The organism is Rhizobium sp. P1_B8 (genome assembly GCF_056406515.1).
Window position 1 is genome coordinate 1 of record NZ_JBFTZZ010000017.1, and the last position, 221,006, is coordinate 221,006.

Consider the following 221,006-nt stretch of genomic DNA (forward strand, 5'->3'; position numbering starts at 1 on the left):
CGTGGCGGATTCCGAACCTCACGCCTTCAAGGAGCTCGCAGCGCGCGATCTATGGACGACGACGCCGGTAAAAGTCGATCCTCGGCAGCAGCCCTATGAACGAATTCCGCCTCTCTATTCCAGCTATGTGACCGAGGCGTCGGCGAGCACGGCGTCAGCGGCAAGGCCCGATTCGGCTCGCCCGCCAGCCGAACTTCAGACACCGCAGCCCAGACTTTCGGCCGCGCATCTTGCCTGGTGTGGGGAACGTTATCGCTCTTTCGATCCCACGACCAACAGCTATCGGTCCTATAGCGGTGAGACCCGCGAATGCGCATCGCCGTTCCAGCGGACTGTCGCCGAGGCCGATGAAGGCGTCGGCACGAAAGTGAATGCACAGGCGGCAGCCCGGTGCGCCGCTCGCTACAAGTCGTATCGACCGGAAGACAATACGTATCAACCATGGGAAGGACCGCGGCGCAGTTGCGACATGTCGGATCTCGTTGCGACCAGCAATTGATTATCGGCGGTGGTCGCGAGGTGCGGATCATGCTGCACCAAACTGGTGAATCGGACTAAAGTCCGTGTTGCAAACGCTACGGTTGTGATACCCGGTTGTATTAGAGTGTTGGAGATCAGGGGATGGCAACGGCGCTGATAACAGAAATCCAGCAGGCGCAGACAAGGCTTCCGCTCTTGAGCCGAGCGGATCGAGCAGCCCTTATCGTTCGCATCCTCCGCGAGCTGAAGACGCATCGGCGGGAGGTTCTCGCAAATGTGCCAGCCGAGCGCTGCGTATGGATCGACAGGCTGATTGCGTCCGTGTCCTCGACGATACCGGAAATCGTCAACATGCTGGACGCCGAGTTCAATCGTGTCTTGAGCGAGTTCGAAAAGCTTATCGCGACGCTCGATGACATCTCGCATACCGAGAAACGGTCGAAGACAATTCACTGAGAGGGCAGCCAAGCGAGCGCCTTATCGGAAACCGATCGCTGCGCGTTAGCGTTCTCCTTCCATGACCGAATCCAAATCCGCCGCTGATCACGAAAAGGCTCCGTCCGGCGAAGACGGTGCGAAGCCCGGCGCGGACATTTCTTTCCCTTACGACAGGATGACCGTCGAGCAATTCCGAAGACGCTTCCCCCGTGCCCGCTGGAGCGATGCCCGCCAGGCCTGGTTCGTTCCCGGGCGGACGGCGTCCCGCCGCATCGGACGATGGCTTGCCGAGATCGAGTCCGAAGCCGACGCCCATGCGGACGCAAAGGGACGCGACGCCTTCGCCTTCGATCCCATCGACAGTCCATATCTCGAACTCGGCAAGGCAGGCTTCCAAATCCGCACGCCGTATTCGAAGACCGTCGTCGACGAATTGCGCGAGGTGCCATTCTCACGGTGGGACGGCGATCTCAGGATTTGGCACGTTCCCTTCCGGTCCTATGAGGAACTCCGGCGCAGATGGCCCGAGATCGAGGCGGCGGCTCGCAGGAACGAGCCGGAAGAGAGACGACGTCGAGCCGAGGAGCGGAAGGGGACCGAACAGGAGATGCGCAGCAAACTCCGCTCTGCGGAACGAAAGCGTCACCGTTACCCGCTTCAGAGCGACGACCTGCCGCCAATAGGACGTCCTGTGGTCACCGCCTATGGAATCGTCGTCTTTAGCGAAATCTCAGGCGAACTGGTCGACCCGGGTGTCGTTGCGGACTTTTATCCCGGCGTGACCGAGGATCACGTCTGGGGACATTGGCGGGTGCCCACACTCGAAGAACTCATCCGCACCTGGCCCGCGAAAATGCTTCCGGTTCAGAACGCCGCGTGGTGGCTGCCGACGATCGAGGAACTGAGGCCGACCCGTCGCACGGCAAGGTCGCGCGAAGCCAGGAAACAAGCGAAGACGCCGTGACCGCTGCTTGCTCCTTCGGATCAACTGGCGGTTGTACTGAAATTTACTGAGGCTGGACGTTGAAATCATCGTGAACAGAAGCCGGCGGTTCCGCTGAAGACGTAGCTGTCGCCAAAATTCTCCGGCCGCTCTCGCGCAGTGGAACAAGTTCCGGCTCTAGCCATTTGTCGTCCATGAAAACAGCCCTGCCGATGTCGCTGCTCGCCCTGGCCATTTCCGTTGGCGGCGCCGCCGCGCGGGAACTTCGACCCGAAGCCATCAATACCGCTTCGATTGCTTCCATTGGCGCGGAGAAGCCGGCTCCAGCAGATCCAGACCTGGCGATCGTCCGCCTTCAAGTTTTGCTCGACCGAGCGGGCGCGTCTCCCGGCGTGATCGATGGCCTCTCCGGCGAGAACGTCAACAAGGCCGTGGCCGGTTTCGAGGCTATGAACGATCTTCCCGTCGACGGCAGGCTGGATGCGGAAGTCGTCTCCCGGCTGGAAGGCAATGCCCCCATCGTCGAGAGCTACGTCGTCTCGGCCGACGATGCCAAGGGTCTCGTTGACAAGATCCCCGAAGACTATGGCGAGAAGGCAAAGATGCAGAGCCTGGGATATACGAGCGTTGCCGAGAAGCTATCCGAGCGGTTTCACATGGGGATCGATCTGGTAAACGCGCTCAATCCCGCTTCGCAGTTTGCGCCCGGCGATACGGTGTGGGTCGTGACCCCCGGCCCGCCGAGGGAAGGAAAGGTCAAGAGGATCGAAGCCAACAAGAAAACGGGACAGGTGCTGGCCTTTGCCGGGGACGGATCACTGCTTGCCGTCTATCCCGCGACGATCGGAAGCGAAGACAATCCGGCGCCGTCGGGCAAGCATAAGGTCAAGGGCGTCGCCAGGATGCCGGTCTACCGATACGACCCGAAGCGCAACTTCAAGCAGGGCAAGAACGACAAGGTCCTGACGATCCCGAAAGGGCCGAACGGTCCGGTCGGCACGGTCTGGATCGACCTGACCGAGCCGACCTATGGAATACATGGGACGCCGGAGCCGAAGCTCATCGACAAGGTGGGATCGCACGGTTGCGTGCGGCTGACGAACTGGGACGCCGAAGAGCTAGCCGGCATGGTCAAGCCCGGTGTGCTGGTGGACTTCGTCAGTCGAAGTTCAGCCACGCCGAAGTGAGGGGGAATCCGTCGCGATCCCACTCTTCTCCGGCTTGTCGCTCGCGAGGTATTGCCTGCGGCGATTCACGAAGCTTTGGCTTCGAAAGCGGGGGCGAAATCACCCAGTGATTTTGCCTTCAGGATCGTGGCCTCGATATCCTGCTCCACGATCGCTTCAAGATCGGCGAAGCTGTCGATGACATAGTAGATCGGCTGGAGGATATCGATCCGGTAGGGCGTCCTCAGCACGCTGAGCAGATCGAACGGCCGGAACTCGCACGCCTTGCCTTCCATTGCCGCCTTCGCTTCGCTTGGCGATGAGACAATACCCGCGCCGAAGCAGCGGCGGCCTTGCGGCGTATTGATCAGGCCGAATTCGACGGTGAACCAGAAGATGCGGAACAGATGCCATGAATAGCCCTTGCCGAGGCGGACGGCCGTCTCGCCGAAATGCCGGACGAAATTGGCATAGCTCTGGTTGGTGAGCATGGGGCAGTGGCCGAAAACCTCGTGGAACAGGTCCGGTTCCTCGATATAGTCGATATGCTCGCGACGGCGCAGGAAGGTTGCGAGCGGGAATTTGCCTTGCGACAGAAGCTCATAAAAGCGCGACGGCGGAATGAGCGCCGGCACGCCTTCCACGCCGAAGCCGGTGGTCTCGTTCAGGCGTCTGTTGACGTCGAGAAGCTGAGGCACCTTGTCTGGCTTCAGCCCCAGCATTTTGACGCCGTCCAGATATTCGCGGCAGGCCGTATCGGCCAGCAACTTCATCTGACGCCGGTAGAGTTCGCCCCAGATCGCATCTTCGTCAGGGGTGTAGTCATACAAACCGTCCGGGCCGGGCAGTTTGGCGGTGTAGCTGCTTTCCTTGGTCATAGGCTGATCCTCCCAGGCACGGCTCTATTCCTGCCATTATGATCCGGGTTTGGAGGATTTTCTTTTCTTTCATCCTGGCTATTGCCATAGTGATGGCAAATCTTCCCGAAAGTGACGCATAAAATGAAAGAACCTGGGAATTTCCGCCGCAAGCTTCTGCAACTCGTCCAGGCCGACGGCAGCCTTTCGCTGGCAGACCTGGCGGAAAAGGCCGGCATGTCGCAGAGCTCTGCCTGGCGGAAGATCCAGGAGCTGGAAGCCGACGGCGTCATCCGCAAGCGGGTGACCCTGCTCGATCCGGGCAAACTCGATCTCAAGCTCTGCGTCATCGCGCATGTGACGCTGGAGGATCACCACGAAGAGGCGGTTGCGTCTTTCGCTTCGGTAGTGCTGGAGCGGCCGGAAATCATGGAGTGCTATGCCCTATCAGGCGCCTTCGACTACATGCTGAAGATAAGGGCAAGCGACGTGGAAAGCTACGAAGCCTTCATGACCCGCTATCTCATGCGCAACCCGCATGTGCGCACAGTGGTCTCGAGCTTTGTGCTGCGCGAGCTGAAATTCTCGACCGAACTGCCGCTCTGATTTAGATATCTGCGCAGGGCGATACCGTCACATCACCGCGTGCTGTCGCCATGCCAGTGTCCCGGCATGAGCACCGGAAAGCCTTCGAATGTTTTCAACGTCTCGAGCACGATCGACGTCTTCACGTGCTGTACGGACTCATGGGGCAACAGAACGTCGTTGACGAATTTGGAAAGGTCGGCGAGCCCGCGGGTCGCGACCGTCAGGTGATAATCCATTTCACCGGTCAGCGCATAGGCTTCGAGAACTTCAGGCAACCCGTTGATCAATTGCGAAAACCGGCGGGCATTGTCTCTGTTGTGGGTGGCAAGCGTCACGGAAATAACCACCAGCATATCCAGACCCAGCTTCTGCCGATCGAGGTAGGCGCGGTAGCTGCGGATATATCCCTCAGCCTCGAGTCTCGTTCGCCGGCGAGAGCATTGGGACGGTGAAAGCGCGATCCGCTCCCCCAGCTCGTTGTTCGTCAGCCTGCCGTCCTTTTGAAGTTCCTGGAGCAGGCGCAAATCCAATTTGTCGAGCGGTTCATCCATTGCATGAAATCTCCAAAATACTCACGGATCGTGCATAATCTCTTCCTGGAGCATAAAGAATGCAAGAACTTTGCACGCGTTTTGGGTCACACTTTGCATAGAAATTCAATCTCCTCTGGAGGAAAGAAAATGGGTCCTTTCCCACATGATGCACCGCCCTCGGAAATCACCGCCGACAATCCGGCCGGCACCGACGGCTTCGAATTCGTCGAATTCGCCCATCCCGAGCCTGAGAAACTGCGCGAGCTTTTCACACGCATGGGCTACGTCGTGGTCGCCAGGCACAAGACGAAAGACATCACCGTTTGGCGCCAGGGTGACATCAACTATCTGCTAAACGCCGAACCCGGCAGTCATGCCGCCCGTTTCGTCGCAAACCATGGCCCCTGCGCCCCATCGATGGCATGGCGCGTCGTCGACGCCAAGCACACCTTCGACCACGCGGTATCAAAAGGTGCGGTTCCCTATGAGGGGGACGACAAGGCGCTCGACGTCCCGACGATTGTCGGCATTGGCGGCTCGCTGCTCTATTTCGTCGAGACCTATGGGGAAAAGGGATCGGCTTACGAAGCCGAGTTCGATTGGCTTGGCGAGCGCGACCCGCATCCGCAGGGGATCGGCTTCTATTATCTCGACCATCTGACGCACAACGTCTTCCGCGGCAACATGGACAAGTGGTGGGATTTTTACCGCAACCTGTTCAACTTCAAGCAGATCCACTTCTTCGACATCGACGGCCGCATCACCGGTCTGGTGAGCCGCGCCATCACCTCGCCCTGCGGCAAAATCCGCATTCCGCTGAATGAATCGAAGGACGACACCAGCCAGATCGAGGAATATCTGAAGAAGTACCGGGGCGAGGGCATCCAGCACATCGCCGTTGGAACAGAGGACATTTACGACGCCACCGACAGGCTTGCCGACAACGGCCTGCGCTTCATGCCGGGTCCGCCGGAGACCTATTACGACATGTCCTATGAACGCGTGAACGGCCATAGCGAACCGATCGAGCGCATGAAGAAACACGGCATCCTCATCGACGGCGAAGGTGTGGTGAATGGCGGCATGACGAAAATCCTGCTGCAGATCTTCTCCAAGACCGTCATCGGCCCGATCTTCTTCGAATTCATCCAGCGCAAGGGTGATGAGGGCTTCGGCGAAGGCAATTTCCGGGCTCTCTTCGAGTCGATCGAGGCCGATCAGATCAAGCGTGGTGTCATCGGTACTGCAGCGGAGTAAACTCTGCAGCGCCGCGCGTCTGGAAAGGTGCGCGGCGCAGGAGGGTTACGGGAGGAGTGAGCAATGGACCAGACATCGATCCAGACGTCCGACGGTGAAGCCGCGACGGCAAACAGGCTGAAATATATGCCGGGCTTTGGCAATGACTTCGAAACCGAGTCGCTTCCCGGTGCCTTGCCGCAAGGCCAGAACAGCCCGCAGAAATGCAATTACGGTCTTTATGCGGAGCAGCTTTCCGGCTCGCCGTTCACCGCGCCGCGCGGGACGAACGAAAGGTCCTGGCTTTATCGCATTCGCCCGAGCGTGCGTCACACCCGCCGCTTCTCCAACGCATCCTATCCGCTCTGGAAAACGGCGCCTTGCCTCGACGAGCACTCGCTTCCTCTGGGCCAGCTTCGCTGGGATCCCATCCCCGTGCCCGCGGAGAGACTGACCTTTCTCGAAGGGGTGCGGACAGTCACGACGGCAGGCGATGCCACCACCCAGGTGGGCATGTCAGCCCATGCCTACGTCTTCAATGAGGACATGGTCGACGATTACTTCTTCAACGCCGACGGTGAACTGCTGATCGTGCCGCAGCTCGGCGCCATCAGAGTGTTCACCGAAATGGGCATCATGGATGTCGAGCCCCTGGAAATATGCCTCATCCCGCGTGGCATGATGTTCAAGGTTCTCAAGGGTGGCGAGCAGACGGTCTGGCGGGGATATATATGCGAGAACTACGGCGCGAAATTCACGCTGCCGGACCGCGGACCGATCGGCGCCAACTGCCTGGCAAACCCGCGCGACTTCAAGACACCCGTTGCCGCTTTCGAGGATAAGGAAACGCCTTGCCGCGTGCATGTGAAGTGGTGCGGAAAATTCTATGTCACCGACATCGGCCACTCGCCCCTCGATGTGGTCGCCTGGCACGGCAATTACGCGCCTTACAAATACGACTTGCGGACATTTTCTCCGGTCGGCGCCATCAGCTTCGACCATCCCGATCCGTCGATCTTTTCGGTACTGACCGCGCCCACCGAAGATGCCGGCACGGCAAATGTCGATTTCGTGATTTTTCCGCCGCGCTGGCTGGTCGCCGAACACACCTTCCGTCCGCCTTGGTACCACCGCAACATCATGAGCGAGTTCATGGGCCTGATCCACGGCCAATATGACGCCAAGGAGGAGGGCTTCGTGCCGGGCGGTATGAGCCTGCACAACATGATGCTTCCCCATGGGCCGGACGCGCTCGCCTTCGAAAAGGCATCCAACACCGAACTCAAGCCCGTGAAGCTTGATCACACCATGGCCTTCATGTTCGAGACCAGATACCCGCAGCAACTGACCAAATACGCAGCCGAACTGGAAACGCTGCAGGAAAATTACCTCGAATGTTGGGACGGCCTGGAACGCAAATTCGACGGAACCCCCGGTCTCAAGTGATGCATCAAGCAAAGACACCCTCCGGCACTGGAATTAAGATATGAAGCTTGCGACCTTGAAGGACTCCACGAGGGACGGCCGGCTCGTCGTCGTTTCCCGCGACCTGACCCGCTGTTCGGAGGTCGGTCACATTGCCCGGACCCTGCAGGCGGCGCTCGACGACTGGGAGCATGTGGCTCCGAGGCTTCAGCTGATTGCCGAAGGCGTCGAGACCGGAGCCCAGCCGACGATCCGGTTTCACGAACATGACGCTACGTCACCTTTGCCGCGGGCCTATCAATGGGCCGATGGTTCCGCTTACGTCAACCATGTCGAACTGGTGCGCAAGGCGCGCGGCGCCGAGATGCCTGCAAGCTTCTGGACCGATCCGCTGATCTATCAAGGCGGGTCGGACGCTTTCCTCGCGCCGCGCGATCCGATCGTGGCGGTTGACGAGGCTTACGGGATCGACATGGAAGGCGAGGTCGCGGTCATTACCGGCGACGTCGCCATGGGTTCCAGCCCGGAAGCCGCACGCGGCGCCATCCGCCTGCTGATGCTCGTCAACGACGTGTCGCTGCGCGGTCTGATCCCGGGCGAACTGGCAAAGGGATTTGGTTTCTTTCAGTCGAAGCCGGCATCGGCATTTTCTCCGGTCGCGGTGACGCCGGACGAGCTCGGAGAGGCCTGGGACGGCGGCAAGCTACATCTTCCGCTGCTGGTGAGCTTGAACGGCAAGCCATTCGGCAAAGCCAACGCCGGTATCGACATGACCTTCGATTTTGGCCAACTGATCGCCCATGCCGCCAAAACCCGTAACCTCCTGGCCGGAACGATTATCGGCTCGGGAACAGTGTCCAACAAGCTCGACGGCGGCCCCGGCAAGCCGGTGGAAGAGGGAGGAGACGGCTACTCCTGCATCGCCGAACTCAGGATGATCGAGGCCATCGACGCCGGATCCCCGAGGACTCCCTTCATGAAGTTCGGGGATCAGGCCCGCATAGAGATGAAGGATAAGGCCGGTCATTCGATCTTCGGGGCGATCGAGCAGACTGTCGAAAAATACCAACGGGCCGACCCGCGATGAACGAGGTCGTTCTTTACGACTACTGGCGATCATCGGCGAGCTATCGCGTCCGCATCGCGCTCAATCTCTTGGGCATCGATTATAAGACCGTGCCCATCAACCTGCTGGAGGGCGCGCACAGGACGCCGGACTATCTCACGCTCAACCCGCAGGGCTTCGTGCCGACATTGGTGATCGACGGGAAAACACTGACCCAGTCGCTGGCAATCATCGAATATCTGGCCGAGCTTCGGCCGGAATGCGGATTGTTGCCACCTGACATTGCCGATCGCCAGAAAGTCCGCGCCCTTGCCTATGCGGTCGCCATGGACATCCATCCGATCTGCAACTTGCATGTCGTGTCGCATCTGATGACCATGACGGATAAGGCCGATGCCCGCGAGGAATGGATGAAGCATTTCATTGCCGACGGACTGCGCAAACTGGAAGCCATGATCGGCGAATTTGATGGAGCATTCAGCTTTGGCGACAGGCCGACGATGGCGGATCTCTGTCTGGTTCCACAGGTCTACAACGCCCGCCGCTGGGGAGTAGATATGACCGCTTTCAAAGGCATCGTCGATATCGACGCCAAATGCGCCAAACTGCCGGCATTTCAGGCGGCGCATCCTGACCGCGTGAAACCGTAGCTTCATTGCGATAAAACTCGGATCAAGTCCGAGGACAGGAATGAGGGAGCAGAGAGCGTATAGCAAGAACCGCTAAGCTACGTTTGCCGCTCCCCCCGGGACGGCGACATTACGCGTCCCGCCATGAAGGGAATATCGCAGCCTGGCCCAACCGCTTGCCGGTTTCATCGATGAGCTGCCAGACGGTCACATCCTCGATCCAGAAACGGCGCCCCGATTTCGCGATCCTGAGACCGCGCGCATTGTCGACAAAACCATCGTGCGTGACGGCGTCCAGCAGCCGCTGGCGCTCGGCGCGATCAGGCTGCTCGGCCGAAAGCCGCGACGGCAGCGCAGTAAATTCATCCCAGCTATATTCGAAGCAGTTCTGCGCGGTGCGGTTGGCGTAGATGAAGCGCGGGTCGGGCGCGGTGTTGTGAGCGAGGACCACGAAAGGTGCATCATTGTAGAGCCAGTCCGGCCCTTGCCCGTCCTGGACAAGACGACGGCCGGTGATGCGCAGATAGCTTCCGGTGAGGAGCGAGAAGAAATCGGCATCGCTCCTCAGATCGAGGGCGTGATTGTCATAGGCAAAAGTCACGAAGTGCCTCGTTGGTCGAATGCTTGGATGCAGGTGACATAGTCGATATTCATTGCATCGGTCTACAACGCCCGCCGCTCGGGAAGTAATATGGTCGATTTCAAGCGCGGCGGATATCGATGGCATGGCGTCGAACTGCTGGCGTTCAGCCGGCGCGTCCCGACGAATGCGGACAGGGATCTCGCGATTGTGCGAGGAACCGGCGTTTACCTTGTCTCATCACTTCTGATTGTGCCGCTTGCCAGAAGATCGCCCCTTGTGCATTGATCGGTATCAACATTCTCTGCGAAGCTATTGTTCTTCTGACCGTAATCGGCGTCGGCGGTCGCCGATGAGGTCGGGCCTCACGGGCAGGTGATTTCATCATCCGGCTATACAGAGCTGCCAAGCTATGCTGCGAATGACGACAGGAGATATACAGGTGCTCGAGGGCTGGGTAAGAATGCGCAAATCCGTCTCGTTGATATCGCTGCTGCTGGCGTTCGTCGCCATGGCCGGAGAGGGGCATGCAGCAATTTCCTACCAACGTGTGGACGGCGCCCCGGGACGTGGTCTGGTGATAAAGGGCGTGTTTGAATTCTCCGACGATCCGACGCAGCTTGTCGACGAATACACGCAGTACCAAGCTGACTATATCAGCTTTGACTCGCCCGGCGGAAACGTGGTCACCGCGATCAGGTTCGGCCGCGCCATCCGCGCACTGAATGCGAGAACGCTCCAGATCAGAGCCTTGGAATGTGCATCGGCTTGCGCCTTCGCCTTCGTCGGTGGCGTCGAAAGGTTCGCCGAGCCGGGCTCGATCGGCGTGCATCGGATTTCCCTATCCGACGATGTCCCCATGGACAACAAATTGGCAGTCTCGACCGTTCAATTGATGACCGGCGAGATCATCGGCTATCTCACCGACATGGGAGTAAGCCCCAATCTGCTGCAGCTCAGCCTGTCGATCGACAGCACCGATATACGGTATCTCACCGCTGCGGAAATGCGAGACTGGAACATCAACACGCCCGAGGATATGCCCTCGGCGCAGGAAAGCGCGCCGCCCCGGCCAGGCGCCGCACCGCAGGAGAGCGCAACACCCGCCGACATGCCGTCAGACCCCAGCGCTTCCGAGGAGGTGGCCGCCTCCGAACCCGGCGACCTGACCACGGAGGCGGTTGATTTCGTCAACCGATACAATGACGAATGGTCGCAAGACAGTGCCTCGGCGTTGGCCTTTATGAAGGGCGTCTATGCCGACGAGGTCTCCTTCTTCGGAAACTCGGTCGACAAAGACGCCGTCCTGAAGGAAAAGGCAGCCTTCGCCCAACGCTGGCCGGAGCGCATCTACAGCGTCAAGCCGGGCTCCGTAACTGCCAGCTGTGCCGGAAAATGCGAAATGTCGGGAATTGTCGAGTGGTTTGCCGGAAACAGGGACACGGGTAAGACGTCCGCCGGGATGGCGGAATTCTCTTTCGTGTGGAACACGGCCTCTCTACAGATCGAGTCCGAGACCGGAAAGGTGCTCGCCACGGACAAGGGGGCCAAGGCACCGGATCGGTTGATCCATCAGTGGACAGGACTGGACGATATCTGCCGCACGAGTGTCGATCGCGACGGGCCTGAGACGCTACGGGCATGCAAACGGCGCGACGAACTCGGTCCGCTGCTCGATCGCGCGGGCTGGTGTTACGGCCATAAGGACGAGGCCGGAATAAATTGGGATTGGCACAAATGCGATGCCAACTCCCGCCGATATACGAGTCAGTAGAGCGCAGGCCCAAAGACGAGCGACCGTTGGTTTGCCCGGAGGAAGAAATGTTGGGAAACTCAGATTCCTGAGTGAGGCCGAGCATGTCGGAAAACGAACATTCCCGATCGAACACCGTCCTGCCGGGTTCTGACGAACCCGACAAGCCGGCCGAGCGCTACCAACTCGGCCTCTGCCTTTCGGGGGGCGGCTATCGGGCCATGCTTTTCCATGCGGGATCGCTTGCGAGACTCAACGAGGCCGGTCTTCTGGCGAAACTCGATATGATCTCGTCGGTCTCGGGCGGATCTATCGCATCCGGCCTGCTGGCCTATATGTGGCCACGGCTGATCTTCGAGAACCAGGTCGCCGTCAACTTCAAGACTGAATACCTCAATCGCATTCTGGCCTTCAGTCAGGTGTTCGCGGATGGGCCGTGCTTCCTGAAGGGCGTGTTCAACCCCTTCTCGAGCGCGGCGGAGGAAGCCGCTAAACTCTACGAGCGGCATCTCTTCGACGGAAAATCACCAAGCCTGAGCGATCTTCCGAGATCGCCCTGGTTCGTATTTTGCTCCAGCAATCTCAGCACCGGTTCACTCTTCCGGATGTCCAACCGCTATCTCGCGGATTACAGGATCGGGGTGTCGTTTCATCCGACACTTTCGCTCGCGACCGCGGTTGCCGCTTCGGCGGCATTCCCGCCCGTGCTGTCACCGCTGCGACTGGACCTGTCGCAGTTTTCCTGGAAAAGGGAAAAACTCGATGACACCGTTGGCGAACCGGCTGCTCCGGGCAGGGCAATATTGAGCGACGGTGGCATCTATGACAATCACGGCATCGAGCCGGTGCTGAAACGCTGCGATTGCTTGTTTGTCAGCGATGCCGGAGCGCCTTGGCGATCCTCGACCCACGGATACTGGAACTATCTCTCCCAGCTCAAGCGCGTTCTCGATACGACCGACAATCAGGTGCGGTCGTTGAGGCGCCGAGACCTGATCGGCGGCTTCAAGGCTGCAAAACAGGCTGATAGGCTTGGCCTCGACGATCTCGCGAAATCGGCTCTGCGCGCAAGAACCCGCGGCGTCTATTGGTCGATCGACAGCAAGAACGCCGAACTCAAGCCCTACGCGTCCTACACGCTGCAGCCGTCCTCGGTCGTCCCCTCGGAGGTCGGCACCTATCTCCATTTCCTCGGCGCGAAAGAGACGGAGCATCTGACGAACTGGGGGCACTATGTCTGCGACGCGATGCTCAACCGGTTCTATCAATCGCCCTTGGCTCCATCGTCCGGCCCGCCATTGGTTGCCGGAACCGTGAAGCCGGCTTGGGCGGCGAGGGCCAGCAAGCGCCTGTTCGACTTTCTTCCCTTTTGAACGCAAGTAGGAGGTGCCGGTTAAAGCGGGGCCAGCGGGATCCGGCGAGATTGCCCAGCAGTCGAAAATCCTACATTAAGCCAGAGGAAGAACGAACGTATTGACCGGTACGATGATCGGTTGTTTCTGGCTCCCTTCGGCCGCGAGGCTGAAGGGGGCCCAAAGTTCCAACTTCAATATTGTTTATGAAAGTATGAGAGGCCCGGTTGCCCGGACCTCCCACGATATTTTTAGAACCGAAGAGTAGGAAGAGCCTACTCAGCTGCACCCGCTCGTCGCACCACAAGTGTCGCACTTCTCGCAGGTGCCATTCCGCACCATCGTAAAATTCTGGCACTCCGAGCACATGTTGCCGGTATAGCCCTGCATGATCGAGCGCTGGCGGCGCTCGGCTTCCCGCTTCTTGGCTTCGGATTTCGCCGTTGCCGCGTCGGCCGCCGCCTTGTCGGAGAAGAGGGCTGTCGCGTCGCTGGTGATTTCCTCGGTCACCTCTTCGGCGATCTCTTCCGCCAACTCCTTGGCGCGCTCCTCGTAGTCGCGCTTGAAAGCAACGATTTCGGAGGTGGAGACGGCAATCGTCGTCTCCAGCTTGCGGGCCGCGCTGCCTGCAAAGGCAGTCACGGTGCCGGTGGAGGCGGCGCGGGCAGGGGCTGATGTGGCAGCACCCTTGGGTTCGCCTGCCTGGCGTTCGCCGCCGGTGCCGGACACCAGTGTCGGCTTGTAGCCGCGGGTCCAGCCGGTGGAGAGCAGGTTGGTTTTGCCTTCCTGGATGCCCTTGCCGAGTGCCGTGTTCGAGAAGTCAGACGTATCGACATGGGCCAGGTCGTGGCGGCCGAGATAGGAAACGGCAAGCTCGCGGAAGACATAGTCGAGGATCGACGTGGCGTTCTTGATCGCGTCATTGCCGATGACCATACCGGCCGGCTCGAACTTGGTGAAGGTGAAGGCCTCGACATATTCCTCGAGCGGCACGCCATATTGCAGGCCAAGCGAGATGGCGATGGCGAAATTGTTCATCATCGCACGGAAGGCAGCGCCTTCCTTGTGCATGTCGATGAAGATCTCGCCGATACGGCCGTCGCCGAATTCGCCAGTGCGGAGATAGACCTTATGTCCGCCGACGGCGGCCTTCTGGGTATAGCCCTGGCGGCGGTTCGGCAGCTTCTCACGTTCGCGGGAAACACGCTCGACCACCCGCTCGATGATCTTCTCGGTAACAGTGACGGCCTGGGCGGCGAGGGGTGCCTGCAGCAGTTCTTCCAGCGCATCCTCGTCGTCCTCGTCTTCGATCAACGAGGCATTGAGCGGCTGCGACAGCTTCGAGCCGTCGCGATAGAGCGCGTTGGCCTTGAGGCCAAGCTTCCAGGAGAGCATGTAGGCGTTCTTGCAATCCTCGACGGTCGCCTCGTTCGGCATGTTGATCGTCTTGGAAATCGCGCCCGAGATGAACGGCTGGGCAGCCGCCATCATGCGGATATGGCTTTCCACAGAGAGGTAGCGCTTGCCGATCTTGCCGCAGGGATTGGCGCAATCGAAGACCGGCAGGTGTTCCGCCTTCAGGAAAGGCGCGCCTTCCAGCGTCATCGCACCGCAAACGTGGATGTTGGCGGCTTCGATGTCCTTCTTCGAGAAGCCGATATGGTCGAGCAGGCTGAAGCTCATGTCGGCCAGCTGTTCGTCGGAAACCTTCAGCGTCTCCTTCAGGAAGTCGGCGCCCAGCGTCCACTGGTTGAAGACGAACTTGATGTCGAAGGCGCTCTTCAGCGCGGCGTTGACGGCTTCCACCTTCTCGTCGGTGAAGCCCTTGGTCTTCAGCGTCGATGGATTGACAGCCGGCGCCTGGTTCAGATTGCCATGGCCGACGGCATAGGCCTCGATCTCGGCGATCTGGCTTTCGGAATAGCCAAGCGTGCGCAGCGCGTCGGGCACGGCGCGGTTGATGATCTTGAAGTAGCCGCCACCGGCGAGCTTCTTGAACTTGACGAGGGCAAAGTCGGGCTCGATGCCGGTGGTATCGCAATCCATGACGAGACCGATCGTGCCTGTGGGCGCGATGACCGAGACCTGGGCATTGCGGTAGCCATGCTGTTCACCGAGCTCGAGCGCTTTGTCCCAGGCCGACTTGGCGTGGGCGACGAGATCCTGGTCCGGGTTTTCCGAATGGATCAGCGCGACCGGGTTGATCGACAGGGCCTCATAGCCGGAGGTTTCGCCATGAGCGGCGCGGCGATGGTTGCGAATGACCCTGAGCATGCTCTCGCGGTTCGGCGCGAAGTTCGGGAACGGGCCGAGTTCGGCAGCCATTTCGGCCGAGGTCGCATAGCAGACACCGGTCATGATCGCGGTCAGCGAGCCTGCAATGGCGCGGGCCTCAGTGGAGTCATAGGGAATGCCCGACGACATCAGCAGGCCGCCGATATTGGCGTAGCCAAGGCCGAGCGTGCGGTATTCGTAAGAGAGTTCGGCAATGCGCTTCGACGGGAACTGCGCCATCATCACCGAGACTTCGAGCACGACGGTCCACAGGCGAACAGCATGTTCGTAGTCAGCGATGTTGATGCGCTTGGTGGCCTTGTCCTTGAACTGCAGCAGGTTCAGCGAGGCAAGGTTGCAGGCCGTGTCGTCGAGGAACATGTATTCCGAGCACGGGTTCGAGCCGCGGATCGGGCCGCCGGCCGGCGAAGTGTGCCAGTCGTTCATCGTCGTGTTGAAGTGGATGCCCGGATCGGCCGAAGCCCAGGCAGCGTAGGAAATCGTTTCCCAGAGATCGCGGGCCTTGAGCGTCTTCATCACGCGGCCGTCCTTGCGGGCGGTCAGGTTCCATTCGCCATCATTCTCGACGGCGCGCAGGAAGTCGTCCTTGATCGAGACGGAGTTGTTGGAGTTCTGGCCGGATACCGTGAGGTAGGCTTCCGAGTCCCAATCCGTGTCGTAGGTCTTGAATTGGAGATCCTTGTAGCCCTGACGGGCGAACTGGATGACGCGCTGGACGTAGTTCTCAGGAACCTGGTCTTTCTTGGCGGCGCGGATTTCGCGCTTCAGGGCAGGGTTCTTGTTGGGATCGTAGCAATCGCGGTTGTCACCGCCTTCGCAGTTGAAGCAGGCCTTCATGATCGCCTTCAGATGCTTGGCGACGACCTTCGAGCCGGTCACGAGAGCCGCGACCTTCTGCTCTTCCTTGACCTTCCAGTTGATGTATTCCTCGATATCGGGATGGTCGATATCGACGACCACCATCTTGGCGGCGCGGCGCGTCGTGCCGCCCGATTTGATGGCGCCGGCGGCACGGTCGCCAATCTTCAGGAAGCTCATCAGGCCGGAAGAGCGGCCGCCGCCGGAAAGCTTTTCGCCTTCGCCGCGCAGCATCGAGAAGTTGGAACCGGTACCAGAGCCGTATTTGAAGAGGCGCGCCTCACGCACCCAGAGGTCCATGATGCCGCCTTCGTTGACGAGGTCGTCCTCGACAGACTGGATGAAGCAGGCATGCGGCTGCGGGTGTTCGTAGGCCGACTTGGACTTGGTCAGCTTGCCGGTGAAGGGGTCGACGTAGAAATGGCCCTGGCCGGGACCATCGATGCCGTAGGCCCAATGCAGGCCGGTGTTGAACCACTGCGGCGAGTTCGGGGCGACGCGCTGGGTGGCGAGCATGTAGGCAAGCTCGTCCTTGAAGGCCGAGGCATCTTCCTCGGAGGAGAAATAGCCGCCCTTCCAGCCCCAATAGGTCCAGGTGCCGGCAAGACGGTCGAAGACCTGGCGCGCATCGATTTCGGAGCCGGTCTGCTCATCCTTAGACAGGGTCTTCAGCGCAGCATCGTCGGGAACGGAGCGCCACAGGAAGGAAGGAACATCATTTTCCTCGACCTTCTTCAGCCGGGTGGGAACGCCGGCCTTGCGAAAATACTTCTGCGCCAGAACGTCGGTCGCGACCTGGGAGAACTGCGCGGGAACGTCGATATTCTCGAGGCGGAACACGACCGAACCGTCAGGGTTCTTGATCTCGCTCGTCGCCTTGCGGAATTCGATATCCGCATAGGCGCCTTGGCCGGCCTTCGTGAAACGACGTTCGATGCGCATGGTCTTGACCTCGTGTTGGCGCCCGGTCCCCGCGACCTCGGCGCAAAATTCCTATCCGGCGGCACTTTGTCGTCGCGCAGCCAGTCTCGTTTCCGTATCGTGACAGGGGTGTCATCCGGAGATGATCTTCCTGTATCTTGTGGTGATGGTGGCTGCAAACACTAAATATAGTATTAACAGCTTATTATCGCCAGCCCCGATGTCACTTTTTTTGGAGGCTGAAAACCGCGCAAAAATCCTGTCAGGCCTGAACCGTTCCCGGTCCACCGCCCTGATTCTGCGTCCTAATTTTCAAAAGGGAACCGGGCTCGTTACCTCCGGTCCTGTCGCCGCCGCAACATCAGAAATAGTAAAGTTTGAAACAGCTGATTCCGTCAAGGGCTGGCTTTTAATTGATTGCTAACCACAACATGTTGTGGATGCGCCTGTGGAGATTGGGGAAAGCCGGGGAGCGCTGAAATTACAATGGCTTGCAGGTGTTGCCGGCTAAGGAAAAGGTCGGAACGGCAAAAAAGCGTCCTGCGGCAAATCTTGTGATGGCATTTCCGGCGCAAATGGGCATGGCGATTCGCACGGGTGCAAGTGCCTGTCAAAGCGCATCGATGGCGATGGTAACGATGGCGACGCCAATCGGCCTGTTCTCTTCGTCCATGACGACGAAACTCGCCTGCGTTTCGAGAATCTGGGTGGATTCGTTGCGTTCGGCCCGGTCGATGAAGATCTCCCGGGAGCTGTTGGCGAAGGTTCTGAGATATTTCTCCTCGTCGCCCTGCCAATAGTCGGCGGTGACGGTGCTCTGACCGACATTCAGCCCATGCGAGTCGGTGACGAAAAATTCGAGGATCGCCCCTTGTGAGGTGTCCTGCCTGGCTTTCAGGTAATGCGACACGGATTTGTCGAGCAGCAGCGTGACCATGTGCAGTTGGTGCTGATCGACCTCCGACCGGTAGGTCTCGTCGAGCACCCGCATATCCATTTCGCTGACATTGCCGAATTTCGCATTCTGTTCGGCAATGGCTTTCAGCACCAAGGGCGTTTCCACCATCGGCCGGACCTGCTTCTCGACGTAGTCGCGCACGAGGGGAATGTAGGCTGGCTCAGCGCGGACAGGCGCCAGCGGAAATAGAAAGGTCGCCAACCCGACGGTCACAACCGCCCCGATATGCCCCCACCGCGCCATCTTGCTTCCTTATATCGCATCGTTTGCTACACGCTTTAAGCGCAATTTGACGCGATTCGCAGCTGCCGAGTTTATGCGAATAAGATAAAATAGATGTGCAGATCCCGATAGCGGATTCAGAAAACCTCGCCGACAAAATCTGGAACAATTTCAAGTGGTAAATGCGAAGGATGCGCGTTGAGATCGGTGGCGATCAGCGCGCGCCCTTGGCGATCGGCTCCTGATAGGTGAAGCCCATGTCCCAAGGGAAGTAAATCCAGGTATCCTGGCTCACCTCGGTGATGAAGGTGTCGACGGTCGGCACGCCCTTCGGCTTGGCATAGACGCAGGCGAAATGTGCCTTCGGCAGCATCGTGCGCACCTGTGCGGCGGTCTTGCCGGTATCCGTCAGATCGTCGACGACGAGCACGCTTTCGCCGCCATTTTCCTGAAGTTCGGGCGCTATGCCCTTGAGCAGCACCATGTCCCCCTGGTTCACATAGTCATGATAGGACGCGACGCAGACGGTCTCGATCAGCCGGATGTTCAGTTCGCGCGAGATGATCGCTGCCGGAACGAGGCCGCCGCGGGTGATGCAGACGATCGCCTTGAACGTCTGATCAAGGCCGGCAAGCCGCCAGGCAAGCGCGCGCGCATCGCGGTGGAACTGATCCCAGGAAACGGGAAAGGCTTTATCGGGAAGGGACATCGGGCTGCTCCGCGGCATGAAAAAACGACACGCCGTTTGCCGGCGACCGGACGGGCTTGAAGCGGCGATTGGCAAAACGCAAATCGCGCAGCCGGAACTGCGCGAGATGGGGCCGAGGCTCGAAGCTGTCATCGGTCGCCGCAATTAGCGGGATTTGCCGGCAAAAGGCAAGAGCAGCCAATCAACGCGATAACAGGGTCAGTGCCGTCATCGATTGCAGCAGGGTCTTGGTCGTGCCGCCGAAGATCATCTGCCAGAGCCAGGAATGCGTATAAGCGCCCATGACGAGAAGATCGATGCTGCTGTCCGATAGCCTGTTTTCGATGACGTGGGACGCACTTTTGTCCACACTTTGCGCCGTCGAAAGCGTCGTCTTCACGCCATGACGCGCAAGCGTCGCGGCGATGTCGGCGCCTGCTGTCAGCGGCGATTGCAGCGCCGTGTCGGCCGGATCGACCGAAAAGATCTCCACCTCGTCGGCGGCTTTGAGGATCGGCAGCGCGTCGAAGGTCGCGCGCGCCGCCTCCTTCGAGCCGTTCCAGGCGATCAGCACGCGCTTGATCGGCTTCGGCTGGCGGATGATATAGGGGATCATCAGCACCGGCCGGCCGCTTTCGAAGAGGAAGCTGTCGACGTCGACGTAGCTGTCGGAAGGTCTGGCCGGGTCGGCCTGTGAGGCGATCAAGAGGTCGGCGCTGCGCGCACTTTCGATCAGCGGTGCGGAGCCGTATCCGGTTGATGTGGCAAAGCTGCGCCACTCGGAGGAGGCGCCTGATGCCTCCGCTATCGCCCTGAAGATGCGCTCAACCGCAATCGTTTCGCTGTGCGCCATGTCCTGCAGCGCCTGCACGGCGACGGGATCGGGGATTTCCATCGGCGCCACCAGCGGCACGGCGGAGATGATTTCGGCATGCAGGCCGATCACGTGGGCGCCGCTTTCAGCGGCGAAGGCAAAGGCGAAATCGGCAACCGCAGCACTATTGTCTGATGTATCGAGAATGGCGAGAATGGTTTTGTAAGACATATCAATTCTCCTTGCGCTGAAATGGCTTGCGCGAGGAAAGGAATGCACCGGACCGTACTCCTGTTCCTTGATGGGGATCAAGGATGGCCCTGAGTTCCGGCGTTTCCCTCAAGCCTCGGCGGAATGGTTTTCGGCGATGTCCTTCCTGCGGCGGATGGCGTCGATCATCGCCTGCACTTCGGCGCCGGCCGCATCGATAACCGCCTGCGAGCGGCCGCGCACGACGATCTCGGTCGAGAATTTCTGGCCGACATAGCGCGGGTAGGAGCCGATACTGGTTTCCGGATGTGCTTTCTGAATCGCGGTCAAGGGCGTGCCGATCTCGCCTTCGCCGTAAGGGCAGGCGATGGCGAGCGAAAGCACCGGCGTGCCGGTTCGAAGCGTCGGCAGCACATTGTCGACCATCGCCTGGAAGACCTGCGGCACGCCGGCCATGACATGGACATTGCCGATGACGAAGCCTGGCGCGGTCGAGACCGGATTGGCGATATGCACGGCCCCGCGCGGCATGCGCGCCATGCGCTGGCGCGCTTCGGTGAATTCCATCTCGCGGCGCCGATACATCTCGGCAAGCAGTGTCATTGCCGCTTCGTCATATTCGCAAGGCACGCCGAAAGCCTTGGAGATGGCATCGGCGGTGATGTCGTCATGCGTCGGCCCGATACCGCCCGAGGTGAAGACGTAATCATATTTTCCGCGAAGGGCGTTCAGCGCCTCGACGATCGCCTCCTCGTCGTCGGCGACGATGCGCACCTCCTTGAGATCAATGCCGGAAAGCGTGAGCAGATCGGCGAGATGGCCGATATTTTTGTCCTTGGTGCGGCCGGAAAGAAGTTCGTCGCCGATGGCGAGCATGGCGGCGGTGACGACGATGTTTTGGCTCATGGGATGTTCCGTGATCTGAGGCTGGTGAATAGGTAGTGCCGTTCGGTCGCTTTGCAAACAGCCACGGCATGATGCCCAAAAGTGCAAGTGCTGTTCTGCGATACGTTCATTTTTGCTGAAATGAAAACGCAAGTGAATTTTCGTCTACGGATATTGAACACTGAGTTCTTCAAGGCATGGCTGTGTTCGGAAATACCCGCTGATAGAACTCCCTCGGTCACGAAATTCAACCAGTGCTCCAAGGGAGATTGAAGATGGCGAAGGTTCTCGTCCTTTATTATTCGGCTTACGGCCATATTGAAACCTTGGCCTATGCCGTTGCCGAAGGCGCGAAGTCGGCCGGTGCCGAGGTCACCGTCAAGCGCGTTCCGGAACTGGTTCCGGAAGATGTCGCCAAGGCTTCCTATTACAAGGTCGATCAAGCGGCTCCGATCGCCACCGTCGACGAACTGGCCGACTACGACGCGATCATCGTCGGTGCCGGCACCCGCTTCGGCACGGTCGCCTCGCAGATGCGCAATTTCTGGGATCAGACGGGCGGCCTCTGGTTCGCCGGCAAGCTCGTCGGCAAGCTCGGTTCGGTCTTCACCTCCTCGGCAACCCAGCACGGCGGCCAGGAATCGACCATCCTCGGCTTCCTCCCCACCTTCCTGCACCAGGGCATGGTCGTTGCCGGCCTGCCTTATGCCTTCCAGGGCCAGATGGGCACAGAGGAAGTCAAGGGTGGATCGCCCTACGGCGCTTCCACCATCACCAACGGCGACGGCTCGCGCCAGCCTTCCGAGATCGAGTTGGAAGGCGCCAAATACCAGGGCGCCCATGTCGCCAAGCTTGCCGCCAAGCTCGCTTGATCTTTGGCGCTGAAATGATGAAGGCGTGGCGGGCGTAAGGCTCGCCGCGCCTTTTCGTTTGCCGTTGACCGATTGCGGTTTTCGGAAGTGAAATGATTGGCCAATCAGTCGCCGGCGCTGCCGACAAATGAGCCATGATTTTTACGCCTTGCGGCTCTTCCCATCGCCCATGACGCAAGATATTGAAAATGCCGCAAGCGGGCGTGGCGAAACTGGTAGACGCAAGGGACTTAAAATCCCTCGGCCTTGGCTGTACGGGTTCGACCCCCGTCGCCCGCACCATTTTCATAATGCCGTTGGAATATGCCAGTATTGAATCTGCCTGCATATTGTGCACAAAAGCCAGTTGCCGCTTGACAATGGCATTTTCGATGCAAGTATTGCGCCGCGGCGGCTGAGTAAGTGTTGTCTTGTGGGAGTAAGACGATGGTTTACGATTGGAGTGGGGCGAAGGTTCGGCGCATCCGGATCTTCAAGACCAGTGTCGCACTTGTTCTGGGAACTGCGATGGCTGCGATACCACTGCTCTTCTGGGCAGTGCAGTTGCGCGGTTTCTAACCTGGGATAATCAGCGTTCTGCGAAGGGTAGAGCGTTTGGCGCTTTGGTCTCGCGCCATCTGTTGATCACCCATCCGGCTAGCAGCCCGAGGGCGGCGCCCATGGCCTTGATGCCTGCGTCATGGAGGCGCGGATGGCGGGTCGGCGAGAAGTATTGCAGATATTCGATGGCGAATGCGCCGACGATCAGCAGCATGGCGACCATCTTCCACTGTTTCGGATAGGCCAGCGCAAAGGCGAAGCCAAGGAGAAGATAGGCGACCGCGCGGTCGACATCGACCATCGTGACCGTATTCGGCCTCTCTCCGATCGGCGAAACGGTGACGAAGATGATGAAGGCCAGCAGCAGCCAGGCGAGCGGTCTTGCGAATTTGAATGTCATCATAGCTTCATATTAGTGGCCGTCCTTTTTATTGACAGTTAAAATCAGTTCATGTGCCGCCAATTTCGCTATTGGCTTAAGAAAGGCCTTCCCCGGGAGCAGAACCGGTCCCCAGCGCCGAACCCGGCCCCGCGGAGTGAAACCGATGCGGGAGCGAACTGGAGATGGCCCAAACGAGCTTCTTTTGCCGGCCGGCCTGTGCCATAGCGGCGGTGGCTAACGTGAGAATGGACCATACCCGTGACGAGACTTGATGTCGAAAGCGCCGAAGAGGCAATGCGCAGCCTGTTTCCGGCAACGCCGCTGCAGCTCAACGATCATTTATCGGCCCGCTACGGTGCCGATATCTGGCTGAAGCGCGAGGATCTGTCGCCGGTGCGCTCCTACAAGATCCGCGGCGCCTTCAATTTCTTCCGCAAGGCGATCGGGCAGGGTGCTGCCGGCAAGACCTTCGTCTGCGCCTCGGCCGGTAATCACGCCCAGGGCTTTGCCTTCGTCTGCCGCCATTTCGGTGTGCCGGGCGTCGTCTTCATGCCGGTGACGACACCGCAGCAGAAGATCGACAAGACCCGCATGTTCGGCGCTGAATTCATCACCATCCGGCTGTTCGGCGACTTCTTCGACCAGTGCTACCAGGCCGCCCGTGAACATGTGGAGGCGGTCGGCGGCGTTATGGTGCCGCCCTTCGATCATGCGGACATCATTGAGGGGCAGGCGACGGTCGCCGCCGAAATCATGCAGCAGCTGCCTGAGGGAACGGTGCCCGACATGGTCGTCCTGCCGGTTGGCGGCGGCGGACTTGCCGCCGGCATCACCGGCTATCTCGACGGCACCTTGCCGAAATCGGCTTTCGTCTTCACTGAGCCCGCCGGCGCGCCAAGCCTTAAGCGCAGTATCGAGGCGGGCAAGGTGACGACGCTGGCCAAGGTCGACAATTTCGTCGATGGCGCCGCCGTCGCCCGCATCGGCGACCTGAATTTCGCCGCTCTTCGCGATTTCCCGGCAAGCCAAGTGCAACTGATGCCGGAGAACGCCATCTGCGTCACCATTCAGGAGATGCTGAATGTCGAGGGCGTCGTGCTGGAGCCGGCCGGCGCCCTGTCACTGACGGCGATCGCCGCGATGGATCGCCAGGCGATCCGTGGCAAGACCATCGTCGCCGTCGTCTCCGGCGGCAATTTCGATTTCGAGCGCCTGCCTGACGTAAAGGAAAGAGCCATGCGTTACGCAGGGCTGAAGAAATACTTCATCCTGCGGCTCGCCCAACGCCCTGGCGCGCTGCGCGATTTCCTCAATCTGCTCGGCCCCGACGACGATATCGCCCGCTTCGAATATCTGAAGAAATCGGCACGCAACTTTGGCTCGATCCTGATCGGCATCGAAACCAAGGCGCCTGAGAATTTCGCCCGGCTGGTCGGAAATTTCGAAGCCGCCGGCATGGGTTACGAGGATATTACCGAAAACGAGATCCTCGCCAACCTGATCATTTGACTTGGCGATAGCGATGCCGTCGTGCTAAAGGCGGAGCATGGCTTCGTTCATTTCAAATCTCTTTTCGATGTTCTCCGGCGGCGGCAAACCGGCCACGGAAGCGGCAGGCCCTTCCGGCGAGCCGCAGCTCTACGGCGATTGCACGATCTATGCCGAACCGCGTAGGGAAGGCAGCCAGTATCGCCTGGCCGGGCGCATCGAAAAGAAGGTCGGCGACGAGGTGCTGGTGCGCAATTTCATCCGCGCCGATCTGTTTACCTCTTCCGACGATGCGATCGAATGCACGGTGCGCAAGGCGCAGCAGATTATCGATCAGCATGGTTCGTCGCTCTTTGGTGACGGCGAGAAGCTTCGTCAGGTCTGAAATCGGGATCCGGGCATAGGTCCTTGATACCGGCTGTAACTATTCCTGTGTGTGACCCCGGTGCCCTCCAGCGAGCGCGTTCTCACTCACGCAATCTTAAAGGATTGCAGTGAAAGGTATCGCCTGCAGGATTTGCAGGACACCCCCCGTGTTTGACTGTTTCGGACGATTGACCAAAGGATTCGCTGTCGCGATCGTCGCGCTGGCAGGAGGCCGAACGTCCGGCGCCAAGGTCTCATGATGGAGACACTCAACCTCCTTCTCTTCGTCGTCGAAGCCATCGCCTATTTCGTGCTGATGGTAACGCTTCTGCATTTCCGTCATCGGCTTGGTCTCGGGGTTTTCCTGACGGCGCTCGGCGTCATGCATTTCATGGAGACCTATCTGGCGGCGGTCTTCTATGTCTCGCTGCCGTTCGGGGATGTGTCGCCGGGTTCATCCGTCTTCTTCTCCGGCAAGCTGATGATGATCCTGATGCTTTACCTGCAGGAGGATGCCGCGACGGTGCGCCAGCCGATCTACGGCCTGTTCCTCGGCAACCTGCTCACCGTCGGTATTGCCTGGGTGCTGCAGATGCACCAGCCGCTGCAGATGTCGACCGGCCACACACCCGACGTCGATTTTCTCAAGGAGATGGGCTGGCTGATGGTCTGGGGCACGGCGCTGCTCTATGTCGATTCGCTCGGCATCATCCTGCTCTACGAAAAACTCGGCGATTTCTTTCGCCGCCGCGTCGTCCTGCGCTTCCTGATTTCGGGATTCGTGCTGCTGACCTTCGACCAGATCGGCTTCTTCGCCGCGCTGCATTACTTCCTGGATGTACCGATCGCCGCATTCTGGGGCGGATGGAAGGCGAAAATGCTTGCCGTCTGCCTCTACGCGGCGATGTTCGCATTCTATGAATATCGCATTCGCCGTATCGGCGCAGCCGGGTCCGCACGTTCGATCAGCGACGTGTTCGGCGACCTGACGTTCCGCGAGCGCTACAACGATCTTCTGGAGCGCACTGGCCGCGACATGCTCACTGGCGTCTATGATCGGACGCGCATGGAAATGGAAGCGCCGCTGATGCTGCTCGAGGCACTGAAGCAGGGGCTATTCGCCACCGTCCTCATTATCGACGCCGATCACTTCAAGGATGTCAATGACGGCTACGGCCATCTCCAGGGCGACGAGGTGCTGAAGGCGATCGCCGCCCGATTGGGCACGACGCTGCGCTCCAGCGACCGCGTCTTCCGCTTCGGCGGCGAGGAATTCGTTGCCGTCTGTCCAGGCACCGACCACGAAGAAGGGCTGCTGCTTGCCGAGCGCCTGCGTTGGACGATCGCGACCAGCGTCAAGACGCCGGATGACAGGCCGGTCACGGTCAGTATCGGGGTTGCGACCGCCGATGAGGACGGCGTCGATTTCACCGCCGTGCTGACGGCGGCCGACGGCAGGCTCTACGCGGCAAAGAAGAGCGGCCGCAATTGCGTCGTCGGCCGCTCCGGTGTGGTGAAACTCAGTTAGCTCAGCCAGACCCAGTTAGCCCGAGCAACCCAGTTGGCTCGGCTGGCCCCGATTGAGGCTCTTCTCCATTTGGCTGAACGTGGTCAACCCAATAGGTATTCCTGAGAATTCGCATCGCTGATGGCGCGCGAGGTCGCGGACGTCGGGAGGCGGCTTCCTAATCATCGATCGATGCAGTGCGTCGACCGGGGATATTGAGGATGTTGCTTAAACCGAAACATTTGCCCGTCTGTCTATGTCTTTTCAATAGGTTATGAGCAATATAAAAACGGCTTGTTCGTGAAATGCAAACGTGATCTCCGTTGCGGAAATATCCCAGATCAGTTTTCCTGCGAGGGGCGTGGAGACATGAGTGATTCAATTGCACGGAAGAAAGTCGATGGCGGCGAGTTTACCGCTTTGTGTATTGGAGGGTTTCTTCTTTCGATCGCCTACGGCGTGACCTTTCTGGTTCCGGTGCTGGTTGGCCAGCGTGGCGGCGACGAGGCGCTGGCCGGCCTGATCATTTCGGCCGCGACTGTCAGCACCGTCATTCTCGTGATCCTGTCCGGGCACATCGCGGATGCCATCGGCTCGGCGCGGGCGGTGGCTGTTTCGGGACTGTTTCTTGCCGCGTCAGCGCTGGGATTCGCCATGGTTCCCTCAGCTGGGCTGAGTCTGATGACGGTCGGCTTCATCCTCGGCATAGGCTGGGGCACCTTCTATGCGCTTGGACCCATTCTGGTCGCCGCTATCGTCGAACCCGAGCACCGCATCAGGTTTTTTGCTCTACTTTCCGGATCGATGATGTCGGGCATCGGCGCCGGACCGATCATTGGCCGCATTGCCACAGGCTGGTCGATGCCGATCGAGGCGGCCTTCGCATTTGCATTCCTTGCCAGCCTCGCCGGCGGTGCGCTTTACTTTTTGCTCCATATCCGGCTGACCAATGCCGGCAAGATTTTGCCTCATGTCAACAAGATCTCATTTGCCTCAGCGCGTGAGGTGATCGGTTCGCGGGCCGTCTATTCCATCATTATGGTCGGCATCGGCGGCGCGATTTTCGGCGGGTTGTCCAGCTTTCAGACCAGCTACGCCAATGCGCATGGGTTCGACTACTCCCTGTTCTTCATCGGCTTCATGTCCGCCGCGATTCTGAGCCGGCTGTTCGTGGCGGGATATGTGGTCAAGAAAGACCCACTCTATTCGCTTTTGGTCCTGACAAGTCTGACGCTGGCATCGATCGTGCTGTTCCTGATGCTGACATCAAATCAGCTTGCCTATCTGGGAGGCGCAGCGATGCTGGGGGTGGGCTATGGGTTGACCTATTCCGTCATCAACGGCCTGGCTGCAAATGAGGCTCCAGCTGGCCTTATGCCGCAGTCGCTTTTGTTATTCTCGCTGGCCTATATGATCGGCGTCTTCGGCTTTCCGTTGGTGGCCGGCAACCTGATCGTTTCCTCCGGCATCCAGACCATGCTCTATGTATTGCTTCTGCTTGCCGTCCTGAATTTGGCAATCGTCCTGTTTCGTCTTGCCCACCGCGCGACGCGTCAGAGCTAAGCAGAACGTCCCAGGAGAGAATAGAAACGAAATTGGCGCGGGGCCGGGCAAGTTTGAGTTGCTGGGCCCGGCTCGCTCAGGCGGCGCGGAAGATCTTGGCGCCGGAGGGCGCGCTCGTCATGCCGCCGTTGACGGTGATCTCGATGCCGGTGACATTGGTCGCATCATCCGATGCCAGATAGAGCGCCGCCTTTTGGCGATTTCGTCGGCTTCGCTCATGCGGCCGAGCGGGCTCATGCCGCCGTCGGCCTTGCCAGGATTTCGTCCGATGAGGAACTCTCCGCCGAAATCCTGGTGACGGTCCGGGATTTTGTCGCCGGTATCGACAAATGAAAAACGGCCGGCAAAAGCCGGCCGTTCCATGGAGCGTTGAAAAGCCGATCAGGCGGCCAGTGCGATTTCCTGGACGCGCGACTTGGCGGCGTCGATGGCCTTCTCGGCAGCTTCCGGACCGAAGGCCAGGCCTTCGACATAGATGGTCTCGATGTCGGTGATGCCGAGGAAGCCGAGAACCGACTTCAGGTATGGCACGGCATGGTTCAGGGGGGCGGCCGGTCCTTGCGAGTAGACGCCACCCGAAGCGAGCACGACATAAACCTTCTTGCCGGTTGCGAGGCCGACCGGACCGCTTTCCGTGTACTTGAAGGTCAGGCCGGCGCGGGCGACGTTGTCGATCCAGGTCTTCAGCGACGAATAGATGTTGAAGTTGATGAGGCCAGTGCTGATGACGATCGTGTCGGCGGCAAGCAGTTCGTTGACCAGTTTGTCGGAGGTCTCGACGGCCACGCTTTCCTCAGCGGTGCGGGCCTCGGGCGGCTTGCGGATCGCGCCGGTGAAGAGGTCATCGATATGCGGCAGCGGGTTGGCGGCAAGGTCGCGGCGAACGATGACGCTGCCCGGGTTCTGGCTCTTCAGCTTTTCGGCGAGATCGACGGCGATCGGCGTCGAGAGCGATTCGGCACGCGGGCTGGACGTCAGAAGCAGGATGGACGACATGGTGCATTTCCTTTCGAATGGAATTTAACGGCCCGTTGCTGGGAGGTGAGCCGCAGTCTCGAAGCGAAAATAGGTCTGGCCTGCTATCGAAAAAACGGTGATAATGTCGATCGAAACTATCGATGGAATGGATAGAAGATGCTGCCCAACCCGACTCTGGACCAATTGCAGGTGTTTCTAACCGTTGCCGAGACCGGCAGCTTCTCAGCCGCTTCGCGGGCGCTGAACCGTGCCCAGTCGGTTGTGAGCTATACGATCGCCAACCTGGAGGCGCAGCTAGAAGTGCCGCTTTTCGAGCGCTCCGGTGCGCGCCAGCCGAAGCTTACGGAGGCAGGCAAGGCGATGCTGGAGGATGCGCGACGCATTCTCGGCGACCTGCAGGTCATGCGGGCGCGCGTCAAGAGCCTGAGGGAAGGGCTCGAAGCGGAGGTTTCCGTCGCCATCAGTGTCATGGTGCCTTCGCGGGCCCTGGTGGAGGTCCTGCGCGAATTTCGCGAGATGTTTCCGTCCGTTTCATTGAACCTCAACGTCGGCGAACTTGGGATGGTCATGGATCTCGTCCTCAGCGGCAAGGCGACGATCGGGATCGGCGGCGCAGTTCTAAAGCAGGACGATTCGGTCGTCACAGAGCGGATCGGTCATTCCTTCATGCTGCCGGTTGCCGCGCGCAACCACCCGCTTGTTGCGATCGACCGGCCGCTCATGCTCGGCGACGTGCGCGAGGAAGTGCAGCTTGTCGTCACCGATGCGTCGGGTCTGACAAAGGGGCGTGATTTCAATGTTTTGTCCTACAAGACATGGCGCGTCAGCGATATTGCGACGAAGCATCAGCTCATCAAGGCCGGTCTTGGCTGGGGTGGCCTTCCGGCCTCGCTCATCCGTGATGATCTCGTGAGCGGCGCGCTTGTCCCTCTCGATCTGGATGCCTACGAACAGGGGGAATATGCCATCTATTCCGTGCGCCAGCTCGCTAACCCGCCCGGACCCGCTGCCACCTGGATGATCGATGCGTTCCGCACGAGGCTTTCCGCCTGCCCAAGCCACGCCGATTTCAATGCTCAGATCGCCGAACTGCGCGAGCCCGGTATGCCGCTTGCGGCCGAATGACGAAAGCGCAGGCGCAGGCGCCGCGCCTTCGTCGACATATTTTTTCGCCTAAAGGACGAGCCTGAATTTCGAGAAGCCGTCGGCCCCTTCGCCGGCATCCTCGATCTTCACGCTCTTGACCTCGGCGAGGAACTGCTTCGCCTTCGGGCCGCTTTCGAAGGTCGCGGTCGTGCCCGGGAGCGGCTTGAAGGTCCAGTTTGCGTCTGCCGACGGATTGATCGTGCCCTGATCATGGATATAGCGGACGATGACGTCGCGGTTGGTATCCGGCGCCTGGAAGATCACCTTATCAGCGGTAATCTCGGGGAAATTGCCGCCGCCGCCGGCGCGGTAGTTGTTCGAGACGACGACGAACTTTTGAGCCGGATCGATCGGCTTGCCGTTGAAGGCGAGGTTCTGGATGCGGTTGGCGTCCGGATTGATCGGCTTGCCGGACGAATCATATTTCGGCGGCTGCGACAGGTCGATCTGGTAGGTGACGCCGTCGATCACGTCGAAATTGTAGGACGGGAAATCGTTGTTGAGCAGCGCCGCATCCTTCGAGCCGGCCTCGATGTGATTAAACATGCCGGCTGACATTTCGAGCCAGTTCTTCACCTGGGCGCCGGTGATGGCAACAGCCTGGACCGTGTTCGGGTAGAGATAGAGGTCGGCGACGTTCTTGATGGCGATATCGCCGGCCGGAACGTCGGTATAGTAGTCGGCGCCGCCGCGACCGCCGGCCTTGAAGGGGGCCGCCGCCGAAAGCACCGGCAGGTCCTTGAACTTGGTGTCGGCGAGCATCTGCTTGATGTACCAGGTCTGGGCTTGGCTGACGACCTGCACGGAGGGATCGTCGGCGACCAGTGCGAAGTAGGAATAGAGTGGCGCGGATGTCTTGCCGACGGGGGTGCGGACATAGGTCAGTGTCGCCTCGTGCTCGGCCTTTGCGGCTTCGACCACTTCCTTCTTGTCGGCGTAGTCGGCAACCACCTTCTTCTTGTCGTCGCGATGATAGATCGGTCGTGCTTCCGAGGTGAAATCGACGATCTTCCAGCTGTTGCCGTCTTTTTCGAGCAGCAGGTCGATAAGGCCGAGATGCGAGCCCCAGAAACCGGCCATCACGGCGGGCTTGCCGTGCAGCGTGCCCTTGACGGGATCGGCATTGGCGACGCCGTCCCAGCTCTTCGGGCCTGGGAAGACGAGATGCTGGTGGCCGGTGAAGATCGCGTCGATCCCATCGACGGCGGCGAGATGCAGCGAGGCGTTTTCCATCTTTTCGGACGGTGCGCTGCCATCGATGCCGGAGTGCGAGAGCGCAATCACGATATCGGCGCCGGCTTCCTTCATGGCGGGAACCCAGGCCTTGGCCGCCTCGACGATATCGCGCGTCTGCGCCTTGCCCTCAAGGTTCTTGATGTCCCAGAGCATGATCTGCGGCGGAACGAAGCCGATGAAGCCGATCTTGACGGGGCTTTCGTTGCCGGCGCCGTCCTTGATCTGTTTTTCCAAGATGATGTAGGGCTTGAAGAAGAGATCGTCCTGCTTCGGGTCCGAGGCGAGCTGGCCCTTGGTCAGGTTGGCGCACACGAAGGGAAAGTTCGCGCCTGATAGGACCTTGAGCATGAAGTCGAGGCCGTAGTTGAACTCGTGATTGCCGAGCGTGCCCACAGTATAGCCGAGCGTGTTCATCGCCTTGATCACCGGATGGACGTCGCCGTCCTTCATGCCGTGCTGATAGGCCATGTAGTCGCCCATCGGATTGCCCTGCAGCACGTCGCCATTGTCGATCAGCAGCGAGTTGACGGCCTCTGCGCGGATACCGTCGATGATCGTCCCGGTGCGCGACAGGCCCATCGTGTCGTTCGGCTTGTCGGCATAATAGTCATAGGGAAAGACGTTGACGTGAATATCGGTCGTTTCCATCAGCCTGAGATGCGCCTGGTTGGCGCTGGCGCGCGCGCTGAAAGGGTGCAGCAGCACCAGGGCGGAAGTGGCGGCCAGGCCGCCGAGCAGCGAACGGCGGCTCATTACACCAACATCGAAAATGGAAGACATGGAAACTCTCCTTCAGGATCATGCATCGTCCGGCCCGTCAGAATTAGGACGATTTGGCGAGGAGTACACTGCGAAAATGACAGGACGTCGAAACAATCCGCCGGAAAAGCGTCGTGGCTCTGAAATGCAATTTATGGTGCAGTCACTCGGCGCCCGGCTGCCGCAGACGTAAGGCCACGGTCACCCTCGGCGGTCGGTGTCGATCGCAGCTACTGGAAAGATCTCAGCCGCTCCTTCGGCGCAAAGGCGGTGCAGCCTTACGATTTCAGCGTCGATGTCAACAAGTGAGGCGTCCGCTCGACGTTGGTGGCGGTTCTAACCAGCGGGCGTACCGCCAGCACAGGCCGCATCTCCTTGTGGAAAAAGCGGAAATAGGAGGAGATCTGTGCCCGCGCATTCGAATTCACGTCGAACTGGATGCCGACGCGGCCATTGTGCTTCCAGCGGATGACGCCTTCGAGCAGGCCGAGGTTTTCGGCCTCGATGCGTACCTTGCTGCCGGAGGCGGCATGGAGCGGCCCCTTCATCTCCAGGGCGGCACCGGTCGGCGATAGGTTGAGAATGCGGGCATCCACCTGGCTGTTCAGATATTTGACATGGCCGAACACGCGGCAGTTTTTCCGGTCGGCCTTTCGGGCCGTGATTTTCAAGTTGCGGGTCATACTGTCTCCCTTGGTACAGCCGGGGAGCATAGCGCCGGAAAATTGAAATGGTTTTAGGGGCTTGGCTAAAATTGCAGTGAAACCGTCAGTTGGCGGCGGCCGCTCTGCGTCCCACCACATGTTCGCGCCAGACGGTGAAGATGCCGGCGGCAACCACGATCGCCGAGCCGACGATCATGTTGAAGCTGAGCGTTTCGCCATAGATCACCATGCCGATGATAGAGGCATAGACAAGTGACAGATACGTCAGCGGCTGGACGGCGGCGGCATCGAGAACATCGTAGGCGCGGATCAGGAAATAATGGCTGGAGATGCTGGTCATGCAGACGAGCGCCATCCAGCCCCAGTCGCCCGGCGCCATCCAACTCCAGTAGAACGGCCCGACCAGCGTCATCGTGACGCCGCCGACGACGCCGGTATAGAAGAAGCTGGTCATCGACGAATCGTCGCGGCTGACCAGGCGGGTGGCGATAACGTAGAAGGCGAAGTTGAAGCAGGAAATGACGGCGAGAAGCAGCTTCACGTCGAAAAACTCGCCTTCCGGCTTCAGGATCAGCAGTACCCCGAAAAGTCCGGCGCCGATCGCTGCCCACCGCCGCCACCCGACCCGCTCGCCGAGGATCGGCATCGCCAGCAGTGCGATCAGGATCGGCGTCGCGGAAAAGATCGCCTGTGAACGGGCAAGGCCGATCACGGCAAAACAGGTGATGGCCAGAACCACCTGAACCGCAAGCAGAACGCCGCGCGTCACCTGCAGGAAGGGGCGTTTGGTGCGGGCCGTCGTCTTAATCCCGCCGCGCATCTTTGACGCGATGATGATCGTGAAAAGCGCAAAGGCCCAGTAGCGGATCATCGTCACGAAGATTGGCGGATAGGCCGTCGCCAGATGTTTCGAGATGGCGTCCTGCAGCGAAAAAATGGTGAGCGCCAACAGCGCGAAAATATAGCCTTGGGTCTTCGATGTCATGACTTGCCAATGAGCGGGAAACGCCCGCGCGCATCGAAGTCTGGACAGGCTTTCGGCAAAGATGCAAGGCCTCAAAGGCCGACATTCGGCTTGTCGATGATTTCTCTGAGCGCGAAGCTCGAATTGATCTTGACGACGTGGGGAAGGGCCGACAGCCAGTCGCGGTGGATGCGCTCATAGTCCTCGAGGTCGCGGGCGGCGACCCTGAGGATATAGTCGTATTCGCCCGACATCAGGTAACAGACGAGTACGTTCGGACAGAGCTTCACCGCTGCCTCGAATTCCGCCAGCGTCTTGGCGAACTGGCCGGAGAGCGAGATATGCACGATGGCGATCATCTTGTAGTCGAGCGCCTTGTGTGAAAGCCGCGCATGGTAGCCGCCGATGACGCCGCTTCTTTCTAAGATATCGAGCCGGCGCGAACAGGCCGAAGGCGACAGTCCGATCCTTTCGGCAAGCTCCGCATTGGTCATGCGGGCATTGGCCTGCAGCGCCTTAAGAATCGCAAGATCGATGGTGTCGAGATCGGCCATTCGAAGAACTTTCGAAAAAAGATAGAATGAACGCAATAATCGCCGAAAAATCGCGTCTTCGCAAATCGTCTTTGCAAGGACATTTCACTGCCTTGATGGTTGGATTCCTCATCTGAAAAATCCGCGGCCGCGGAGATAAAAATGAGAGGAACGCGCATGCGTGTCGGTTGCCCGAAGGAAATCAAGAATCATGAATATCGCGTCGGTCTGACCCCGGCTTCGGTGCGCGAATATGTTGCCCACGGCCACGAGGTCTGGGTGGAGACCAAAGCTGGCGTCGGTATCGGCGCTGATGATGCCGCCTATGCCGCGGCCGGCGCGAAGATCGCCGCCTCCGCCAAGGATATCTTCGAAAAGTGCGACATGATCGTCAAGGTGAAGGAGCCGCAGCCCGCCGAATGGGCGCAGCTCCGTGACGGCCAGCTTCTCTACACCTATCTGCATCTGGCGCCGGATCCCGAACAGACCAAGGGTCTCATCGCCTCGGGCGTTACCGCGATCGCCTATGAGACGGTGACCGACGAGCGCGGCGGCTTGCCGTTGCTGGCGCCGATGTCGGAGGTCGCCGGACGCCTGTCGATCCAGGCGGGAGCGACCGCGCTGCAGAAGGCCAATGGCGGCCTTGGCGTCCTGCTCGGCGGCGTACCCGGCGTGTTGCCGGCCAAGGTCGCGGTCATCGGCGGCGGCGTTGTCGGCCTGCATGCCGCCAGGATGGCCGCCGGCCTTGGCGCCGATGTCAGCATTCTCGACAAGTCGCTACCGCGCCTGCGCCAGCTTGACGATATCTTCTCCGGCCGCATCCACACGCGTTATTCCAGCATCCAGGCGCTGGAGGAGGAAGTCTTCTCGGCCGATCTCATTATCGGCGCCGTGCTGATCCCCGGCGCTGCCGCTCCGAAGCTCGTCACCCGCGAGATGCTCTCCGGCATGAAGAAGGGCTCCGTCATCGTCGACGTCGCCATCGACCAAGGCGGCTGCTTCGAGACCTCGCATGCGACCACCCATTCCGATCCGACCTACGAAGTCGACGGCGTCGTGCATTATTGCGTTGCCAACATGCCGGGCGCCGTGCCGGTCACCTCGGCGCACGCGCTGAACAACGCCACATTGGTTCATGGCCTGGCGCTTGCCGATCGCGGCCTGCGCGCCATCGCCGAAGACAAGCATCTGAGGAACGGCCTCAACGTCCACAAGGGCCGCATCACCAGCAAGCCGGTCGCCGACGCACTGGGCTACGAAGCCTTCGCGCCGGAAAGCGTTCTGAACGTAGCGTAAGCTAGCTGACTCCAGGTGACGACTGACAGCTCTATTTTCGGCCGGCAGGGCGGTATCCGAGGGGATGCCGCCTTCTTTGTATGACGGCGTAGCTGTAATCGAACCGCGACCGTCGGCGGCGTTGCAGGAGTGCTTTTCGTTGTCACGGAGCGCGACGAGTTGTGTCCCGCCGATCAATGTCTATCGTATCATGCCGATGGGCAGTCGCCTCTAAACGGAGCAGCAATGACGGTTGATAGTCGAGAGGAAATATCGCCGGTCCCGCTTCGAACGTCACCTGCCGGCCTCGAAACATATATTGCCGGCAGAACACTCGTCAGCGGGGATGGACCGGCCTGGACGGATATATTCGTTCAGGTGTTTTCCCGCCTGACGGTGCAACACCCCTTTCTTGTTCCGGCGGTCGCCGAACCTCTCGTTGTTTGGGTGATCTCAGGTCAGGCATGCGTGGAAGAACGCGATCTGGGTGGGGAGTGGGAAGCCAATACAGTCAGCGTCGGAGACTTTTTTCTGACGCGGTCGCCCACGCCATATGAAATGCGCTGGCACGCCGAGGGAGACGAACCTTTCCAGGTGATGCATCTCTATCTCTCCGTTCCATTGTTTGAGCGGGTGGCGGAAGCGGTTCTCGGCAAAGCTGCGAGCGCCATGCGCCTACGCGATATATCGGGTGGCCGCGACCAACATCTTTCCAGCATGCTGGAACTGATCCATGCTGAACTGACGGCCGAAGGGGAGGGAAGCCGGCTCTTCGTGCAGGGATTGGCACAGACGCTCGCCGTTCATCTTATCCGGCAATACGCAACGTTTGACGCGGAGGCACGGCCGTCAAATGCCCTCCCGGGCGCCAAGCTACGGCGGGCCATTGCATTCATGGAAGCCAACCTTCAGGAGCCGTTTGATCTCGCACGTCTGGCGCAAACGGCCGGCATGAGCGCGTTTCACTTCAGCCGCCTCTTCAAGAAGGCCACCGGCCTTTCTCCATCCCATTATTTCATTCGCCAACGCATCGCCAAAGCCCAACAACTTCTACAGGAAACCAGTACCAACATCATCGAGATCGGCATGTCCGTGGGGTATTCGAGCCCCAGCCATTTTGCTCAGATTTTCCGCCGGGAGGCTGGCGTCTCCCCCAGCGACTATCGTCGCAGCTAAGGCGCGTCGCGATCTTTCAGATTCGCTGCTCGCGCTTTAGGTCTTTGTTTTTACGCATGTCGTTATTCGCAAAACCGCTGCACACTTTTGCGCGACATGCGTTAAATTCGCTGATTTGAGCAAGATCCCGACAGGTCTCGCAAGGTCCCGAGAGAGGGATCAGGCCACCCTCCTTATGTTCCTCCTTGTCGAACACGACCGCCCTTTCATTTGGAAGGACGCCCAGACAAGGAGATAAACCATGACGAATATCGATGGAAAAGTCGCGCTGGTCACTGGCGCCTCGAGCGGCATCGGCGCCGCAACCGCATTGAAGCTCGCCGAGGCCGGCGCAAAGGTCGGTATCGCCGCCCGTCGCACCGACAAGCTTGAAGACCTCAAAAAGGAGATCGTCTCGAAGGGCGGTGAAGCCCTCGTGATCGAAATGGACGTGGTCGATCCAGCCTCCGTCGAAGCCGGAGTCAAAAAGCTGGTAGGTGCCTATGGTTCGATCGACATTCTCGTCAACAATGCTGGCCTGATGCCGCTTTCGGATGTCGATCAGTTCAAAGTCGACGAATGGCACCGCATGGTCGACGTCAATGTGAAAGGCCTGCTGAACACCACGGCTGCCGTTCTGCCGCAGATGATCAATCAGCATTCCGGCCATCTTTTCAACATGTCGTCGATTGCTGGCCGCAAGGTCTTCAAGGGCCTGTCGGTCTATTGCGCCACCAAGCATGCGGTCTCCGCATTCTCCGACGGCCTGCGCATGGAAGTGGGCCAGAAGCACAATATTCGGGTGACTTGCATCCAGCCGGGCGCCGTGGCGACCGAGTTATACGATCACATCACGGAGCCTGGCTATATCAAGCAGATGGACGACCTTGCCAAGCAGATGACATTCCTGCAGGGCGCCGACATCGCCGATACCATCGTCTTCGCGGCGCAGGCGCCTGCGCATGTGAATGTCGCGGAACTCTTCGTTCTGCCGGTCGAACAAGGCTGGTAACCACGCCAGAACGTCTGTCAGCTTCCCCGCATAAGTGCGGGGAAGAGACCCGCTAAGGAGCGCACGATGAAAGAGATTTCCGCTTCCCAGGCCTATCGCCTGCTCGAACCCGGCCCGATCGTTCTTGTGACGACGAGCCTTGAGGGCACGCGGAATGTGATGACGATGGGCTTTCACATGATGATCCAGCATGCTCCGCCGCTGATCGGTTGCGTCATCGGCCCCTGGGACTTCAGCCACCACACCCTGAAAAAGACCGGCGAATGCGTGATTGCGATTCCAGCGGTCGACCTTGCCGAAACCGTGGTGGACATCGGCAACTGCTCCGGTGACACGGTGGACAAATTCGAGCGGTTCGGCTTGAGGACTCGTCCAGCAAAGGATGTCGCGGCGCCGTTGCTGGTGGACTGCCTTGCCAATATCGAATGCCGTGTTGCCGATACGAGCCTCGTCGATCGATACAATCTCTTCATCCTCGAAGCGAAGAGGATCTGGATCGACGAGACCAGCAAGGAACGACGGACCATGCATCATCGCGGTGACGGCAGCTTCACCGTGGATGGCGGCACGCTCGATCTCCGGAAGCGCATGGTTAAGTGGCGGCATTTGCCCTAAGGCGCGCCGCAGCACGCAAAAAACACATCCCCTCAACTTCACACTGATTGAAAGGATATCATCATGTCCGCCTACCTCGTTGTCGATCTCGATATCCGCGACCCCGAAGCCATTGCCGATTACCGCTCGAAGGCTTTGCCCCTGGTGGCAAAGGCCGGCGGACGTCTCATCGCTCTCGATGACGCGCCGCTCGAACTCGAAGACTGGCAGGCGACCAATATGCTGATCATCGAGTTTCTCGATATGGATGCCATCCGTGGTCTCTTTGCATCGCCCGAATATGCGCCGCTCGCACACCAACGGCAGACTGCCGCAGGTTCGCGGATCATTGCCTTGCGCGGCGTTTAAGAACATTAGAAGGCGCGCGATGCCGACAGATTGACGACTTCCTATGCGTCTATCAGGCGCCGGCCTCCACCAGGTCCGGCGCCTTTACCTTATCGATCCGGCATTGGAAGCAGTTGTTGCGCGCGGAACGCACATGCACATAGGCGATATCAGATCGTCCCAGCAGCTCTTTGCCATAGGCCGGAATATCGCCGATCTCAGTCACCGCGCCGGTACCGTAGACGATGCGGTCGTTCTCGCTGTAGCCGCGGACGATGAAGTCACGGCTCGTCGTCAGCATCGGCGGCATGATCTCTTCGGCGGCATAGCGTGCGCAAGGCTGCTTGTGCAGGAAGACAGGGCCGGTTTCGGCATAGGGCTGCAGCTCGGGGAAGGGCCGGTAGGCAAAGACCAGCAACGCCTGGCCCGCATCGATATTCTGAAGGCAATGGCGGCAGGGATGGCCGGGACCATCGGAGACGATCGTCTCGGGCAGCCTGTCATAGGCGTCGCGGCCGCCGTTCCAGAGGCGTTCGGCGTCGGTCGTTGGCATGGCAACAAAACGAATGGCGGTCATGGCAGATCTCCTTTGTGATTGCCATGAAATGCACCTGGACGAGCGGGCAAGCCACCCGATTCTTGCCTGCGTCTGCATATGAGATCGCCGGAGAGTGAAAAGCGGAGTATCTTCTGGGCGTACGTTGTAAGGCGAAAGGAGAAGGCCTTGGCCGACATCGATCTGGCGCTGCTGGCGCAACAGAATGCAGAAATACTGGAAGAGCTCAGGGCTCTGCGCCGGGAAGTGGCGGAACTGAAGGAACAGTCGGGCCGCACGCTCGATTTCGAACGCCGAAACGACCCGCGCCGCCCGAACAGCCTGACGCAGCGTTAGCCACCTCCGCTGACGTCGGGAAAGAAGCCGTCAGCTTTTCCGCGCAATCTCCAGAAGCTCCTTGTCGCTGAGCGGCCGGACGATGCCGGTGCCGGTCGAAACGGGGGAGAAGCCGTACATCTGGTAGAGCTGCAGCGCACGCGGATGGTCGAGATTGTTGGTGGTGGTGGTGACCCGCTTCGGATTGAGCGACCAGATAGCATAGAGCGCCTGCAGCAGGAACCATTTGCCGATGCCGAGACCGAGCGCATGTTCGATCAGGCCAAAATGGCTGAGCTCGATCATATCCTCGTCTTCGCAGAAATATTCGTAGAAGCCGGCGGGCGCGCCGTTCACGTAGAGAACGCTGATATTGTTGCGCTTGTCGTTCAGCGTCTCGGCAAGCTGCTCGTCACTCATGCGCAACCGATCCACCCATTGCCAGCGCGCACCCACCTGCCGGTAGAGATAGCGGTAGAAGGGCAATGGGATCTCGGGAGCGCGCATGATCGCCGTCTGGATATTGACGGGCACCGGCATGCTTGCCTTCGGCGGCGCCGTCATTTCGAGCCGGGTGATGTGAGCTTTCAGCGAAGCGGGTGTCTTCCCCATGGCGATCAGGCTTTGACCGGCGTCGGCGGACCGGTGACGATGGGCGTATCGTCACGGCTGCCCCATTCGCTCCACGAGCCGTCATAAAGCTTGTTGTCGTGATGACCGAGCGATTCCAGCGCCAGCGTGATGATGGCGGCGGTGATTCCCGAGCCGCAGGACGTGACGACAGGCTTTGAAAGATCGATGCCGGCGTCCTCGATCGTCTGCCTGAGTTCGGCCAGCGACTTGAACCGGCCCTGGTTGGCGAAGACGCCGGATGGCAGGCTGCGGGCGCCGGGCATATGGCCGGAGCGCATGCCGGCACGCGGTTCGGGTTCGGCGGCTGCAAAGCGGCCGGCGCTGCGGGCATCGGCGATCTGCATCGCGGCGCTGGAGACGATGTCGCGCATCGTATCGAGCGTCACCACGCGGCTTTCATCGAAATTCGGCGTAAAGGTCGCCGGCGCATGCTTGGGTGCTGCGGTTTCTAGCGGACGGCCCTCGGCCTTCCAGCCGTCGAGACCGCCGTCGAGAACGAAGACGTTTTTCGCGCCCATCACCCGGAACAGCCACCAGACGCGCGGCGAGGCGAACAGGCCGATGCCGTCATAAACGACGATCCGATCATTCTCGCTGATGCCGAGCCGGCCGACTTCGGCGGCAAAATAATCGGGCGAGGGGATCGTGTGCGGCAGCGACGTTGAATGATCGGCGATCTTGTCCTGATCGAAGCGGATGGCGCCGGGAATATGGCCGGCCGCATATTCGGCGTCGGCATCGCGCTTCTGTGCCGGCAGATAGAAGGAGGCGTCCAGCACGCGCAGGTCAGCTTTGCCGAGCTCGGACTGCAGCCAGTCGGCCGAAACGACGAAACGGCTCTTGGTCTCACTCATGATGGTCTCCCTTGATGGTCAGGCTTCGTCGCCGGGCGTGCCGAAGCGGATGCGGAAGCGCCGGTTCTCTTTGCCCTTCTTCTCGATTTTGGCGATATGGATCCGGCCGACTTCCTGAGTCTCGGAGACATGTGTGCCGCCGCAGGGTTGGCTGTCAATCGAGGAGTTCTCGCCGATGCAGACGAGGCTGACGCGCCCGAGCCCCATCGGCGGGCGCACGTTCTTCGATTTGACGATGTCGGGATTGGCCGTAAGCTCCTCGTCGGTGATCCATTGCAGATAAACCGGATGGTTCTGCTCGACCAGTTCCATCAGTTTGGTCGTCACCTCGTCCTTGTCGATCGTTTCGGCCATATCGAAGTCGACGCGGCTCTCCTCCTCGCCGACGGCAGCCCCGGTGATCGGATAGGAGCAGACGACGGAAAGCAGGTGGCAGGCCGTGTGCATGCGCATCAGCCTGTAGCGGCGCGGCCAGTCGACATGCAACACCAGCGTCTCGCCGACCGCAGGCCGCGGCTCGTTTTCGAGCGGCACATGGATGATGATATCTTTGCTTGGACCATGCTTCGTCTGACCGAGCGCGATCTTGCTGCCGTCGGCACGTTCGAGCTGGCCGGTGTCACCAGGCTGGCCACCTGATGTCGCATAGAAGCAGGTCTGGTCCAGTTCGATGCCCCCATCTTCGTGAATGGCGGTGACGACCGCCTCGCACGTCGAGAGATAGAAGTCGTCACGATAGAGGGCATTGACCGGCATGGGTTTTCACACGGGTTCGTAGGGAACGTGGATTTCGGGCGACTTGGCCATCCAGCCCGGAACGGGCAGCCCCTTCGAGGTAAGGAAATCCGGATTGAAGAGCTTCGACTGATAGCGGTTGCCGTAATCGCAGAGGATCGTCACCACCGTGTGACCAGGTCCAAGATCCCGGGCGAGATTGACAGCGCCGGCAATGTTGATCGCTGTCGAGCCGCCAAGGCAGAGGCCTTCGTTCTCGACGAGGTCGAAGAGATAGGGAAGCGCTTCGGCATCCGAGATCCGATAAGCATAGTCAGGCGTGAAACCCTCGAGATTGGCGGTGATGCGGCCCTGGCCAATGCCCTCGGTGATTGAGGATCCCTCGGATTTCAGCGCGCCGTTCTGGTAGAATTCATAGAGAGCGGCGCCGTCGGGATCGGCGATGCCGATCTTGACGTCAGATTTGAAAGCCTTGAGGCCGGTAGCCACGCCTGCCAGCGTGCCGCCGGAGCCGACCGAGCAGATGAAGCCGTCGACCTTACCGTCGGTGTCTTTCCAGATTTCCTTGGCGGTCGTTTCGATATGCGCCTGCCGGTTGGCGACGTTGTCGAACTGGTTTGCCCAGATCGCCCCGTTCGGCTCGGTCTTCGCCAGCTGCTCTGCGAGCCGCCCGGACACCTTCACGTAGTTGTTCGGGTTCTTGTAGGCAACGGCGGGCACTTCGACGAGTTCGGCGCCAAGCAGCTTCAGCGCGTCTTTCTTTTCCTGGCTCTGCGTTTCCGGGATGACGATGACGGTGCGATAACCGAGCGCCTTGGCGACCAGCGTCAGTCCGATGCCGGTATTGCCGGCCGTACCCTCGACGATGACGCCGCCCGGACGAAGCAATCCCTTCCGCTCTGCGTCGCGGATGATGTAGAGCGCGGCGCGATCCTTCACCGACTGGCCGGGGTTCAGGAACTCCGCCTTGCCGAGAATGGTGCAGCCGGTCACCTCTGAGGCGCCCTTGAGTTTGATCAGGGGCGTGTTGCCGATGGCTTCAAGGACGGAGGGGTGGAAGGTCATGGAATCTGCCTCTATTCGAACTCTTAGTTTAAGAACGGTCTTTTCCCTTCACAAGGCTGAGTTGGCAAGAAAAGCTATTCCACACCTCTGTCGGACGCGATAAAATTTGGCTTTCCTCCCCAAAATGACTATGGCCCCGCAATCCCGCCGTGTGCGGGGTGATCCGAAGATTGACTTTCCCCGTACGGATGACGACAAAGCGAAAACGGAGCGCGGCAACAGGGCGTGACCGAAACCGAGATGGTTCACGAGCAGATCGACACGATCGATGCATTGATGGCGCATTATGTCGCCGGCTCCTTGCCTGAGCCGGCGCGTGTGCTGGTGCAGTCTCATCTCGAAATGAAACCGGACAATCGCAGCCTGGTAAACAGCCTCGAACTGCTGGCAGGCGAAGCTCTGGAAAACGCGCCTGAAGTCGCCATTGCCGATCGCGACGGGCGGCTTGCGGCGATCTTTTCCTCTGCATCTCCCGTCCCGGCGGCGCAGACGGCCACGCGACCGGAAAATGCGCTGTTTCCTCAAGCGTTGCGTGCTCTCTTGGGCTTCGAGGCCGAGGATGTGCCCTGGCGCCGGCGATTGCCCGGTTTCAGGGAATATTCGCTCGACATGGACGGCTGCGAGGTCAGCCTGATGTGGATCCGGCCGGGCCGCGCCTTGCCGGCGCACACCCATAAAGGCATGGAACTGATCCTCATCCTCGACGGCGCCTTCAACGATGAACGCGGCCGTTTCGGTCCCGGCGACATCTCCATTGCCGACGAGACGGTCGACCACCGGCCGGTCGCCGAAAAGGACAGGCCTTGCATCGCCTTTGCCGTTTCGGACGGGCCGGTCAAGCTCACCGGATCCTTTCGTCAGATGATCGGCGACCTGATCGGCTGAAAGCAGCCACAATGGTGTGATAGAGCCCTAAATCCGGGAGGAGCAGAGAAACTTCCGGACCTGTTTTCGTGTTGATCAGGCGGCCCGGAGGAACATGTCATGCGTGATTTCATTGCCCATCCCGAACATGGAATCGTCTGGATTTCAGGCGCGAGTTCAGGCATTGGCCGGGCGCTTGCGTTAAAGCTCGCCGCCGAAGGATACAAGGTCGCCGTCACCGCCAGAAGTCACGAAAAGCTGGTGGAGCTGCAGACCGAAGCCCGCGGCCTTTCCGGCAGCATTGTCGTTCTCGACGGCGACGTCACCGATGCAGAGGACATGGAACATGTCATGGCCTCCATCGAATATGAGCACGGGACGCTCGCCATGGCGATCCTCAATGCCGGCGTCTATCTGCCGGTCCACGCCGAAGACCTGAACCGCAGCGATTTCGAAAAGAGCTTTGCCGTCAATCTTTCCGGCGTCGTCAACTGTCTGTTGCCCGCGATCCGCCATATGAAGGCGAAAGGGCAGGGACAGATCGCCATCGTTTCCTCCGTCACCGGCTATGGCGGCTTGCCGACAGGGGCTGCCTATGGCGCCACCAAGGCGGCGCTGATCAATATGGCCGAAAGCCTGAAATTCGATCTCGACAAGATGGGCATCCGCATCCAGCTCGTCAGCCCGGGCTTCGTCGATACGCCGGCGACGAGGAAAAATGCCTTTCCGATGCCGGCCCTGGTATCGGTCGAGGAAGCCGCCCGGGAGATTGCTGCCGGATTGAAATCGCAGGCCTTCGAGATCACTTTCCCGAAGCGCTTCACCACCATGCTGAAGCTCGCCCGCCTGCTCCCTTATGGCGCTTATTTCACGCTGGTGAACCGCGTGACCGGCTGGCGGGAGCGGCCGCCATTGCCTGGTCACCATCCGGTGACGCCGCATGCGGCGGAATGATCAACGACGCGAAAACACGACCTGACGGACATCGATATTGCGAGCGCGGAAGCCGGCCTCGCAATAGAACAGATAGAATTCCCAGAGCCGTTTGAAGCGCTCGTCGAAGCCCATCGGGCGAATGCGCTCCCAGACCGACCAAAAACGCTCGCGCCATTCGGCAAGCGTGCGGGCGTAGTCGAGCCCGAAGCCGAAGTCCTTGACCAGCGACAGATCGACCTTGCCGGCAAGTTCGGCCAGATGGTTGCGCGTCGGCAGCATGCCGCCTGGAAAGACATATTTCTGGATGAAATCAGGGTTGCTGCGATACTGGTCGAAGGATTCCGGCCGGATGGTGATGATCTGTAGGCCAGCCTTGCCGCCCGGCTTCAGACATTGCCTGAGCTTGGAGAAATAGGACGGCCAGTATTTTTCGCCGACCGCTTCGAACATCTCGATCGAAACGATCCGGTCGTAGAGCCCTGCTTCATCGCGGTAATCCTGGAAGCGGAATTCCACGCGGTCATCGAGGCCGGCCTTGTGGATGCGCTCCTCGGCAAAGGCAAGCTGCTCGCGGCTGATCGTCAGCCCTGTCACCTTGCACTTCAGCTCGCTTGCGGCAAATTCGGCAAAACCGCCCCAGCCGCAGCCGATCTCCAGCACATGGTCGCCGGGCCCGATGCCGGTCGCCTCGGCAAGCGCCCGGTATTTGGCGTTCTGGGCCGATTGCAGATCGTTGGCGCCGGTGGAATAGAGTGCTGAGGAATAGGTCATGCTCGGATCGAGCCATTCCCTGTAGAAATCGTTGCCGAGATCGTAATGGGCGGAAATGTTGCGCTTCGAGCCCGTTTTGGTATTGGTGTTCATCCAATGGCGGACGCGCTCGAAGAGGCGGCCAAGACCGCCCTTGCCATGCGCATAGCTGAACGCGGCCTCGCCATTGACGAGGAAGAGTTCGAGGAAGGCGGCGATATCAGGGCTGTCCCAATCGCCGTCCATATAGGTTTCGGCGACCCCGATCGTGCCGCTCGTCAGCGCCCGATAGGCAAGGTTCCAGTTGTGGAGGCTGAGCGCCGCCTTTGGCCCGGCCTTCTTGCCCTCGACCAGCAGCCTGCGGCCGTCGGGAAGGGTAACGGCAAGCGAACCGTGCTGCATGTGCAGAAGTCCGCGCAGCGCCAGCTTTGCTTTGAAGGGCAGACCCTTCACCATGCGGGACATGTTTTCGGCCGTCAGCGTCACTGCATCACGAGCCAGCAGATTCCAGTCCTGCGCCTTGCTCATTTTTCCTCCTCCAGCATTTTCCTGCCGGTTAGGGACGAAGCACCCTTAATGATACGCGCGGCCGCCCCCCGGCCATTGCATCGAACGCTAATGTCATTCCGCCGCTTCCGCAAGCGGGCGGGGCTGGCGGACGCTGACTTCAGGCGGGGGCGCAGGACGCCGGACGTAGCGCGCGCCCTTCAGCCACAACTTCAACGCTTCCCAATGGATGCCGGCGATGATCTTGAAGGTGAGGAAGGGGATGCGCGCCGTCAACCCCAGCAGCAAGGCGCTGGTCAACGGCACGTGTCGTCCGGAAAATGTCGCCGAGAGCAGCGGTCCTTCATTATCGGTTTCAAGGATGCGCCAGCGGATTTCGGCGCCGGGCGGCAGCATGCGGAAATGATAGCGCGCCGCCATGCCGATGAAGGGTGAGACGTGGAAGAGCTTGTCGCAGCTCTGGCGAAGCCCGCTCTCCGACATCTCGCCATGGCCGACGGGGCAGATATAGCTGTGCCGCTCGCCGAAAGTATTGCGCACCTCATAGATCATCGCGACGACTGCGCCACCGGCATCATAGGCGTGATAGACAGAGAGCGGGTTGAAGACATAGCCGAGAATTCGGGGATAACAGACGAGCAGGATCCTGTCCGCGCGGTCGAGCCCCGCCTTGGCGAGCAGCCGGTCTGCATAGGCACGCAGTGATGTGTCTCTGGTATCGGCATGGTCCCTCTCGTGAAACGAGATGAGATTGGGCCCATTGACGGAAAACAGCACCGATAACCCGCCGGCCTCGTCCAGTCTGTCGAGATCGACAAGCAGAGAAAAGACGCGGTAGCGGAAGCGATGGCCGAACGGTTTCATCCGTTGATGCATGATCTCGCCGACATAGAGTGCTGCGGCGGCATCCGATGGAGCGCCGTTGGCCGCCGCATTCATGCCACGCCTTTTTTTGCCGCGTCCTGTCATGCCGCCACGTCCGGTTGAGGTTCCGAGGTTCGGGCAGTCCGCCACGGTATGATCCCGCCCAGCGCCTCTGCCGCCGCCAAGCCGGAAACCAGTCCATCCTCATGAAATCCGTACCCCGTCCAGGCACCTGCGAAATGGCAATGGTTCTCTCCCTGAATGACGGCGAGCGCCTGCTGTGCGGCCATGGCGTCCGCCGAGAATTGCGGATGTTCATAGGTGAACTCGGCAAACACTTTATGGGAGTCCGGTTCGCGGTCGGGATTGAGGGTCACGAATAGCGGGAATTGATCGTCGATGCCCTGCAGCCGGTTCATCCAGTAAGTCACGGCGACGTCGGCCTTTCCATCTTCACGGCTTGAACGGAGATAGTTCCATGAGGCCCAAACCTTGCGCCGCTGCGGCATCAGCGATTGGTCGCGGTGCAGGACGACGCGGTTCGGCTGGTAGGGGATGGCGGCAAGCAGCCTGCTTTCCCGATCGGTGGCATCGGCGAGCAGGCGGGCTGTCTGATCGCTGTGGCAGGCGAAAATCACCTTATCGAACGGGTGTTCGATCCCCGTCTCGTCGATGATCGTGACGCCGCGCTCGGAGCGGATGACGCTGCGCACGCCGCAGGAAAGTTTCACGCGTTCGCCGAGCGGCCGCAGCAGCCGCTCGAGATAGGTGCGGCTGCCGCCGGTCACTGTGCGCCACTGGTGCTGCCGGCGATAGATCAGCCGGTGATTGTCGAAGAAATTGACGAAATGCTCGGCGGGAAACTGCAGCATGCGGGTTGATGGTGTCGACCAGATCGCCGCCGCCATCGGCACGAGATAGTTGTTGGTGAATCCGGGCGAGAAGCCACGCCAGTCGAGATAATCGCCGATCGAGCGCGAGGCGAGATGGCCGGCGGCGCGATCTTCGAGGCATCTGCGGTTGAAGCGCAGGATCTCGCGGATCATCCATAGAAACGATGGCCGCAGCAGGTTGCGCTTTTGCGCAAAGATCGAGGACAGCCCGCCGCCGCTCCATTCCAGCCTGCCGCGATCCAGCGAGAGCGAAAAGCTCATATCGCTTGCATGTGTCGCGATGCCGAGTTCGGCAAACAGCGCCGTCAGGTTGGGGTAATTCTGTTCGTTATAGACGATGAAGCCGGTATCGACCGCAAATTGAACCCCGTCGTAATCGACGTCGACCGTCGCCGTATGGCCTCCGGCCCGTGCTTGGCTTTCATAAAGCGTGACGTCGTGCACCTGACACAGCGCCCAGGCCGCGGAGGCGCCCGAGATGCCGGAGCCGATGACGGCGATCTTCAGCCGGGGTGGAGCTGGACGGAAGTGCGCGTTCATGCGGCATCCCTCGTGGCATTGTAGGCGGCGAGCGCCCGGTTGCGGGCGAGTGCGTGATCGACGATCGGTTTCGGATAGGTCTGGCCAAGCGCGATGCCGGCCTCGTCGAGCATGCTCCTCGGCGCCTCGAACGGCCGGTGGATGTATTTTGCCCCGAGCTCTCGAAGCTCCGGCACATAGCTCCTGACATAGTTGCCGTCGGGATCGAATTTTTCACCCTGCAGCACCGGATTGAAGATGCGGAAAAACGGCGAGGCGTCAGCTCCCGAGCCCGCCACCCATTGCCAGCTTGCCGCATTGTTGGCGGGATCGGCATCGACAAGCATATCCCGGAACCAGGCTTCGCCCCGGCGCCAGTCGATCATCAGATCCTTGATGAGGAAGGAGGCGACGATCATGCGCACGCGATTGTGCATCCAGCCATGGCGCCAGAGCTGGCGCATGCCGGCATCAATGATCGGATAGCCGGTCATGCCGCGGCGCCACGCCCTGAAATCGTCTTCGTCGTTGCGCCATTCGAAGCCGTCGAAACGCTCGTTCCAGTTGTTCGAGGCAAGACGCGGGAAGTGGAAAAGCAGGTGATAGGAGAATTCGCGCCAGGCGATCTCCTTGCGAAAATGCACGACATCGGCCGCTGCCACCCGTTTCGACAGGCCGCGTGTGGCAGCCCAGATGCGGGCAGGGGAGATCTCGCCGAACGCCAGGTGTGGCGACAGCATCGACGTCGCGGGTCTCGCAGGATAGTCTCGGTTTTCCTTGTAGCCGTCGAGCGCGTCTTCGATGAAGGCACGCAGCTTCTCATGCGCGCCCTCTTCGCCGGGTGTCCAGAGATCGGTAAAATCGCCTGCCCAGTCCGGTTTCGTCGGGAGCAGCTTCCAGCCCTCCAGCGCTTCTGATTTCGGAAGTTGCGACGCAAGCCGCAGTTTTGCCGGCGCCTCCAGTGGCGGCTCCGGTTCGCCGCCGCCCTCCAGCGCGCGCCAGAATGGCGTGTAGACGCGATAGGGCGTGCCGTTGCCGGTCACCAGCCGGGAAGGTTCGTGCAGCAACTGGCCCCCAAAGCTTCTTGCCTCGATCGCCTGCTTTTCCAATTCGTGCTTGATACGGACGTCGATGGAGATGCCGGCTGGATCGTAGCGCTGGTTCCAAAAGACGGCTTCGGCCCCGCTCTCCCTGCTGAAGGCGCGGAGCACTTCGAGCGCCTCGCCGCTTGCCAGCACCAGCCGCCCTTGCCGCTTGCGCAGCGATCTGTCGAGCGCTTCTAGCGAATGATGCAGCCACCAGGCCTGCGCAGCGCCCAGCGGACCGGTGCCTGCTGCCTCCGGCTCGCTTATATAGAGGGGGATGATAGGACGCCCGGAGCGATGGGCGGCATCGAGAGCCCGGTTGTCGTCAAGGCGCAAGTCCTTGCGAAACCAGAGGATAACAGGTTTTGCCGCGTCCTTTGCCAAGAGCCGTCCCCGCGCGTGTTCTTTCAACTGCTACGGATGTACGGAGCGCGCGGATCAAAAGTTTCATCCGGCGGAAAAGCTTTTCATGGCCTCCGCGACATTAAAAAAGGCCGGCGTGAACCGGCCTTTTGTGAGAGCGGCGGTCTGTCGGTTAGTTGTCGTATTCGCGGCAGGCTTCGCTGATCGATGCGCCGCTCTGGCCGCCGCGCGTATCGACGCCGGACATCTGTTGCGGCATGCCGGGGCATTCCATCGTCCTCGGCTGGCCGATGCTCTGTGTCGTCGTCGGATCGACCGGCGAGACGGGTACCGGACGAATGCCGTTGTCATCGTTGGTGTAGTCGGATGAATAGGTACCCGAATTCGGATCAGTCGAGCCGCCATTCGTCGGCCCGATTGGATCGGGGTTCGACTGGGCAAAGGCTGACGATGCCATGCCGATCGCAAGCAGCGAAGCGGCGATAAGGGACTTAGACATGGGATATCCTCCTTGGATTTTCATCTTGGATGACCCAGGGGTAACCGGCTGATGGAATCATTGTTCCGAAATTTGCCGAAAACATGCATTCAAGCCTCGCTGCGTACCCGGCATGGTTATGCGTAAACCTTAACGGGCGATCTCGCTGGATCGGCGCCGGCGCATGTCCTACTTGCATGCGGAGATACTAAAAAACCGTGGCATGAGGCCGCTATGTTCATCTCCTTTCGCGAAGCCGCAGATCTCGGTCTCCAGATCGTACTTGCACTCACCTTGACGCTGAGTGGCATGGTGGTCGCCTCCTACGCCGTCAGGAATGACAGGGCTAAAATTTCCGCGATCGACGTCAGCCGTCCCTCGCTCTGGACCGCCGCTCCGATGCGCGTCGACCCGGCTACGCAAGCCTACCTGCGCGCCGATGCTTCGGCCGCACTGGAACTCGCCGATGGTGCCGATGACCTCTGCCACGACCCGATTGGCCTCCGGCTTTCCTGCGACTTGATCGTCACCTCGGGTACGGCGGCCTTCTAGGCGAAGGCGGTTGGAAGGCGTCACCGCCATCCTCCCGAATGCTTGCAAAACGCCATGATTTGCCGTTTCATCGAGACAGCGACCACCGTTCGACTCTTTCCCTGAAGGATTCAGCCTTTTGTCTATGCCGATGCCCCGCGGCTTCGAGAAGCCCTATGCCGCCTTCCTGTTCGATATGGACGGCACCATCCTCAATTCGATCCATGCGGCCGAGCGTGCATGGAGTGACTGGGCAAGGCGCCATGGGCTCGATGTCGCCACCTTTTTGCCGAAGATGCATGGATCGCGCGGCATTGACACGATCACCCGGCTGAACCTGCCCGGCGTCGATCCCGAACATGAATCAAGACTGGTGACCGAGGCTGAAATCGCCGATGTCAGCGATGTCGTTGCCATTCCCGGCGCCGCGACCTTTCTGAGTTCATTGCCCCCGGATCGCTGGGCGATCGTCACCTCCTCGCCGTTGCGCCTTGCTCACCGGCGACTGGAGGCAGCAGGCTTGCCGGTGCCGAGATTCATGGTGACGGCTGAGGACGTCAAGGTCGGAAAACCCGACCCGCAATGTTATATTCTCGGAGCCGAACGCCTCGGCGTCAGCACCCAGGATTGCCTGGTGTTCGAGGATGTCGCAGCCGGCATCACCGCCGGCGAGGCGGCGGGTGCCGATGTCATGGTCATCACGGCAACACATCACCACAAGATGGAGACGCCGCACCCGACCCTCTCATCCTATGACGAGGTCTCGGTCCGCATCGCCGCCGAACACAGAATGCTGATCGTCCCGAACAGGGCCTGACAATGCTCCGGCTGCGTCCTGCTTGCTTTTGTACGTCTCATTCCGCGGCTGCGGCAAGACAGCGATCGATGATCCCGCCGATTTCGCTACGGCAGGAGCCGCAATTGGTTCCAGCGCTGGTTTCCTTGCCGACCGCTTCGACGCTGTGACATCCGCCGCGCACGGCAGCAGCGATCTGGTTGACCCCGACACTGAAGCAGGAGCAGACGGTTGCGCCCGGATCCGGCCTGCCGGCGCCGGGACGGCCTGCAACGAGCGCAAAGCGTTTCCTGAGGTCGCCATGCGAGGCTGAAAGCTGCGAGATCGCCCAATTGCGTGCGACGGCGACGGGCTCGCGGGCGAGAAACAGCGCGGCAAGCAGGACCTCGCCATCGAAGAAGGCGAGCCTGAGGTCGCCGGATTGCCGGTCAGCATAACCAAGCGGTTCGATCTCTGTCGGAATGGCGAAAACCGCGCGGCACCAGGCCGTCCAGTCTTCGACGTTTTCGCCGAAAGCAAGCTCCAGCCGCCAGCCGCCGGCGGCTTTTGCCAGTGCCCAATAGGCCGCGTCAGGCGTGGCGGGTTTTGTGGCGGAGACGGCGAAGCCGTAATGGGTGGCGCGAAACGGCCGGACGGCGACGGCAACGTTCTTCGATGCGGGCTGACCTGAAATGGGATCGGTGATCGGCGCGACCACGGCATCGATCCGTGCTCTTGCGGCGAACTGGTCGTTCCAGTGCATCGGCGCAAAGATGCCGCCGCGCGCCTGGCGATCGGCCACCAGCGCCCTGACGATTGCCTTGCCGTGCGGGCTGTCGATCTCGACGAGGCCCGCGCTTGATATACCGGTCTCGATCGCGTCGCGCGGATGGATTTCCGCAAAAGGTTCGGCGATATGGGCAGAAAGCCGCGCGCTCTTTCCGGTTCGAGTCATCGTGTGCCATTGGTCGCGGATGCGCCCGGTATTCAGCGTGAAGGGGTACTCGGCATTGGTGCGATCGGTTGCGGGCGGTTTGACCGCGACGAAGCGCGCCTTGCCATCGGGATGGAAGAAACCGCCCTCGGCAAAGAAGCGGGTGACGCTGGGTGCGGTCCCTGCGGCGTGCGGCCACTGAAAGGGCAACAGCTCCTCATAGGCGCCGCCGCTCATGCCGGCGCGCGCGCCGATGTCGAAATCGCGGCTGCCGTTATTTTCGAAGGCCGAAAGCGCGGCATGCTCCGCAAAGATTGCGTCCGGCGCATCAAAATCGAAGGCGCCAGCAAATCCCATGCGGCGCCCGACCTCCGCAAGCTGCCACCAGTCGGCCCTTGCATCGCCGGGGTTGTCGAGAAACGGCCGTTGCCTTGAAATGCGCCGTTCGGAATTGGTGACGGTGCCATCCTTCTCGCCCCAGCCGAGCGAGGGCAGAAGCACATCTGCGTGCCGGGTCGTGTCCGTCTCTTTCAGGATGTCCGACACGACGACGAAGGGACAGGCGGCGATTGCGCTTTCGACGCTGTCGGCATCCGGCATCGAGACGACGGGATTGGTCGCCATGATCCAGAGCGCCTTGATGCGCCCGTCGGCCACGGCGCGGAACATGTCGACTGCCTTCAGGCCGGGCCTTGCGGCGATGACGGGCGAGTTCCAGAAGCGCTGCACGCGATCCCGATCGTCGGCATTCTCGATCGCCATATGGGCGGCAAGCATATTGGCGAGACCGCCGACCTCGCGCCCGCCCATGGCGTTCGGCTGGCCGGTCAGCGAGAACGGTCCCATGCCGGGACGGCCAATGCGACCGGTCGCCAGGTGGCAGTTGAGGATTGCATTGACCTTGTCGGAGCCGGAGGAGGATTGGTTGACGCCCTGGCTGTAGCAGGTCACGACCTTCGGCGTCGTCTCGAATAGGCGGAAGAACTCCCTGATCTGCATGGCCGGCAGGCCAGTCCGTTCCAGGAGATCGTTGATATCAAGCGCTGCCGCCGCCGCAAAAGCTTCGGCGAAACCTTCGGTATGCGCGCCGATGTAATTCTGGTCGATTGCCGGACTTGTCGCGAGATGGGCAAGCAGTCCCATGAACAGCGCGACGTCGCCGTCCGGACGGATGGCGAGGTGCAGGTCGGCAATATCGCAGGTCATCGTCCGGCGCGGATCGATGACGACGATCCGCATGTTTGGCCGCGCCGTCTTTGCGGCGGCAAGCCGCTGGTAGATGACGGGATGACACCAGGCAAGATTGGAGCCGGTCAGGATCACCAGATCCGCAAGCTCGATATCCTCATAGGTCCCAGGCACCGTATCGGCGCCGAAGGCGCGGCGATGCCCCGCCACGGAGGAGGACATGCAGAGCCTTGAATTGGTGTCGATATTGCCGGAACCGATGAAGCCCTTCATCAGCTTGTTGGCAACGTAGTAATCCTCGGTCAGCAACTGGCCCGAGACGTAGAAGGCAACCGAATCCGGCCCGTGTTCGGCGATCGTTTCAGAAAAACGCCGGGCGACCAGATCAAGCGCTTCGTCCCAGCCGCTCCGTTCGCCTCCGATCTCGGGGTAGAGAAGCCGGCCATCGAGGTCGATGGTTTCGGCAAGGGCAGAACCCTTCGAGCAGAGCCGCCCGAAATTCGACGGATGCTCGGGATCTCCTTTGACGCTGATTGCGCCGGCCTCGTCGATCGTGGCGAGAACGCCGCAGCCGACGCCGCAATAGGGACAGGTGGTTTTGACCTCAGCCGCCATCTATTCCGCCGCCATCATCAGGCTTTCCAAGGCGATGAACAGCCGGCCGTCTTCGTTCAGCACCGGTATCGTCCGGACCTCGCCTTCGTCGGCGCCGAGCGCCTTGCCTGTTTCCAGCGAGATCACCCAGTTGTGCAGCGGGCAGGTGACTGACTTGGCGTGGACGATGCCCTGGGAGAGCGGGCCGCCCTTGTGCGGGCAGTGATCCTCGATGGCGAAGACCTCGTTTTCGGCCGTGCGGAAGACGGCAATCTTGCCCTGCGGCGTCTTCACGCAGCGCGCACCGCGTAGCGGGATATCGGAGATGTCACCGATTGCGATCCAGTTCATGTCCATCTCCTTATTCTGCAGCCTGCGGATAGCCGATCGTCGCCATCGGCTTGAACTCGTGCTTGTCCTTGCCGGAAACACGCTCCGACCAGGGGTCGACCTGGGCAAATTTTTGGCTGAAGACGAAGCGTTCGTAATAGGCTTTGCGCTTTTCGGCATCGCCCATGATCTGGCGGCGGATTTCCTCCAGGCCGACGCGCTTGGCCCACTTGTAGATCCGCTCGAGATAGCGGGCCTGCTCGCGGTACATCTGCGTCAGTGCCACGATATGCTCCAGCGCCTCGTCCTCGGTCCGGACAAGCCCAAGGACCTCCGTGCCCTTGATGTCGAGCCCGGCTGCACCGGCGAAATGGATCTCGAAACCGGAATCCACGCAGATCACGCCGATGTCCTTGCAGGTTGCTTCCGCGCAGTTGCGCGGGCAGCCGGACACGGCCATCTTCAGTTTGGCCGGCGTCCAGGAGCCCCACATGAACCTCTCGATGCGGATGCCGAGACCGGTGGAATCCTGCGTGCCGAAGCGACACCAATCAGAGCCGACGCAGGTCTTCACCGTGCGCAGACCCTTGGCATAGGCTTGGCCGGAGACGAAGCCGGCTTTGCCGAGATCGGCCCAGACGGCGGGCAGGTCTTCCTTCTCGATGCCGAGCAGGTCGATGCGCTGGCCGCCGGTGACCTTTACCATCGGGATTTCGAACTTATCGACGACATCGGCGATGGCGCGCAGCTCGTTCGAATTGGTGACGCCGCCCCACATCCGCGGAACGACGGAGTAGGTGCCGTCCTTCTGGATGTTGGCGTGCACGCGCTCATTGATGAAGCGCGACTGGTAGTCGTCGGCATATTCGTCGGGCCAGTCGCAGACCAGGTAGTAGTTGAGCGCCGGCCGACATTTGGCGCAGCCGCAGGAAGTCTTCCATTCGAGCTCCTGCATGACGGCAGGGATGCTCTTCAGACCCTTCGCCTTGATCAAGCGGCGGACATCGTCATGGCCGAGTTCGGTGCAGGTGCACATCGGCTGGACCGCAGCCGGGTTGTAGCTGTCGCCGAGCGTCAGTGCCATGAGTTGTTCGACGAGGCCGGTGCAGGAGCCGCACGAGGCGGATGCCTTGGTATGGGCGCGCACGTCATCGAGCGACGTCAGCCCTTTGCCCGAAATCGTCGAGGTGATTTTGCCTTTGCATACGCCGTTGCAGCCACAGATCTCCGCGTCATCCGGCAAGGCTGCAACGGCCGCCATAGGGTCCAGCGGCGACCCTCCCTGATAGGCCTGTCCGAAGATCAGCGTCTCGCGCATCTCCGAAATATCGGTTGCCTTCTTCTTCAGGTCATTGAACCAGGCACCATCGGCGGTTTCGCCGTAAAGCACGGTGCCGATGATCTTATTGTCCTTCAGCACCAGACGCTTGTAGACGCCGGCTGAAGCATCGCGCAGCACGATCTCCTCGCGGTCGTCGCCGTCGGCGAAGTCGCCGAGTGAATAAAGCTCGATGCCGGTGACCTTGAGCTTGGTCGGCGTATCCGCGTGAACGAAGGCGGGCGAGCGATCGCCGGAGAGATGCGCGGCGGCGATGCGGGCCATTTCATAGAGCGGCGCAACGAGGCCGTAGACCATGCCGCCGACCTCGGCGCATTCGCCGAGCGCAAGAATATCGCCGTCCGAGGTCTGCATGCCGGCATCGACGACGATGCCGCGATTGACCGCAATGCCGGCGTCCTTCGCCAGGCCGACACTCGGACGAATGCCGACGGCCATGACGACCAGTGTTGCCGGGATGATGCGGCCGTCGTCAAGCTCGATGCCCTCGACTTTGCCGTTGCCGACGATCGCCTTGGTATTGGCCTTGCAGATGACCTTGATGCCGCGTTCCTCGACCGCCTTCTGCAGCAAGTAGCCGGCGGCGGGGTCGAGCTGGCGCTCCATCAGCGTCGGCATGACATGCAGCACGGTGACGTCCATGCCGCGCTGGGCAAGGCCGGCGGCGGCTTCCAGGCCAAGCAGACCGCCGCCGATGACGACGGCCTTTTCGCGCGACTGAGCGGCAAGCAGCATCGCCTGCACGTCGTCGAGATCGCGATAGGTGATGACGCCGGGCAGATCCTTGCCGGGAACGGGAATGATGAAGGGCACGGACCCGGTTGCGATCACCAGCTTGTCGTAGCTTTCGGTGACGCCGTGGTCGGAGGTGACGGTCTTGGCGGCGCGATCGATGTTGACGATCTTGTGGCCCTTGTAGAGCATGATGCCATGCTTGATATACCAGCCGTCGCCGTGAATGATGATCTGTTCGTAGTCCTTTTCTCCTGAGAGAACCGGCGACAGCATGATGCGGTCGTAATTAACGCGCGGCTCGGCATTGAAGATCGTAACTTCATAGCGACCCGGCGCCTGCTCGAAGAGGTGCTCCAGCATGCGCCCGGGCGCCATGCCATTGCCGATGATGACAAGTTTTTCGGTCATATTTCCAGGTCCTTGATCAGGTTGCAGCCAGGGGCGCCGAGTGCCCTTGGCGCGACAGTTGCTTGACGGACAGGTGCATCCAGATGAGAGAGATCACGACGATCGCGAAGAGCAGCAGGAAACAGCTGGACCAAAGGCCGGTCATGTCCTTGAGGAGGCCAAAGGCGATCGGAAGGATGAAGCCGCCAAGGCCGCCCATCATCCCGACGATGCCGCCGACTGCGCCTACGTTTTCTGGGTAGTAGGCCGGAATGTGCTTGTAGACGGCAGCTTTGCCGAGGCTCATGAAGAACCCGAGCACGAAGATGACGACGATGAAGATGACGGGGGTGATACCGAAGGCCGGACCTGTCCCGGCCCCAGAAGCAGCCGGCAGCGAAAGGATGAGGGTGGCCACGGCCGATACGGCGAGCATCGTATACATCACGCTGCGCGCGCCCTTCTTGTCCGACAGCACGCCACCGAAGGCGCGGAAGATGCTGCCCGGGATGGAGTAGGCGGCCGCGATCATGCCGGCGGTTTCCAGGTGGAAACCGTAGACGCCGACCAGATAGCGCGGCAGCCACAGCGACAGGGCGACGAAACCGCCGAAGGCGAAGAAATAGTAAAGCGAGAAGCGCCAGACCTGGACGTTCTGCAGCGGCGCGAATTCCTCGGCAAAACTCTTGGTGGCGACGCGGCGTTCGCGGCGGAGACGGTAGGCCGGATCATCGGTCGTGGTGAACCAGAAGACGATTGCCATCAGTGCCAGACAGACGGCCCAGATCTCGGCAACCGCCTGCCAGCCCCATGCGAGCAACACGAAAGGCGCAGCGAATTTGGTCACAGCCGCGCCGACATTGCCGGCACCGAAGATGCCGAGCGCGGTTCCCTGCTTCTCAGCCGGGAAGAAAGGCGAGACATAGGCGACACCGACCGCGAAGGAGCCGCCGGCCAGGCCGACGCCAAGGCCGGCGATCAACATCTGCGTATAAGTCTGGGCGTAGGAGAGCAGGAAAGTCGCCAATGCGGCGGCCAGCATGGTGAGCGTGTAAACGAGACGGCCACCGTAGCGCCCCGTCCAGATGCCAAGGACGATGCGCACGAGCGAGCCGGTCAGCACGGGGGTGCCGACCAGCAATCCGAACTCGGCCTCGTTCAGCCCGAGATCCTGCTTGATGCGAATGCCGATGATCGCGAAGATCGTCCACACGGCAAAACAGAGGGTGAAGGCTACAGTGGAGATCCACAATGCTTTGGCTGGTTCGCCGGCCGACATGGGCTGTGCTTTCTCGATGACAGACATAACTTCTCCGGGGCCCGACAAGGTCGTGCCGATCCATCGCTGAGGGTTAAAACAAAAAGCCGCTGGTCAGGACGCGCATACACGAGGTGCGCGAAATTTCCTGATCAGCGGCTTTGCTGGTGGCGCCCGCCGTTGGACGCCGAATTCTTGGGCCTTCTAGCCCTGTTGCCTGGAAGCAATCCGTATGCCGGCTTGCTCAAGCTTAGATTACATCTTCGATCTGAAGGGGTAACCTCTGTGTCTCCTATGAGCGCCTATCGCGCGCTCATTCTGCGCTGATCGCCATTGACCGGTGCAATAATCACAATGCAAACCGCGTGCCAGTTTGTTGTCACTTGTGCAAGCTGTTGAATGTAAATCATATTATTCAAAAATCTGACGGATGCATGTTTTTCAGGCCGCCATCAGTCGTGCAAATCTTTTGTGCGCTTGTTGTGAGACAGGCAGATCCTTGCTGGCGTTTTGTGCAGGCCGGCGTCAATCAGGCCTCGTCGTCGGACATGAAGGGCAGGGCGCTTTTAACGGCAAAGCCTGCGACATAATCAGGCAACCTAGCCGGGTCGAAGACGTGGCCGTCCATGAAGCGGTCGCCCTCGTCGCCGCCTTCGATGCGGATATCGGCATCGTCGGGTGCGTTGCCGTCGCCGAGAGCCCTCCGGTAGAGATCCGGGCGGTAAGCGGATGCTGCGGCCCTTGCCATGTTAAGGCTGACCTCGGCCTGTCCCCAGCGGATCATCTGGCTGTAAATCCACAGCGCATGGCTTGGCCGGGGATAATTGGCGAAGCCGGAATGGAACATGAAATAATCGGTGATGATGCGGCGGTTACCTTTTGCGTCGAGGCTGAATTCGCCGGCGAGCACACGGCGAATAATCTCGACGGGGGCAGCGATATAGCGCGGGTCGGCAAGAGCTGCCGCCAGCGCGTCGTGATTTTCCGGCCGGTCGCACCAGCGGGCTGCCGCGTCGAGGGCCACGATCAGCCGGGAAACGGTTTCCGGATGGCTTTCCGCCCAGTCCGGCCGCATGCCGATGACCTTTTCCGGTGCCGACGGCCAGATATCCTGTTTGGCGGCGACGATGCGGCCGACGCCGCGCTCCGAAGCGACCATGTTCCACGGCGCACCGACGCAGAAACCGTCGATCGCACCGGCTGCCAGCGCATCCGAAGTCATGGGCGGCGGCACGACCACGAGCTTGACGTCCTTGTCGGGATCGATGCCGCCGGCCGCCAGCCAGTAGCGGAATTCGTAATTGTGCGAGGAGAAGGGATAGGTGACCCCGAAAGTCGGCAGCGGCTCGCCGCGGGCCTTCATTGCCGCCAATGTTTTTGCCAGGGCGCGGGCATTGTCGAGCGTGCTTGCCGTTTCCGGCAATCCCACGTCATTCCGCATCCTGTCGAAGAGCCGCGTCGACAGTGTGATCGCGTTGCCGCCGCGCCCCAGCGAAAATGGTGTGATCGTCGGTGAGGGATTGGAGCCGAGGCCGAGCATGGAGGCGACGGGCATCGGCGACAGCATGTGGGCAATGTCGAACTGGCGGAATGCCAGGCGGTCACGCACATTCGCCCAGGAGACGTCCTTGACGAGATCGAGCGTCAGGCCTTCCTTCCGCGCGAAGCCGAATTCTGCGGCGGCAATCAGCACCGATGCATCGACGAGCGGAATGAAACCGGCCCGCAGTACTTTCGGTCCTTCGTTGTTCACCCGCACGGGCGAGGGCAGCTCGCCGCCGGAGTTGGAGGTCGTTGTCATCATATCCACTCCGGTTTCCTCCGGAAATTCATCAGGTCGGCCATTACATCAACAGCCCAGCGGCAGTGACGACGCTCTGGGCGATTTCCGACATCTTCTTCTTTTCGTTCATCGCTGTCTGGCGCAGCAGGGCGAAAGCCTCTTCCTCCGACAGGCCGCGCATCTTCATCAATATGCCCTTGGCGCGCTCGACCAGCTTGCGTTCCTCCAGCGCGGAGCGGGCATCGGCAAGCTCTCGCCGTAGCCGGTTGAAGGCATTGAAGCGGCTGACGGCCATGTCGAGGATCGGTTTGACGCGTTCCTTCTTCAATCCGTCGACGATATAGGCCGAGACGCCCGCATCGACGGCAGCCTCGATCGAGGCCGTGTCGGAGCGATCGACGAACATGGCGATCGGGCGGCTGACGGTGCGCGTCAGCTGGAACAAGTGCTCCATCATGTCGCGGTTAGGATTTTCGATATCGATGATGATCACGTCGGGCATCAGCGTTTCGATGATTCGCGCGATGCCGTTGACCTCGTGGACCACGGTGACGCGCACATGCCCTGCCTCGCGCAGGCCTTCTTCGATGATGGAGGCGCGAATGGCATTTTCGTCGATCACCAGAATTGTCAGATCGAGATGCGTCATTGCTATATTCATGACGCAGTGCAGCAAATTTAGCAAGGCGTCCGCCTGAAAAATGTGCAAAAATAGGTGTGCGCAAAAAATAATCAAATTGCCGAAATTTCGGGCGGGATCAATACGCCACGTCGGCAAGGTCTTCAGGGCTGCGGTATTTCGGATGTGAAATGGGGAACGTCATAGCCGCGCTTGACCTGTGGCCGCGCCGCAAGCCCGAGATACCATCGCTTGACGTTCGGGAATGCATTCAGGTCGATCTCGTGGCGCTTAAAACGGGAAACCCAGGGCCAGACTGCCATGTCGGCGATGGAATAGTCGTCGACGAGATAGTCGCGGTCTGCGAGCCGCACGTTCAGCGTTTCATAGAGGCGGCGAGTGTCCCTGCGAAAGAGATCCTCTGCGAACGGCGCTTGGCCTGCATTATAGGTCAGGAAATAATGGGCGTTGCCGAGCGTCGGCCCGAAGCCGCCCATCTGCCACATCAGCCATTCGATCGTGTGATGCCGGGCGGCACCCTGCAGGGGCAGGAAGCGGCCGGTCTTCTCGGCGAGGTAGAGCAGGATGGCGCCGGATTCGGCAAGCGTGATGCCGGTCTCGTGATCGATGATAACAGGAATCTTGCCGCCCGGATTGATGGCGAGATAGTCCTGCTGGAATTGATCGCCCTTGGTGATGTCGACCGTGTGGGGACGATAGTGGAGGCCGAACTCTTCGAGCGCGATGGATACTTTGAGCCCGTTCGGCGTGGTCCAGGTATAGAGGTCGATCATTGGGGGTTCAATCGAACATCATTTCGTCGACCGGCAGCTTCGTCATTCCGAAGCGCCCGGTGACATCGTCGAGGCCAGAGAACATGTCCCGCAGAGTTTGCACAATCGTCTCGACGCGGGGGTCAATGACGCGATAGACGATCGCTTTGCCATCGCGGCGTCCTTCGATCACGCCGGCCTCGCGAAGCTCGCTCAATTGCTGGGAAAGCGTCGGCTGGCGGATACCGAGTTCGTCCTCCATCGCCGAGACCGAGGCTTCTGTCTCCATGAGATAGCAGACAATCGCCAGGCGGTTGGCGTTGGCGATCAGCTTCAGCAATTCGCTTGCTGCGCCGACATCGCGGCAGACTCTGGAGGAAACGGGCTTCGTCAAAGGTGTCGTCCTTGAAGGTTCTATAAAAAAGTAAAGTGACGGCGCCGAATTTTCAACTCCGGCTCGCTCACTTCGCTCGATCTGGTAAAAGATTTCATTGCCTATCGATTTTATGGGATTTCAAAGGCGATTTTCTCCTGCTGACGACAATCGCTTCCTCGTAATCAATTTATAAAAAAGTAAATTGACTGCTATGAGCCACGCCATCGGTTGCACAGAATGAAAATTGGTGTTCACCCCAACAATCTGCATCTTCGCCTCGCGCGGCTCTGGCCCGGCGCCTTTGTCGATCTGCAGCCGATATTCGTCTCCTATGCCGAAGGCCGCGATACCGCGGTGCTGCTGGAACGTGGCGAGATCGATCTCGGCGGCACCGGCTCGACGCCGCCGATCGAGGCGGATATGCGCGGGCTTGCCGTCGAATATATCGCTGCCTCCGCGCCGCGCCCGGCCAACGGCGCCATCTTCGTCAGGAGCGACAGTTCGATCGGCTCCGTCGCTGAGCTGAAAGACCGCCGGATCTCGCTGATCGACGGTTCGTTTCACACCTATCTCCTGGCCCGCAGCCTCGAAGGTGAGGGGATGAGCCTGCCCGATGTCGAGCGGGTCGAAAGCGGCGCGCGCGATTCGCTCGCCGACCTGCTCGAAAGGCGCGTCGATGCCTGGGTCGCCATGTCGCCGCGTCTCGAAAAGGCGCTGGAGCGCGACGACGTCAGGTTGATCGTCCGCTGCGGCGCGGCCATTCCCAACCGTTCGCTTTTCTGGACACTGCAGCGGAACGGTCTTTCGGCGACGGAGACCCGGGCGATCGTCTCCGAACTCAGCCGGATCGGCACCGAGATCGCCGCCGATCCGCGCGCCGCCGCCGGACTTCTTGCATCTGGCGACCGCGGCGGATCTGGCAACCGCGGCGGAACGGATGTCGATGCCTGGGAAAAGGTGGTGCGCTCGCGAGACTTCACGGTGTTTCCGATCGACGACGAGATCATTGCCGAACAACAGGAAGAGGCCGACACGCTGCTGCGTCACGGCCATTTCGCCAAGCCCATCGTGCTGAAACGCCCGGAAATGACGAAATAACAAGGAATCGGGAGATGAACGTTTTCTGGTACATGTGCGCGCCCGACGGCGCCTATCCCTGGCAGCCGGAAGGCTCACGTCAGGTCGACTACGGCTATTACAAGCAGCTTGCCCAGGCCTATGACCATCTGGGTTATACCGGCGCCCTGTTTGCGACCGGCGCCCATGACGTCTGGGTGCTGGCGAGCGCACTGCTTGCTCATACCGAGCGGCTGCGTTTTCTGGTTGCCATCCATCCTGGCCTCGTTGCTCCGACATTGCTTGCCAAGATGGCGGCGACCTTTCAGGAGTTCGCCCGCGGCCGGCTGCTGATCAATGTCGTCTCCGGCGACGCCAAGATGCTCGGCGCCTATGGGATGATGTTACCGCATGACGAGCGCTACGACATGGCGGAGGAGTATCTTCAGCTTTGGCACCGGCTCTTTGCCGGCGAGAGCGTTACCCATCAGGGCAAGTATTTCTCGACGGATGGCGCCAAGCTCGCCTTGCCGGTCGGCGAGAGCATCGCACCGCCGCCGCTCTGGTTCGGTGGCTCCTCGGATAAGGCGCTTGAAGTCGCGGCGAAACATGTGGACACCTATCTCTCCTGGGGCGAGACGCCCGCCCAGATCGGCGAGAAGGTCGAAGCGGTAAAGGCGCGGGCCGCCCACTACGGCCGTGAACTGGAATATGGCATCCGTCTCTACGTCATCGTTCGCGACACCGACGAAAAGGCCTGGGAGGCGGCGGCCGATCTCTATAGCCGCATGGATGATGCGGCGATCACCGCTAACCAGCGTTTCGTCGCAAGAAGCGATTCCGTCGGCCAGCAGCGCATGACAGCCTTGCACGGCGGCCTCAAGCCGGAAAACCTGCGCGATCTCGAAGTTGCACCGAACCTCTGGGCCGGCATCGGCCTGGTGAGGCCCGGCCCCGGCACGGCGATCGTCGGTTCGCCGGATACGGTTCTGCGCACGCTCGAAGCCTATCAAAAGGCTGGTGTCGATACTTTCATTCTTTCTGGCATGCCGCTGCTTGAGGAAGCCTATCGTTTCGGCGAAAAGGTGCTGCCGCGGCTCGATGTCAGCAGGGAGGTCTCGAAGGCGCGGAACTACACCTGGTCGACGCTATTCGATCGCGATCTTTCGACCGTCAAGAATGCCTGATCCTCTCGCCAGAAGGTAAGTGTTGTGGCCACGAGTGAATTTCATCCGATCGAACAGACCGCTCCGGACAGCGGGGTGGCAGCGCGCCTGCTGCGGGTGATCGAAGCGGTTCTCGGCATTGCGGCGGCACTCGTTCTCGCCGTGCTGCTCTTGATGGTGCTCGTCACAGTCTGCCTGCGCTATTTCTTTAGCGCCGGCTTCATTGGCGCCGAGGATCTTGGTATCTGGCTGCATGTCGGCCTTATCGCGCTCGGCGCGCCGCTCAGCCTCAACAGCGCGCTTGCCATGCGCCTCGACGTCTTCGTCAAGATGCTGCCGGAAAGCCTGCAGAAGGTCACGCCGATCGGCGCCGACGTCTTCACCGTGCTTTCAGCGCTGATTCTGAGCTTCGGCGGCAGCGAGATCATGACGATGCTTGGCGGCGTCTCGCCGACGCTCGGCGTGCCGGAATGGATCCGCTTCGGTTTCCTCGGCGCCGGCGGCGCGCTGATCCTTGTCGTGCTGCTTTTGCAGCGCATCGCCGAAGGCAAGATCCTGCCGGTTTTGCTCTCGCTTGCCGTCGGTGTCGCGCTCTATGCCGGCATCCCGCATGTCTCGCTCGATCTCGACTGGCCGCCGAGCATTTTTCTCGGACTAATCGCCGCGGTCGGTCTCGTGCTTGCTGCGCCGCTGCCGCACGCCTTTCTTGCCGCAGCCTATGTCGTCATCGCCTTCGGCAGCAGCCTGCCGGAGCCGGCGATCGTTTCCGCCACCGTCACCGGCATCTCGAAATTCCTGCTGCTCGCCATTCCCTTCTTCCTGCTCGCCGGCGGCCTGCTGACGGCCTCCGGTGTCGCCAACCAGCTCGTGCGCTTCGCCGCCGCCATGGTCGGTCATCGCCGGGCCGGGCTGGCGCAGACGACGCTGTTGACCAGCGTTCTCTTTTCCGGCGCCTCCGGCTCGTCCGTCGCAAATGCCGCCTTCGGCGCGTCGACCTTCCAGCCCGAGCTGGTCAAACACGGCTACAGGCCGGCGCAGGCGGCGGCCATCATCGCCTCGACATCGGTTCTCGACAATGTCATCCCGCCGTCGATCGCCTTCTTGATCCTTGCGACCGCGACCAATCTTTCCGTCGGCTCGCTGCTTGTCGGCGGCTTCTTCGCCGGCGGCCTGATGGCCATATGCCTTGCGGTCGCCATCCATCTGAGCGTGCGCGAGCAGGTGCCCTTGCCGCGCGCAAATGCGAGACAGCGCTGGCAATCGGCGGTCCAGGCGATCCCAGCCTTCGGGCTCGGCGTCATCGTCGTCGTCGGCATCCGCATCGGCATCGTCACGACCACGGAAGCGGCCGCGCTTGCCGCTTTCTACACGCTGCTGCTCGGCATCGGTGCGCGGCTCGGCATTCTCTCGCTCTATGCCGCCTTTCGCCAGGCAGCAGTTGAAGCGGCGGCAATCGGTCTCCTCATCGGCACGGCCGGCCCCTTTGCCTTCCTGCTGGCTGTCGACGACGTGTCCGGGCTGATCTCGCATCTGACGACGGCACTCGGCGGCAGCGCGCTTGCGGTCATCCTGCTGTCGAACGTCATCCTGCTGGTTGTCGGCCTCGTTCTCGATATCGGCGCCGCGATCCTGCTCTTCGGCCCGATCCTGCTGCCGGCAGCGGTCGCCGCCGGCATCGATCCCATTCAGTTCGGCGTGATCATCGTCGTCAACCTGATGATCCACGGACTGACACCGCCGCTCGGCATGCTGATCTTCGTCGTCAGCGGCGTCACGCGCATTCCCGCCTCAGAGCTCTTCCGGGCGGTGGTTCCCTATCTGCTCGCTCTCCTGGTCTCGCTCGCAATCCTCTGCGCCTGGGCCATCATCTTCTCGTAAACAGGACAACCCCATGGACAATTTCAATCGACGCCATTTCCTGAAGACCGCTGCTCTCACCGGAACGGTGCTTGCAGCGCCCGCTTTCGTCCGCACCGCCGCCGCCCGCACGACGACGATCACGATCGCTTCGCTGCTCGGCGACGACAAGCCGGAAACGAAGATCTGGGTGAAGATCGGCGAACTGGTCGAAGCGAAGCTGCCCGGCCAGTTCAAGTTCAATATCGTCAGGAACGGTGCGCTCGGCGGCGAGAAGGAGGTGGCCGAGGGCGTGCGCCTCGGCTCCATCCAGGCCAGTCTCTCGACGGTCTCGTCGCTCTCCGGCTGGGCACCGGAACTGCAGATCCTCGATCTGCCCTTCCTCTTCCGCGATGCCGACCATGTCCGCAGGACCGTTGGTGGTGATGTCGGCGCCGATCTCAAGCAGAAACTGCAGGCGCAGAATTTCGTCGTCGGCGATTTCATCAATTACGGCGCCCGCCATCTCCTGACCAAGGAGCCGGTGACGCGGCCGGAGCAGCTAAAGGGCAAGCGCATTCGTGTCATCCAGAGCCCGCTGCACACCAAGCTCTGGAGCGCATTCGGCACGACGCCGATCGGCATTCCGATCACCGAGACCTACAATGCGCTCGCAACCGGTGTCGCGGACGCGATGGACCTGACCAAATCGGCCTATGCCGGCTTCAAGCTCTATGAGGTCGTGCCTGACATGACCGAGACCGGCCACATCTGGGCATCCGGCGTCATCTACTATGCCTCGACCTTCTGGGCCGGCCTCAATGACGATCAGAAGGCGGTGTTCCAGCAGGCATCCAGCGAAGGAGCTGCCTATTTCAACCAGCTGATCGTCGACGACGAGTCCAAATCCGTCGAGACGGCACTTGCCAACGGCGGAAAGCTCCTGAAGCCGGAAGCCTTCGACGAATGGCAGAAGGGCGCCCAAGGCGTGTGGGACGATTTCGCGCCTGTTGTCGGCGGCATCGACAGGATCAAATCCGTTCAGGCGGCCTGAGCGAGGGGCGGCGGTTCTCCTGCAGCTTTGAACGGAGACCGATGGAAAAACCATCGGTCTCTTCATCGCGCGCACTTGCCGGAAAAATAATGCCGGAGCAGGCCGGAAATCGAAAGAGCATGCCTTCGGTGATCGTGGTATATGACTTACTTAAAATCCTGGAATGGGAAGTTTTTACCTTCGGCCGGTGCGGTCCTGTTGACCGCAATCTCGCGACCGCTTCCGGCGGACGGATCCCATGGCCTCGATTTGAAATAAACAACATTGAACACAAGGCTTTGGAGGGCCGACCATGAGCTTACGTATCAACGATATTGCCCCCGATTTTACCGCCGACACCACGCAGGGACCGATCAGCTTCCATGATTGGATCGGCAGCGGCTGGGCCGTCCTGTTCTCGCATCCGAAGAATTTCACGCCGGTTTGCACGACCGAACTCGGCGCCATGGCCGGCCTTGCGGGGGAGTTTACCAAGCGTGGCGCCAAGATCATCGGAATCTCCGTCGATCCTGTGGAAAGCCATGCCAAGTGGAAGAACGACATCAAGACCGCCACCGGCTTCGACGTTGAATATCCCCTGATCGGTGACAAGGACCTCAAAGTCGCCAAGCTTTACGACATGCTGCCGGCCGGCGCCGGCGAGAGCTCGGAAGGCCGCACGCCTGCCGACAACGCGACGGTGCGTTCGGTCTTCATCATCGGTCCCGATAAGAAGATCAAGCTGATCCTGACCTATCCGATGACGACGGGCCGCAATTTCAATGAGATCCTGCGCGCTATCGATTCCATCCAGCTGACGGCCAAGCACCAGGTGGCCACACCGGCGAACTGGAACCAGGGTGATGACGTCATCATCACTGCCGCGGTGTCCAACGAAGACGCGATCACGCGTTTCGGCGCCTTCGATACGGTTCTGCCCTATCTCAGGAAGACCAAGCAGCCGACGGCCTGATCCCGGCTCTCGAACCTCTACAAGCCGTCGCGAAAACATCTTCGCGGCGGCTTTTCTTTGTGGTGCTGATAGCGGTGAAGTGTCGGCCGTAACCGATCGAACCTTAGGTGATGGCTTTGCGGGCTCTCACCGCGTCGCCGAATGCCTGAAACAGCGCACGATTCACAGGGTTGGTTTGGGGATCGTATTCGGCGTGCCATTGCACGCCGAGCGCAAATCCCGGCGCGTCTTTGAACCGTATCGCCTCGATCGTCCCGTCCTCGGCAATTCCTTCGGCAACGACCCTCTCGCCAAGTTCGAGGATGCCCTGTCCATGTAGCGAGTTCACCCGGATCGTCTCTCGGCCGAGAATGCGCGCAAACATCCCGTCCTGGATAAGTCGAACATCGTGACGATCGCCGAAAACGATGGCGGGGTCGGGATGGATTTCGCCGGTCTCCAGGCGCGGCATTCGGTGGTTCATGCGTCCTGGCAATTCCCGGATTTCAGGATGCAACGAGCCGCCGGCGGCGACGTTCATTTCCTGAAAACCGCGGCATATACCGAAAACAGGAACGCCTTGCGCAACACAGGCTTCAATCAATGGTAGCGCCAGCCCGTCACGATCTTCATCGTAAGGTTCGTGCTTGGGATCAGGCACCATGTTGAAGCGGCTGGGATGGACATTAGCTCTGGCGCCCGTCAGCAGAATGCCGTCGACGACAGCCAGCAGATCCGCGATATCGGCTAGTTTAGGATTGCCGGCAAACATCAGCGGCAAGGCTTCGGCAACATCGGCCACTGCTCGCAGATTATTTTCTCCGACAAGCTGGGCCGCAAAGCGGCTTTCGACGATGCGGGCGTTCCCGATGATGCCGATTACAGGTCTCGTCATTGCTGGCCACACCCCAAGTCGCAACGCCAGCTGCTGCCCAAACCGTCAAGATCCGCGGGCAGGTGATCTGCAACGACGCGAAGCGGGAACCGGCCTTTGGCTGGCTGCGGGCCCGGTTGTCACTATGGATATCCTTTGCCGCAATGACGGTGCAAGAGCTATCGCAGCCGATGCTCAATCCGGAACGGGAAGGGCGCGCTGGTTGTAGAGGATCTTGCGGATGCGCGCCTGCTCCTCTTCGGAGAGCTTACTGTTGTCGGTGCCAAGATCGGCGCCGACCGCCAGGCCGCGTTGGACACCAGGCCGTGCGCCGACCTCCTCGAACCATCGCTTGAAATGCTTGAACTCGTCGATGTCCTGACCCTGTGCCTGCCAGTTGACGGTCCAGGGATAGCTGACGATATCGGCGATTGTGAATTCCTCACCGGCCAGATAGCGCCGGTCGCGAAGCCGCATGTTGAGAACGCCGTAGAGGCGGTTGGCTTCGTCCGTGAAGCGCCGCACCGCATAGGACTGGTCGCCTTCGCGATCGCCAAGGCGACGGAAATGACCGGCTTCGCCGAGTTTCGGCCCCTGGTTCGCCATCTGCCAGATCACCCATTGCGTGACCTCGTATTTGCCGCGCAGATCCTGCGGCCAGAATTTACCGGTCTTCTCGGCGAGATAGAAGAGGATCGCGCCGGATTCGAACACGCTCAACGGACCGTCGCCATCGGCAGGCTCGTGATCGACGATGGCCGGCATGCGGTGATTGGGGTTGAGTTTGAGATAATCAGGTTTGAATTGGTCGCCCCGGCCGATATTGACCGGCACCAGCCGGTAGGGCGTGCCGGTTTCCTCCAGGAAGATCGAAACCTTCTTGCCGTTCGGCGTCGGCCAGTAGTGGAGATCAATCATCTGCTTATCCTCGTTCGCTTAGATAGTCCTGGTGAAGAGGATGACGCTGCGACCGTGGCAGGTCGAATATATCTGTTCCAAAATTGCTGGCGAAATTAGAAACCTGGTGCAGAGAGGGAAATGGGGGAAGCTTCCTACCCGTATCGATGGTATTGAGAATTCAGCGTCGCGATGGAAGTTCGAACCCGCCGAGATCCGATGATAGGCCGGAAACGTCAGTCCGACATGGGGAGGGGATCGGCGAAAGCCATGCTTTCGCTCTGCCTTGTGTTTTCCCAACTGGACACGGTAAAGGCCCAGCCGGAAGGAAGCGCTGGGGCGCCGGCCTGTCTCTATTCGGGGCCCTCGGCGTCGGAATCGGGTGAGACGCTTTGCATCCGTAAGGACAGTTTCAATCGAGACCTTTGCGTCGCGATCGAGCATTTCGCCAGCGCCAATCAATTGCCGCCGGATTATTTCGCCCGTCTCATCTGGCGGGAAAGCACCTTTCGCCCCGATGCAGTCAGCTTCAAAGGAGCGCAGGGGATTGCGCAGTTCATGCCCGGAACGGCGAAACTGCGCGGTCTTGAAGACAGCTACCAGGTGTTGGAAGCGCTGCGGAAATCGGCGCAATATCTCGACGAATTGCGCAATCGTTTCGGCAATCTCGGCCTTGCCGCCGCCGCCTATAATGCCGGCGAAAACGGACTTTCCTCTTACCTAGCGTCAGGGAGATTACCTTACGAGACACGCGGTTACGTCCTGGCAATCACCGCGCATACGATCGAGGAATGGAAGGATAATCCTCCGGAAGATGCGGCTGCCCCGCTCGACAAGGACAAGTCCTTCCTCGATGCTTGCGTGGCGCTTGCGGAGAGACGGACGTTGAAGGACACGCCCTGGCGTCAGGAGGGTGAATGGGCGCCCTGGGGCGTCCAGCTTGCGGCGAATGCGAATGTCGCGGTAGTCAGGCGCATGTTTCTCGATGCAGTGCAGGATCTGCCCGCGCCCCTGAATGCGGAGCAGCCGCTGATCCTGCGTCAGCGCGATCGCAGCTTTGGTTTTCGCCCGCGTTATGCTGCCCGCATCGGCCGGCAGACACGCCTGGAAGCCAACGACCTCTGCAACCAGATCCGCAAACAGGGCGGCACCTGCCTTGTTTTCAGGAACAGCGGGCCTGGTTGAGCCGAATTGATCACGAAAAGTCTGCTTGCGGGATCACCCAAGCGCAGCATATTCGACACGGAAATGCAAAGGGAGGAACGATGATGCGGGTTTTGGTAATCGGGGCAACGGGCCATGTCGGAACCTATCTCGTTCCCCGTCTGGTGGAAGCCGGCCACGACGTCGTTACGATCAGCCGCGGCACAGCAAAGCCTTATACGGCAAACCACGCCTGGGCTGCCGTCGATCAGCGTCAGATGGATCGGACAGCCATGGAGCGGACGGGTGATTTCGGCCCGGCCGTGCGTGGTGTGAAAGCCGATATCGTCATCGACATGATCTGCTTCTCGCTGGAAAGTGCCGAGCACCTGGTGACGGCTCTGTCGGGGCATGTCGGTCATTTCCTGCATACCGGCACGATCTGGACGCACGGCCACCCGACAGCCGTGCCGACACTGGAAGAGGCGCCGAAATTTCCCTTCGGCGAGTACGGCACGCAGAAGGCGGCGATCGAAACCTATCTGCTGCAGCAGGCAAGGCTGCGCGGATTTCCGGCAACCATCATCCATCCCGGCCATATTGTTGGTCCCGGCTGGGCGCCGCTCAATCCGGCAGGCAATTTCAACCTGCAGGTCTTTTCGACCCTTGCCCGCGGAGAGGTCCTGGCGCTGCCCAATTTCGGCCTGGAGACCGTTCATCACGTCCATGCCGATGACGTGGCGGCGATGTTCATGGATGCGATCGCCAACTGGAACACGTCGACCGGCGAAAGTTTTCACGCGGTTTCGGAGCAGGCATTGACCCTTCGCGGCTATGCCGAATCAATGTCTCGCTGGTTCGGGCACGAGCCGAAGCTCAGCTTCGCGCCATTCGACGCCTGGGCCGAAGGTCAGACGGCTGAGGATGCGCAGGCGACCTGGGAGCATATTGCCCGCAGCCCGAATTGCTCGATCGCCAAAGCGAGGCGCCTGCTGGGTTACACCCCAAGATACACGTCCCTGCAGGCGGTGCAGGAATCGGTTGGCTGGCTGGTCGGGCAGGGGCGGATCAAGCCCTGACCCCGCTCTAACGGATCAGAATAGCCCTGAAATCATTGACGTTGGTTCCGGTCGGGCCGGTTTCGAAGAGATCACTGGTGGTCGCAAAGCCCGAATAGCTGTCATTGCCGTCGAGCAGCCGGCGCGGATCGAGCCCGGCGGCGCGAAGGCGCCTTGCCGTGCCGCCATCGGCAAAAGCGCCGGCATTGTTCTCCGAGCCGTCGATCCCGTCCGTGTCGGCGGCGAGGATATGAATGCCCACCTGTCCGTCGATCGCAAGCGCCATGGCGAGCGCGAATTCGCCATTACGTCCGCCCTTGCCGCCCTTGGCTCTCAGTGTCACCGTCGTCTCGCCGCCGGAAAGGATGACGACCGGCTTGGAAAACGGCCTGTTGCGGCCCAATACCTCGCGGGCAATCGCCGCATGCACCAGCGCCACGTCGCGCGATTCCCCCTCGATTGCATCCGAAAGGATCGCCGGCTCGATCCCCTGCGACTTCGCCAGTGCGGCCGCCGCATCCAGCGAAACGCCGGCGGAGGCGATGATGTGATGCGCGTGCCGCAGGAAGACCGGATCGTCCGGTCGCGGTGCATCGGCCTTCGGCGAGTTCAGATGGTCGAATGCGGCCTGCGGCAGCTGCAATCCGTATTGCCTGATGATCTCGAGCGCATCGTGCCGTGTCGAACCATCAGGGACCGTCGGCCCGGAGGCGACATGGGCCGGGTTGTCGCCGGGAATGTCGGAGACGATCAGACTGACGACCCTCGCTTTGGTCGCTGCTGCAAGTCTTCCGCCCTTGATGGTGGAGAGATGCTTGCGCACGACATTCATTGCCGAAATCGGTGCGCCCGAGGCAAGCAGCATTTCGTTGAGCGCAATCTCGTCTTCGAGGGTCAGCCCGTCCGGCGGGGCGGGCAGCAGCGCCGAGCCACCGCCGCAGATCAGCGCGATCACCAGATCGTCTTCCGTCAGACCGTTCACCGTCTCCATCAGCCGCTTTGCGGCGGTAAGGCCAGCCGCATCCGGCACCGGATGGGCGGCCTCGAAGATCTCGATGCCGCGTGTCTCGCAGCCATAGCCGTAGCGGGTGACCACCAGACCCTCGAGCGCTCCGTCCCAGACGCTTTCGAGCGCCCGCGCCATCTGCGCCGCGCCCTTGCCGGCGCCGATCACCACGGTCCTTCCCTTCGGCCTATCAGGCAGGTTCGCCTTGATGCCAGTCAGCGGATCGGCGGCGCGAACCGCCGCGTCGAACAGGCTTTTCAGAAAATCGCGGGGAGCTGATATCGTCATCGGTGGTCTCTGCTGCCTCGGTGTCGATGTGGGATTGTTCGTTATTCTCGGCCTGCAGGATCAGCAGGGTGCGCTGGCCGCACCATAGCCTACGGCATAATTCCTCAAATCGGAATCGATCGAAGGATAAAATTATGCAGCAATTCAAAGTGCTACAGCGTCAGTCGGCGAGGGCCGCCAGGATCCGAACCCAGGATCGTATGCCTTTATGAAAACTGGAGAGATCGTATTTTTCGTTCGGGCTGTGGACGCGGTTGTCGAAGCGGGCGAAGCCGACGAGGAGGGCATCGCAGCCGAGCCGGCGTTTGAATTCGCCGATGATGGGGATCGAGCCTCCGGTGCCGGCAAGGGCAGCTTCGCATTGCCATTCCGTCGAAAGCGCCTGAAGCGTCCTGGTGAGAAACGGACTGTCGATCGGCATGACGGTTGCCGGCGAAAACCCGTAATCCCTGAAGCTGACCGAACAATCCCTAGGGATACGTGCGCGCACGTGCCGCTGGAAGGCATCACGGATCGTCTGAGGATCTTGCCCTTCAACCAGGCGAAACGAAATCTTGGCGCTTGCCTTCGCCGGAATGACGGTCTTGAAGCCTTCTCCTGTATAGCCGCCACTCATGCCGTTGATTTCGCAACTCGGCCGCGCCCAGATCTGTTCGAGGACGGAACGGCCTGTCTCGCCGGCCGGATCTCTCAGGCCGATATCGCCGAGAAAGGCCTCCTCGTCGAAGGGCAGTCTTTTCCACAGCGCCTTGATGGCGTCGGGGAGCTCTTTCACGCCATCATAAAAACCCTCGACCGCGACGCCGCCATCGGCTCGCCGCAGGCTCGAAACCACGTCTGACAGCACCTGAAGCGGATTGCGCGCGGCATTGCCGAACATGCCGGAATGCAGGTCTAGATTGGCGCAGGTGACCTCGATTTCCGTGGTGTAGATACCACGCAGCATCGTTGTGACGGCAGGCGTTTCGCGATCCCACATATCCGTGTCGCAGACGAAAACCGCATCGGCCTTCAACTCGTCCGCCGTGGCATCCAGAAAGGGTGCGAGGCTCGGGCTGCCGGCCTCTTCCTCGCCTTCGAACAGCATGCTCACCTGCACCGGCAGTTTTCCGGTGACGCTCTTCCATGCACGGCAGGCTTCGACGAAGGTCATCAACTGTCCCTTGTCGTCGGACGCGCCGCGCGCCACGATCGCGGTATCGCCGTTCGGCAAGGCTTCCATGCGGGGCTCGAACGGATCGCTCGTCCACAGCGCCAGCGGATCGACCGGCTGGACATCGTAATGGCCGTAAAACAGCAGATGCGGTCCGGACGCCGCCTTTTCATGGGCGACGACCATCGGATGCCCGGTCGTTTTACGCACCGATGCTTCGAAGCCGATCGCAGCCAGATCCCGGCTCAGCCATTCGGCGGCAGCGCGGCAGTGATCGCGATAGGTCGGGTCGGTCGAGACGCTCGGAATGCGGATCAGCTCGAAAAGCCGCGCCAGGCTACCATCGAGGCTTCGGTCCACATGGGCAAGAACGGCATCGATATCTTGATCCATGGCACTAGTCATCGTCTCTCCTCAGCGGTTCAATCTTCCGGATCGAGAATGCAGCATTGCTCGGCGAGCGGTATCAGCACGGCGGACGACCCCGTTTCCAGCGGGTCGGACAAAGCCCCATTGGCGGTGATCTCTCCCGCTGATGTCGTGCATTTGTACTGGTAGGCCCGGCCAAGATAGGTGCGCGTGCCGAGCACGGCCGCGATGCCATCACCGTCACGGCTGACGGCAAGACCGTCTGCGCGGCAGGCCAGCACGAAGTCGTCCTTGATCGGTCCGAACGTTTCCTGTGACAGCTGCAGCCGCGCTCCGCCGGTCGTCTCGGCCATCACAAGCGCGCCGTTGCGCGCGGTCACGTTCATGCGGATCAGGTTCTCGAATCCGACGAAGCGGGCGACGAAAGCGTTGGCCGGCTGGCGATACAGCACCTCCGGCGCGTCGAGCTGCATGATGCGCCCGGCATTCATGATCGCCACCCTGTCGGAGATCGAGAATGCCTCCTCCTGGTCGTGGGTGACGTAAAGTGACGTGGTGCCGTTGGCGCGCTGGAGCTGCCTGATCTCGACGCGCATGTCGATCCTGAGCTTTGCATCCAGATTGGAAAGCGGCTCGTCGAACATCAGAAGCGGCGGCTCGATGACCAGTGCCCGGGCGAGAGCCACGCGCTGTTTCTGGCCGCCTGACAGGGCCGACGGCAGCCGGTCGGCGAAGGCCGAAAGGCCGACGCGGTCCAGCATGGCCATCGTTCTTTTCGCCCGTTCCGGCTGGGGAATACGACGCTGCCTCAGGCCGAAGGCAACATTGTCCTGGACGCTCAGATGAGGAAAAAGCGCGTAGTTCTGAAAGACCAGGCCGATGTCGCGCGCATATGCGGGTAGGCCGGTGAGGTCGCGCTCGCCGAGCTTGATGCTGCCGCTGCTCGGCTGCAGAAAACCGGCGACGAGGCGCAATGTCGTCGTCTTTCCGCAGCCGCTGGAGCCGAGCAGGGAGACCAGCTCCCCGGCCATGACTGAGATCGACAGGTCCTTAAGCACCTGGGTGCTGCCGTAATGGGCGGAGATGGAATCGATGGTGAGGGATACGGTCAAGAGCGTTCTACTTTGTCAGGAAGGTGAGACCGAGCGTAGCCTCGACGACGGCCATGACGCCGACTGTCAGGAACATCAGCAGCACCGATACCGATGCGATCGTCGGATCGAAGAACTGTTCCATATGCGCAAGGATCTGGATCGGCAGCGTCGAGATGCCCGGCCCGGTCAGGAAGACCGAAACCGACACGTCGTTGATCGAGGTGATGAAGGCGAGGATGAAGGCGGCAATGACCCCGGCCCGGATATTCGGCAGGACCACGGTCAGGAAGGTTTTCAGCGGCGGGCAACCCAGGCTGATCGCCGCCTCCTCGACGGAAAAATCGAAGGCCGCCAGGCTGGCGCCGACGACGCGCACCGAATAGGGCAGGATCAGCAGCGCATGGCCGACCAGCAGGCTGATGAAGATCGGAAGCCCGAGGCCAATTGTGACCGATTTCATCAGCGAAAATCCGAAGACGATCTCCGGCACCAGGATCGGCAATACGAAAATGGTGGAAAGCCAGCGCGGCAATTCCACCCGGTAGCGGTTGATCGCATAGGCCGCCGGGACACCGATCAGCAGGGACAGCGCCGTACCGAAAAAGGCGACCTGCAGGCTGGTCAGCGCGGTCGTGCGGAAGGCCTCGATCTCGAAGATATTGACGAACCAGCGCAATGTCAGGCCCTGCGGCGGGAAGGTCAGATAGGTCGTGTCGCTGAAGGCCGCACCCATGATGATGACCAGCGGTGCGAGCAGGAAGAAGAAAACGCAGGCCGCAAAGGCGGCGAGGATCGGGTGAACGCGCCTGTCCATCATACCGCCATCGGATTGAGCCGGCGTGCGATGCGGCTCATGATGAGGACGACGCCGAGCGTCAGCACCACCATGATGGCGGCGATCGTCGATGCGCCCACCCAATCGAAGGTCACCATGGCGCGCTGGTAGAGGAAGGTCCCCATCATCATCTGCTTTTCTCCGCCGAGCAGTTGCGGTGTCGCATAGGAGGTGAAGCTGCCGGTGAAGACCAGGACCGCGCCGACGATGAGGCCGGGTGTCGCGAGCGGCAGGATCACCTGAAAGAATGTCATCAGTGGTCTCGCGCCGAGCGAGGCGGAGGCGTCGATCAGATCGCGCGGGATGCCTTCAAGCACCCCGACCAGCGTCAGGATCATCAGGGGAACGAAGAGATAGACCATGGCGACGATGACCGAGCCTTCGGTATAGAGCATCGAAAGCGGCTCCCCGATAAGGCCGGTCGAGATCAGCATGGCATTCAGGATGCCATTCTTCCCGAGAATGATCAGCCATGCGAAGGATCGGACGACGACACCCGTCAGCAGCGGAAAAACCGCTGCGATGATCATGATGCTCTTTGCGCGACCGGGCATTTGCGCGATCACATAGGCGGTGATGAAGCCCACAGTGAGCGAAATCGCCGTCGTGACCAGGGCGACCTCCAGCGTCCGATAAAGAACCGCCCGGCGAAAACCGCTGCTGAAGAATGTCACATAGGGCGCAAACACGCCCTTCGGCTCCGCGAACGTTGCCGCGATGGTGATGGCGACGGGAACGATGAGAAGCACAACGACGGCAATCGTCGCCGGCATCGTCAATCCCCACCTGGCAAAATGCTTCATCTTAAAACTCGCGGCATGTCCTGATATCAGGAGCGCGCCGCATCTCGGATACGGATGTGCGGCGCTTCCATGTCTGGCCTAGGTCTGGCCCAGGACTGGCAACAAACCGGCCCCAGGCCGGACATCGCGCAGCTTACTGACCGAAGACTTCGTTCCACCGGTCGATCCAGTCGGCCTTGGCAGCATTCATCTTGGCATAGTCGATGCGGGTAAGGCCTGCCACCATATCCGGGCCATAGGTCCAGATCTTCGCCTGGTCCGGCGTCAGGCTGACCTTTGTCGAGATCGGCGCGTCGACGCCTTGTTCGGCTTCAGCCTGCTGGACTTCTTTGGACAGGATGAAGTTGATGAACTGATGGGCGAGTTCGACATTTTCGGAACCCTTCGGGATGTTCACGGTGTTCAGCGTCGCGATGTCGCCGTCCTTGAGCTTGGCCCATGTCATCGTCGGAACGGCCGCCTGCATCGATGCCAGGGTAAAGTCCTGGGCCAGCGCAACGCGAACTTCGCCTGTTGATATCAGGTTCACCAGCTCCGAGCCGGTGTTGTAGTTCTTGACGACATTGGGCTTGAGTGCCTCGATTTCCGCAAAGGTCTTGTCGGCGTCTTCATAGGCATCCGTACCGCCATGCTTGCCGGCTTCCAGCACGACCAGCGGGCCGGCCGTAGTGGTGATTCCGGGCAAGGAGACGGAGCTTTTCAGATCTTCGCGCCACAGGTCGCCCCAGGCGGTGATCGGTGGGTTGACCTTGGCGGAGTCATAGACAATGCCGACGCGTCCGATCGTGTAGGCAGGTCCGTATTTGCCCTGAGGCGCCTTGCCCAGCTCGTAGATATCAGCGAGGTTGGGGATCTTCGACGCATCGATTTCCTGGAACAATCCCTGTTCGATGCCGAGCTGCGAGAAGCTGTCTGTGAGATAGATGACATCGACGCCCTTGCCGTCGCGCAGTTTCAGCTTGTTGAGCCGGTCGGCATTGTTGCCTGTCTCGAACACGATCTCGCAGCCGCAGATCTTCTTGAAGGGCGTGATGATGTTCGCATTCATCTTCTCGCCGTTATAGCCCCACCAAGAGATGGTCAGAGTCTTCGATTGCGCATGTGCCGCAACGGTGCTGCCGACGGCGGCAAGCAGCGCAAGAGACAGGATTCGGGCAAAACGTCTGGCCTTCATGAGCAATGTCCTTCTGCGAAAAACGGATTTGATAATCGGGATCATACCCCCTGGATTTGAGGGATACTATTTTTTGATCGGTCAGGTCGCAAGCTCAATAATTGAGCAAATAGGCTCTTATGCGGGGAATTTTCCCAGACCGATCCCGTCAGTAACTCCCGGTTGCCGACGCCTTGTCGTCGCTCACGAAACGTGTGGTTCATCAGCGCTTTACACATCCGGATGTGGTCTTTACGGTCCGGCGGTTCCAGCTTCTCACGGGCATTTCATTCATGGCCACTTCGCGCACTGCTCTTCCAGATGATCTGCTAATCAACGCGTCCGACGAGGTGCTGACGCGCCAGGATCTGGTGCTGACGGCGCTCGGACGCCGGCCCGCCGACAGGCTGTTGCGCGTGGGCAGGTTGCTCGATGTCCACACCAGGACATGGCTCGACGATCAGGAGATCGTCATCAAGGGCCGCCGCATCGCCTATGTCGGCCCCGCCGGCAGCTACGCAGGCGAGGTGAGCGAGCGCTTATCCGAGCCGGATCTTGCGGCCGTGCCGGGCTTCGGCGAGGCGCATAAACATATCGAAAGCTCCCACCTGACGCCTGAATGGGAGGCGGCTCTGGTGATGCCGCATGGCGTGACCTGGACATGCGAGGCGAGCCACGAGTTTTCCAACGTCAACGGCGCCCGCAATCTGGAATTCTGGCTGGAAGCGCGCCGGCGCGGATCGCCGATGAAGATCTTTCCCCTGCCTGGCTCCGCCGTCCCGCCGACCGCCTATGAATGGGGTGGCGGCTGGTTCGGTTACGATGAGCAGAAGGCCTTCCTTTCCGAAAGCCTGATGGTCGCCGGGCTCGACGAGGTCATGGACTGGCCGTCCATATCCGATCCCGGCAATCCTTCCTACGATCGGCTATGGGGCATGATCGGCGCGACCTTCGAGCAGCGCGGCGTGGTCGAAGGCCACGGCGCCGGGCTGCGCGACATGGCCTCGATCAATGCTTTCGCCGCAGCGGGTCTCGCTTCGGATCACGAAGGCTGGTTTCTCGACGAGATCTGGCAGAAGCTTCTCCACGGCCTTTTCATCGAGCTCAGGCCGCATTCCCTGCCGGAGGTGATCCGCGGGCTGATCGACAAGGGGCTGACGGACTGGTCGCAGATCGCTCTGGTGACCGACGACCGCAGCGCCTCGGACACACTGAAAATCGGCGCGACCGATCACAATGTCCGCCTCGCCATCGAAAACGGCCTTGCGCCGGAGATCGCCATCCAGTGCGTCACCCTCAATCCGGCACGCCACATGCGGCTGACGCCGTGGGTCGGATCGATCGCGCCAGGCCGTTTCGCCGATTTCGTTCTTCTCAGCGACGTCGCCAGCCTGTCGATCGAAAAAGTATGGGCGGACGGGCGTCCTGTGTCCGAGGGTGCGACATTCATTGGCGTGCGTCCTGAAATCGATTGGCCGCAATGGGCGACGCGCACCGTGAAAATAGACAGGACGGTCACGGCTGACGATTTCCGTATCGAGGCGCCGCCGAACCGGACCACGGTCAACGCAGCACTTTTGCGGCCGTTTCACTGGCACGACGATTTCATCACCATGGAATTGCCGGTGGAGGACGGCGCCGTACAGCGGGATCCCGCGCGCAATGTCACCAAATTCTCGATTGTCGACCGGTTTTCCGGGGAGGCCAAGGTCTCCAGGATGTTCTGGCTGGGCACCGGACCGCGCACGCCGGAGACTGCGCTCGCCTCCACACTCGGGCACGACAAGCATAATATCTGGACGGTCGGCTCATCGGACGAGGCGATGGCGATGGCCGTGAATGCCCTGAACGAACAGCAGGGCGGCTGGGCGCTGGTCTCCGGCGGCAAGATTCTCGCTGGTGTCCGCTACGAGGTCGGTGGTCTGATGACGGCGCGTTCGGCCGAAGCGCTCGATGCGGAGATGCAGGCCCTTTATGCGGCCGGCGCCGGGATCGACTGGATGTACGAGCCGACCTTCTCACCTCGATGGTGGCCAGGCTTTCCCGAACGCCTGTCATTTGCGACGCTGACCTGCTCGCCCTGGCGCTGGGTCCTGGTCGCGCCGTCGGAGCTGGCGCCGGAGGGGTTCGTGAACGTGCTCACCGGCAAAACCCATCCGATTGTCTGGTGACGTTGCGGCCCGCCAAAATTCCACCTGATTGATCTTCTTACTGCAGCAAATAGAAAGCGTTAACCATAGTCTCGTAGACAACGAACAGGATCAAAGGAACCTGTGTTCGATGGCTACTGAAATGACCCGCCGGCCTGCCGGCGCCAATGAAGGCAGAATTATTGCCTTTCCTGCTGGAACCGGAATTGCGAATATTGAGCGTTGCGCTCGCGAACTCGGCCGCCGGCATGGCGCAGATGCGATAGAATTCTGGAAGGCCGAATGCCGCAGGCTTGCCGATCAGCTTCTGGCGGCCGGGATACCGGAGAGCGATGTCGGTCAGCGGGTGCTGCAGTTTCAGCAAGATGTCCAGAGCGAACTGGTCTTCAGCCATCAAAACGGACCACTGCCCAAGTCTCAAAACCGATAGCGGCAATCTCGCCGATGGCCGTCGTGTGCCTTGCGACTACCGCATCAGCCCGGCGGACCGGAGGGCGTCTTCAATGATTTTCCGAATGCCGCCCCTATCGCTGCCCGTGCCGAATGGATCTGCAGCGTTTTCCGGTTGCGCAGCAGGGGCTTTCATGTTGCGCCGTTTTTCAAATGAGGGCACCAGACCCCATGACCTGGCAATTTCGACGGTCGAGGAAATTCCGACGTCAAGCATGAAGGGGCCGCTTGCCCCGTAGCCGGTGCCGACATCGAGAGGCGTGCCGTGACCCATACCGGCAATCGTATAGAGCTCGATCACTTCGACACCATGAGCATCAGTCCAGACCTTTCGCTGATGTCGTCCGAAATCTTCGACGCGCCTTGGCGATGCGTCGACGCCGTGGATATTTTTCCATTGCTCCACGATGGCATTCGCATTGGATGGCACGACGGTGCTGTCTGCGGTTCCCTGCCATATTGCTAATGTCGGCCATCGGCCCTTGTGTCCTGAAGCGTTTCTCAACCGCCGTTCCAGCTCTTTGGCAGTCGGGCCGCCATGGCCGCGCATTCGGTCGAACGCCTCGGGAATGGTTGCAGCACTTGCATATGGCAGGCCGGCAATGATCGCGCCACCCGCAAAAACCTCGGGATAGGTGGCAAGCATGGCGGCGGTCATGGCGCCGCCGGCCGAAAGCCCGGTCACGAACACGCGCCTGCTGTCGATACCGTGTTCCGTAACGACCTTTGCGATCATCTGGCGAATGGAAAAGACCTCGCCGTGATCCCGGCGAATGTCCTCCGGGTTGAACCAATTGAAGCAGAGATTTGCATTGTTTGCCCTTCGCTGCTCGGGAAACAGCAGCGCGAAGCCATAGTCCTCGGCCAATCCAGACCAGCCGGATCCGATATCATACCCGGCGGCAGTCTGGGTACAGCCGTGCAGGACAACGACCAGAGCCATATCTTTCCCGCGCTTCGACGGCAAATAGGTGTAGCCCCCCAAGGCGCCTGGGTTTGAGCCAAATGCGTCCAAGGCGACGAGATCGGGGCTGCCCTGCGTGGGTTGGGCGCGAAGGGTTCCTCGCAGCGCAGCAAGGCGTGCGAGGGTGTCTGACATAGATCTCATGAAAGTCTCCGCCAATCAGCAGCCGGGATGGCGGTGATGCTGAACTAAACGCGTCAGTCTACGAAATGGTTGCTGCGGTGCACAATATTTTTCAAGCCACCGGGCTTCTCAATGCATGGACACTTTTCTCATCAGACATCCAGCTTAGCGGCAGTCTTCTCCATGGTGCAAGCAGATGGGCGTCCGACCTCTGGATTGACATCGGCGGCGCCAGGAACTTCGGCCCGGATGTGGAGTTGATGTTGTCGATTGACAGCATTGACGCTGCGACCCAACGAGGCTTTTCAGATGTCGAACAAATCCAACTTCTTCTCTTCCTTTGCTACCGCCGTCGCCGATCTCTCGGGAAAGCCGTTCACCTTCGTAGCGGCTTTGGCGCTCGTGCTTGTCTGGGCGGTTTCCGGCCCTTTTTTCGGCTATTCCGAAACCTGGCAACTTGTGATCAACACCACCACCACGATCATTACCTTCTTGATGGTGTTCGTGTTGCAGAACAGCCAGAACCGTGACGGCAAGGCTCTGCAGGCCAAACTTGACGAACTCATCCTGACGAGCCAGGCGGCCAACAAGTTTGTTGGCATCGAAAAGCTGGAGGAGGGCGAACTCAGGGAAATGAGCAAGACCCTTGCCGAGAAAGCCGAATGCGTCGAGGAAAAGGCGGATGAGAAATCTGCCGCAGAGGCAGCGTCCGCCTAATTCGCCGTCTTTGAGATTTGGTCGTGGTGTTGCCGGCGCATTCCCTCGATTGCCTCGGCGTTTTTCTTCTCGACCGCAATCCAGTGGTTTCCTGCCTTGCTTGATCGGATCAGTTCGTCGAGCTTGGCATGAAGCGCCATCATGTCCCGATTTTGGGAGTGCTGCACCAGCAGCAAGATAAAAAATATAATGAGGGTACCGATCATATTGGTCAGCAGAAACCACCCGCGCGGAAAGGAGAAGCTGAGACCGACTGCCGTCCATATGACTGCGAATGCGACCAGCGTGACAGGGACCACAGGATGCCCTGCCCATGAGACGGCCCAGTCAGAGATCTGTCGAAAGCGCCAGCGCATACGGCTCTCCACAGCGTAAAATGGAAGACGGAGAGGCTTCCATCACCTCGCCAGAATAAATAGGGCGCCGCAAACGACATAAAACCCGCGTTTCCGCGGGTTTTATTCTGACGACTAGCCGTTCTCTCGCGGACATGACGACGAGACGGTCAATTCAATTTGACCGACGGCTCTCGGCCCCAGACCCGCAGTTTGCCAAGCGCCTGGATAAAAGCCGTGACGTCTTTTGCTGCTCCGAGCGCAATCACGCCCTCATCCAGTGCGTCGGCAATTCCGGCCTTCTGCATCAGCAGCAGCGCTGTTTCCACATAACCGATGAACTTGCAGTGCACGAAGGCATCCGCCACGAAATCGCGGGCCGTGGCCTCGTTCAGCAGTTCGCCGGTTCCCTCTGCCGAGGGGAGGAGGGCGACGGCGTCGTAAAGCACCGACGGTCCGCCGTCGATCATCTGATGTGCTTCGATCCAATTGCCGTCCGAGAGCGTCACGCCGCCGATCTTTGGCGCGATCACTTCGAATGTTGCCTTCTGCTCGGTGATCGCGGCAAGCAGCGCCTTGAAGATAGCGGCATCGGTACCATCGCTGACAAGAATGCCGAGCTTGCGTCCTTCGAACCGCTTCGGACCGCGCTCGACGATGCTGAGCGCCGGCGACGGCTCGAGATCCTGCCGCGTCGGCATGGCGGCATCGGCAGGCTTCGGCATCGATTTGAAGCCGAGTGCGTGGCCAACCTTGCTGGCCAGCGTCTCATCGATGTTCATCAGATGCGAGACCATACGCTCACGAATGACCGGCGTTTCGACCTTGCTCAGTTCGAAGATCAGCGCCGCAGCGATATGGCGTTGCTCGGGCGGAGTCTGGCTGATGTAGAACTGTCGCGCCTGGCTGTAATGATCGGCAAAGCTTTCCGGCCGCAGCCGAACCTTGGGGCCCTGCTCCTCGGCCGGGAAGTGGCGATAGCCCTGAACCGGCGATTCCCGCGGCCCCTGATTCCAGGAATTCGGCTGGTAATTGACGCGTCCGACAGGATTGCGCATCGCCATATGGCCGTCCTGCTGGAAATTGTGGAAGGGACACTTCGGCGCGTTGATCGGCAGATGCGTGAAATTCGGACCGCCCAGACGTTTCAACTGCGTGTCGAGATAGGAGAAATTTCGTCCCTGCAGCAGCGGATCGTTGCTGAAGTCGATACCGGGGGGAACATTCTGCGTCATAAACGCGGCCTGCTCGGTCTCCGCAAAAAAGTTCTCGGGCATGCGGTCGAGCACAAGACGGCCGATCGGTTTGACCGGAAGGATCTCCTCGGGAATGATCTTCGTCGGATCGAGAATGTCGAAGTCGAACGTGTCGGCGAAGTCCTGATCGAAAAGCTGCACGCAGAGCTCCCATTCCGGGAAGGCTCCCGACTGGATCGACTGCCAGAGGTCGCGGCGATGGAAATCCGGATCCGCTCCATTGATTTTGACTGCCTCGTTCCAGGCGACGGACTGCAGGCCGAGTTTCGGTTTCCAGTGGAATTTGACGAAGGTCGATTCATCCGCTGCGTTGACGAAGCGGAAGGTATGAACGCCGAAACCCTCCATGAACCGGAACGAGCGCGGAATGGCGCGGTCCGACATCACCCACATGATCATGTGCATGCTTTCGGGCGTGAGGGTGATGAAGTCCCAGAAATTGTCATGCGCCGACTGCGCCTGCGGAAATTGCCTGTCGGGCTCCGGCTTTACGGAATGAATGACGTCGGGAAATTTGATCGCGTCCTGAATGAAGAAAACGGGGATGTTGTTGCCGACCAGGTCCCAATTTCCCTGCTGGGTGTAGATCTTCACTGCGAAACCACGGACGTCGCGCGCCAGATCGAAGGAACCCTTGCTGCCGGCGACGGTCGAGAACCGGACGAAGGCCGGCGTCTTTTCGCCGGGCCGCTGGAAAAGATCGGCCCGGGTATAGGCGGCCAGGGATTCATATGTTTCGAAGTAGCCATGGGCGCCGTAGCCGCGCGAATGCACGACCCGCTCGGGAATGCGCTCGTGGTCGAAATGAAAGATCTTCTCACGGAAGTGGAAGTCGTCGATGAGGGCCGGGCCACGGGCGCCAACGCGAAGCGTATTCTGATCATCGGAAACGGGGCCACCTTGCGCTGTGGTCAGCACCGGCATGCCGTCTTCGGCAAACTGATGGAGCTCGCCGCCTGCACCCCGGTGCAGTTTCTGATCATGGATCGTTGCGTTGTCCGAGGGCGAGGTTTGAGAGGTCTTCTTGGCCATCTATATTCTCCGGAAAGGGTTTTACCTAACCGAAGCTCCCCAACGGCCACATGTTCCGCTGGATGCGAAATAAACCGCAACTGGGCAAGAGGCCACCTGGGGGCGGCCGATAGTCGAGCACGGGAGACCCGAGGCCCAACATAAAGGGGCGCGTGGCCTTTCGACCCTGCGCCCCGATTTCCGTCGATCTTAGATCCGGGAGGTAACGATGAGATCTTCCTCTTCGTCGCGCTGCGAACCGCCAAACGCTGCGGCGGCAGCAGCGATGAATGCCCCAATCAGAAGTGACAGTGCGCCGAGCAATGCTGTGGTGGAGGCAGCCTTGCGTGCCTCATCGGCGGCTTTCTGGGCGGCGACCTTGGCGTCGTCGATGCGCTTCAGCACAGTGTCGACGCGGGTGCGTGCATCGGCCTCGGAAAGACCGGTGCGAGCAGAGACGATGGTGGCAAGATAGGCCTTGTCGTCATCCGGAATCTGGCCGGCGGCAGCACCGTTGAGGAGGATGCGGGAGACCTCAGCCGTTGCAGCATCATCATCGGATGTTGCTCCTGCACGGGCCTGTTCAGGACGCAGCAAAGCGTCGGTAAAATAGGCGGTGGGCAGATCCGCGGCCCATGCCGTCGATGACGCCGCTGTACCTGCGGCGGTGGCGGCCGAACCCACGGCCTGTGCGCCCGCACCGGCAAGAGAGGTCAGCGACGAGGCTAGAAATCCGGCGACGAAAATCGTCGCCAGCGCCCAGCTGATGAAGCCATGCGCCGTGTCGCGGAAGAATACCTCGTCGGTGTGGACAGCCGCCCACTTCGTGCGCAGCCGGCCGGTGATATAGCCGCCGAGCCCGGAGGAGAGCCATTGCACGATAACGAGCCAGATCGCCGCCGTCACCCCGACCGTGCCGAGCGAGCTGCTTTGCCCCGACCAGGGCGACACCATCGTCAACCCAACCCCGGATCCAAGCAGCAAAAGAATGAGGGTCACGCCGATGGCAGCAGCGGCGCCTCCGAAGATGGGCCCCCATGTCATGGCGGATTTGGAGGATTCGACCGGAGTAGCAATCTCTCCGGAACCTGTCATTGAAACCGACATGATCCGTCCCTATCGCATAAACAGAGCAAGAAGGATGATGATCGGCAGTGGAACACCAAGCAGCCAAAGCAGAATACCGCGACCCATGAAAGACCTCCTGTCAGAAACTGACGTTACGTGGTTGATGCCACTCAACTTTGAACCACGGTCTTTGTTCCCGGCCGGCTTGGTCATCGACAATCTTCATGCGGAGCTAATCGAGATCGATAAGAATCTTGCGCGTTCGGAGCTGACGTCCGGCGAAGCGAGCGCCATATCTTGAGGGACAAGGTGATCTTGGCAGGAGAGAGCCGAAGCTCTCGTCACTCGGTCACAGCCAAACTGGAGAGGCATCGATGAAGAAATTTCGGGCATTTGTAGCAGCCGGGGCAATCAGTCTTGCCGCCATCATCTCGGCCTGCTCGACACCACCGAATTCCTATGGCACGGCATCAGGATATCAGCCGGGAGATTCAATGAACCCGGCCTGCGCCGATGGGTTCCGACCCGGCGACGGTCGTTCGTGCAGCTACTAGAGGCGGTCGTCTCTTTGCCCGTACAAGCAAACCGGAGCTGGCGGAGCGTCAGGCTGGCGTTCAGCAAGCCGTCACTTCTGTTTGATGGCAGCCCCAACCGCGGCGCCGATCGCGACACCGAATGTGATGCCGATCGCGGCGTCATCGAACAGTATCGGGCCGACTGCCGCGCCGATTCCGATTCCTATCGCCATACTGAGAGCCATGACCGTGATCTTATCCAGATGCTGTGGTGAGAGTATGTGTTTCGCTGCATCACCGCGAGCTGCGGGCGTGGTCCGAGCGAGGCAAGCTGATGCTTTGAGCTGAACAGAAAAAGCGTCTATTGAAAGTTCAAGACACTTTTTGAAAATTGGCCAAGACGGCCCGGCAGCGCGCCAGCCGGTTCTATTGACGGCCAATCCATCTCATTACCGTTTTTTCCGGAGATCACCTGGCAAAGCGTCAATGAGTCGATGTACTTTTCCGGTAGCGAATACGATGTCCTCGCGCGGCAGATGCACTGTTATCTCAATCTCTTCCCACCTGCCGCCATGGTCTTTTGCGAACCGGACAGCGGCTTCCAAAGAGGTAAATTGCACGGCCGGTGCGTTGGCGGTCCAGAACTGCACGCTGCAGTCCGCCGCACTGTAATCTAAAAATGCTTTTTCAGGATCTAGCGCCATGGCGTTTGCTTTACACCGCCGCCGGTTGGTTGGCCAGCGAATGCCTACCCGTCGTAAAAAGCGCGTTGTCCGCGATGCCCAACGCGAAAAGCCCTTGGGAGCATTCAAAAGCGGGAGGAAAAGTGGGAAGAAAACGCCTGCTTTCCGATTTATCAACGAAACAGGCGATTACTTGAAAAATGGCTCCCCGGGCCGGATTCGAACCGGCGACCTGTCGATTAACAGTCGAATGCTCTACCGCTGAGCTACCAGGGATCACTGCTTGGCGCGGTGTGAGTGGGCTAATACAAACGCTTTCCCGATTTGCCAAGCGGTTTTTTCAAAAAAATGAAATGAACTTGTATTTGGGGTGCCTGCGCCCATCTCTGGAGAATGACAAATGTGAATGATCGCAGTGAGACAAGTGGTGGCGAAAAGCGCAAGGCGCGGGCAGGGCGCTTCGGCATCGATCATGCAAGCGGCAGGCTTGTGCTCGGCTCCTTCAGCATCGGCATGCCGCGCTCGCGCATCGCGCGGATGGCACTCGGCGTGGCCCTCATTTTCTGCGGCTTGCTGGGTTTCTTGCCCATTCTCGGCTTCTGGATGCTGCCGCTCGGCTTCCTGGTGCTCTCGCATGATCTGCCGTTCGCGCGCCGGCTTCGGCGGCGGCTGGCGGTCTGGTGGCACAGGCGGCGAAACCCGGCTGGCTGATGGTCGCCCCAGTGAGGGGACCGTGGAACAGTGGAGCGCTTTTCGCATTCGTGGTTTATAAAGTGTAAGTGCCCCACAATGGCCCAGGTGAGGAAATGAAGCTATTTTTTGTGGTTGTCCTGTCAGCGGCGAGCATTCTCTCCGGCGCGCCCGCCGTGGCCCAGGGTGTCGACAGCGGCGGTTTCGACGCCCGTGGCATCTGCCGTCGGCCCGAAGGCTGCGTGGTCGATCACGGCCAAGGCGGCAGCTACAACGGGCCTCGCAACTATCGCAATTTCAACGGCCGGAATGAGCGTGATGGGAGGAACGACCGCGAGCGGGACAACCGGCGCTACCGTTCTCAGAACAGGAGCGACAATTTCGACGCCGGAAGCAGCCGACTGGTCGCAGGCCCTGAAGTTAACCGGGGCGTTCTGCCTATGCAAAGTCGCGTCTAGTTGGATCTGAGTTCGCTTTCCTCGAAAACCCCGCCATGGTCCGGATCGAGGCTGGTCGCCAGCAACAGGCTGCAAACGGCAAGGAGGAGGACGAGCTTCACTGCGTAGGATGCCACGGAGACCGGTTGTCGACGGCCCGGTGATACGCGAGACGGCGCTATATAATATTTGTAATAGAAGTGCGGATCATCCGTTTCCAGCAGGTTCTGGTAGACGTGCAGCGGAATATTTGCATGTTTCACCGGCGGAGAACCGGGGAATTTTACATGCAGATCCCGGGTTTCGGCATCGAATGCCGCATGCACGTGCTTCGATTTGAGGGCAGCCCAATCCATCGCAAGCTCCTATACCCTCCCGAGGATAATTGAGGCCCGGACGATGATCGAAGTCAAGTCAAGAATTTGTTTCAAATGCAATCATTGGCAGGAAATGGGGCATCGTTACGGCCGTGAAAATTCCAGCCTGCGCCCACTCCGTTTGGGGATGGAAAAATGGTCGTTTCAGCAACTGCGGAATGGCGTTTTTCCGAAATGCCCTCTTGCGATTTCCTTACGATCATTCTAAACGCTCGCCACGGCTCAGATAACGAGCGCGTGAGGCCTCGTGGCGGAGTGGTGACGCAGAGGACTGCAAATCCTTGTACCCCGGTTCAATTCCGGGCGAGGCCTCCAACATTCTTCCACATGATAGAATTAATGTGAAACGCCGCTGGCGCAGCGGTGCGGCATCGGCGTTTGCGATGCTACCAGATCCGCTGGCCGGGCGAAAAATCGAACTGTGACGGATTGATTCCCGTGAGTCGGTAGAGCGCCCTCAGGCCGCCCTTGCGGATTTCCGCCTGATATTCCAGATCGCTCAGTTCAGGCCCGTCATCGATTTCGGGGCCGGCGCCGAGCAGCCGTCGCATGCCCTGCGGCGAAATGCGGGTGAAGCTGCGAATGTCGCCGCTGCTGTATTTGATCAGCAGCAGGCGGGCATCGGCGTTGTAGTGAAGCGCTTCTATGCCGCGCGATTGGATCAGAAAGGTTTGCATGCGCACACCCATAGCGGAAGGCGAGGGCGCAGCAACAAAATGGTTGACGTAACGTTAATGCGCATGCGGCTGTCGAAGGCTGGATTTCAAAGGAAAAGAACGCATGTCAGACCTGCGCCCGCCGACATGAATTGCCGCAGCCGCGATGCGGGGGATATCTCCGAATGCGCTTCGGCGCCCTATCGCCTCCAGGTCGTTTCGCCGTCCAGCAGCCCGCAGCAGAATATGCCAATCAGCGCTGCGACGATGAAAAAATCGAACAGCGTGAAATATTCAAAAATCGCAGACATGGCCTGCTCCTCCTATTTCCTCCGTTGCAAATCATAACATGAGGGGGCGGAAGGTTCCACGCTGGAGTTGCAGCGTCCATCCTGTCTCCTGTGGCACGGAAGAGGCGCCGGCCGGATTCTTTCCGCCTGCGGCTGCCAAGCCTTGAAAGCATCCGTGGTGGAGATTAAGAGACGAGGGACAGGAACCGCTTTTTAAGAGCGAGAGGACATGATGGATTTCGAAGCAGCGCGCGCAAAGATGGTCGATACCCAGGTTCGCACGACGGACGTTACCTCGCATTCCGTGCTGACGGCGTTTCTCACGGTGCCGCGTGAGACTTTCGTGCCGGAGAAGGCGAAGCTGCTGGCTTATATCGACAACGATGTCGAGATATCAGCCGCCGCACCGGGAAAACCGGCCCGCTTCCTGATGGAGGCGTCGCCACTCGCCAAGCTGCTGCAGCTGGCCGCGATCACCAAGGATGATTTCGTGCTCGAAGTCGGTTGCGGCACGGGTTACACATCGGCGCTGCTGTCGATCATTGCCGGCTCCGTCATCGCGCTCGAATGCGACGAGGCGCTCGCCGCCGAGGCGAAGACGCAGCTTGCCGGATACGCCAAAGTTGAAGTCGTGACCGGCCCGCTCGAGAATGGCTACGCTGCCGGCGCTCCCTATGATCTGATCTTCGTCAACGGCGCCGTCGAAGAGGTTCCAACAACTCTTCTCGGTCAATTGCGCGATGGTGGCCGTCTGATCACGGTCGAAGGTTACGGCAATGCCGCCCGCGCCAAGGTCTTCGTCGCCGAGCGCGGCGCTGTTTCGGAAAATGTCTTCTTCAATGCCTCGGTCAAGCCGCTGCCGGGTTTCGCCAAGGCGCGTGAATTCGTTTTCTGACATCGTTCTTATCGACGAAATTCAGCGACGGGCGCCATCGGCGCCCGTTTTTTATCAATGCCGCTGGAAAGCCTTCACAAACATCATTTATGCTGACGCGACCACGGCGGACTGGATAGAGGCCGTGCGCTTCAAGTTCTGTTTCATGGATGTCGCCGCAGCAAAATTGCGACAGGCTTTGCGGGTGGCAAACATTGGGTAACAAAACTGTGCATGGCGGCATTCATTTGATTCGCGATGATTTTTTTCACGCCTGGGGTATTCTAAGGTCGTGGTGATTCGGATGAATGCTCCACACCATCCGGTCGTTGTTTTGGGATAACGGGGATAGAAATGGCTCAGCCAAGTGTAGCGCGTGAACCGTCCATGGAAGAAATTCTGGCCTCCATCCGCCAGATCATCGAAAGCAATGAGCCCGGCGCCGGCAAGGCGATTTCCGCATCCCTGCCGCCGGTCTACGGCGCCGATGAGGATGACAACGGCTCCGAAATTCATCTGACGGTCGACGACACCTATGCCGGCGTGGAATTCCCCGAACCGGTCATGCGCTCCTCCGATCCGCGTTTCGTCGCCGCCAATTCGGCCGGCACCGCCCCCGAAGCAGAAGTACCGGCCCGCGCCCTGTCGCTTGCCGATGTCGCCGCCCGCGTGCGCGCCGCCTCCGAGCGCAGCGCCGTGCAGGCCGGTCAAGCCCTGCGCGAAATTCCGAGCGGTTTCCGCCAGCCCGAACCGCAGCCGGCCGTGATGCCGGAACCGCCGCGCGCCGCGGCACCGCAATCGCAACCACAGCCTATTTTCCCCACTGCCGCAGCGCCCGTTCAGCATGTTGCGATCCAGCAGCCGGCCGAGCCGGTGTTGACGGAAACGCCTGGGGTGGCCGTCGCCGAGCCGGCGCCTGCCGTCGAAACAGCGCCGCCGGCTATGGAGCCCGCTCAGTCGTCGACCGAGCGTTTCCTGCCGAGCGTTCTGGACGAGGTCCAGCCGACGCTGCTTTCGGAGGATGCCGGCCTGCAGATCAGCCGCTCTTTCGAGGAGCTCGCCGCGGCAATCGACGGCGCAGAGCGCCGGTCGCTGGACGAGATCGCAGAGGACATGCTGCGCCCGATGCTGCGCGAATGGCTTGATGATAATCTGCCGACACTGGTCGAGCGGTTGGTGCGCGAAGAAATCGAGCGCGTGGCACGCGGCCCGCGTCGCTGATCGGATTGCTTTTTCTTGAAAAGCCGCTCCGGTCTCCGGGGCGGCTTTTTTATTGACTTGGCCGTGGCCATCCTATTTACAAACGCCACCCTCGAACCTCGAAATTGGTCAGAAAATGCTCGACAAGACCTATGATTCCGCCGCCGTCGAACCGAAAATCGCCGCGATATGGGACGAGGCGGATGCCTTCCGTGCCGGCGCGAACGCCAGGCCCGGGGCCGAGACGTTCACCATCGTGATCCCGCCGCCGAACGTCACCGGTTCGCTGCACATGGGCCATGCGCTCAACAACACGCTGCAGGACATCCTGGTCCGCTTCGAGCGCATGCGCGGCAAGGACGTGCTCTGGCAGCCGGGCATGGACCACGCCGGCATCGCCACGCAGATGGTCGTCGAACGCAAGCTGATGGAACAGCAGCTGCCGGGCCGCCGCGACATGGGCCGTGAAGCCTTCATCGACAAGGTCTGGGAGTGGAAGGGTGAATCCGGCGGCCTGATCTTCAACCAGCTGAAGCGTCTGGGTGCGTCATGCGACTGGTCGCGCGAACGTTTCACCATGGACGAGGGCCTGTCGAAGGCCGTTCTCGAGGTTTTCGTCACGCTCTACAAGGAAGGGCTGATCTACAAGGACAAGCGCCTCGTCAACTGGGATCCGAAGCTGCTGACGGCTATCTCCGATCTTGAAGTCGAACAGCATGAGATCAAGGGCAATCTCTGGCATCTTCGCTATCCGCTCGAGCCGGGTGTCACCTACCAGTACCCGATCGCTTTCGACGAGGAAGGCAAGCCGACCGAATGGGAAACGCGCGACTATCTGGTCGTTGCCACCACGCGTCCTGAAACGATGCTGGGCGATACCGGTGTTGCCGTCAATCCGGAGGACGAGCGTTACAAGTCGATCATCGGCAAGCATGTCATCCTGCCGATCGTCGGCCGCCGCATTCCGGTCGTTGCTGACAGCTACGCCGATCCGACGGCCGGTAGCGGTGCCGTCAAGATCACGCCGGCGCATGACTTCAACGACTTTGACGTCGGCAAGCGGGCTGGCCTGCGCTCGATCAACATCCTGAATATCGACGGCACGATCACCATCAAGGACAATGAGGATTTCCTCGAAGGCCTCGACAATCCGGCGGCGCTGCATGGCGCCTGGGACCGCCTGGAAGGGCAGGACCGCTTCTATGCGCGCAAGGTCATTGTCGAGATTTTCGAAGAGGCCGACCTTCTCGACAAGATCGAACCGCACAAGCACATGGTACCGCACGGCGACCGCGGCGGCGTGCCGATCGAGCCGCGGCTGACCGAACAATGGTATGTCGACGCCAAGACGCTCGCCGAACCGGCGATCGCCTCGGTCCGCGAAGGTCGCACCAGGATGGTGCCGAAGAGCTGGGACAAGACCTATTACGAGTGGATGGAAAACATCCAGCCCTGGTGTGTCTCCCGTCAGCTCTGGTGGGGTCACCAGATTCCTGCCTGGTACGGCCCGGACGGCCAGGTCTTCGTCGAAAAGACCGAGGAAGAGGCGCTGCAGGCGGCGATCCAGCATTACCTCTCGCATGAGGGGCCGATGAAGGCCTATGTCGAGGACCTGCTCGAAAACTTCAAGCCGGGCGAGATCCTGACGCGTGACGAAGACGTGCTCGACACCTGGTTTTCCTCGGCACTCTGGCCTTTCTCGACGCTTGGCTGGCCGGACGAGACGCCGGAGCTGGTGCGTTATTACCCGACCAACGTTCTCGTCACCGGCTTCGACATCATCTTCTTCTGGGTTGCCCGCATGATGATGATGGGCCTGCACTTCATGAAGGACGAGGATGGCGAACCCGTTGAGCCCTTCCAGACCGTCTATGTCCACGCGCTGGTGCGCGACAAGAATGGGCAGAAGATGTCGAAATCAAAGGGCAACGTCATCGATCCCTTGGAACTGATCGACGAATACGGCGCCGACGCGCTGCGGTTCACCCTGGCGATCATGGCGGCGCAGGGCCGCGACGTAAAGCTCGATCCGGCCCGCATCGCCGGCTACCGCAATTTCGGCACCAAGCTCTGGAACGCCACGCGCTTCGCCGAAATGAACGGGGCAAAGAGCGACCCGCATTTCGTACCCGAGGCGGCCGAGCTTACCATCAACCGCTGGATCCTGACGGAACTTGCCCGTACGGAACGTGACGTTACGGAAGCGCTGGAAGCCTTCCGCTTCAACGATGCCGCCGGCGCGCTCTATCGCTTCGTCTGGAACGAGGTCTGCGACTGGTATCTCGAACTGTTGAAGCCGGTCTTCAATGGAGAAGACGAGGGCGCCAAGGCGGAAGCCCAGGCCTGCAGCGCTTATATTCTCGAAGAGATCTACAAGCTGCTGCATCCCTTCATGCCCTTCATGACCGAAGAGCTTTGGGCCCATACGGCAGGCGAAGGCAAAGAGCGCGACACATTGGTCTGCCATGCCGAATGGCCCGCGCCGTCCTATGCCGACGACGGGGCGGCCGACGAGATCAACTGGCTGATCGACCTCGTCTCCGGCATCCGCTCGGTGCGCGCTGAAATGAACGTCCCGCCGTCGGCGACAGCCCCGCTCGTCGTCGTCAAGGCCAACAACCTGACGCGTGAACGGCTGTTCCGCCACGACGCCGCCATCAAGCGCCTTGCACGCGTCGAGGCGATATCGCTGGCTGACGATGCGCCCAAGGGTGCTGCTCAGATCGTCGTCGCTGAAGCGACCATCTGCCTGCCGCTCGGCAAGCTGATCGACCTTTCCGCCGAAAAGGCCCGTCTCGAAAAGGCGATTGCCAAGATGGAAGGCGAGATCTCCCGCATCGACGGCAAGCTCTCCAACCAGAAGTTCGTCGCCAACGCCAATCCCGAAGTGGTCGAGGCCGAGCGCGATCGTCTCGAGGAACTGAAGGGGCAGATCGCAAGCCTGAGGGCCGCTCTTTCCAGGGTGAGCGAAGCCGGGTAAGTTTCACGGACCCATTTTGGTAAGTTATTTCAAAGACGCGCCCTCCGCGGGCGCGTCTTTTTTGTTGTGATTCGTCCGGTTCGCGCGTGAAACGGCGCCTTTTCAGCACTTCATCCTGTGGATTGCTCCCATGCGAACCTCCAGCGGGCGAAAACTGCCACTGTTGTCGGATTGATACAGCTTCTGCAATGTTTGGAATGAAAACCCAAAAGTCCACCTGAAATTCGATAGGTCTGGAATAAAATTTTATTAACCAGGTTTTTTGACGTGTCCGTCAATTTCTTTACGTAAGTTAGCCGCTGCATTGCCTGGGAGCGCTGCCGTGGGGCGCGTTGCCATATCACGCGAACACTTACTAGAGTGGGGTCACATCAATTGCTGGAGTGGGGGAGACACAATGGCATCTCGTAGGTTTTCCAAGGGCATAACATCGCTCGTTCTTCTTTCGTCGCTTGCATCGCCGTCCTTCGCCGGCGGTCTGGAGCGCGGCGGATACAATATCGACCTTCTCTTCGACAATTCGAGGTTCGCCGTCCAATCCGGCGCGACCTATGTCATGCCGCAGCGCAAGCTGAAAAACGTCAAGGACACCGATCCCACCGATGGCCTCGGCACGAACGGCATTGGCGGAGGCTCGACCACGGCTGATGATACTGAGGATTACTGGATCCCCTATCTCGGGGTGAAGGTCGGTTTCGGCGACTCCATCGACTGTATGGGCGATTTTTCGACACCCTTCGGCGCACACACCAATCCCGGCGCCGACTGGCTGGGTGTCAACGACAACATCGAAACCAAGATCAGCACCCGCAACTACGGCGCCACCTGCTCCTATCGTTTCGATATGGGCCCCGGCCAGCTTCGCCTGATCGGCGGCGGGTTCTATCAGACGGTCGATGGTTTCAAGACACGCCTCGTCGCGCCGATCACAGGGGCGGCCGCGCTGGTCTATGACGGCACTGGCCGTCTGGATCTTGCCGACCAGGCCATGGGATGGCGGGCGGGCATCGCCTACGAAATCGAGGAATATGCCTTCCGCGCCAGCCTGGTCTACAACAGCAAGGTCAAGTATGACGATCTCACCGGCACGGTCGACCTGACCGAGGTGCCGAAGGCCGCCAATCCTGCCAATCCCTACCTTGGCGTCGTGACGCCGGTCTATGGTTCGGCTGAGGCGCCGGATTCCGTCGAACTCAAGCTGCAGAGCGGCATTGCGCCCGACTGGCTCGCCTTCGGTTCGGTCAAGTGGACGAACTGGAGCGTGCTGCAGTCGATCGCCTTCTGCCCGAAGGCCACCAAAGGCGTCGTCGCTTGCTCCGCCAGCAGCCAGCTCACCTCGCTCGATCTCTTCTATCGCGACGGCTGGACGATCAGCGGTGGCGTCGGCCACAAGTTCAACGAGCAATGGGCCGGCGCCCTCAGCCTGACCTGGGATCGCGGCACGAGCCAGGGCTACGGCGCCCAGACCGACACATGGACGCTCGGTGCAGGTGTCTCCTATACGCCGGTGGAGAATGTCGAGTGGCGTCTGGCCGGCGCGCTCGGCATCATGACCGGCGGAGAATCCGGCACCTACGTGTATAATGGCCGGACCTACGGCAACGACGTCTCCTATTCCTTCGGCGACGATCTGCTGGCGGCCCTTTCCACCAGCGTAAAGGTCAAGTTCTGATCTTGCTGCCCAAGTAGAAGTCTTCAAGCCCGGCAGTTCGCCGGGCTTTTCTTTGGGCGTTGGCAAGACAAATCGACGTTCCAATTTGTGACGATTCAGCAACACATTTTTACGACGTTTGGCGTATGGTGGCGGCAGGGCGAATTTGTCCATTTCCCGCCACAAAGAGGGCGCAGCGCTATTCGCAGGCGAGGAGATGGCAGGCGTACGGTGCGTGTAAATAGTAGCATGGGTCGATTTTTTTCCGGGTACATCAGATCGTACGGCGCGATTGGCGACATTCGTTCGATTGCGGTCGTTTCGCTTTCCGAACAAGGCAGTTCCGGCCGCCAATCCGGCCTCGCGATGAAGTCGTCGATCCGTTCATTGTCGCTGTTTTCGACCCGCTCCGATGAGCAGCCCGGCTTTGCCGAAAATGTCGATACCGGTTTCGTCACATTTACTGTTTACGAATGCGATAAAGGCGGGAAGGCGAATACCGCACCTGCCGAAAGAGTGCCACGGAGATTGCGGTCGAGCCATGCCGGGAGCCGGGTGGTTCTGAAGGATGGGCTGAGAATATCGCCTTTGAGAAAAGGCCAGTGGGCTGGATGCGACGCGGGTAAAGGAGCCATGGAGCTCGCCGCGGGATCGCTCGCCTCGAAGAAATACATCTGCGGGATGCACGGTGCGAGCGCCGTTGCCGCCTGCCTGAGATGAGCGAAAGAAATCGGTTGAAATGGTGACGTCCGAGTTCAAACTGTTCAAATTCATGCTGATGGGCATGTCGATAGCCGTAGCGCTGGCGCTGTCCGGTCCGTGCCGCGCATTCGACATCAAAGGTGGCGTCAGCAAGGAATCCGGACCCTTCGATCTCTTCAAGTTCGGCTTCAAAGCCTATAAGAACGGCCAGAAGGAAGAAGCGGTCGAAGCCTATAAATACGCCGCCGAAAAGGGCCACACCGGTTCGCGCTGGGCGCTCGCCAACATGTATGCCGATGGTGACGGTGTTACGCAGGACGATTTCGAAGCCTTCAAGATCTACAGCGAGATTGCCCAGCAGGGCGTCGAACCCGGCTCGGAAGATACGGGCTTCTTCGTCAACGCGCTGCTCTCGCTCGCCAGCTATTACAAGCATGGCATTGCCGGCAGTCCGGTCAGGATCGACCTCAGCCAGGCGCGCCAGCTTTATTTTCAGGTGGCCTCAACCTTTGGCGTCCCCGAGGCGCAGTTCCAGCTGGCGCAGATGATGCTGGCCGGCGAGGGCGGCAATGCCAGCCCGCAGCAGGCGAAGAAGTGGCTGAACCAGGCCCGCAAGAGCGGCCATCCCGGCGCCATGGCGGTCTTCGGCAATATTCTGTTCGATGAAGGCCAGACGGCCCGCGGTCTGGCGCTGATGACGGCAGCGCTCGACCGCTGCAAGCCCAAGGACTGCAGCTGGATGGAAGCGCTGCAGGAGCAGGCCTTCTCGGTAGCGAACGAGGCCGACCGCCGCACGGCGGTATCCCTCTCGCACACCATCGCGAGCGGTTCCGACGACTAAGCGCCGATCGGGCGCTCAGCCCGCGAAATCGAAATAAGCGATGACAGGCACGTGGTCGGACGGCTTTTCCCAGGCCCGCACATGTTTTTCGATCGCAGCCGATGTCATCCGGTCGGCGGCTTCCGGTGACAACAGCAGATGGTCGATGCGGATGCCGTTGTTCTTCGGCCAGGCGCCGGCCTGATAATCCCAGAAGGAATAGAACTGCGTCGCATCCGTCGTCGCGCGCACGGCATCCGTCAGCCCGAGATTTTCGAGCTTGCGGAACGCCTCCCGCGTCTGCGGCAGAAACAGTGCATCGTTTTCCCAGACCTTGGGATCGAAGCAGTCGTGCGGTTCCGGGATGACATTGTAATCGCCGGCAAGAACCAGCATGTCTTCATAGGCCAGCCGTTCGGCTGCAAACGTCCGCAGACGCTCCATCCAGGCGAGCTTGTAGGGATATTTCTCCGTTTCGACAGGATTGCCGTTCGGCAGGTAGATGCAGCAGACGCGCAGGATGCGCGTGTCGGACAGCGTGAACGCCGCTTCGAGGAAACGCGCCTGTTCGTCCAGCGGATCGCCGGGCAGGCCGCGGTTCACTTCGAAAGGTGAACTCTTGGAGAGGATCGCGACGCCGTTGAAGCCCTTCTGGCCGTGCGTTTCGACATGATAGCCGAGCGCCTCGATCTCCAGCCGCGGGAAACCTTCATCGACCGTCTTGATCTCCTGCAGGCAGACGATATCCGGATCGGAATCCTTGAGCCATTGCGTGAGATTGTCGATGCGCGCCTTGACGCCGTTGATGTTCCAGGTCGCGATCTTCATGGCTCTGTCCCGTTCCGCATCATGCATGTCGCCCAGAAGTGTGCAGCGGTTCTGGGATAACGACAGGCATAAAAAACAAAGAGCTAAAGCGCACCGCATGAATCAGCGTCGATGCAGCGCGCTTTAGTGCGCTTCTTTTATCGTGGTCTTTCACCGGCGGACAAGACGATAAACCGGCCGGAAGGAATTCTTCGGCCGGTTTGATGGGGAGTCCGTGCGTTTAAACGTTTCAGATCGAGAAACTGGTGCCACAGCCGCAGCTTGCCACCGCATTCGGGTTCTTGATCTGGAAGGATTGGCCAAGCAGATTGTCGACGAAGTCGATCTCCGAGCCCGCCATGTAGACGAGCGATAGGCTGTCGATCAGCACCTTGGCATCGTTCTTTTCGACGATAATGTCGTCGTCGTCAGCCCTGTCAGCAAGATCGAACTTGTAGGAAAAGCCCGAACAGCCGCCGCCTTCGACGGAAACGCGCAACGCGCTCTTGCCAGCTTCGGCGCCGACGATCGCAGCGATACGCTTTGCCGCGGCATCTGAAAGGGTTACACTTGTATCCGTCATGTTTCCTCCTGCCGGGGTCAAGATCCGGAGAGAATGGGTTTTGGCACTTGAATGTTCAAATGCCTGATATCAAAGAAACTTACCATAATCTTCGCGAAAAGGCGATGATGCGCCGAAGCGGTTAAGAAAGCGCCTCTTTGCCGTTTCATCGACCTATAGGTATGAAGAGCGATAAGCGGCGTCAATGGGCAGATGCGGCAACATGCAGGATGACGGTGAAGAATGACGATCGATACGCGTGCTTTGGGTTTCGGCAGCAGTGAAAGGGCGGTCTATGCGGCCGATCCCTGGACGACGCGCGGACGGCTCTATCAGGAGGACGGCAGCCCGACACGCTCCGATTTCCAGCGCGACCGCGACCGCATCGTTCACACCACCGCCTTCCGCAGGCTGAAGCACAAAACCCAGGTCTTCATCGCCCAGGACGGCGATCACTACCGCACCCGGCTGACGCATACAATCGAGGTGGCGCAGATCGCCCGCGCTCTTGCCCGCGCCCTGAAGCTCGACGAGGATCTGGCCGAGGGCGTTGCGCTCGTGCACGATTTCGGCCACACGCCGTTCGGTCATACCGGCGAGGACGCGTTGCACGAGGTGCTGCTGCCCTATGGCGGCTTTGACCACAATGCCCAATCGCTGCGCATCGTGACCAAGCTGGAGAGGCGCTATGCTGAATTCGACGGCATCAACCTGACATGGGAAAGCCTCGAAGGTCTCGTCAAGCACAATGGTCCGCTTCTGACGCCTGAGGGAGTCGGCACGCGCGGTCCCGTTCCGCAACCGATCCTCGATTATTGCGAGCTGCACGATCTCGAGCTTGCAACCTATGCCAGCCTCGAGGCCCAGGTGGCGGCGATCGCCGATGACATTGCCTATAATACCCACGATATCGACGATGGCCTGCGCTCCGGCTATCTGACTTTCGACATGCTGGAGGAAATCCCATTTCTTGCAGGGCTGATGGCCGAGGTGCGGGAGCGATATCCGCATCTGGAGGCCAGCCGCTTCACTCATGAGATCATGCGCCGTCAGATTACCCGCATGGTGGAGGACGTGATCGGCGTCGCGCAGCAGCGCCTGTCGCTCTTGCACCCTGAGAGCGCAGCCGACATCCGCGCTGCCGGCCAGGTTATCGCCAGCTTTTCCGAGGGGATGGCCGAGACCGACAGGCAGATCAAGGCGATGCTCTTCAAACGCATCTACCGCAATCCGGATATCATGCGCATCCGTGCCGGCGCCGCCCAGATCGTCACCGATCTCTTCGCCGCCTACATGGCCAATCCGAAGGAGATGCAAAGCCATTACTGGGTCGATCATATCGCCGGTCTGTCCGATGCGCCGAAGGCTCGCCATGTCGGCGATTATCTCGCCGGCATGACCGACACCTATGCCATCAGCGCCCACAGGCGGTTGTTTGACCACACTCCGGATTTGCGATAGGCAGCGGTCGCCCACGCCGAGGGCTGATTTGAGCCTTTGGCACAGCCTATGCATGGAAGAGTGCGATGAACCTTTTTACCGACTTCGAAGCCAGGATCAAAACCGCCCTTGAACAGATCGATCTGGTCAGGGATAAGCGATCCGAGCTCGATTTCGGCCGCATCACCGTCGAGCCGCCGCGTGACGCGAGCCATGGCGATGTGGCGACCAATGCCGCAATGGTGCTGGCAAAACCGCTTGGAACCAACCCGCGCGCGCTGGCTGACGTCATCATCGCCAAGCTGAAAGAGGATGCCGACGTCGCCGATGTCTCGGTCGCGGGGCCTGGCTTCATTAACATCCGTCTCGCCGTCGGCTACTGGCAGCGGCTGCTCGCCTCGATGATCGGCGCCGGCACCGACTACGGCCGCTCGACGCTCGGCAAGGGCAAGAAGGTCAACGTCGAATATGTCTCGGCCAATCCGACCGGCCCCATGCATGTCGGCCATTGCCGTGGCGCCGTCGTCGGCGACGCGCTCGCCAACCTGCTCGCTTTTGCCGGTTACGGCGTCGAGAAGGAATATTACATCAACGATGCCGGCTCGCAGATCGACGTGCTCGCCCGTTCCGTCTTCCTGCGCTATCGTGAAGCGCTCGGCGAAAAGATCGGCGAAATCCCCTCGGGTCTCTATCCCGGCGACTATCTCGTGCCTGTCGGTCAGTCGCTTGCCGCCGATTACGGCGTGCGTCTGCACAACATGCCGGAAGACCAATGGATGCCGATCGTCAAGGATCGCACCATCGATGCGATGATGGTGATGATCCGCGACGATCTGGCGTCGCTGAACGTCCATCACGACGTCTTCTTCTCCGAGCGAACCCTGCATGCCAATGGTGCGGCCGCGATCCGCACGGCGATCAACGACCTGACCTTCAAGGGTTACGTCTACAAGGGAACACTACCGCCGCCGAAGGGTCAGCTTCCCGAGGATTGGGAAGATCGCGAACAGACACTGTTCCGCTCGACCGAGGTGGGCGACGATATCGACCGGCCGCTGATCAAGTCGGATGGCTCCTACACCTATTTCGCCGCCGACGTCGCCTACTTCAAGAACAAGTTCGACCGTGGTTTCGACGAGATGATCTACGTGCTTGGCGCCGACCATGGCGGTTACGTCAAGCGCCTGGAAGCGGTTGCACGCGGCGTTTCGGACGGTAAGGCGAAGCTGACGGTGCTGCTCTGCCAGCTCGTCAAGCTCTATCGCAACGGCGAGCCGGTGAAGATGTCGAAACGCTCGGGCGATTTCGTCACGCTTCGGGACGTCGTCGAAGAAGTCGGTCGTGATTCGGTCCGGTTCATGATGCTTTATCGCAAGAATTCCGAACCGCTCGACTTCGATTTCGCCAAAGTGACGGAACAATCGAAAGATAATCCAGTCTTCTACGTGCAATACGCGCATGCTCGCTGCATGTCGGTCTTCCGGCAGGCGAGGGAGGCTTTTGCCGACCTCGATGTTTCGCCAGAGAATCTCGCGCAAACCGTTGCAGGCATTGGCGATCCGGCCGAATTGCAGCTCGTCGCCAAGCTTGCTGAATTCCCGCGTATCGTCGATGCGGCGGCCCAGTCGCAGGAGCCACATCGCGTCGCTTTTTACCTCTACGACCTCGCCAGTTCCTTCCACGCGCACTGGAACAAAGGTAAAGATCAGCCAGAATTACGATTTGTTAATGATAAAAACCGAGAATCAAGTATTGCCAGACTTGGGCTGGTGTACGCCGTCGCGTCGGTTTTGAAGTCGGGACTCGCCATTACAGGCACTGCCGCACCGGACGAAATGCGATAACGTCACCATTTCCCCACAATGCGCTGGCATTTGAGCGTTGGCGTTTGCGAGTGGGAATAGGCATGGCTGATAAACAACTTGCGTATGATACGCGCGGAAAAAACGATCTGTTTGCCGACGATGATCCGTTGGCTGAACTTGCCCGGATCGTCGGCTTCGAGCCGCGTGTTGCGGCGAATACGGTGACTGAGACCGCACGCCGCGAGCCCGCCCTCGATCTCGAAGACGAGCTTGGGCGCGAGTTCGATCGCTACGATTCGCCACGTCCGCTCGCAGAGCTCGACCGGCCCGCCGAGCCGTTCTCTGATGATGTCACTCCTGAAGATTACGTCGAGCCCGTTCTCGACGCTTCTCCCGCCGCCGAACGTGCGGAGGTTCCTGAGCCGGTTTCCGTCGCCCCCGTCGAGGCTGAAGAAGTCGAGGCTGAAGAAGAAGTAGCTTTGCCCGCCGCAGGGAATGGGGACGCATCTGCCGCCGACTGGGGGGAGCAGCTTTCCCCCGAGCCCGAGCCCGAGCCCGAGGCATCGGTGCAATCGGCCTTCGGCGGTGCGCGCGACCTGATCGAGGAGCTTGAGCTGTCGATCGGCGCAGCACCCGTTTCTTCGCTGGCGCAGCCCGCCAAGGCGCCGCAATGGTCGGCTGCCAGCATCAGGCTGCCGCTTGCCAATTTCCATGCACCGAAGCGCGATGAACCGGTTGTTTTGCCGGAGCCTGTGGCCGAAACGGTCGCAGCACCGGTTGCTGAGGCACCGTCCGCCGATCTTCCTGTGGTCGAACCGCAACCTGTCATCGAGCCGCCGGCGACCGTCGCTGCTATCGAGCCTTCCGAGGAATTCGAATCCGCTTCACCGTCGCTTGGCTTCCCCGCCGAGCTCGATCGCCATGATGAGGTGATCGCATCGGATGAGACCGCCGAGGCCGAAGAATTCGTCGAGATCGAGGAAGAGCTGCAGGATTTCGGGTCCGATGCCGGTTTCGATCTCATCGCCGCCGCCGTCGAAGGCGAGATCCAGGCCGATGCCGCGCTGACCGAGGTCGTGCCTGATGTTCCGCACACCGCCGGCACGTTCGATCTTGACGATCTGCTCGCCGACGTCTCGCGTTATCCGGTGCCGCAACGTGCCAATCCGACGCCCGTCTCGCCGCAGCCCGCATCGATCGAGGCAGCGCCCGTTTCTGCTGCTCCCATGGCCGCCGCACCTGTCGAGCCCAAGGTGATCGCGCCCGCACCGCTCGCCGCAGCACCCGTCCAGCCTGCTCCGATCGAACCGGCTCCGGTCTATGCTTCCGAAGCCGCAAGGCCGATCGCGCCGCAGCTTGCTGAGGTCGTTGTGCCCCAGCCTGCCGCAACGGCATATTCGCGGGCGCCGCAGCCGGTACCGGAAGCCGACGACCCCTTCGCCGGCCATGATTTCGAGCTGGATCTTGCCGGCATCGAGCTGGAACTCGCCGACCTCGATTTCTCCGAGACGTCCGAGCCAGTGCCGCAGCCAGAGCCGCCTGCACCTGCTCCCCAGCCAACCGCTGCCGTCGCTCCGCCTCGGCCCGCGCCTGTTTTTGCGACTGAGCCGCCAGCTCCTGCTTTCCAGCCGGCCGCTACCGCCCCTGCACGGTCCGCTCCAGCCTTCGTTCCCGAGCCGCAGGCTCCAGCTCCGGCTCCGGCTTTTAACTGGGCGGCTGCCTCCGACTCGACCGAAGACCTGCCATTCGATCCGGCGATGATCTCCGATCCGGAGGATCGTCCCGAGACGGTCGACGACATGCACGTGCCGACGCTGCCGCCGGTCGAGCAGCCCGCGCCGGTCGCGAAAACTGCTGATTTCGATTTCGATCTCGACGCGGAGATCGCCAGCTTCTTTGAACCGGCCAAGCCGCGGCAAACGCCGACGCCAGTCCGGGATACGGCTGCGGCCGCGGCAACGCCGGTCAAGCCTACCATTGCCGATGGCCTCGATGATTTCGAACGGGCGCTGGAGGAGGATTTCCGCCGCAGCGTGCGCGAGCCGGTCGAGCGCCGCGAGACCTCCGAGGTTCGTATCGAGTCGGCAAGCCAGGCCGCTGATTTCAGCCGCGCCCGGTCGATGCGCCGGCTGCTTGCCGGGGCCGTCGTGCTCGTGGTCTTCGCCGGTGTCGCTTATGGTGTCTATTCCTCCGTCTGGAACGGCGAGGGGCTCGGCATTGTCGCGTCCGGCGAGCCGCGCGTGATCGCCGCCGACAAGGAGCCGGTCAAGGTCGTTCCGGAAAATCCTGGCGGCAAGACCGTGCCGAACCAGGATAAGGCCGTTTACGACCGTGTTGCGGGTTCTGCCGAAGAGCCGAAGCAGAAGGCGCTCGTCTCTTCCGACGAGGCGCCCGTCGATGTTGTCCAGCGCACGCTGACACCGGAAGCGCTGCCTGAAGACGACGAGAACGCCAACGCTGACGATCAGGTCACGCCGACTGCGGTCGGTGAGACGGAGGATCCGCGTCTGTTGCCGAACCAGGACAATGCCGACAACGCTTCGGCAAGCGACGCCGACAAGACGCCGTCCGTTTCGCCACGCAAGGTCCGCACGATGATCGTCAAGCCTGACGGTACGTTGGTTGCCCGCGAGGAGCCGGCGCCCGTCGATCAGCCGATGCCGTCTGCCCAGCCGACGCAGTCTGCTCAGGCGACACAGTCTGCCCAGGCGACACAGTCTGCCCAGGCGACGCCGTCTGCCCAGCCGACACCGCCGGCTCAGCCGCCGTTGACGGCCCAGTCGACCCCGTCCGCGCAATCGACCTCGCCCGTGCCTCCAGTCGGCGGAACGGCCGCAAGCTTCCCGGCAAGCGCCGAGGTTGCTTCCGCCGATGCGCGTTCTGCAGCCCCTGTCGAAACTGCGCCGGCACAGCCGCCGCTCGCCGGCAGTGCTGATGCGCAGGCCGCAAATCCCGCTCCGGCCGCTCCGCCGGTGCGCCCGGTCAAGACCTCGGCGATTGCCGATACCGCGCCGATTCCGACCGCGCGTCCGGCCGACCAGCCCGTCAACGTCGTCGGCACCGTCACCGAGAAGGGCAATGTCCGGCCGCCCGCACAGCAGCCGAAGACGACTGAGGTCGCGGCCGCAGCTCCAGTCGCCGCAAAGCCACAGCAGGCCGCATCCGCCGGCGGCTACGGCATCCAGATCGCCTCGCTGCCTTCGGAAGACGAGGCGACCAAATCCTATGCCAACCTGTCGAAGAAATTCGCCAGCGTGCTTGGCGGCCGCAGTCATGAGATCCGCAGGGCCGATATCGCCGGCAAGGGTACTTTCTACCGTGTCCGCATTCCGGCCGGTTCCAAGGACGAGGCCGCAGCGCTCTGCGAACAGTATCGCGCGGCGGGCGGAAGCTGCCTGATCTCCAAGTAGATCGGTTTTTTGAACAGAATATAGGAGCGGGGGCGGGGGGGGGGGGGGGGGGGGGGGGGGGGGGGGGAATCAAAAGCGATGATCCTTGGCTGCAGCGGCCTTTCCCTCACATCCGAAGAGAAAGCCTTTTATCGGGGCGAACGGCCCTGGGGCTTCATCCTCTTCGGGCGCAACATCTCCGAAGCACGGCAGATCACCGATCTCGTCGCCGAACTGCGCGACAGTGTCGGCTGGCATGCACCGGTGCTAATCGACCAGGAGGGCGGCCGCGTCCAGCGCATCCGCCCACCCGTTCTAGCGCGTTATCCTTCCGGCCAGACGCTCGGCGATCTCTATCGCCGCGATCGTATGCTCGGCCTGCGCGCCGCCTGGTTGATGTCGCGGCTGCACGCCTTCGACCTTTCGAGCCTCGGCATCGATGTCGATTGCCTGCCGGTGCTCGATGTGCCTGTCGAGGGCAGCAGCAACGTTATCGGTGACCGCGCCTATGGCGGCGATCCTGAAACCGTCATCGCGATGGGAAGGGCGGTTGCCGCAGGGCTGAAGGCCGGCGGCCTATTGCCTGTGATGAAGCATATGCCCGGCCACGGTCGCGGCTTTGCGGATTCACATCTGGAGCTGCCTGTCGTCACCGTCTCGCGCGATGAGCTGGAACTCCATGATTTCCCGCCCTTTGTCGCGATGAAGGACGAGTTGATGGCCATGACCTGTCATGTCGTTTTCGCCGCCATCGACCCGGACAATCCGGCGACGACCTCGCGCAAGGTGATCGACGGCATCATCCGCGAACACATCGGCTTTAACGGTCTGCTGCTCTCCGACGACAGCTCGATGAACGCTCTTTTCGGCACGATCGGTGAACGCGCGGCGAATATCATTGCAGGCGGATGCGATATCGTGCTGCATTGCAACGGCAATATGGACGAGATGCTAGATGTCGTGGCAAATGTTCCGCCGCTCGCCGGCATATCGCTTGCCCGCGCAAAAGCGGTGGAAGCAGGCTTCGCGGCGCCGGATACATCAGATGAAGCGGACTTGAGGGCGGAATTCGAGGCGATGTTTGCGACGGTCTGATCGTAAGGGAGTAGCTAGGTGAGCACGGTCAAGGGCACGGAACGTCCGCAGGCGGCGACGCCGATGGACAAGTTGTGGCAGGATAACGGTGCGGAGCGCGCCAGCCACGAGCCGGCGCTGGTGATCGACGTCGCCGGCTTCGAAGGCCCGCTCGACCTGTTGCTCTATCTCGCCCGAAACCAGAAGGTCGACTTGTCGCGCATTTCGGTGCTTGCGCTCGCCGAGCAATACCTGCTGTTCATCGAAAGCGCCCGGCGTATCCGCATTGAGCTTGCCGCCGACTATCTCGTCATGGCAGCCTGGCTTGCCTATCTCAAGTCGAAGCTGCTCATTCCCCAGCAGGTCAAGGATGACGGCCCTTCCGGCGAGGAGCTGGCGGCAACACTCGCCTTCCGCCTGAAACGTCTCGAAGCCATGCGCCAGGCGGCAGACGGCCTCGTCAACCGCAACCGCCTCGGCCGCGATATCTTCGTGCGCGGTGCGCCCGAGCATATTCCCGACCGGCAGCAATCCGCTTACGCAGCGAGCCTCTACGATCTCCTGACCGCCTATGCGGCGCTGCGCCAGCGCCATGCCGTCACTCAGGTGACGATCGAGCGGCGCACCGTCTGGTCGCTGACCGATGCACGCGAGCTGCTGACCCAGATGATCGGCGAGGTCGCCGACTGGACGGCGATGGAGCATTATCTGCTGCGTTATCTCGCAGCGCCTGAAGAACGCGTCACGGCAATCGCCAGCGCCTTTGCCGCCTCGCTGGAGCTGGTGCGCGAGGGCAAGCTCGAAATCCGCCAGGACGGCGCCTTTCAGCCGATATACATGCGCCGCGGTCCGAAACATGCCACGCTGCAGGTGGTGGAACAGGAGCGGCCGGCTTGATCGACCTGAGGGGCGAAGAAGATTTCGAAGGCAATTTCGAAGGCAGGGGCCGCGACCTGCAGGCCGAGATCGAGGCCGAGCGCATCGCCGAGGCGCTGGTCTTCGCCTCCTCGCAGCCGGTCTCCGAAGGCTTCCTCGCGGAGCGCCTGCCCGAGAAGACCGACGTGCATGCGATCATGCTGCGCCTGAAGGAGCAATATGCGCCGCGGGGCGTCAATCTTGTGCAGGTCGAAGGCGCCTGGGCCTTCCGCACCGCCGCCGACTTGTCCTTCGTCATCCGCCGTGATGACAATGAGGTGAAGAAGCTTTCGCGCGCCGCACTGGAAGTGCTGGCGATCATCGCCTATCATCAGCCGGTGACCCGTGCGGAAATCGAAGATATCCGCGGCGTCCAGACCTCGCGCGGCACGCTCGACGTGCTGATGGAGGCGGGCTGGGTGCGCTTCCGCGGCCGCCGGCGCACACCGGGCCGGCCGGTGACATTGGGCACGACACGCGATTTCCTCGACCATTTCGGACTCGAAGAGCTGCGTGACCTGCCCGGTCTCGAAGAGTTGAAGGGAGCGGGCTTGCTGTCGGGCCGCATTCCGGCGAACTTCAATATTCCCTCGCCGTTGATGAACGACGAACTGACCGAGGACGAAGACCCGATCACCCAGATGGACCTCGAGGAACTGGGGTTGCTGGCACCGCGTGGCACCCCTGAAGATTGAGGGGCTTGCGTCTTGCTTTTGCCATGCATGGCGAAAACAATGGTGGCCACCACTTTTCGATGGGTCGATGGCTTGTCACAAAGGGCGATACCGTGACATTAAGCTCAATCCAAAGGGCTTGATGTTGGAAACGATGTTGGAAATCCTTACATCGTGGGAACATAGAAACAGGGAGTTAGCGTAATGGGTTCTTTTAGCATGTGGCACTGGCTGATCGTTCTGGTCATCGTGCTGTTGTTGTTCGGTCGCGGCAAGATTCCGGAACTAATGGGCGACGTTGCCAAGGGCATCAAGAGCTTCAAGAAGGGCATGACGGACGAAGACGCGCCGGATACGGCAAAAACCGTCGATCACAAGGCCGACGAAACGAAGTAACCAAGTCCGGGAAAAAGCGCAGCCCCCGCGCTTCCCGTCCAGGAGCCTTGCATGTTCGATATTGGCTGGACCGAGCTTTTGGTCATCGCGGTCGTACTGATCGTGGTTGTCGGTCCCAAGGATTTGCCGCCGATGCTGCGCGCTTTCGGCAAGATGACGCAGCGCGCCCGCAAGGTCGCGGGCGAATTCCGTGCGCAGTTCGATGAAGCGTTGCGCGAAGCGGAACTTGACGATGTCCGCCAGACGATCAGCGACGCCCAGAAACTCAACCCGGTCAACAGCCTGCGCGAGGCGATGAATCCGCTTCGCCAGATGGGCAACGAGATCAAGGCCGACCTGCAGAAGTCGACCACGGTCACGGAGAACAAGACCGAGGTGCCGCCCGATGCTGTTGCAGCCCCGACGCCGTCGATGAGCTTGCCGGAAACGCCGCCATTGGTAGCGACACCTGCGCCGTCGGAACAGGTCGCAGCAGCGATCGTGCAGGCTGATACGGTTGCCGCCAAGTCGAAGGTCGCGCGCAAGCCGCGCGTCAAGGCTGCCGACAAGGTCGATGCTGCGGCCGCCGTTGCCGTGCCTGTGGAAAAACCGAAACGCACGACGGCAGCCAGGAAGCCTGCAACGCCGAAGAAGCCGGCGCAGAGGAAGAAGGACGAGGCATGAGCGGTGACATCGAAGACAAGCCGCAGCCGTTGATCGAGCACCTGATGGAGCTGCGCACGCGGCTGATGTGGTCGATCGGCGCGTTTTTCGTCGCCTTCATCGCATGCTTCTTTTTTGCCAAGCATCTCTTCAACTATCTGGTCATACCCTACAAGACAGCCGTCGTGTGGGCGCATCTCGACGTCGAGAAAGCCCAGCTCATCTACACCGCGCCGCAGGAATTCTTCTTCACCCAGGTCAAGGTGGCGATGTTCGGCGGCCTTGTGGTCGCGTTCCCGATCATTGCCGCCCAGGTCTACAAGTTCGTGGCGCCGGGTCTCTACAAGAACGAGCGCCAGGCTTTCCTGCCGTTCCTGATTGCCTCGCCGGTCCTGTTCCTGATGGGCGGCGCGCTCGTCTATTTCTTCTTCACGCCGATGGTCATGTGGTTCTTCCTGTCGATGCAGCAGGCGCCAGGTCATGACGAGATAGCAATCTCGCTGATGCCGAAGGTCTCGGAATATCTGAGCCTGATCATGACGCTGGTCTTCTCCTTCGGCCTCGTCTTCCAGCTTCCCGTCGTCACCACGCTGCTTGCCCGTGTCGGTCTTCTGACGTCGCAATGGCTCGCCGAAAAGCGCAAGTTTGCCATCGTCCTCGCCTTTGTCGTCGCCGCCGTGCTGACGCCGCCGGATCCGATGTCCCAGATCGGCCTTGCGATACCGACGATCCTTCTCTACGAGATTTCCATCCATGCGGCGCGACTCGTGGAGCGCCAGCGTGCCCGGCAGGCGGTCGAAAAGGAAACCGGATCCGCAGACGTTGCCAAGACGGACAGCGTCTGAGCTGAGATCTGGAAATCCCTTCATGAACGCCGTCGACTGCATGATCCTTAAATCGCAATCGGTTTAAGGAATTATGCAGCAATTCAAAGTGTTACAGCGTCCCTTGCGCGTCTGAAAAGACACGGCGGCGCTGTAATTTCCGGTCGAGGTCCGATCAGGCTTTGGCCGGGCCACCTCTGTTGCAACGACCTGGAACGACGATGCTCGATATCAAATGGATCCGTGAGAATCCCGAAGCGCTCGATGCCGCCCTTGCCAAGCGCGGCGGGGAGCCTCTGGCCCAAAGTCTCGTTGCCCTCGATGAAAAGCGGCGCTCCGCCGTGCAGAAGGCGCAGGACTTGCTCTCCCGCCGCAACCTCGCCTCCAAGGAAATTGGCGCGGCGATGGCCCAGAAGAATAGCGAGCTTGCCGAGAAGCTGAAGGCCGAGGTGTCTGAACTGAAGACCCTGCTGCCGGCGATCGAGGAAGAGGACCGGCAACTGACGGCCGAACTCAACGACGCGCTCTCGCGCATCCCGAACATACCTTTCGACGACGTCCCGGTCGGCAAGGACGAGCATGACAATGTCGTCACCCGCACCGTCGGCGAAAAGCCGCGCTGGAACCACGCACCGAAGGAGCACTTCGAAATCGGCGAAGCACTCGGTTATATGGACTTCGAGCGCGCCGCCAAGCTCTCCGGCTCGCGCTTCACGGTTCTGACCGGGCCGCTCGCCAAGCTCGAGCGTGCGCTCGGCCAGTTCATGATCGATCTCCACACCAGCGAGCACGGCTATACCGAAGTCAGCTCGCCGCTGATGGTGCGCGACGAGGCCGTTTATGGCACCGCCCAGCTGCCGAAATTCGCCGACGATCTCTTCAGGACGACGGACGGTCGCTGGTTGATCCCGACGGCCGAAGTGACGCTGACCAATCTGGTGCGCGAGGAAATCCTCGATCAGGAAAAGCTGCCGCTCCGCTTTACCGCGTTGACGCCGTCCTTCCGTTCGGAGGCGGGCTCTGCCGGCCGCGATACGCGCGGCATGCTGCGCCAGCATCAGTTCTGGAAATGCGAGCTCGTTTCGATCACCGATGCCGAGAGCGCCATTGCCGAGCATGAACGCATGACCGCCTGCGCCGAAGAAGTGCTGAAACGCCTCGGCCTGCATTTCCGCACCATGACGCTTTGCACCGGCGACATGGGCTTCGGCTCGCGCAAAACTTACGATCTCGAAGTCTGGCTGCCGGGGCAGAATACCTTCCGTGAAATCTCCTCCTGCTCGGTCTGCGGCGATTTTCAGGGCCGCCGAATGAATGCGCGCTACCGCGGCAAGGAAGACAAGAGCAACAGGTTCGTCCACACGCTGAACGGTTCCGGCACGGCCGTCGGCCGCTGCCTGATCGCTGTCCTTGAAAATTATCTGAACGAGGACGGTTCCGTCACGATTCCGGACGTTTTGCTGCCCTATATGGGCGGATTGACCAAGATCGAACGGGCGGCCTGAGGCGATGCGCATCCTGCTTACGAATGACGACGGCATTCACGCCGAAGGCCTTGCAGCGCTGGAGCGGATCGCGCGGACGCTGTCCGACGATGTCTGGATCGTCGCGCCCGAGACCGACCAGAGCGGCCTTGCCCATTCGCTGAGCCTCTCCGAACCGTTGCGGCTGCGCAAGATTTCCGACAAGCATTTCGCCCTGCGCGGCACGCCGACCGATTGCGTCATCATGGGCATCAGGCAGGTGATGGACATCAAGCCGGATCTGGTCCTGTCTGGCGTCAATTCAGGCTCGAACGTTGCCGACGATGTGACCTATTCCGGCACGATCGCCGGCGCCATCGAAGGCACCATGCAGGGCGTGCGCTCGTTTGCGCTGAGCCAGGCCTATCTCTACGAGGACGGCGCGCGCATCGTGCCCTGGGAGGTCTGCGAGACGCATGCGCCGGCCCTTCTGGAAAAGCTGATGGTCCTGGACCTGCCGGAGGGTACGTTCCTCAATCTCAACTTCCCGAACTGCCGTCCCGACGAAGTCAATGGCGCCGAGGTGACCATGCAGGGCAAGCTCGCCTTCAATCTGCAGGTCGACGCCCGCTCCGACGGCCGGGGCTTTCCTTACTACTGGCTGAAGTTTGGCGAACGCGCCGGCGCCTTCGTTGAAGGCACCGATATTCACGCCCTGAAGCATAATAAGATTTCGGTAACGCCTTTGAAACTGGATCTGACCGATTATTCCGTGACGGACCGCGTGGCGCGGGCCTTGGGATACGGAGCACAAGTTTGACGGCAAGACTGGCGGAGAAGGAGGGCTTTGCTGCACTCGTCCTCAGATTGCGTGCCGAAGGCATCTCCGACCTCGATCTGCTGACGGCGGTCGAGCAGACGCAGCGCTCACTGTTTGTGCCGCCGCAATATGCCGACGACGCCTATTCAAGCCGGACGATCCCGATCGAGTGCGGCTCCTTTCTCGAAGGCATCGATTTTGCCGTCCGCATCCTGCATCACCTGAAGCTCAAGCCCGGCCAGCGCGTCCTGGAGATCGGCACCGGAAGCGGTTTTACCGCCGCCGTCATGGGCCGCATGGCCGAGCGTGTCCTGTCCATCGACCGCTACAAGACGCTGACGACGGCAGCGCAGCGGCGCATGGAATCGCTTGGTCTGCGCAGCGTCATCATTCGCCATGCCGACGGCAGTGCCGGCATGCAGGGTGAGGGCACCTTCGACCGCATCCTGGTGACGGCGGCCTTCAACGCGATGCCGCGCTTTTATACCGACCAGCTCGTTTCCGGCGGCTCGATGATCGCGCCGCTCATGATTTCCGAGAACGAGTGTCGCATGGTGCGGCTGACGAAAACCGGCAGCCGTTTCGAACGCGAGGAACTGTTCGAAGCACCCTATCTGCCGATCGTTCCGCGCCTTGCCTCGCTGTTGTAGGGCCTCGCTGCCCTAGGCGTAGATGTTTTCCGGACGGATCGGCGTGAAATCTGAATATGCATCACAATCGGAAAAGCTGCTCGCAGTTTTCGGCATTATGCTCTGCGCACTACGATTTTTCACCCGTAAGCCTATGGTTATCAACTTCTCAAAAATATCGCACTGATTCCAGCATCTTAACCGCGTGGTAATACTAACGCGTTTTAATAGACTCACAAATGGTTGCGTTCTCAGTGGGTCGAGTCATGCGTTTCAGTCTTTCGCCAAAGTTCGGGAAGTCGGCCGGTAATCTTCTGGTTGTTGGCCTGCTGGCAAGTGCCGCAACGGGCTGCAGTTCCGATGTGACACGGTTTGGCGGTTTGTTTTCCTCCTCCGGGCAGGACCAGATCACCACAAGTTCCATTCCGCGCAGGAATATGAACGGTTCTCAGGGCGATCCGGTGCCGCGCGCCGATCTCGGCGGTTCGGCCGTTGCCAGCCAGTCGGGTTACGGCGGCGGCAATGACGCGCTGAACCAGCCTTATCCCGCGCGCCAGGGTTACGATCCGACCCGCACGTCGAACTCGAGCGCACGTCTCGCTTCCGCGCCGGTCTCGGTGCAGCGTTCAGATCTGGCCGCGCCGACGGCCGTTGCTCCGTCCCGGCAGCGGGAAAGGGAAGTCGCGCTCGCCCAACCATTCCCGGCTGCGCCGCAGGCCGAAAAGCCCCGTTTGATGGCGCCGGCGGCACCCAAGGTGACGCCTGATACGCTGACGACCGGCACGACGCCGAAGGTTTCCGGCTGGTCCGCGACCAACGCTCCTTCGGTAACGCTGCGTCCGGGTGAAAGCATCGCTACGCTCTCCAGGCGTTTTGGCGTTCCGGAAAAGGAAATCCTGCGCGTCAATGACCTGAAGACGGCATCTGCCGCCCAGCCGGGCCGGGCGATCCTCATCCCGACATTCAATGGCGGCAATGCCGCCAAGGCGGCATCGCAGGCGGCTGACCTTTCCAAGCCCGGCAAGATGCCGGAGGCGCCGAAGGCGCCTGAGCAGAACGTTGCCGTCATTCCGGGCGCCAATTCCGCCCGTGACAAGACGCTGGCGAGTGCCGATGCCACCGGCAAGCTTCCCGTCGGCGCCGGCAAGGATCCGAAGGCACCTGCCGGCACCTATGTCGTCAAGCAAGGCGATTCCCTGGCAAAGATCGCCAAGGCGACCGGCAGCAATGTCGACGATCTCAAGGCCGCCAACAATCTTTCGGCCAACTCGCTCCGCATCGGTCAGGCTCTGAAGATCCCGAACGGCACCGCCGACAATATCAAGACCGCCTCGATCCCGGCCGAGAAGGTCGATCCGAAGCCGACCCAGCCGGCGGCTACCCTGCAGACGGCTTCCGTGCAGCCTGCGCCCTATAAGGCGCCGGCCGCCACCCAGACCGTCGACGATGCCGAGAAGAAGTCGGACGTCAGCTCCGCCGCACCGGAATCGACCGGTATCGGCAAATACCGCTGGCCGGTGCGCGGCCAGGTCATTGCTTCATACGGCGCCAACGTCAACGGCAACCGCAATGACGGCATCGACATCTCGGTACCGCAGGGCACACCAATTAAGGCCGCTGAAAACGGCGTCGTCATTTATGCCGGCAACGGCCTGAAGGAACTCGGCAACACGGTTCTCGTCCGTCACGACGACGGCACCGTCACCGTCTACGGCAACGCCGACACGCTGAGCGTCACCCGCGGCCAGAAGATCCAGCGCGGCCAGACGGTTGCCGTCTCCGGCATGAGCGGCGACGTCAAGCAGCCGCAGGTCCATTTCGAGGTGCGCAAGGACGCGTCCCCGGTCAACCCGATGACTTTCCTGGAATAGGTACTGCGTACCAGGAAACGCAAAAGCCCGGCCACCAGCCGGGCTTTTGTCATTTAATGCATGTCGCGCAAAAGTGCGCAGCGGTTTTGGGATAAACGACAAAGACCCAAAACGCGTCGCGTGAATTCGGATTGACGCGCGACGCGCTCTAGCCCCGATCGATGTGAACGCGCATGCGCCCGGCCAGGTCCTGGATATACTGCCAGGCGACGCGGCCGGAGCGTGCGCCGCGCGTCGTTGCCCATTCCAGCGCCTCGGCATGCATCTTGTCGCGTTCGAGCCCGAGCTTGAAGTGATCGGCATAGCCGTCGATCATGCCGAGATAATCGTCCTGGCTGCATTTGTGGAAGCCGAGCCAGAGGCCGAAGCGGTCGGAAAGCGAAACCTTTTCCTCGACCGCCTCCGACGGATTGATCGCCGTCGACTGCTCGTTTTCCATCATGTGGCGCGGCAGGAGATGACGCCGGTTGGAGGTGGCGTAAAAGAGCACATTGTCCGGCCGCCCTTCGACGCCGCCGTCGAGTGCCGCCTTCAGCGATTTGTAGGCGGTGTCATCGTGATCGAAGGAGAGATCGTCGCAGAAGACGATCACGCGGTACGGCGTGTCCTTCAGGAGGTCGAGCAGATGGGGGAGGGTGGCGATATCCTCGCGATGGACTTCCACCAGCTTCAGCAAGACGCTGCTTTCGCGCCTGACATCCTCGTGTACGGCCTTGACCAGCGAGGATTTGCCCATGCCGCGCGCGCCCCAGAGCAGCACATTGTTGGCGGCATAACCCTCGGCGAAACGCACCGTATTCTCATGCAGGATGTCGCGCACATGATCGACGCCGCGGATGAGCGTCAACGCCACCCGGTTCGGTCTCTTGACCGGCTGCAGATGCTGGCGCAAAGGCGCCCAGACGAAGCAGTCGGCAGCATCCCAGTCGTTGAGGGCGGGTGCCGGTCCGGCAAGACGCTCGACGGCGTCTGCGAGCCGTCTAAGTTCGGCGAGCAGGGCTGTGTTGATTTCCTCGGTCATCGGTGGCCTCCTGATTTCTCACTGCGGCAATCCGCTTTAATCTTTCGATGCCGGGTAGCATGGCGTTTTGACGGCGGAAAGGTTATGAGGCAGCGGAATCGGTACTGTTTCCGGCTGTTTCTGTTGCATTCATCGAAGCGGTAACTATAGTCCGGCAACCTGAAAAGAGAGGCGGAGTTCCGCCGCCCAAGCCTGAGGAGTTTAGCATGTTCATCACCCCGGCATTCGCCCAGAGCGCGACCGATACCGCAACGGGATTCGGCGGTTCCGGTTTCGAAATGATCATCCTGTTCGTGCCGCTGATGGTCGTCTGGTACTTCCTGCTGATCCGTCCGCAGCGCGCACAGGCAAAAAAGCGTGAGGAGACCCTGAAGGCAATTCGTCGCGGCGACCAGGTCGTCACCGGCGGCGGTCTCGTCGGCAAGGTCACCAAGGTCGTCGACGAAAAGGAAGTCGAAGTCGAGATCGCCGATGGCGTGCGCGTGCGCATCGTCCGCAGCGGCATCTCCGAAATTCGCGTCAAGGGTGAACCGGTCAAGGCCGACGCGGCGTAACAAGCGATAACGGCAGGACCGCCGGATCGGAAGATCGTCGAGAGAATGTTGCATTTTTCCCGCTGGAAAACACTTCTGATTTGGCTGGTCGCGTTTGCGGCCATCGCCATCGCTGCGCCCAATCTGCTGACTGAGGCGCAGCGATCCTCCCTGCCGGATTGGTTGCGGCACGACCGCGTAGTGCTTGGTCTCGACCTGCAGGGCGGCTCGCATATCGTTCTGAAGGTCGAGCGTTCCGATATCGTCAAGGACCGCCTGGAAGAGGCGGTCGCCAATGTGCGCAACGCGCTGCGCGGCGCTGGCATCCGCTATACCGGGCTGACCGGCAATGACCAGACCGTCACCGTCCGCATCACCGATCCGGCGCAGACACAGGCGGCGGTCGATCTCCTGAAGCCTTTGACGACGGTTGGCGGACATTCGGGACCTGGGGTCGCGCTGCAGCAGGGCGCGGAGGGGCAGCTCTCGCTGCAGATTTCCGACGCCGGCATTACCGCTGACGTTGCTTCCGCGCGGACCCGGTCGCTCGATATCGTTGGCCGCCGTATCGCCGGATTCGGCTATGATAATTTCCTTGTTCGCCCGGATGGCGCCGACCGGATCGTCGTGCAGGTGCTGGGATCGGTCGATGCTGAGCGGCTGAAGAACATCCTGAACCAGCCGGCCAAACTTTCCTTTCATCTGATCGACGAAAGCATGTCGGGGCAGGAGGCGCTGAACGGCCGTTGGCCGGCGACATCGCAGGTGCTCTATTCGCTTGACGATCCGCCGGTACCTTATCTGGTCGACCGCACGGCTTTCGTCACCGGCAGCAACATGGTCGATATCGAGCCTGTCGTCGATCAGCAGACGCAGGATACCGCGATTGCCTACCGTCTCGATGCGGAAGGTACGCAGCGGCTGGCGCAGGCGACGGGGCAGAATATCGGCAAGCACCTTGCCATCGTCTTCGACGACCAGGTGATGTCGTCACCGGTTATCGATGCGGCAATCACCGGCGGTGAGGGCCGGATTTCGGCGAATTTCTCGGAAGATGGCGTCCGCGACCTTGCGATCATGCTGCGCGCCGGCGCCTTGCCGGCGACGCTGACCAGCGTTGAGGAACGCAGCGTCAGCCCGAGATTCGGCGCCGATTCCATCTTCAGCGGCCTTGTTGCCGGTCTCGTCGCCGTCGTGCTGGTCGCGGCACTGATGATCGCGCTTTATCGCATCCTAGGCATCATCGCCGTCGTCTCGCTCTTCTTCAACCTGATCCTCATCGTTGCGGTGCTGAGCCTTGCCGGCGCGACGCTCACCTTGCCCGGGATTGCCGGCATCGTGCTGATTGTCGGCATGGCGGTCGACTCGAACGTTCTGATCTATGAGCGTATCCGCGAAGAGGAGAAGACCATCCATTCCTTTGCGGAGGCCGTCGGCCGCGGTTTCTCACGCGCATTCGCAACGATCATCGACGCGAATGTGACCATCTTCATCGCCGCCATCATCCTCTTTTTCCTCGGCAGCGAATCCATCCGCGGCTTCGCGGTGACGCTGGCGGTCGGCATCCTGACGACTGTTTTCACGGCTTTCACCCTGACGCGCTCGATCGTTGCCGTCTGGCTGATCGCGCGCCATCCTCGACATCTGCCGAAGAGCGTTCTGGCGCATCTTTTTGAACACGCCAATATCCGCTTCATGGGAATCCGCCGTTATGTCTTTACGGCGTCGGCGGTCATTTCGCTGATTGCCATGGCCGCCTTTGCCACCGTCGGCCTGCATCTCGGCATCGATTTCACTGGCGGCTCGCTCATCGAGGTGACGGCGAAGCAGGGCAATGCCGACATCGCCGATCTCCACTCGCGCCTCAATGATCTCAATCTCGGCGACGTGCGCGTCGAGCGCACGGGCGGACCGTCGAACGCGCGGATCCGCATCGCTTCCCAGGGCGGCGGCGAAAATGCCGAGCAGTCGGCGGCGACGCTGGTGCGCGGCGAGCTCCAGGAGGACTATGATTTTCGCCGCGTTGACGTCGTCGGACCCGCGATCTCGGGCGAATTGACGATGATGGCGACGCTCGGCGTGCTTGCAGCACTAGCCGCGATCCTGATCTACATCTGGATCCGCTTCGAATGGCAGTTCGCGGTCGGCGCCATCGTCGCAACGCTGCACGACGTCATCATCATGCTTGGTCTCTTCGTCCTCACCGGTATCGAGTTCAACCTGACGAGCATCGCCGCCGTGCTCACCGTCGTCGGTTATTCCCTGAACGACACGGTCGTGGTCTATGACCGAATGCGCGAAAATCTCAAGCGATACAAGAAGATGCCGCTGCCGATCCTGATCGATGCCTCGATCAACCAGACGCTGTCGCGCACCGTTCTAACCGCGGCGACGACGCTGACCGCCTTGCTGGCGCTCTTTCTCTTTGGGGGCGAAGTCATCCGCTCCTTCACCTTTGCGATGCTCTTTGGCGTCGCTCTCGGCACCTTCTCTTCGATCTATATCGCCGCTCCTGTCTTGATCGTCTTCCGGCTGCGGCCGGAGGCTCCCGACGGGGAAGAGAGCAACAAGACGGATGCCGGTGTAAAATCCGGCACGGTGGTTTGAAAACATGGCAAAAGGCATAGAAATCCGCGCCGCGCATTTCCCCGGCCGCGCTCCGATCGATGCTTACGGCAATGGCGGCTTTCGCTTTGCCGACATGTCGCATCGTGGCTCGATCCTTTGCCTGCCCTCCGGCATTCATGGCTGGGACATGGATATGTCGAAACCGCTGTCGCCTGAAAATTTCCGCCGCGTGCTTGACGAGGCTAGTGATATCGAGGTTCTGCTCGTCGGCACCGGTACCGAGCTTCGCCGCCTGCCCGAGGAATTGAAGCTGGCGCTGAAATCGCGCGGCATCTCCTCCGATCCGATGAGCACCGGGGCTGCAGTGCGCACCTTCAATATCATGCTCGCCGAGCAACGTGCCGTCGCCGCGGCGTTGATTGCGGTCTGACGATGTCTGAAGCGCATATTGCGACGAACCAGGAGATCTGCCTGGCGATGCTGCGTGACAGCGATCGCGACCGCTACCTCGCCTGTCTGCTGTCGCCAGAGGAAAAGCGCGGCGCGCTTGCGGCTCTCTATGCCTTCAATGCCGAGCTTTCCCGCATCCGCGATCTCGTGCACGAGCCGTTGCCCGGGGAGGTGCGGTTACAATATTGGCACGATCTTCTGGAGGGCAGCGCACACGGCTCGACGGCGGCCAATCCCGTCGCCGCGGCGCTTCTGATGGCGATTGAAACGCACCGCCTGCCGCGCAAGACGCTGATCGATATGATCGGGGCCCGCACCTTCGATCTTTATGACGATCCGATGGAGACACGTCTTTCGCTTGAAGGCTATGCCGGCGAAACGGCATCCGCGCTGATCCAGCTCGCAAGCCTGGTGCTTTCTCCGGAGGAGGCCGCACGCTCGGCCGACGCCGCCGGCCATGCCGGCGTCGCCCAAGCGGTCGCCGGGCTGTTGCTGCTGATGCCGCTGCATCGCCGCCGCGGCCAGATCTATATTCCGCTGCAGATCCTGTCCGCCACCGGTCTCGACCGCGATGCCTTCCTCGCCGGCGAAGACCGGCCGCGCATCTCTGCCGCCATCGAGGCCTTCGCCGGCCTCGGTCGCGAACATCTGGCAAAAGCGAGGGCGGCGGGGCCGATTGCGCTGGCTGTCTTTCCAGCCTTTCTGCCGGCGACGATTGCCGAACCGGTGCTCATCACGGCGCAGAAACGGGGCGCCTTGCTGTTTGACCGGCCGCTGCAGCCGCCGCAATGGCGCCGCCAGCTGCGGATGGGGCTGGCTGCCGCACGCCGAAAAATCTGATATCGGTCAAATTCGCGCAAGTCTCGCGCGCTACAAGGCTTCCACCGCTACCCTTTGAACGGAGACTCGGCGTGGGCATTATCGTCTGGTGCGTCCTTTTCGCCATCGTCATTTTCATTGCTTTCGTGGCAACGCGCATGGCCGCGCAGAACAAGGAAGACGGCCTGCATGACACGGGCCTCGCCATCATCGAGTTCGGCCGCGCCTTTCCGAACGAGGCGATCCGTCAGCTGCAGGCGACGGAAAACGGCCAAGCCGTCTTCGTGCGCCTGCACGACAACAAGGCGGGCTTCATGCGCAACATGTCGCGCCATTTCGCCTGCCATCTGATCGAGCCGGGTCGGGTGCGCGTCGTGGGATCGGAGACGGGCCGGGGACTGGTGATCGACTTCCTCGATGCACCCTATCACAACGGCGATTTCGAATTCGCTTCCGCCAAGGAAGCCTCGGAGGTTTCGCTCTGGCTGCTCGGCAATTATATCGCCGAGCCGGATAAGGACCTGCCGCCCGGCAATATTTCGGCCGCGACCAAGCAGTAATGCATGTCGCCCAAAACTGTGCAGCGCTTTTAGGCGACATGCATAAAAGCAAAGACTTCACGCGGGTCGCACGAGCCGGGTCCGATGCACTTGAAAACGCCGGTCAGGCGCTTTCGGCAAGCGTCGATTCTTGACCGAGCCAGGTCGCGCAGTCGGCAAGAGCACGCCGCGCGATCAACTGCCGCTTCATAATCGTCTTGTCTTTGCCGCGGAAGCGCTTGACGCCTTCAGGTTTGACGATCGAGCCCGGCTGGAGCTCCGGAAACAGCCCGAAATTGATGTTCATCGGCTGGAACGATCGTTTGCCCGGCTCCTCGTCGGTGACGATGTGCCCACCGGTGATGTGGCCGAGCAGCGCGCCGAGCGCCGTCGTCGCCGGCGGTAGCGAGATCGCCTCGCCCTTGCGTTCGGCGGCGGCGAAACGCCCGGCCATCAGCCCGACGCTGGCGCTTTCCACATAACCCTCACAGCCGGTGATCTGGCCGGCAAAACGCAGGCCGGGCCGCGATTTTAGCGTCAGTGACCGGTCGAGCAGGGTTGGGGAGTTGATATAGGTATTGCGGTGCAGGCCGCCGAGACGGGCAAATTCCGCATTTTCCAGACCCGGGATCATCCGGAAAATGTCCGCCTGCGCGCCATATTTCAGCTTCGTCTGGAAGCCGACCATGTTGTAGAGCGTGCCGAGTGCATTGTCCTGCCGCAGCTGCACGACGGCATAGGCCTTGACTGTCGGGTTATGCGCGTTCGTCAGCCCCATTGGCTTCATCGGTCCGTGGCGCAGTGTCTCGCGGCCGCGTTCAGCCATCACCTCGATCGGCAGGCAGCCGTCGAAATAAGGCGTGCCCTCCCATTCCTTGAAACCGACCGTGTCGCCTGATATCAGCGCGTCGACGAAGGCATTGTACTGCGCCTCGTCCATTGGGCAGTTGATATAATCCTTGCCGGTGCCGCCAGGCCCTACCTTGTCGTAGCGCGACTGATACCAGCAGATATCCATGTCGATGCTCTCGCGGTAGACGATCGGCGCGATGGCGTCGAAGAAGGCGAGCGAATCCTCGCCGGTTTCTGCCTGGATGGCGCTCGCGAGCGACGGCGCCGTCAGCGGTCCGGTGGCAACGATGGCAAGATCCCAGTCACTGGGCGGCAGGCCGGTGATCTCTTCACGCACGACGGTGATGAGCGGGTGGTCATGGACCGCCTTGGTCACCGCCTCGGAGAAGCCGTCACGATCGACGGCGAGCGCACCGCCGGCCGGTACCTGGCACCGATCGGCAGCGGCCATGATCAGCGAGCCCGCCATGCGCATCTCTGCATGGATGACGCCAACGGCATTGCTGGTCGCATCGTCGGAACGGAAGGAATTGGAACAGACAAGTTCGGCCAGGCCGTCGGTCTTATGCGCATCCGTGCCACGCACCCCGCGCATTTCATGCAGGATGACCGGAACGCCGGAACTGGCGATCTGCCAGGCGGCTTCCGAACCGGCAAGCCCGCCGCCGACGACGTGGATGGGGGAATAGGAGGAGATCGTGTTCATCCTGGGCTGATATCATGTCGGCAGGTGCGATCCAACACCCGGGAATCAAAAACGGCGCCTTCGTGGCCCAGCATCCCGGAATCAAAAACGGCGCCTTCGTGGCCCAGTACCCCGGAATCAAAAACGGCGCCTTCGTGGCGCCGTCTTGGAAGCATCGTACTCGCTATTAGCGGAACGAGCGGGATGCAATATTGCGGATGTCGTAGCGGCTGACGCCGATATCGGACAGGGTCTGGTTGGAAAGGCCGCCGAGTTCGTTGAGCGTACGACGGTAGCTGAGCCAGCTTTTTGCAATGCGGATCGGGTTCATTTTCTTCTTCCTATGTCCGCGGGACGGCGGGATCGCCTGTCTCTCTGCGGTTGATGTTTATATAGGCGAGAACCGTCCGATTGTGCAGTGCAAATAAAAGGCGTCTGCCATGCAATTGTGCAATGTGATGCTCGACAATTAGGCGATGAATATTTTTTGAGCGGGCTAATCAAGCGGAAAAACATGCAACCGCCGCGGCCACCACGTGCAGACAAAAGAAAACGCCCGCTGTGGGTACAGCGAGCGTTTCGATCGAGAACAATCGTGCTTGGGAGGAGCGGCGATCGCCTTGAATTAGCGGGAAGAAGCCTCACGGGCAACGCGATGGATGTCCGAACGGTCGATGCCGAGATCGTGCAATTCGCGGTTGGTCATGCGGCCGAGTTCCGTGACGGTCTGACGATACTTGCGCCAGTTATTGAAAGAGCGAGAGAAGTTCATGTTAAGCCCCTTTCCGAGGGTTTCATCTGCCAGCAGCCACCGATCGGCGCTGACCTCTATTTGATGACCGGAATATATGTTGCGGCGCGAAAGACTAAAACAGCCAAGTTTTCAGATCACCCATGCAAATGATGCAATGCTCAAAGGGTATTTGACGCAGACTTACCATTTTTTGGTCAACGAATAGGCAGAATGACTTTTAGGAGAGCAGGTCGATTTGGAGGGGCGAATGGGGTGCCGCAGCGGAAAACGCCGCTCCCTCCGGCAGTTCCGCCCGTCCTTCTGCAACAAAAGAGGCGTTCCGCTTCGGATGGGAAGTCGCGCATCTGTTCACGGGGTTGGTGGGGCGGTGTGACGACAATGTGGCATTGACGGCGTCACGCGACGAAAATCCTTCAACCATCAATGCTTTAATAAAGCTTTGGCTCAACAAAAACGCCCGCCGGGGGAGGATCCGGCGGGCGTGTGATGGTGACTGACAACTGGGAGGAGGAGTGTTGCCAGTCTATCGCAGCGCGCTGGGAGGAGGAGTGCGCAGCTGCGAATCTCGTCACGGACAAAGCATCCGCGGGCCTCCGGCTGGAGCCGGGCCGGGGCGCCATCCCCGCGCTTCGATGTTCTGATCAATAGTATGACTAATGAGTATTATGCAGTGCAATAAATTCATGGGGGATATGCAAGGATCGCATGCCTCTCCGTCCATAAGCTTATATTAGCGCTTCTGCCGTTAGCGGCCGGTTAACACTCGATACTATTTAGACCAATGAGGAACTTGTATATTTGTCGCAACAGCGTTTGCGAACACCCGTGCTGCGTCTATAACGGCGTGAGCCGCAGCGCCGCAGTCGACGTTCCGGAAATCAAGGGGTTGAGCATGTATCGCGGCAGATTGGAGCGGGATCTCTCGCTCTGGGTGGGCAAGGGCCTGCTCGGGCAGGAAACGGCAGGTGCGCTTCTCGCCGAATATGATAGCCGCCCTGCAAGCTTCAGCCTCGGCAGGGTGCTGATGGCGCTGGCGGCGGTGCTGCTTGCCGCTGCCATCCTGTTGGTCGTCGCCTCCAACTGGGAAGCTATCCCGCGCCTTGTCCGCGTCGGCGGCATCCTTGCCCTGATCTGGTTGGTGCATATCGCCGCTGCCCGGATGCTTGCCCGCGGCGCGACAGCGGCCGCAGGTGGCTTGCTGGTCATCGGCGCGATGAGTTTCGGCGGCGCCATCTCGCTGGTCGGGCAAATGTATCACCTCTCCGGCGACGAGCAGACGGTGATGTATCTCTGGTTCGCGATCGCGACGATCTCGGCGATCCTGTTCCGTTCGGGTGCCGTGGCAGTCGTCGTGGGCTTCCTCTCCTGGGCGTCCTTCGCCGTCTATCTTGAGAACAACGACACACATTGGATAGGCTTCGATCCCTGGATGGCGCCTCTCATGGCGGTGATCGTCATCGGGCTGGTGCGGTATACCGGCGCCGAGCGGGCTCGCCATCTGTCCTATCTGCTGCTGATCGGCTGGCTCGCCTGGCTCTATACTCTTTATGAGGAGATCGCCGTGGCGCTAGCCTTCGCGATCGGCGGAATGGCGGCCTTTGTCCTGACGGCGGTGCCGCTCCCGCGTATCGCCTCCTTGATCAGGAGCGCCGGTGCGGCTCCGGCCTTCTACAGCTTCCTTGTCGCTGTAATCGGCTTCCTGCTGCTGCATATCGAGATCGAGGATGGCTGGCGGCTGGTGGTGCTAGGAGTGGCGACGCTTGCCGCTTCCGTGCTGGCGATCGCCCTGCACGGCAGGGATAACGGCGCGGTGCGATATCTCGCCTATGCGACCTTTGCCGCCGAGATGCTTTATCTCGCCTCCGTCACCGTCGGCTCCATCCTCGGCACGTCGAGCCTCTTCCTTTTCTCCGGTCTCGTGGTCGCGCTGGTCGCCTGGATGGTCATCCGTCTCGAACGGCGTTTTTCGGCGAATGCCCAGGGGGAGCGCGCATGAGCTCGTTCATGGCAAAGCTGCAATCCGGCAAGGGCTATCTGCTTTCGGCCATCATCGTCGCCGGTCTGCAGACCCTTATCCTCGGCACGATCATCCAGAGCCGGGCGTCGATCCTCAGCAACGGCGCCGAGGTGCTGTTGAAGACGGCGCCCGTCGATCCGCGCGATTTCTTGCGCGGCGATTATGTCGTCTTGAACTACGACATTTCCTCAGTGCCGGTTCAGACGGTTTCCGGCGGGATTCCGGCCGAGGTTGGCGAACGGGTGTTATGGGTTCGGTTGAAGAAGCAGGAGGACGGTTTCTGGACAGTCACCGAATCGTCCTTCCACGAGCTGCCTCCGCAGCCGGAGACGGTGATCCTGCGCAGCCTGCCATTTTATAGTGGCGCACTTGCCGCCGGCGACAACATGCGTGTCGAATACGGCATCGAGCGCTACTACGTTCCTGAAGGCAAGGGCAAGCCGATCGAGGAGGCCCGCAACGACGGCAATGTCGCAATATCGGTGCGTGTCTCGGCTGATGGAAGCGCGCAAATCCGCAGCCTTCTCGTTGACGGCAAGCCGGTTTACGACGAGCCGCTTTACTGATCCGACGGCGCTTCGGAGGAGGGCGGCTCCAGGGCCGCAGGTCCCCTGTCATTTGCCGTTCATTTTTCCTTTGCCTCGACCAAATCGGGTGATATAGAGACGCCGCGCTCCGGAAGGCCTCATGCGCAGGCATAGGCATGCGGTTTTGTGAACGCGGGTATGGTGAAATTGGTAGACACGCCAGATTTAGGTTCTGGTGCCGCAAGGCGTGGGAGTTCAAGTCTCTCTACCCGCACCAAGCTGTTTGCAGGCGGGAGACTGAAATCGGTTGGCTTAGGGCAGCCGAGAGTTGTCCCGAACACCCCGCGAGTGCCGTTCCCCTTTGGGCGGAATGATACAGGAATTGGTAAAAGCCACGCGCGGCAGGATCGCCGGCGTCGTGCTCATCGAAACGAACGGCGTCTGGGCACGGCCGCCACGAAATGAAGGTAGGAAGACATGCAGGTTATCGAAACGCTCGCTGAAGGGCTGAAGCGCGAAATCAAGGTCGTTATCCCGGCCAAGGACATGCAAGACAAGATGAATGAGCGTCTTGCCGATGTGAAGGACAAGGTTCGCATCAACGGCTTCCGTCCGGGCAAGGTACCCGCTGCTCACCTGAAGAAGGTCTACGGCAAGTCGATCATGGCCGACCTCGTCAACGAGATCGTCCGCGAGCAGCCGGCCGCCATCCTGTCCAGCCGCGGTGAGAAGTCGGCCACGCAGCCGGAAATCGCCATGACGGAAGACAAGGACGAAGCCGACAAGATCCTCGCTGCCGAGCAGGATTTCGAATTCACGCTCTCCTATGAAGTGCTGCCGCCGATCGAACTGAAATCGGTCAAGGGCATCAAGGTCACGCGCGAAGTCATCGACATCTCGGACGACGAAGTCAACGAGCAGGTCCTGAAGGTCGCCGAAAGCGCCCGCGCCTACGAAACCAAGACCGGCAAGGCCGCGAACGGCGACCGCATCACCATGGATTATGTCGGCAAGGTCGACGGCGAAGCCTTCGAAGGCGGCACCGACCAGGGCGCCGAACTGGTGCTCGGCTCCGGCCGCTTCATTCCGGGCTTCGAAGACCAGCTCGTTGGCGTCAAGGCCGGCGTTGAGAAGACCATCACCGTGACCTTCCCGGCCGACTACCCGGCCAAAAACCTCGCCGGCAAGGAAGCGACCTTCGACGTATCAGTCAAGGAAGTCGCAGCACCTGCCGATGTCGAGATCAATGACGAACTCGCCTCCAAGCTCGGCATCGAATCCGCCGATCGCCTGAAGGAAATCGTCCGTGGCCAGATCGAATCGCAGTACGGCTCGCTGACCCGCCAGAAGCTGAAGCGCCAGATCCTCGACCAGCTCGACGAGATGTACAAGTTCGAGACCCCGAACTCGCTCGTCGACGCCGAATATAACGGCATCTGGAGCCAGGTGAACAACGACCTCGCTCAGTCCGGCAAGACCTTCGAGGACGAAGACACGACTGAGGAGAAGGCTCGCGAGGAATATAAGACGCTCGCCGAGCGCCGCGTTCGCCTCGGCCTCGTTCTCTCCGAAATCGGCGAAAAGGCCGGCGTCGAGGTCAGCGAAGACGAGATGCAGCGCGCCATCTACGATCAACTGCGCCAGTATCCGGGCCAGGAAAAGCAGATCCTCGAATTCTTCCGCAGCCAGCCGGGTGCCGCCGCTTCGATCCGCGCACCGATCTTCGAAGAGAAGGTCATCGATCACCTGCTGACCGAAATCGACGTCACCGACAAGAAGGTGACGAAGGAAGAACTGCTCGCCGAGGAAGAAGGCGAGGCGAAGGCCGAGACCAAGAAGGCCGCGCCGAAGAAAAAGGCTGCCGCCAAGGCAGAAGCAGCTGACGCCGGTGAAGGCGAAGAAGCAGCACCGAAGAAGAAGGCTGCTCCGAAGAAGAAGGCGGCTGACGAAAGCGCCGAATAATCGCTTTTCAGTCCTACAGCGCCGCGCGTCTTTTTAGACGCGCAAAGGACGCTGTAACACTTTGAATTGCTGCATCCTGAAATCGGATTCCGATTTAAGGAATCATGCAGTAAAGTTTGGAAGGCCTCGCCATCGTGCGGGGCCTTTTTCTATTATCCAGGGCAGTTCATTCTCGCCGCCTACTCCATTGTGTTTATTCATTCTGAACAACAAAGAGTTGCATTTAAGTATAATTAGATGCAGATTTCGCTGATGGTGGAGGGACCTGAAAATGACTGCAAAGCATGACATGAAGAAGCTGGTGGAGGAAATCTATGCTGTGCGTGACCGCGGCGATGTCGAAGCTACACTGGCGCTGATCGGCGAGGATTGCACCTTTCGCATGGTCGGCAATACACGGCTGGCGCCTTTTTCGACTGAATCAAGCGGGCATGCTTTTCGCCAGGCGATAACCCAGCTTATCACAGTGTGGGATCTATCGAATATCAGGACAGCCGGCATCTATGTGGACGAGGATGAGCATATGGTCTTTGCCCACCGCGAAGGCGAGGTCAGGCACATCCCATCGGGCGTGAGCTTCCATACGGAATTCGTCGACAAGATCCATTTCCGAGATGGGAAACCCGTCAAGATCGTCGAATTCGTCGACACGCTGCAAGTGGCCGAGACGACCCAGATGATCCAAGTCGCTTAAAAGGCCACTGAATTCGGAGTCTTCAAAGCGCGTTGTCAAACTTGATTCAAGCGACGCGCTTTAGCGGCATGCATTGGCTTAGAGTTTGATGCCGCCCATGTTTTTGGGCGTCATCCGGCGTTCAAGAATTACCGCTCAATGCGCTGTCAGTTGCGCGACTTTCCTGACATGGCTGACGGCTGCGGCGCCGCCGGCGGTCTGTGTGAAGAGGTGGAGCGTTTCTTCTTCGTCGTCGGCAACAGGCGTCAGGGCCTGATCCATATAGGTCTTCGACTTCGCATCCCTTGAAATCAGGAATGCCGAAATCGTCAAGCCAATGATCGTGCCGGCGAGCGAAGCATGTTTTCTGAAGGTTTCCCAGGCAAAACGCGGCCAGAAGACCAGCGGATTCTCGCGCGGCAGGTCCGGGCGCCGCTCCGACGGGGTCTTCAGGCGCAGCAGGCCGCTTTGCAGCGGATGCACGTTTTCCAGCGGCACGGTGGTCGCGAAGGAGACGAGAACCTTGACGAGCCTTGTCAGCGGTACCCCGGTCGCCACAGCGCGGCGCAGCAGCGTCTTCATATGATCAGGCGAATAATAGAGCGACCAGGCCTCGTGGTAGATGTCTTCCCATTCCTGCTTGCTCATTTTGGGATGCGCGGTGCAGACGTGCTCGACATCGTAGATATTGAGATCGGCATCCATCTCGATGCCCTTCTTCCACAGGACCTGATGGTCCTCGGAACCGGGCAGCGGCGTCAGGATGAAGAATTCGATGACGTCGAGCGGCAGCTCTTCCTGGATGATCGTGATGTCGCGGCGGATCGATTCCGGCGTATCGGCCGGGAAGCCCAAGATATAACCGGCAAGCGTCATGATGCCCTGTGCCTTCCAGGCGAGCAGCATCTTGCGGTATTCAGTGATCTTGTTCTGGTTCTTCTTGGCGGCGGTCAGATTGTCCGGATTGACGTTTTCGAGGCCGATGAAGACGCGGGTGACGCCGGCGCGCCTGGATTTCTCGATGAAGTTAGGGATCTTGTGGCAGAGCGTGTCGACCTGGATCATCAGGCCGAGCGGAATGCCGTCCCGCTCCTTGAGCTCGATCAGCCGGTCGAAGATCGCTTCCCAATCCTTGTTGCGGGCGAAATTGTCGTCGGTGATGAAGAATTTGTGGATGCCCTGCGCCCAGTTCATTCGCACCAGTTTCTCGACGTCGTCGGCCGAACGGAAGCGTGACTTGCGTCCCTGCACATTGATGATGGTGCAGAACGAGCACTGATAGGGACAGCCACGCCCGGCATCGAAGCTGGTGCTGAGCCCGAGCGTGCGCTGGATATTGTCCTTCGGCAGGAAGGGAACCGGCGTGCCGCCGATGCCCGGAAGGTCGTTCATGAAATTGTAGAGCGGCTTCAGTTCGCCGGCGGCGGCGTCGCGCAGCACCATGTCGAGCCGGCCCTCGGCCTCGCCGGCAAACATCGAGATGCCCATGTCGCGGCAGGCGTCGAGCCCGACCGCCTTGCCATCCAGCATCGACAGGCAGCCGGAAACATGAAAGCCGCCGATCGAAACCGGCAGGCCGGCATCTCGGAACGGCCGGGCGATATCGAGGGCGCGCGGATACTGGTTGGTCTGGACGCCGACGAGCGCGATCATGCCGAAATTGTCGTGGCGCTTGAACTGCGCCAGCAGTCCGGCGACATCGATCCGGGTGTTGGTTTCGTCGATCACGGTGATGTCAATCGCCGTATCGTCGCCGAGCACCTTGCGCTCGGCACATTCGGCGGCGATGCCGTAAAGAGCCGCAAGCGAATTGGAGGGGATCATCGCCCGCCACCAGCGGATGACGTAGCCGTCATCGTCATAATGCGACGGCTTGATCAGGATCAGCTGAAAACGTCGGCGCGCAGCTTCTAAGACATGGGACAAGAGTATCTATCTTTCTTTAGAAGCTTTTGCCCGAAGGCAAAATGGCGTTGAAGGCATATAGCAGGCACGACACATCAATGCGATTTAGGAGGTCAAACTAAGGCGTAAAAAACGGCACGGCGCGCAAACGCTCCGCGAAGTGTATCATTCCTCAATATACTACCCGATATCGAGCAGCAATGCGCGATGGTCGGAGACTTCGGGCGCCGCGACCACTTCGAATTTGGCAACCTTCACCTCCGGGGTCACCAGCATGTAGTCGGCAAAGCGGCCCTGCTTCAGATAGTAGGAGGTTCGCGTGTCTACAAGGCCGTATCCGGTGACGAGATCGGAAAGCCCGAGTCTGGCAAGAATCGTAAAGGTCGCGCTGTCGGGCAGCACGTTGAAATCGCCGCAGACGACGAGCCTTTCGTCGCCGGGCCAGACGCGCTCGATGAGCCTGATCAGCGCTACGGCCTGTTCGTCGCGCGCTGCGGTATCGCCCTTGCCTGCGGGATCGCGCAGGCCATGCATGTGGGCGATAGTTATGGTTGAAGCATGCTCATGGCTGAAGAGGCGGATGCAATGCGCGTTTCGCGGTCGCGGATGTTCGCCCCAGCCATCAGCGGAAAAACGGCCATGCACGAAGTCCAGCCCCTGGGCGATGACGGAGTGGGTTTTGCGCACGAAGGTCGCCAGCCCGAATTCGGCGACAATGACGGTATCGCCATCGAAAAGCTCGCCTTTCGAGGTGGGGCAGAAGAAGCCGTCGTGGCCGGGCAGGGCGGTGCTGATTTCGGTAAAGAGATTGAAGCGCTGCGGCAGCTCCAGCCCCGCATCCCGATAGATCGACCATCCGCAGCTCGTACCCGGCGTCCGCAGCACCTCCTGCAGGCACAGCACATCGGGATCTGCTTGCCTGACATAGCCGATCAGAGCCTCATGCAGTCTGCCGCCCCATGCGTTCAGGGAAATGATGCGCAATGTCGTTCCCGGATTTGCTGTCTACGCGACGGACTTAGAGTTCCGACTTGATGTCGCCCATCCGGTTCCAGGCATCGAGCCCGGCGATCTTGTAGGCTTCGGCGAGCGTCGGGTAGTTGAAGGTGTTTTCGACGAAATATTCGACGGTCCCTTTGAGATTGAGCACCGCCTGGCCGATATGCACCAGCTCGGTGGCGCCTTCGCCGACGATATGCACGCCGAGCAGGCGGCGCGTCTTCAGTGAGAAGATCAGCTTCAAAAGTCCGGTGTCGAGGCCCATGATATGACCGCGCGACGTCTCGCGGAAGCGGGCGATGCCGCATTCATAGGGAATGCCGCGCTCCTTCATCTCTTCTTCGGTCAGGCCGCAGGTCGAAATCTCCGGCACGGCATAGATGCCGTAGGGGAAATATTTCGGCGGTTCCTTGGCGACTGCGCCGATCGCGACGCGGGCGGCGATGCGGCCCTGTTCCATCGAGGTCGAGGCAAGGCTCGGAAAGCCGACGACGTCGCCGGCGGCGTAGACGTTGGCAACCGATGTCTGGAAGGTTTCCGGATTGACCTTGAGACGGCCGCGGCTGTCGGCTTCGAGGCCGATGGCCTGAAGGTTCAGCGCATCGGTCGCCCCCATGCGGCCGGCGGCGAAAAGCACCATGTCGGTCGTCAGGCGCCGGCCGCTGTCGAGCGTCAGCTCGACCTTGCCATTCTCAAGCGTCTCCACCTTGTCGGCCTTCTGGCCGAGCAGCAGCTTCATGTTGCGGTCGCGCAGCTGGTAGGTAAAATCCTCGATGATTTCCTTGTCGATGAAGTCGAGCATTGTCGCCTTCGGGTCGATCACGGTGACAGCCGTGTCGAGCGCGCTGAAGATCGTCGCATATTCGATGCCGATGACGCCGGCGCCGATGACGACCATCGATCGCGGCAGGTCCTGGATGTCGAGCAGTTCGTCGCTGTCAAGCACGGTCTTGCCGTCGAAGGGTATGTAATCGGGGCGGAAAGGCTTTGTGCCGACGGCAAGCAGCACGCTGGCGCCGGTGACCTGCGTGGTCTCGCCGTCATCCTTGATCACCTGCAGCGTCGACGCATCGATGAAGCTCGCCTTGCCGCGAATATGCTGCACGCGGTTGCGGGCGAACTGGTGTTCAAGCACCTCGACCTCGTGGTTGAGCGTAATCAGCAGGCGGCGGCGCAGGTCATCTGCACTGATCTCTTCCTTGACGCGGTAAGACCGGCCGTAGAAACCACGTTCGCGCCAGCCGGAAAGATTAAGTGCGGTCTCGCGCAGCGTTTTGGAAGGAATGGTGCCGGTATGCACGGACACGCCGCCAACGCGTTTGCCCTGCTCGATGACAAGCACTTTCTTGCCGAGTTTTGCCGCTTGGATCGCGCCGCGGCGCCCTGCGGGACCGCTGCCCACCACAACGAGATCGTACTGAAGCATCATCAAGCCCCGGATTGGAAAGGAATCATTTTGCGACGCAAAATGTCGCCCGTCCATCGTTAGCCGGTCAATGTTACAGATTGTTTTACAGCCGCCGATTCCGCCGGACCTGTGCCTTTCAGATCAGCTTCAGCCCCTTCAGGCTGACATGGCCATCCCTGCCGATGATGACGTGGTCGTGGACGGTGATATCGAGCGCCTTGGCCGCATCGATGATCACCTTGGTCATGTCGATGTCGGCGCGCGACGGTGTCGGGTCGCCGGAGGGATGGTTGTGCACCAGGATCATCGCCGTTGCCGAAAGCTCGAGCGCGCGTTTCACCACCTCGCGCGGATAGACCGGCGTGTGGTCGACCGTGCCGCGAACTTGCACCTCATCGGCGATCAGCACATTGCGCTTGTCGAGGAAGAGGATGCGGAACTGTTCGCGGGTCTCGTGTGCCATGGCGGCATGGCAATATTGGATGACCGAAGACCACGAAGACAGGACCTGCTTGCTCCTGAGCTCGCTCTTCAAGGTCCGGTGGGCGACAGTCGAGATCAGCTTCAGGTCGAGCGCCACGGCCTCGCCGACGCCCTTTACCTCGGTCAGCAACGCTGCAGGCGCGCCGAAGACGCCGGAGAGCGAGCCGAACCGTTCGATCAGCGCCTTGGCGATCGGCTTGGTGTCGCGCCGCGGGATCAGGCGAAAAAGCAGCAGCTCGAGGATTTCGTAGTCGGCAAGCGCGGTGTCGCCCAGCTCGCGGAAGCGGTCACGCAACCGCTCGCGATGGCCATGATAATGTTCATGGCCGGCAAGCGAAGCGGGCAGGGGCGTTCCGGCATTTGGTGCGGACGGTTTCTGCGGCCGTCCGCCGAAGAACGAGCGTTCGTCGGCGGCAATGGGCTCTTGCGTCTCGAAAGGCAGCTCGTCGTCGGAAGATGTCGAAACGGGGCCTTTCGCCATCGAATCGTCACCCGTTGTACGAAGGCAGACCGGGGCGGTCGAGCCCACCCGGCGACAGCGTGAAGATCTCGCAGCCATCGGAGGTGACACCGACGGTATGTTCGTACTGGGCCGACAGCGAGCGGTCGCGGGTGACCGCCGTCCAGCCGTCGGCGAGCACCTTCACGTGCGGCCGGCCGAGGTTGATCATCGGCTCGATGGTGAAGATCATGCCCTCGCGCAGCTCCGGCCCCTCGTTGGCGCGGCCGTAATGCAGGATATTCGGCGAATCGTGGAACAGCCGGCCAACGCCATGCCCGCAGAAATCGCGCACCACCGAACAGCGCTCGGCTTCCGCATAGGTCTGGATCGCCTCGCCGATCGCGCCGGTGCGGGCGCCGGGCCTGACGGCGCCAATGCCGCGCATCAGTGATTCATAGGTGACCTCGAGCAGCCGTTCGGCAGCACGCTTGACGACGCCGACGGGATACATCCGGCTGGAATCGCCATGCCAGCCGTCGAGCACGAAGGTGACGTCGATATTGACGATATCGCCGTCACGCAGCGGCTTGTCGTTCGGAATGCCGTGGCAGACGACGTGATTGATCGAAGTGCAGGTCGATTTGGTGTAACCGCGATAATTCAGCGTCGCCGGATAGGCGCCATGATCCATGCCGAAATCGAAGACGAACCGGTCGATTTCATCGGTCAGCAGGCCGGGCTTGACGATGTCGGCAAGCGCATCGAGGCAGCGCGCGGTCAGCTGGCATGCCCTGCGCATACCCTCGAATGCTTCAGCGTCATAAAGCCGGATGGCGCCAGTATTCTTCGGGGGCGCGGTAGAGGCTTCGATATAGTTCACCATTGCAGGGCCTTAGCGGAGATTATTAGATTTGTTCATAATGCAGCTATGCCGGGTTCGTCCATCACGATCAACCGCCAGGACGAGATTTCTAGACAGATCCGATCAGTCCAGCGTGCAGCTTTCCACATCCGTTCGACGGACAATCAACGGTCCGGCTGGAATATCCACAATCTTCCCAAAGGGATAGGATTGATTGCGTGAAGCCTCCCCGCTACTCACCGATTGGTGACAGCGGGGAAGGGTCGGTCATGTTGAATGAAGCGGTAAATCTTGAAAATTCACCCGGGGTCGACGGAGAGCCGGAACGGCGCGTGCGTGATCGCGGCGCCACCGAGCGCGCAATCCTTGCCGCCGCCAAGGGCCTGCTGGCCGAGGAAGGCTTCCAGAATTTCGGCATCAATGCGGTTGCCCGCCGCGCTGGTTGCGACAAGCAGCTGATCTATCGCTACTATGGCGGCCTCGACGGCTTGGTCGAGGCGATCGGCGCCGATCTCGGCACATGGGTGAAGGATCGAATCCCGGAAGACGCCGGCGGCATGTTCCTGCTCACCTATGGCGACCTGATGGAGCGGCTGTCGCTTCTCCTCCTCGACGCCTTGAGAAACGATCCGCTGATGCGCCGCATCCTCGCCTGGGAGATTTCGGAAAACACCGAACAGGTGAGGCGGCTGTCGGAAGCGCGTTCGAAGGCGCTCGCCCTCTGGCTCGAGCGCATGCGCGGCTCGCTGGCGCCGCCGAAGGGCGTGGATGCAACAGCGGTCAACGCCGTCATCATCGCTGCGATCCAGCACCTCGTGCTGGCCGCCGCAGCCGGCGGGCAGTGCGCCGGCCTGTCGCTGAAGACATCAAAGGACTGGGAGAAGGCGGCGACGGCGCTGAAGCGCATCGTGCGCGGCGTCTACGGCTGAGATCTACTCATCCACAGGGGGCGGGGCCTGCGTTAACCTTAACAAATGGTTTACATTGCGCGGGGCTGGTCAAGCCGACAGTGTGGCGGTGAGCAGAGATGTATGAGTAGAGCCCCGAGTTGACGCCCATGGCAACCAAGATCGCTAAAGCCGCGTTTCTGGTGACGGCGATGATGTTTTTCGCAGTCCTGGCGCTGGATATCGCAATTCCGACGCTGGTGCTTTGCATCATGGCATTGTCGACCTGGTTGGTCTCCCTCGATCTGCCCGTGGCGCGCAAGCATGGAGGAGAGGCCGCATGAAGTGGTTTCTGATCTTCTGGGCCGGCCCCATCGTCTTTCTGGGCGGATGGTATTGGCTCTCCTATTACGACATGAGTTTCGGCATCTTCATGTTCACGCGGCAGGTCCATGACCTGACCTTCGAGCTTTACGGCAAGGCGCTCGGCATTCCGCCGGAGACCATCCCGCCACTCGTTGCCCGCGCGATCGCGGTGGACAGCCTCGTCGTCTTCGCCATCCTTGGCCTGAGGAAGCGCAAGTCGATCATCGCCTGGTGGAAGGTGCGTCAGGCGCTGAATTCGTCTCCATCAGACCTTGCCAGCAAGGAAAGCCTGTCGAGCGCGCCCTGAAGGATGAAGCTTGCGGCGGCCGAATCGATCCGTCCGGCCCGCTTGGCGCGCGAGACGTCCATTTCGAGCAGCGTCCGTTCGGCGGCGACCGTCGAAAGCCGCTCATCCCAATAGACGAAAGGCAGCGCCGTCTTCTGCTCCATATTGCGCACGAAGGCGCGCGTTGCCTGCACGCGCGGACCTGCTGATCCATCCATGTTCATCGGCAGGCCGATGATAAAGCCTGCGACCTTTTCCGCTGCCACGAAGTCCAATAGCGCCTGGGCATCGATGGTGAACTTGACGCGGCGGATCACCGTGCGCGGCGTGGCGAAACGCCGCCCGAGATCGGACATCGAAAGCCCGATCGTCTTGGTGCCGAGATCGAGGCCGGCAATTGCCTGTCGCGGGGCTAGCGTCTCGGCCATTTCCTCGATTGTCAGCACCGTCATCGCCGTTTCATCCCGTCAAAACAAATTGAAGTCGCCGCCGCTTTTCTTTGCGGCCGCATAAGATATGTCCTTAGGGCATGACGCCGAAAAGTGTGAGCGGTTTTCGGACGACATCATGTCCTCATTCTTTGATGTGGCATCGAAACCGGCTTTGCATCACGTAATAAAGGAGACATTTCATGAAGATCACCTGGCTCGGCCATTCCGCCTTCCGCATCGAGACATCCAAGGCGAAGATCCTGCTCGACCCATTCCTCAGCTACAACGCCTCCTTTTCCGGCCAGGATATCAAGGATGTTTCCGCAGGCATCACGCACATCCTGTTGACGCATGGCCATGGCGATCATGTCGGCGATACCGTGGCACTCGCCAAGGAAACCGGCGCCGTCGTTCTCGCCAATGCCGATCTCGCCGCTTGGCTCGGCTCCAAGGGCGTCGACAAGATCGAGATGGGCAATACCGGCGGCACGATCGCGCTCGGCAGTTTCTCGGCGACATTCACCAATGCACTGCACTCCTCCGCCCAGATCACTGAGGACGGCGTCTCGCATGCGCTCGGCAACGCCAATGGCCTGATGCTGCATTTCGACGACGAAGCCTCGATCCTTGCCATGGGCGATACCGATATCTTCTCCGACATGGCGCTGATCAACGAATTGCACCAGCCCGATATCGGCTTCGTGCCGGTCGGCGACCGCTTCACCATGGGCGGCGCGGTGGCTGCACTCGCCTGCCGGCGCTATTTCAACTTCAAGACCGCGATCCCCTGCCATTACGGCACCTTCCCGATCATCGATCAGACGGCCGAAAAATTCATTGCCGGCATGGAGGGATCGCAGACGGATGTGAGGGCGATCAAGCCTTCCGAGAGCCTGTCGATCTGACGAAATCCCGTTGCGTCAGGCGGACATGGCCTTTATAGCGGGTAGGAAAAATCCTATCCGGAGAATGCCATGTCCGTCGATCTTGCCACCGTGAAGCGCGTCGCCCGCCTTGCCCGTATTGCCGTCTCCGAGGACGAGGCAAATCGCATGGTCGGCGAGCTGAACGGCATCCTTGGCTTCGTCGAGCAACTCTCCGAAGTTAATGTCGACGGCGTCGAGGCGATGACCTCGGTGACCCCGATGGCGATGAAGAAGCGGACCGATGAGGTGACCGACGGCAGCAAGGCAGCCGATATCGTCGCCAATGCGCCCGTCACCGACCACAATTTTTTCCTGGTGCCGAAAGTCGTCGAATAAGGCTTCGAAGCCTCTTTCCGACCCTGTTGCCATTTCCAGATCTGAAGCGAAAACACGATGAGCGAACTCACCAGCCTGACCATTGCCGAAGCCCGCCAGAAGCTGCGCGCCAAGGAAATCACCGCGATCGAGCTGACCGAAGCCTATATCTCGGCGATCGATGCGGCCAATGACCGGCTGAACGCCTATATAAAGGTCACGCCGGATCTCGCCCGCGTCATGGCGAAGAACTCCGACGAGCGCATCGCCACCGGCAAGGCAGGCGAACTCGAAGGCATTCCGCTCGGCATCAAGGATCTCTTTGCCACCGTCGGCGTTCACACCCAGGCCTGCAGCCACATTCTCGATGGTTTCGAGCCGCGTTATGAATCGACCGTCACGCAGAACCTCTGGGATGACGGCGCCGTCATGCTCGGCAAGCTCAACATGGACGAATTCGCCATGGGCTCGTCGAATGAAACATCCTATTACGGCCCGGTGATCAATCCCTGGCGCGCCGCAGGCTCCAACCAGCAACTCGTGCCCGGCGGCTCCTCCGGCGGTTCGGCCGCAGCCGTCGCTGCGCATCTTTGCGCTGGCGCCACCGCGACCGATACCGGCGGCTCGATCCGCCAGCCAGCAGCCTTCACCGGCACCGTCGGCATCAAGCCGACCTATGGCCGCTGCTCGCGCTGGGGCACCGTCGCCTTTGCCTCCTCGCTCGACCAGGCTGGCCCGATCGCCCGCGACGTGCGCGATGCCGCAATCCTTTTGAAGTCGATGGCAAGCGTCGACGCAAAGGACACGACGTCGGTCGATCTGCCGGTGCCGGATTACGAAGCAGCTCTCGGCCAATCGCTGAAGGGCATGAAGATCGGCATCCCGAACGAATACCGTGTCGAGGGCATGCCCGACGAGATCGAAACCCTCTGGCGCCAGGGCATCGCCTGGCTGAAGGATGCCGGCGCCGAGATCGTCGACATCTCGCTGCCGCACACCAAATACGCCCTTCCAGCCTATTACATCGTCGCTCCGGCCGAGGCCTCCTCGAACCTCGCGCGTTACGACGGCGTGCGCTACGGCCTGCGCGTCGACGGCAAGGATATCGTCGACATGTATGAGAAGACCCGGGCCGCGGGCTTCGGCAAAGAAGTCAAGCGCCGCATCATGATCGGCACCTATGTGCTGTCGGCCGGTTATTACGATGCCTATTACATCCGCGCCCAGAAGGTCCGCACGCTGATCAAGCGCGATTTCGAACTCGCCTTCGACGCCGGCGTCGACGCCATCCTGACGCCGGCAACGCCGTCGTCGGCCTTCGGCGTTGCCGATGAGAACCTCGCCGCCGATCCGGTGAAGATGTATCTGAACGACATCTTCACGGTGACGGTCAACATGGCGGGCCTTCCCGGCATCGCCGTGCCGGCCGGCCTCGATCACAAGGGCCTGCCGCTCGGCCTGCAGCTGATCGGCAAGCCCTTCGATGAGGAAACCCTCTTCAAGACCGCCCACGTCATCGAGCAGGCAGCCGGCCGGTTTACGCCGGCCAAGTGGTGGTAACGGAGCTAACGATCCCGATAGCGGCTGCCGACCACGAAACGGTCGGCGCCCTCGGCTTTGCCGCATGGTTGGCTAATTGACAGCCGGAACCGGGAGGAGGCCTCATGCCGAAACAGGATCTTGTGCGATTGATCGAGGCAGCTGATCGCCTCGCTGCCGGCGGTTTCGCCATGGGCCCGGATTGGCAGGCGCTCCACGACATCTGCCAGCGCCACGAAGGCGAACAGCCGTTCGACTGGGGGCACGCCCTTTGCCATCGCATCGAGGGCGATGACTGGAACGCCGATTACTGGTATAGCCGTGCCGGCAAGAGGCGCGGCACGGGCTCGATGGCCGACGAGTGGTCGGCGATGCGGACGGAACTCTCTGCAAAGGCTTGAGGCGATACCCTGATCGCGCCCGTTCGAGACGCGATCAGGAGTGCCACTATTACCTGTTGTTCAGCTGTGACCTGACCAGCCTCAGCCCTCTTTCGGTGATCCGGTAAGGCTGGCCGCCTGAGGACTTGATTGCCCTTAGCCGCTTCAGCCTGCGGAAGAGATCGAGGTCGACGCCGGGATAGACCCAGCCGTCGCGGGTGAAGCAACTGACTGCCTCGATCTTCCTGTCGTCGTCGCGGGTAATTTCAATGCGGCCGCCCTGGGCCATGAGATGCAGGATGCGCTGCTCCGTGCGAGAAATGTCCATGTGTTGAGATCCGGTGTCGCGCCCGGCAGGGCGCACAAAAACGATCTGGCGCTCATTCGAACGTCAGGGCTTCGTTTTTCGGGCCCATGCGCGCAAGCGAACTTGCGGGCAGGGCCTTTACCGGGTCTCAGGCAGGCTCAACATAAAACACCTCGATAGGGTTTATTATTCAGCCCGGAAAATTCGGTCAAGAGCGTGGTCTCCGGTCAAAACCAGTCGAAAACCTTACTTTTGGCCGATCATCCCTTTGGAGGTACTGGTAAATTCCGCGACTCAATGGTCTAGTTGAGGGGTAACGCGGAGGTGTCGTTGATCCACATTCGCAATGCCCGCGACGGTGAAGCGGAGCTATTGAGCGAGATCGGGCTCAGGGCCTGGCAAAATGCGATGGCGTCGATCGGCGAATCGGACGCGATGATCGATGCAGCGCGCAACGCCTTTCGGAACTTCGTGGAAAACGACTGGCTGACCATCACCGTTGTCGAGCAGAACGGCCAGGTCGCAGGCTGGGCGGCGCGCGAGGGACTGGACGAAACCATCTCGGATTTCTGGATCGATCCCGCCTTCACCCGCCAGGGCCTCGGTTCGGCCCTTCTCGTCCGCATCGAAAAGGAGATCGCCGATCAGGGCCTCGAGAAGGCGGCGATGCAGACCCATTCCGGCAATAGCGAGGCGATCGGCTTCTTCCAGAAGCACGGCTACAGCATTCACTGGCTCTCGGTTGCCTACAATCCGAAGCTCGACCGCGACGTGCCCTCCGTTGGACTGACGAAACAGCTCGTTTCGGATGGCCAAGGTGGCTATGGGCTGGAATTCTGATGCTTCAAAAGTCCTAAAGAAGGAGAGGGCTCCATTGCGGCAGGAACGCCAGCACAGCAATCAGTGCGCCGTGCAGGATCAGGATCGCCGCCAGGATTGACCGGAACGGCTCCTTTCTCGTCTTGTGGCGCAGCAACTGCTGTGCAGCCAGCGCGCCAAGGCTGCCGCCGATCAGCGCAAGGATGAGAAGCGTGCGCTCGCTGATGCGCCTCCCGCCGTGGCGCGCCGCCTGCTTGTCCATGAAATAGATCGAAAACACCAAGAGGTTCAGCGTCAGAAACAGCAAGGCCGATTTGAGGATATCGATCATCGTCATCAGGAAACCCTAGCGTGGCTCCGTTAACGAACGGCAAAACCGTGATGCGGACCACGGCGAAAGCCTTGCACCGGCACGCCATTTCCTTTACCTCACCAGTGGAAAAGAACAGCCTGCAAAGAGCATCAGATGACCCTTGTCGACGTCCGCACGCCTGATCCGAAACGCTTCATCCCCGGCGCCACCGGCGACTGGGAGGTCATCGTCGGCATGGAAGTCCATGCCCAGGTGCTGTCGAATTCGAAGCTCTTCTCCGGCGCCTCGACGGAATTCGGCAAGCCGCAGAATTCGAACGTCTCGCTGGTCGACGCCGCCATGCCCGGCATGCTGCCCGTCATCAACGAGGAATGCGTCAAGCAGGCTGTTCGCACCGGCCTCGGCCTGAAAGCCCAGATCAACAAGCGCTCCCTCTTTGATCGCAAGAACTATTTCTATCCCGACCTACCGCAGGGCTATCAGATCTCGCAGTTCAAGGATCCGATCGTCGGCGAGGGCAAGATCGTCATTTCGCTCGGGCCGGACCGTCAGGGCCAGTTCGAGGATATCGAGATCGGCATCGAGCGCCTGCATCTGGAGCAGGACGCCGGCAAGTCGATGCATGACCAGCACGCGACCATGTCCTATGTCGATCTGAACCGTTCCGGCGTCGCCCTGATGGAGATCGTCTCCAAGCCCGACATGCGCTCGTCCGACGAGGCCAAGGCCTATATGACCAAACTGCGCTCGATCGTGCGCTATCTCGGCACCTGCGACGGCAACATGGACGAAGGTTCGATGCGCGCCGACGTCAACGTCTCCGTCCGCCGCCCGGGCGAGGGTTTCGGCACGCGCTGCGAGATCAAGAACGTCAACTCCATCCGCTTCATCGGCCAGGCGATCGAATATGAAGCCCGTCGCCAGATCGGCATTCTGGAGGAAGGCGGCAAGATCGATCAGGAGACCCGCCTTTTCGATCCGAACAAGGGCGAGACGCGATCGATGCGCTCCAAGGAAGATGCGCACGACTATCGTTATTTCCCCGATCCGGATCTGCTGCCGCTCGAATTCGGCGATGCCTTCATCAAGGCGCTCGAAGCCGATCTGCCGGAACTGCCCGACGACAAGAAGGAGCGCTTCGTGCGCGAGCTCGGCCTGTCGATCTACGACGCCTCGGTGCTCGTTTCCGAAAAAGCGATTGCCGATTATTTCGAAGCCGTCGCCGCAGGCCGTGACGGCAAGACGGCCGCCAACTGGGTGATCAACGATCTGCTCGGCGCCCTGAACCGGACCGGCAAGGATATCGAGCAGACGCCGGTTTCGCCGGCCCAGCTCGGCGCCATCATCGATCTCATCAAGGCGGGAACCATATCCGGCAAGATCGCCAAGGATCTCTTCGAGATCGTGCTCACCGAGGGCGGCGATCCCGCCGAGATCGTCGAGGCGCGCGGCATGAAGCAGGTGACGGATACCGGCGCGATCGAAAAGGCCGTGGACGAGATCATCGCCGCCAATCCCGATCAGGTCGAAAAGGTCAAGGCGAAGCCAACCATGGCAGCATGGTTCGTCGGCCAGGTGATGAAGGCGACCGGCGGCAAGGCCAATCCGCAGGCTGTCCAGGCCCTCGTCAAGGCGAAGCTCGGCATCGAGGAATAAGCGGTGTATTTCGTCCGCACTGCCGGTGAGCGCGACCTGGAGAAGGTGCGCGCCCTCCTGGCCGAGAGCTTTCACGCCACCTATGACGGGCTTCATGGCGTAGCCAAGGTGGAGGATCTGATCGCCAATCTCTTTTCGCCGGCGGCGCTGAAGGCGCGCCTCGTGCGAAAGGATGCCGAATTCCTCGTCGCCGACGACGGCCGCAATATCGGCGGCATGGGTTATGCGGCAATGTCGCAGGCACTGACGAAGACGGTCATGCTGCATCTCCTCTACGTCAGGCCGGCGCTGCAGCGCCAAGGCATCGGCCGCGATATCTTTGCCGAGCTCGAAACCTGCTTCCCGGATGCGGAGATCATGCGTCTCGAAGTCGAACCGCAGAATGCGGCGGCGATCGCCTTCTATCTCTCGCACGGCTTCACCGAAGTCGGCCGCAACGAGAATAGCGGAGCCGGGCAATCCGGCATTCCGGCGCTGATCTTTGAAAAGCCGCTCGAAGGGCATTGAGGCCATGGTGGTCGAGTTGCCCGACATTCTCATTCGCCGGGCAAGCAGGGAAGATCTGCCGGCGCTCGTGGCAATGTTTGCCGCCGATGCGCTTGGCGGTCATGGCGATACCACGGAAGCTGAAGCCTTCCCGGATTATCTCGGGGCCTTTGCCGTCATCGAGGCTTCGCCCGACCAGACACTTTACGTCGCAGAGCGCGGCGGCGAGGTGGTCGGCACGTTCCAGACGATGGTGACCACGTCGCTCACTGGCCGTGGCTCCTCGGCGATGATCATCGAGGCGGTGCAGACGCGTGCCGATATGCGCGGGCAGGGGGTCGGTGCCGCGATGATCGAGTTCGCCATTGCCGAGGCAAAAGGCCGCGGTATCAGGCGGGTAGCCCTAACCTCGAATGCGGTGCGTAGGGATGCCCATCGTTTCTATGAAAGGCTGGGCTTCAAGCCCTCGCATCTGGGCTTTAAGATGGCTTTGAAATGACCCGTGGCTGTCGTGGAATCGCTGGACAATTCGGCTTGGCGACGGCATAAGCGAGGAAACGAATTCTGGTTTGGCTCGCATCTGGCGGGCACAAGGAAAAGACATGTGGAATCTTCTGGTTCAGACCTTTACCTGGTGGAACGGTCAGACGATGGGCACGCGTTTTGCGACCTGGCGTTTTGGCAAGCGCGTCGGCGAAGATGAATTCGGCAACGTCTATTACGAAGGCGGCATGTCTTCCTACGGTCTGCCGAAGCGCTGGGTGATCTACAAGGGTTATGCCGAAGCCTCCGCCATTCCGCCGGGTTGGCATGGCTGGATGCATCATCGCACCGATGTTCCTCCGTCCAAGGAGAGCTACGTCGCCAAGGAATGGCAAAAGCCGCACCGTCCCAACCATACCGGTTCACCGCAGGCCTATCGTCCGCCGGGCTCCATCGCCGTTCCGGGCGAGCGTCCACGCGTCACCGGCGATTACGACGCCTGGACGCCGGGTAACTGAGACGGCCCGACCGGGGCGATCCCAAGACCCGGCTTTTGGCCACAATTGACCTTTACCCGCAGGTTGGCCGCGCTTGACCGCGGCCGTGAACTGAAAATGTCTGGAGACGGGTACACATGAAGCTCTTCACGCGGAACAAGGTCCTGCGTGCCGCCGGATCGCTGCTGGCGCTCTCGGCCCTGCTTCCGCCAGTTGCGGCAAATGCGGCACGTATCGAAAATCCGGTTGCCGTCTTCTCCGGCCTCGACAAGATCACCGGCCGCATCACGACGTTCGACGTCTATGTCGATGAGACGGTACAGTTCGGCGCACTGCAGGTGACGCCGAAGGCCTGTTATTCGCGCGACCAGTCGGAAGCGCAGAAGATCGACGGTTTCGTCGAGGTTGACGAGATCACCCTCGACCGCAAGATCCGCCGCATCTTCACTGGTTGGATGTTCGCCGCCAGCCCCGGCCTCAACGCCGTCGAGCACCCGATCTACGACGTCTGGCTGAAAGACTGCAAGACAACCTCGGACGTCCCGGCTCCCGACGGCACCAAGGCGACAGCCCGCTAACACCTCTCATCACGCCTTACAGCGCCGCGCGTCTTTTCAGACGGGCAGACGCTGTAACGCGTTGAATTACGCAATAGCCTGGTGAGCCTATGCAGTGGGTGTCTTGTTCCTGCTGAAAAGGCCCTTGGCAAAGCGAAGCGCAGCGGCGAACACGATGAAGACGAGGACGCCGGCCTTCTTGAAGAAGGCGAGGGCGAATGCCAGCAATCCCACCTTGGCGGCAATCTTGGCGCCCGCGCCGGCAGCAATCATTCCCGCCATCCCATAGGCCGCGATCTTGTCGCCTTCGACATAGTCAGTATAGGCCATCCCCTTGTCGAACTGCACGAGCTTGGTGACGGACGGAATGACGCCCTCGATCTCCGTCAATTGAGCGAGGCCGGCGACGAAGTCGAATTGGAATACACCCTGGCGTCCGAGCACGCGCACGGAATAGTTCAGCGTGTGCTGTGCCTGCGTGTCATCGCCGAACACCAGATCACGCGCCCAGTGCATGGCATGCGCCGATGTGTCGTAGTGCGGCGTGGAAGCCCAGCCGACAAGCGTGATCTTCTGAAAACCCTGCTTTTCGCGTTCGACGTTGTTTTCCCTGATGGAATCTTTGATGTTTTGCAGCAATTCGTCGTAATTCGTCGTGGCGGCGTCGACATCCGAGACATAGCCGTCGGCGCTGTATTCCACGATGGAGCCCCAGGCCTCGACATCGGTCGGCGCGTATTTCGCCGGGAAGATCATTCCCATCGTTCCCTCCGCCGCCGCCGGAGGATTTCCCCAGATGTCGACGAGCACCGTCTTCGTGTCGGCAGGGCTGAGATAGTAGAAGTCGGCGGGCACGTTTAGCGTTGCCTTCGCTTCAGGCAGCTTGATCACGCCCTGCTGGAAATCAAGCTTCTCCAGCAACGGCTTTTCCGCGTCGGAAAAATCGGTCCTGCTGGGGAACATGTCCTGGTATGGGCGTGCGCCGGCTTGACCCATAAACAAGGTCAAAAGGATCGCGGCTGCAAAATATCGTTTCAAAATTCTATCCCCCGTTGTATTTTTCGAACCTAGCCAAATCGGCTGAAAAATCAACGCATGGACGAATTGATCGCGCTTAAAACTTAAGGTGCGGCGACTCCATTGCCGCAGAAAGCATCAGGGCATAGTCGGCCTTCGGAACGTCGATCGCTCCGAACGTCTTCAGGTGCTCGGTGGTGAACTGCGTGTCGAGCAGCGTGAAGCCCCTTTCCCGCAGCCGGTCGACGAGATGCACGAGGCAGATCTTCGAGGCATCCGTCCGGCGCGAAAACATGCTTTCGCCGAAGAAGGCCGAGCCGAGCGAGACGCCGTAGAGGCCGCCGACCAGTTCATCGCCCTCCCAAGCTTCGACCGTATGGGCATGGCCCATGTCGAAGAGGGTCGAGTAAAGTGATCTGATCGTCTTGTTGATCCAGGTGCTGGGGCGCCCGGATGTCTCCTCCGCACAGGCAGCGATCACCTCATCGAACGCGTGATCGAAACGGATCTCGAAGGGTTTCTTGCGCACCGCCTTGGCAAGGCTTTTCGACACGTGGAAATGGTCGAGCGGCAGCACGCCGCGCAATTCCGGCTCGACCCAGAAGATCTCTGGGTCGTCGGCGGATTCGGCCATCGGGAAGAGGCCGATGGAATAGGCGCGCAGGAGAATGTCAGGGGTGATGCCTGGTGACTTCCTGCGCGATCCTGCCATTCCTGTCCTATGCCGCCGGGTTGTTGGCGAGGTAGTGTTCCAGCCAGTGGATGTCGTAGTCGCCGTTGGCGATATCCTGGTTCGAGACGAGATCCTGGAACAGCGGCAGCGTCGTATTGATGCCGTCGACGACAAATTCGTCAAGCGCCCGGCGCAGGCGCATCATGCATTCGACCCGGGTACGGCCGTGCACGATCAGCTTGCCGATGAGGCTGTCGTAATAAGGGGGGATCTTGTAGCCCTGATAGGCACCGGAATCGATGCGCACGCCAAGGCCGCCCGGCGCGTGGAAATGCGTGATCGTGCCGGGTGAGGGCACGAAGGTGCGCGGGTGCTCGGCATTGATGCGGCACTCGATGGCGTGCCCGGAAAAATGCACTTCGTCCTGAGTCACCGAGAGACCGCCGCCGGAAGCGACGCGGATCTGCTCGTGCACCAGGTCGATGCCGGTGATCGCTTCCGTTATCGGATGCTCCACCTGCAGGCGGGTGTTCATTTCGATGAAATAGAACTCGCCATTCTCATAGAGGAATTCGATCGTGCCGGCACCGCGATATTTCAGCTTCTTCATGGCGTCGGCGCAGATCTGGCCGATCTTCATGCGCTGCTCGACGTTGAGCGCCGGCGAATTCGCCTCTTCCCAGACCTTTTGATGGCGGCGCTGCAGCGAGCAGTCGCGCTCGCCGAGATGGATGGCATTGCCTTCGCCGTCGCCGAACACCTGGATTTCGATATGGCGCGGTTTGCCGAGATATTTTTCCATATAGACGGCATCATTGCCGAAGGCGGCTGCAGCTTCCGTGCGCGCCGTCGACCAGGCCTCGATCACGTCGGCCTCGCTCTTGGCGACTTTCATGCCGCGTCCGCCGCCGCCGGCGGTTGCCTTGATCAGCACGGGATAGCCGATTTCGGCCGCTGTCTTCAGCGCATCCTCTTCGGTCTTCACTTCGCCGTCCGAGCCCGGAACGACGGGAATGCCGAGTTCCAGCGCCGTCGTCTTGGCGGTGATCTTATCGCCCATGATGCGGATATGGTCCGCCGTCGGCCCGATAAAGGTGATGCCGTGGGCTTCGAGGATATCGGCGAACTTGGCATTCTCCGACAGAAAGCCGTAGCCCGGATGCACGGCGTCAGCGCCGGTGATCTCGCAGGCGGCGACGATCTGGTGGATGTTGAGATAGCTCTCGCGCGAGGAGGGCGGGCCGATGCACACACTTTCGTCGGCAAGGCGCACATGCATGGCATCGGCGTCGGCGGTGGAATGAACCACGACGCAGGCGATGCCGAGCTCCTTGCAGGCCCGGAGCACGCGAAGGGCGATTTCCCCGCGATTGGCGATGAGGATTTTCGAAATCATGGGCATGGGCCTATTCGATGACGACGAGGGCTTGGCCGTATTCGACGGGATGCCCGTCATCGACGAGGATCTCGGTCACCTTGCCTGACTTCGGCGAGGGGATCTGGTTCATCGTCTTCATCGCTTCGATGATGAGGAGCGTCTGGCCTTCCTTGACGGTCGCGCCGACTTCGATGAAGGCACGCGCGCCCGGAGCCGGCGCCATGTAGACGGTGCCCACCATCGGTGCATTGACGACATTGGCCGGGTTGCGGCCGGGAGCTGCCGCCGGGGCGGCAGCGACTGCCGCAGCAGCGGCTGCAGGCGCGGCATAACCAGGTGCTGCGATCGGCGCCTGAACATATTGCGGCGTGCCGGCGCGCGAAACCCGGATACGCAGGTCGTCCTGCTCGACCTCGATCTCCGTCAGATCCGTTTCGTTGAGAATATTGGCGAGATCGCGGATCAGTGCCTGGTCGATACCCGATTTCTTTTCAGCCATGGTGTTGCCCTGTCTTCTTCTTATGCCGTGATGTTCTTCAGCGCGTGGAGCGCCAGGATGTAGCTGTGAGGCCCGAAGCCGCAGATCACGCCTTTGCATGCCGGCGCGATCATCGACTTGTGGCGGAATTCTTCCCGTGCATGCACGTTGGATATGTGGAGCTCGACGACGGGAACTGAAATAGCGCGGATCGCATCATGCAGCGCGACCGATGTATGCGTATAGGCGCCTGCATTGATGGCAACGCCGACGGCCTTTTCGTCGGCCTCATGGAACCAGTCGACGAGCGTGCCTTCGTGGTTGCTCTGGCGGAAGTCGATATCGAGGCCGAGTTCGCGGCCTGCGGCCTTGCAGTCTGCCTCGATGTCCTTGAGCGTCTTGCCGCCATAAATGCCGGGCTCTCGTTTACCCAGCATGTTCAGGTTGGGGCCGTTCAGGACAAAAATCGTTTGCGTCATCGAATGTTCCGTAAAATGTACGACGGCAACCTATAGACTCCGCGAAGGCTGAATGAAAGCCCTTACGGATTGGCCAGCAGGAATCGCGCCACATTTGTCCACATGGTTGAAACGCTTCGATTTTGGCGATTTGATGGGCGGCCGGGAGCTCAAGCATGTCGCGCAAAAGTGTGCAGCGGTTTTGCGACAACGACATGCGCAAACATAAATATCTAAAGCGCGAGGGGCGCAAACTGAAAGATTGCGACGCGCTTTGGTTTGCTCAGCAGGCGGTCTTGCCGCAGCTGCGCATGTTCTTGACCTTGGCTTCGAGATCGTCGAGCCCGACGGCGCCTGGCACCAATTCATTGCCGATCACATAAGACGGCGTGCCGCTGATGCCGAGACTGGAGGCGAGCTGGTAGGTCGCCTGGACGATTCCGTCATTCGGGCTCTTTGCCATCTCGGCGCGGATCTTGTCCTCGCTGACGCCGAGCGAAGTGGCGACAGCGATCGCTGTTTCGTCGGAGGCTCGGCCTTCGGTGCCGAGAAGGGCGACGTGGAAATCGGCATATTTCTCCGGTGCCAGCTTGCGGAAGGCGTCGGCCACCTTGTGGGCGGCGACCGAATCAGGCCCGAGGATCGGGAATTCCTTGAGGACGAAACGGACGTTCTTGTCCTTTTTCAACATGGCCTGCATGTCGGGAAGCGCATGACGGCAGTAGCTGCAATTGTAATCGAAGAATTCGACGACAGTGACATCGCCCTTGGGATTGCCGAGCGTGACGTCGTTCTTCGACTCAAAGATGTCGGTGGTGTTCTCTTCGATCGCCATATTGGCCTTCACCAGGCGCTGGGCTTCCTGCTTCTTCTGCAGCGCATCCTGGACTTCCAGCATGATCTCGGGATTCTCGATCAGGTATTGCTTGATGAATTCGCCGAACTCCTTCTTCTGCTGGTCGTCGAGCGCTGCCGCCGGAAGCGGAAGGGCGATCGATGCGGCCAGCGCCAGTGCGGTGAAGGTTTTCGAGAAGAAGGCCATGATATCCTCGTCATCGGCAATGCGGTCGTCTTGGTCAAGAAGACCATCGCCGGGTTATGGACTTGAATGCGTCGCGTCAAGGTACGGTGCGTTCGGTTCTGCTCAAACAGGAATTTTCACCCCCGCGCGACCCTCGCGGGATTGTGATGAGCCGATTAATGCGGCAATTGTCTGGCCGTCATTGAAGAAGCTGAGCGAGAAACGATCTTGTTTTCCATATCCAAACGCAGCGATGTCGAGCCTTTTCACGCCATGGACGTCTTGGCGGAGGCGACGAAGCGGCGTGCGGCCGGCCATCCCGTGATCTCGATGGCGGTCGGTCAGCCCTCGCATCCGGCACCTCAAGCGGCACTCGAAGCGGCCCGCACAGCCCTTACCGAAGGCCGGATCGGTTATACCGATGCGCTGGGAACGGCGCGGCTGAAATCGGCGCTCGCCTGGCACTACAAGGATCGCCACGGCCTGGAGATCGATCCCACGCGCATCGCCATCACCACCGGCTCCTCGGCAGGTTTCAATCTCGCCTTCCTGTCACTCTTCGATGCCGGCGATGCGGTGGCGATCGCAAGACCTGGTTATCCCGCCTATCGCAATATTCTCGGCGCGCTGGGCCTGAAGGTTCTCGAAGTGCCGGTAACGGCCGAGACCCAGTTCACCCTGACGCCGCAAAGCCTCGAGGCCGCACAGAAGGAAAGCGGCATGACGCTGAGGGGCGTGCTGCTCGCAAGCCCCGCCAACCCGACCGGCACCGTGACCGGCCGCGATGGGCTGCAGGCGCTTGCAGATTATTGCGCGGCCCATTCCATCGCCTTCATCTCCGATGAAATCTATCACGGGCTGACCTTCGCCGGCGAGGAGGCGAGCGCGCTGGAATTGACCGACGAGGCGATCGTCATCAACTCCTTCTCCAAATATTATTGCATGACCGGCTGGCGAATCGGCTGGATGGTGCTGCCGGAACGCCTGGTGCGGCCGATCGAGCGGGTGGCGCAGAGCCTCTACATCTCCCCGCCTGAGCTCTCCCAGATCGCCGCCACGGCCGCTCTGAGCTCTGGCGCGGAGCTCGATCGTTATAAGGCGAGCTATGCCACCAACCGCGACTTGCTGATGCGGCGACTGCCGCAGATCGGGTTTTCGATCGCGTCGCCGATGGACGGCGCCTTCTACGCCTATCTCGACGTCACCCGCTTCACCAATGACAGCATGGGCTTTGCCAGACGTATGCTCGCGGAAATCGACGTCGCCGCAACGCCCGGTCTGGATTTCGATCCGCTGGAGGGAAATCGAACCCTGCGTCTGTCCTATGCGGGCTCGCAAGCTGAGATCGCCGAGGCGGTGGAGCGAATCGCAGCCTGGTTGAAGTAGCGCCCGCTGCCGGGCAAGCGGCAGTGCGGTCTTCAATCCTTAGCTGCGTCGCGAAAACAGCGAAGCAAAGGTCGAAGACGGTTTGTTGTTCAGCCGCGGCACCACCACGAGCTGCTTGATGTCGCCGCGCTTGTAGGCGGCGAGGAACCGACGGTAATCCTTGAAGGAGACGCAGCCGTTGGAATCGCCGTTCTTGCCGAGCATGTAGGTATGGGCGAGAAGGCCGACACGGTCATAGATGGCGTCCGAACCCTCGACCGGCGTCAGCCGCAGCGCCTGGACACCATGGAAAAGGCTCTCGCGCATGGTCAGGACATAGGTGTGTGGCGGCGTCGGTCCGCGCATCTTCTTGTTCACGAAACGCGGGTTGTCACGCATCTTGCCGAGCCCGGAATGGGCCTCGAGCCGTTCGCCGTTCGGCAGGTAGACGGTGCTGTTTTCGATATCGTAGATCGCCACGCCTGCGCGCAGCTTCGGCGAGAAGACCGGCTTGTCGTAGCGCGGCACTGCGTCGTCCTCGTCATCCTCGATCGGCGAGTTCGGCTGGGCATAGGCAAGCGCTGGCTCGCCAGAACGCTGCGAGCCCTTGGAGGCCAGTGCCGGTTTGCCGATGAGGCCATCAGGACGTGCCATCGGCAGCGGCACGGAACCTTCATCCGGCGCCAGCACGAGATCGAAGGGTGGCGCGTCGTCGGCGGCGGCAACGACCACCGGTGCAGGTTCCGATGCGGGAATGGAGGCCGTTCTGACAGAAGGTGTGGTTGGCTCGACCGGAGCCGGCGCGATTTGCCGGGATCCGGCATCGGCAAGTGCAAGCAGGGCCGGGAGTTCGGCTGCGGCGACGGCCTCCTTCGAGGGAACGATGATCCGGTCGCCGTCGTCTTCCTCCGTCTCTGCCGAGGCGAGTTCGACCGGCGGCGGCGCGATCACATCGTCCTTGCGGAATTTGACGCTATCGGAAATCGCGGCCACGACCGGCTGCTCGGCAGCCATGGCGAGCCGATTGTTTTTGGCGAGAACCGCGAGCGCCGTTGCAGCGGCGGCGGTCTTTTCGGCATGGGATTGAATGAGGCTCGCCGTCAGCGGTACCTTCGGCTTCGCATCGAAGGCAGCCAGCCGATCGGCCTTGCCGACATGGATCAGCCGCTCATGGTGCGGTGACGGAGCCACCTTCGGCGCAGTGCCGACCTGTGCCAGGCGATCGGACGGAGAATAGGGAGCGGCCATCGAGTGCATCGTCGCGAAGGTCGCGATCAGCCATGTGGAGGTCAGAAATCCGGCGCCGACAACACCGTAAAGGAAACCGCGAGATCTGCGCCAACGGAAAGCAGATCCGCCAAGAAGGGTGACGTCATCGAACGTCCCGACCGCACACGCCATACTACACTCGTCTTTCAAACTCGCTACGCAGGCCGGCGGCACTGACTGACTTAACTTCGCCGGGGCCGGTACAGGCGCAAATGGGCCGAATTTAGACCACCCACGACGTCCGACTGTCTCGCAAGGATGACGAATTATGGTTTCTAATTTGTTTACGCGGCGTTGCAGTTTTTCACGGCGTCTCAAAAAGAGATGCGTTGGGCGTCTCAGGCGCGCTCCATCACATAACTTCCCGGCGCTTCCTCGATCGCGTTCAACGCATCGCCGCCGGGTTTGCGCGGCTGCACCCGTCTGCCGTCATGCGTCTCGATCCAGGCCTGCCAATGCGGCCACCATGACCCCGGGGTCTCCGTCGCCTGGTCGAGCCAGGTCTCGTAGTCTCCCTTGGCGGGGCCGCCCGTCCAGAATTGATACTTCTTCCTGTCGGGCGGATTGACGACGCCGGCGATATGTCCCGAGCCGGTCACGACAAATTCCACCTTGCCGCCGAAGAACCGGCTGCCGAGGAAGACGGACTTGGCAGGTGCGATGTGATCCTCGCGGGTGGCGAGATTATAGATCGGGATCTTCACGTCCTTCAGCGACACGCGCTTGCCATCGAGGATCATCTCGTTCTGCGTCAGCGCATTGTTGAGATAGCAATTGCGCAGATAGAAGGCATGGTTTGCCGCCGCCATGCGGGTCGAATCGGCGTTCCAGAACAAGAGGTCGAAGGGCAGGGGATCCTGGCCCTTGAGGTAGTTGTTGACGAAATAAGGCCAGATCAGTTCCGAGGCGCGCAGCATGTTGAAGGCCATCGACATCTTCGTGCCGTCGAGATAGCCGGCCGCCTGCATATGCTCTTCGAGCGATTCAAGCTGCTCCTCGTCGACAAAGACCTTGAGGTCGCCGGCATGGGTGAAGTCGACCTGGGTGGTGAAGAGTGTCGCGGTCTTGATGCGCTTGTTCTTCTCCTTGGCATGCAGCGCCAGTGTCGCGGCCAGCAGCGTGCCGCCGACGCAGTAGCCGACGGCGTTGACGTCCTTCTCGCCTGTCGCCTTCTCGATTGTATCAAGCGCGAAATCGATGCCTTCGCGGGCATAAGCCGTCCAGTCCTTCTCGGCGTGGCGCGCATCCGGGTTGACCCAGGAAATAACGAACACCGTCTGACCCTGGTCAACGCACCATTTGATGAAGGATTTTTGCGGGTTGAGGTCGAGAATATAGAACTTGTTGATCCAGGGCGGGCAGATCAGCAGCGGCCGCTTCAGCACGGTTTCAGTCGAAGCCTCGTACTGGATGATCTGGCAGATGTCGTTCTGGGCGATCACCTTGCCTGGCGTCAGCGCCATATCGCGGCCGACGGCGAATTTCGTCATGTCGGTCTGGCGAAGACGAAGGTCGCCATGTCCGGCAGCGATATCCTCGGCCAGCATCTTCATCCCGCGCACCAGATTGGCGCCGCTGGTCGCGATCGTCTCGCGGTAGAGCTGCGGATTGGTGGCGATGAAGTTGGTCGGCGAAAGCGCTGCCGTGATCTGCTTCACGTAGAAGCCGGCCTTGTGCTTGGTGTGCTCGTCGAGGCCATCGGTCTCCGAGACCATCTTTTCCACCCAGTCGGTCGTGACGAAATAGACCTGGCGGAGAAAATCGAAGAACGGATTCTTCTGCCAGTCCTCGTCCGAGAAGCGCTTGTCCTTGCGGGTGTCCGGCTCGGGAGGCGTGGGATCGCCCTGCATTCGTTGCATCGAGCGCATCCAGATGCCGAAGAACGAGGACATCAGCTGTGTCTGTGCCTCGAAAGTGCGGCGCGGATCGGAAATCCAGTATTCGGTGACCTTGGAAAGCGTCTTGACCATGTCGGTCATCGGATCGACGGTGCTTTCGGTGATCTCGCCGCGTTCGCGCGGCGCAAGCCAGGCAGACGCTGCTTGTCCGAGATTTTCGAGCGCCCGGGCGAAATTCATCGCCATGGCCTCAGGATCCTTCAACAGATAGGGATCGAGATCGGTCGCGTCGAAGCCGGCCTTGCCGCCATTCTCCTGCTTGCTGTCGGTCACCATTTCCTCCGGCGGCAGCACCACTCTTTTTATCCGTTCGTTGTACATCGTGATTGAACGAGAAAACAAGTTCCACCCGCATCGGCTCATGCTATTGCTTTGTGGCTGCGACAAATTTAACAGTCGAAGCAGTCAGAACTGGATTTTGAGGCATGACGAAGAACGGCATTCTGCGCATCGCAACCTTCAACCGCACCGCACTGATCTGCGCCGCGGCGGCGATGGCCCTTGCCGGATGCAATCTGACGGCGGAACAAAAGGCCGCTGCCGCTGCCAAGCGAGCGGCGCCGACCGCCGTCGTCATGCCGACCACCAAGGGCGAGGCGGTCGAAGGCGGCCTTGCGAAGTCGCCGGATGGCTATCCGAATTTCGGCGCGCCGCTGACGGCCGCCAACGTCCAGATGAGCGACGAGCAGGCTGCCGAACTGCAGCATCAGCTGACGGCACTTGCCGCTCGGCGCAAGGCCGGCACAATCTCGGAGGCCGAATATCAGGCCAAGGTCGCTGAAATGCGGCGTCTCGCCGCCGAGCACGGCACTGATACGCTCTCCGAAATCTCCAAATAGACCTTGCCTTTCAGGCAATTTGGACGCAAAGCCTTCCGGATGGATCGGAAGATATAATTTTCCCGATAAAGCGCGTTACGCGGCCTTTCCGTCAAAGATTTGCCGCGTCGCTTGGGTCTGATGAATACGGCGTTGCGATTCTGAAGTTCGTGTCGCAGCCGCCGGGAGACGGAACGAACTTCGACAGCGGCCCGAAATGCCGCCTTTCCATGGGGAATGAGATGGAAGAGTTTCACAAAGTCCGGCGTTTGCCGCCTTATGTTTTCGAACAGGTCAACCGTTTGAAAGCAAGCGCGCGAGCGGGCGGCGCCGATATCATCGATCTCGGCATGGGAAACCCCGACCTTCCCACTCCCCAGTCGATCGTCGACAAGCTGTGCGAGGTCGTGCAGGATCCGCGCACGCACCGTTATTCCTCTTCCAAGGGCATTCCGGGCCTGCGCCGCGCTCAGGCCGCTTATTATGCCCGCCGTTTCGGCGTCAAGCTCAACCCGGATACGCAGGTGGTCGCCACCTTGGGCTCCAAGGAAGGCTTCGCCAACATGGCGCAGGCAATCACCGCGCCTGGCGACGTGATCCTCTGCCCGAACCCCACCTATCCGATCCACGCCTTCGGCTTCCTGATGGCGGGCGGCGTGATCCGTTCGATGTCGGTGGAGCCGGATGCGAGCTTCTTCGAGCCGCTCGAACGCGCGGTCCGGCATTCGATTCCGAAGCCCTTAGCGTTGATCCTCAACTACCCCTCGAACCCGACAGCCTTTGTCGCGACGCTCGATTTCTACAAAGACGTCATCGCCTTTGCGAAAAAGCATGACATCATCGTGCTCTCCGACCTTGCCTATTCGGAAATCTACTTCGACGGCGCTCCGCCGCCGTCGGTTCTCGAAGTGCCGGGCGCAATGGACGTGACTGTCGAGTTCACCTCGATGTCGAAGACCTTCTCCATGCCCGGCTGGCGCATGGGCTTTGCTGTCGGCAACGAGCGGCTGATCGCGGCGCTCACCCGCGTCAAGTCCTATCTCGACTACGGCGCCTTCACGCCGATCCAGGTGGCGGCGACGCACGCGCTGAACGGCGACGGCTCCGACATTGCGGAAGTCCGCAACGTCTATAAGCGCCGTCGCGACGTCATGGTCGAAAGCTTCGGCAAGGCCGGGTTCGAGGTGCCGCCGCCGGCTGCCACCATGTTCGCCTGGGCGAAGATCCCGGAAAAGTTCCGTCACCTCGGTTCGCTGGAATTCTCCAAGCTGCTGGTCGAGAAGGCCGACGTCGCCGTTGCCCCGGGCATCGGCTTCGGCGAAATGGGCGACGATTACGTCCGTCTGGCACTTGTCGAGAACGAACACCGTATCCGCCAGGCTGCGCGCAACATCAAGAAGTTCATGTCGACGGCTGACGAGACAATGCACAACGTCATCTCGCTGAACGCACACCGCTAATCCAACCGTTGGGCAGCCGCGTCAAGCGGCTGCCGCCACACAGACATTTCAGGATCGATCCATGGCAGATGCCCTCAAAATCGGCATTGCGGGCTTGGGCACCGTTGGCGCCTCGCTTGTCCGCATCATTCAGCAGAAAAGCAACGAGCTTGCCGTCACCTGCGGACGCCCGATCACCATCACGGCGGTCTCCGCGCGTGACAGGACAAGGGACCGCGGCATCGATCTTTCCACTGTTACCTGGTTCGACCGGCCGGAAGAGCTTGCCGAAAAGGGCGATATCGACGTCTTCGTCGAGCTGATGGGCGGCGCCGAAGGAGCTGCCAACATCTCTGTACGCGCCGCACTCCAACGTGGTCTCCATGTGGTGACAGCCAACAAGGCGCTGCTTGCCTATCACGGCGTCGAGCTTGCGACGATCGCCGAGGAAAAGGGGTCGCTGCTGAACTTCGAGGCGGCGGTCGCCGGCGGCATCCCGGTCATCAAGGCGCTGCGTGAATCGCTGACGGGCAATTCCGTCTCGCGCATCTATGGCATCATGAACGGCACCTGCAATTACATCCTGACCAAGATGGAGAAGGAGGGGCTTTCCTTTGCCGAATGCCTCAAGGAAGCGCAGCGGCTGGGTTATGCCGAGGCTGATCCGGCCTTCGATATCGAGGGCAATGACACGGCCCATAAGCTTTCCATCCTGACGACGCTCGCCTTCGGCAATCAGATCGCAGCCGACGACATCTATCTCGAAGGCATCACCAACATCTCGATCGAGGATATCCACGCAGCTGCCGAGCTCGGTTATCGCATCAAGCTGCTGGGCGTTGCCCAGCGCACCGATACCGGCATCGAGCAGCGCGTCCATCCCACCATGGTGCCGGTCGATTCGGTCATCGCCCAGGTCGACGGCGTCACCAATGCGGTGGCGATCGAATCCGACGTGCTCGGCGAACTGCTGATGGTCGGCCCCGGCGCCGGCGGCAATGCCACGGCCTCGTCGGTGCTCGGCGATATCGCCGATATCGCAAAGAGCCAGCCGGGTGCCCAGCGCGTGCCGGTGCTCGGCCATCCCGCAACGACGCTGGAGCCCTACCGCAAGGCGCAGATGCAGAGCCACGAGGGCGGCTATTTCATCCGCCTGACCGTGCTCGACCGCACCGGTGTCTTTGCCAGCGTCGCAACCCGCATGGCGGAAAACAACATCTCGCTGGAATCGATCGTTCAGCGCTCCAAACAGCATCTGGCGCCATCGCATCACCAGACGATCATTCTCGTCACCCACGCAACGATGGAAGAATCGGTGCGCAGGGCGGTCGCCTCGATCAAGTCAGAAGGTTATCTCTTCGGCGAGCCGCAGGTCATTCGCATCGAACGGCCGAAAGAGGAAGGCTGAGCCTTTTTCCCGTCCCGGAGGACCGTTGAGCCGCCCTGTCTCTGCAGGGCGGTTTTTCTGTTATTTGTTCACCTTCCCTAACGGAAGTCTATATTAACAGATACCGAAATATTGATATAACTAAACCTAAGATGGTGAGTCGTCTGGGTGGAGAATTTCATGAGCAAGGACAGCCACGCCGGGAAGGGGTATGGCTACCCGAGCGACGTGCCGCCGAACCATCCTGATAAGCCTGAGGAAATCCCCAAGCCGGCCTACAGTGAAATTCCTCAGGAGGTCTCTGATGAGGCTGATGGCGAAGAAAACACGGAAGGCCGCAACTGGGCCATTCTGCTGACGCTGTTTTCCGTCATGCTGGTGCAACTGGCCGGCATCGCCCTGATTGTCTGGGCGGTATTCTAAAGCGTGTCGCGATCTTTCAGATTCGCTCGCGCTTTAGGGACTCTATTTTTACACATGCGTTACCGCAAAACCGCTGCACACTTTTGCGCGACATGCTTTGGTAAAAACCCGTGTCTGCAAATCCAACGCTATGTTATCTCCGCCGCTCCTGTAGAAAGAGCAGATGAAGTCAGCGGAGTGTGGCATGGCAGATCTCGTCGATCCAGTACAGCGCGCGTTTCTCGGTGTGGAGAAATCCGCGCTCGACAATCGCTGGGTGGCGCGGCTCGACCAGGCAGGGCAGAACCGCGCGCTGGCCATGTCGCAGCTCCATGGATTGCCGGATCTGATCGCCCGGGTGCTGGCCGGGCGCGGCGTGACGGTAGACGAGGCGATCGAATTCCTCGATCCGACGATCCGCAGCCTGATGCCCGATCCCCATAAGCTGACCGATTGCGAAAAGGCCGCGATCCGCCTGGTGAGTGCCATCGAGCGCGGCGAGAGCGTCGCGATCTTCGGCGACTACGATGTCGACGGCGCGGCCTCCTCGGCACTGATGTTCCGCTTTCTCAGCCATTTCGGCGTCAGGGCGAATATCTATATTCCCGATCGCGTCTTCGAAGGTTATGGCCCCAATCCGGCGGCAATCAATCAGTTGATCGACAATGGCGCCCAGCTGATCGTCACTGTCGATTGCGGCTCCACCAGTCACGAGGCGCTGGCCGCCGCTGCAGCGCGCAATATCGACGTCGTCGTCATCGATCACCACCAGGTGACACATGAGCTGCCGCCCTGTCATGCCCTCGTCAACCCGAACCGTGAGGACGATCTCTCGGGGCAGGGGCATCTCTGCGCGGCCGGCGTTGTCTTCATGGTGCTGGTCGCAACGCTGAGGTTGCTGCGCGCGGCCGGCAACAAGCGGATCCTGGCGATCGACCTGCTGCAATGGCTGGATATCGTGGCACTTGCGACGGTCTGCGATGTCGTGCCGCTGAAGGGCCTCAACCGCGCTTATGTGGTGAAGGGGCTGGTCGCCGCCCGGCACCAGAGCAATGCCGGGCTTGCCGCACTCTTCCGCAAGGCGGGGCTTGCGGGCCCGGTGACACCCTATCATTTCGGCTTCCTGATCGGCCCGCGCATCAATGCCGGCGGGCGGATCGGCGATGCAGCACTCGGAAGCCGCCTGCTGACGCTCGACGACGCCGGTGAGGCAGAGGTGATCGCGCAGCGCCTCGACGAGCTCAACCGCGAACGCCAGGCGATGGAGGCCGTCATGCTGCAAGAGGCGGAGGCCGAGGCGCTCGCCGAATATGGCGACGGCGAGGGCGCATCCGTCATCGTCACCGCCCATGAGAAATGGCATCCCGGCATCGTCGGCCTGATCGCGGCGCGGCTGAAGGAGAAGTTCAAACGGCCCGCCTTCGCAATCGCCTTCGATCCCTCCGGCCGCGGCACCGGCTCGGGCCGCTCCATCAACGGCTTCGATATGGGCAGGATGGTGCGAGCTGCGGTCGACGAGGGGATACTCGTCAAGGGCGGCGGCCACGCCATGGCCGCCGGGCTGACGGTCGAGCGCGCCAATCTCGGCAGGCTGAGGACCTTCTTCACGGAGAAAGCCACAAAGACAGTGGCCAGCCTTGTCGCCAACGAGACACTGAAGATCGACGGCGCGATCGGTGCAAGCGGCGCCACGCTCGAACTCATCGACCGCTTGGAGGCCGCTGGCCCCTATGGCTCCGGCCACGCTCAGCCGCTCTTTGCCGTGCCGGCGCATCGGGTGCGCGACGCGCGCCTGGTCGGCGAGAAACACGTGAAGGTGACGCTGGAGGCAATGGACGGATCGCGGCTCGATGGCATCGCCTTCCGCGCCGCCGATACGGCGCTCGGCAATCTTCTCATCAATTCACGCGGCGCCAGCCTTCATGTCGCGGGTTCGCTCAGTGCCGAGCATTATCAGGGTGCGCGCCGCATCCAACTGCGCGTCTGCGACGCGGCTCCGGCGCGGTAATCTAGCAGTCGGAAGAGAGTCCCGTCAGGTACAGCCGGCTGTCATGACGCTCATCAGCATGTCCGCTTGCGACCGGCTCTCCATGGCCGCAAAGCCCTTCGCGGCGATGGAATCACGCTCGGCGGTATCTGCGATCAGCTTGTGGCAGCGCTCGATCATCTTGTCATAGGGCTCGACCGCCAGGCCGCCGCTGAAGGGCTGGAGATCCGGGTCGCGGATATCGCCTTCGGTCAACACGCAGACGCGATTGGCGAGCAGATAGGAAATGCGCACGATCTCGAAAACGCCGCTCGCATAATGATGAATGTTGATGACGATCTTGGAACGGGCAATCGCCGCATCGCGTTCCGCGCCATAGATGTTGAAGAGGTGCGCGACCTTAAGCCCGCCTTGCTCCAGTGTCTTCAGGATATGGTGGCGGCGTTCGTTCATCGAGCCGTAGAAGAGCACGTCGATATCTTTGACGGGGGCGTGTTTTATCTGGCTGAGGCAGCGGCTATAGCCGATTTCGAGCACGCCAGCATGATCAATGCCCTTGGCGGCGAGATTTTCCCGATTGCGCGGGCTGTAGTCGAGAACCGGAAGCGACTTCAGGATCGAGGTGTAGCGAGAATTGATCCAGATGCTTTCTTCGGACACCTGCTCAAGATTGATGACGACGCTGTCCTTCGGCAGATGGCTGACGATTTCGGTGGGGAGAAGGTTGCCGCCGTAGATGATCGGCGCACGGCCGGCGAATGCGTTCATGTCGCGGACGATCGGTGCCGAGCCGCCGAGTTCCTCGAAGGCGCCCCGGAGGCCGAGCGCGACTTCGTCGAAGGCGTGGCTGTGATTGTAGTTGGCGGGCGTCACGATCCAGATGCAATGACGGTCCTTATGTGCCTGCCATCCGCCGGCAAAGGGCTGTAACGGGTTGCGGAGCGGCTGCTCGATCTTCGGCGCGGCTGGTATAGCGGGTCTTTCCGTCCGAGCCGGTTGCTGCGGCACTGGAGAGGCGCCTGAAGCCTGCGGAGCATAGGCGCGCATCAATTCGCGGCGGCCGATGAATTGGCCGCGCGGCATCCAGGCGGGCGGATCATCAGCGCCCCAGATCAGATGCGGCTGCTTGATGAGCGGCTGGCGGCCTTCCTGCCACGAGGTCAGGAGAGCCTGGTCACGGCTCTGCAGAAAGGCTTCCTTGGCGGCGAAGAGACCATGCAGCATACGGCCGAGGCGGACACCGAACTTCCATTCGAAATCGGCAACGGTCGGTACGAAGGCGGCGATCTTCATTCCGGAGACGGCAGCCTGCTGGACATAGAGCCCGAGCAGACGCTCGATCACGAAGGGGCGCATCTTCGCGTTGGCATCGCGTGAATAGTGAGCCACACCGGCATAGGCGGTCCCTGCCGGCGAGCCGGCGAGCGCTTCTCTTTCCAGCGATTCCAGAATGCGTTCGCAAAAAGCGAAATACCCGGACCAGAATTTCCGGTTGCCGCAGAAATAGTTGCAGAACATGAAGGCCGTCTTGTCCTGCGGCGGCGCGATCGGATGACCGAGCTCCTGGATATGCAGGAAGATCGGGTCCATGCCGGGATGACCGCCAAGCAGCGAATGTTCCCAAACGTTGCTGTAGATCGCCGCGTGGCCGATCAGCGGATTGTAAAGATAGGCGTCCGCACCTTCCGCCCTGGCCTTTTCCGCCTCCGTGACGAAGGACGGGAAGCTCGTCACCGACTTCATCTCGAATTTGCTGGAGAGCAGCCCCCAGAACACGTCGTCGCCGAGGCCGATCGCCTCGTGATGCTGATGCAGGATGTGGAAGAGCTCATATTCGCGGGTCGTAGCCTGCGTATTGAACGAAATGTCGAGCGGCACGGCAGCCGCATCCAGCTGGCTGCGCTGCGAAGGATCGAGATAGGGCTGATAGACAATGACAGACCCTGTGCTGGCAGCTTTCTCCGTGAGAAGTGCCAGATCAGGAAGACCGGACGGCAGAGCGGCAATGGGCTGATTGATCGTCAATGAATCGTCCTTCGTGAATTGCCGCCGTCTCCATGATTCACGAAACGGCATTCGGGCTGGTTTGGGTGCCGACTATTGGACGTGAAGCTTGCGCCACACTGTTGGCAGGAATTTCGCTAGAACAGGATGTCGTCCGAAAACCGCTCACACTTTTCGGCATCATGTTCTGGTCAGCCTGGGAACAGGTTAAGCCGTGATGTTCGTACCAGGCCCATTGCGCGATAATGCCCAACCTCCTGGACGGCGTCATGAAAAACGAAAAGATCTATGTAACCAAGCCCAGCCTGCCGCCGCTCGAAGAATTCATTCCGTCGCTGGAAGCAATCTGGAACAATCGCGTCCTGACCAATGGCGGGCCATTCCACCAGCAGCTGGAGCAGGAGCTCTGCAACCATCTCGGCGTGAAGCACATCAGCCTCTTTTCCAACGCCACGGTCGCGYTGCTGACGGCGCTTCAGGCGCTCCGCGTCACGGGCGAAGTCATCACCACGCCTTATTCCTTCGTSGCCACTTCGCATTCACTTCTCTGGAACGGCTTAAAGCCCGTCTTCGTCGACATCGATCCGGTGACGCTCAATGTCGATCCAGCGAAGATCGAGGCGGCGATCACGCAGCAGACGACGGCGATCATGCCGGTGCATTGCTACGGCCACCCTTGCGATGTCGATGCTATCCAGAAGATCGCCGATCTCTACAATCTGAAGGTCATCTATGACGCCGCCCATTCCTTCGGCGTGGAAGACGAGCGGGGAAGCATTCTCAATCACGGCGACCTTTCCATCCTGAGCTTCCATGCGACGAAGGTTTTCAACACATTCGAAGGCGGGGCCATCATCTGCCCGGATGTCAAGACGAAGACCCGCATCGACCAGCTGAAGAACTTCGGTTACGTCGACGAAGTGACCGTGGTAGCGCCAGGCACGAACGGCAAGATGAGCGAGTTCAACGCTGCGCTCGGCCTGTTGCAGCTGAAATACATCAAGCTCGCGCTCGAAAGGCGTGGTTTGATCGACAGTGCATATCGTGAGCGGCTCCGCGGCGTGGCCGGCATAGAATGCCTGGACCGTTCCGGCGAGACCGTCTCCAACTTCTCTTATTTCCCGATCCTCGTACGCCCTGACTATCCCATTTCACGCGATGGGCTCTATGAACGGCTTAAGGAAAACAGCATTCATCCGCGCCGCTATTTCTATCCGCTGATTTCAAGCTTCTCGATGTACCGCAGCCTGCCTTCCTCGCAGCCCTCGAAYCTGCCGGTCGCAACCGAGGCCGCACAACAGGTGCTCTGCCTTCCCATCTATCCGGACATGGAGATGGAGATCGTCGACAAGGTCTGCGCGCTGCTAGGCCGACCGGGCCTAAAATCTCCTGTTCTAGCCGCCTCACTTGTCATCAAAGACTTGAAGCGCGAGTTCTGCCTGCCAGATAAGAAATCGCGAGCCGGCGCATTGCAAGTGGCTGCTCATACGAAAGCGGCGTGACCATCGATCACGCCGCTTTCTTCATCTCATAGACGCTAGATTAAAGCGCCAGTTGCGGAGGTCGGATGCGAAACATCTCTCCAGCCCCGCCGGCGAGAGCGGTGATCGGCGGTCCGAACGCCCGAAGTACACCACTTGCCATGATCATAGAGCGCGGACGTTAGGCGAGGCTTGCGCAGGAGGGCACAAGCGGCAAATAAGGCCGCTGATCTGGCCCGAACAGATGGATGAATTTCTGGAAGAAAAATGGCACGCCCTAGGGGAGTCGAACCCCTCTTCCCAGAATGAAAATCTGGTGTCCTAACCGATAGACGAAGGGCGCTTCCTTCGTGGTGGCGCCCTTATAGTCACCACCTTCGAAGGCCGCAAGCGCCAAGGCGCGAAAAAATCATCGTTTTCGCCGATTTATTTCGGCTGTGGAAAACCTGGTATCGTGAGGCGACGGAGTCGGGAAAAATAAGCCAGCGGGCTGGTTTAGGCGCCATTACGCAGGTCCGATGGTACGCCCTAGGGGAGTCGAACCCCTCTTTACAGAATGAGAATCTGTCGTCCTAACCGATAGACGAAGGGCGCGCAGCCAGCCTCGTTAAAATAGGAGCGCGCGCCGGCTTCTGCAAGCGAATGTGATGGCTTCTATGTGGAGAGAAAGTGGCACGCCCTAGGGGAGTCGAACCCCTCTTCCCAGAATGAAAATCTGGTGTCCTAACCGATAGACGAAGGGCGCTTCCTTCGTGGTGGCGCCCTTATAGTCAGGCGTTTTGAATCCCGCAAGCGGCAATTGCGGTTTCTTTCAAAAAAAATGACAGGAAATCCGAGTGCGTTTGAGAAGCCGATTATTGAAGCTGAATCAATAGGCTGTCGGTTGTTTCTTTATCGAGACGAGGCGGCGCTGCCGTAACGTAATGCGAAAATCGCGCGGTGGTCAGATCGCTCTTGCGGTCGTTATGGGTGCTCGCTTGCCGCCGCAGCCCCAGTTCCAGTCACGGGTTTTGCCGGTATCGAGGTGGACCGAATCCGTATGGCAATAGGTGCCGACGCCGCCGCGGTCCGGCAACGAGCGGATATAGGCGGCGATATCCCATTTCGTCACACCGTCGATCTGGATGTCGGCGGCCTCGCAGCTCTTGTGCATCGATTCGTCGGCACCGCCGACGAGGCGGTTATGCTCCTCGTCGCGATAGCCGGAGGTGACGATAACCGGTCGGCCGAAATGGCTTTCGACCGTCTTGATGACTTTCAAGAGGTCGGGCTTGAAGCAGCCGACCTCGACCTTGTCGTTTTGCAGATGCAGCCCATTCGGCGCGATACGCGTCATGCCGGGCAGGGCGGCCTTGTGCAGCAGGCCGGAGAGACTGCCGAGCAGGTTCTGCTTCGGCGCGCTGTAGAGGGCATTCATTGTCGAGGCCGGAATGCTGCCAGTCGTCAGTGACGCCGTTTGCACGGGCGCAAGCTGCGTGCCGCTATTCTGCGAGGATTGCTGCGGCAGCACCGGTTCTGCCGGCTGTGTGGGCGCGGGCGGCTGGCTGTAGACGCTGCTTCGCGCCGGCGCTGCACCTTCCACCGGCGCATAGGCCTGCGGGTGAATGACGGTGGACGTGCTGTTGTTCTGCGGCGCCGGCTGGTGATCGGAAAAGATGCTCATCGCCTGCGCGTTGATCCGGGTCGACTGCAGGACCAGCCCGCCAATATTGGCGGGCGCTGCCGTTGCCGAACCGGCGGGCGGGACGGCGGCATTAGGATCTTGTGCCACGACCTGAGGCGCGCCCTGGGCGCCGGAGACGTTGACGAGCCGGGGATCTGTATAGACCGAACGTGGGGCAGGGCTTGCAGCCGTTGCCGTGGCAAGCTGTGGTGCTGCGGTCGGCGCTACCGGAGCCGCTGCGGCGGATTCGAGCGCCTTCTTGTCCGACGCGCAGCCGGACAGCGCCAGCACCGAGGTGGCGATCAGCAAAGCGCCCGTTACGGGCATCCGCATCTGCATGTTAGGCAAGCGACAGTCTCCAGTTGATGCGGAAAATCGGCGAAAAACGCTTCTCTTCTGCTTCGAGTCGCCAGGAGATTGCCTGCGGGGCTGGATCGCGGCAAGCGCCAAGGCGCCGGCCGGACCCGAAATCGAAAAAGCCGCAAGCCTCGCAAAAGCCTTGCGGCGAAAACCCTTACCAGGCGCCGGTATTGCCCATCGAGGCCCAGGGTTCGGCGGCCGGAAGCGGGCTGCCCTTTTGCAGGATTTCGATCGAGATGCCGTCGGGTGAGCGCACAAAGGCCATATTGCCGTCGCGCGGCGGCCGGTTGATAGTGACGCCGTTGTCCATCAGATTCTGGCAGGTCGCGTAAATATCGTCGACCTCATAAGCGAGGTGGCCGAAATTGCGTCCTCCGCTATAATCTTCCGTGTCCCAGTTGTAGGTTAGTTCGAGGCAGGGAGCTTTTTCGCTGCGCGCACGGTCGAGATCGTCGCGAGCGGCCAGAAAAACCAGGGTAAAGCGGCCTTTCTCGTTTTCGTGGCGGCGAATCTCCTCCAGCCCGAACAGCGTGGTGTAAAAAGCAAGCGAGGCGTCTAGGTCTTTGACGCGTACCATTGTGTGGAGATAACGCATTCTATCTACTCCTTTATTGGGGCTGGCTTTTTTCAGCAAGCCGAGGTCAGCTTCGGGCAAGTCATCTTTATAAAATGTGCAGCTGGGAATAACCGAAAACTAGGACTTGCGCTTATCCGTTACCAAGATGTTAATCTTGATTTGAAGAATCAGTTAACCGTAACAGTGTGACGCGTATTCGAGGGGCTGGCGACAATGGCTGATAGGATTTCATCGAACGAATACTCCGACCTCGACGAGCTATCGGGAGAGCCAGTCGATCTTGTTGAAATCACCGGCGTCGTCAAGTGGTTCGACGTCGCCAAGGGTTTCGGCTTCATCGTGCCCGACAACGGCTTGCAGGATGTTCTCCTGCACGTCACCTGCCTGCGTCGCGACGGTTACCAGACGATCCTCGAGGGAACGCGCATCGTCGCACTCATCCAGCGCCGCGAGCGCGGCTACCAGGCTTTCAAGATCCTCTCGATGGACCAGTCGACCGCGATTCATCCCTCGCAGCTGCCGCCGGTGCGCACCCATGTGCAGGTCACCGCGACGAGCGGACTCGAGCGTGCGCTGGTCAAGTGGTTCAACCGCACCAAGGGCTTCGGCTTCCTGACGCGCGGCGAGGGCACAGAAGATATCTTCGTGCACATGGAAACGCTCCGCCGCTTCGGCCTGACGGAACTGCGCCCAGGCCAGGTGGTTCTTGTCCGCTTCGGCGACGGCGAAAAGGGCCTGATGGCCGCAGAGATCCATCCCGACGTTCCGAGCCCGGCCAGCCGGTCTCACTAATATGAGCAGCCTTACCCTGTTTCATGCCATCAGAAGCGCCATATTGGCGCTTTTTTTCATGGTCGCGCTGCCGGCTTTGGCCGAGGAGCAAATGCGGTTCGACAAGGAGCCGCTGCTCATCCAGACCGCTGCGGGCAAGGTGCTGCATTTCACCGTCGAGATTGCCTCGACCCCTGATCAGCGCGCCCGCGGACTGATGTTTCGCAAGGTCATGGCCGACGATGCCGGCATGATCTTCGATTTCGATGAGCCGCGGCGCGTCACCATGTGGATGGAAAACACCATCCTGCCGCTCGATATGCTCTTTGCCGATGACACCGGCACGATCCGCCACATCAAGGAAAAGGCAGTGCCCTATTCGCGCGACATCATCGATTCGATGATCGCGGTGAAATACGTCGTCGAACTCAATGCCGGCATCGTCGCCAAACTGGGTATCAAGCCGGGCGACAGGATCGTCAGCGCCACGACGACGAAGAAGGCCAAGTAACGGCGCGTACAACCGCGAGCACGCAAGCTGCGCTGCGCCTGTCCAGGAATTCAACAATATCGGGATATTGAATGGTCGGAGTGGAGAGATTCGAAATCAAATAGACCATTGATTTTCAATGGCTATTTCCACTCTTTGTAACGCTGTTACGGCCGCTCGTCTGTTACCGTCATAACGGTTATATCAGGCAATCGGCAAGCGCAAGCGGTCAATCTCTCACCTCAATCATCTTGACGTTCGCCGAGCAGCGCCATGCGCCAAAAGTCGTTCGCATGTTCTAAGAATATGCGTTCCTGTTCGTCCAGGCTGGAATTGTCGCCACCCACGGCAATGCGTGCATCTTCAACAAATGCCTTTGCACAATCGACCAGCCGGAAAAGCTGGTTATAGATCGGCTTGACGTCTACGTCGGTCATGAGCGAGTGAGCCATAAAGGTATCCCGGAAAGCCTTCAGGGTCTTCAAGCCGCCGCGTCCAAACTTCCCCTTGAACGTTTCGGAGTAGTTCGCCGACACGCGCTCAAGCGCCTTCGCGCAATCCTGCTCGAACATGTCGGCATAGCCTCGCGAACCGGGCAGCCAATTTCGTGCCCGGATTTTGAGCTCGTTCTGGCATCGCTTTTGTCGAAGAAGCCGAATCGCTAAAGGGATCGAAGCAACGTCGCGACTGTTTACATGCCTGCTCCTGTTTCCCACGTCGTAAAGTCGCGCAAGGTGCATGGCGAGATCGAAGGCCAAGCTTTGCATAATGGCATTGAAGGCATCCGCGCCGGGAAGCGCCTTATCGGGCATAGCCGGAATGATGTTGTTTCCCGCTTCCATCGTGGCCTCGATGCGGATCGCGTTGACGATGTTGCGATAAAGGATCGGCATCATCCTATCCAATCGGGCCATCGCATCACTCTTGGACAGTAGAACGGGTTTCTTCTTCTTTGCCATGATATACCGTGATTCAGGCGTGGGGGAACGATGGCGACTTTAACCGGCACTTCGAAAGAAATGGAAGAACAAGCTCGCAATCTATCGGATGGCGAACTTACTGAACTGGCTTTCATGAACGATAGCCCGCAGGCACTGAAAGCCCGTGGCGAGCTTGCGCGCCGTTCTGCGGAGTCGGGAAAGGCGATGCTCTGCTGGGCAAAGGTCGCGGCCTGGGCCGGTATAGCGGCCGCTGTCCTTGCCGTGGTTGCCATCATCGTCACAATCGTGACAGCAACATAAAAGGCCGCCGCGAGGTTCGATGGGCATGGTCGGCGCTCCTGAGAATGTGGGATTTTGGGAACGCGGGAGCACATTCTTAATTTGTTCTCACGGGCGTGAGTCAATATGGGTCTGTCATTTACAACCTAGGGCGACTAAGCTCACAGCGATTCCCGCTTACGAGAGGCTATATCGTTGTCGTTCTTTAACGAGGTAAAGCTTGATCCGAAGGATATTATCGCTGAAGTCGAAGACCTAATTCGAACAATGCCGGATCTAGCTAATGGCTGGGACGACGCAGAAGCTGTCGACTGGCTGGGGCGAGCTCGGGCAATTTTAACTATCAGCCAACTCGGGGTTACGGCGGAGGCGATGATCGCAATCAACCAAGCTTCTTCCGTGGATATGAGGAGTTCATGGACTGGTAAAACCACCATTCGAGTCCTTTTAAACCAAGTGCGCCATAGCCTTCGCATGCAAACGGTCGGGCCGCTTGCCGTAGCAATAACAAAGGGCATGGTGTTCGATTACTTCGACGGCCTGAAGAAGATCATTGAGGAAGCTCGATCAGACATTCTTGTCGTTGATCCATACATGGATGCCGAGTTTGTTTCCCGCTATCTTCCATTCGTATCAAAGTCTACCGCGATCCGGCTTCTAGCAAGCAAGCACGTCGCAACCCTTGGCCCTGCCGCTGCTCTCTATGGCCAGCAAAGCCAGCTAAATGTTGAGGTTAGAAAGGCTTCATCCTTGCATGACAGGTTCATCTTCATTGATGGCAAGCGCGGATTCCAATCTGGTGCGTCGTTCCATCAAGGCGGCGTGAATGCGCCCACGACCCTCACCGAAGTTACCGACACGTTCGCTGCTGTCCGCGCGATATACGAAGATTTTTGGAGCAATAGCCAGCCCATAAAATAGCCCGCCGACGAAGATCGGCGAGCGTCGCGTTTAGATGAGGCGCCTCTTCCAGCTATCAATCATGGCGTTGACCTTCGGCTGCACCCGTCGCCGAGCGTCCGCGCGATCCACGCCTTCTAACAGTAACTGATCATATTCGGTCATCGTATGCCGAAGCACGTTCTGCATAATGATGCCTACAGCCATGCCAAGGGATGCACTTCTCCAATCCTTCTTTGCGATCTCGGCGACAAAGAAGGCGACGGCGAAATCGGGGCAGCCGGGATGCTTCTTCCGAATGTGCTTCTCGATCGTCGCAGGAGGGAAGCGCGTCACAGTGCATCTCGAAGTCGGTTCTGGACGGTGTAAAAGATCGCGCTGGCGAAGTAGTGCGATAGGTGGGACTCGTCACGCCCGTCCCATTCTTTCTGCGTCATCGCCCTGGCTTCGTCCATCGCTTCGGCAACCAATAGGCCGATGATGCCAACCATGAGGTCGTCGGCGTCTTTAGCGGACATTCCTTCGTATCTACTGGACATGATAGCTCCAAAAAGAAAAGGCCCGCCGTGATTGGCGGGCCTTATGGGTGCTCAGGCGTCCGGGTCGCGTTCCATAGCACTCACGATAATTTCGCGAAGCTCGCTCTTGGTTGCCTTCTGCAATCCAAGCCATGCCAATTGCGCGCGAAGGGACGGCTCGTAATCGCCCGTGTCATCGGTCAACGAAGCGAGTTCACGCCTCGCATCGGCCTGCCGGGCGAGGATTTCAGCCCTCTTAGCATCCAGCGGATCGAGGGTCACGCCTGATACCAAAAGCTTCAGTTCCGGGGAGAGCGGCATTATACGGCCTCCGAGTCCGGCGAGGGCGGCATGCTGTAAAGATATTCCTCGCTGTCGTCAGGGATCAAGCAAGCCCGCTTCACGCTTCCAAAGTCCTCCAGAACGGACTTAAGGCCAGCAATGTAAGCTTCCGCCTCCTCAACGCGCTGGCGAAGCTCATCTTCCGGCTCATCAACCTCAAGAAGGCCGTCTCCGAGGTCACGGGAGAATTCTGACATGCACCCATAGCATCCGGGATCACGAATTACGTCGTCGGGCCTATAGCGGTCGATCACCACTCCTGCACCGAGAGAGACATGAAGGGGCTTCGTGACGAAGAGCGCCCAAAGCTCCTTTTCCGTGAGCGTTGCGGCGGGAGCCGGGGTCGTGCTATTTTCAAGAGACATTGCGATTTCCTTCAGTGTTATCGCTGTGTGAGATTGAGGGGCGGCAAAGTTCGGCGACCAAACTTCGCTTTGCCGTTCCCATTCTTGAGGGGCTATTCGCCCTTCGCATCGACGCTAAGCAGGGTGTGCCGCGTCGGCTTCCGAAGCTCTGATCGAATGGCCTTTAGGCGTTCGATCTCGGCAAAGGATTTCTTCAAAGCTTCAACGTCGCCACGCGGCAAGTCGGCACTGACTTCGTGTGCGGCGTCGATGGCAGCTTCAATTTCCTGAAGCTTGTATTCGTTGATGAGGGCCGCGAGTTCCTTCGCGGCGTCGAGGAAGACGCCCATCATGCCCCTTGCTCTTTCGAGCGAGGTGAATGACCTTTCCCACGGCGCTTCCGTTTCGAACTTCTGCATTTCCTCGCCGAGATCGGTGCCGCTGACCTGGACGCCGTAAGCATCAAGGTTTTCCTCGAAGTCTAGATGGCGGCCTTCCATGAATGCATGGAACGGGGTCTGGACGTAGGCGGGCGGCGCGGCAGGCTGAAGCAGCTTTTCGCGCTCTTTCGCCTTAAGGCGTTCACGATGCTCACGGGTGCGTTCTGCTGGCGTCTTAACCATTTGAGCCTCATGTCGTTTCGTTACAATCTGCATGTAACGAAACGAAAGTAGGAAGTCAAGCGACTAGGCGCGGCGTCGTGACGTGCTGCTGCTCCAAGCAATCAATCGGCCAGATGCCGAGATCGCCGAGCACTTCGATAATCCGCGTGCGGAGATCGTCGGGCGCTGCCGGTTCGAACGTCCGGACGATGGCTTCGAGGCTGTCGAGAGCTGCATGGTAACTGTCGCTTCGGAAGTATGCAGGTGCTTGCATTTCGGTAGTGGTCCCCTGCTCGTGATTGAGCGGACTCTTTCTGATTCATGGCGTGGGATTTGGCAAGAAGAAATGCATGATAACATATTGATTAGATTGATCTAATCTTAAGTAAGCACTTACTTAAATGAAAATAAAAGCCCCTCACGCCGACGAAACGTGAGGGGCTTTCCGTGCCAGACGCAAAAGATTGGAAGCCGCTGCGTCCAGCGTTCTCGGTTTTTCCTCAACAAGCGGGAGAGAGGCCCGCCTGTTGTTCGATTTATAGCGAGATGGCCGAGCGAGCGCATACGATCGTGAGTGTCAGCAAGGAAAGGTGTGCACCAATGCCTTCAGGATTACATTTCCGAGCACAACGCGCTGCCCTTTTCCCTCATCCGGAGCGTCCACTAGATATCGTTCCAGTATGTCTCGCATCATCGTATCGGTGAAAGCTAGATTTTGAGGTGGGCAAACAAGGTTTACGCCTTTGGCTCCTGCGTATGTATTCGCCCAAAGAATGCCATCGCCGGTAGCCGCGATCACTGCGAGGATGACCTTGTCATCGTGAGACGCACGGACCAGTTGCGCTATCGTGAAGCCTCCTTCAGCCGAGCTCGCCGGCTCATCTTTGGCAAGGTCGTCAAGGGTGAGTTTCTTTTGGTCGGCTGCTGCGACCGGGCCGGACGAAATCAATAAAAGCGCAACGAAGGCCGCGAGGTGTAAATGCATGGTAGTCCTGAGGTGCGAGTGTATCGCTTGGTATGTTAGCAACCAAAGGCCTTGGCGACTACTCGAACCTTCGGTTCTCGCCTGCGCGCTTCGCTTGCCCGCTCACTACGTTCGCGAACCTATTTCAAACCATGTCACACATCATCTGGACCTGCGGGAATAGGACTTATTCCCCCTCGACCTGAACGACATATAAAAGCCGACACGAGGTCGGCGGTCGTTCAAGTCGAGGGGGATTTTCTGCGTCAAACAGGTGGTGAAGAGTTCTGGTCCGTTAGACCGGCTAGGCGGCTTCCATTTGCCTAGCAGCACTCCGATATCCTGCCCTTGCGGGCAAAGCGGTAAGCGCCACGCTCGACTTTCCTTCAATCGACACGTGACTGGACGTTGTGGTTGCTGATCCTGTCAGCGTTTCACATTGCGTCCATCTTTTATTGCATCCATTCCACGCGGTTTCCCGGTGCGGCGATAACCCGCTGAAGCGTCCGATGTTCTCCATCGGGGAGCCGGTCAGCATGATCTTCCGTTCGTCTCTGGCTGACTGATAGCGCCGGTCATGTTCCCGGCATCGCCCTCGCATCCAAGGCCAGTATGACCCTTGTGGAGCTAACGACACTCCGCAAGGGAGCCGCTTTCTGACTTGACGACATAGGATTTTTATCCTATAAACAATTCACTGTCTTGAAGCGGCAGTATCTCGTGGCCTCGGCAGAAAAGCACACTGTCGGGGCCATTATTATGTTATAGCGAAATTTCTGAGCAAGCGCTTCGATCCGCTACAAATCCAATGACCTCAACTTTACAGGAAATAATTCCTGAAGTGAATCCCTAAAATTCCGATATGGCGAGTCACTGAGAAGCGTTCCGGGTGCCGGACGAGGAAAGACGCGTCCGCGCGCACGAAACGCGCCGGAGACGCGCCATGAGTCAAGCAGCGGTGGTGAAGCTCTGCACAAGCCCTGCCGTTACGATCCAGATGCCGCCTTCGGTCGTGAACGTCCAATCCTTACAAGTCCACTTCCGGGCGTGCGTCTCGCCGAACGGCTGAAAATAGAACGGCTGATTTCCGCCCATGTTTTCGAAGAAGCCGGTGATTTCCTGCATCTGGTCGTAGGTCAGCGCGTTCCACGAGAGCGATACCGCCCGCTTGATATGATTGATGCCCTTCGGCGACGGCTGACTGTAACCGTCGCCGAAATCGGCTTCCCAAAGATTCACGGTCGGCTTGTGCGCCGTGCCGGGTGACGGTCCAACGGGCGGCTGAAAAGTAGGGATAGCCATCTCAGCGACTCCGGGTGTTGAGGAACGAGCCCGGACGTGCGGCAAGCCTCATCTGCTCTTGCACCATGCCCTTCAACTGCTGTTCCACCTGCTTGCCGACGCGGGCCGCAAGGTCGGCGTTCTGGTCCTGCGTTCCGCCGCTGGCATTCACGGTGACGTTCGTATTGATGTTCACGGGCGCGGCAGGCGCGGCGTTGCCGTTCGCGGCCACGAGGTCAGGCTTGCGGAGTGCCGGGGCGTTACCGACATAGCCGCCTTCGGCGTAGCCGGGCACCCGGCGATAGTTCATTGCATTGAGCGCCTGGACGCCGATGCGGCGGGTTGCCTCCTTCGTCATGACGTATTCGTCGCCGTGGACGATGCCCTTCGGCTCATACTTCCCGCCCGGTCCCGTCCACCCGCCACCGGAGAAGCCGAGCAGGGAACCGATGGCGCCGAAGAGACCGCCCCCGGCGCTACCCGTGCCGGTGAAGTTCTTCAGGTCAAACACCTTGTCGAGAAGGTTGTTCAAGATCGCATCGCCGATCTTGGCGAGAGCATTGGACAGGGCTTCTGCGCCGCTCCTACCGCTGGCGAGGTCGGTGATAAGCCCCCGCGTAACGTCGCGGGCGGTTCCAAGGGCCTCTTCTGCCGAGCGCCTTACGTTGTCCTGCTGCTCCTGAAGCTGCTCGGCTGCTGCGGTCGCGCGCCCATATGCCTGCGCCGCCGCATCGATCTGGGCGGCCATCTCCGGCGTTACAGTCTTATTCTGCTGCTGGGCAGCATTCATAAGCTGCTGCTTGGCTTGCGCTGTCGCCAGCGCTGCGCCGTAGTCGTCAATCAACGGGTTCAACCCGGCCTGCGCTGCCGTCACCGACTGAACGGCCTGGGTGCGAGACTGAAGCTCCTGAAGTTCGCGGGCGAAACTGTCGCTGCTACCCCCGCCACCGCCTGCGCGACGGTTCGGGCCGCTGGCACTGCCGGGTGCAGCGCTCGTGGGCGCAATGGGGTAATCGGCAAGCGACACGGGCTTGACCGCTTCCGCTGCCGGAAGCCGTGCGGTCCGCGGCGTGGCTGCGTTTGCCGTTGCGCCGGAACTATTAGCGAATGCCCGGATGCGGTCGGCGTTCAGCCCACCGTTATTGTTGGCAGGCAAACCGAAAGCTGCGTCAATGCGATCCTGCACCGCATCGGATTGCACGATTCGAAGCGAACCACCGAGATACGACTTCACCGTCGTATCGCCGGGAAGCGAGTTCACCAGCGCCTTGCCGACATTGCCAAGGCCGGTGATGTTGCCGAGCTCGTGAGCCCAATTGTTGAGGGTCGCAATACTATTCTGGACGGCAGTCGTTACCGCGTCGATCTGGGCAATCAGATTATCGACGTTGAATGTATTGATCGAAGCGGCAACGCCGTCAACTACAGCGCCGAACCGCTTCGAAGCCTCTGCGGAATGGTCGAAGCGCCCTGCCGCGTCGATAAGCACGTTCTGAAGGCGCACAAAGCTGCTCGAAATGGTCGTTTCCGAGCCGGCCACCTGCTGCTGAAGGGTCGGAAGACCGGCAAGGAATGCGCGGAAGAAGGCTTCGGACGAAACCTTGCCATCCTTCACAAGCCGGGTGAGGTTCGAAATCGAGCCGCCTGCTTCGGTCATGCCGGACGCGACTGCCTGAAGAATCGGGCGACCGGCATCAAGCAGGCTGTTGTATTCTTCAGCCTGAATCTTGCCGTTGCCGAGCGCCTGCGAAAGCTGAAGCAACGCGCCCGCGCTTTCGCCTGCCGACTGGCCGGAAACGCGCATTGCAAGCGACACGCCATCGGTGAACCTGAGCAAGTCCTTCTGATTTGCGCCCAAATCCTTCGCCGCGCCGGACGTGCGGCTATAGAGCGTGACAAGGGCTTCAAGGGGCGTGGCGTTCTTCTGAGCGGACGCGAAAAGCTGGTCGTAAACGCCCTTCAATTCCTTGCCAGCAAGGCCGGTCGTCTTGAGCTGATTCTGGATCTTGATCGAGCTGTCAATGAGATCCTTCGCGGCCTTCGCCGAGACGAGGCCGGCGAAGACGTTGCCAATGGAACTGAAGGTGCTGCGGATGCCGTTGCCAGCCTTCGCAAAGACGCTTTCCATGCGGTCGCTAGACTGCTTGGCGCGCTGCTCCATTGCCCGAAAGCGCCGGTCGGTCTGCTGCTGCGCCCGTTCGAAGTTGCGAAGATACCTTTCAAACTTGGCGTCGAAGGTAAGAAGAAGCTGCTGGCCATCATCTGCCATACGGGAAATCCTTATGCTGCTTCGGCTTCGTCAAAAAGCCGGTCATATTCTTCGGGAGGGAGGTCATGGATAGAGCGCTGGTTATCGTTCGCTGCTGCCCGGAAGACGGCCAGCGCGGACGCGATAGCGCCGTCGATATGGTTGCTGTGGCGGGCGCCCTTGTGCATCGTGGTCAATTCGCTGGCGCTGGTCGCGCGCTTCACCACGACGCTTTCGAAGTGATTGCGAAGGATCGGGTGCGCGCCGTGCCGGATGCGACGGCCGTTCACGACGCGCTCGAGATCGCAAATCGGGCCGTGCATGTGCTTGGCCGTCTGCGGAAGCTGAAGCACGTTGATGCCGTGATCCATGAGCTTCGACATGAGCGGCCCGGCAAGCGACGGATCGAAGATGACTTCGCGCACGTCATAGGTGCCGCAAATATCGATGATCCGATCGGCAATCACGTCGGGTTCGATCACCGGGCCGTCAATGACGTTCAACAGCTTGTCGTCGCGCCACCTGGGATAAGGAACCTGTTCGACCTTGGCCTTGTCATCCAGCCCTTCGGACGGCAGATAAAACCACGGGCGAAGCGAGATCCGGCCATCCTCATGACGGAACGCGGCAACAAGTGCGGTCAAGTCACCGGAGCGTGACAAGTCCACGCCAAGCCAGCACGGCAGGCTTTCGAGGTCGGCAGGATCGAAAGTCTTATCGTGTCCGGCGTCATAAACGGCCATATCAAACAGCGGGTCGCGGGAAGCTGCCTGCCACAAATTAAGGTGGAACTGTTGGAAGGCGAACCGTTCGGCAGGACGGTGTTCGGCCTCGCGCGCCATCGTGCGCAAGCCGCCGAGATCGGGGAAGCCGTGGGCAAGGCCGGGATTGACCTTGTGCCAAACGGCTTCATCGCGCCAGTCGTCGCCGGGTTCGGCTTCGAAGATGATCGGTAGAAACGACGGGTCATCAATCTCGCCGGTCGCGACCTTCCGGGCGTAATCGTAGAGCTCGAAACCGATGTTATCCTGTCCACGGCCTGCGGTCGTGGCGATAATCATGAGGGTGTCGGGCACCTTTGCCATGCCGGACTTGAGCGCTTCCCAAAGGTCGCGGCCCTTCCAAGCATGGATTTCATCGACAAGCACAAAGCTGGGCGTCTTGCCGTGCTGGGCAGCGCCGTCGCTCGAAACGGCGAGCAATTCCGCTTTGTTATGCTTGTAAACGATCTTCTTGGCGCTGTTATGGGCGTCATAGATGCGGGTAGCAGCAACAAGGCGCTTGTCTTCACGCAAGATGTTCGCGGCTTCCTTGAAGCCAATACCGGCCTGTTCGCGGTCGGACGCGGCAAAGATCGCCTGTCCTGCCGGGCGTGCTTCCGGGCCAATGGTGTGCAAAAGCCCCCAACCTGCCGCGAGGCTCGTCTTGCGACTGCCACGGGGAAGCATGACGAATGCGGTTCGCACCTTACGGGAACCGTCCGGGTTGCGCGGGCCGTGAATGCCCCTCGTCATGCGTTCCTGAAAGTCGTAGATCTGAAAACGGCCCTTCGGGGCGTTGCTGGCCGGGTGTCGCAAGGCGCGAAGGAACTGCACGGCGCGTTCGCCGTCGCCGTTAGTATCTTCGATAACCGAGCCATCATAAATCCAGTGCGGGAATGCGCTCTTAGACATGGGCGCGGTTCCTGCCGATCATCAACGGATTGTCGTCTTCGTCATCGTCGGTCGCTGCACTGCCAACACGGGCGCGTGAGGTCGGCGTCAGGCCGTATTCTGCGGCAAGCTGCCGCGCGGCCTGCATATATCGGATTTGCAATCCGCCAAGCTTCAGGTCCGGAAGGGCCGGCGCGCCGTTTGGCAACGTCGCGGTGCTCATGTGTTCGGCGATCTGTTGCGCCGCGCCCGCCGCGCTGCAATAGGCTTCCACGCCCGCAAGATCGGCCCGCGTGATGATGCGCCGGGCGATAAGCTGCGGCATAACGCGCTTCCATTCGGCCTTTGCGTGCGCGGACAGGTAGGCCGGGGGCTTGGGTGCCTTCGTCAGTGCTTCCGCGTCGGACTTCAGGGCAGGCTTGATGCCTCGCAAGTGCGTCACTTCAGCGCCTCGCCGCGAAGTTCGAGCGCATCGCGCCTGCCAAGTTCCTTAATTTCCTTGAGACCGTAGGGCTTGCCGTCATAGGTCACGCGGTCGGCAGTCGTGATGCCAGGGCGATAGCGGACGCGAAAAATCACGGTGCCGGTTTCCGCCTCGCCGTAGCCGGTGAAGAATTCGCTCGCCGTCTGCTGAAGGACTTCGGCCCATACGGTCGCGATCGGCGCCCATGCCTTCCGCGCATCACCGGACGGTGACACGGCTTCCGTTTCGCGCTCAATGGTGATGCGGCGATCCATGTTTCCAATATTGAGCATCAGACAATCCACCGAATAAAGGCTTCAACGGAAAGGACGCCGTGCCCGTAGGCCGGGTCAGGGTCGCGCGGGAAGGTCGAGCGCGTGACGCGGAAATGATCGCAGTCGCACCCCTTAAAATTCAGGGGCTTGTCGAGCGCTGCGGTTACCGCGCCCGCGATTTCCTTCGCCGCGTCCTGCCCGGCGTCCAGCGTCCAAATATGAAGGTCGAGGTAAACCCATGCCGTGCGCTGGCTGCGGTAGTCGTGGCCGTGCAAGGCGGTGTTGCCGTCGCTCATGATGATGCACGGCATCTTGTCGGGCCGGGTGCTGCCGGAACGGATATTGCCGGCGGGCACGAGCGCAAGCACGCCCGGCGCATCCACGAGCGCGCCGCGAATTGCGGTCTGAAGGGCTAAGGTCGGTTCAATCACTTGCGGTTCCACTCCTTGCGAGCGGCGCGGCCATAGGCGCTTGCGGTGGAACGCGTCACCTTGTCCCTAAGCAGGCGGTAACCGGGGAAGAAGAACGGCTGCGCTTCTGCCTGCGAGGTTCCATGCTCGACAAGATGGGCATACCGAACGTCCGCATTGCCGGCGGTGACGACCACCTGATTTTCACCGACCACGCGGGAGCCGCCCGGCTGCGAATAAGGCGGGGTCGTGTGGCCGGGCAGCGTCACGGCGATGCTGTCGGCAAGTGCGCCGGTATCTTCCGGCGCAAGCTGCCGCTGCACGTCGGCGACGTTGTTCGCGCCCTTGATAAGCTGCTTCATGGCCGCTTCTTTCGCGGCCAGCTTCACCCGCTCCATCGCGGCAATCGTCTCTTTCAAGCCGTTACTCGCCATCGGTGAACCACTTTTCGCGGTAGCTATCGAGGATCGAGATCACGCCCTGCGGTGCCATATCGACGGAAAGGCCATAGGTCGCGAGGCTGCGCACCTCGTAATAGAAGGAAACGAGCTTCAAAATCGCGATTTTCACATCTGCCGGAACGGGGTCGAGATCGGCAATCGGCTTGCCGATATAATTCCCGCACCACGTCTCTGCGGCCTCAAGATACAGGGAAATAAGCTCATCTTCGGCGGTTCCATCCACCTTCATATGAGCCTTGGTGAGTTCAAGACTTACTGCGGTCATGCGTCATTCCCTGAAAAAGTTATATTCGGTGTCTCTTGTGCGGTGCTCCCCGCGCCGGTCCCCTCGAAAGGTCCAAAAATGGAGACCACCCCCGGCTTAGGCCGATGGGCGCGCTTGCCGGTATTGCTGGGCGGCGTGCTCAATGCCTCCTCAAGCGTCCAGCCGAACTTCAGGCGCGTGCGGACAGTGCCTTTCGCAATGCCGTATTCGTCGGCCCATTGGTCCATGGACTGCCCTTTTCCGAACGCTTCATGCACTACAGCAGGCTTTCGGAGCTTGGCAGGAGCCGAGTGGTTGAACCGGGTCGCCGAGACATTCCGCCTCAACCACTGTCCAACACGCTTGTCCTGCTGCGGCTTCAACCCAAGGCGAGCATAGGCGCGCTGCCGGATGGCTGCGCATTCGGCTGCGAATTCTTCCTTGTCGATCTGGCGGGCGCGTTCGGTGGGGGTCATGGACTAGAACGTCACCACCTCAACCGGCATGTCTTCATCCGGCATAAGGTGAATGAGAACGCCAGTGACTTCCGGCACGGCGAACGGCTTCAGGTCGAATTCCTGCGTGACGAAATAGAGATCGGTGTCGGGTGCCGGCACGGGATCATCATGAAAGCTATAGTGAATGCGAATGCCTGACTGGTTAGACTTCGATTGAATGAACCGAGCCGCATCGACTTCCGTCCAAACGCCCGGCTGAAGGGTGATTTTTCGCATTAGAGGTTCCTTTCCAACCGCTGCTTGATTGAGTTGTGGCAAGGAGCACAAAGGGGCTGCCAATTGGCGCGATGCCAGAACAGGCGCTGGTCGCCACGATGCGGGATGATGTGATCCACGACGGTTGCAAGGCGGGTGATGCCGTGATTGCTGCACTCCCGGCAATGTGGGTGCGTGGCGAGGTAGTCGGCACGAGCCTTGCGCCATTCATGGTTATAGCCGCGCGCACGGGCCGAAGGACGCCGTGCATCATGACGCGCACCACGCTCCTGCCGGGCCTTCTTCTGACAAGCGCAAAGCTCGCCGTGAGGCACGACGTTTCCACATGAACAGATGCGAGGCGGCAAGCTCATGATTACCACAACAGAACGATGTCGCTGGCCGTGGTTCCGCTCGCGTGGATGCGCTTGGCCCTCGCAAGGAGGAAGGGAAGCAAGTTCGGATTCTTAAGCGTGACCGTCTCGCCGTTCTGCGCGGTAATCCGCACGTCGCCCGGCGTTCCAAGCCAGATGAGGCTCGGAGCAACCGACAAGTCGTTGTCATTGTCCGGGGTGATCGCAAGAGCGTTGTCGAAAGTGCCAGGGTGAGGGCGGGCATACTGTTCGAAGGGGTCGATCATTCTCAGTTTCCTTGTGAGATCTTCGCCTTGAGGGCGCGAAGCCCGGCGCGGTCAAATTCAGGGTCGAGGCCAAGCGCTTCGTTCCGCGCTGCCTGTTCGGGGTCGGGCTGCGTCCCGCCACTGCCGAACCTGCCGACATAGGCTTCGGTGATTTCGGTCGGGGTAGCGTTCCACGCGGCTTCCGGCGTCCAGCCGAGTGCGCCGGTCGCCCTGCGATAGAGCGTCCGGTAGACCTCCAACCATGGCATAAGCTTGTCGGTGCCGGTCGAAGGCGGGGCCTTCGGATCGGATTCGAGCGTGAACATGGACAGGAGATCGGCGAGCGGCTGTTGCACGGCCATAAAGAAGGGGAAGAGCGGCTTTCCCGAGAGAGAGGACAGGAAAGCCGCTGCACTCTGCCGGTCGGAACAGGCCGTCAGAATGATTTCGGAAAGCACGGTCATGTTGAAGTCGAACGGCGCGCGGAACAGCGCCGGGAAGCCGTGACGAGCCTCAAGCGTAGTAGCGGCCCGCAAGGTAGGGCGAAGCGTCACGGTGTTGCCGCCGTGCGCGATCGTCACTTCCTCATATGCGGGCCGCTGAAGGTTCATGATTAGGCCGTCGCCATCTTCAGCTTGCGGAAGACATCGGTGCGGACGACGCCAGCGCCGACACGACGGCGAGCATGAAAGCGGATCATGCCTTCCGTCGCGAGCAGATAGGGGTTCGGGCGAACCTGAAGCTCGATACGGTCATAGATGCGATAACCGTTCTTGAAGTCGCCGAAGATGATCGGGAAGGCGTTCGCGGCCACGTCCGGCATGTCGATAAGCTCGACAACGGGGCGACCAAGGATCGTTTCGGGCTGACCGGCCTGATAGGACGGCTGCCACAGATAGTTGCCGTTACCGTCCTTCAGGGTGCGGATGACGGCAAGGGTGGTGCCGTTCATGGCCCACGTTCCCCGGTTCCGGTAGACGCCCGGCAGGGAATACATGAGCTTGATAAGGGCGTCGGCGGAGAGGTTCGTCGCGTGGCCATTCAGGCTGTTGGTGATGCCAGCTTCGGTCATGAAGCCCTTCGGCTCGACTGCGGTGCTGCCGTTGACGAATGCCAGCCCTTCCTTCGCACCGAAGTCTTCGGCGAGCGCGAGGCGGATTTCGGCTTCAACGTCATGGCTGGCGTCTTCCATCAGCCAGTTGCCGACATCAACATGCGTGGTCGCTTCCTTGACGGAAAATTCCATCTGGTCGAACGTCGGTTCGGATGCTTCGGAAACCACGGCCTCGCCCTTCCACTTCGCATTCGTGATGGTCAGGCGCTTCGGCAGGATGACGGTATGCGAGCCGGTCGAACGAACGTCGGCGATGCCGCGAACCGGCGAGAATTCGACAAGGTTGCGGATGAATTCGCCGCTGGTCTCTTCCGGGGCGAGGACATAGCCAGGTGCATCGTTAGCGACGGTCAGGGCCTTGCGATCAAGCTCGCCGCCGCGAAGGTAATCGCCGAACGCCTTCCGCTCGGGAGCGTTGTCATTGGCCGCTGCCGGGTGATTGTTGTTCGCAGCAGTCGGGCGATTGAGCTTCGCCTTGATCGTTGCAACGTCGGCCTTGAGGGCCTTCAGGTCTTCCGGCGAAATTACCGGATCGTTCTTCACTTCAAGTTCTGCTTCATTTTCCAAGGTGGTTTCCTTCTGGTCTGCCGTGCCATCGGCGGCCTTTACTGACGTGATTTGCGCGCCGGGATGGCTCGGGACGGCGACAACTGAGATTTCGTGAAGGTCGAGGGCGGTAATCGTGCGCCCGCGCTGGCGGGGCTTTGCTAACTTCGTGCGAAAGCCGATGGATAGACCGGACACTGCCTTGGTGCGGATCATGGCCCGGACTTCGCGGGCGCGTTCAACGTCGTCCACGAGCAAGCGGCCCTTTACGGTGAGGCCGTCCGGGGTTTCTTCGATCTGGTCCCAAACGCCAATAACCTGTCCCTGATCGTGGGCGAACAGCATCGGCAGGACTTCCGGCGAGGCGAACGCGCCCTTTTCGATCACGTCGCCGACGCGATCCGGCGAACCGAACGGCCATGCAATGCCGGTGATGGTGCCGGCGTCATCAACCGTGAGCGCGGCCTTGAATTCGAGGTGTTCGCTCATTCGGCGTCGTCTTCGCAGCCGGCGCGGATTGATGCGGCGAGATCGCCGGACGCAGCGGCCTGTCGCTTTTCGTCGGTGTCCTCTTCAGTGCCGAGGAACAGCGCCGTGATGACGCCGAGGGCGACAAGGAAGCTTTCGGTAAGCGGGCGGCCGATGGAATAGACCTTCACAAGTCGCTCGGCGTCGGCGGGTGAAGCGCCACCACCGACAAGGCCGAGCCGGATAATTTCGGTCAGGTCGGAGAATGAAAAGTCATGGTTCTGGAACCGGCGAAAAAGCGCGCCGATCGGCTGGCCGGTCTTGTGCTCAAGTTCTTCGATAAGTTCGCGGGTAGGGAAGGCGAAGGTCTTTTCGCCGTCGCCGAAGAAGGCGCGGTGTTCGGTCATGCGGGTTCCTTCGCCGTCGCCGTGGTCGGCGCGGCGTTGCTGGTCGTGTGCGGGTTCATGAGTTCGTCGCCACCCGGAAGAGGCGGCATATTCTGCATCGCGCGGACTTCGTTCGGCGTGTAGACGCGTGCCGCGATCAGCTTGCCGTAGATTTCGGCGCGGCCTGCGGCGTCGGTGCGCTGCAATCCGTCAATGACGAATTCGAAGTAGTGGTCGTCCTGTTCTTCTTCCGTGAGAAGAACGGTCGCATAAGCTTCCTGCCAGCGATCAAGCCAAGGCTGAAGGCAAAGCTGAAGGAAGGTCGCGCCCATCTGTTCGGCATTGCTCCAGGTCGCCCGGTCAAGCTGGAACAGCATGTGTGGCGGGACGCCGAAGATGCGGGCGATTTCGTTGACCTGTTCCTTCCGATGCTCAAGGAACTGCGCATCGGTCGAGGTAATGGCGGGCTGCGCAAGCTGCCAACCGGGAGGCAAGATCAGCGGGGCGTTCGGGTCATCCTTCCAACGGCGATAGTCACTGCGGACATTCTTCAGCTTGTTCGCGCCGCTATCGTTGTCCGGTAGCGCATCGGTCGTGATGACAGCCGACGGGCGCGCGCCGGAACCGAAGAACTGCGAAAGGTGCCGTTCCAGAACAGCGGCGTTACCAATAGCTTCCTTCCCGCGCGTGACCGGTGAAACGCCGTCGAAAGCCGGAACGTGAAGGATTTCGGTGTGGCCGTAAATCTTGATGCCGTCCGGGTCGGCAACGCGATAGGTCGGAAAGCCGGTGATATCGTCTTCTTCAATGGTCACGCGGCCCGGCTTGATGCGATAAAGCTCAAACGGGCGTCCGTCGTCGTGGCGATGGATGCGGGCGAAACCGCCGCCATGAATAAGAGCGTCACGCGTCAGAAGCAGGCGCAAGCGTCCAGCGCCGAGCGCGTCGTTTGCCCGCTTGTGAACGATGCGATAGGCGGCATGGTCCTTGGCCTCTTCCTTGCTGTCTGCGGTTTCCCGATAGAGCTTGCAAGGAAGAGATCCGATGTTCTCGGAGATCAACCGGATAGCCTGAAGCACAGCCGGAACATAAAGCGCCGTCTGTCCGCCGATGTTCACGCCAGAGTAAGTAGGGCGGATGCCGATCAAGTCAGCGAATTCAGGACTGTTGAGCGAGTATGCCTTCTGTTCTACCGGAAAGCCGAGCGCCTTCTTCGCACTTGAAACAACTCCGGCAAAATTCATGCAGTCCGTCCTCAATTAACTTGAGACGGATTCTCTCACATTAGGAATCTCTTGTGAATCCCTCCATTAAGAATAAATACCTATACTCGGATAATATTCCTAAATGGTAGCAAGGTTCGTGAATCCTGTGAATTGTATGGGAAGATTAACCGCGCCCATTGCGCGAATCGGCGGGCACATTGCTAACTAGGCGGTGGCCTTGCACGCCACCGCCCTATCATCAACCCAGCCTTAGGACGGCTTGAGCAATGAATGCAACTGAAGTCTAGCCCGATCACGAGTCGGGTCAACCCGGTCCTGAGGCCATACAAGGAAATTCCTTATGGCCACGTATTGCATATCCTTCCGCATTGCCGACCAGATCGCGAATGGGCGATCCTACAACGAACGACGCCAGTCCCTTATCGATTCCGCGACAGCTTCTGACGGCGGATATTGGGACAGCACAACCTCGTTCATCTTAGTGGAATCGCCGCTTCATACTGTCGAGTTCGCGAAATCTGTTTGCTCTGGGCTTAGCCGTGAGCACGACACTGCGGTTGTCTTCGATCCGGGTGACATGTCCATGTGTTATTTTGGCCAAGTTCCCACAAAAGAAGTGTTGAAATCCTTCTTCGTCGCTCCGACCGCGATTTAAGAGGACGTTCGCCCTCGCCTAGTTGTGGCGAGGGCGAACTTCAAATGATGCTTCGAACCTTATCCATCTGGACTGCTATTTCGAGTAGGCGTAGATCGCTACCACCGTAATCATCTGCGGACGATCCGGACGAGCGCCCGGTGATGTAGAGCGCGGCCTTTTCAGAGACGCCAGCGAATAGCGCATCTTCGAACAGGTGCCGGAACCCGTGGTTCGGCGGTGGCATGTCCTCGCGATCCGGAAAGACCTTCTCTTTGATCCATTCGCGAATGCGCTGGTCTTCGTTCTTGCCACCGGGGAAGAGCTTACCGTCAGGCTGGGCTTTCATCCAATCAATGAAGCCTTCTTTTATGAGTGCCCGGTGAACAGGAACCTTTCGGCCCTTGTGTGTCTTCGTGTCCCTGCCGTCGCCGACACGGATATGGAAAAACCAATGGCCTTCCAGTTCGCTTATGTCTGCCTTCTCAAGAACGGTGATTTCATTCACCCGCGCGCCGGTGTGCGCAATGATCCAAGGTATCCAGCGGTTGCTTGCGCGGGTCGCGGTGCGGGCGCTCGTCAGAAGGTGCCGGGCATCCTTCAGGCTATAAGTGCGGTCGGCGCTATCGCCCTTCTCATGGGTCGGCATTTCGAGGAAGTCGAAGGGCGTTCCTTTCGGTGTCATCGGGAAAAGCTTGCCCCTGCATTGATCCTGCCCCCATCCAAGGATTGCCCGGATCGTCGCCAGTTTGTCGCCGATGGTCTTTCTTGAAAGCTGACCTTCCGAGAGCATGGCGTTGCGCCACGCTTCGCCTTCCTCAAGCGTCACAGTCGCAATCTTCTTGCTGCGGCGATGATGTTCGAAGTCGCGAACCGTGTTCCGGTATTTGATGAGCGTCGACGCGGATTTCTGCCGCCCGCCCAATCCCATAGCCGTAAGCCGTTCCTTTTCTTGGATTACCTGCTCGAATGTCAGGGCGTTGAATTCAGCGTCCGTAACTTCGGCTGCAATCTCGTCTTGCTCTACGGCAGCGGCAAGCATGGGGTTTTCGGGCTTGCCGGTAAAATCACCTTCGTCACGTTCGGCGACACGGGCGAGGGCTTCCAGTTCCGACACACAGAGGGCACGGGCGAGCGTTCGCCATTCCGAGGAACCTTTGACGACGGTCGTGTTGCCTAGGCGTCTGTAGCGCTCAATACGTTTTCCGACGAGCGGTTCGAGCGCGTCGTCATTGAGGTTTCCAGCTATGCCAGCACGCAAGAGTTCAACAAGGACGTCATCCACAAGCCCGCTTGCGTGCCGATCGTCCATGTTCCGAAGTTCAGTATCGAAGGCGATCCGCTCATTGTAGTTCCGAAGCGCGATTTGATCGACAGGCAGCGGGTAGCGGCCGGGCGTGATGGCCTCGCCCTTCGATACCTGGGCCTTGCGTTCGGCGACTGCAATCCGCGCCTGTAGTTCCGCGACAGCGGTGTGAAGCTGCGCAAGCGCCGTCCTGCGGTCAGGGCCGAGCGGCGATCTAAGTTCGATCTTATTTTCGAGAAAAGGCCGAAGGTCTTTTGGAATCACGATGCGGGCAAAATAGCGGCCATCACGATTGAGCAGGTATTTCGGATTCTTTGACATTCCCAACTTCCATTTTGTTACATGTTTTGTAACAGAAAGTTGGCCGAAACCCCAAGAAAATCAGCTTCTTCAGCTTTTCCAGGGGCAAGCGATGGTCGGAGTGGAGAGATTCGAACTCCCGACCCTCTGGTCCCAAACCAGATGCGCTACCAGACTGCGCTACACTCCGTGCCGTGAATGGCAGGGGAGATACACGGTTCACTTCGCCGTCGCAACCCATAAATCCAGCTCTGGCCGAAGATTCCTCGCCGGACCTGTGGATGCAAGACCGAAAAATCTTGATAGGTCGCCAGTCTGCTTGCCGGGCGCACGAGTCCATCCGACTGGCGCAATTGGACGTCAGGACAAGGCTGCCTCAGCCGTGGGCGATCAGGCCGATATATTGAGCGTAGCTGATGGCAACGTAGAAGAACGCCGTGATGCTCGCGCCAATCACAATGGCATTGAACTCCGCCGAACGTTTGATCATGAATGCAAATCCACTGAAAGCGATTGAGCCGTAAACTAGTGCCGAGGGCTGGCAGCGGCAATCGGGTTGTGATCAAAACATGAGACAATCGGTAATATTGCGCAATCCGGGTGGAAATCCGAGGGTTTCAAGAGACGGCTGCCGCCATGTCCGTCGATATCCTTGTTTCCCAAACGCGTCGGCTCATTATGGAGTCGTCAGCAGCGTCAAACACCGCCTTTTTTCTTGAAAAAGCGGGGATTCGCGGCTAAGCAAAATTCATCTCTTTGCGTTATCTTCAACGATGATGCAAAAGGCCCGGCACGGGTCGGCAACGAGATTGAGACCATGAAAGGCGGGCGCTGCCCGCATAGTCGGAGACGCTGCAGTCATGTCTGCCAAGATCTATCGTCCAGCCAAGACCGCCATGCAGTCCGGCAAGGCCAAGACTCATCTCTGGGTGCTTGAGTTCGATCAGGAGTCGCCGCGCAAGATCGATCCGATCATGGGCTATACCTCCTCCGGCGATATGCGCCAGCAGGTGAAGCTCACCTTCGAATCGCAGGAACTCGCCGAAGCCTATGCCCAGCGCAACGGCATCGAATACCGCGTCATCGCGCCGAAGGACCCGACACGCCAGGTTGTCGCCTATCCCGACAATTTCCGCTATACCCGCACGCAGCCCTGGACGCATTGAGATTTCTCGTCCAGATATGCCGCATCCGGTCGCGCTCACGAGACGCGGCCGCCGGACGGCCCCTTAGCTCAGCTGGATAGAGCACCTGCCTTCTAAGCAGGTTGTCGCAGGTTCGATTCCTGCAGGGGTCGCCATTTTTCAAGTGTCCATCCATGCAGCATGCCTTTCGCCAAACAGGTAGAGCGGCTTCCGTAAAACGAAGCTGCTGGGCCGTAGACCGTCTATCCGATTGGAACATGCATTTACGGCCATGTCTTCGGGCGACATGATTATCAACGAAAACTATGTAGGTGTCGCGAAAGATGGGTGTCCGCATCGTGCTCATAGGCTTCCCGGGCGTTGGCAAGTTGACCATCGCGAAAGAGTTGAGCGCCATGGTTTCGGCAAAAATTGTCGACAACCACCGGGTCAACAACCCGATTCTGCGTCTGCCGGATGAGGATGGAACGGCCCCGCTTCCAAAGGGAATATGGGAGTTTACAGGTCGAGTTCGACAAACCGTCCTTGATGCAATCACCGCTTACGCGCCGTCCGCCAATTTCATTCTCACGCATGCCGGCTTGGATGGTGATGAGCGGAGCCTTCGTACCTTTCAACAGATCGCCGGTGCTGCCGAAGGCTGCGACGCCGTTTTGGTGCCGGTGCGATTGCTGCGATGAAGAGGAGCTGGCTAGCCGGGTTTCGAACCCCGAGCGACGCCAAAGGTTGAAATTCACGGATGTGGCAGCCTCGAGGGAACGCAGTCGGAGGGCGGGGGTTTTCGATCCACTCCACCCAAACACATTGGTGCTCGACGTCACTTCCGCATCACCGGGAAAAACGGCCAACACGATCCGAGAGCATATTCTAAAGGTCCTTGGCGACCTGTCAGCCTGAAATTCGTCGGAGTTGATTCTATTCGCGCTACGATCGTCGATACGCCTGATGGCGGGAGGTGAGGCGTTCTGACGAGCTATCGGTTTACGCAAAGCCGGCCCGAAAGGCCGGCTGACGCCTGCCGAAAAATCGCAGCGCGCGGATGGGGCTCCCTCATCCGCGCGCCGAAGTAGCCGACTTTTGCGGCCAGCGTGTTGTGGCGATCGGACGACCGCCACAACACTATCGTTACAGGAGAAAATCGCCTGCCCCCAGGTGGACGAGGCCCTTCAGCTGAACCTCGAAGTCATGAATGCCGTCGCCGTTCGTGTCGGCCTGGATAACGGTAACATCGCTCGCGGATCCGGCTTGGTCGTCATAGTGCCAAGCGAGCGCGCCAGCCTTGTGATCGAACAAGGCATTCTCCTGTGCCTGGAAATGGAAGGTACCATTGCCCGCCGCAGAGCCATTCGCATCGATCGCCGAGATGTCGATCTTATCGACGCCGTGCTGGAAGTCGGTGATGACGTCGCGGTTCAAGCCGGACCCGGTTTCCGTCGGTGCCTTCAAGATAAACGTATCCTCACCGATGCCACCGGTCATAATGTCCTTTCCGGCACCACCAATGAGGACATCATTGCCGGCGCCGCCGTCCAGCTTGTCCGCGCCAGCCCCGCCAGTGAGAACGTTGCCGCCGCCGTTGCCGCCGGTCAGTACGTCGTTGTAGCTTGAGCCGGTCAAGTTTTCGATGCCGGCGATCTTGTCGCCGGTCGCCTGACCGCCCGATGCGGCCTTAGTCGCCAAGTTGACGTTGACCGCGTCGGAGCCCGCATAGCTGGCCGTGTCATTGCCAGTACCGCCGTCGAGCACGTCCGCGCCGGCCCCGCCCTTCAACACGTCACTACCGCCGAGTCCCTTGAAGGTTTCGTTGCCGCCGTTGGACTGGCCGGTGTGCGGCAGGATGTCGTTACCGTTGGTGCCGATGAATTCCTTTGTCGGCGCCGTTGGCGTTGTCGGTTGCGTCGGCGTGGTCGGCGTTGYCGGATTCGTCGGCGTGGTTGGCGTTGTCGGTTGCGTCGGCGTGGTTGGCGTTCCCGGTGTCGCACTGGAGCCCGATTCGTAGGCACCCATATCGACAGTTCCAACGACGCGAGCGTGGCCGTCCAGATCGACCGAGCCGACGCCGTACTTGGCGGTTCCGCCGTCGATCGCTGCCGAGCCGGAGCCGAGGTGGAAGTTGTCGCTCGCTGCTCCCAGGAATTTCGGGTCGACGCCGAGCTTGTTGCCGTTCGCCGTGCTCGGCATAGCGTTGCCGCCGTCGGTCCTGACCGAGGCCTGGCCGGCCGTGCCGTTGTAGGTGTCGTTGTTGGCCCAGACGACGTTGGCGTTGGTATAGCCGCCGTACGACGTGTTATCGACCGCAGTGTTGTTCTTGTTCACCGACGGGTCGGCTACGGCGATGTTGTTGATCCAGGTGTTGTTGCTCGACTGCGCGTTGCTGAGTTCGCCGCGCCAGGTGCCGTCGTTCAGCAGGTCCTGATTGTTGTGGTATGCGGTGTTGTTTTTCACCGTGACGGAGTCGCTCCAGGTAACTTGGATGCCTTTGCTGCCGTTCTCATAGACGAGGTTGTTGTCGACCAGGGTCTTAAACGTGTAGTTCGGATGACCGCTCGTCTGCGTGCTCTGGAAATCGTCGATGATGATGCCGTTGCCATCGGTGTGCGCACCCGACTTCGTGACGTTGTCGTGCGAAATGTTGTTCCGGATGATGTTGCGGAAGCTGCCATCGTCCGGCGCCCCGGTGATATTCCGGTTCTGGTAGAGAGAGATGCCTGAAAACCAGCCAGAACTCGCATTTTTGTAAGTCTCGTTCCCTTCGATCGTGATGAAGTCGGATCCGGCGAAGGCGATGCCGGACGCACCGTTGTCGTGGGAAACGTTATTGGCGATCCTCACATGGTGGACGCCATCACCAACAATGCCGTGCGAAGCGCTCCCGTAGACCTCGAAGCCCTCGACCGCCACATAGTTAGCAGTGATGTTAATACCATTTGCGCCGCCCGACGCTGAGTGGATCACCGCTCCACCCGGTACCTCCGACCGCAAGGTAATGTAGCCGGCGGCGGAACCATCCTTGTACATGTTCACCGACTCATTATAGACGCCGGCGCGCACCACAACCTCGTCGCCGGGCTTTAGGTCCGACGCCATCGCGTCGCTGATCGTGTGAAAAGGAGACGTGGCACTGCCGTTACCGCCGCCGCTGCTGCTCGAAGCTACGTAGTATGTCGTCATGGTCTTGTTCCTCAACCTTAGCGTTGTCTTTGCCGGTTACTATTTTTAGTTAATCAGGCGTTACGGCGGCGGGTTATAGGGCGACATTCTGGAAGGCGCAACAGCAACGCGACAGTAAGTGCTTGAGAAACATAGCCATATTGCTGCCACATTATCCCGATCACTCCGAAGTTACATTTTGAAATATTTGCGGAAATTCGAGTCGCCCAAATTACGGCAGTATAAAGGTCCCGCATGCCGAGAATTATTCTTTCTGCAACTATAGCGAAACGCATCCATTGAAAACATTAGAAAAATCCAGGGGGGCGTGACTGGATTCCTCTCGCCTAAGGCGGAATCGACATTTTTTGTGATTTTCGCAATTTTGGGCAGCGTCGCCTTACCAATTCGTACTGATCGAGATGGTAATGGGGGCATGACCGTAGCTGATTCGACCAAACCCATTGCGCAGCATTTCAAGCGCCACCGCCGCGAATATGCCTCGGTACCCATCGCTCATACCCTTGCCCTCTAGCAGCCGGGCGACAAATCGAAGACGTTCCTCCGTGACTGAAGTCTCTCTCCACGGCATGAGAAACACGAAAGCAGTCATCGTCTCGCTACCTCCTCACATCATCTCTCAGTCGACTTCTCGGATATCGCGCAATGACCGCAGCGGGTGCAATCTGGCCAATTGCGTTGCGGGGAAAAGGCTGCTTTGCAACGACACGGTAAAGGTTGCCAGCAGATTGCGGCAGGTGAACATGAGGATATCGATGACAGCCAGCTAACGGTCTGCGATGCGCGGTGACGTCAATCCGCACGCCACGGACCAGACGGCCAGCCCGACGTGCCCCCCGACAACTGGCCAAAACGCGATGCCGGAAATGCCGTGACGGAGCCAGGAAAATGCCAGGATTGCGGTGACGGCAACATTGTAGAGAAGCATTGCCGATACCAGTCCTCTGACGGCCCTGCCTCCCGCTTCGTGCCGCCCAAGCCAGCAGGCGACGGCCAAGGCGAGCACTGCCGCACCGGCGACACGGGCGACGGTCATGTCGACAGGGGTATCTGGCGCTGCTCCGAGCAGCACTTCAATCAGAAGAGCGGGTACGAGCAGTAACGCCAGGCCCGTGGCTGCTTCAACCACGCCCGTCACCGAAAGCAGGAGCTTGGAATTCGCTCGCATGGTTTCAGGCATGTCGCCTCCTTGAACATCTCGGCGCTTGCGTCGGAGACCCACGGAGTGGGCCTCGTTCGCTTCTACTGGTCGAGTTTGAAAGTCAGCCCGTTGATCTTGCCGGTGAACTTGAACGGAGCGTCGTACCGATACTCGACCATGGCGACCCCGGTGCGCGTATCCTGCCCGACGTCGAAGCTTTCATCCTCCGGAAAGGTGACCGGGATCGTGTGTTCGACCGAGTTCGTCGCCACGTCCTTGCCGTCCACCGACAGCACGCCTGTGCCACCTTTTCCCAGGCCTGGACCATCGGACTTGAACGTGAAGACGATCTCGTGTTTGCCGGGTTCCAGTTCCGGCCCTTCCCACATGGTGCGCTTCAGGTCGAGAAGGTTGTAGAGAAACACGACCCTGCCTCGCCCGACGCCGAAGTCGCCCTTGCTGAGGAACAAGCCGTAGCCGCCGAACCGGCCGCCCTCGGTGACGATCATGCCCTCCGCGCCGCCTTCGGGTATCTCGACCTCGGCCGTGATCGTATAGGACTTGTTCAAGACGCTCGGCGCTGCACTGGGCGGCACGCCGCTGAGTTCTCCCGAATAGGCAAACTCAGTTCGTCCGGCAGTCAGGTTCGGGCGCGGCGTGTTCCAGCGGGAAAGCGTCGAATTGTCCAATGGCAGGACGTTGTACTTCTTCGCCTCGGAATAGAAGAGGTCCTGCATCTGCTTGAGCTTGTCCGGCAGCTTGGCGGCAAGGTCGTTGAACTGGGTCGGATCATCGTTGACGTTGTAGAGTTCCCAGTTGTAGCCGCTGATGACATCGGGAGGCGTCGCAGTGCTCAACTCCCATGGACGGGTCGCCGGCGTCGTCGCAGCCACCCAGCCATTGTCGTAGATGGCGCGGTTGCCGAGCATCTCGAAATATTGCGTCGTGTGCCGGGTGGCAGCATCGACATTTGCCTTATCCCATGTGTACATCATGCTCACCCCTTCAATGGGGCGTTGCTCGATGCCGTTGATTGTCTGAGGCGTCGGGATGACGGTCGCTTCGAGGATCGTGGGCACGATGTCGATGACGTGGTGGAACTGGCGACGGATGCCGCCGACGTCATCGATATGGCCAGGCCAGGACATCGCCACACCTTGAGACGTTCCGCCAAAGTGCGACGGCACCTGCTTCACCCACTTGAAAGGCGTGTCCATCGCCCATGCCCAGGCCGCGGCGAAATGCGGGAAGGTTCGTTCCGATCCCCAGAACGGATACCAAAGCAATTGATCCTTCACCGGCACGGGGATTCCGTTGAAGGTGGTGAACTCGTTCGGCGTGCCGTTCAGCATGCCTTCAGCGCTCGCGCCATTGTCGCCGCCGATATAGATGATCAGCGTATTGTCGAGTTCGCCGAGATCGTCGACGGCCTGAATGACCCGGCCGATTTCATTGTCGGCATAGGCGAGATAAGCGCCATAGATATCTGCCTGCTTGATAAAGAGTTTCTTCTCTTCCAGGCCTAAGCTATCCCATTCCGGCAGTTCCTTCGGCCACGGCGTCAGTTGCGCGTTCTCGGGCATGATGCCGAGCCGCTTCTGGTTGGCGAAGATCGTCTCGCGCAGCTTGTTCCATCCTTCGTCGAAGAGGTGCATGTCGCTGATCTTCTTGACCCATTCCGGTGTGGGGTGATGCGGTGCATGGGTGGCGCCCGGGACGTAGTAGACAAGCCAAGGTTTCTCGGGGGCAATCTCCTTCAATTGCTTCATGTAGTGGATGGCCTCGTCGGCCATCGCCGTTTCCAGGTTCCAGGTCGGATTTCCTTCGAAGGGATAGATCGCAGTCGTATTGCGGTAGAGGTTGGGCTGCCATTGGCTGGCGTCACCGCCGACAAAACCGTAGAAATATTCAAAGCCCATACCCGTTGGCCATTGATTGAACGGCCCTGCCTGGCTCGATTGATAGGAAGGCGTGTTGTGGTTCTTGCCGAACCACGATGTCGCGTAGCCATTCTCCCTGAGGATCGTGCCAATGGTGCCTTTCTCGATCGGGATGATGGAATCATAACCCGGATAGCCCGTCGCAATTTCGCCGACGACCCCGGCGCCGACCGAATGGTGGTTTCGCCCCGTAATCAATGCAGCCCGTGTCGGCGAACAAAGTGACGTCGAATGGAAATTGGTGAAGCGCAACCCCTGGTTTGCAACGCGGTCCATTGCAGGGGTGGGAATGACGCCGCCAAAGGTGCTGGGTGCACCGAATCCCTGGTCGTCCGTCATGATCAGCAATACGTTCGGCGCACCCTTTGGCGGCACGACGCGCGGCGCCCACCAAGGTTGAGACTCTGAGGCTTTCTCCTTGATGACGCCGCCGAAATTCGGTGCGGGAGGCGGAAGCTGCTTGCCGTCGAGGGTGATCGTCGCTCCGGGCGCTCCCGTGACCGCCTGCGCGAATGCCGCAGGACAGCCCAACCCGGTCAAAGCTGTGAAACCCAGCGCGGCGAGCGCGCCGCGAGAAAAGTGCAACGCATTTCGACGGCACATGGAATTTCTCCTCCTGGATAACGTCGCGGCGCGGACCGGTATGGTGGCTGCCAACAGGTGGGCACGACGGCTTCGCGCCCATCGCGACGGGGGCGGACGTCCGCGATGATCGCTCACCGCGATCCACAATCAACGTATGTTACCGTAACAACGGCAGTAACTACGCGGCAGCGCCTTCACCCTGATGCGGCAGCCGATGCCGCACGATCATTCCGACCGCCGAAGCAAGTGCGAGGCAACTGAAGACAATTGCGGCGATCGTCGATGCGCTCATGCGGCAAGTCTGCGGCTATTGACGACGCCATCCCGATTTTGCCGTGTCACCGTCATACCTCCCCCTTGATGAGCGGCGGGTGGGATGTCGACCGCCGATTGCATCCTGGCCAGGGCACTGCAAAAAGCAACATATCTAACGGTAACACACGGTAAGCCCGCATCTGCCGTGCAGGCAACGCCAAGGCGCGTCCACGACATCTCCGTGGACGCGGATGACTTTGTGAAGTAGATTACACTAATAAAATTTCTGGTAGTGGCGCCCTCAAGAGCGGTGAGGAGCATGGCATGCAGAATGCGATGGCAGCCGACGCTGCACGACCTTCCACGCGACCGCCTCCCGGACCTGATGATATTCGCAGGCAGCTTGAGCGCATCATCGCGAATCCGGAGTTTCCCCACACTGGCCGTAGCGCCGATTTCCTGCGGTACATCACAGAGGAGACGCTGGCAGGCAACGCCAAGCGCATCAAGGGCTATTCCGTTGCGGTGGAGGTGTTCAAGCGCTCCCAAGGCTTCTCGCAGGACGACCCGGTCGTGCGGATCGGGGCGGGACGGCTGCGGCAAAGCTTGGAGCGCTACTATCTTGTAGCCGGACAGGATGATCCTGTTCGAATGGACATTCCGAAAGGGGGGTATGTTCCAACGTTCGTCTGGAGCAGCCCTGGAGACACCAAGTCTTCCGTTGGCGCATCTGCGCCCGCAGATGGACCAGTCGGTATTGGCAGGTTTCAAGGGTATGGAAGGTGGCTTGTCGCCAGTCTGTTGATTCCAGCTCTGATATCGACCTTCCTGTATCAGATGCAAAGCGGATCACCGTCTTTTGCCCGCAATCCGACGGCGATGCCGGAAATGCATACGGCAAGTCTGGTCGTTGCCCCGTTTGCGAATCTTGGTGAGGATCCTAAGGCGGAGATTTTTTCGGCCGGCCTGACCGAGGAGCTTCTCACAGCCTTGCCACGCTTCAAGGAGATCAAGGTCTTCGGCCGTGAGACGTCCAGATCGTTGTCGCCCGAAGTCGATGCTTCTCGCGTCCGGAACGCACTCGGTGCCGGCTATCTGTTGATGGGAGGAGTGCGTATTTCGGGGGACAAGATGCGGGTTACCGCGCGGCTGCTTGATACGGACAACGGCGAAATCCTGTGGTCGCAGATCTATGACGAGAACATGGGTTCGGGCGATCTGTTCGCGATCCAGGCAGACGTCGCAAACAGGGTGGCGACGGCCATTGCTCAACCCTATGGAGTTATCGCGCAGGAAGATGTCGCCAATCAACCTCCCGACGATCTCGGCGCCTATGCCTGCACTTTAAGCTTCTACACCTATCGAACCGAGTTGAGTCCGGAACGGCATCGGCAGGTCAGGGATTGCCTTGAAAGTGCGGTCGCTCGCTATCCGTCGTTCGCGACCGCATGGGCGATGCTGTCGATCGTCTACCTCGACGAAGATCGGTTCGACTTCAATGCGCGGCGGGGATCGTCCATTCCAATCGAGCGTAGCCTCGTCGCGGCGCGGCGCGCAATCCAGCTTGATCCCGGCAGCACGCGCGCGCATCAGGCATTGATGATGGCACTGTTCTTCAATCAGCAGCTGGATGAGGCTTTACGCGTTGGCGAACTGGCGCTCGCAACCAACCCGAACGACACGGAACTGCTTGGAGAGTTCGGGACACGCGTGGCGATGGGCGGGGATTGGGCTCGCGGGGCAGCACTTCTTGAGCGGGCCATCGTTCTCAATCCGGGTGGCGGCGGTTACTATCACGGGACACGAGCGCTTGCTGCGTTCATGCTGAACGACGGCAAGACGGCGGTCGCGGAAATCAGACAGGCCGATTTGCAGAAATTCCCGCTATTCCACCTCGTTGCCGCGGTTATCTATGCCGAGAATGGATTTGAGGCTGAGGCACGGCGCGAAGGCGCAAAGTTCGTTGAAATGCGCCCGGACTTCCTGCCCAACTTAGCGGCGGAACTTCAGTCCCGAAACGTCCGCCCCGTGGATCAGGAGCGGTTTAGCGCCGCAATCCGAAAGGCGGGACTGGCCATAAGCAGTCGAACCGCAACCACCGTTTCGGCCGTCGGGTCAGGTCTTTGATCCCACAACCCTGAGGCGTTGTCCGTATCTGCTTTACGGTGCGTGTACTACAGAGCATACCCGATGTTACGAGCGCCGAGCTCGTCTTTGCCGCACAATAGCTGATGCAACAGGACAAAGGGGCGGAGCGAATGAGGCGGTCATCCCTGGATCGCGATCTCCATCCTCTCCCGACACGTTTGACTTCGCTCGCCACCAAGACGCAAGGAGCACAGGTCGATGGTAAAACTCTCCTGCAAGCATTGCCTGACGGCAAACTGGCGATCGTCCGTAGCGCTTGCGCTGGCCGTCACGTTGATCTCACCTTTGGCCGCCCGTGCCGAAGAGCCCGATGCCAGGAAGCTCGTCAAGGCGATGTCCGACTATCTCTCGGCCCAGAAGGCGATTTCATTCGCCTACGACACCAATTTTGAGATTGTCACCACCGAGCACCAGAAATTACTGCTCGCAAGTTCCGGAAAGGTGGAGATGGGCCGACCCGACAAGCTCCGCGTTACTCGCACCGGTGGCTTTGCCGATGTCGAGATGACCTTTGATGGCAAGACGGCGACGGTCCTTGGAAAACATCTCAATCTTTATACTCAGGCTGATCTGCCCGGCACGATCGATCATCTCGTCGATGAAATGCGGGATAAACTTCACCGCCCGGTTCCCGGCGCCGATCTCCTGCTGCCCAATGTCTATGATGAACTGATGCGCGACGTTGTTGACGTCAAGGATCTCGGAAGCGGCGTGATTGGCGGCGTTGAATGCGATCATCTTGCATTCCGAACCAAGGAACTCGACTGGCAGTTATGGATCGCGCAAGGCGAAAAACCATATCCTTGCCGATACGTGATCACCGCCACGCAGGTCGATCTGGGACCGCAATACAGCATCCAGATCAGCGACTGGAAAACAGGCACCGATGTCGTTGCCGAAGACTACAGTTTCAAGAACACCACGGATGCAAAGAAAGTCGAGCTGGAAAAGCTCGTGGACATTGATGAGCTTCCGGATCGCTTCGCCAAGGGAGACAGCAAATGACCTCGTTGCAAAAAATCAAAATCCTGTTGCTGACCATCGTTGTGGCCATGTCCGGTCTTGAACTCGGCGAGCGGCTGGCGGTCCCCGGAATGACGGGAATCTTTACGCCGGCCGAGGCGCGTGTCGGGCGGCCCCTCACGCCCGTCAGCGTGGCAGGTGTTGCACGACGCACCGTCAGGCGATGCGCGGTCGGTGTCTATTACTGCTGAAAGCAAAGGGCACCTATGGAGATCAACGAATTGCCTACCAACCTCCTGGTGATTCTCTGCATTTCGCTCATTTTTCTTTCTGGTTGCGGTGGCCATCCCAAAGGCGTCCTTACGCCGATCGCCGATACCTCTTCACCTGGTTTGAGCCGGGTGAACCTCCTTGTCGCAACGACCAGGAGCCGCTCGACCGTTCCCGGCGAGATGTTCTCGGGCGAACGTGCGCTGAAGCCCACCTTTGCGGAAATGACTATCTCCATCCCACCTGACAGTGCCCGCAAGGTGGGAAGTGTCGCATGGCCAAGAAGGTTGCCTCCGAATCCTGCAAGGGATTTCGCGACGCTGAAGGCCAAGGAGATCGATATCGACGCCGCAAAATCCTGGCTCAGCGCCAGCGTACGCAAGACACCGGATGGAAGCGTCCTGGTGTTCATCCACGGTTTCAACACACGATTCGAAGATTCCGTCTACCGCTTTGCCCAGATCGTCCATGATTCCCGCGTTCACAGCGCGCCCATTCTCGTCACGTGGCCCTCGCGCGGCAGCCTGCTTGCCTATGGCTATGACCGGGAAAGTACGAACTACACCCGCAATGCGCTCGAAACGCTATTTCAGTACCTGGCCCGCGACAAAGAGGTGAAGGAGGTTTCCATCCTCGCCCATTCGATGGGGAACTGGCTGACACTGGAGTCACTGCGTCAGATGGCCATTCGCAACGGCAGGCTGCCGGCGAAGTTCAGGAACGTCATTCTCGCCGCACCCGACGTCGATGTCGACGTGTTCAGCCAGCAGATCGTGGATATGGGCAAGCAGCACCCGCAGTTCACGCTGTTCGTATCACGAGACGACCGGGCGCTTGCCGTCTCGCGCCGCGTTTGGGGAGATGTGTCGCGCCTCGGCGCGATCGATCCGGAGCAATCGCCCTACAAGGAAGAACTGGAAATCAACAAGATCAGCGTGATCGATCTCACCAAGGTCAAGCAGGGCGACCGCCTCCACCACACGAAGTTTGCAGAATCTCCCGAGATCGTTCGGCTGATCGGTTCCAGGATTTCCGACGGGCAGACGCTGAGCGAAGACAAGGTGGGGCTGGGTGACCACATACTCGATGCGACGATCGGAACGGCCGCGGCAGCAGGTCACGCGGCGGGTCTGATCCTCACCGCCCCCGTTGCGGTCGTCGATCAGAATACAAGAGAGAATTATGGGGACAGGGCAAACGCGCTGATAGGTGGCGACAAGCGTGCCCGCACGGCGGCAACGGCCTGTGCCGCGGGACATTCGACGCAGGAATGCCAAAAGCAGTGATTGCTACCGACGGCACACAATTTATGCGCGCTTGCGTAATGGAAATTTATTTATAATTTTATTAGTTATCTGGAATATTTTGTTTTGGGGGAACTGTCAGGCGGGATTCGCACTCGCTTGCTGATTGAGGGATAGGACATGAAAGCCATCTATATCGCCACCGTCTGCGCCGCGCTTGCAATTGCATCACCTGCGAGGACGGCCGACATCACGCCGCTGACGCCCGATGCAAAGCAGGTGGAAAGCTCAAGCGGGTGGACCTTCACGGTCGCCCCCTATTTCTGGGCGGCCGGCATCTCCGGCGATACCGCACAGTTCGGATTGCCCGAGGTCCACATGGACGCCGACTTCAGCGACCTGTTGTCAAATCTCGACTTTGCCTTCATGGCGGCAGGCGAGGCGCGTTACGACCGCTTCAGCATTTTCGGCGACGTCATCTATACCAAACTCGGGGCGGATGCGAGCACGCCTGCCGGCATCCTGGCCGACAGTGTCGACGTCACCTCGAAGACGTTTGCCGGCCTGCTCGGTGTCGGCTACTCGGTGCTGGAGAGTCCGTCCGGCCACCTTGATATCGTCGGGGGCATCAGGGTCTGGTCGGTCGACACGACCATCGGATTCAACGGTGGGCTGCTCGACGGCGTGGAGGGCGACGATGGTGATACCTGGGTCGATGGCATCGCGGGTTTCCGGGGCAATTACTTCTTTACGCCGGAAATCTACATGACCGGATGGGGACTGGTCGGGGCAGGCGGCGCGGATATCGACTGGGACGTCGCCTTGGCCCTCGGCTACAAATTCAACGAGACGGTGTCCGCGGTCGCGGGGTACCGGGCATTGGGGGTTAACTACAGCAACGACGGGTTCGTCTTCGACGCCGTGCAGCAAGGGCCGATCGTTGGGCTCGCTATCCATTTCTAGCGGGTGGACTTGGATGGTCGCGATGGGTCGACAAGCGACTCTCGCACTATTCGAACAGACCGTCAGGTGAATTGTGATGCCGCGGTTCCCGCGGCACCATCAGTTCAAAGCCAGTCGGAGTTTGTCAACGAACGGCAATAGCTTGTCATCCGTCCTAAAGCGTCGATGAGGTCGGTCATTGAAGGGCGACCGTTACGGGAGAGCGGCTTCCTTGATGGCCAAATAGGGATGCAGATATGGTTGAGCTGAGCGGGTACCCGCCGCGCGATGCTCGGCGGTCATACCATGGAGGCGGCAATGGCCTTGGCATTCGGAGCAGAACACGTGCCCGACGATCTGGTGTGGATCGAGGGCCGTACGTTCACCATGGGATCGAACGACCACTATCCGGAGGAGGCGCCGGCCCACCCGGTGAAGGTCGACGGCTTCTGGATAGAGCGGACACCGGTCACGAACCGCAAGTTCATGGAATTCGTAAAGGCGACCGGACACGTGACCGTCGCCGAGACGGTGCCCGATCCGAAGGACTATCCCGGCGCGCTGCCGGAGATGCTGAGGGCGGGATCGCTGGTGTTCACCCGGCCGAAGTCGGTGAACGGTCCCGATATCTCGCAGTGGTGGACGTTCAAGTTCGGCGCGACCTGGCGGCGGCCTCTCGGCGGCCTGAGCGATCTTCGCGGCAAGCTCGATCATCCCGTCGTCCACGTCGCGTGGTCCGACGCCAAGGCATACGCCGACTGGGCTGGCCTCGACCTGCCGACCGAGGCGGAGTGGGAGCTCGCAGCGCGCGGCGGTTCGGACGACACGGAATATGCATGGGGCGACGAATTCATGCCGGACGGCGTCGCCATGGCCAACACCTGGCAAGGCATCTTCCCCACGACGACGACAAAGCCGAAAGGCCATGAGCGCACCTCACCCGTCGGCTGGTTTCCAGCGAATGGCTACGGCCTCCACGACATGATTGGAAACGTCTGGGAGTGGACGTCCGACTACTGGTCGACACGCCATCCGGAGCCTGCCAGCCATTCGTGCTGCATTCCAAGCAACCCGCGCGGCGGCGATGCCGAGGCGAGCTTCGACCCCCGCCAGCCCGAGATACGCATCCATCGGCGCGTGCTGAAGGGCGGATCGCATCTCTGCGCTCCGAACTACTGCCGTCGTTATCGCCCGGCGGCTCGTCACGCCGAGCCGGAGGACACCTCCACCAGCCATGTCGGGTTCCGTTGCATCAAGAGAAAACCCGCGACCGGAGAAGCTAAGACCGCACCTTGATTTCAGAACGATATCCGTCGGACATGACATCTCCAGCGCTTGCCCTTTCGCGCTGGGGCGAGTTCAGCCTGCGGTATGGGCAGCTAATCACAATAGGTGGGATGTCGTTTCGCCCGATGGGTTGTAATTTGGCCGTCAGTCTTTAGGGGCCCAAACATGAGAAACATCCTTTCGAGCGTTGGTGCGGCGGCACTCTTGCTGTCGGCAGTGAACACCTATGCCGCCGATCTCCCGGCAGGGGCCAAGAAGGTCACGATGGAAGAGTTCAAAGCGTTTGCTGATGGCAAGCATGTAAAGGTGGAAATTCTCGATCTGGAAAAGCCCTTGACCGCTGATCTCGTATGGAGTTGGAAGAAGGGCACCATTACCGGTAAGGCGGATGTCGGCGGCAAAATGATCGACGTGAAAACGAAACTCACTTTCAGGGGCGATAAAGCTTGTTCCAACGGTAAAGGCGAAAAGCCAAATTGCCACTTTATCTATATAGACGGGGATAAGTTCTATGAAGTTCGAGATGACATGAAAGTCCATGCAATCTCGACTGTCGGGTGAGGTTGGGGATCTCTCCGCTCACTGCCGCGGCTCAATCTGGGAGGGCTCATAGAACCCGGTGCTATCCCGCACTTCCCCCAGCCCTTATACGCGGCAAGCTGCAGCTTTCCGTCATCCGTCCAAGCGGTGTATTCGGCTTCGGCGATCAGCGTCGGCTGCGCGCCTATTGCGTGTTGCCGGATCCAGGCAGTGATCTCAGTGAACGACCGAGAGGTAGCGGATGCCGGCTTCATCAGCCGCTCTCATCAGCGCTTCCCGCGCAGCGTTTGGAGGCGTGGTGCCGCGGATGGCGTCGAGGCATGTCCTCACTGCCACGACATACTCCTCGCCATCATCCCCAGGCCATTCGGAAATGAGCATGGTGGCTGCGTCGCCGAGGGTCCTGACGACGCTGTATTTATCTTGGCCGCTCATGAGGATCCTCAGTGCGGGAAACTGATGCGATGTGTACCGATTCATGACATTTGGTCCTTGCATCATAAACATATTAGTAACTCTGCAAGAAGCGTTCCAACCGGGCCCGCAGCATGATCATCCGCAGATGGTTCCGCAAAACTGTCGGCAACTGAACGGGGAGGTCGAGTCCAATTGAAGGAATTATGCAGTCGCAGAGTGATCAAGCCGGATCTACGTCAAAGCGCTGCGGAGCAGATCTGAATTGATCTTGGGGTGCTTCTCGGACGGATGATAGGCTCCAATTAGGGCCGCCGTTACCATGATCGACACCGAAAGGAATGATGCGACGATGCTCAACACGGGAACCGGAGATTTTCGACCCGCCCAGAGGAACACAAAGCCAGCCGCGAAAGCAAAGAACCAAAAGACCAGGACTTCGCCCATTGTCCCCGCGAATACCTCCATTGCTCCAGAGGACACCGAAACCACGGTGTCCAATCCTCCAAGCCACAACACGATGTTCATCACCATATCCGCGATGAAGGCCAATACCATCGATCCTATCAAAAGCCGTGACATCTCGTTTCTCCGTTGAAATCTTAAGTTGTTGTTTTGTCAGGCGCAGCTTTCGATCGGATTATCTGGATTGTTAAAATGCTTAGGGCTATTGCCCTCTTGTCCGATTGGGCAGCAATTCGAAGCAACGCTTACACAACCAGGTGGCCGGGAACTTGTTTTAAACACATTGCCGTCCTATTGATTCTTCTATCGAAATTGCTTGTCGAGCTTGGTTTGCGCCCTTGGCGTCCCAGCTGATCTTTCCTTTCAAAATCGATTTCTGCGCCGTCCGGCAGCCGCCGGAGGGTGATTGTCATGCCGGTTGAGGGGGAATCGTCATGAACGCAGGCAATTCTTTGATCGACGCAAGCCTCCGCCAAACACCCATCGTCGCTGCCTGATAAGCCTTCGGTCTTTGACCGCGGATGTCAGTGGCGGCATTCCGGCTGGGTTTTCCAGCCATTGAGGAGAATTTCATGAGCAAGACCAATGCAGAGGCACTGTTGCGCAAAGCGCAGCGCCAGGTTGCCAATACCAGCGGCGGTGGCCATCTCGGCGGCACCAACTTCGGTCAGGGCAATGACGCCAAGACCTCGTCCGGAAGCGGCAATCGCCCGGCAGGCAAGGGTCGCCCACCAACTGGCGGCAAACGCTGACGACAGCGCCGCGCGTCTTTCCGATTTAAGGAATTATGCAGAGGTCGCAGCATCTCGATTGAAGATATCCCCGCCAAAATGGCGGGGTTCTTGTTTGATAGGCCCTGAAGGGCCAGTCTCTTCTCAGCGATCCAGGAAATGATCGAAGTAGACCAGGGGGATAGGGTACGCGTAGACGCCTCTGTCGACGAAGCTGTACCTATAGACGCAACTTCTGAGAGCCGCATTGTAATGCAGGCTTCGCGGGTCCGGAGAGCCTCGTCGCCATGAGCTTGCCTCCGGCACGCAGCGTTGAAGCGCTTTATCGTATCGAGCCAGGAGCGCCGGGTCGGTATCGACCCGAATGCCACTGTAGGAATGATAGTTTGAAGGAGATTCTGCGGCCGATATACAGCCGAGGCTAAGTGCAAGACCAACGACTACCATCAATCTCATCGGATTTAATTCCCCCTGATCGATTATCGAAGTATCGAGCGGAACATTATTCGTTCCAGTGCCTGCGGGCAAGGGGACTTCCCGGCCTCCGGTCTGATCGGCCGTGACCTCCGCGGAACAGCAATCGGATAGTTGCCGCCACAGACATGGCGGCAGCTATCCGTCATCGATCAATCCAGGAGATCGGCAGGTACCTTGCCGCCATTTTCCGAAAGCCGCTTCATCAGCGCCTTGTGCAGCCACATATTCATTTTTGCGGAATCGTTGGTGTCGCCCGTATAGCCGAGTTCAGCGGCAAGTTCCTTGCGCTCGGTCAGGCTTGCATCCATCCCGACGGCTTTCATCAGGTCCACGATCGAGCGGCGCCAATCGAGCTTCTGGCCGCTCTTCTTCACTGCCGCGTCAAGGATCGGGACGATATCGACTGTGCCTGTGCCTGGAGCAGTGGCCGTGGGGGCCGGCTTGCTCTGCGGGGCAGGGGCCGCAGGCGTCGGACTGGGCGCTGCCGACGGTGAGGCAGGCGCTTGCGCCGGCTCTGTCTTCGGCGCGCCGGCAGCAACCGGTTCGGCTGCTTTCGCCTCTCCGAAAATTGCATGTTTGATCTTGTCGAAAATGCCCATTCTAAACCTCCAGTTCCATCAGATGAGAATAAGCTGAAACATGGACTTCCCGCCTGATATATCCAGACGGAAGGGGAGTTATTTTTAGCAATCTAAATCTGAGGTGGAAAAGTCAATTCGGGGGAAGGGTGTATTCGATCTGCACGAAACGCCGCAAATGGATCAATCACGGCCCATGGTATTGCGAACTGAGATTTGCTTGCTGGCTTCTAAGTTTCCTGGCGCAATGGGGAGGAAATACTCTGTCGGCTCTCCAGCCGCTGCGATATATGTTTTCTTTTGGCACAGTCTGTCAGATAATTCGTATTTCAATAACCGTGAAACATCATCGCACGCTACCGAACCGACTTGCCGCGCCGTCTCGTGAAACATTCGTCATCCCTTCACGTTGCCTTGCCATGGACGTCCTGGAGTTGCAGGCGTCCGATCGATCGAAGGCACGCGCGTTCCTCGATTTTCGACTGCCGGGCAGATCGTCCGGCAGAATGGAAACGGAGGAAAACATGACCCGTAATCACAATAGACTATCCTTTGCAGTGCTCGCATCCATCTGCGCCCTCCTTGTCATGCCGGCAAGCGATGCGCGTGCGCTCGATGTTGGTGTGTCGGTGAATGCCGGCAATGCTGTCAGCGCCGATGTCGGCGCGTCACTCGGCGGCGGGAGTGGCATCAGCGCTGATGCCAATGCTTCCGTTGGCGGCTCGACCGGCGTCAATGCCGATGCGACCGCCAATGCTGGCGGCGGCCGGGGCATCAATGCCGATGTCAATGCACGCGTCGGCGGTTCTAGCGGAATCGATGCCAAGGCCACGGCCTCGGTTGGCACCGGTAATGGGGTCGATGCCAATCTCGCCATCGGCCGGGTGGATGAAGCTGGCGGCAGCAATGCCAGGGCTGCGCCCGGCAGCACGCTTAGCGCGTCGCAGGCACGTACGCTGGAGGCCTTCCGCAGCATGCCTGTCAATGACCAGCGCAAGATGCTCGTCCGTTGCGCCGACATCTCCGCCTCCGGCGGTGATTCCGGCCTTGCCGATCTCTGCAGTCTGCTGCAGGCGACCGCCTCCCGCTGAACATACAAAACCCGCCGAGCCAGCGGCTCGGCGGGTCCTTTTCAAAGGATGCTTCGATCTAAAGCATGTCGCGCAAAACTGTGCAGCAGTTTTGCGACAACGACATGCGTAAAAACAAAGACCTAAAGCGCGAAGGGCGAATCTGAAAGATCGCGACGCGCTTTAGTGCAGGATCTGGCTGAGGAACAGCTTGGTGCGTTCGTGCTGCGGGTTATCGAAGAAGGCGGCCGGTTCGTTCTGTTCGACGATTTGGCCCTGGTCCATGAATATAACCCGGTTGGCGACCTGGCGGGCAAAGCCCATTTCATGCGTGACGCAGAGCATGGTCATGCCTTCTTCGGCAAGCCCCACCATGGTGTCGAGCACTTCCTTGATCATTTCGGGATCGAGTGCGGAGGTCGGCTCATCGAACAGCATGATCTTCGGGTTCATGCATAGCGACCGGGCGATCGCCACGCGCTGCTGCTGGCCGCCGGAAAGCTGTCCCGGATACTTGTTGGCCTGCTCCGGAATCTTGACCCGCTTCAGAAAATGCATGGCCACTTCTTCGGCCTGCTTCTTCGGCATCTTGCGCACCCAGATCGGCGCCAGTGTGCAGTTTTCGAGGATCGTCAGATGCGGGAAGAGGTTGAAGTGCTGGAACACCATGCCGACTTCGCGCCGCACCTCGTCGATCTTTTTCAGGTCGTTGGTGAGCTCGGTGCCGTCGACGATGATGCGACCCTTCTGATGCTCTTCCAGGCGGTTGATGCAGCGGATCATCGTCGACTTGCCCGAGCCCGACGGGCCGGCAATGACGATCCGCTCGCCGCGCATGACCTTCAGGTTGATGTCGCGCAGCACGTGGAAATCGCCGTACCACTTGTTCATGTTGACGATCTCGACCGCCACTTCCGTCGCGGAAACGGTGAGCTTTTTCGCTGGAGCTTCAGCCATGATATTTTCCCTCATTCTTATCGTTTTAGCGTTCTTATCGTTTGTGGCCGGTATCGAGATGGCGTTCCATGAAGCCTGAATAGCGCGACATGCCGAAGCAGAACAGCCAGAAGATAAAGCCCGCGAAGATCAGACCCGTGATCGGCGTGACGGCGCTTGCCCAGTTGGCATCGGAGAAGTTCAGCTTGACGATGCCAAGCAGATCGAACATGCCGATAATGGTGACCAGCGACGTGTCCTTGAAGGTTCCGATGAAGGTGTTCACGATGCTCGGGATGACCAACTTGATGGCCTGCGGCATGATGATCAGCCGGGTCTTTTGCCAATAGCCGAGGCCAAGTGAATCGGCGCCTTCGAATTGTCCCTTCGGGATCGCCTGAAGGCCGCCGCGGATCACTTCCGCCATATAGGCCGAGGTGAAGATCGACACACCGATCAGCGCCCGAAGCAGTTTGTCCACGTTCCAGCCTGTGGGAAGGAAGAGCGGCAGCATGACACTTGCCATGAACAGAACGGTGATCAGCGGAACGCCTCGAATGACCTCGATGAAGGTAACGCAGAGCATCCGGATGATGGGCATCTTCGAGCGGCGCCCCAGCGCAAGCAGAATGCCGCAGGGTAAGGAGACGGCAATACCGACAAAGGACAGGACGAGCGTCACCATCAACCCGCCCCAGAGCGGAGTGTCCACCACTTCGAGGCCGAAGCCGCCGTGAAGAAGCCAGAAGGCGAGGACCGGCAGAACGGCGAACAGAAGAATGGCGTTCAGGCCTTTGCGCGGCGCCGAAGGGATCAGCATCGGAACCAGCAGCAGAATGAACAGGATCCCGACGATCGCCGGTCTCCAACGCTCATCCAGCGGATAGCGGCCGAATATAAACTGATCGTACTTGGCGCTGACGAAGGCCCAGCATGCACCACTCCAGCCGTCAGGCTGGACGCCGCCCTGGATCGTCGTCGCGCAGAATGTGCGGTCCGGCCCGGACCATACGGCCTGGATGAACAGCCAGTTGACGAGATGCGGCACGGCCCATGCGATGAGCGCAAGAGCCAGGATTGTCAGGATCACGTCCTTCGGGGTTGCCAGGAGATTGCGGCGTATCCAGGCGACGGCTCCCCTCTCGCCGGGGGGCGGTGGTTCGGCGGCAAGGATGGACGTTCTGACGAAGGGTTTATCGGCGACCGACATCTTATCTCTCCACCAGTGCCATCTTGGCATTGAACCAATTCATGAACAGCGACGTGAGAATGCTCAAGCTGAGATAGACGATACCCCAGATGCAGACGATCTCGATCGCTTGACCGCTCTGATTGAGGATCGTGCCACCGACGGCAACGAGATCCGAGAAACCGATCGCGATGGCGAGTGAGGAGTTCTTGGTCAGGTTCAGGTACTGGCTCGTCAGCGGCGGGATGATGATGCGCAGCGCCTGCGGCACCACGACAAGTCTCGTCACGCTCGACGGATGCAGCCCCAGCGCGCCGGCTGCCTCGGATTGTCCCTTTGGAACGCCGCGAATGCCGCCGCGAACGATCTCGGCGATGAACGAGGCGGTATAGAAGGACAGAGCGAGAAACAGCGACATGAATTCGGGACCGACGACGGAGCCGCCCGTGAGGTTGAATTTTCCGGCAACCGGAACGTCGAAGGTGAGCGGAAAGCCGGAGACGACGAAGACCAGCAATGGCAGGCCGACGATCAGTGCGATCGACGTCCATACGGTGTGGAACGGCTGGCCGGTTGCGGCTTGGCGTTTGTGGGCCCAGCGCGCGATGATGATGGTGGCGACAATCGCAATCACCAGGGCGATGCCGACCGCTATCATACCTGTCTCGAAGATCGGCTTCGGGAAGGCCAGTCCTCTGTTGTTGAGGAACATGCTGAACGGCAGACCCACAGACTCGCGCGGTTGCGGCAAAACGGAGAGAACGCCGAGATACCAGAAAAAGATGACGAGCAGCGGCGGAATGTTGCGGAAAACCTCGACATAGACCGTGCAGAGCTTGGCAATCAGCCAATTGTGCGACAGCCGGCCGATCCCGATCAGGAAGCCGATGATGGTCGCCGTGAAGATACCGGTCACCGCCACCAGCAAGGTATTCAGAATGCCGACGACAAGTGCGCGCGCATAAGTCGAGTCACTCGAAAAGCTGATCAGCGACTGGCCGATTTCGAAACCGGCGCGACCGCGAAGAAAGCCGAAACCCGATGCCGTATTGCTGCGGGCAAGGTTCACGGCCGTGTTGTGGGCTACCCACCACACAATGCCCACGAGAATAACGATTGTTAGAACCTGGAAAAATATGCTCCGGTATTTCGGGTCGTACATTGCCGACCGGAAACTCCAGCCGGTGCCATGCAAAGGTGTCGTATCCACAGCCCCATGCGTCATGCCGCGCCAATCCCCTTGTGCCCGTTTTCGGGCTTTCTTTTTGCTTTTTGGAAGATGGGAGGGCGGCTCGGCCGCCTTCCCGGGATTTCATGCCAAAGCTCGATTAACGAACCGGCGGTGCGTACTGGATGCCGCCCTTGCTCCAGAGAGCATTCAAGCCGCGTGCGATCTTGAGCGGGCTGCCCTGGCCGATGTTGCGCTCGAAGATTTCGCCATAATTGCCGACGCCCTTGATGACGTTGGCGGCCCAATCATTGGTCAGGCCGAGATCGGTGCCAATCTTGGTGTCGGTCTCGCTGCCGAGGAAGCGCTTGATGTCCGGATTCGGCGAATTCTTCATCTCGTCGACATTTGCCTGGGTGATGCCGAACTCTTCGGCATTGATCAGCGCATAAGCCGTCCAGGAAACGATATCGAACCACTGATCATCACCCTGACGGACGGCCGGGCCAAGCGGCTCCTTGGAGATGATCTCAGGAAGGATAACGTGTTCGTCGGGATTCTTCAGCGTCAGACGCAACGAATAGAGACCGGATTGGTCGGTCGTGTAAACGTCGCAACGACCGGCGTCGTAAGCCGCGTTGACCTCAGGAAGATTTTCGAAGACGACCGGATTGTACTGCAGATTGTTCGTCTTGAAGTAATCAGCGAGGTTCAATTCGGTGGTCGTGCCCGACTGTACGCAGACTGCGGCGCCGGAGAGTTCGAGAGCCGACTTCACGTTCAAGCTCTTGCGCACCATGAAGCCCTGACCGTCATAATAGGTGACAGGACGGAAGTTGAAGCCGAGTGCGGTGTCGCGGTTAATCGTCCAGGTGGTGTTACGCGAGAGAACGTCGATTTCACCGGACTGCAGAGCGGTGAAGCGTTCCTTCGCGTTTGTCGGCGTGTACTTGACCTTGGTGGGGTCGCCGAACACGGCCGAAGCGACGGCCTTGCAGAAGTCGACGTCGAAGCCGGCCCAATTGCCGGAAGCGTCAGGTGCGGCAAAGCCGGTAAGGCCGGTATTGACGCCGCACTGAACGAAACCCTTTGCCTTGACATCTGTGAGTGTCGTGGCCGAAGCAGCCGAAGCGCCAAGAGCGAAAACTGCTGCGCCGATCGTTGCGGACAGAAGCTTGTTCTTCATTTTTTCCCAACCTTTTCCGTTGTCTTGTATTTTCTTGTGGGAAGTTCCAGCGGAAAAACTCTGCCGCCTCCCCATTTTCTCGACACCCTCCCGGCGCGAGTTGTTCTATCACAGTCGCAAATGTCACCATGGTCAAGTGTCGCGGTCAATAATTGCGGCAAATTTCAGCATTTTGGTAGATTGCGCTGCGTTCGTGGGCACTTGGCTATGAAATAGGCGCCTGATTGCGGAAAAATAACGCGAAAATCGTGGCTTTCACCGCTTCGCTACGTCGCCGGCGATCAACTCCTAGGGGTTGACCTGATATGGCGGGGCGTCCAAAAGTCCGGTTTTGCGTCTCCGTCGCCAAAGGCTATTCCCGACATGAAAGACAAAGACAGCTTGCTGCAGAATGCCGGCATCAACACCCGCCTGACCCATATCGGCAACGACCCTTTCGACTATCACGGCTTCATCAACCCGCCGGTCGTGCATGCCTCGACGGTGTTGTTTCCGAATGCGCGGGCGATGGAGACGCGCACGCAGAAATACACCTACGGAACGCGCGGCACACCGACGACGGATGCGCTCTGCGAGGCGATCGACGCACTCGAAGGCTCGGCCGGCACGATCCTCGTGCCCTCGGGCCTTGCGGCCGTCACCATTCCGTTTCTGGGTTTCGTCGCTGCCGGCGATCATGCGCTGGTGGTCGATTCGGTCTATGGCCCGACGCGCCATTTCTGCGATACGATGCTGAAGCGCCTCGGTGTCGAGGTGGAATATTACGACCCGGCGGTCGGCGCCGGCATCGAGGCTCTGTTCCGGCCGAACACCAAGCTCGTTCACACCGAGGCTCCCGGCTCCAATACCTTCGAAATGCAGGATATTCCGGCGATCTCGGCGGTTGCGCACCGTCACGGCGCCGTCGTCATGATGGACAATACCTGGGCGACGCCGCTCTATTTCAGGCCGCTCGATCACGGCGTCGACATCTCGATCCATGCATCGACGAAATATCCGTCCGGCCATTCCGATATTCTGCTCGGAACGGTTTCGGCCAATGCCGAACACTGGGAGCGGCTGAAGGAATCGAACGGTGTGCTCGGCATCTGCGGCGCACCCGATGACGCCTATCAGATCCTGCGCGGATTGCGCACCATGGGCCTGCGCCTCGAGCGGCATTATGAAAGCGCGCTTGATATCGCAGAATGGCTGGAGGGCAGGGAGGACGTCGCCCGCGTGCTGCATCCGGCCCTGCCGAGTTTCCCCTCGCACCATCTCTGGAAGCGGGATTTCAAAGGCGCCAGCGGCATCTTTTCCTTCGTGCTGGCCGCTGAAGGCCCCGAAAAGTCCAGAGCAAAGGCGCATGCCTTCCTCGACGCGCTCAGGATTTTCGGTCTCGGCTATTCCTGGGGCGGCTATGAAAGCCTGGCTTTGCACGCCTATCTCAACGATCGCAAGGTCGCCAAGGCGCCGACGGACGGTCCGGTCATCCGCCTGCAGATCGGCATCGAGGACGTGGCCGACCTCAAGGCCGATATCGAACGGGGGTTTGCCGCCGCAAGCGCGGTCTGACCGGACACGGTTTGTCGTGGCTGGCAGCGCCTCAGGGCAGATCGACAGCCCGATAGCCGTAGATCCAGTCGAGATCCGCCGCCAGGCTTAGCGGCGGCTTGAGGCCGAGCACGAGATCGCGGCCGATCCGGATCGGCCCTTTCGCATGATAGGCAAACCGGTTGAAGGCGCCGCGCTGGCGAAGCTTGGCGATGCGGGGCGCGCGATGTCTTTCGAACTGCGCCAGCGCTTCCGCCGCGGAGCGGTTCGAAAGAAACGCAGCGAGTTCATAGGCGTCTTCGATCGCCATCGCCGCTCCCTGGGCGGCAAAGGGCATCATCGCATGCGCGGCGTCGCCGATCAGAACCGTCTTGCGGCCATCCTGCCAGGAGCCTGTCGTGGTTTCGAACAGCGGCCAGAACGTCAGCTTCCGGTGTTTTTCGAGCAGCGAGACGATCGCGGCATTCCAGCTGGAAAGGCGCGCCCGCAGTTGCCCCCGCTGTTCTTCCGTCGCCTCGCTTTGCCAGGCCTGCGGCGCGATATTGCCGGCGGTGATCGCCACCATGTTGAAGCTGCCGGTCTCCCTTAGCGGATAGCAGACCAGATGCGCCGAACCGCCGAGAAAAGCCGAAACGCTTGCCCGGTCGAGGAAACCGGGCGCCTCAGTTTCGGCAATCGTAAAACGGTAGGCGATATTGCCGGAAAAGCGCGGCGAGGGGCTGCCCGGAATGGATTGCCGAACCTTTGACCAGACGCCGTCCGCGCCGATCACAACATCGGCCGCGCGCTCGAAAGACGGTAGGGTCGAATTTATCCGCACGCCGAGGTGAAGCCGGCAGAGCGGATCGGCGGTAACCGCAGCCAAAAGGACTTTCTGCAATGTGGTGCGATGCAAGACGCCATACGGGGCGCCCCAGCGTTCCCGCGCGAATTTGCCGGCCGGCACCGCCGCGAGCTGGCGCAGCGATCCGCCCGATATCAGCCGGATTGCGTCGGGCTCGAGCCAGACCTTTGACAGTCTTTCAAGGATACCGAGTTCGGCAAGGATGCGCGAAGCGTTTGGCGAAACCTGTAATCCGGCGCCGACGTCGGTGAGTTCGCCCGCCTGCTCGAAGATCTCCGAACTGATGCCCCGGCGCGAAAGCGCAAGGGCAACTGTCAGCCCTGATATCCCGGCGCCGATGATGGCGGCATGTTCGACCGGCATTGTCCGTCCGATCCGGATCTGGACCGACTATGCCGCCTTCACGTGGAAAACGCAGCCGGCCGGATTGGTCTGGCTGGGCTTGAGCGTGGAATTGAAGCGATAGAGCGTCGAGCAGTAGGAACAGACCTTCTCATTGTCGTCGCCCATGTCGATGAAGATATGCGGATGATCGAAGGGAGCCGAAGCGCCGGTGCACATGAATTCCTTGACACCGACTTCGATAACGCGGTGACCGCCGTCGTTCTGGAAGTGGGGAATGTTGTGGCCGGCCATGTCGCTCTCCGAATGCTTTGAAATGTGCGCGAACCTTATAAGCCTTCGCCGCAAATGTGTAGAGCCAAACCGCCGCGCCGGGCACAGTTTTTAGCCGCAGTTTTTGGCTTCACGATGAAAGGCCGCTCGACTATGGTCGCGCCAAAAAGGAAGGCCCGATGAACCTGAATACACCCGCATTTTCAAGCTTCACCCATGATGGATTGCAGCTCGCTTTCTTTGATGAGGGCGATCCGGCCGGTGTGCCGGTGTTGTTGATCCACGGCTTTGCCTCGACTGCAAACGTCAACTGGGTCCATCCGGGCTGGCTGAAGACGCTCGGCGATGCCGGCTACCGGGTGATCGCCATGGACAATCGCGGCCACGGGGCAAGCGACAAGCCGCACCATGCCGAAGCCTATCGTCCATGGGTCATGGCCGGTGATGCGATCGCCTTGCTGGATCATCTGGGCATCCCAGAAGCCAATGTCATGGGCTATTCGATGGGCGCGCGCATTTCCGTATTTGCCGCACTTGCCAATCCGCATCGCGTCCGTTCGCTGGTTCTTGGTGGCCTCGGCATCGGCATGACCGACGGTGTCGGTGACTGGGACCCGATCGCCGATGCGCTGCTGGCGCCCTCGCTGGACGCGGTGACCCATGCCCGCGGCCGCATGTTCCGCGCCTTCGCCGAGCAGACGAAGAGCGACCGGGTCGCTCTTGCCGATTGCATCCGCGGTTCGCGCGATCTCGTCGCCCGTTCTGATATGGCCAAGCTCGACATGCCGACGCTGATCGGCGTCGGCACGAAGGATGATATCGCCGGCTCGCCGCAGGAATTGGCGGCGCTGATGCAGAATGCCGAAGCGCTCGATATTCCGGGCCGCGATCATATGCTCGCCGTCGGCGACAGGGTTTTCAAGCAGGCGGTGCTGGCCTTCTATGCAAGGGTCGCCCATCGCTAACAACATCGTGATGCCGAAAAACCATGCTAAAAAACCATGGCGACGGCACCCATTTATGTTATTGGCGTTTTCCTCTATATATTGGCATTCCGAAAACGGCATTCCGGCTGGCAGCGAGGAGAGCGGCGATGGTCGCAAAGACTGACATTCGTGCTTTTGACACAGGCCATCCGCTGAAGGTGATGGATCCCATCTGGGACAGCCTGCGTGAGGAAGCCCGGCTCGCCGCCGAACGGGACCCGGTTCTCGCCGCCTTCCTCTATTCTACGGTGATCAACTACCATTCGCTCGAGGAATGCGTCATCCACCGCATCTGCGAACGTCTCGATCACCCCGACATGCAGGCGAACCTGCTGCGCCAGACCTTCGAGGAAATGCTCCTCGACTGGCCTGACTGGAGCTCCATCCTGCGCGTCGATATCCAGGCGATCTATGACCGTGATCCCGCATGCCTGCGCTTCATGGAGGCGGTGCTTTATTTCAAGGGCTTCCATGCGCTGCAGACACATCGTCTGGCCCATTGGCTGCTGAACCGCGGCCGGCGCGATTTTGCGCTCTATCTGCAAAGCCGCTCCTCCAGCGTCTTCCAGACCGACATCAATCCGGCCGCCCGTATCGGCAAGGGCATCTTCCTCGACCACGCCACCGGCCTCGTCGTTGGCGAGACCGCCGTCATCGGCGACAACGTCTCGATCCTGCACGGCGTCACACTCGGCGGTACCGGCAAGGAGGGCGCCGACCGCCATCCGAAGATCGGCTCCGGCGTCATGATCGGCGCCGGTGCCAAGATCCTCGGCAATATCGAGATCGGCTATTGCTCACGCGTCGCCGCCGGCTCCGTCGTCTTGAAGGCGGTGCCGCCCAAAAAGACAGTCGCGGGTGTGCCGGCCAAGGTCGTTGGTGAGGCCGGTTGTTCTGAGCCGTCGCGCAATATGGACCAGGTGATCGGCGCCGATATCTGAGCGCCCGTTGGAAACAAGGATAGGAAAAGTCGGCGGGATCCGAGCGGGGAGAGCCATGAGCAAACGGCAACCTTGCCTTTACACCGCTGCATTTCCTGTGCAAGAAGCGGCCAATCAAGACCGCTTACGGAGATGACAGAGTGAAGCCAGAAGAAATCAAGAAGCTCGACGCCTATTTCAAGCGCATGTTCAATCCGCAGATGATCGTCAAGGCGCGTCCACGCAAGGATGATTCTGCGGAAGTCTATCTCGGCGAAGAATTTCTGGGTGTCGTCTATATCGATGATGAGGACGGCGACCGCTCCTACAACTTCTCGATGGCGATCCTCGACGTCGATCTCTGATCGCGCTCGAAAGCTTCAAAAGGGCCGAACGGCGCGATCCGTTCGGTCCTTTTTTCGTTTTTTCGATTCGGAACGAGAATTTTTTCAAAACTTCCGGTTGTGGCATTCTGATATATTTTAGCAAAATCAGTTAAAGACGTACGTGCCCCGGCGCGCGGGCTTTGTTATATAATTGTAATGCAACTCATGGATGTTTTGCGGCGCACAAGACTACTTGACTATTTGTGCATTGCAGCTACCCTACCGCCATCAACAGCCCAACGGAGGATGGCTCATGTTCAACTTTGAAGACGCCAACAAGAAGAGCAAGGAAGCCGTCGACACGGCCCTGAAAACCTATTCCGACACGACCAAGGGCTTTCAGGCAATCGCCGCAGAAGCCACTGAATATTCGAAGAAATCCTTTCAGGACGCGGTGACGCATTTCGAAACGCTGGCCGGCGTCAAGAGCTTTGAGGCTGCCTTCGAGTTGCAGACGAGCTACGTCAAGGCGTATTTTGAAGGCTTCGTCTCCGAGACGACGAAGCTCGGTGAGATGTATGCCGATCTCGCCAAATCAGCCTACAAGCCCTATGAAGCGCCGATCGCCGCTGCCGTCGTCAAGACCGCCAAGTCGGTGTCGGCGGCGACGCCTGCTGCTGCATGAACTGATTTCAAAAGGCGCAACCTGCGCTACATATTGAAAAAAGAAGACCGGCTACGCATCTGTAGCCGGTCTTTTTGTTTCCACTTTCGCTGCAGCGCCCGCATGGGATCGGCCGGGGACTTTTTTGGTCTTTCCCGTGCATGCCGGCCATTTCTTGATTGCAGTGTCTGACAGGGGGCTTAAAATCAGCCTATTATGAACTAAGTTAGTGTTTCAGATATTCGGCGGGAAAAGCACCCTCCCATGCTCCGCTGGATTGCTTGAGGAATAAATGACAATGATCGCAAAGCCGATCCGGATGCAGAACGACAGCGAAAGGAACGGGGACAACGCAAATCGAACCTCGGTCATCACGCGCACCAAGCCGAAGACCAAGAAGCCCAATCTTTATCGTGTGCTGCTTTTGAATGACGACTACACTCCCATGGAATTCGTCATCCATATTCTGGAGCGTTTTTTTCAGAAGGATCGTGAAAGTGCCACCCGCATCATGCTCCATGTCCATAACCACGGCGTCGGCGAATGCGGAATATTCACATACGAGGTAGCGGAAACGAAGGTCAGCCAGGTGATGGACTTCGCCCGGCAGCACCAGCATCCGCTGCAATGCGTCATGGAAAAGAAGTGAGGATCTGAACGTGCCAACATTTTCGCCTAGTTTAGAGAAGGCGCTCCATCAGGCACTGACCTTTGCCAACGAGCGGCACCACGAATATGCGACGCTCGAGCATCTGCTGCTTGCCCTGATCGACGATGCCGATGCGGCCGCGGTCATGGGTGCCTGCAATGTCGATCTCGACGCGCTGCGCAAGACGCTCGTCGAATATGTCGATAACGAACTTTCCAACCTGATCACCGGTTATGACGAAGATTCGAAGCCGACCTCCGGCTTCCAGCGCGTCATCCAGCGTGCCGTCATCCACGTGCAATCGTCCGGTCGCGAAGAGGTGACCGGCGCCAACGTGCTCGTCGCGATCTTCGCCGAGCGCGAGAGCCACGCCGCTTATTTCCTGCAGGAGCAGGAGATGACCCGCTACGATGCCGTCAACTACATCTCCCACGGCATCGGCAAGCGCCCGGGCGTTTCCGAAGCGCGTCCCCCGCGCGGCGCCGAAGACGAAGCCGAAAGCAGCAAGCCGACGGCGCGCGGCGGCGAGGAAGAGGGCGGCCCCAAGAAGCAGCAGGATGCGCTCAAGGCCTATTGCGTCAATCTCAACGAGAAGGCCAAGGGCGGTAAGATCGATCCGCTGATCGGCCGTCACGCCGAGGTGAGCCGCACGATCCAGATCCTGTGCCGCCGTTCGAAGAACAATCCGCTCTATGTCGGTGATCCCGGCGTCGGCAAGACGGCGATCGCCGAAGGCCTTGCCAAGCGCATCGTCGAAGGCAAGGTCCCGGAAGCGCTCGCCGATGCGACGATCTTCTCGCTCGACATGGGCACGCTTCTGGCCGGCACGCGCTACCGCGGCGATTTCGAGGAGCGCTTGAAGCAGGTCGTCAAGGAACTGGAAGAATATCCGGGCGCTGTGCTCTTCATCGACGAGATCCACACGGTGATCGGCGCCGGCGCCACCTCGGGCGGCGCAATGGATGCGTCGAACCTCCTGAAGCCGGCCCTGTCATCGGGCGCGATTCGCTGCATCGGTTCGACCACCTACAAGGAATACCGCCAGTTCTTCGAGAAGGACCGGGCACTGGTCCGTCGTTTCCAGAAGATCGACGTCAGCGAGCCGTCGATCGATGATGCGATCGAGATCATGAAGGGCTTGAAGCCCTATTTCGAAGAATATCACCACCTGCGTTATTCGAACGATGCCATCAAGTCGGCCGTCGAATTGTCGGCCCGCTACATCTCCGACCGCAAGCTGCCCGACAAGGCGATCGACGTGATCGACGAAACCGGTGCGGCCCAGATGCTGCTGCCGCCGTCCAAGCGCCGCAAGCTGATCACCGAAAAGGAGATCGAGGCGACGGTCGCCACGATGGCGCGCATTCCGCCGAAGACCGTCTCCAAGGACGACGAGGCCGTGCTCGCCAATCTCGAGCAGGAACTGCGTTCGGTGGTCTACGGCCAGGACATCGCCATCGAAGCCCTTTCGACCTCGATCAAGCTGGCGCGTGCCGGTCTTCGCGAGCCGAACAAGCCGATCGGCGCCTATGTCTTCTCCGGTCCGACCGGCGTCGGCAAGACCGAGGTGGCAAAGCAGCTGGCATCGTCGCTCGGCGTCGAACTCCTGCGCTTCGACATGTCGGAATATATGGAGCGGCACACGGTTTCACGTCTGCTCGGCGCACCTCCCGGCTATGTCGGCTTCGACCAGGGCGGTCTTCTCACTGATGGCGTCGACCAGCACCCGCATTGCGTGGTCCTGCTCGACGAAATCGAGAAGGCGCATCCCGACATCTACAACATCCTCCTGCAGGTCATGGACCACGGGACGCTGACCGACCATAACGGCAAGAAGATCGATTTCCGCAACGTCATCCTGATCATGACGACCAATGCGGGCGCATCCGAAATGGCCAAGGCGGCGATCGGCTTCGGTTCGTCCAAGCGCACCGGCGAGGACGAGGAGGCGCTCACCCGCCTGTTCACGCCGGAATTCCGCAACCGTCTCGACGCGATCATTCCTTTCGCGGCGTTGCCGACGGCCGTCATCCATAAGGTCGTGCAGAAGTTCATCATGCAGCTGGAGGCCCAGCTTTCCGAAAGGAACGTCACCTTCGACCTGCATGAGGATGCGATCGCCTGGCTGGCGGAAAAGGGTTACGACGAGAAGATGGGCGCCCGCCCGCTTGCTCGCGTCATTCAGGATACGATCAAGAAGCCGCTCGCCAACGAAATCCTCTTCGGCAAGCTGAAGAAGGGCGGCGTCGTCAACGTCACCGTCGGCCCGAAGGAAGATGGCAAGCCCGGCATCGTGCTGGAAGCCATTTCGGAAACGGCGCCGATCAAGCCGAAGCCCGAAGCCGAGGTCGTGCATCCCGAAGGCGATGATGGGGATGACGGCGAGCTGAAGACGAAGGCGGCCCGCAAGACCCGCGCCAAGGCAGTGCCGCAGGCCGAGCCTGAGGTCCGCGACGCCCCGAAGAAGGGAAGCGCGGTTCCGAAGGTTCCACGCAAGAAGTAAGATACCGTCACCGAATTGGAAAAGGCCGCGTTCTCAGCGGCCTTTTCGTTTTCAGGCATCGGCAGGGACCGGTTACGCCAGCGCGGCCCTGATCTTTTCGGCATTGGCGGCAAGCACGGCACCGTCCTCCATCTTGCCGGAATGCGGCTTGAGGGCCGTACCCTCATGCCGCGGGATGACGTGGAAATGCAGATGGAACACCGTTTGCCCGGCGGCCGGTTCGTTGAACTGGGCGATGAACACGCCATCGGCGTCGAAGACGTCCTTGACCGCATTGGCGACCTTCTGGACGACTGATATCGCATGGGTGAGGGTGGCTGGATCGGCATCGAGGAGATTGCGGGACGGCGCCTTGGGAAGGACGAGCACATGGCCCGGCGCCTGCGGCATCACATCCATGAAGGCGATGGTATGCTCGTCCTCGTATACCCGGTGCGAGGGGATTTCGCCGCGGAGGATCTTGGCGAAGATGTTGTTGTCGTCATAAGCGGCCGGGCTGGTCATCACGAAATCTCCTCGTTTTTCACAGCGCCGTGCGTCTTTTCAAACGCGCAAAGGACGCTGTAGCACTTTGAATTGCTGCATAGTTTTATCCTTAAATCGATTCCGATTTAAGGAATATGCGTCGTTGAGCGGGTAGCGCGGCCGGTGCGGCGGCGTCAATCCTCCTGCAGACGTTCGCCCTTGCGGAAAGGACTGTGCTCGGTCAGCAATTCGCTCATCTGTTCGACATCGGCGCGCTCGCGCGCGAGATAGTCGCCGATCGCCCGGCGAAGGCCGGCATGAGCGACATAATGGGCGGAATGCGTCGTCACCGGCAGATAGCCGCGGGCGAGCTTGTGTTCGCCTTGCGCTCCGGCCTCGACCCTTTTCAACCCTTTCGAAAGGGCGAAGTCGATCGCCTGGT

Annotated in this window: 228 protein-coding genes, 9 tRNA genes and 4 pseudogenes (1 of these 241 running past the window's edge); 120 read left to right on the forward strand and 121 right to left on the reverse strand. The window is 60.1% G+C overall.

Translation table 11 applies throughout. From position 1 onward, the window contains the following. The 4 genes from AC1D2N_RS20235 to AC1D2N_RS20250 all read left to right on the forward strand — a co-directional run. A partial coding sequence (locus AC1D2N_RS20235) for a BA14K family protein (RefSeq protein WP_477981848.1) occupies positions 1-499 on the forward strand: 499 nt, incomplete at its 5' end. 122 nt (positions 500-621) lie between these two features. Then, positions 622-936, forward strand: coding sequence for a hypothetical protein (locus tag AC1D2N_RS20240; RefSeq protein WP_018241698.1), 315 nt, complete (start codon positions 622-624; stop codon positions 934-936). 61 nt (positions 937-997) lie between these two features. Continuing rightward, entirely contained in the window at positions 998-1,882 is an 885-nt protein-coding gene (locus tag AC1D2N_RS20245) for a hypothetical protein (protein ID WP_130652233.1), read from the forward strand. A gap of 164 nt (positions 1,883-2,046) precedes the next feature. Continuing rightward, entirely contained in the window at positions 2,047-3,048 is a 1,002-nt protein-coding gene (locus AC1D2N_RS20250) for a L,D-transpeptidase family protein (RefSeq protein ID WP_130652234.1), read from the forward strand. 65 nt (positions 3,049-3,113) lie between these two features. Here the strand turns inward: AC1D2N_RS20250 and AC1D2N_RS20255 are convergent, their stop codons facing one another. Beyond that, positions 3,114-3,905, reverse strand: coding sequence for a phenylalanine 4-monooxygenase (locus AC1D2N_RS20255; RefSeq protein WP_018241701.1), 792 nt, complete (start codon positions 3,903-3,905; stop codon positions 3,114-3,116). 123 nt (positions 3,906-4,028) lie between these two features. Between AC1D2N_RS20255 and AC1D2N_RS20260 the strand changes: the two genes are divergently transcribed. After that, entirely contained in the window at positions 4,029-4,490 is a 462-nt protein-coding gene (locus tag AC1D2N_RS20260; RefSeq protein WP_003547665.1) for an Lrp/AsnC family transcriptional regulator, read from the forward strand. A gap of 32 nt (positions 4,491-4,522) precedes the next feature. Here AC1D2N_RS20260 and AC1D2N_RS20265 read toward each other — a convergent pair whose 3' ends face one another. After that, entirely contained in the window at positions 4,523-5,023 is a 501-nt protein-coding gene (locus tag AC1D2N_RS20265; RefSeq protein ID WP_130652235.1) for an Lrp/AsnC family transcriptional regulator, read from the reverse strand. Positions 5,024-5,152: 129 nt separating this feature from the next. Here AC1D2N_RS20265 and hppD point away from each other — a divergent pair, with 129 nt between their 5' ends. The 4 genes from hppD (at position 5,153) to maiA (ending at position 9,382) form a co-directional block, all read left to right on the forward strand. Then, on the forward strand, positions 5,153-6,262 hold the full coding sequence (hppD, locus tag AC1D2N_RS20270) for a 4-hydroxyphenylpyruvate dioxygenase (RefSeq protein WP_028732252.1): 1,110 nt from the start codon (positions 5,153-5,155) through the stop codon (positions 6,260-6,262). A gap of 63 nt (positions 6,263-6,325) precedes the next feature. Beyond that, positions 6,326-7,687, forward strand: a complete 1,362-nt coding sequence (gene hmgA / locus AC1D2N_RS20275; RefSeq protein ID WP_028732251.1) for a homogentisate 1,2-dioxygenase — start codon at positions 6,326-6,328, stop codon at positions 7,685-7,687. 40 nt (positions 7,688-7,727) lie between these two features. Further along, on the forward strand, positions 7,728-8,753 hold the full coding sequence (locus tag AC1D2N_RS20280) for a fumarylacetoacetate hydrolase family protein (RefSeq protein ID WP_130652236.1): 1,026 nt from the start codon (positions 7,728-7,730) through the stop codon (positions 8,751-8,753). Beyond that, the gene (gene maiA, locus AC1D2N_RS20285) at positions 8,750-9,382 is read left to right on the forward strand and encodes a maleylacetoacetate isomerase (protein WP_018445721.1); all 633 of its coding nucleotides are present in this window, start codon (positions 8,750-8,752) and stop codon (positions 9,380-9,382) included. Before AC1D2N_RS20280 ends, maiA begins: the two co-directional genes overlap by 4 nt. Positions 9,383-9,491: 109 nt before the next feature. Here the strand turns inward: maiA and AC1D2N_RS20290 are convergent, their stop codons facing one another. Next, positions 9,492-9,962: an MEKHLA domain-containing protein gene (locus tag AC1D2N_RS20290; protein WP_130652237.1), complete on the reverse strand. Its 471-nt coding sequence runs from the start codon at positions 9,960-9,962 to the stop codon at positions 9,492-9,494. Positions 9,963-10,052: 90 nt separating this feature from the next. Between AC1D2N_RS20290 and AC1D2N_RS20295 the strand changes: the two genes are divergently transcribed. The 3 genes from AC1D2N_RS20295 to AC1D2N_RS20305 all read left to right on the forward strand — a co-directional run bounded on the left by AC1D2N_RS20295 (position 10,053) and on the right by AC1D2N_RS20305 (position 13,067). Then, on the forward strand, positions 10,053-10,229 hold the full coding sequence (locus tag AC1D2N_RS20295) for a hypothetical protein (RefSeq protein ID WP_165403087.1): 177 nt from the start codon (positions 10,053-10,055) through the stop codon (positions 10,227-10,229). 154 nt (positions 10,230-10,383) lie between these two features. After that, on the forward strand, positions 10,384-11,715 hold the full coding sequence (locus tag AC1D2N_RS20300) for a COG3904 family protein (RefSeq protein ID WP_130652238.1): 1,332 nt from the start codon (positions 10,384-10,386) through the stop codon (positions 11,713-11,715). A gap of 83 nt (positions 11,716-11,798) precedes the next feature. Then, positions 11,799-13,067: a patatin-like phospholipase family protein gene (locus tag AC1D2N_RS20305; RefSeq protein ID WP_130652239.1), complete on the forward strand. Its 1,269-nt coding sequence runs from the start codon at positions 11,799-11,801 to the stop codon at positions 13,065-13,067. 258 nt (positions 13,068-13,325) lie between these two features. Here the strand turns inward: AC1D2N_RS20305 and AC1D2N_RS20310 are convergent, their stop codons facing one another. Next, on the reverse strand, positions 13,326-17,141 hold the full coding sequence (locus AC1D2N_RS20310; RefSeq protein WP_477981855.1) for a vitamin B12-dependent ribonucleotide reductase: 3,816 nt from the start codon (positions 17,139-17,141) through the stop codon (positions 13,326-13,328). Between the two features lie 121 nt (positions 17,142-17,262). Here AC1D2N_RS20310 and AC1D2N_RS20315 point away from each other — a divergent pair, with 121 nt between their 5' ends. Then, on the forward strand, positions 17,263-17,544 hold the full coding sequence (locus AC1D2N_RS20315) for a hypothetical protein (protein WP_157213919.1): 282 nt from the start codon (positions 17,263-17,265) through the stop codon (positions 17,542-17,544). A 186-nt stretch (positions 17,545-17,730) separates the two neighbouring features. On the opposite strand, the gene AC1D2N_RS20320 is transcribed toward AC1D2N_RS20315, so the two are convergent. The 4 genes from AC1D2N_RS20320 to AC1D2N_RS20335 all read right to left on the reverse strand — a co-directional run bounded on the left by AC1D2N_RS20320 (position 17,731) and on the right by AC1D2N_RS20335 (position 20,918). Next, positions 17,731-18,321, reverse strand: a complete 591-nt coding sequence (locus tag AC1D2N_RS20320; RefSeq protein WP_018445717.1) for a hypothetical protein — start codon at positions 18,319-18,321, stop codon at positions 17,731-17,733. Positions 18,322-18,514: 193 nt separating this feature from the next. Next, a complete protein-coding gene (gene gpt / locus AC1D2N_RS20325) occupies positions 18,515-19,009 on the reverse strand; it encodes a xanthine phosphoribosyltransferase (protein ID WP_018241714.1) in 495 nt (164 codons plus the stop codon). 181 nt (positions 19,010-19,190) lie between these two features. Continuing rightward, positions 19,191-20,033 (reverse strand): universal stress protein, encoded by an 843-nt coding sequence (locus AC1D2N_RS20330; protein ID WP_018445716.1) that lies wholly within the window; start codon positions 20,031-20,033, stop codon positions 19,191-19,193. A gap of 108 nt (positions 20,034-20,141) precedes the next feature. Beyond that, entirely contained in the window at positions 20,142-20,918 is a 777-nt protein-coding gene (locus AC1D2N_RS20335; protein ID WP_018445715.1) for a competence/damage-inducible protein A, read from the reverse strand. A gap of 254 nt (positions 20,919-21,172) precedes the next feature. On the opposite strand from AC1D2N_RS20335, the gene wrbA reads away from it, so the two are divergent. The 3 genes from wrbA (at position 21,173) to AC1D2N_RS20350 (ending at position 22,327) form a co-directional block, all read left to right on the forward strand. Next, positions 21,173-21,769 (forward strand): NAD(P)H:quinone oxidoreductase type IV, encoded by a 597-nt coding sequence (wrbA, locus tag AC1D2N_RS20340; protein WP_018445714.1) that lies wholly within the window; start codon positions 21,173-21,175, stop codon positions 21,767-21,769. Positions 21,770-21,966: 197 nt separating this feature from the next. Further along, positions 21,967-22,051: transfer RNA gene (locus AC1D2N_RS20345), tRNA-Leu, on the forward strand. Between the two features lie 144 nt (positions 22,052-22,195). After that, positions 22,196-22,327 carry a hypothetical protein gene (locus AC1D2N_RS20350; RefSeq protein ID WP_018241718.1) on the forward strand — a complete coding sequence of 44 codons (132 nt, stop codon included), beginning with the start codon at positions 22,196-22,198 and terminating at the stop codon, positions 22,325-22,327. A 10-nt stretch (positions 22,328-22,337) separates the two neighbouring features. Here the strand turns inward: AC1D2N_RS20350 and AC1D2N_RS20355 are convergent, their stop codons facing one another. Continuing rightward, the gene (locus AC1D2N_RS20355) at positions 22,338-22,712 is read right to left on the reverse strand and encodes a VanZ family protein (protein WP_018445713.1); all 375 of its coding nucleotides are present in this window, start codon (positions 22,710-22,712) and stop codon (positions 22,338-22,340) included. A 237-nt stretch (positions 22,713-22,949) separates the two neighbouring features. Here AC1D2N_RS20355 and ilvA point away from each other — a divergent pair, with 237 nt between their 5' ends. The 4 genes from ilvA (at position 22,950) to AC1D2N_RS20375 (ending at position 27,615) form a co-directional block, all read left to right on the forward strand. Next, a complete protein-coding gene (ilvA, locus tag AC1D2N_RS20360) occupies positions 22,950-24,200 on the forward strand; it encodes a threonine ammonia-lyase (RefSeq protein ID WP_018445712.1) in 1,251 nt (416 codons plus the stop codon). A 37-nt stretch (positions 24,201-24,237) separates the two neighbouring features. Further along, complete coding sequence (locus AC1D2N_RS20365) at positions 24,238-24,564, forward strand: HlyU family transcriptional regulator (protein WP_018241720.1); 327 nt, start codon at positions 24,238-24,240, stop codon at positions 24,562-24,564. Positions 24,565-24,801: 237 nt separating this feature from the next. Further along, positions 24,802-26,073 (forward strand): GGDEF domain-containing protein, encoded by a 1,272-nt coding sequence (locus AC1D2N_RS20370; RefSeq protein WP_018241721.1) that lies wholly within the window; start codon positions 24,802-24,804, stop codon positions 26,071-26,073. A 348-nt stretch (positions 26,074-26,421) separates the two neighbouring features. After that, entirely contained in the window at positions 26,422-27,615 is a 1,194-nt protein-coding gene (locus AC1D2N_RS20375; RefSeq protein ID WP_018445711.1) for an MFS transporter, read from the forward strand. Between the two features lie 76 nt (positions 27,616-27,691). Here AC1D2N_RS20375 and AC1D2N_RS20380 read toward each other — a convergent pair. Next, positions 27,692-27,858: pseudogene (locus AC1D2N_RS20380) on the reverse strand (SDR family oxidoreductase); the annotation flags it as partial. Between AC1D2N_RS20380 and AC1D2N_RS20385 the strand changes: the two are divergent. Then, a pseudogene (locus tag AC1D2N_RS20385) lies at positions 27,859-27,948 on the forward strand (TetR/AcrR family transcriptional regulator); the annotation flags it as partial. A 48-nt stretch (positions 27,949-27,996) separates the two neighbouring features. Here the strand turns inward: AC1D2N_RS20385 and AC1D2N_RS20390 are convergent. Then, the gene (locus AC1D2N_RS20390; RefSeq protein ID WP_018241724.1) at positions 27,997-28,611 is read right to left on the reverse strand and encodes an FMN-dependent NADH-azoreductase; all 615 of its coding nucleotides are present in this window, start codon (positions 28,609-28,611) and stop codon (positions 27,997-27,999) included. Between the two features lie 138 nt (positions 28,612-28,749). Between AC1D2N_RS20390 and AC1D2N_RS20395 the strand changes: the two genes are divergently transcribed. Beyond that, the gene (locus tag AC1D2N_RS20395) at positions 28,750-29,718 is read left to right on the forward strand and encodes a LysR family transcriptional regulator (protein ID WP_018445709.1); all 969 of its coding nucleotides are present in this window, start codon (positions 28,750-28,752) and stop codon (positions 29,716-29,718) included. Positions 29,719-29,766: 48 nt separating this feature from the next. Here AC1D2N_RS20395 and AC1D2N_RS20400 read toward each other — a convergent pair whose 3' ends face one another. The 4 genes from AC1D2N_RS20400 to AC1D2N_RS20415 all read right to left on the reverse strand — a co-directional run bounded on the left by AC1D2N_RS20400 (position 29,767) and on the right by AC1D2N_RS20415 (position 33,917). Continuing rightward, positions 29,767-31,755: a bifunctional 2',3'-cyclic-nucleotide 2'-phosphodiesterase/3'-nucleotidase gene (locus tag AC1D2N_RS20400; RefSeq protein WP_026230567.1), complete on the reverse strand. Its 1,989-nt coding sequence runs from the start codon at positions 31,753-31,755 to the stop codon at positions 29,767-29,769. 257 nt (positions 31,756-32,012) lie between these two features. Next, positions 32,013-32,417, reverse strand: coding sequence for a PilZ domain-containing protein (locus tag AC1D2N_RS20405; protein ID WP_130652241.1), 405 nt, complete (start codon positions 32,415-32,417; stop codon positions 32,013-32,015). Between the two features lie 85 nt (positions 32,418-32,502). Beyond that, positions 32,503-33,384, reverse strand: coding sequence for a DMT family transporter (locus AC1D2N_RS20410; protein ID WP_018445707.1), 882 nt, complete (start codon positions 33,382-33,384; stop codon positions 32,503-32,505). 71 nt (positions 33,385-33,455) lie between these two features. Further along, positions 33,456-33,917 (reverse strand): Lrp/AsnC family transcriptional regulator, encoded by a 462-nt coding sequence (locus AC1D2N_RS20415; RefSeq protein WP_018241729.1) that lies wholly within the window; start codon positions 33,915-33,917, stop codon positions 33,456-33,458. Between the two features lie 156 nt (positions 33,918-34,073). Between AC1D2N_RS20415 and ald the strand changes: the two genes are divergently transcribed. The 5 genes from ald to AC1D2N_RS20440 all read left to right on the forward strand — a co-directional run bounded on the left by ald (position 34,074) and on the right by AC1D2N_RS20440 (position 38,301). Then, positions 34,074-35,192: an alanine dehydrogenase gene (ald, locus tag AC1D2N_RS20420; protein ID WP_018445706.1), complete on the forward strand. Its 1,119-nt coding sequence runs from the start codon at positions 34,074-34,076 to the stop codon at positions 35,190-35,192. A 225-nt stretch (positions 35,193-35,417) separates the two neighbouring features. Further along, positions 35,418-36,347, forward strand: coding sequence for a helix-turn-helix domain-containing protein (locus AC1D2N_RS20425; RefSeq protein ID WP_018445705.1), 930 nt, complete (start codon positions 35,418-35,420; stop codon positions 36,345-36,347). A 241-nt stretch (positions 36,348-36,588) separates the two neighbouring features. Continuing rightward, positions 36,589-37,338: an SDR family oxidoreductase gene (locus AC1D2N_RS20430; RefSeq protein WP_130652242.1), complete on the forward strand. Its 750-nt coding sequence runs from the start codon at positions 36,589-36,591 to the stop codon at positions 37,336-37,338. A 66-nt stretch (positions 37,339-37,404) separates the two neighbouring features. After that, positions 37,405-37,953 (forward strand): flavin reductase family protein, encoded by a 549-nt coding sequence (locus AC1D2N_RS20435; protein WP_018445703.1) that lies wholly within the window; start codon positions 37,405-37,407, stop codon positions 37,951-37,953. A 63-nt stretch (positions 37,954-38,016) separates the two neighbouring features. Then, a complete protein-coding gene (locus AC1D2N_RS20440) occupies positions 38,017-38,301 on the forward strand; it encodes a DUF1330 domain-containing protein (protein WP_130652243.1) in 285 nt (94 codons plus the stop codon). Positions 38,302-38,353: 52 nt separating this feature from the next. Here the strand turns inward: AC1D2N_RS20440 and AC1D2N_RS20445 are convergent, their stop codons facing one another. Beyond that, positions 38,354-38,857 (reverse strand): DUF1203 domain-containing protein, encoded by a 504-nt coding sequence (locus AC1D2N_RS20445; protein ID WP_018445701.1) that lies wholly within the window; start codon positions 38,855-38,857, stop codon positions 38,354-38,356. Between the two features lie 78 nt (positions 38,858-38,935). Between AC1D2N_RS20445 and AC1D2N_RS20450 the strand changes: the two genes are divergently transcribed. Continuing rightward, positions 38,936-39,172 carry a hypothetical protein gene (locus AC1D2N_RS20450; RefSeq protein WP_050565063.1) on the forward strand — a complete coding sequence of 79 codons (237 nt, stop codon included), beginning with the start codon at positions 38,936-38,938 and terminating at the stop codon, positions 39,170-39,172. Between the two features lie 30 nt (positions 39,173-39,202). Here the strand turns inward: AC1D2N_RS20450 and AC1D2N_RS20455 are convergent, their stop codons facing one another. The 4 genes from AC1D2N_RS20455 to AC1D2N_RS20470 are packed head-to-tail and all read right to left on the reverse strand — an operon-like array spanning position 39,203 to position 42,438. Then, positions 39,203-39,763 carry a GNAT family N-acetyltransferase gene (locus AC1D2N_RS20455; RefSeq protein WP_017963991.1) on the reverse strand — a complete coding sequence of 187 codons (561 nt, stop codon included), beginning with the start codon at positions 39,761-39,763 and terminating at the stop codon, positions 39,203-39,205. Between the two features lie 5 nt (positions 39,764-39,768). Further along, entirely contained in the window at positions 39,769-40,638 is an 870-nt protein-coding gene (gene sseA / locus AC1D2N_RS20460; protein ID WP_018445698.1) for a 3-mercaptopyruvate sulfurtransferase, read from the reverse strand. 18 nt (positions 40,639-40,656) lie between these two features. Continuing rightward, positions 40,657-41,394 carry an alanyl-tRNA editing protein gene (locus AC1D2N_RS20465; RefSeq protein ID WP_018445697.1) on the reverse strand — a complete coding sequence of 246 codons (738 nt, stop codon included), beginning with the start codon at positions 41,392-41,394 and terminating at the stop codon, positions 40,657-40,659. A gap of 6 nt (positions 41,395-41,400) precedes the next feature. Continuing rightward, on the reverse strand, positions 41,401-42,438 hold the full coding sequence (locus AC1D2N_RS20470; RefSeq protein ID WP_018445696.1) for a cysteine synthase A: 1,038 nt from the start codon (positions 42,436-42,438) through the stop codon (positions 41,401-41,403). Positions 42,439-42,663: 225 nt separating this feature from the next. Between AC1D2N_RS20470 and AC1D2N_RS20475 the strand changes: the two genes are divergently transcribed. Both AC1D2N_RS20475 and AC1D2N_RS20480 read left to right on the forward strand, forming a co-directional pair. Next, complete coding sequence (locus tag AC1D2N_RS20475) at positions 42,664-43,323, forward strand: ChrR family anti-sigma-E factor (protein WP_018445695.1); 660 nt, start codon at positions 42,664-42,666, stop codon at positions 43,321-43,323. A gap of 99 nt (positions 43,324-43,422) precedes the next feature. Beyond that, complete coding sequence (locus tag AC1D2N_RS20480; protein WP_018241740.1) at positions 43,423-44,256, forward strand: SDR family NAD(P)-dependent oxidoreductase; 834 nt, start codon at positions 43,423-43,425, stop codon at positions 44,254-44,256. Here AC1D2N_RS20480 and AC1D2N_RS20485 read toward each other — a convergent pair whose 3' ends face one another. The 5 genes from AC1D2N_RS20485 to AC1D2N_RS20505 form a co-directional block, all read right to left on the reverse strand. Further along, entirely contained in the window at positions 44,257-45,516 is a 1,260-nt protein-coding gene (locus AC1D2N_RS20485) for an SAM-dependent methyltransferase (RefSeq protein ID WP_018241741.1), read from the reverse strand. It abuts the gene before it with no gap. A gap of 93 nt (positions 45,517-45,609) precedes the next feature. Beyond that, positions 45,610-46,464: a DUF1365 domain-containing protein gene (locus tag AC1D2N_RS20490; protein WP_018445694.1), complete on the reverse strand. Its 855-nt coding sequence runs from the start codon at positions 46,462-46,464 to the stop codon at positions 45,610-45,612. Then, complete coding sequence (locus AC1D2N_RS20495) at positions 46,461-47,792, reverse strand: NAD(P)/FAD-dependent oxidoreductase (protein WP_130652245.1); 1,332 nt, start codon at positions 47,790-47,792, stop codon at positions 46,461-46,463. Before AC1D2N_RS20495 ends, AC1D2N_RS20490 begins: the two co-directional genes overlap by 4 nt. After that, positions 47,789-49,240 (reverse strand): cryptochrome/photolyase family protein, encoded by a 1,452-nt coding sequence (locus tag AC1D2N_RS20500; RefSeq protein WP_130652246.1) that lies wholly within the window; start codon positions 49,238-49,240, stop codon positions 47,789-47,791. The genes AC1D2N_RS20495 and AC1D2N_RS20500 overlap by 4 nt, the downstream gene beginning before the upstream one ends. 151 nt (positions 49,241-49,391) lie before the next feature. Next, the gene (locus tag AC1D2N_RS20505) at positions 49,392-49,718 is read right to left on the reverse strand and encodes a hypothetical protein (protein ID WP_018241745.1); all 327 of its coding nucleotides are present in this window, start codon (positions 49,716-49,718) and stop codon (positions 49,392-49,394) included. Positions 49,719-49,931: 213 nt separating this feature from the next. On the opposite strand from AC1D2N_RS20505, the gene AC1D2N_RS20510 reads away from it, so the two are divergent. Together AC1D2N_RS20510 and AC1D2N_RS20515 are read left to right on the forward strand one after the other, a co-directional pair. Next, positions 49,932-50,249, forward strand: coding sequence for a hypothetical protein (locus tag AC1D2N_RS20510; RefSeq protein ID WP_028732150.1), 318 nt, complete (start codon positions 49,932-49,934; stop codon positions 50,247-50,249). A 118-nt stretch (positions 50,250-50,367) separates the two neighbouring features. Beyond that, positions 50,368-51,045 (forward strand): HAD family hydrolase, encoded by a 678-nt coding sequence (locus tag AC1D2N_RS20515; RefSeq protein WP_018241746.1) that lies wholly within the window; start codon positions 50,368-50,370, stop codon positions 51,043-51,045. A gap of 37 nt (positions 51,046-51,082) precedes the next feature. On the opposite strand, the gene AC1D2N_RS20520 is transcribed toward AC1D2N_RS20515, so the two are convergent. The 8 genes from AC1D2N_RS20520 to AC1D2N_RS20555 form a co-directional block, all read right to left on the reverse strand. Next, on the reverse strand, positions 51,083-53,740 hold the full coding sequence (locus AC1D2N_RS20520; RefSeq protein WP_130652247.1) for a nitrate reductase: 2,658 nt from the start codon (positions 53,738-53,740) through the stop codon (positions 51,083-51,085). Continuing rightward, positions 53,741-54,076 (reverse strand): nitrite reductase small subunit NirD, encoded by a 336-nt coding sequence (nirD, locus tag AC1D2N_RS20525; RefSeq protein WP_018073330.1) that lies wholly within the window; start codon positions 54,074-54,076, stop codon positions 53,741-53,743. Between the two features lie 4 nt (positions 54,077-54,080). Further along, a complete protein-coding gene (gene nirB, locus AC1D2N_RS20530; protein WP_064251202.1) occupies positions 54,081-56,531 on the reverse strand; it encodes a nitrite reductase large subunit NirB in 2,451 nt (816 codons plus the stop codon). 16 nt (positions 56,532-56,547) lie between these two features. After that, a complete protein-coding gene (locus AC1D2N_RS20535) occupies positions 56,548-57,816 on the reverse strand; it encodes an MFS transporter (RefSeq protein ID WP_028732146.1) in 1,269 nt (422 codons plus the stop codon). 481 nt (positions 57,817-58,297) lie between these two features. After that, a complete protein-coding gene (locus AC1D2N_RS20540; RefSeq protein ID WP_197728243.1) occupies positions 58,298-59,578 on the reverse strand; it encodes a CmpA/NrtA family ABC transporter substrate-binding protein in 1,281 nt (426 codons plus the stop codon). A 34-nt stretch (positions 59,579-59,612) separates the two neighbouring features. Continuing rightward, positions 59,613-60,200 (reverse strand): ANTAR domain-containing response regulator, encoded by a 588-nt coding sequence (locus tag AC1D2N_RS20545; protein ID WP_018241751.1) that lies wholly within the window; start codon positions 60,198-60,200, stop codon positions 59,613-59,615. A 134-nt stretch (positions 60,201-60,334) separates the two neighbouring features. Next, positions 60,335-60,964, reverse strand: a complete 630-nt coding sequence (locus tag AC1D2N_RS20550) for a glutathione S-transferase family protein (RefSeq protein WP_130652248.1) — start codon at positions 60,962-60,964, stop codon at positions 60,335-60,337. Positions 60,965-60,971: 7 nt separating this feature from the next. Then, positions 60,972-61,337: an ArsR/SmtB family transcription factor gene (locus AC1D2N_RS20555; RefSeq protein ID WP_018481244.1), complete on the reverse strand. Its 366-nt coding sequence runs from the start codon at positions 61,335-61,337 to the stop codon at positions 60,972-60,974. Between the two features lie 219 nt (positions 61,338-61,556). On the opposite strand from AC1D2N_RS20555, the gene AC1D2N_RS20560 reads away from it, so the two are divergent. From AC1D2N_RS20560 to AC1D2N_RS20585, 6 genes are read left to right on the forward strand one after another with little or no spacing between them, the layout of a single operon-like run. Further along, positions 61,557-62,417 carry an ABC transporter substrate-binding protein gene (locus AC1D2N_RS20560; protein WP_130652249.1) on the forward strand — a complete coding sequence of 287 codons (861 nt, stop codon included), beginning with the start codon at positions 61,557-61,559 and terminating at the stop codon, positions 62,415-62,417. A gap of 14 nt (positions 62,418-62,431) precedes the next feature. Continuing rightward, on the forward strand, positions 62,432-63,562 hold the full coding sequence (locus AC1D2N_RS20565) for an LLM class flavin-dependent oxidoreductase (RefSeq protein WP_130652250.1): 1,131 nt from the start codon (positions 62,432-62,434) through the stop codon (positions 63,560-63,562). A 24-nt stretch (positions 63,563-63,586) separates the two neighbouring features. Next, the gene (locus AC1D2N_RS20570; protein ID WP_130652251.1) at positions 63,587-65,419 is read left to right on the forward strand and encodes a TRAP transporter large permease; all 1,833 of its coding nucleotides are present in this window, start codon (positions 63,587-63,589) and stop codon (positions 65,417-65,419) included. Between the two features lie 13 nt (positions 65,420-65,432). Further along, a complete protein-coding gene (locus AC1D2N_RS20575; protein WP_130652252.1) occupies positions 65,433-66,431 on the forward strand; it encodes a TRAP transporter substrate-binding protein in 999 nt (332 codons plus the stop codon). Between the two features lie 41 nt (positions 66,432-66,472). Continuing rightward, positions 66,473-66,727 (forward strand): hypothetical protein, encoded by a 255-nt coding sequence (locus AC1D2N_RS20580; RefSeq protein WP_245484459.1) that lies wholly within the window; start codon positions 66,473-66,475, stop codon positions 66,725-66,727. After that, positions 66,724-67,383: a peroxiredoxin gene (locus tag AC1D2N_RS20585; RefSeq protein WP_130652253.1), complete on the forward strand. Its 660-nt coding sequence runs from the start codon at positions 66,724-66,726 to the stop codon at positions 67,381-67,383. The genes AC1D2N_RS20580 and AC1D2N_RS20585 overlap by 4 nt, the downstream gene beginning before the upstream one ends. 103 nt (positions 67,384-67,486) lie before the next feature. Here AC1D2N_RS20585 and AC1D2N_RS20590 read toward each other — a convergent pair whose 3' ends face one another. Both AC1D2N_RS20590 and AC1D2N_RS20595 read right to left on the reverse strand, forming a co-directional pair. Beyond that, the gene (locus tag AC1D2N_RS20590) at positions 67,487-68,257 is read right to left on the reverse strand and encodes a gamma-glutamyl-gamma-aminobutyrate hydrolase family protein (protein WP_018241758.1); all 771 of its coding nucleotides are present in this window, start codon (positions 68,255-68,257) and stop codon (positions 67,487-67,489) included. A 174-nt stretch (positions 68,258-68,431) separates the two neighbouring features. Next, positions 68,432-69,154, reverse strand: coding sequence for a glutathione binding-like protein (locus AC1D2N_RS20595; RefSeq protein WP_018241759.1), 723 nt, complete (start codon positions 69,152-69,154; stop codon positions 68,432-68,434). A gap of 171 nt (positions 69,155-69,325) precedes the next feature. Between AC1D2N_RS20595 and AC1D2N_RS20600 the strand changes: the two genes are divergently transcribed. Continuing rightward, a complete protein-coding gene (locus tag AC1D2N_RS20600) occupies positions 69,326-70,318 on the forward strand; it encodes a lytic transglycosylase domain-containing protein (protein ID WP_197728244.1) in 993 nt (330 codons plus the stop codon). Positions 70,319-70,398: 80 nt separating this feature from the next. Further along, positions 70,399-71,355: an NAD-dependent epimerase/dehydratase family protein gene (locus AC1D2N_RS20605; protein ID WP_197728247.1), complete on the forward strand. Its 957-nt coding sequence runs from the start codon at positions 70,399-70,401 to the stop codon at positions 71,353-71,355. Between the two features lie 7 nt (positions 71,356-71,362). On the opposite strand, the gene AC1D2N_RS20610 is transcribed toward AC1D2N_RS20605, so the two are convergent. The 6 genes from AC1D2N_RS20610 to AC1D2N_RS20635 form a co-directional block, all read right to left on the reverse strand. Further along, entirely contained in the window at positions 71,363-72,628 is a 1,266-nt protein-coding gene (locus AC1D2N_RS20610) for a glycerate kinase type-2 family protein (RefSeq protein WP_130652256.1), read from the reverse strand. Between the two features lie 160 nt (positions 72,629-72,788). Next, complete coding sequence (locus AC1D2N_RS20615; RefSeq protein WP_130652257.1) at positions 72,789-74,186, reverse strand: dipeptidase; 1,398 nt, start codon at positions 74,184-74,186, stop codon at positions 72,789-72,791. A gap of 17 nt (positions 74,187-74,203) precedes the next feature. Further along, positions 74,204-75,262 (reverse strand): ABC transporter ATP-binding protein, encoded by a 1,059-nt coding sequence (locus tag AC1D2N_RS20620; RefSeq protein WP_130652258.1) that lies wholly within the window; start codon positions 75,260-75,262, stop codon positions 74,204-74,206. A gap of 7 nt (positions 75,263-75,269) precedes the next feature. Next, on the reverse strand, positions 75,270-76,061 hold the full coding sequence (locus tag AC1D2N_RS20625) for an ABC transporter permease (protein ID WP_130652259.1): 792 nt from the start codon (positions 76,059-76,061) through the stop codon (positions 75,270-75,272). Continuing rightward, the gene (locus tag AC1D2N_RS20630) at positions 76,058-76,882 is read right to left on the reverse strand and encodes an ABC transporter permease (protein ID WP_130652260.1); all 825 of its coding nucleotides are present in this window, start codon (positions 76,880-76,882) and stop codon (positions 76,058-76,060) included. The genes AC1D2N_RS20625 and AC1D2N_RS20630 overlap by 4 nt, the downstream gene beginning before the upstream one ends. A 133-nt stretch (positions 76,883-77,015) precedes the next feature. Beyond that, complete coding sequence (locus AC1D2N_RS20635) at positions 77,016-78,056, reverse strand: ABC transporter substrate-binding protein (protein ID WP_477981876.1); 1,041 nt, start codon at positions 78,054-78,056, stop codon at positions 77,016-77,018. 272 nt (positions 78,057-78,328) lie between these two features. Here AC1D2N_RS20635 and AC1D2N_RS20640 point away from each other — a divergent pair, with 272 nt between their 5' ends. Together AC1D2N_RS20640 and AC1D2N_RS20645 are read left to right on the forward strand one after the other, a co-directional pair. Beyond that, positions 78,329-80,206 (forward strand): adenine deaminase, encoded by a 1,878-nt coding sequence (locus AC1D2N_RS20640; protein WP_245484460.1) that lies wholly within the window; start codon positions 78,329-78,331, stop codon positions 80,204-80,206. 109 nt (positions 80,207-80,315) lie between these two features. Further along, on the forward strand, positions 80,316-80,615 hold the full coding sequence (locus tag AC1D2N_RS20645; protein ID WP_028732131.1) for a DUF6074 family protein: 300 nt from the start codon (positions 80,316-80,318) through the stop codon (positions 80,613-80,615). Positions 80,616-80,651: 36 nt separating this feature from the next. Here the strand turns inward: AC1D2N_RS20645 and AC1D2N_RS20650 are convergent, their stop codons facing one another. Further along, positions 80,652-81,743, reverse strand: coding sequence for an extracellular catalytic domain type 1 short-chain-length polyhydroxyalkanoate depolymerase (locus AC1D2N_RS20650; RefSeq protein WP_130652263.1), 1,092 nt, complete (start codon positions 81,741-81,743; stop codon positions 80,652-80,654). Between the two features lie 288 nt (positions 81,744-82,031). On the opposite strand from AC1D2N_RS20650, the gene AC1D2N_RS20655 reads away from it, so the two are divergent. Next, positions 82,032-82,439 carry a low affinity iron permease family protein gene (locus AC1D2N_RS20655; RefSeq protein ID WP_018241771.1) on the forward strand — a complete coding sequence of 136 codons (408 nt, stop codon included), beginning with the start codon at positions 82,032-82,034 and terminating at the stop codon, positions 82,437-82,439. Here the strand turns inward: AC1D2N_RS20655 and AC1D2N_RS20660 are convergent. From AC1D2N_RS20660 to AC1D2N_RS20670, 3 genes are all read right to left on the reverse strand, one after another. Beyond that, entirely contained in the window at positions 82,436-82,795 is a 360-nt protein-coding gene (locus tag AC1D2N_RS20660; protein ID WP_018445664.1) for a low affinity iron permease family protein, read from the reverse strand. The two genes, AC1D2N_RS20655 and AC1D2N_RS20660, sit on opposite strands and share 4 nt — an antisense overlap. A gap of 149 nt (positions 82,796-82,944) precedes the next feature. Beyond that, positions 82,945-85,062, reverse strand: a complete 2,118-nt coding sequence (katE, locus tag AC1D2N_RS20665; RefSeq protein WP_130652264.1) for a catalase — start codon at positions 85,060-85,062, stop codon at positions 82,945-82,947. 189 nt (positions 85,063-85,251) lie between these two features. Further along, positions 85,252-86,148: a hypothetical protein gene (locus tag AC1D2N_RS20670; RefSeq protein ID WP_130652265.1), complete on the reverse strand. Its 897-nt coding sequence runs from the start codon at positions 86,146-86,148 to the stop codon at positions 85,252-85,254. 335 nt (positions 86,149-86,483) lie between these two features. Between AC1D2N_RS20670 and AC1D2N_RS20675 the strand changes: the two genes are divergently transcribed. Further along, positions 86,484-86,663 carry a hypothetical protein gene (locus AC1D2N_RS20675; protein ID WP_018241777.1) on the forward strand — a complete coding sequence of 60 codons (180 nt, stop codon included), beginning with the start codon at positions 86,484-86,486 and terminating at the stop codon, positions 86,661-86,663. 71 nt (positions 86,664-86,734) lie between these two features. Here the strand turns inward: AC1D2N_RS20675 and AC1D2N_RS20680 are convergent, their stop codons facing one another. The 3 genes from AC1D2N_RS20680 to AC1D2N_RS20690 form a co-directional block, all read right to left on the reverse strand. Beyond that, positions 86,735-87,064, reverse strand: coding sequence for a glycine zipper domain-containing protein (locus tag AC1D2N_RS20680; protein WP_130652266.1), 330 nt, complete (start codon positions 87,062-87,064; stop codon positions 86,735-86,737). 9 nt (positions 87,065-87,073) lie between these two features. Beyond that, positions 87,074-87,328, reverse strand: a complete 255-nt coding sequence (locus AC1D2N_RS20685) for a hypothetical protein (RefSeq protein WP_130652267.1) — start codon at positions 87,326-87,328, stop codon at positions 87,074-87,076. A gap of 180 nt (positions 87,329-87,508) precedes the next feature. Further along, positions 87,509-87,583 (reverse strand) — tRNA-Asn (locus tag AC1D2N_RS20690). A gap of 117 nt (positions 87,584-87,700) precedes the next feature. Between AC1D2N_RS20690 and AC1D2N_RS20695 the strand changes: the two genes are divergently transcribed. Then, complete coding sequence (locus AC1D2N_RS20695) at positions 87,701-88,018, forward strand: hypothetical protein (protein WP_018445659.1); 318 nt, start codon at positions 87,701-87,703, stop codon at positions 88,016-88,018. Between the two features lie 95 nt (positions 88,019-88,113). Beyond that, positions 88,114-88,455 (forward strand): hypothetical protein, encoded by a 342-nt coding sequence (locus tag AC1D2N_RS20700; RefSeq protein WP_130652268.1) that lies wholly within the window; start codon positions 88,114-88,116, stop codon positions 88,453-88,455. On the opposite strand, the gene AC1D2N_RS20705 is transcribed toward AC1D2N_RS20700, so the two are convergent. Next, on the reverse strand, positions 88,452-88,790 hold the full coding sequence (locus AC1D2N_RS20705) for a KTSC domain-containing protein (protein WP_130652269.1): 339 nt from the start codon (positions 88,788-88,790) through the stop codon (positions 88,452-88,454). The two genes, AC1D2N_RS20700 and AC1D2N_RS20705, sit on opposite strands and share 4 nt — an antisense overlap. Positions 88,791-89,052: 262 nt before the next feature. Between AC1D2N_RS20705 and AC1D2N_RS20710 the strand changes: the two genes are divergently transcribed. Continuing rightward, a tRNA-Cys gene (locus AC1D2N_RS20710) sits at positions 89,053-89,126 on the forward strand. 71 nt (positions 89,127-89,197) lie between these two features. On the opposite strand, the gene AC1D2N_RS20715 is transcribed toward AC1D2N_RS20710, so the two are convergent. Next, positions 89,198-89,500, reverse strand: a complete 303-nt coding sequence (locus tag AC1D2N_RS20715; RefSeq protein WP_018445631.1) for a hypothetical protein — start codon at positions 89,498-89,500, stop codon at positions 89,198-89,200. A gap of 486 nt (positions 89,501-89,986) precedes the next feature. Between AC1D2N_RS20715 and AC1D2N_RS20720 the strand changes: the two genes are divergently transcribed. From AC1D2N_RS20720 to exoR, 6 genes are all read left to right on the forward strand, one after another. Further along, positions 89,987-90,652 (forward strand): protein-L-isoaspartate O-methyltransferase family protein, encoded by a 666-nt coding sequence (locus AC1D2N_RS20720; protein ID WP_197728250.1) that lies wholly within the window; start codon positions 89,987-89,989, stop codon positions 90,650-90,652. A gap of 333 nt (positions 90,653-90,985) precedes the next feature. Then, entirely contained in the window at positions 90,986-91,852 is an 867-nt protein-coding gene (locus AC1D2N_RS20725) for a PopZ family protein (protein WP_130652270.1), read from the forward strand. A 115-nt stretch (positions 91,853-91,967) separates the two neighbouring features. After that, the gene (locus AC1D2N_RS20730; protein WP_130652271.1) at positions 91,968-94,811 is read left to right on the forward strand and encodes a valine--tRNA ligase; all 2,844 of its coding nucleotides are present in this window, start codon (positions 91,968-91,970) and stop codon (positions 94,809-94,811) included. Positions 94,812-95,208: 397 nt separating this feature from the next. Then, positions 95,209-96,483, forward strand: a complete 1,275-nt coding sequence (locus AC1D2N_RS20735) for an OmpP1/FadL family transporter (RefSeq protein ID WP_018241787.1) — start codon at positions 95,209-95,211, stop codon at positions 96,481-96,483. Positions 96,484-96,570: 87 nt separating this feature from the next. Further along, entirely contained in the window at positions 96,571-97,182 is a 612-nt protein-coding gene (locus tag AC1D2N_RS20740; protein ID WP_245484461.1) for a hypothetical protein, read from the forward strand. Positions 97,183-97,201: 19 nt separating this feature from the next. Beyond that, positions 97,202-98,005: an exopolysaccharide production regulator ExoR gene (gene exoR, locus AC1D2N_RS20745; protein WP_003558862.1), complete on the forward strand. Its 804-nt coding sequence runs from the start codon at positions 97,202-97,204 to the stop codon at positions 98,003-98,005. A 15-nt stretch (positions 98,006-98,020) separates the two neighbouring features. Here the strand turns inward: exoR and xth are convergent, their stop codons facing one another. Both xth and erpA read right to left on the reverse strand, forming a co-directional pair. Further along, on the reverse strand, positions 98,021-98,812 hold the full coding sequence (gene xth / locus AC1D2N_RS20750) for an exodeoxyribonuclease III (protein WP_028732045.1): 792 nt from the start codon (positions 98,810-98,812) through the stop codon (positions 98,021-98,023). A 229-nt stretch (positions 98,813-99,041) separates the two neighbouring features. After that, positions 99,042-99,374: an iron-sulfur cluster insertion protein ErpA gene (gene erpA, locus AC1D2N_RS20755; protein ID WP_018241789.1), complete on the reverse strand. Its 333-nt coding sequence runs from the start codon at positions 99,372-99,374 to the stop codon at positions 99,042-99,044. A 222-nt stretch (positions 99,375-99,596) separates the two neighbouring features. Here erpA and AC1D2N_RS20760 point away from each other — a divergent pair, with 222 nt between their 5' ends. The 13 genes from AC1D2N_RS20760 to AC1D2N_RS20820 all read left to right on the forward strand — a co-directional run bounded on the left by AC1D2N_RS20760 (position 99,597) and on the right by AC1D2N_RS20820 (position 115,295). After that, a complete protein-coding gene (locus AC1D2N_RS20760) occupies positions 99,597-100,814 on the forward strand; it encodes a deoxyguanosinetriphosphate triphosphohydrolase (protein WP_028732044.1) in 1,218 nt (405 codons plus the stop codon). Positions 100,815-100,879: 65 nt separating this feature from the next. After that, complete coding sequence (argS, locus tag AC1D2N_RS20765) at positions 100,880-102,637, forward strand: arginine--tRNA ligase (RefSeq protein ID WP_028732043.1); 1,758 nt, start codon at positions 100,880-100,882, stop codon at positions 102,635-102,637. Between the two features lie 62 nt (positions 102,638-102,699). Beyond that, a complete protein-coding gene (locus AC1D2N_RS20770) occupies positions 102,700-106,008 on the forward strand; it encodes an SPOR domain-containing protein (protein ID WP_197728252.1) in 3,309 nt (1,102 codons plus the stop codon). Positions 106,009-106,086: 78 nt separating this feature from the next. Then, complete coding sequence (nagZ, locus tag AC1D2N_RS20775) at positions 106,087-107,082, forward strand: beta-N-acetylhexosaminidase (protein ID WP_477981882.1); 996 nt, start codon at positions 106,087-106,089, stop codon at positions 107,080-107,082. An 18-nt stretch (positions 107,083-107,100) separates the two neighbouring features. Continuing rightward, on the forward strand, positions 107,101-107,958 hold the full coding sequence (locus AC1D2N_RS20780) for a segregation and condensation protein A (RefSeq protein WP_130652274.1): 858 nt from the start codon (positions 107,101-107,103) through the stop codon (positions 107,956-107,958). Then, a complete protein-coding gene (gene scpB, locus AC1D2N_RS20785) occupies positions 107,955-108,671 on the forward strand; it encodes an SMC-Scp complex subunit ScpB (RefSeq protein WP_130652275.1) in 717 nt (238 codons plus the stop codon). Before AC1D2N_RS20780 ends, scpB begins: the two co-directional genes overlap by 4 nt. A 183-nt stretch (positions 108,672-108,854) precedes the next feature. Further along, a complete protein-coding gene (locus tag AC1D2N_RS20790) occupies positions 108,855-109,046 on the forward strand; it encodes a twin-arginine translocase TatA/TatE family subunit (RefSeq protein WP_003538990.1) in 192 nt (63 codons plus the stop codon). 51 nt (positions 109,047-109,097) lie between these two features. Then, a complete protein-coding gene (gene tatB, locus AC1D2N_RS20795; protein WP_130652276.1) occupies positions 109,098-109,709 on the forward strand; it encodes a Sec-independent protein translocase protein TatB in 612 nt (203 codons plus the stop codon). Continuing rightward, positions 109,706-110,533 carry a twin-arginine translocase subunit TatC gene (gene tatC / locus AC1D2N_RS20800; protein ID WP_018241797.1) on the forward strand — a complete coding sequence of 276 codons (828 nt, stop codon included), beginning with the start codon at positions 109,706-109,708 and terminating at the stop codon, positions 110,531-110,533. The genes tatB and tatC overlap by 4 nt, the downstream gene beginning before the upstream one ends. A gap of 200 nt (positions 110,534-110,733) precedes the next feature. Further along, positions 110,734-112,017 carry a serine--tRNA ligase gene (serS, locus tag AC1D2N_RS20805; protein WP_130652277.1) on the forward strand — a complete coding sequence of 428 codons (1,284 nt, stop codon included), beginning with the start codon at positions 110,734-110,736 and terminating at the stop codon, positions 112,015-112,017. 4 nt (positions 112,018-112,021) lie between these two features. Beyond that, positions 112,022-112,795 carry a 5'/3'-nucleotidase SurE gene (gene surE, locus AC1D2N_RS20810; RefSeq protein WP_018241799.1) on the forward strand — a complete coding sequence of 258 codons (774 nt, stop codon included), beginning with the start codon at positions 112,022-112,024 and terminating at the stop codon, positions 112,793-112,795. After that, positions 112,792-113,445 carry a protein-L-isoaspartate(D-aspartate) O-methyltransferase gene (locus AC1D2N_RS20815; RefSeq protein WP_018241800.1) on the forward strand — a complete coding sequence of 218 codons (654 nt, stop codon included), beginning with the start codon at positions 112,792-112,794 and terminating at the stop codon, positions 113,443-113,445. The genes surE and AC1D2N_RS20815 overlap by 4 nt, the downstream gene beginning before the upstream one ends. A 245-nt stretch (positions 113,446-113,690) precedes the next feature. Further along, positions 113,691-115,295 carry a M23 family metallopeptidase gene (locus AC1D2N_RS20820; protein ID WP_130652278.1) on the forward strand — a complete coding sequence of 535 codons (1,605 nt, stop codon included), beginning with the start codon at positions 113,691-113,693 and terminating at the stop codon, positions 115,293-115,295. Positions 115,296-115,443: 148 nt separating this feature from the next. Here AC1D2N_RS20820 and AC1D2N_RS20825 read toward each other — a convergent pair whose 3' ends face one another. Further along, positions 115,444-116,316, reverse strand: a complete 873-nt coding sequence (locus AC1D2N_RS20825; protein ID WP_130652279.1) for an ATP-binding protein — start codon at positions 116,314-116,316, stop codon at positions 115,444-115,446. 206 nt (positions 116,317-116,522) lie between these two features. Here AC1D2N_RS20825 and yajC point away from each other — a divergent pair, with 206 nt between their 5' ends. From yajC to AC1D2N_RS20850, 5 genes are all read left to right on the forward strand, one after another. Further along, positions 116,523-116,870, forward strand: coding sequence for a preprotein translocase subunit YajC (gene yajC / locus AC1D2N_RS20830; protein WP_003558894.1), 348 nt, complete (start codon positions 116,523-116,525; stop codon positions 116,868-116,870). 45 nt (positions 116,871-116,915) lie between these two features. Next, complete coding sequence (gene secDF / locus AC1D2N_RS20835) at positions 116,916-119,456, forward strand: protein translocase subunit SecDF (RefSeq protein WP_130652280.1); 2,541 nt, start codon at positions 116,916-116,918, stop codon at positions 119,454-119,456. Positions 119,457-119,460: 4 nt separating this feature from the next. Next, positions 119,461-119,847, forward strand: a complete 387-nt coding sequence (locus AC1D2N_RS20840; protein WP_018241804.1) for an Mth938-like domain-containing protein — start codon at positions 119,461-119,463, stop codon at positions 119,845-119,847. A 2-nt stretch (positions 119,848-119,849) separates the two neighbouring features. Continuing rightward, on the forward strand, positions 119,850-120,707 hold the full coding sequence (locus AC1D2N_RS20845) for a phytoene/squalene synthase family protein (protein WP_130652281.1): 858 nt from the start codon (positions 119,850-119,852) through the stop codon (positions 120,705-120,707). 71 nt (positions 120,708-120,778) lie between these two features. After that, on the forward strand, positions 120,779-121,246 hold the full coding sequence (locus AC1D2N_RS20850; RefSeq protein WP_018445615.1) for a hypothetical protein: 468 nt from the start codon (positions 120,779-120,781) through the stop codon (positions 121,244-121,246). Between the two features lie 103 nt (positions 121,247-121,349). Here the strand turns inward: AC1D2N_RS20850 and trmFO are convergent, their stop codons facing one another. The 3 genes from trmFO to AC1D2N_RS20865 all read right to left on the reverse strand — a co-directional run bounded on the left by trmFO (position 121,350) and on the right by AC1D2N_RS20865 (position 123,534). Further along, positions 121,350-122,783: a methylenetetrahydrofolate--tRNA-(uracil(54)-C(5))-methyltransferase (FADH(2)-oxidizing) TrmFO gene (trmFO, locus tag AC1D2N_RS20855; protein WP_018445614.1), complete on the reverse strand. Its 1,434-nt coding sequence runs from the start codon at positions 122,781-122,783 to the stop codon at positions 121,350-121,352. 166 nt (positions 122,784-122,949) lie between these two features. Continuing rightward, on the reverse strand, positions 122,950-123,093 hold the full coding sequence (locus AC1D2N_RS20860) for a DUF1127 domain-containing protein (protein WP_003573524.1): 144 nt from the start codon (positions 123,091-123,093) through the stop codon (positions 122,950-122,952). A gap of 294 nt (positions 123,094-123,387) precedes the next feature. After that, positions 123,388-123,534, reverse strand: a complete 147-nt coding sequence (locus AC1D2N_RS20865) for a DUF1127 domain-containing protein (protein ID WP_010067591.1) — start codon at positions 123,532-123,534, stop codon at positions 123,388-123,390. Positions 123,535-124,408: 874 nt separating this feature from the next. Here AC1D2N_RS20865 and AC1D2N_RS20870 point away from each other — a divergent pair. The 5 genes from AC1D2N_RS20870 (at position 124,409) to AC1D2N_RS20890 (ending at position 128,716) form a co-directional block, all read left to right on the forward strand. Next, on the forward strand, positions 124,409-125,512 hold the full coding sequence (locus AC1D2N_RS20870; protein ID WP_130652282.1) for a DUF2157 domain-containing protein: 1,104 nt from the start codon (positions 124,409-124,411) through the stop codon (positions 125,510-125,512). Next, positions 125,509-126,099 carry a GDYXXLXY domain-containing protein gene (locus tag AC1D2N_RS20875; RefSeq protein WP_130652283.1) on the forward strand — a complete coding sequence of 197 codons (591 nt, stop codon included), beginning with the start codon at positions 125,509-125,511 and terminating at the stop codon, positions 126,097-126,099. Before AC1D2N_RS20870 ends, AC1D2N_RS20875 begins: the two co-directional genes overlap by 4 nt. A gap of 153 nt (positions 126,100-126,252) precedes the next feature. After that, a tRNA-Leu gene (locus AC1D2N_RS20880) sits at positions 126,253-126,337 on the forward strand. Positions 126,338-126,537: 200 nt separating this feature from the next. Further along, complete coding sequence (tig, locus tag AC1D2N_RS20885; protein ID WP_018241811.1) at positions 126,538-128,022, forward strand: trigger factor; 1,485 nt, start codon at positions 126,538-126,540, stop codon at positions 128,020-128,022. Positions 128,023-128,293: 271 nt separating this feature from the next. Then, a complete protein-coding gene (locus AC1D2N_RS20890; RefSeq protein ID WP_018445611.1) occupies positions 128,294-128,716 on the forward strand; it encodes a nuclear transport factor 2 family protein in 423 nt (140 codons plus the stop codon). A gap of 135 nt (positions 128,717-128,851) precedes the next feature. Here the strand turns inward: AC1D2N_RS20890 and AC1D2N_RS20895 are convergent, their stop codons facing one another. The 5 genes from AC1D2N_RS20895 to map all read right to left on the reverse strand — a co-directional run bounded on the left by AC1D2N_RS20895 (position 128,852) and on the right by map (position 134,815). Further along, positions 128,852-130,621 carry a B12-binding domain-containing radical SAM protein gene (locus tag AC1D2N_RS20895; protein ID WP_130652284.1) on the reverse strand — a complete coding sequence of 590 codons (1,770 nt, stop codon included), beginning with the start codon at positions 130,619-130,621 and terminating at the stop codon, positions 128,852-128,854. 159 nt (positions 130,622-130,780) lie between these two features. Then, entirely contained in the window at positions 130,781-131,584 is an 804-nt protein-coding gene (locus AC1D2N_RS20900; RefSeq protein WP_130652285.1) for an endonuclease/exonuclease/phosphatase family protein, read from the reverse strand. Positions 131,585-131,618: 34 nt separating this feature from the next. Then, positions 131,619-133,025, reverse strand: coding sequence for a Si-specific NAD(P)(+) transhydrogenase (gene sthA / locus AC1D2N_RS20905; RefSeq protein ID WP_026188372.1), 1,407 nt, complete (start codon positions 133,023-133,025; stop codon positions 131,619-131,621). Positions 133,026-133,143: 118 nt separating this feature from the next. Then, positions 133,144-133,971: a RadC family protein gene (gene radC, locus AC1D2N_RS20910; protein WP_130652286.1), complete on the reverse strand. Its 828-nt coding sequence runs from the start codon at positions 133,969-133,971 to the stop codon at positions 133,144-133,146. A gap of 7 nt (positions 133,972-133,978) precedes the next feature. After that, positions 133,979-134,815 (reverse strand): type I methionyl aminopeptidase, encoded by an 837-nt coding sequence (gene map, locus AC1D2N_RS20915; RefSeq protein ID WP_130652287.1) that lies wholly within the window; start codon positions 134,813-134,815, stop codon positions 133,979-133,981. Positions 134,816-135,063: 248 nt separating this feature from the next. On the opposite strand from map, the gene AC1D2N_RS20920 reads away from it, so the two are divergent. The 3 genes from AC1D2N_RS20920 to AC1D2N_RS20930 all read left to right on the forward strand — a co-directional run bounded on the left by AC1D2N_RS20920 (position 135,064) and on the right by AC1D2N_RS20930 (position 136,354). After that, positions 135,064-135,723: a TetR/AcrR family transcriptional regulator gene (locus AC1D2N_RS20920; RefSeq protein WP_130652288.1), complete on the forward strand. Its 660-nt coding sequence runs from the start codon at positions 135,064-135,066 to the stop codon at positions 135,721-135,723. A 128-nt stretch (positions 135,724-135,851) separates the two neighbouring features. Then, positions 135,852-136,025, forward strand: coding sequence for a hypothetical protein (locus AC1D2N_RS20925; RefSeq protein WP_018445607.1), 174 nt, complete (start codon positions 135,852-135,854; stop codon positions 136,023-136,025). Next, positions 136,022-136,354: a DUF6105 family protein gene (locus AC1D2N_RS20930; RefSeq protein ID WP_130652289.1), complete on the forward strand. Its 333-nt coding sequence runs from the start codon at positions 136,022-136,024 to the stop codon at positions 136,352-136,354. Before AC1D2N_RS20925 ends, AC1D2N_RS20930 begins: the two co-directional genes overlap by 4 nt. On the opposite strand, the gene ruvX is transcribed toward AC1D2N_RS20930, so the two are convergent. Continuing rightward, complete coding sequence (ruvX, locus tag AC1D2N_RS20935) at positions 136,291-136,785, reverse strand: Holliday junction resolvase RuvX (protein WP_130652290.1); 495 nt, start codon at positions 136,783-136,785, stop codon at positions 136,291-136,293. The genes AC1D2N_RS20930 and ruvX overlap by 64 nt on opposite strands. A 179-nt stretch (positions 136,786-136,964) precedes the next feature. On the opposite strand from ruvX, the gene AC1D2N_RS20940 reads away from it, so the two are divergent. The 4 genes from AC1D2N_RS20940 to AC1D2N_RS20955 all read left to right on the forward strand — a co-directional run bounded on the left by AC1D2N_RS20940 (position 136,965) and on the right by AC1D2N_RS20955 (position 139,945). Further along, positions 136,965-137,669 carry a metal-dependent hydrolase gene (locus tag AC1D2N_RS20940; RefSeq protein ID WP_018241822.1) on the forward strand — a complete coding sequence of 235 codons (705 nt, stop codon included), beginning with the start codon at positions 136,965-136,967 and terminating at the stop codon, positions 137,667-137,669. 69 nt (positions 137,670-137,738) lie between these two features. Continuing rightward, on the forward strand, positions 137,739-138,026 hold the full coding sequence (gene gatC, locus AC1D2N_RS20945; RefSeq protein WP_003558942.1) for an Asp-tRNA(Asn)/Glu-tRNA(Gln) amidotransferase subunit GatC: 288 nt from the start codon (positions 137,739-137,741) through the stop codon (positions 138,024-138,026). Between the two features lie 57 nt (positions 138,027-138,083). After that, positions 138,084-139,565: an Asp-tRNA(Asn)/Glu-tRNA(Gln) amidotransferase subunit GatA gene (gene gatA, locus AC1D2N_RS20950; protein WP_018241823.1), complete on the forward strand. Its 1,482-nt coding sequence runs from the start codon at positions 138,084-138,086 to the stop codon at positions 139,563-139,565. Between the two features lie 104 nt (positions 139,566-139,669). Then, entirely contained in the window at positions 139,670-139,945 is a 276-nt protein-coding gene (locus tag AC1D2N_RS20955) for a hypothetical protein (protein ID WP_130652291.1), read from the forward strand. A gap of 49 nt (positions 139,946-139,994) precedes the next feature. Here AC1D2N_RS20955 and AC1D2N_RS20960 read toward each other — a convergent pair whose 3' ends face one another. Further along, a complete protein-coding gene (locus AC1D2N_RS20960; protein WP_018241825.1) occupies positions 139,995-140,252 on the reverse strand; it encodes a YjhX family toxin in 258 nt (85 codons plus the stop codon). Between the two features lie 309 nt (positions 140,253-140,561). Here AC1D2N_RS20960 and AC1D2N_RS20965 point away from each other — a divergent pair, with 309 nt between their 5' ends. Continuing rightward, positions 140,562-141,071 (forward strand): GNAT family N-acetyltransferase, encoded by a 510-nt coding sequence (locus AC1D2N_RS20965; protein WP_003558950.1) that lies wholly within the window; start codon positions 140,562-140,564, stop codon positions 141,069-141,071. A gap of 13 nt (positions 141,072-141,084) precedes the next feature. On the opposite strand, the gene AC1D2N_RS20970 is transcribed toward AC1D2N_RS20965, so the two are convergent. Beyond that, positions 141,085-141,387 carry a DUF1294 domain-containing protein gene (locus AC1D2N_RS20970; protein ID WP_130652292.1) on the reverse strand — a complete coding sequence of 101 codons (303 nt, stop codon included), beginning with the start codon at positions 141,385-141,387 and terminating at the stop codon, positions 141,085-141,087. A gap of 129 nt (positions 141,388-141,516) precedes the next feature. On the opposite strand from AC1D2N_RS20970, the gene gatB reads away from it, so the two are divergent. From gatB to AC1D2N_RS20995, 5 genes are all read left to right on the forward strand, one after another. After that, positions 141,517-143,019 carry an Asp-tRNA(Asn)/Glu-tRNA(Gln) amidotransferase subunit GatB gene (gene gatB / locus AC1D2N_RS20975; protein WP_130652293.1) on the forward strand — a complete coding sequence of 501 codons (1,503 nt, stop codon included), beginning with the start codon at positions 141,517-141,519 and terminating at the stop codon, positions 143,017-143,019. 3 nt (positions 143,020-143,022) lie between these two features. After that, on the forward strand, positions 143,023-143,526 hold the full coding sequence (locus AC1D2N_RS20980; protein WP_130652294.1) for a GNAT family N-acetyltransferase: 504 nt from the start codon (positions 143,023-143,025) through the stop codon (positions 143,524-143,526). Positions 143,527-143,530: 4 nt separating this feature from the next. Continuing rightward, the gene (locus AC1D2N_RS20985) at positions 143,531-144,004 is read left to right on the forward strand and encodes a GNAT family N-acetyltransferase (protein WP_130652295.1); all 474 of its coding nucleotides are present in this window, start codon (positions 143,531-143,533) and stop codon (positions 144,002-144,004) included. 103 nt (positions 144,005-144,107) lie between these two features. Next, the gene (locus tag AC1D2N_RS20990; protein WP_018241831.1) at positions 144,108-144,506 is read left to right on the forward strand and encodes an NADH:ubiquinone oxidoreductase subunit NDUFA12; all 399 of its coding nucleotides are present in this window, start codon (positions 144,108-144,110) and stop codon (positions 144,504-144,506) included. Between the two features lie 116 nt (positions 144,507-144,622). After that, positions 144,623-145,063, forward strand: a complete 441-nt coding sequence (locus AC1D2N_RS20995) for a DUF2155 domain-containing protein (protein ID WP_028732032.1) — start codon at positions 144,623-144,625, stop codon at positions 145,061-145,063. A gap of 87 nt (positions 145,064-145,150) precedes the next feature. On the opposite strand, the gene AC1D2N_RS21000 is transcribed toward AC1D2N_RS20995, so the two are convergent. The 6 genes from AC1D2N_RS21000 to AC1D2N_RS21025 all read right to left on the reverse strand — a co-directional run bounded on the left by AC1D2N_RS21000 (position 145,151) and on the right by AC1D2N_RS21025 (position 150,088). After that, the gene (locus AC1D2N_RS21000) at positions 145,151-146,080 is read right to left on the reverse strand and encodes a DUF2167 domain-containing protein (protein ID WP_130652296.1); all 930 of its coding nucleotides are present in this window, start codon (positions 146,078-146,080) and stop codon (positions 145,151-145,153) included. A 76-nt stretch (positions 146,081-146,156) separates the two neighbouring features. Continuing rightward, the gene (aat, locus tag AC1D2N_RS21005) at positions 146,157-146,771 is read right to left on the reverse strand and encodes a leucyl/phenylalanyl-tRNA--protein transferase (RefSeq protein WP_018445596.1); all 615 of its coding nucleotides are present in this window, start codon (positions 146,769-146,771) and stop codon (positions 146,157-146,159) included. 7 nt (positions 146,772-146,778) lie between these two features. After that, positions 146,779-148,134, reverse strand: coding sequence for an acetyl-CoA carboxylase biotin carboxylase subunit (gene accC, locus AC1D2N_RS21010; protein WP_018241835.1), 1,356 nt, complete (start codon positions 148,132-148,134; stop codon positions 146,779-146,781). A 4-nt stretch (positions 148,135-148,138) separates the two neighbouring features. Continuing rightward, the gene (gene accB, locus AC1D2N_RS21015; RefSeq protein ID WP_018241836.1) at positions 148,139-148,609 is read right to left on the reverse strand and encodes an acetyl-CoA carboxylase biotin carboxyl carrier protein; all 471 of its coding nucleotides are present in this window, start codon (positions 148,607-148,609) and stop codon (positions 148,139-148,141) included. Positions 148,610-148,629: 20 nt separating this feature from the next. Continuing rightward, positions 148,630-149,067 carry a type II 3-dehydroquinate dehydratase gene (aroQ, locus tag AC1D2N_RS21020; protein WP_018241837.1) on the reverse strand — a complete coding sequence of 146 codons (438 nt, stop codon included), beginning with the start codon at positions 149,065-149,067 and terminating at the stop codon, positions 148,630-148,632. A gap of 262 nt (positions 149,068-149,329) precedes the next feature. After that, positions 149,330-150,088 (reverse strand): DsbA family protein, encoded by a 759-nt coding sequence (locus AC1D2N_RS21025; RefSeq protein ID WP_028732029.1) that lies wholly within the window; start codon positions 150,086-150,088, stop codon positions 149,330-149,332. A 207-nt stretch (positions 150,089-150,295) separates the two neighbouring features. On the opposite strand from AC1D2N_RS21025, the gene AC1D2N_RS21030 reads away from it, so the two are divergent. Next, entirely contained in the window at positions 150,296-151,453 is a 1,158-nt protein-coding gene (locus AC1D2N_RS21030; RefSeq protein ID WP_130652297.1) for a pyridoxal phosphate-dependent aminotransferase, read from the forward strand. Between the two features lie 39 nt (positions 151,454-151,492). On the opposite strand, the gene AC1D2N_RS21035 is transcribed toward AC1D2N_RS21030, so the two are convergent. Then, the gene (locus AC1D2N_RS21035; RefSeq protein ID WP_130652298.1) at positions 151,493-152,833 is read right to left on the reverse strand and encodes a DUF2778 domain-containing protein; all 1,341 of its coding nucleotides are present in this window, start codon (positions 152,831-152,833) and stop codon (positions 151,493-151,495) included. Positions 152,834-153,039: 206 nt separating this feature from the next. Continuing rightward, the gene (gene phaC, locus AC1D2N_RS21040) at positions 153,040-154,875 is read right to left on the reverse strand and encodes a class I poly(R)-hydroxyalkanoic acid synthase (protein WP_245484483.1); all 1,836 of its coding nucleotides are present in this window, start codon (positions 154,873-154,875) and stop codon (positions 153,040-153,042) included. 149 nt (positions 154,876-155,024) lie between these two features. Here phaC and AC1D2N_RS21045 point away from each other — a divergent pair, with 149 nt between their 5' ends. The 5 genes from AC1D2N_RS21045 to recJ all read left to right on the forward strand — a co-directional run bounded on the left by AC1D2N_RS21045 (position 155,025) and on the right by recJ (position 160,653). After that, a complete protein-coding gene (locus AC1D2N_RS21045; protein ID WP_130652299.1) occupies positions 155,025-155,438 on the forward strand; it encodes a hypothetical protein in 414 nt (137 codons plus the stop codon). Between the two features lie 221 nt (positions 155,439-155,659). After that, positions 155,660-156,877: an LL-diaminopimelate aminotransferase gene (locus tag AC1D2N_RS21050; protein WP_024320683.1), complete on the forward strand. Its 1,218-nt coding sequence runs from the start codon at positions 155,660-155,662 to the stop codon at positions 156,875-156,877. A gap of 61 nt (positions 156,878-156,938) precedes the next feature. Further along, positions 156,939-158,264: a homoserine dehydrogenase gene (locus AC1D2N_RS21055; RefSeq protein ID WP_130652300.1), complete on the forward strand. Its 1,326-nt coding sequence runs from the start codon at positions 156,939-156,941 to the stop codon at positions 158,262-158,264. Positions 158,265-158,423: 159 nt separating this feature from the next. Continuing rightward, positions 158,424-158,666, forward strand: coding sequence for a hypothetical protein (locus tag AC1D2N_RS21060; protein ID WP_018241845.1), 243 nt, complete (start codon positions 158,424-158,426; stop codon positions 158,664-158,666). Between the two features lie 184 nt (positions 158,667-158,850). Continuing rightward, the gene (gene recJ / locus AC1D2N_RS21065) at positions 158,851-160,653 is read left to right on the forward strand and encodes a single-stranded-DNA-specific exonuclease RecJ (RefSeq protein WP_130652301.1); all 1,803 of its coding nucleotides are present in this window, start codon (positions 158,851-158,853) and stop codon (positions 160,651-160,653) included. 24 nt (positions 160,654-160,677) lie between these two features. Here the strand turns inward: recJ and AC1D2N_RS21070 are convergent, their stop codons facing one another. Beyond that, complete coding sequence (locus AC1D2N_RS21070; RefSeq protein WP_130652302.1) at positions 160,678-162,657, reverse strand: CgeB family protein; 1,980 nt, start codon at positions 162,655-162,657, stop codon at positions 160,678-160,680. 248 nt (positions 162,658-162,905) lie between these two features. Here AC1D2N_RS21070 and AC1D2N_RS21075 point away from each other — a divergent pair, with 248 nt between their 5' ends. Then, a complete protein-coding gene (locus tag AC1D2N_RS21075) occupies positions 162,906-164,138 on the forward strand; it encodes a DegT/DnrJ/EryC1/StrS family aminotransferase (RefSeq protein WP_477981901.1) in 1,233 nt (410 codons plus the stop codon). A gap of 247 nt (positions 164,139-164,385) precedes the next feature. On the opposite strand, the gene AC1D2N_RS21080 is transcribed toward AC1D2N_RS21075, so the two are convergent. From AC1D2N_RS21080 to gloA, 5 genes are all read right to left on the reverse strand, one after another. Next, a tRNA-Glu gene (locus tag AC1D2N_RS21080) sits at positions 164,386-164,460 on the reverse strand. Positions 164,461-164,636: 176 nt separating this feature from the next. Then, a tRNA-Glu gene (locus tag AC1D2N_RS21085) sits at positions 164,637-164,711 on the reverse strand. Positions 164,712-164,787: 76 nt separating this feature from the next. Further along, positions 164,788-164,862 (reverse strand) — tRNA-Glu (locus AC1D2N_RS21090). A gap of 198 nt (positions 164,863-165,060) precedes the next feature. Beyond that, complete coding sequence (locus AC1D2N_RS21095; RefSeq protein ID WP_130652303.1) at positions 165,061-166,128, reverse strand: YcbK family protein; 1,068 nt, start codon at positions 166,126-166,128, stop codon at positions 165,061-165,063. 166 nt (positions 166,129-166,294) lie between these two features. Continuing rightward, a complete protein-coding gene (gloA, locus tag AC1D2N_RS21100; protein WP_018073425.1) occupies positions 166,295-166,735 on the reverse strand; it encodes a lactoylglutathione lyase in 441 nt (146 codons plus the stop codon). 195 nt (positions 166,736-166,930) lie between these two features. On the opposite strand from gloA, the gene AC1D2N_RS21105 reads away from it, so the two are divergent. Both AC1D2N_RS21105 and AC1D2N_RS21110 read left to right on the forward strand, forming a co-directional pair. Next, a complete protein-coding gene (locus AC1D2N_RS21105) occupies positions 166,931-167,509 on the forward strand; it encodes a cold-shock protein (RefSeq protein WP_018241851.1) in 579 nt (192 codons plus the stop codon). Position 167,510: 1 nt separating this feature from the next. After that, positions 167,511-167,999 carry a DUF192 domain-containing protein gene (locus AC1D2N_RS21110; protein ID WP_130652304.1) on the forward strand — a complete coding sequence of 163 codons (489 nt, stop codon included), beginning with the start codon at positions 167,511-167,513 and terminating at the stop codon, positions 167,997-167,999. A 221-nt stretch (positions 168,000-168,220) separates the two neighbouring features. Here AC1D2N_RS21110 and AC1D2N_RS21115 read toward each other — a convergent pair whose 3' ends face one another. Next, a complete protein-coding gene (locus AC1D2N_RS21115; protein WP_477981904.1) occupies positions 168,221-168,937 on the reverse strand; it encodes an AbiU2 domain-containing protein in 717 nt (238 codons plus the stop codon). Between the two features lie 30 nt (positions 168,938-168,967). On the opposite strand from AC1D2N_RS21115, the gene AC1D2N_RS21120 reads away from it, so the two are divergent. Continuing rightward, complete coding sequence (locus AC1D2N_RS21120; RefSeq protein ID WP_477981906.1) at positions 168,968-169,219, forward strand: hypothetical protein; 252 nt, start codon at positions 168,968-168,970, stop codon at positions 169,217-169,219. Positions 169,220-169,393: 174 nt separating this feature from the next. Beyond that, positions 169,394-170,119 (forward strand): hypothetical protein, encoded by a 726-nt coding sequence (locus tag AC1D2N_RS21125; protein ID WP_477981908.1) that lies wholly within the window; start codon positions 169,394-169,396, stop codon positions 170,117-170,119. A 30-nt stretch (positions 170,120-170,149) separates the two neighbouring features. On the opposite strand, the gene AC1D2N_RS21130 is transcribed toward AC1D2N_RS21125, so the two are convergent. From AC1D2N_RS21130 to AC1D2N_RS21240, 23 genes are all read right to left on the reverse strand, one after another. After that, positions 170,150-170,434 carry a DUF2293 domain-containing protein gene (locus tag AC1D2N_RS21130; protein WP_477981910.1) on the reverse strand — a complete coding sequence of 95 codons (285 nt, stop codon included), beginning with the start codon at positions 170,432-170,434 and terminating at the stop codon, positions 170,150-170,152. After that, entirely contained in the window at positions 170,431-170,637 is a 207-nt protein-coding gene (locus tag AC1D2N_RS21135; protein WP_477981912.1) for a hypothetical protein, read from the reverse strand. The genes AC1D2N_RS21130 and AC1D2N_RS21135 overlap by 4 nt, the downstream gene beginning before the upstream one ends. Before the next feature lie 51 nt (positions 170,638-170,688). Then, positions 170,689-170,937, reverse strand: coding sequence for a hypothetical protein (locus tag AC1D2N_RS21140; RefSeq protein ID WP_477981914.1), 249 nt, complete (start codon positions 170,935-170,937; stop codon positions 170,689-170,691). Beyond that, positions 170,937-171,323, reverse strand: a complete 387-nt coding sequence (locus AC1D2N_RS21145) for a hypothetical protein (protein ID WP_477981916.1) — start codon at positions 171,321-171,323, stop codon at positions 170,937-170,939. The genes AC1D2N_RS21140 and AC1D2N_RS21145 overlap by 1 nt, the downstream gene beginning before the upstream one ends. A gap of 92 nt (positions 171,324-171,415) precedes the next feature. Further along, on the reverse strand, positions 171,416-171,958 hold the full coding sequence (locus tag AC1D2N_RS21150; RefSeq protein ID WP_477981917.1) for a hypothetical protein: 543 nt from the start codon (positions 171,956-171,958) through the stop codon (positions 171,416-171,418). Positions 171,959-171,980: 22 nt separating this feature from the next. Further along, complete coding sequence (locus AC1D2N_RS21155) at positions 171,981-172,178, reverse strand: hypothetical protein (RefSeq protein WP_370090691.1); 198 nt, start codon at positions 172,176-172,178, stop codon at positions 171,981-171,983. Between the two features lie 303 nt (positions 172,179-172,481). Then, a complete protein-coding gene (locus AC1D2N_RS21160) occupies positions 172,482-172,889 on the reverse strand; it encodes a hypothetical protein (protein WP_370090690.1) in 408 nt (135 codons plus the stop codon). A gap of 927 nt (positions 172,890-173,816) precedes the next feature. Further along, positions 173,817-174,170: a phage tail protein gene (locus AC1D2N_RS21165; protein ID WP_477981918.1), complete on the reverse strand. Its 354-nt coding sequence runs from the start codon at positions 174,168-174,170 to the stop codon at positions 173,817-173,819. 1 nt (position 174,171) lies between these two features. Continuing rightward, positions 174,172-176,418 carry a tape measure protein gene (locus tag AC1D2N_RS21170; RefSeq protein ID WP_477981920.1) on the reverse strand — a complete coding sequence of 749 codons (2,247 nt, stop codon included), beginning with the start codon at positions 176,416-176,418 and terminating at the stop codon, positions 174,172-174,174. 11 nt (positions 176,419-176,429) lie between these two features. Then, on the reverse strand, positions 176,430-178,070 hold the full coding sequence (locus tag AC1D2N_RS21175) for a terminase large subunit (RefSeq protein WP_477981922.1): 1,641 nt from the start codon (positions 178,068-178,070) through the stop codon (positions 176,430-176,432). Then, on the reverse strand, positions 178,063-178,491 hold the full coding sequence (locus tag AC1D2N_RS21180; protein ID WP_477981924.1) for a phage terminase small subunit P27 family: 429 nt from the start codon (positions 178,489-178,491) through the stop codon (positions 178,063-178,065). The genes AC1D2N_RS21175 and AC1D2N_RS21180 overlap by 8 nt, the downstream gene beginning before the upstream one ends. Beyond that, the gene (locus tag AC1D2N_RS21185) at positions 178,488-178,805 is read right to left on the reverse strand and encodes a phage head closure protein (protein WP_477981926.1); all 318 of its coding nucleotides are present in this window, start codon (positions 178,803-178,805) and stop codon (positions 178,488-178,490) included. Before AC1D2N_RS21185 ends, AC1D2N_RS21180 begins: the two co-directional genes overlap by 4 nt. Continuing rightward, a complete protein-coding gene (locus AC1D2N_RS21190; RefSeq protein WP_370090685.1) occupies positions 178,805-179,218 on the reverse strand; it encodes a DUF3168 domain-containing protein in 414 nt (137 codons plus the stop codon). The genes AC1D2N_RS21185 and AC1D2N_RS21190 overlap by 1 nt, the downstream gene beginning before the upstream one ends. Next, positions 179,215-179,616, reverse strand: coding sequence for an HK97-gp10 family putative phage morphogenesis protein (locus AC1D2N_RS21195; protein WP_370090684.1), 402 nt, complete (start codon positions 179,614-179,616; stop codon positions 179,215-179,217). The genes AC1D2N_RS21190 and AC1D2N_RS21195 overlap by 4 nt, the downstream gene beginning before the upstream one ends. A 4-nt stretch (positions 179,617-179,620) precedes the next feature. Continuing rightward, positions 179,621-179,923 carry a head-tail connector protein gene (locus tag AC1D2N_RS21200; protein WP_477981929.1) on the reverse strand — a complete coding sequence of 101 codons (303 nt, stop codon included), beginning with the start codon at positions 179,921-179,923 and terminating at the stop codon, positions 179,621-179,623. Then, a complete protein-coding gene (locus AC1D2N_RS21205) occupies positions 179,920-180,378 on the reverse strand; it encodes a hypothetical protein (protein WP_477981931.1) in 459 nt (152 codons plus the stop codon). The genes AC1D2N_RS21200 and AC1D2N_RS21205 overlap by 4 nt, the downstream gene beginning before the upstream one ends. Before the next feature lie 3 nt (positions 180,379-180,381). Then, positions 180,382-180,636 (reverse strand): hypothetical protein, encoded by a 255-nt coding sequence (locus tag AC1D2N_RS21210; protein WP_370090680.1) that lies wholly within the window; start codon positions 180,634-180,636, stop codon positions 180,382-180,384. Further along, positions 180,636-180,989, reverse strand: a complete 354-nt coding sequence (locus tag AC1D2N_RS21215) for an HNH endonuclease signature motif containing protein (protein ID WP_477981933.1) — start codon at positions 180,987-180,989, stop codon at positions 180,636-180,638. The genes AC1D2N_RS21210 and AC1D2N_RS21215 overlap by 1 nt, the downstream gene beginning before the upstream one ends. A gap of 2 nt (positions 180,990-180,991) precedes the next feature. Continuing rightward, the gene (locus tag AC1D2N_RS21220) at positions 180,992-181,255 is read right to left on the reverse strand and encodes a spike base protein, RCAP_Rcc01079 family (protein WP_477981935.1); all 264 of its coding nucleotides are present in this window, start codon (positions 181,253-181,255) and stop codon (positions 180,992-180,994) included. 2 nt (positions 181,256-181,257) lie between these two features. Continuing rightward, the gene (locus tag AC1D2N_RS21225; protein WP_477981937.1) at positions 181,258-181,845 is read right to left on the reverse strand and encodes a hypothetical protein; all 588 of its coding nucleotides are present in this window, start codon (positions 181,843-181,845) and stop codon (positions 181,258-181,260) included. Between the two features lie 2 nt (positions 181,846-181,847). Continuing rightward, positions 181,848-183,383: a phage major capsid protein gene (locus AC1D2N_RS21230; RefSeq protein ID WP_477981939.1), complete on the reverse strand. Its 1,536-nt coding sequence runs from the start codon at positions 183,381-183,383 to the stop codon at positions 181,848-181,850. Beyond that, positions 183,380-183,769, reverse strand: a complete 390-nt coding sequence (locus tag AC1D2N_RS21235) for a gene transfer agent family protein (protein ID WP_477981941.1) — start codon at positions 183,767-183,769, stop codon at positions 183,380-183,382. The genes AC1D2N_RS21230 and AC1D2N_RS21235 overlap by 4 nt, the downstream gene beginning before the upstream one ends. Next, positions 183,766-184,992 carry a phage portal protein gene (locus AC1D2N_RS21240; protein ID WP_477981943.1) on the reverse strand — a complete coding sequence of 409 codons (1,227 nt, stop codon included), beginning with the start codon at positions 184,990-184,992 and terminating at the stop codon, positions 183,766-183,768. Before AC1D2N_RS21240 ends, AC1D2N_RS21235 begins: the two co-directional genes overlap by 4 nt. Positions 184,993-185,314: 322 nt before the next feature. Here AC1D2N_RS21240 and AC1D2N_RS21245 point away from each other — a divergent pair, with 322 nt between their 5' ends. Further along, the gene (locus tag AC1D2N_RS21245) at positions 185,315-185,629 is read left to right on the forward strand and encodes a hypothetical protein (RefSeq protein WP_477981945.1); all 315 of its coding nucleotides are present in this window, start codon (positions 185,315-185,317) and stop codon (positions 185,627-185,629) included. Between the two features lie 40 nt (positions 185,630-185,669). Here AC1D2N_RS21245 and AC1D2N_RS21250 read toward each other — a convergent pair whose 3' ends face one another. From AC1D2N_RS21250 to AC1D2N_RS21260, 3 genes and pseudogenes are all read right to left on the reverse strand, one after another. Beyond that, positions 185,670-186,920: a site-specific integrase gene (locus AC1D2N_RS21250; RefSeq protein WP_477981974.1), complete on the reverse strand. Its 1,251-nt coding sequence runs from the start codon at positions 186,918-186,920 to the stop codon at positions 185,670-185,672. A 135-nt stretch (positions 186,921-187,055) separates the two neighbouring features. Continuing rightward, positions 187,056-187,235: pseudogene (locus AC1D2N_RS21255) on the reverse strand (DUF6538 domain-containing protein); the annotation flags it as partial. A 92-nt stretch (positions 187,236-187,327) separates the two neighbouring features. After that, positions 187,328-187,404, reverse strand: a tRNA-Pro gene (locus tag AC1D2N_RS21260). Between the two features lie 670 nt (positions 187,405-188,074). Between AC1D2N_RS21260 and AC1D2N_RS21265 the strand changes: the two genes are divergently transcribed. The 3 genes and pseudogenes from AC1D2N_RS21265 to AC1D2N_RS21275 all read left to right on the forward strand — a co-directional run bounded on the left by AC1D2N_RS21265 (position 188,075) and on the right by AC1D2N_RS21275 (position 189,256). Continuing rightward, positions 188,075-188,380, forward strand: coding sequence for an ETC complex I subunit (locus AC1D2N_RS21265; RefSeq protein ID WP_018241855.1), 306 nt, complete (start codon positions 188,075-188,077; stop codon positions 188,378-188,380). A 57-nt stretch (positions 188,381-188,437) separates the two neighbouring features. Beyond that, a tRNA-Arg gene (locus AC1D2N_RS21270) sits at positions 188,438-188,514 on the forward strand. A 168-nt stretch (positions 188,515-188,682) separates the two neighbouring features. Further along, positions 188,683-189,256 (forward strand): annotated as a pseudogene (locus AC1D2N_RS21275) (DEAD/DEAH box helicase family protein). 228 nt (positions 189,257-189,484) lie between these two features. Here AC1D2N_RS21275 and AC1D2N_RS21280 read toward each other — a convergent pair. From AC1D2N_RS21280 to AC1D2N_RS21290, 3 genes are all read right to left on the reverse strand, one after another. Then, positions 189,485-191,530, reverse strand: coding sequence for a choice-of-anchor Q domain-containing protein (locus AC1D2N_RS21280; RefSeq protein ID WP_477981947.1), 2,046 nt, complete (start codon positions 191,528-191,530; stop codon positions 189,485-189,487). A 766-nt stretch (positions 191,531-192,296) separates the two neighbouring features. Next, positions 192,297-192,710, reverse strand: coding sequence for a hypothetical protein (locus tag AC1D2N_RS21285; protein WP_047621661.1), 414 nt, complete (start codon positions 192,708-192,710; stop codon positions 192,297-192,299). A gap of 62 nt (positions 192,711-192,772) precedes the next feature. Beyond that, entirely contained in the window at positions 192,773-195,214 is a 2,442-nt protein-coding gene (locus AC1D2N_RS21290) for an arylsulfatase (RefSeq protein WP_130652306.1), read from the reverse strand. Positions 195,215-195,775: 561 nt separating this feature from the next. Between AC1D2N_RS21290 and AC1D2N_RS21295 the strand changes: the two genes are divergently transcribed. From AC1D2N_RS21295 to AC1D2N_RS21325, 7 genes are all read left to right on the forward strand, one after another. Further along, positions 195,776-197,578 (forward strand): adenylate cyclase, encoded by a 1,803-nt coding sequence (locus AC1D2N_RS21295; protein ID WP_018241860.1) that lies wholly within the window; start codon positions 195,776-195,778, stop codon positions 197,576-197,578. 219 nt (positions 197,579-197,797) lie between these two features. After that, on the forward strand, positions 197,798-198,604 hold the full coding sequence (locus tag AC1D2N_RS21300; protein ID WP_018241861.1) for a DUF2092 domain-containing protein: 807 nt from the start codon (positions 197,798-197,800) through the stop codon (positions 198,602-198,604). Continuing rightward, positions 198,601-198,813: a hypothetical protein gene (locus tag AC1D2N_RS21305; protein ID WP_018241862.1), complete on the forward strand. Its 213-nt coding sequence runs from the start codon at positions 198,601-198,603 to the stop codon at positions 198,811-198,813. Before AC1D2N_RS21300 ends, AC1D2N_RS21305 begins: the two co-directional genes overlap by 4 nt. 15 nt (positions 198,814-198,828) lie before the next feature. Next, on the forward strand, positions 198,829-200,118 hold the full coding sequence (locus AC1D2N_RS21310) for an alpha/beta hydrolase (protein ID WP_113544583.1): 1,290 nt from the start codon (positions 198,829-198,831) through the stop codon (positions 200,116-200,118). Positions 200,119-200,256: 138 nt separating this feature from the next. Continuing rightward, positions 200,257-201,039, forward strand: a complete 783-nt coding sequence (locus AC1D2N_RS21315; RefSeq protein WP_047621664.1) for a hypothetical protein — start codon at positions 200,257-200,259, stop codon at positions 201,037-201,039. Between the two features lie 297 nt (positions 201,040-201,336). Further along, a complete protein-coding gene (locus AC1D2N_RS21320) occupies positions 201,337-202,314 on the forward strand; it encodes a formylglycine-generating enzyme family protein (RefSeq protein WP_018241865.1) in 978 nt (325 codons plus the stop codon). A gap of 156 nt (positions 202,315-202,470) precedes the next feature. Further along, complete coding sequence (locus AC1D2N_RS21325) at positions 202,471-202,866, forward strand: hypothetical protein (RefSeq protein WP_130652307.1); 396 nt, start codon at positions 202,471-202,473, stop codon at positions 202,864-202,866. 195 nt (positions 202,867-203,061) lie between these two features. Here AC1D2N_RS21325 and AC1D2N_RS21330 read toward each other — a convergent pair whose 3' ends face one another. Beyond that, positions 203,062-203,352: a DUF982 domain-containing protein gene (locus AC1D2N_RS21330; protein WP_018241867.1), complete on the reverse strand. Its 291-nt coding sequence runs from the start codon at positions 203,350-203,352 to the stop codon at positions 203,062-203,064. Between the two features lie 141 nt (positions 203,353-203,493). After that, on the reverse strand, positions 203,494-203,841 hold the full coding sequence (locus AC1D2N_RS21335) for a hypothetical protein (protein WP_028732014.1): 348 nt from the start codon (positions 203,839-203,841) through the stop codon (positions 203,494-203,496). Between the two features lie 455 nt (positions 203,842-204,296). Here AC1D2N_RS21335 and AC1D2N_RS21340 point away from each other — a divergent pair, with 455 nt between their 5' ends. Further along, complete coding sequence (locus AC1D2N_RS21340; RefSeq protein WP_018241869.1) at positions 204,297-204,476, forward strand: hypothetical protein; 180 nt, start codon at positions 204,297-204,299, stop codon at positions 204,474-204,476. Positions 204,477-204,599: 123 nt separating this feature from the next. Here AC1D2N_RS21340 and AC1D2N_RS21345 read toward each other — a convergent pair whose 3' ends face one another. The 3 genes from AC1D2N_RS21345 to AC1D2N_RS21355 all read right to left on the reverse strand — a co-directional run bounded on the left by AC1D2N_RS21345 (position 204,600) and on the right by AC1D2N_RS21355 (position 205,903). Then, a complete protein-coding gene (locus tag AC1D2N_RS21345) occupies positions 204,600-204,911 on the reverse strand; it encodes a hypothetical protein (protein WP_130653534.1) in 312 nt (103 codons plus the stop codon). A gap of 170 nt (positions 204,912-205,081) precedes the next feature. Then, the gene (locus tag AC1D2N_RS21350) at positions 205,082-205,531 is read right to left on the reverse strand and encodes a DUF3597 domain-containing protein (RefSeq protein ID WP_028732013.1); all 450 of its coding nucleotides are present in this window, start codon (positions 205,529-205,531) and stop codon (positions 205,082-205,084) included. 162 nt (positions 205,532-205,693) lie between these two features. Next, on the reverse strand, positions 205,694-205,903 hold the full coding sequence (locus AC1D2N_RS21355; protein WP_165403369.1) for a hypothetical protein: 210 nt from the start codon (positions 205,901-205,903) through the stop codon (positions 205,694-205,696). 26 nt (positions 205,904-205,929) lie between these two features. On the opposite strand from AC1D2N_RS21355, the gene AC1D2N_RS21360 reads away from it, so the two are divergent. Next, entirely contained in the window at positions 205,930-206,601 is a 672-nt protein-coding gene (locus tag AC1D2N_RS21360) for a hypothetical protein (protein ID WP_130652308.1), read from the forward strand. Between the two features lie 162 nt (positions 206,602-206,763). Here AC1D2N_RS21360 and AC1D2N_RS21365 read toward each other — a convergent pair whose 3' ends face one another. The 4 genes from AC1D2N_RS21365 to AC1D2N_RS21380 all read right to left on the reverse strand — a co-directional run bounded on the left by AC1D2N_RS21365 (position 206,764) and on the right by AC1D2N_RS21380 (position 211,059). Beyond that, entirely contained in the window at positions 206,764-207,537 is a 774-nt protein-coding gene (locus AC1D2N_RS21365) for an amino acid ABC transporter ATP-binding protein (RefSeq protein ID WP_003559021.1), read from the reverse strand. A 34-nt stretch (positions 207,538-207,571) separates the two neighbouring features. After that, on the reverse strand, positions 207,572-208,726 hold the full coding sequence (locus AC1D2N_RS21370) for an amino acid ABC transporter permease (RefSeq protein ID WP_130652309.1): 1,155 nt from the start codon (positions 208,724-208,726) through the stop codon (positions 207,572-207,574). A 1-nt stretch (position 208,727) separates the two neighbouring features. After that, positions 208,728-209,930, reverse strand: a complete 1,203-nt coding sequence (locus AC1D2N_RS21375; protein WP_026230541.1) for an amino acid ABC transporter permease — start codon at positions 209,928-209,930, stop codon at positions 208,728-208,730. Positions 209,931-210,033: 103 nt separating this feature from the next. After that, positions 210,034-211,059 carry an amino acid ABC transporter substrate-binding protein gene (locus tag AC1D2N_RS21380; RefSeq protein ID WP_018241875.1) on the reverse strand — a complete coding sequence of 342 codons (1,026 nt, stop codon included), beginning with the start codon at positions 211,057-211,059 and terminating at the stop codon, positions 210,034-210,036. A gap of 363 nt (positions 211,060-211,422) precedes the next feature. Between AC1D2N_RS21380 and AC1D2N_RS21385 the strand changes: the two genes are divergently transcribed. Beyond that, complete coding sequence (locus tag AC1D2N_RS21385; RefSeq protein ID WP_028732010.1) at positions 211,423-212,613, forward strand: cystathionine beta-lyase; 1,191 nt, start codon at positions 211,423-211,425, stop codon at positions 212,611-212,613. Positions 212,614-212,644: 31 nt separating this feature from the next. Here AC1D2N_RS21385 and AC1D2N_RS21390 read toward each other — a convergent pair whose 3' ends face one another. Then, on the reverse strand, positions 212,645-213,799 hold the full coding sequence (locus tag AC1D2N_RS21390; RefSeq protein WP_028732009.1) for an FAD-dependent monooxygenase: 1,155 nt from the start codon (positions 213,797-213,799) through the stop codon (positions 212,645-212,647). A gap of 27 nt (positions 213,800-213,826) precedes the next feature. After that, positions 213,827-214,072, reverse strand: coding sequence for a zinc-finger domain-containing protein (locus tag AC1D2N_RS21395; protein WP_018241878.1), 246 nt, complete (start codon positions 214,070-214,072; stop codon positions 213,827-213,829). A gap of 158 nt (positions 214,073-214,230) precedes the next feature. On the opposite strand from AC1D2N_RS21395, the gene AC1D2N_RS21400 reads away from it, so the two are divergent. The 6 genes from AC1D2N_RS21400 (at position 214,231) to clpA (ending at position 220,099) form a co-directional block, all read left to right on the forward strand. Further along, positions 214,231-215,016, forward strand: a complete 786-nt coding sequence (locus tag AC1D2N_RS21400; RefSeq protein WP_028732008.1) for an alpha/beta fold hydrolase — start codon at positions 214,231-214,233, stop codon at positions 215,014-215,016. A gap of 128 nt (positions 215,017-215,144) precedes the next feature. Further along, positions 215,145-215,978: a serine O-acetyltransferase gene (gene cysE / locus AC1D2N_RS21405; protein ID WP_003539276.1), complete on the forward strand. Its 834-nt coding sequence runs from the start codon at positions 215,145-215,147 to the stop codon at positions 215,976-215,978. A 140-nt stretch (positions 215,979-216,118) separates the two neighbouring features. Next, positions 216,119-216,322 carry a DUF3126 family protein gene (locus AC1D2N_RS21410; protein ID WP_003539277.1) on the forward strand — a complete coding sequence of 68 codons (204 nt, stop codon included), beginning with the start codon at positions 216,119-216,121 and terminating at the stop codon, positions 216,320-216,322. 274 nt (positions 216,323-216,596) lie between these two features. Beyond that, the gene (locus AC1D2N_RS21415) at positions 216,597-216,968 is read left to right on the forward strand and encodes a phasin family protein (RefSeq protein WP_047621678.1); all 372 of its coding nucleotides are present in this window, start codon (positions 216,597-216,599) and stop codon (positions 216,966-216,968) included. Between the two features lie 277 nt (positions 216,969-217,245). Further along, positions 217,246-217,596, forward strand: coding sequence for an ATP-dependent Clp protease adapter ClpS (gene clpS, locus AC1D2N_RS21420; RefSeq protein WP_017988219.1), 351 nt, complete (start codon positions 217,246-217,248; stop codon positions 217,594-217,596). 10 nt (positions 217,597-217,606) lie between these two features. Next, positions 217,607-220,099 (forward strand): ATP-dependent Clp protease ATP-binding subunit ClpA, encoded by a 2,493-nt coding sequence (clpA, locus tag AC1D2N_RS21425; protein WP_018241881.1) that lies wholly within the window; start codon positions 217,607-217,609, stop codon positions 220,097-220,099. Between the two features lie 72 nt (positions 220,100-220,171). Here clpA and AC1D2N_RS21430 read toward each other — a convergent pair whose 3' ends face one another. Further along, positions 220,172-220,603, reverse strand: a complete 432-nt coding sequence (locus AC1D2N_RS21430) for an HIT family protein (protein ID WP_028732006.1) — start codon at positions 220,601-220,603, stop codon at positions 220,172-220,174. A 155-nt stretch (positions 220,604-220,758) separates the two neighbouring features. Then, positions 220,759-221,006: the final stretch of a GNAT family N-acetyltransferase gene (locus tag AC1D2N_RS21435; protein ID WP_112902882.1), read on the reverse strand. It continues 943 nt past the right edge of the window; 248 of the gene's 1,191 nt are visible here — the last part of the coding sequence; its start codon lies beyond the right edge, outside the window; its stop codon occupies positions 220,759-220,761.

Bases quoted from the DNA above. Each gene is read 5' to 3' on its own strand.
- maiA (WP_018445721.1), top strand. From the start codon at position 8,750: ATGAACGAGGTCGTTCTTTACGACTACTGGCGATCATCGGCGAGCTAT.
- AC1D2N_RS21345 (WP_130653534.1), bottom strand. From the start codon at position 204,911: ATGAGATTGATGGTAGTCGTTGGTCTTGCACTTAGCCTCGGCTGTATA.
- AC1D2N_RS21135 (WP_477981912.1), bottom strand. From the start codon at position 170,637: ATGTCCAGTAGATACGAAGGAATGTCCGCTAAAGACGCCGACGACCTC.
- AC1D2N_RS20350 (WP_018241718.1), top strand. From the start codon at position 22,196: ATGGTTTACGATTGGAGTGGGGCGAAGGTTCGGCGCATCCGGATCTTC.
- gatB (WP_130652293.1), top strand. From the start codon at position 141,517: ATGACCCTTGTCGACGTCCGCACGCCTGATCCGAAACGCTTCATCCCC.
- AC1D2N_RS20920 (WP_130652288.1), top strand. From the start codon at position 135,064: ATGTTGAATGAAGCGGTAAATCTTGAAAATTCACCCGGGGTCGACGGA.
- tatC (WP_018241797.1), top strand. From the start codon at position 109,706: ATGAGCGGTGACATCGAAGACAAGCCGCAGCCGTTGATCGAGCACCTG.
- AC1D2N_RS20985 (WP_130652295.1), top strand. From the start codon at position 143,531: ATGGTGGTCGAGTTGCCCGACATTCTCATTCGCCGGGCAAGCAGGGAA.
- AC1D2N_RS20520 (WP_130652247.1), bottom strand. From the start codon at position 53,740: ATGGCGGCTGAGGTCAAAACCACCTGTCCCTATTGCGGCGTCGGCTGC.
- AC1D2N_RS20495 (WP_130652245.1), bottom strand. From the start codon at position 47,792: ATGAACGCGCACTTCCGTCCAGCTCCACCCCGGCTGAAGATCGCCGTC.
- AC1D2N_RS20240 (WP_018241698.1), top strand. From the start codon at position 622: ATGGCAACGGCGCTGATAACAGAAATCCAGCAGGCGCAGACAAGGCTT.
- AC1D2N_RS21235 (WP_477981941.1), bottom strand. From the start codon at position 183,769: ATGACCGAACACCGCGCCTTCTTCGGCGACGGCGAAAAGACCTTCGCC.
- AC1D2N_RS20615 (WP_130652257.1), bottom strand. From the start codon at position 74,186: ATGACTAGTGCCATGGATCAAGATATCGATGCCGTTCTTGCCCATGTG.
- AC1D2N_RS20930 (WP_130652289.1), top strand. From the start codon at position 136,022: ATGAAGTGGTTTCTGATCTTCTGGGCCGGCCCCATCGTCTTTCTGGGC.
- AC1D2N_RS20405 (WP_130652241.1), bottom strand. From the start codon at position 32,417: ATGACCCGCAACTTGAAAATCACGGCCCGAAAGGCCGACCGGAAAAAC.
- hmgA (WP_028732251.1), top strand. From the start codon at position 6,326: ATGGACCAGACATCGATCCAGACGTCCGACGGTGAAGCCGCGACGGCA.
- AC1D2N_RS21160 (WP_370090690.1), bottom strand. From the start codon at position 172,889: ATGCATTTACACCTCGCGGCCTTCGTTGCGCTTTTATTGATTTCGTCC.
- AC1D2N_RS21205 (WP_477981931.1), bottom strand. From the start codon at position 180,378: ATGACCCCCACCGAACGCGCCCGCCAGATCGACAAGGAAGAATTCGCA.
- AC1D2N_RS20940 (WP_018241822.1), top strand. From the start codon at position 136,965: ATGAAGATCACCTGGCTCGGCCATTCCGCCTTCCGCATCGAGACATCC.
- AC1D2N_RS20655 (WP_018241771.1), top strand. From the start codon at position 82,032: ATGTCGAACAAATCCAACTTCTTCTCTTCCTTTGCTACCGCCGTCGCC.
- AC1D2N_RS20640 (WP_245484460.1), top strand. From the start codon at position 78,329: ATGGCCACTTCGCGCACTGCTCTTCCAGATGATCTGCTAATCAACGCG.
- recJ (WP_130652301.1), top strand. From the start codon at position 158,851: ATGGCAGATCTCGTCGATCCAGTACAGCGCGCGTTTCTCGGTGTGGAG.
- AC1D2N_RS21150 (WP_477981917.1), bottom strand. From the start codon at position 171,958: ATGCAGATTGTAACGAAACGACATGAGGCTCAAATGGTTAAGACGCCA.
- AC1D2N_RS20305 (WP_130652239.1), top strand. From the start codon at position 11,799: ATGTCGGAAAACGAACATTCCCGATCGAACACCGTCCTGCCGGGTTCT.
- AC1D2N_RS21175 (WP_477981922.1), bottom strand. From the start codon at position 178,070: ATGTCTAAGAGCGCATTCCCGCACTGGATTTATGATGGCTCGGTTATC.
- AC1D2N_RS20630 (WP_130652260.1), bottom strand. From the start codon at position 76,882: ATGAAGCATTTTGCCAGGTGGGGATTGACGATGCCGGCGACGATTGCC.
- accB (WP_018241836.1), bottom strand. From the start codon at position 148,609: ATGGCTGAAAAGAAATCGGGTATCGACCAGGCACTGATCCGCGATCTC.
- ruvX (WP_130652290.1), bottom strand. From the start codon at position 136,785: ATGACGGTGCTGACAATCGAGGAAATGGCCGAGACGCTAGCCCCGCGA.
- AC1D2N_RS20760 (WP_028732044.1), top strand. From the start codon at position 99,597: ATGACGATCGATACGCGTGCTTTGGGTTTCGGCAGCAGTGAAAGGGCG.
- AC1D2N_RS20415 (WP_018241729.1), bottom strand. From the start codon at position 33,917: ATGGCCGATCTCGACACCATCGATCTTGCGATTCTTAAGGCGCTGCAG.
- AC1D2N_RS20565 (WP_130652250.1), top strand. From the start codon at position 62,432: ATGAACGTTTTCTGGTACATGTGCGCGCCCGACGGCGCCTATCCCTGG.
- AC1D2N_RS20470 (WP_018445696.1), bottom strand. From the start codon at position 42,438: ATGACCTTCCACCCCTCCGTCCTTGAAGCCATCGGCAACACGCCCCTG.
- AC1D2N_RS21300 (WP_018241861.1), top strand. From the start codon at position 197,798: ATGGTAAAACTCTCCTGCAAGCATTGCCTGACGGCAAACTGGCGATCG.
- exoR (WP_003558862.1), top strand. From the start codon at position 97,202: ATGGTGACGTCCGAGTTCAAACTGTTCAAATTCATGCTGATGGGCATG.
- katE (WP_130652264.1), bottom strand. From the start codon at position 85,062: ATGGCCAAGAAGACCTCTCAAACCTCGCCCTCGGACAACGCAACGATC.
- AC1D2N_RS21155 (WP_370090691.1), bottom strand. From the start codon at position 172,178: ATGCAAGCACCTGCATACTTCCGAAGCGACAGTTACCATGCAGCTCTC.
- AC1D2N_RS20870 (WP_130652282.1), top strand. From the start codon at position 124,409: ATGTATCGCGGCAGATTGGAGCGGGATCTCTCGCTCTGGGTGGGCAAG.
- AC1D2N_RS21415 (WP_047621678.1), top strand. From the start codon at position 216,597: ATGTTCAACTTTGAAGACGCCAACAAGAAGAGCAAGGAAGCCGTCGAC.
- sthA (WP_026188372.1), bottom strand. From the start codon at position 133,025: ATGCTTCAGTACGATCTCGTTGTGGTGGGCAGCGGTCCCGCAGGGCGC.
- AC1D2N_RS20865 (WP_010067591.1), bottom strand. From the start codon at position 123,534: ATGAACTTCTCTCGCTCTTTCAATAACTGGCGCAAGTATCGTCAGACC.
- AC1D2N_RS21240 (WP_477981943.1), bottom strand. From the start codon at position 184,992: ATGAATTTTGCCGGAGTTGTTTCAAGTGCGAAGAAGGCGCTCGGCTTT.
- radC (WP_130652286.1), bottom strand. From the start codon at position 133,971: ATGGCGAAAGGCCCCGTTTCGACATCTTCCGACGACGAGCTGCCTTTC.
- AC1D2N_RS20265 (WP_130652235.1), bottom strand. From the start codon at position 5,023: ATGGATGAACCGCTCGACAAATTGGATTTGCGCCTGCTCCAGGAACTT.
- serS (WP_130652277.1), top strand. From the start codon at position 110,734: ATGCTCGATATCAAATGGATCCGTGAGAATCCCGAAGCGCTCGATGCC.
- gpt (WP_018241714.1), bottom strand. From the start codon at position 19,009: ATGTCCCTTCCCGATAAAGCCTTTCCCGTTTCCTGGGATCAGTTCCAC.
- secDF (WP_130652280.1), top strand. From the start codon at position 116,916: ATGTTGCATTTTTCCCGCTGGAAAACACTTCTGATTTGGCTGGTCGCG.
- AC1D2N_RS21245 (WP_477981945.1), top strand. From the start codon at position 185,315: ATGGCCACGTATTGCATATCCTTCCGCATTGCCGACCAGATCGCGAAT.
- nirD (WP_018073330.1), bottom strand. From the start codon at position 54,076: ATGGACATGAACTGGATCGCAATCGGTGACATCTCCGATATCCCGCTA.
- AC1D2N_RS21290 (WP_130652306.1), bottom strand. From the start codon at position 195,214: ATGTGCCGTCGAAATGCGTTGCACTTTTCTCGCGGCGCGCTCGCCGCG.
- AC1D2N_RS21430 (WP_028732006.1), bottom strand. From the start codon at position 220,603: ATGACCAGCCCGGCCGCTTATGACGACAACAACATCTTCGCCAAGATC.
- AC1D2N_RS20610 (WP_130652256.1), bottom strand. From the start codon at position 72,628: ATGACGATATCAGCTCCCCGCGATTTTCTGAAAAGCCTGTTCGACGCG.
- AC1D2N_RS20465 (WP_018445697.1), bottom strand. From the start codon at position 41,394: ATGCCGGTCAATGCCCTCTATCGTGACGACTTCTATCTCTCGACGTGC.
- AC1D2N_RS20625 (WP_130652259.1), bottom strand. From the start codon at position 76,061: ATGATGGACAGGCGCGTTCACCCGATCCTCGCCGCCTTTGCGGCCTGC.
- AC1D2N_RS20410 (WP_018445707.1), bottom strand. From the start codon at position 33,384: ATGACATCGAAGACCCAAGGCTATATTTTCGCGCTGTTGGCGCTCACC.
- AC1D2N_RS20675 (WP_018241777.1), top strand. From the start codon at position 86,484: ATGAAGAAATTTCGGGCATTTGTAGCAGCCGGGGCAATCAGTCTTGCC.
- AC1D2N_RS20295 (WP_165403087.1), top strand. From the start codon at position 10,053: ATGGTCGATTTCAAGCGCGGCGGATATCGATGGCATGGCGTCGAACTG.
- AC1D2N_RS21380 (WP_018241875.1), bottom strand. From the start codon at position 211,059: ATGAAGAACAAGCTTCTGTCCGCAACGATCGGCGCAGCAGTTTTCGCT.
- AC1D2N_RS21035 (WP_130652298.1), bottom strand. From the start codon at position 152,833: ATGGCGTGTGCGGTCGGGACGTTCGATGACGTCACCCTTCTTGGCGGA.
- AC1D2N_RS20685 (WP_130652267.1), bottom strand. From the start codon at position 87,328: ATGGCGCTAGATCCTGAAAAAGCATTTTTAGATTACAGTGCGGCGGAC.
- AC1D2N_RS20860 (WP_003573524.1), bottom strand. From the start codon at position 123,093: ATGAACCCGATCCGCATTGCAAAAAGCTGGCTCAGCTACCGTCGTACG.
- AC1D2N_RS21335 (WP_028732014.1), bottom strand. From the start codon at position 203,841: ATGTCACGGCTTTTGATAGGATCGATGGTATTGGCCTTCATCGCGGAT.
- AC1D2N_RS21110 (WP_130652304.1), top strand. From the start codon at position 167,511: ATGAGCAGCCTTACCCTGTTTCATGCCATCAGAAGCGCCATATTGGCG.
- clpS (WP_017988219.1), top strand. From the start codon at position 217,246: ATGATCGCAAAGCCGATCCGGATGCAGAACGACAGCGAAAGGAACGGG.
- AC1D2N_RS21395 (WP_018241878.1), bottom strand. From the start codon at position 214,072: ATGGCCGGCCACAACATTCCCCACTTCCAGAACGACGGCGGTCACCGC.
- AC1D2N_RS20245 (WP_130652233.1), top strand. From the start codon at position 998: ATGACCGAATCCAAATCCGCCGCTGATCACGAAAAGGCTCCGTCCGGC.
- argS (WP_028732043.1), top strand. From the start codon at position 100,880: ATGAACCTTTTTACCGACTTCGAAGCCAGGATCAAAACCGCCCTTGAA.
- AC1D2N_RS20425 (WP_018445705.1), top strand. From the start codon at position 35,418: ATGACGGTTGATAGTCGAGAGGAAATATCGCCGGTCCCGCTTCGAACG.
- AC1D2N_RS21140 (WP_477981914.1), bottom strand. From the start codon at position 170,937: ATGCCGCTCTCCCCGGAACTGAAGCTTTTGGTATCAGGCGTGACCCTC.
- AC1D2N_RS20595 (WP_018241759.1), bottom strand. From the start codon at position 69,154: ATGATTGATCTCCACTACTGGCCGACGCCGAACGGCAAGAAGGTTTCG.
- AC1D2N_RS21210 (WP_370090680.1), bottom strand. From the start codon at position 180,636: ATGCGAAAAATCACCCTTCAGCCGGGCGTTTGGACGGAAGTCGATGCG.
- AC1D2N_RS21285 (WP_047621661.1), bottom strand. From the start codon at position 192,710: ATGCCTGAAACCATGCGAGCGAATTCCAAGCTCCTGCTTTCGGTGACG.
- AC1D2N_RS20400 (WP_026230567.1), bottom strand. From the start codon at position 31,755: ATGTCTTCCATTTTCGATGTTGGTGTAATGAGCCGCCGTTCGCTGCTC.
- gloA (WP_018073425.1), bottom strand. From the start codon at position 166,735: ATGCGTTATCTCCACACAATGGTACGCGTCAAAGACCTAGACGCCTCG.
- AC1D2N_RS21360 (WP_130652308.1), top strand. From the start codon at position 205,930: ATGGACGTCCTGGAGTTGCAGGCGTCCGATCGATCGAAGGCACGCGCG.
- AC1D2N_RS20510 (WP_028732150.1), top strand. From the start codon at position 49,932: ATGTTCATCTCCTTTCGCGAAGCCGCAGATCTCGGTCTCCAGATCGTA.
- AC1D2N_RS20255 (WP_018241701.1), bottom strand. From the start codon at position 3,905: ATGACCAAGGAAAGCAGCTACACCGCCAAACTGCCCGGCCCGGACGGT.
- AC1D2N_RS21305 (WP_018241862.1), top strand. From the start codon at position 198,601: ATGACCTCGTTGCAAAAAATCAAAATCCTGTTGCTGACCATCGTTGTG.
- gatC (WP_003558942.1), top strand. From the start codon at position 137,739: ATGTCCGTCGATCTTGCCACCGTGAAGCGCGTCGCCCGCCTTGCCCGT.
- AC1D2N_RS21105 (WP_018241851.1), top strand. From the start codon at position 166,931: ATGGCTGATAGGATTTCATCGAACGAATACTCCGACCTCGACGAGCTA.
- AC1D2N_RS20890 (WP_018445611.1), top strand. From the start codon at position 128,294: ATGACTGCAAAGCATGACATGAAGAAGCTGGTGGAGGAAATCTATGCT.
- AC1D2N_RS21025 (WP_028732029.1), bottom strand. From the start codon at position 150,088: ATGGCCTTCTTCTCGAAAACCTTCACCGCACTGGCGCTGGCCGCATCG.
- AC1D2N_RS21295 (WP_018241860.1), top strand. From the start codon at position 195,776: ATGCAGAATGCGATGGCAGCCGACGCTGCACGACCTTCCACGCGACCG.
- AC1D2N_RS20970 (WP_130652292.1), bottom strand. From the start codon at position 141,387: ATGACGATGATCGATATCCTCAAATCGGCCTTGCTGTTTCTGACGCTG.
- AC1D2N_RS21230 (WP_477981939.1), bottom strand. From the start codon at position 183,383: ATGAGCGAACACCTCGAATTCAAGGCCGCGCTCACGGTTGATGACGCC.
- AC1D2N_RS20735 (WP_018241787.1), top strand. From the start codon at position 95,209: ATGGCATCTCGTAGGTTTTCCAAGGGCATAACATCGCTCGTTCTTCTT.
- AC1D2N_RS21145 (WP_477981916.1), bottom strand. From the start codon at position 171,323: ATGTCTCTTGAAAATAGCACGACCCCGGCTCCCGCCGCAACGCTCACG.
- AC1D2N_RS20355 (WP_018445713.1), bottom strand. From the start codon at position 22,712: ATGATGACATTCAAATTCGCAAGACCGCTCGCCTGGCTGCTGCTGGCC.
- AC1D2N_RS21365 (WP_003559021.1), bottom strand. From the start codon at position 207,537: ATGGCTGAAGCTCCAGCGAAAAAGCTCACCGTTTCCGCGACGGAAGTG.
- AC1D2N_RS20845 (WP_130652281.1), top strand. From the start codon at position 119,850: ATGTCTGAAGCGCATATTGCGACGAACCAGGAGATCTGCCTGGCGATG.
- AC1D2N_RS20490 (WP_018445694.1), bottom strand. From the start codon at position 46,464: ATGACAGGACGCGGCAAAAAAAGGCGTGGCATGAATGCGGCGGCCAAC.
- AC1D2N_RS21320 (WP_018241865.1), top strand. From the start codon at position 201,337: ATGGCCTTGGCATTCGGAGCAGAACACGTGCCCGACGATCTGGTGTGG.
- AC1D2N_RS20660 (WP_018445664.1), bottom strand. From the start codon at position 82,795: ATGCGCTGGCGCTTTCGACAGATCTCTGACTGGGCCGTCTCATGGGCA.
- AC1D2N_RS21265 (WP_018241855.1), top strand. From the start codon at position 188,075: ATGTCTGCCAAGATCTATCGTCCAGCCAAGACCGCCATGCAGTCCGGC.
- AC1D2N_RS20600 (WP_197728244.1), top strand. From the start codon at position 69,326: ATGGAAGTTCGAACCCGCCGAGATCCGATGATAGGCCGGAAACGTCAG.
- AC1D2N_RS21315 (WP_047621664.1), top strand. From the start codon at position 200,257: ATGAAAGCCATCTATATCGCCACCGTCTGCGCCGCGCTTGCAATTGCA.
- accC (WP_018241835.1), bottom strand. From the start codon at position 148,134: ATGCCCATGATTTCGAAAATCCTCATCGCCAATCGCGGGGAAATCGCC.
- AC1D2N_RS21310 (WP_113544583.1), top strand. From the start codon at position 198,829: ATGGAGATCAACGAATTGCCTACCAACCTCCTGGTGATTCTCTGCATT.
- AC1D2N_RS20635 (WP_477981876.1), bottom strand. From the start codon at position 78,056: ATGAAGGCCAGACGTTTTGCCCGAATCCTGTCTCTTGCGCTGCTTGCC.
- AC1D2N_RS20650 (WP_130652263.1), bottom strand. From the start codon at position 81,743: ATGAGATCTATGTCAGACACCCTCGCACGCCTTGCTGCGCTGCGAGGA.
- AC1D2N_RS20575 (WP_130652252.1), top strand. From the start codon at position 65,433: ATGGACAATTTCAATCGACGCCATTTCCTGAAGACCGCTGCTCTCACC.
- yajC (WP_003558894.1), top strand. From the start codon at position 116,523: ATGTTCATCACCCCGGCATTCGCCCAGAGCGCGACCGATACCGCAACG.
- AC1D2N_RS20770 (WP_197728252.1), top strand. From the start codon at position 102,700: ATGGCTGATAAACAACTTGCGTATGATACGCGCGGAAAAAACGATCTG.
- cysE (WP_003539276.1), top strand. From the start codon at position 215,145: ATGGTCGCAAAGACTGACATTCGTGCTTTTGACACAGGCCATCCGCTG.
- AC1D2N_RS21220 (WP_477981935.1), bottom strand. From the start codon at position 181,255: ATGATCGACCCCTTCGAACAGTATGCCCGCCCTCACCCTGGCACTTTC.
- AC1D2N_RS20585 (WP_130652253.1), top strand. From the start codon at position 66,724: ATGAGCTTACGTATCAACGATATTGCCCCCGATTTTACCGCCGACACC.
- AC1D2N_RS21340 (WP_018241869.1), top strand. From the start codon at position 204,297: ATGAGCAAGACCAATGCAGAGGCACTGTTGCGCAAAGCGCAGCGCCAG.
- AC1D2N_RS21355 (WP_165403369.1), bottom strand. From the start codon at position 205,903: ATGTTTCACGAGACGGCGCGGCAAGTCGGTTCGGTAGCGTGCGATGAT.
- AC1D2N_RS21385 (WP_028732010.1), top strand. From the start codon at position 211,423: ATGAAAGACAAAGACAGCTTGCTGCAGAATGCCGGCATCAACACCCGC.
- AC1D2N_RS20825 (WP_130652279.1), bottom strand. From the start codon at position 116,316: ATGACCGAGGAAATCAACACAGCCCTGCTCGCCGAACTTAGACGGCTC.
- aroQ (WP_018241837.1), bottom strand. From the start codon at position 149,067: ATGACGCAAACGATTTTTGTCCTGAACGGCCCCAACCTGAACATGCTG.
- AC1D2N_RS20310 (WP_477981855.1), bottom strand. From the start codon at position 17,141: ATGCGCATCGAACGTCGTTTCACGAAGGCCGGCCAAGGCGCCTATGCG.
- phaC (WP_245484483.1), bottom strand. From the start codon at position 154,875: ATGGTGACCGACAGCAAGCAGGAGAATGGCGGCAAGGCCGGCTTCGAC.
- AC1D2N_RS20590 (WP_018241758.1), bottom strand. From the start codon at position 68,257: ATGACGAGACCTGTAATCGGCATCATCGGGAACGCCCGCATCGTCGAA.
- gatA (WP_018241823.1), top strand. From the start codon at position 138,084: ATGAGCGAACTCACCAGCCTGACCATTGCCGAAGCCCGCCAGAAGCTG.
- AC1D2N_RS20700 (WP_130652268.1), top strand. From the start codon at position 88,114: ATGAAGCTATTTTTTGTGGTTGTCCTGTCAGCGGCGAGCATTCTCTCC.
- AC1D2N_RS21165 (WP_477981918.1), bottom strand. From the start codon at position 174,170: ATGGCTATCCCTACTTTTCAGCCGCCCGTTGGACCGTCACCCGGCACG.
- AC1D2N_RS20335 (WP_018445715.1), bottom strand. From the start codon at position 20,918: ATGAGCCAAAACATCGTCGTCACCGCCGCCATGCTCGCCATCGGCGAC.
- AC1D2N_RS20995 (WP_028732032.1), top strand. From the start codon at position 144,623: ATGAAGCTCTTCACGCGGAACAAGGTCCTGCGTGCCGCCGGATCGCTG.
- AC1D2N_RS20370 (WP_018241721.1), top strand. From the start codon at position 24,802: ATGATGGAGACACTCAACCTCCTTCTCTTCGTCGTCGAAGCCATCGCC.
- AC1D2N_RS20505 (WP_018241745.1), bottom strand. From the start codon at position 49,718: ATGTCTAAGTCCCTTATCGCCGCTTCGCTGCTTGCGATCGGCATGGCA.
- AC1D2N_RS20645 (WP_028732131.1), top strand. From the start codon at position 80,316: ATGGCTACTGAAATGACCCGCCGGCCTGCCGGCGCCAATGAAGGCAGA.
- AC1D2N_RS20315 (WP_157213919.1), top strand. From the start codon at position 17,263: ATGATCTTCCTGTATCTTGTGGTGATGGTGGCTGCAAACACTAAATAT.
- AC1D2N_RS20280 (WP_130652236.1), top strand. From the start codon at position 7,728: ATGAAGCTTGCGACCTTGAAGGACTCCACGAGGGACGGCCGGCTCGTC.
- AC1D2N_RS21050 (WP_024320683.1), top strand. From the start codon at position 155,660: ATGGAAGAGTTTCACAAAGTCCGGCGTTTGCCGCCTTATGTTTTCGAA.
- AC1D2N_RS21185 (WP_477981926.1), bottom strand. From the start codon at position 178,805: ATGCTCAATATTGGAAACATGGATCGCCGCATCACCATTGAGCGCGAA.
- AC1D2N_RS20445 (WP_018445701.1), bottom strand. From the start codon at position 38,857: ATGACCGCCATTCGTTTTGTTGCCATGCCAACGACCGACGCCGAACGC.
- wrbA (WP_018445714.1), top strand. From the start codon at position 21,173: ATGGCGAAGGTTCTCGTCCTTTATTATTCGGCTTACGGCCATATTGAA.
- AC1D2N_RS21115 (WP_477981904.1), bottom strand. From the start codon at position 168,937: ATGGCAAAGAAGAAGAAACCCGTTCTACTGTCCAAGAGTGATGCGATG.
- AC1D2N_RS21225 (WP_477981937.1), bottom strand. From the start codon at position 181,845: ATGAACCTTCAGCGGCCCGCATATGAGGAAGTGACGATCGCGCACGGC.
- AC1D2N_RS20695 (WP_018445659.1), top strand. From the start codon at position 87,701: ATGACAAATGTGAATGATCGCAGTGAGACAAGTGGTGGCGAAAAGCGC.
- AC1D2N_RS21170 (WP_477981920.1), bottom strand. From the start codon at position 176,418: ATGGCAGATGATGGCCAGCAGCTTCTTCTTACCTTCGACGCCAAGTTT.
- AC1D2N_RS21400 (WP_028732008.1), top strand. From the start codon at position 214,231: ATGAACCTGAATACACCCGCATTTTCAAGCTTCACCCATGATGGATTG.
- AC1D2N_RS21325 (WP_130652307.1), top strand. From the start codon at position 202,471: ATGAGAAACATCCTTTCGAGCGTTGGTGCGGCGGCACTCTTGCTGTCG.
- trmFO (WP_018445614.1), bottom strand. From the start codon at position 122,783: ATGAACACGATCTCCTCCTATTCCCCCATCCACGTCGTCGGCGGCGGG.
- hppD (WP_028732252.1), top strand. From the start codon at position 5,153: ATGGGTCCTTTCCCACATGATGCACCGCCCTCGGAAATCACCGCCGAC.
- AC1D2N_RS21350 (WP_028732013.1), bottom strand. From the start codon at position 205,531: ATGGGCATTTTCGACAAGATCAAACATGCAATTTTCGGAGAGGCGAAA.
- nirB (WP_064251202.1), bottom strand. From the start codon at position 56,531: ATGACCGAAAAACTTGTCATCATCGGCAATGGCATGGCGCCCGGGCGC.
- sseA (WP_018445698.1), bottom strand. From the start codon at position 40,638: ATGAGTGAGACCAAGAGCCGTTTCGTCGTTTCGGCCGACTGGCTGCAG.
- AC1D2N_RS20455 (WP_017963991.1), bottom strand. From the start codon at position 39,763: ATGGGGAAGACACCCGCTTCGCTGAAAGCTCACATCACCCGGCTCGAA.
- AC1D2N_RS20320 (WP_018445717.1), bottom strand. From the start codon at position 18,321: ATGGCGCGGTGGGGGCATATCGGGGCGGTTGTGACCGTCGGGTTGGCG.
- AC1D2N_RS21330 (WP_018241867.1), bottom strand. From the start codon at position 203,352: ATGTTTATGATGCAAGGACCAAATGTCATGAATCGGTACACATCGCAT.
- AC1D2N_RS20330 (WP_018445716.1), bottom strand. From the start codon at position 20,033: ATGTCTTACAAAACCATTCTCGCCATTCTCGATACATCAGACAATAGT.
- AC1D2N_RS20720 (WP_197728250.1), top strand. From the start codon at position 89,987: ATGATGGATTTCGAAGCAGCGCGCGCAAAGATGGTCGATACCCAGGTT.
- AC1D2N_RS20605 (WP_197728247.1), top strand. From the start codon at position 70,399: ATGATGCGGGTTTTGGTAATCGGGGCAACGGGCCATGTCGGAACCTAT.
- map (WP_130652287.1), bottom strand. From the start codon at position 134,815: ATGGTGAACTATATCGAAGCCTCTACCGCGCCCCCGAAGAATACTGGC.
- ald (WP_018445706.1), top strand. From the start codon at position 34,074: ATGCGTGTCGGTTGCCCGAAGGAAATCAAGAATCATGAATATCGCGTC.
- AC1D2N_RS20390 (WP_018241724.1), bottom strand. From the start codon at position 28,611: ATGTCGTCCATCCTGCTTCTGACGTCCAGCCCGCGTGCCGAATCGCTC.
- AC1D2N_RS21250 (WP_477981974.1), bottom strand. From the start codon at position 186,920: ATGGACGATCGGCACGCAAGCGGGCTTGTGGATGACGTCCTTGTTGAA.
- AC1D2N_RS20990 (WP_018241831.1), top strand. From the start codon at position 144,108: ATGTGGAATCTTCTGGTTCAGACCTTTACCTGGTGGAACGGTCAGACG.
- AC1D2N_RS20435 (WP_018445703.1), top strand. From the start codon at position 37,405: ATGAAAGAGATTTCCGCTTCCCAGGCCTATCGCCTGCTCGAACCCGGC.
- AC1D2N_RS20430 (WP_130652242.1), top strand. From the start codon at position 36,589: ATGACGAATATCGATGGAAAAGTCGCGCTGGTCACTGGCGCCTCGAGC.
- AC1D2N_RS21055 (WP_130652300.1), top strand. From the start codon at position 156,939: ATGGCAGATGCCCTCAAAATCGGCATTGCGGGCTTGGGCACCGTTGGC.
- AC1D2N_RS20375 (WP_018445711.1), top strand. From the start codon at position 26,422: ATGAGTGATTCAATTGCACGGAAGAAAGTCGATGGCGGCGAGTTTACC.
- AC1D2N_RS20715 (WP_018445631.1), bottom strand. From the start codon at position 89,500: ATGGGTGTGCGCATGCAAACCTTTCTGATCCAATCGCGCGGCATAGAA.
- AC1D2N_RS21375 (WP_026230541.1), bottom strand. From the start codon at position 209,930: ATGACGCATGGGGCTGTGGATACGACACCTTTGCATGGCACCGGCTGG.
- surE (WP_018241799.1), top strand. From the start codon at position 112,022: ATGCGCATCCTGCTTACGAATGACGACGGCATTCACGCCGAAGGCCTT.
- AC1D2N_RS20705 (WP_130652269.1), bottom strand. From the start codon at position 88,790: ATGGATTGGGCTGCCCTCAAATCGAAGCACGTGCATGCGGCATTCGAT.
- xth (WP_028732045.1), bottom strand. From the start codon at position 98,812: ATGAAGATCGCGACCTGGAACATCAACGGCGTCAAGGCGCGCATCGAC.
- AC1D2N_RS21060 (WP_018241845.1), top strand. From the start codon at position 158,424: ATGAGCAAGGACAGCCACGCCGGGAAGGGGTATGGCTACCCGAGCGAC.
- AC1D2N_RS21045 (WP_130652299.1), top strand. From the start codon at position 155,025: ATGACGAAGAACGGCATTCTGCGCATCGCAACCTTCAACCGCACCGCA.
- AC1D2N_RS20960 (WP_018241825.1), bottom strand. From the start codon at position 140,252: ATGGACATTTCTCGCACGGAGCAGCGCATCCTGCATCTCATGGCCCAG.
- AC1D2N_RS20440 (WP_130652243.1), top strand. From the start codon at position 38,017: ATGTCCGCCTACCTCGTTGTCGATCTCGATATCCGCGACCCCGAAGCC.
- AC1D2N_RS20395 (WP_018445709.1), top strand. From the start codon at position 28,750: ATGCTGCCCAACCCGACTCTGGACCAATTGCAGGTGTTTCTAACCGTT.
- AC1D2N_RS20550 (WP_130652248.1), bottom strand. From the start codon at position 60,964: ATGATCGACCTCTATACCTGGACCACGCCGAACGGGCTCAAAGTATCC.
- AC1D2N_RS20840 (WP_018241804.1), top strand. From the start codon at position 119,461: ATGGCAAAAGGCATAGAAATCCGCGCCGCGCATTTCCCCGGCCGCGCT.
- AC1D2N_RS20535 (WP_028732146.1), bottom strand. From the start codon at position 57,816: ATGTCTGTCATCGAGAAAGCACAGCCCATGTCGGCCGGCGAACCAGCC.
- AC1D2N_RS21120 (WP_477981906.1), top strand. From the start codon at position 168,968: ATGGCGACTTTAACCGGCACTTCGAAAGAAATGGAAGAACAAGCTCGC.
- AC1D2N_RS21215 (WP_477981933.1), bottom strand. From the start codon at position 180,989: ATGAGCTTGCCGCCTCGCATCTGTTCATGTGGAAACGTCGTGCCTCAC.
- erpA (WP_018241789.1), bottom strand. From the start codon at position 99,374: ATGACGGATACAAGTGTAACCCTTTCAGATGCCGCGGCAAAGCGTATC.
- AC1D2N_RS20955 (WP_130652291.1), top strand. From the start codon at position 139,670: ATGCCGAAACAGGATCTTGTGCGATTGATCGAGGCAGCTGATCGCCTC.
- AC1D2N_RS20545 (WP_018241751.1), bottom strand. From the start codon at position 60,200: ATGACGCATCTCGATCTGACAATTCTGGTGATCGACGAAAATGCCATT.
- AC1D2N_RS20580 (WP_245484459.1), top strand. From the start codon at position 66,473: ATGGAAAAACCATCGGTCTCTTCATCGCGCGCACTTGCCGGAAAAATA.
- AC1D2N_RS20790 (WP_003538990.1), top strand. From the start codon at position 108,855: ATGGGTTCTTTTAGCATGTGGCACTGGCTGATCGTTCTGGTCATCGTG.
- AC1D2N_RS21390 (WP_028732009.1), bottom strand. From the start codon at position 213,799: ATGCCGGTCGAACATGCCGCCATCATCGGCGCCGGGATATCAGGGCTG.
- AC1D2N_RS20670 (WP_130652265.1), bottom strand. From the start codon at position 86,148: ATGTCGGTTTCAATGACAGGTTCCGGAGAGATTGCTACTCCGGTCGAA.
- nagZ (WP_477981882.1), top strand. From the start codon at position 106,087: ATGATCCTTGGCTGCAGCGGCCTTTCCCTCACATCCGAAGAGAAAGCC.
- AC1D2N_RS20450 (WP_050565063.1), top strand. From the start codon at position 38,936: ATGAGATCGCCGGAGAGTGAAAAGCGGAGTATCTTCTGGGCGTACGTT.
- AC1D2N_RS20560 (WP_130652249.1), top strand. From the start codon at position 61,557: ATGAAAATTGGTGTTCACCCCAACAATCTGCATCTTCGCCTCGCGCGG.
- AC1D2N_RS20875 (WP_130652283.1), top strand. From the start codon at position 125,509: ATGAGCTCGTTCATGGCAAAGCTGCAATCCGGCAAGGGCTATCTGCTT.
- tig (WP_018241811.1), top strand. From the start codon at position 126,538: ATGCAGGTTATCGAAACGCTCGCTGAAGGGCTGAAGCGCGAAATCAAG.
- AC1D2N_RS20730 (WP_130652271.1), top strand. From the start codon at position 91,968: ATGCTCGACAAGACCTATGATTCCGCCGCCGTCGAACCGAAAATCGCC.
- AC1D2N_RS20365 (WP_018241720.1), top strand. From the start codon at position 24,238: ATGGCTTCGTTCATTTCAAATCTCTTTTCGATGTTCTCCGGCGGCGGC.
- AC1D2N_RS20480 (WP_018241740.1), top strand. From the start codon at position 43,423: ATGCGTGATTTCATTGCCCATCCCGAACATGGAATCGTCTGGATTTCA.
- AC1D2N_RS21200 (WP_477981929.1), bottom strand. From the start codon at position 179,923: ATGACCGCAGTAAGTCTTGAACTCACCAAGGCTCATATGAAGGTGGAT.
- AC1D2N_RS20725 (WP_130652270.1), top strand. From the start codon at position 90,986: ATGGCTCAGCCAAGTGTAGCGCGTGAACCGTCCATGGAAGAAATTCTG.
- AC1D2N_RS20260 (WP_003547665.1), top strand. From the start codon at position 4,029: ATGAAAGAACCTGGGAATTTCCGCCGCAAGCTTCTGCAACTCGTCCAG.
- AC1D2N_RS20485 (WP_018241741.1), bottom strand. From the start codon at position 45,516: ATGAGCAAGGCGCAGGACTGGAATCTGCTGGCTCGTGATGCAGTGACG.
- AC1D2N_RS21370 (WP_130652309.1), bottom strand. From the start codon at position 208,726: ATGTCGGTCGCCGATAAACCCTTCGTCAGAACGTCCATCCTTGCCGCC.
- AC1D2N_RS20820 (WP_130652278.1), top strand. From the start codon at position 113,691: ATGCGTTTCAGTCTTTCGCCAAAGTTCGGGAAGTCGGCCGGTAATCTT.
- AC1D2N_RS20925 (WP_018445607.1), top strand. From the start codon at position 135,852: ATGGCAACCAAGATCGCTAAAGCCGCGTTTCTGGTGACGGCGATGATG.
- aat (WP_018445596.1), bottom strand. From the start codon at position 146,771: ATGGCAGGATCGCGCAGGAAGTCACCAGGCATCACCCCTGACATTCTC.
- tatB (WP_130652276.1), top strand. From the start codon at position 109,098: ATGTTCGATATTGGCTGGACCGAGCTTTTGGTCATCGCGGTCGTACTG.